The following is a 228,808-nucleotide window of genomic DNA, read 5'->3' as shown; positions in this document are numbered from 1 at the left end:
GCAGCGCCCGTACCGCGCCGTGCAGCCGGTCCCACACCTCCGGGGGCAGCGAGTCGACCAGATCCACCGCGGCGCCCGCGCGAATGTCGGTGCCGCGGGCCTCGCGCTTCTCCCGCTCGGTCAGCGCCGACGTGCGCAGCGCGAGAATCTCGTCGATCTCGGTCGCGTCGTAGAGCGCGCCCGGGCTCTCCGGAGCCACCTGCGGGTGGTCCTCCAGGATGATCGGCGAGGACAACACCACGTCGTCCCGCTCCCCGACCAGCACCGGCCAGGTCCGCAGATTGACACACGTCGCCGCGGCGGCGCCCGCCCACTCCGGCGGATCGGTCATCGACAGGAACGACCCGGCGTCCACCCCGAGCAGCACGTGCGCCGACACCAGCGCGTACGGCAGTGCCGCGTCCCGGTCGGCGCCCGGATCCGGCGTCCATCCGGCGGTGTTCGCCACCTCGACGGTGAGTTTGAGGGTGCGGTACGGGCCGGGGATCTCGGCGGTCCGCAGCCGGATCACTCCCTCCGCCCGGGCCCGCCTGCGGACCAACCGGCCCAGCACCCGGCCGTCGAGTTCGACCGTCTCGCTCTCCTCGTGCTCGGCCCGCTCGAACGGAACGACCAGCCCGTCACCGGCCAACTCGGCTACGGGAACCGCGAGTTCGACCCGTTCCTCGACGCCCTCGTCCCACGGCACGAGCACCCGATCGGGCAGCTCCAACGCGTCCACACCGGTGAATCCCCCGTCGGGACCGATCTGTTGCACCGTGCGTCGTTGCGCGTGCAGGAAGCGCAGCTCGACCGAGAGGTTCGCACCGTCCCGTGGTTCGATCAGGCACTCGGTCCGCTGGTCGTGGTGTTCGCCGCTGCTCTGCCCCCAGGCCGGGGGCACCAGGACGCCGAACTGCCAGCGCATCCGGTTCTTGGCGGCCGAGGCCCGGTACGGGTAGAGCACGTAGCCCTCGAACAGTACGGCGTCGGCGATCTGCCGAGCGGCGGCGAACCGCTCCTCGGTGGCGAGTCCGGACGGTGTCATCGCACGATCTCCTCGGTGTCGCCGCTGCGATCCGGCGTGCGGTGGCGGCCGGCCGCCACGCCGAGGATGCGCTCGGACGCGGAGTCGGGTTCGGTCGCCGCCAGCAGGGCCCGCATCGTGGCCTCCCAGGAGGGCAGCGCATGCCGGGACCGGTAGGCGAGCAACGCGTCCATGTCCTCGCGCGGCAGGCGCAGCCAGCCGCAGCCGGGGAAGTGCTGCTCGATCATCTCCTGCCACACGGCCACCGGCATGCGGCATACGGCCTCCTTGTGCCAGGGCACCGGTTCGACCCGGAATCCGCCCGGGCCGATGAACGCGGTTCCGGAGAAGAGCATCAGCAGCGGCGCCTCGCCCTCGCCCAAGGCATGGAAGTAGCGGGAGGAGGCGATGTCCATGTCGTAGGTGCACGGCACCGCCAGGTCCACCTCGGTCTCCCCGGTGAAGCCCGGCACGGTCAACGCCACCTGGGCGAACCGGATCGGGTGCAGCGTGCCGCCCCAGCGGGATCGTTCGCCGAACAGCACGTCCAGCCGGTCGCCCTCGGCCGCGCCGTAGCGGCGCCGGGCCGGCTCGATCCGCAGTTGCACGTGCAGCGCGAGCGCGTGCACCCGGGCCTGCTCGGCGGCGGTGATCCGCAGCCGGAAGACCAGGGTGGGGCCCGCCGCGTAGCCGTCCGCACGCACCCCGACGCAGGAGAAGTCCAACTCGGTCACGCCAGTTCGTCCCTTCCGGGCACACGAGCCCGCGAGCGCACGTCGGCGAAGAACGCGGCCAGGTCGGCGCGCGCCTCGGCGCCGCCGTCGAAGCCCTGCCAGTGCAGTCGCATCCGGCCCACCAGCGCGTAGCAGACGTCGACCGGAACCAGGAAACACTCGCTCGCCCCGTCGGTGCGCCGCAGCAGCAGCGCCTCGACGTCGGCCTGCAGCAGTCGGGCGAGCCGACTCTCGCCGAGCACCGCCTGCCACAGCTGCGGATCCAGATCGCTTTCGGTGGCGCCGGCCGGGCTGGGGTAGAAGGCGATCAGCCGGTCCGCCGCGGCGTTGCGCAGGAAGAACGCCATGCCGACCGGGATCTGCAGGGCCTCCCACGCGCCGTCGTCCAGGGTGTGTTCGGGGTCGACGAGGTAGCGCTCGGGCACGGCCCGATAGCGACCGCCGGCCGCACCGCGCTGCTCGAACAACATGGCGCAGCCGCGGCACGCGCAGGCCAGGACCCGGGCGTCGGTGTCGACGAGGTGGCGGTGTCCCGGACCGACCTCCTGGGCGCACAACTCGCAGCGTTCCGGCTGCGGTCCGGCCGGGCGGCGGAATCGGCGCAGCCCGGCCGCCGGCCGGGTACGCGTCGGGGGTGGCGCGCTCACCGCGCGGCCCGAGCCGGGTCGGCCGGTCGCACGCCGATCTGGAGCAGCGCGGGTTCCGCGGGCGCGGCCGGGACCTCCTCGATCTCGACCCGCTCGATCTCGGGTGCGTAGCCGGCCAGGACCCCCTCGACGGCCTCCCGCACACCGTCGGTGCTCGTGTTCGCGCATCCGCAGCCGCCGCTCGCGGCGGTGATCCGCAGTCGTACGCTCCGCGCGTGCTCGTCGTAGTCGAGCAGTTCGGCGCGGTGTTCCGGGTGGGCCGCGAGAGCGCGGGCGACCCGTGTGGGCACGTCGTCCGGATGCAGGTCGTGCAGGACCAGCAGCCCGGTGACCAGTTCGTCGTCGAGCACGGCGCGCCGGTCCGCGTCGGCGTCGCGCAACAGCGCGGCCAGGCGGGCCAGGCCGGCGCCGTAGAAGTCCATCAGGGCGCGTACCAGTTCCTCGGCGGCGGCCCGGCCGGCCGGGTCACCGCTCTCGGCCAGGCGGGTGAGGATCTCCTCGACCCGCAGTCCGGTCTGTTCGGCGTTCATCCGCTCAGCCCGCTCAGGCCGGTGGGCACGTGCAGCTTCTGCAGGGTCTTGCCGTCGCCGAGGTACATGTGCACGCCGCACGGCAGGCAGGGGTCGAAGCTGCGCACGGCCCGCATGATGTCGATGCCCTTGAAGTTCTCCGGGGAGTTCTCCTCGAAGATCGGCGTGTTCTGCACCGCGTCCTCGTAGGGCCCGGGGGTGCCCAGGGTGTCGCGGACGCTGGCATTCCACGGAGTGGGCGGGTACGGGTGGTAGTTGGCGATCTTCCCGTCCCGGATCACCATGTGGTGCGAGAGCACGCCGCGCACGGCCTCGGTGAAGCCGACGCCGACCGCCTCGTCGGGCACCTCGAACTTCTCCCACGTCTTGGTCCGGCCCGAACGCACCTCGTCGAGTGCCTTCTCGGCGAAGTGCACCGCCATGGCGGCCATGTACGCCTGGAAGTAGGTGCGGGCGCGGTTGCGCTCCAGGGCGTTGCTCCACTGCGGGATCTTCCACTCGAAGGTGGTCTCCGGCTTGGTCATCGACTTGGGCAGGTTGATCACCACGCTGTGCCCGGTGGCTTTGACGAAGCCGGTGTCGACCAGTCCGTTGAGCGCGGTGGACCACAGCCGGGCGAGCGGGCCGCCGCCGGTGTCCAGGGCCAGGTAGTCGGTGCCGTCGAACCAGCGCGGCGACATCACCCAGCTGTAGTTGTTCTCGAAGTCTCGCTTCTGCGGTGCGGGGATGGTGTGCTGGTTCCACGGGTGGCGCGGGTCGACCGGGTTGCCCAGCGGGTCGTGCGTGACGAAGAGCTCCTGGCCCTCCCAGTCCTGGTAATAGGAGCTGCCGAGCAGGATCCGGATGCCCAGGTTGATCTCGGTCAGGTCGTTGGTGATCAGTTTGCCGTCCACCACGATGCCGGGGCTGACGTACATCCGCCGGCCCCAGTCGGTCATGTTGCGATAGGTGAAGTCGCAGTGGTCGGGGTCGTTGAGCGCGCCCCAGCAGCCGAGCAACACCCGCCGTCGGCCGACCTCCTCGTAGCCCGGCAGGGCCGTGTAGAAGAAGTCGAAGAGGTCGTCGTGCAGCGGCACCACGCGCTTCATGAACTCGACGTAGCGCATCAGTCGGGACAGGTAGTCGGTGAACAACTGAACCGAGGCGACCGTGCCCACGCCGCCCGGGTAGAGCGTGGAGGGGTGCACGTGCCGGCCCTCCATCAGGCAGAACATCTCCCGGGTGTAGCGGCTGACCGCCAGCGCCTCGCGGTAGAACTCACCCTCGATCGGGTTGAGCGAGCGCATGATGTCGGCGATGGTGCGGTAGCCGTGTTCCGCGGCGTGCGGGGCCTCGGTGCGTTCGGCCAGATCCAGCACGCCGGGGTTGGTCTCGCGGACCATGCGCTCGCAGTAGTCCACCCCGACCAGGTTCTCCTGGAAGATGTTGTGGTCGAACATGTACTCGGCGGCTTCACCGAGGTTGATGATCCACTCGGCCAGGTGCGGCGGCTTGACGCCGTAGGCCATGTTCTGCGCGTAGACCGAGCAGGTGGCGTGGTTGTCGCCGCAGATACCGCAGATCCGGCTGGTGATGAAGTGCGCGTCGCGGGGGTCCTTGCCGCGCATGAACACGCTGTAGCCGCGGAAGACCGACGAGGTGCTGTAGCACTCGGCGACCCGTTTCTGCTTGAAGTCGATCCTGGTGTGGATGCCCAGGCTGCCCACGATCCGGGTGATCGGATCCCAGGACATCTCGGTGAGGCCGCTGCCGTCGCCGGCCACTTTGGTCGAGGGTGCCATCGTGTGTCGTGCCCTTCTGCGGTGTGGGACGGGACGGCGGCACGCTCGGGGTCGGCCGCGGGGTCGAGGACTGCGCGCGGCTCACCAGGGCGGGCGGTAGCCGGTGGTCAGCTTGCGGTCGGAGTGGCGCCACTTGGGTTCCTTGTCCACGGTCTGCGCGGTGATCGAGCGCAGTTTGCGGATCAGCAGGCCGTACGCGCCGCTGGCGGTCGCGGAGACCTTGCTGCCGGGCGGTTCGTCCATGAACGGCATGAACTTGTCCGGGAAGCCGGGCATCGTGCAGGCGATGCAGATGCCGCCGACGTTCGGACAACCGCCGACGCCGTTGATCCAACCGCGCTTGGGCACGTTGCACTTGACCACCGGACCCCAGCAGCCCAGCTTCACCAGGCACAGCGGCGAGCCGTACTCGTCGGCGAACTGGCCCTGTTCGTAGTAGCCGCCGCGGTCGCAGCCCTCGTGCACGGTGGCGCCGAACAGCCAGGTCGGGCGCAGTTTGTCGTCCAACGGGATCATCGGCGCGGACCCGGCGAGCTGGTAGAGCAGGTAGGTCAGCGTCTCGGCGAAGTTGTCCGGCTGGATGGGGCACCCGGGCACGCAGACGATCGGCAGGCCCGCCTTGGAGGTCCAATCCCAGCCCAGGTAGTCGGGCACGCCCATCGCGCCGGTCGGGTTGCCGGCCATCGCGTGGATCCCGCCGTACGTGGCGCACGTGCCGATCGCCACCACGCCGGTGGCCTTGGGCGCGAGCCGGTCCAGCCATTCGCTCGTGGTGATCGGCTGACCGGTGGTGGGGTCGTCGCCGAATCCGCACCAGTAACCCTCGGGCTTGATCGACTCGTTCGGGATGGATCCCTCGATCACCAGGACGAACGGGTCGAGTTCGCCGCGTTCGGCCTTGAAGAACCATTCGATGAAGGTGTCCGCGCCCTGGACCGGGCCGCACTCGAAATCGATCAGCGGCCAGTGCACGGCGATCGGCGGCAGTCCGGGCAGCGCGCCGGTGACGATCTCCTCGATCGACGGCTGCATCGCGGCGGTCAGGGCGACGGAGTCGCCATCGCAGCTCAGACCGGCGTTGATCCACAGAATATGGATCGCGGACGGTGATTCGGCCGGCGTGGCGGCGGTCGAACTCTCGGCGGTGTTCTCGGACGTGGCGCGCATGACGACGCCTCCTCGAAAGGTTACGAGTCAGACATAACGGACTCCTGAACCTTCCTATCAGCCCACCACGTGACGCGCCTCACATCCGGGCCATCCGGGCGAGTCGCGACACGCCGATTCCGCGGCGTCGCCGAGACCGACCGGCCGCCGCGGCACCGGTCCGCGTCAGGACGCCGGCGGTGCGGGCGCGACCCGGGTGGGGGTCGCGGCGGCTGCCGGGCCGTAGCGGGCCAGGAACATGTCCACGCCGCCCGTGATCAGCCGCCGGGTCAGATCGGCGTCGGGGACCGCACCCGACGAGCCGTAGGCGATGTGCGGCATCAGGACCAGACCGGAGAGTTGGATCGCGGCCAACGGCACGTCTTCGATCGCGAGTTCGCCGCGCTCGACGAGTTCCGCGAGCGCCGTGCGGACCACCACGTGGAAGCGGTCCGGTCCCAGCTCGCGCCAGGTGCGCCCCAGGTCCGGCAACCGCGGCATCGAGCCCATCACCACGTTGTGCAGGGTGAGCACCTCGGGCGTGGCATGCCCCGCCACCCACGCCTCGCAGATCGCGGTCAGGTCGGCCCGCACGTCCGTCGAAGAACCCAGCCGCTCCTCGATCAGGCGGGTGGACTCGGCGAGCGCCCGGTCCAGGATTTCGCCGACGATCGCCGTGAACAGGGCTTCCTTGCTGCCGAAGTGGTTGTAGACGGTCACCTTCGCGACGCCCGCCTCGGCAGCGATGGTGTCCATGCCCACCTGGTAGCCCTCGCGCAGGAAGGCCAGCGTGGCCGCCTCCAGGATCGCCTTGCGCTTGCGCGCCGCCCGGTCGCCGGAAGGGATGCGCTTGGGGGTCTGCTCCGCTGCCCACACAGTCGTGTCTCCGTTCGTCGAGCGCAGTCTAACCAAGGTGAACCGAACCGGTGAGTTCATCCGAACCGCACCGTTGAGTTCAACTGAACTGCACTGTATGGTTTGGTCTCCGAAGCGGGCCGTTTCCGAGAGGGGATCAGCACATGAACCGCATGAAGCACATGACGCACATGCCGCACGTGACGCACGTGACGCACGTGACGCACGAGCAGGCTGCGCGGTCGGCGCGACCGGGGCCGGCATTCGCGCTGCTCGCCGCGGTGCAGGCGATCCTCAACACGTCGGTCACCATCACCTCGGCCGCGGGGCCCGACATCGCCGCCGACCTCGGCCTCGGCGCATCGGGCCTGATCTGGGCCGGCGCCGCGTACACCCTGGCGTTCAGCGGCCTACTGCTGCTCGGTGGCCGGGTGGCCGACCTGCGCGGACGGCGGGCCGGCTTCCGGATCGGCACCGCGGTGTTCGCCGCCGCGTCCCTGGCCGGCGCCCTCGTACCGGGTGGTGGATGGCTGATCGCGGCCCGACTCGCCCAGGGCGCCGGTGCCGCACTCGCCGCACCGGCCGCGATGGCGCTGGTCGGTGACGTGTTCCCGGCCGATGCGGCCCGTCGGCGGGCGATGGCCGCGTGGGGCGGGCTCTCCGGGGTCGGTGCGGCACTGGGCATGCAACTCGGCGGCGCGACCGCGACCTGGGCGTCCTGGCGATGGTCGTTCGCGGTGCTCGCGCTGGTCGGGCTCGCCGTCGCCGTGCTCGCCGGCCGCCATCTGCCGACCGGCCCGGCCCGGGTCCCCGGCCGGGTGGACGTACTCGGCACGGCCCTGGTCACCGGCGGCGTCGCGGTGCTCAGCCTGGGCCTGGTGGCAGTGGGCACCCACGGCTGGCTCGCCCCGGAGGTACTGCTGCCGCTGGTCGTGGGGCTGCTGCTGCTGGCGGCCTTCGGCGTGGCCGAGAACCGGGTCGCGGCGCCGCTCGTGCCGCTGCCGTTCCTCGCCTCCCGTCGACGCGTGGCCGCGCTCGCCACCGGCATGCTCGCACCGATCGCCGGGTCGACGGCCGCGTTCTTGATGTCGCTGTACTTCCAGCGGGTGCTGGAGTGGTCCGCGCTGCGCTCGGCGATGGGCTTCGTCCCGTACACGCTGATGTTGATCGCGGTCAGCGCCGGCAGTGTGCCGATCGTGGCCCGGTTGGGCGTGCGGTGGACGGCCGCACTGGGTCTGGTCACGATGGCCGGCGCCTTCGTGCTGTTCTCCCGGATCGGCCCGGACGCGGCCTACCTGGGAGCACCGCTCGCGGGCATGCTCACCCTGCCGATCGGCATCGGTCTGACCGCCGCGGCGGCCGTGGTCGCCGCCACCCGCGGCGTACCGCCCACCCAGGCCGCCCTCGCCGGCGGCGCGTTCAACACCACGATGCTGCTCGGCCCCACGGTCGGCATGGCCCTGTTCGCCTCGCTCGCCGACGCGCACACCGGCACCGGCCCCTCCCCCGAACAGGCGGCCACCGACGGCTACACGTTCGCCTTCCGGGCCGCGGCGGCGCTGTTCGCCCTCGCCGCGCTCGCCGCGGTGAGCCTGCGGGCCCGCCGTACCCCCGCCCCCCGGCCCGTCCGGGTCTGAGCCCCACCGAACCGCCACCCCACCCATCGAAGGAGATCACCGATCATGACCACGACGACCTGGGTCGCGGGCTTCCGCTCCGCCGTGCTCGACCCGAACGAGAGCATCCTGATCCAGCCCTCACGGGGCTTCCGCAACCAGACGGTGCGGCAGATCCTGCACCTGGACGGCGGCGGTACCACGCTGCGGGTGCTGCTCAGCAACGAATACGGCAAGGAACCGCTCGTCATCGGCGCCGCCCGGGTGGCCGTCGGCACCGGCGGCAGCACGATCGACCCCGCGACGGACACCGTGCTGCGCTTCGGCGGCGCGGCCGAGGTGACCATCCCGGCCGGCGGATACCGCAGGAGCGACCCGGTGGAGTTGGCCGTGCAGGCCGGAACCGACCTGGCGCTGACCCTGTACCTGCCCGGGGACACCGGCCTCGCCACCTACTCCGCCACCCCGTCGCAACTCGCCTACGTGCTACCGGGCAACGCCGTCTCGGCGAGCTTCGTGGGCGCGGAGGAGGCGGACAACCGCTACTTCGTCGCCGGAGTGGACGTACTGGCTCCCGAAGGCACCGCGATCGCCGTGGCGTTCGGCGACTCCTGGTTCGAGGGCGTGGGCACCTCCACCGGTGCCAACCTGCGCTTCCCCGACCAGTTGAACCGGCGACTGCACCGGGGTTGGGTGGTCAACCAGGGGATCGGCGGCAACCGGTTGCTGACCGACGAGGTCGGTCTGCGCGGTCTGGCCCGATTCGACCGCGACGTGCTCACCGTGCCCGGGGCCACCCACGTGCTCTTCCACTTCGGCCTCAACGACCTGGGCCTGCCGGGCATGTCCGGCGAACCCCCGGCCACGGCGGAGGACCTGATCGCCGGATTCACCACGCTGGCCGCTCGGGCCAGGGCGGCGGGGCTGACCGGCATCGGGATGACCATGGGCCCCTACGCCGGCACCATCTATCCCGGCATCGACAGCGCGCAGGGGCAGGTGATCCGCCGTCGCGTCAACGACTGGATCCGCACCGCGGCGGTCTTCGACGCGGTCGTGGACGTCGCGGCGGCGGTTCAGGACCCCGACGAGCCGGACCGCATCCGGCCCGACCTGGACAGCGGCGACCACCTGCACCTGAACGACGCGGGCGCACGGGCGATGGCCGAGGCCGTGGACCTGTCGTACCTGCGACTGTGACGGCACCACCGGACCGGTCGGGGCGGGCGCCGGGTCGTCCCGGCCACGGCTCCGGGCACCCGACGGGAATCCGGCCCTCACCTCCCGTGGCGGGGGGCAGGTATCCGCCCCACACGCCCCGACGGGCGCCCGAACCTCCCATCCCGCGACGCGGCGGCGGGCGCTCGGTCCACACACCTCCGGCAGCCGACGGGCGCCCGGCCCTCGCGTCCCGCGACGCGGCGGCGGGCGCCCGTCGTGTGTTTCACGGCGGCGAATGCCGGGCACCGCCGTGCCGTTCAGCAGCGGTACGGCGACGCCGGGGTCACCGCGGCCCGGTCCCTCGGGTCCAGTGACATCGTCGCCTCCAGGAGTGCCTCCAGGTCGGGGTCCGGCCACGGGCGCACGGCGGCCAGCGGGGGGCGATGCCGGCCGGTGGCGATGTCTTCCAGGATGTCGGGGGCGCCGATCCGCCCCCCGATCGCCCGGTCCGTCGCCGGCGCGCTGCCGGTCCACGCCGCCCGGAACGAGGCGCCCAGGCTGTACACCTCGGCGGCGTCGGTGAGGCACACGTGGTGTCCGGGCCCGGTGTCCAGGAGTTGCCGGGCGATCTCGGGGGCTGTGGTCAGGTCCATCCCGCCCCGATAGGGAAGCGGCAGCGGAAGCAGATCCGGGTGATGGGTCAAGTCGTGGTCGATGAACTCGATCCCGTCGCCCGGGGTGACCAGGATGTTCATCGGCTGGATGTCCCCGTGGTGCCAGCCCACCGCGTGCAGCCGCGCCAGCGCCGCGAACGCCCGCCGGGCCAGCGCGGGCAATCGGTCCGCGGGGCCGGGACCGGTCCGGCGGGCCGACTCGCACCAGCGCCACAGGGTCATCCCCTGACGCCACTCCACCGCCGTCCACACGCCGTCGCCGACGTGTCCGTGTGCGCCGCCGACCGGATACAGGCCCTGTTCGCGCAGTATGGTCAACGCACGGGCCTCGTGGTGCAGCGAGACGGCGTCGGCCGGCCCCTCGGCGGTCTTGATCCGCCACCCTCCCGCCCGCCAGGCGTGTGTGTGATGCGAGGTCAGCGGGCGTGGCCGGTCGGCGATGCCGAGGGTCTCCAACGCGGCGGCGAGCAGCGGATCCATCGTCATATTCTCGCGGACGCGCAGGACACGACTCTCCTGCGCCGGGCCGGTCCCTCGGCGAGAATTCGGGCGAGTTGCGCCGAGATCGGCAGGCCGGTCGCACTCTCGATCCAGCCGAACTCGCCCACGCAGTTGGTCTCCAGGTAGGTCCAGCCGGCCGAGGTGACCACGAAGTCCAGAGCGGCGTAGACCAACCCCAGGTCGCGCACGTGCTCCACGCACGCCCTCGCGATCTCCGCCGGCGGGTCGATCGCCCGGTACTCGGCCGCCTCCCGCGGAACGGCCCGCCAGTCGAGCGCACCGTCCGTCCTGATCGCGGCGGCGAACACCCGATCGTCCACGACGGTCACCCGGGCGTCGAACAGTCGGTCCTCGACCAGGGCTTGCAGGTAGTGCAGGGTGCCGGCGATGCCCGCCAGGTCGTCCGTGAGGTGGATGCGGGTGGTCGGGATGAAGGTGGTGTGCCGCTGGGTGAGCGCCTTGACCACGACCTTGTCCCGATGTGTGGCGATGAACGCTCGGGCCGCGTGCGGATCGCTGGTGAACAGCGTGTCGGGCACCGCGAAACCGTTGCGCGCGGCGGTCGCCAGTTGGGTGGGCTTGTGCAGTGAGGCCGCCACGACAGTGGGGTCGTCGATCCACACCTTCAGCGGGTGGGCGCGCAACAGGCCCAGCAGTGCGGTGGTGTTCTCGTCCGCACGCCAGCGCTCCTCGGCGGTGGCCAGTGTGTCCGGCCGGGTGGGCTTGCGCCAGTAGACCGCACAGCGCTCGTCCAGGGTCACCGTCGCCCGTCCCGAGGCCAGCACGGTGTGCCAGTGCCCACCGGCGAACCGACCGGTGACCAGCGGGCGTTCGCGCAGGCGGCCCGGGTCCAGCCGGAGCAGGGCCACGGGGCCGCCGAGGAGGTGCGCCGCCACCATGTCGGCGGTCAGGTCCTCCTCGGTGGCCACGATCACGACGCTCGCGTCGTGATCAGTCATCCTTCTTGTATCCCCTGGGTTCCTGCGTTCCGGTGTAGGTGCCGGAGTCGACCGCGTGGATCAGCAGCGTGCCGCCCGGGATGACGTTGACGCACAAGTCGGGATCGTAGTGGTGCCGGGGCAGTGCGGGCGCACCTCGGGTGGGAACGGGGGCCCTGCGGCCGAGAATCAAGGGACCGGGCATGACCTCTCCTGACTGTGGGTGTCCGACGCCCGAAACGGTGCGTCATCTTCATCAACGCCCGGATGGGGCACATCAGTTGCACCCGCATGGCAAAAAGACGCGGCCGACCCCCTCCGGCTTCGCCCGGGACGGTCGCTCCGAACGCGATGCGACCGACGCGAGCGGGTCCGCCGGCCCCGGCCCGGACCGGGTCGGACGCGGATCGGGTCGACCTGACAGGATGGCCGGCATGCCCCTGGTGGAAGCGTCGGTCGAGGTACCGGTCGACCCGGCGACGGCGTTCGCGGTGTCGCAGACGACCGGCGCGGTGCGCAGGCGATGGGATCCGTTCATCCGCAGGCAGCGCTTCCTGGACGGTGCCACCGAGCCGGGCAAGGGCGTGCGCACGCTCACGATCCATCGGGCCGGCTTTCGGATGATCAGTGAGTACGTCTCGTACCAGCCGCCGACCAACGTGGGCATGCGGATGGTCGAGGGGTCGTGGTTCTTCGCGAAGATGGGCGGCGGTTGGCGGTTCACCCCGGTCCCGGGCGAGCCGCGTCGCACCCGAGCGGTGTGGCGCTACAACTTCGGCTGTCGTCCGCGCTGGTTGGCGCCGGTCGCCGATCGCATCGGGACGCTCGTACTCCGGCGTGAGATCGAGCACCGCATCGCCCGCTTCGCGCGTGCGTGCTCCGACCCGGTCGTCCTGGCCGCGATCCGCGGCGGCGACGCGCGCCCGCCGGGCGGCGACGGAGCTGCGCGGGACTGAGCGCGGCGGAGCCGAGCCGCCCTTGTCCTGCAGCAGGTCCGCCCCGGCGGGGCCTGTGCGCCGGGCCCGACTACGGCCGGCCGGTTGTTCGTGGTTGTATCGGGGCGAACGTCTGCCTCCCGATGGGAAGACCATTGCCCGTGCCCGGCCAGGATTCGACCCGGCGAGCCCTCGGCGCAGCCCGCGACTGGGTGGTCTCGGCCCCCGGTACCTATCTCTGGCTGCTGATCCTCTATGTGACGACAGCCGACCAGTACATCCGGCTGACCGCCGACGAGCGCAACGCCTTCCTTCGCGAACAGAGCACGAACCTGCACAACCTCGACACCGCGCCGCTGCGGGTGCTGGTGACCAGCGCCGCGTGGGACCAGGGTTTGCACCTGTTCAAGTTCACGGTCATGTTCACCGTGCTGTGCGCGGTCGCCGAGCGGTGGATCGGGACTCGGCGGTGGCTGGCCGTCGCCGCACTCGGGCACGTGGGCGCCACCTGCATCAGCCAGGCGATCGTGCTGGCCCAGGTCCACGACGGGACGGCGGCCCGGAGCGCGCGCTTTCAGCTGGACGTCGGTCCCAGCTACGGGTACATGGCCGTCGCGGGGGTGCTCTGCTACCGCATCGCCGGACCGTGGTTGTGGCCCTATCTGGCGGGCCTGGCCCTGTACGTCGGCCTGCCGATGTTCGTGCATCGGGACTTCACCGCGATCGGACACCTGAGCGCGGTGTTGATCGGGCTGTGCTGCCGGTGGTTCACCCGCGACCGGCCGAAGTGGGACTCGGGCGCGTGGTGGCGCACGGTACGGCCGCGGATCGGGCCGCCCGGGTCCGCGCGGCAGCGTGCGGGGCCGGCGGGTAGCCCCTTCCCAGCCGCCGACCCGGTCGAGGCGGCACCCGCCTCCAAGCCGTCCGGCGGTTCCCCGAACGGGCGCTGAGCCGCCCCATCCACACCGACCGCTCCTTCGCGCGCGGCATATCGGCCCGGGTGCGACACGTATCGGCCCGATTCGCGACCGGACACGCCATTGCACCGGGCCGACGATCGGATTAGCGCCCGATATGACCGGTTAATGTCGCTTCATGCAGGCATGGAATGGCAGCTCCCATCCCCTCGGCGCCACCTTCGACGGCTCGGGCACCAACTTCGCGGTGTTTTCCGAGGTCGCCGAACGCGTCGAGGTCGCGCTGATCGGCGACGACGGCACCGAGCAGCGGGTGCAACTGCCCGAGGTGGACGGCTTCGTGTGGCACGGCTACCTGCCCGGCGTCGGTCCGGGCGCGCGCTACGGGTACCGCGTGCACGGACCGCACGATCCCGACCGGGGGCACCGCTGCAATCCGGCGAAGATCCTGATCGACCCCTACGCCAAGGCGATCGACGGCAACACCGACGGCCACCCGTCGCTGCTCGACTACCGTCCCGAGGCGCGCGACCAGCAGAACACCTCGGACAATCTGGGCCACACCATGTTGTCGGTGGTGACCGACTCGACCTTCGACTGGGGCGACGACCGCAGCCCGAATCGTCCGTACCACGAGACGGTGATCTACGAGGCGCACGTCAAGGGCATGACCCGCACCCATCCCGCCGTCCCCGAACACCGGCGCGGCACCTACGCCGGCCTCGCCCATCCCGCCGTGATCGAGCACCTGACCGCACTCGGCGTCACCGCGATCGAGCTCATGCCGGTGCACCAGTTCGTCCAGGACGGATTGTTGATCGGCCGAGGATTGTCGAACTACTGGGGCTACAACACCATCGGCTTCCTCGCCCCGCACAACGCCTATTCGTCCTCCGGGAGCCGCGGCGAACAGGTCACCGAGTTCAAGGCGATGGTCAAGGCCCTGCACGCGGCCGGGATCGAGGTCATCCTCGACGTGGTCTACAACCACACCGCCGAAGGCAACGAGTTGGGGCCCACGCTCTCCTTCCGCGGCATCGACAACGCCTCGTACTACCGCCTGGTGGACGACGATCCGGCGCACTACTACGACACCACCGGCACCGGGAACAGTCTGCTGATGCGGCACCCCAACGTGCTCCAGCTGATCATGGACTCGCTGCGCCACTGGGTCACCGAGATGCACGTGGACGGCTTCCGCTTCGACCTGGCGGCCACCCTGGCCCGGCAGTTCCACGAGGTGGACCGGCTCTCCGCGTTCTTCGACCTGGTCCAGCAGGATCCGGTGGTCAGCCGGGTCAAACTGATCGCCGAGCCGTGGGATCTGGGCGAGGGCGGCTACCAGGTGGGCAACTTCCCGCCGCTGTGGAGCGAGTGGAACGGCAAGTTCCGGGACTGTGTACGCGACTTCTGGCGCGGTACGGACGGCGTGCTGCCCGAGTTCGCGGTCCGCCTGACCGGTTCCGCCGACCTGTACACGAGCGAGCACCGCAGACCCCTGGCGGGCGTCAACTTCGTCACCGCGCACGACGGCTTCACCCTGCGCGACCTGGTGTCGTACAACACCAAGCACAACGAGGCCAACGGCGAGCAGGGCCGCGACGGCGCCGACGACAACCGCTCGTGGAATTCCGGCGCCGAGGGCGACACCGACGACCCGGGCGTACGCGCGCTGCGCGAGCGTCGGCAACGCAACCTGCTCACGACCCTGTTCGTCGCCCAGGGCGTGCCGATGCTCTCACACGGCGACGAACTCGGCCGCACCCAGCACGGCAACAACAACGCGTACTGCCAGGACAACGAGATCGCGTGGATGGACTGGGCCCGGGCCGTCGCCGACCCGGCCCGGCAGGATCTCCTGGAGTTCACCCGCGGCCTGGTCCGGCTCCGCGCCGAACACCCCGTGCTGCGCCGCCGGCGCTTCTTCCGCGGCGACGACGGCACGGACGGCCCGGCCGACCTACTGTGGTTCCGCCCGGACGGCGCGGAGATGACCGCGAAGGACTGGGACCGACCCGACGCCCGCTCCGTCGTGGCCTTCCTCAACGGGGACGCCATCTCCGAACGGGATTCCCGAGGCGGCCCGATCGTCGACGACTCGTTCCTGTTCGTGCTCAACGCCCACTACGAGGGCGTGAACGTGCGCATCCCGGTCCTGCACGACGACGGCGACATCTGGCACGTCGCCGTGGACACCGCCGACCCGGACGGCGCCGACGAGGTGGAGGTCAAGGCGGGCAGCGTCCGGTCGGTCGAGCCACACAGCGCCCTGGTGCTGATTCGGCGCCGCCGGCCCGAGTGAGCACCGGAGCCGCACTGCCTCGCCGACCGCAGTGAGCCCGGCCCGCGGTGCCCGGCCGCCCGGAATCCGGGGGCCGGGCACCGCGGGCCGTGTGCCGATCAGTCCCGGTTCGAGGGGTGGACCGTGCCGGCGTAGCGGCGGGTGAACCCGTCCGCCGCCGCGACCGTGACGTCGTACCGGCCGTGCGCGTCGGTCGGCCAGGTCACGGTGTCCCGGTCCCGGGAGCCGACCCACTGCTCGCGGGCGGTTCCGCCGAAGTCGTTCGGCGTGATGGTGAAGCGCACGTCGGTGTCGCCCTCGTTGGCCAGCCGAAGCTCCACCCGGGCCGCGTCGGGCCGGCTGCCGCTCAGCGTGGCCCGGACCGACGGGACCGCGACGTCGCGCTGTGGATCACGGACCACGATCCCGGCGAACCGCCGGACGAAGCCGTCCGCGCCGTGCACGCTGAAGTCGTAGGCGCCGTCGGTGCCGGCGGCCTCCCAGACGTAGGTCGCGCTCCTGCCCGGTGCGACGGTGAACGGGGTGCCCGCGAACGGGAGCACGATGTTGGGGAACACGGTGAAGTGGTAGGTCACGGTGCCCTCGTTGGTCAGCGTGCACTGCACCCGGCCGGTCCTGCGGTCCACGGTGACATCCGCCCAGGGACGGTAGGGCAGCGGCCGGTGCGGTCGGTAGCCGGGTTCCTGGGTGGGCACCTGCTGGGCGCCGGTCGCGGGCAGCTTGACGCCGGGCAGCGCCTTGGCCGCGTCCGCCTTGGCGATCAGCGCGTTGGTGTCGGGCAGGGCCGGGATGGTGTAGTCGGGTCGGGCGAAGTCGAAGCACGAGGTGAGGTCGCCGCAGACCGCACGGCGCCACGCGGAGATGTTGGGTTCGTTCACCCCGGTCACCGTCTCCAGAAAGCGCAGCACCGAAGTGTGGTCGGCCACCTGGGAGTTGACGTGCCCACCACGACTCCACGGCGAGGCGATCCACAGCGGTACGCGCGTGCCGAGGCCGATCGGCCGGCCGCCGACGAACTCCTCGGGGGTGCCCGGCTCGGGCATCGGCGGCACCACGTGGTCGAAGTAGCCGTCGTTCTCGTCGTACATCAGCAGGAACACGGTGTGCTTCCACACCTCGGGGTTGGCGAACATCGATTGCATCGCGGTGTTCACCCAGTGCGCGCCGTAGTTGGGTCCGGCGTCCGGGTGTTCGCTGAACAGATAGGGCGCGACGAGCCAGGAGACGGTGGGCAGCGTGCCGTCCTTGCAATGCGCGTCGAACGCGGTCAGGTCCCACTTGGTCATCGCGTTGAGGTAACGCGGGTCGTCCTTGGGGAAGTTGTGGAACTGCTTGAAGTAGGACAGGCCGTTGTCGTCGTAGTCGCCGTAGCGTTCGTCCTTGCTCGGGTTGTGGTACACGCGCCAGCTCACCCCGGCGGCGGACAGCCGCTCGGCGTAGGTGGTCCAGTCGGCGACCGGGTTGTCGGTGACGGGGGTGTTGTCGATCCACGGACCGGTGGTGCCGTCCCGGCCGGGCCCGGCGGTGCCCGACCACAGGTAGAGCCGGTTCGGGTCGGTGGGGCCGTTGAGCGAGGTGAAGTAGGCGTCGCACACGGTGAACGCGTCGGCGAGGGCGTACTGGTACGGGATGTCCTCGCGGGTGAAGTAGCCCATCGAGCGTTCGCCCTTGGCCGCGACCCAGCGGTTCTGTGCGCCGTTGTTGACCGCGGTGTGACCGGTGCTCCAGTCGTGCGGGAGGCCGCCGGCGTTCTGCGCGTTGTACTTGGTGGAGTCCATCCGGTACGGCAGCAGGTAGCCGCCGTCGGTGCGGCCGGGGTGCGGCTGTCGGAACACGTCGTCGCCGCCCGGCAGCACCAGGCCCTGGCGGTCGGCGAAGCCGCGCACGCCCGCGAGGGTGCCGAAGTAGTGGTCGAAGCTGCGGTTCTCCTGCATCAGGATCACCACGTGCCGAACGTCCTTGATACTGCCGGGCTTCGGCCGGCGTGCCGCGTCCGCGGCGGGGTCCGGCGCCTGGTCCGCGAGCGCGGGGGTCGCGGTGAGGCCCACCGCGCCGGCCGCGCCGACGGCGGCGGAGGCGCCCACGAAGGAGCGGCGGCTGAACTCGGTCATGACGAACCGACCTTTCGGTGAGGGGAGGTGACGCGAAGTCAGGCGCGCAGCGTGAAGGTGGCGACGGCGGCGGCGTGGTCGCTGGGCCAGCCGTTGCCGGCGGTGCCCGGAATCGGCTTGGGCCAGCCGGTGACCAGGTTGTGCGCCTCCTGGGCGGACAGCGGTCCGGCGGTGTGCAGCGCGTCGATGCGGTCCTGCGGCTGGGACGGGTCCACCGGCGACCAGGTGTTGCCGGGCTCGCGGGCCGGGTCGTGGTGGCGGTCGCGGAACACGTCGACCAGTCGGGCCTGTTCGAGCAGTCGGGTGACCGGCCAGCGCACCGGCCCGGACGTCCCGTGGGCACCGGCGGTGCGGGCGGTCCAGTCCAGGTGCGATGGCGAGGCGAGGGCTCCGGCGAGCAGCACCGGGGTGTCCCGAGCCGCGTGCAGGTCGGGCGCCATCGCCGTGACCAGGGTCTGGGCCTGGCGGTGGCGCAGGCTCGCCCGTTCGGCCTCCTCGGCCTGCGCGGGCGTACGGCCCCGGCGAATCCCGATCGGCCCGTAGTCCCCCTCGTCCAGGCGCGCGGTCCACACCCGGACGGCCCGTACCCCGGGCGCCCGCACGGTGGCCGCGACCGCCGGCAGCTCGGCGCTCGCGGGGCGCGGGTCGGTGAGCGGGTGCCGACTGATCAGCGCAAGTCCGGCCGGGTCCTCGTACACCGCCCAACCCAGCGCCTCGGCCACCGACTTGCCCAGGGTGCCGCCGGTGTCCTGCAACGCCAGCACGTCCAGATCCTGGGTCAGCGCGAGCCGCAACACCTTGGTCACCGCGCCGTCCACGTGCCTGCCCGCATCCCAGGCGTCGAGGCCGGCGACCTTGAGCGTGGCGCTGCGCGCGTTGCGCCGGACCGGCACCTGCACGGTGAGCTGCGACGTGGCACCGGTCGCGCCGTCCCGGCCCTCGACGGTGAGCACGCCCGGCCGGCGCACGCCGCCACGCGGAGCCTTGGCGGTGACGACTCCGTCGGCACCGACGCCGAGCCAACCGTCGCCGCCTCGGGCACGGAAGGTGACGCCCTGGCCGGACTGTTGCCCGTTCGACGCGGTCCACAGTCCGGCCAGGCGCACGGTCGCGCCCTCCCCCGGGGCGACCGCCGCGCCGGTGACGGTGTCCACCGCGAACCGGGGCCGAGGCGGCACCGGCCGCACCGCGAAGCCGAACGGCGCGGTCTGCGCGAGGATCCCGTAGCCGTCCTTGGCCAGCAGGTAGGCGGTGTAGGGGCCGTCCGTGAGTCCCTGCGTCTCGATGGTCACCTCGCCTTCGGCGGTGGTGACGTACTTCCAGGCCAACGACCCCCCGTTGCCCGGCTGTCGAGCCCCGTCGTACACCCCCACCCAGTTCTTCGCGTGCGGCGCGTCGGTGGCGAACCGAAAGGTCAGCTGATCACCCTCCTTCGGCACGGTGGGACGCAGAAGAGTGAGCGAACTCCCTGACATATCGTCAATTCCTTTCCGGAGCAGGCGGGGTGAAGGTGCACGTGACGGCATTGCGGTGGACAGTGGCGAACTCGGCGCCTGGGACCGTGACCGGGGCGGGGCCGACGGCGATCGGGGTACTGCGGCCACGGGAGGCGGGCACGGAAATACTCCAGGCGGAAGTCGAGTTGTCTGTACAACTCGGCTCAGTAGGCCGGCACCCGATGGCCGGAGCGTGAACGCACGCGCTCCGGCGGGCAAGCTTCACGGGAAGAGCCCGGCGCACCCGGACGAAGCCCCCGACTACAGGTGCGGGCACCCGCGATCGGCTCGGTGGGGGCTGCGGCCAAGGCCGCGGCGACGGCAACGGCGGCGACGAATCCGACGGACCGAGCGGGCGTTCTGTGCCGACGTCATCCACCGGTCGCAGAAGGCAATCACGACGACCGGCGCCTACCGCTCGGGCGCTTGACGCCCGGGTGCCCGGGACCAGGCCGCCTCCCGCTCGGCTTCCACGGCGGTCGGCACCGGCACGCAGGGCAACGGCTCGAACCCACGTGGTCATGAAGCCCGTGCCCCTGACGCCGCTGCCACCGCCGAGACCGCCGCCCCGGGACGCACAGCGCCGGCGGGCCCATGCCGCTCGAACGGGCGGCGGCCGGCAAGGTCGTAGATCCGGCCGGCCCGGCACCGCCGCCAGCCCTTCGTGCGTTCCGAGCCGCGCCGGGAAGGCGACGGGCCCGGGCCCGTCCGGGCCGCGGCGACCCGATCCCGCGACGCCGTCGGCGCGGATGTCGCCCCGACGGGCCCGCTCGCCCTGAGCCTCGGCTTGTCAAGTCTCCTCTGGAGAGTTATAAGGTGGGGAGCACCTCATGCGCACAGGCCCGCTCCGTGGCCCAGAAAATGGCGCGCGTGGTCGAAAGCGCGCGGCACCGTACCGCGACGGGCCCTCGCCGGTGCAGAGGTCGGCGCGGCTCGCCGGACCGGCGTCCCGCGGTTGCCGTCCCGATTGTCGAATCGGCCCGCCGCCCGCCCTCCGATCGAGGCGGCCCCGCCCGAGCCCGCCCCGATCGCCTCCGACGGAAGACGGAAGAAGGGCCGATACAGATGCCGATGCGATGGGAATCCTTCCTCGCGGCAGTCCAGGAGCGGGGCGAATACTCCTCACCCGAGGAGGCGGAGCGCGCCGTCCGCGTCGTGCTCGCCCTCCTGGGTGCACACCTGGTCGGCGGCGAAGGCGCCGAACTGGCCGCCCGGCTCCCCGAGGCGTGCGCCCTGGTGCTGCTCAATCCGCTCCCCGCGCACGAACCGCTCAGTGCCGACCGGTTCGTCCGGGCCACCGGCGCGTGGATCGACGGCGCCACCGACGAGACCGCCAAGTGGGACGTCGGAGCGGTACTCAGCGTCGTCGCCGACGCCACCGACGACGACCTGATGAACCGCCTGCTCCTACAACTGCCGCCGGGCTACGACGTGCTCTTCGGCCGCCCACGACGCTGACCCCGCCCGAGCGAGGGAAGCCGGCGGGGTGACGGAACAGCGACGCAGGCCGGCCCGGTGCCGCGTGGCCCCGGCGGGGCGACCGATCGGCGACACCGGCCCGGGCCGTGCCCAGCCGACCCGCGAGGGCCCACGCCCGCCCCGGATCAGGGCCGGCCAACGGTCGCAACCGCTGCACGGCCAAAAGCGCTCGCGAAGCCGCCGCGTGGCGCTCAGGGCTGTTCGACGCGCAGGAACCGGGTGAGCAGCAGCCGGAGCATCGGCGCCTGCTCCCGCGGCGCGAAGTCCGGATCGGTGGCCAGCCGCGCGAAGATCCCGTCGATCTGGGCCGCGATCCAGGTCGCCGCGCCGTCGGCGTCCAGCCCGGCGTCGATCCGCCCGGCCGCGGCGGCACGGCGCAGCAAGTCGGCGATGCCCGCCCGGAGTCGACGGTCGTTGCGGGCCACGAGCGCGGCGATGCCTTCGTCCCGCTGGGCCGCCGCCGCGGTGTCCAGCGCGAGACCCGCATACTCGGGGTCGGCGGCCAGCTCGACGACCGCGTCGATCAGCGTGAACAGCGCTCCGAGCGCGTCCTCCTCGGCGACCAGCCGCTCCAGGTAGGCCGCGGTCTGCGCGCCCTCGCTCTCGATCAGCGCCACGATGATCGCGTGCTTGCTCGGGAAGTAGTGGAAGAGATTCCCCGGACTCATCCCCGCGCGCTTACAGATGTCCGCGGTACGGGTGCCTTGGAAGCCCGTCTCCGCGAAACAGGAAGCGGCGGCCTCGAGAATCCGGCGTCGCTTGGCAGCGTGCTTGACGGGATCGACGGTACGCATGGCGCCCTCACCCTACCGTGAGACTCCCTACCGCCCCCGAACGCCCCGACCCGGCCGGGCCACGTGATCCCCCCCACCACCCCGAGGAGCCCCTGATGCCACCCCCGCTCCCCTACGACGCCGTACTCTGCGATCTCGACGGCGTCCTTCGCCACTGGCCCGCACACTCCCTGGAACACGCCCACGGACTCCCCGAGGGTGCCCTCGCCGCCGCGGCCTTCGCCCCGGCCCGCCTGCTCCCGGCGATCACCGGACAGATCACGGACGAGCAATGGCGGGCCGCCGTCACCGCCGACCTCGCCGCCGACTGCGGGTCGATCGAGCGCGCAAGTGCCGCCGTGGCCGCCTGGTCCGATTTGCTGCCGACCGTCGACCGAGACGTCGTCGCCCTGCTCACCCGGGTCCGCGAGGTCGCCGCCGTGGCCCTGGTCTCCAACGCGACCACCCGGCTGGAGTCGGACCTCGCCCGACAGGGCCTGTCCGATCTCGCCGGCTCGGTCGTGAACACCGCACGGATCGGCGTCGCGAAACCGGATCCCCGGGTCTGTCGCATCGCCGCCGAGATCGTCGGATCCGCCCCACATCGCTGCCTGTTCGTCGACGACACGGAGGCCAACGTCATGGCAGCCCGTGCGGTCGGGATGACCGCCGTGCACTACCGCCGCCTCGAAGATCTCCGCACGGCACTCGCGCCGCTCCTCGGGCCGTCGGCCGACGTACGCACCCCACCACCCGACCTGCCGCAGCCACGGGCCGGCGGATCGCCCTGACCCCGCCGAACAACACCCGCACGCACGCCCCCGACCGGCGGTGCTCGCATCGAGGTCCGCAACCGAGCCGCCGGGTAGACGTCCTGTCATCGGCCCGACTCCCGTCGTCACCCCGGGAGTTCGGCTCCGCCCATCGGCCCCGGCTCGGCGGTCCGGTCGACGGGGGCGTACCGGACGAGCGGCAGGCAGCAGCGCGAGCGGCCGATTCGGCGTGTGCCGGCCCGAACTGCCGCCGGTCGCAGTAGTCTCGGCGGGTCCGTGGAAGTGCCGGTCCGAAGGGTGAGCCCGTGACGTCGATATCGAACAGCGACGAGGACGCCTGGCGGCTGCCGCGTCCGGACGAGGTCGAGGCGGCGTCCGTCCCGCCCCGGATCGACACGAGCATCGCGCACACCGCGCGGATCTACGACTATCTGCTGGGCGGCAAGAGCAACTTCGCCGTGGACCGCGCGGCGGCCGAGCACATCCTGGCCGCGATGCCGGATCTGCCCACCACGCTCCGGCTCAACCGGCTCTTCCTCCAGCGCGCCGTGCGATACGCCGCGCGGCGCGGCATCCGCCAGTTCCTGGACATCGGGACCGGCATCCCCACCGGCGGGAACACCCACGAGGCGGCCCACCAGGTCGCGCCGGACGCACGGGTGGCCTACGTGGACAACGACCCGATCGTGCTCGTCCACGGTCGGGCCCTGATGAGCGATGCCGGCCCGGGAGGACGAACCACCTTCACCCAGGCCGACCTGCGCGACCCGAAGGCGATCCTGACCGCGCCCGAGGTGCTGGAGGTGATCGACTTCGCCGAGCCGGTCGCGGTGATGCTGGTCGCCATCCTGCACTTCATCAAGGACGAGGAGCACCCGACCGAGATCGTCGCGACGCTGCGCGACGCCCTCGCCCCCGGCAGCATGCTCATCCTGTCGCACGCATCCTCGGACGCCGACCCCGCCCGCGGCCGCGCGGGGGCCGCCGGTTGGAAGAACGCCTCCGCCGAGATGACCATGCGCGATCACGACCGCGTGCTGGCCTTCTTCGACGGCTTCGAACTGGTCGAACCGCCCGGCATCCGCCCGCACTGGAACCCGGACGGCGAGCCCGAGGACCCCCTGGACTCCGTGGAGAACGTATGGGGTTACGGCGGCCTCGGCATCCTGCGCCGAGTCGGCTGAGTCCGCCGCGTCGGCCGAGGCGCCCGGTCCGCCCCGAGCCCGACCGGGAGATCCGCCACCGATCCGGCCCGCGCATCCGGACCCGACTCGGCCGAGCCCCCGCCGGCCCCCCGGCCTCCGATCCGGGCCCGGCGGCGGCCGAAGGCGCGGGTCGGCGGGCCCGCAAAGGCCCGGCGCCCCGCCATCGACCGCCGCACTCAGCCGCCGGCCACCCCGGTCGGCCACGGCGCCTGCCCCGGCCACGGCGCCGCCTCCTCCAACTGCGCCGCCAACCGCAGCAGTTCAGCCTCGGCACCCAGCCGACCGGTGAGCTGGATCGCCACCGGCAGGCCCGCCTCGTCGAAGCCCGCCGGCACGCTCGCCGCGGGCAACCCCGAGACGTTGAACACGGACGTGAACCAGGTCATCTTCGCGGCGTGCGCGTACATGCTCGCCGGGTTGCTCGTGTCCAGGACCCCGAGTTCGGGCACCGGAACACCCAACGTCGGGCTCAGCCAGACGTCGTGCGCGTCGAAGAAGGGCGCCACCTCGCGGCCGATCCGAACCACCGTCTGCAACGCTCGAACCAGATCCTGACCGCGCATTCCGGCCGTGTGCTCGTGGATGACCCGGGTGAACGGTTCGAGGTCGTCCTCCCGCAACTCACGGCCGAGTTCGGCGAGTCGATCCTCGATCTGGGCGTGCGTGGCCGCCGCCATCACCTGGCCGAGCGCCCGACCGGTCGCCGGACCGTCCCACACCGGCGCACCCTCCTCGACCCGATGGCCGAGCTCGGTGAGCAGCGCCGCCGTACGCTCCACCGCCGCAACGGCCGCCGGGTGGGCGGCCGTTCCGTCCACACTCGCGGTCGCGAAGCCGATCCGCAGCCGCCCCGGCGCGGTGTCCAGCGCGGCCAGGAAGGATCCGGCGGCCGGCATCGGCAACGTGGCGTACGGCTCGCCGGGCAGCGGACCGGCGACGACGTCGAGCAGCGCGGCGGAGTCGCGGACCGTACGGGTGACCGCGTGCGCGATCGCCAGCGGGTAGGCCAGCCCGGACACGCCGTGGTCGTCCGGAACGCGCCCACGCGAGGGCTTGAGCCCGAACAGTCCGCAGCAGGCCGCCGGGATGCGAATCGAGCCGCCGCCGTCGTTGGCGTGCGCGGCGGGCAACATCCCGCCCGCGACCGCGGCGGCCGACCCGCCGGAGGAACCGCCCGTCGAGTGGGTGGTCCGCCACGGGTTGTGCGACGGGCCGTGCAGGAGCGGTTCGGTACTGGCGTTCTTGCCGAATTCGGGAGTGTTGGTCTTGCCGACGATCACCAGCCCGGCGCGGCGATAGCGGGCCGCCAGCGCCCCGTCCCGCTCGGCGACCGCATCGGCGAACAGCCGTGAGCCGTGCGTGCTGACCATGCCGGCGACATCGCAGCCGAGGTCCTTCACCGCGAACGGCACGCCCCGCAGCGGCCTGTCCGGCAACGTGCCCTCGGCCTCGGCCCGAGCCGCCTCGAACCGCGTGGACACGAACGCGCGCAGCGTCGGGTCGCGCTCCTCGATCCGGGCGATCACCGCGTCCAGGATCTCGATCGGCTTGACCGTGCCCTGTCGCACGAGATCGGCCAGCCCCACCGCGTCGTTGTCGTCCAGCAGTTCACCGGTGCCCATGGCCGTGCCTCGTTTCGTTCGACTCGATCAAACAAATGCATGATGCAGTCAAGCAATACGAATGACAAGGACATGCAGGCCCCGAGGCCCCGGCACCCCGGGCACTCCGAGCCGCGACCACCCCGCTCCGGCGACCCCACCCCGACCCACCCGACAAACCGACCCGTCGCCCCCCCGACCTCTCGACCAGACTCCCCATCGACCCACCCACACGGCTCCCGCCACGACCGGAATCGCGATTCAGGGAACGTGTCACCCGCACCATCGGTTGAAGAATCCGAGGACGACACAAGGAGAGTGGGACGGATGGCGGGAAATGCCGCGGCTCGGCGACTGGTCACGGGTGGACTGGCGCTGGCCGCCGCCGGATGGGCCCTGCGGGACGTCCCGGCGGAGTTCGGCGGTCGGGCCGAGGGCGAACGACTCGCCCGCTTTCGGCGATCGCCGCAGTTCCACGAGGGTGCGTTCCGCAACCCGGTCCCCGCCGACCTGGTCGCGGCCGGCAGCGCACCACAGATCATCGGCCAGATGCTCCGCAACCGCAGCGAGCGCCGACCCGCCGCACCCGTCCCGCTGGTCAGCGCGCCGGCCACACCGCCGGCCCGGGACGGGCTGAGCGCCGTCTGGTACGGCCACGCAACCACCCTGGTCGAGATCGAGGGCCGCCGGGTGCTGTTCGACCCGGTGTGGAGCGAGCGGGTGTCCCCCTCCCAGCTCGTCGGTCCGCGCCGGCTGCACCCGCTCCCGATCCCGTCGGCCGCGCTGCCGACGCTTGACGCGGTGGTCATCTCGCACGATCACTACGACCACCTCGACCGGGCGACCGTACGCACCCTCACCGCGACCCAGACCGCGCCCTTCCTGGTGCCCCTCGGCATCGGCGCCCACCTGGAGCGCTGGAACGTCCCCGCCTCGCGCATCATCGAACTCGACTGGGAGGAGGACGCCGTCGTCGCCGGCCTGCGCTTCACCGCCACCGCGGCCCGCCACTTCTCCGGCCGCACGCTGCGTCGCAACGACACACTCTGGGGCTCCTGGGTGGTCGCCGGCGCCGGGCACCGGGTCTTCTACGCCGGCGACTCCGGCTACTTCGACGGCTACGCCCGTATCGGCGCGGCACACGGCCCCTTCGACCTGACCCTGATGCCGATCGGCGCCTACAGCCCGAGTTGGCCCGACATCCACATGAATCCGGAAGAGGCGGTCACGGCCCACCTCGACCTCGGCGGCAAGGTGCTGCTGCCGGTGCACTGGGCGACCTTCGACCTGGCCCCGCACCCGTGGGCCGAACCGGTCGACCGGCTGTGGCACGAGGCCAAGGCCAAGGACGTGACCCTCGCCATCCCCCGCCCCGGCGACCGCATCGACACCGCCGCTTCGTCCCAGCCGACCCCGTGGTGGAGCGTGCTCACCAACACCCCCTGAGCCGGGAATGCCCCGCTCCGTCCGACGGTGCCTCGGACGGAGCGGAGGAGCCGAACCGGGCCGGCCGGGCCGACCGCCGCCGGCCCGGCCGATGGAACACGAGCCCAGCGGGGACACCGCCGACCGAAGTAACATCGGCCGCCAGTGATCTCAGCGAGGGGAGCATCGCGTGCGGGCGATCGTGGGCGTGACCGTATCGGCCGTCATCCTGTTGGCGGCATGCAACGACACCGACTCCCCGAAGAAGCAGGCCACGGCCCCACCTTCGACCTCGTCCCCGACGCCGACGAGCGCACCGACCGTCGTCGCCCCGGCACCGGCCACACCCGCGCCGCCGGCGCCGACCGCCTCCGGAGCACCGAGCCCGTCGGCGACGTCCGGCACACAGCCGGCACAGCAGGCCGCATCCACCGAGGCCGCGATTCAGCGCTACGAGCAGTACCTGCACGCCGTGGGCCGTGAGGACCTCGCCACGGTCTGCGAGATCGCCGGCCCGGCGGCGAAGAAGGCCCAGGACGACGGCTTCGGCCCGTGCACCACCACGATGCCCATCACGTTCCGAATGTTCTCCGCCGCACAGAAGAAGGCCCTGCAAACCGCCACGGTCGACCCGAGCGGCGTCTCGGCACGCCGACCCGACAAGGTGGAGGTCCCCGCCAAGGCGGTCCGCACCACCGTCACCTTCTCCCAAAGCGACCTCGGCGACCAGACTCTCCAGTACATCGACCACGCCTGGTACATCGTCGACTAGGCCGGGTCCGGTGGATCTTGGTGGATGAGGTCGCGTCGTCTGGTGCCGTGGCTCGGCGTGCCGGAGAAGCAGCCGCAGAGTGGTTCTCTTCGGCTGTTTCTCCGGTGCGGCGAGACGAGCGCAGCGAGGAGCCCGAAGGGCGGATGCCAGGCGGCGCGGCCCCACCAAGATCCGCCGGACCCGGCGCCCGCACCACGTTCCGCCGGTCGGAGACCGGGCCCTGTCGACGGGCACGGCTCAAAGCACACCCCGTGCCGCGGGCCGCGCCGGCATCCGGCTGCCGACACCGATGGCGAGTGCTGCCACGATCAACGCCGCCGCGACCGCGAAGGTGACCCGCATCCCGGTGGCGACGGCGCCCGCCCGAGCCGTGGTGACGTCGTCCGCGGCCGACGCGAGGGCGAACACCGCGCCCATGACCGACGTACCGGTGATCAGCCCGAGATTGCGCGACAGGTTGAGCATGCCGGACACGACACCGCGGCGGTCCGGCGGGACGTCGGCCATCACGGCGGTGTTGTTGGCCGTCTGGAACACCGCATAGCCGGCGGTGACGACCACGATCGGCGCCAGGTAGCCGGCCACGCCGAACGACGCCGGCGTCATCGACAACGCGAACGCACCGACGGCCATCGCGCCGAGTCCGACCACGGTCATCCGAGGTGCGCCGAACCGATCGGCGACGCGGCCGGCCGGCACCCCGGTCAGCGCGGCGACGACCGGACCGACCGACAGCACGAGCCCGACCAGGGCCTCTTCGAGCCGGAGCGTGCGCGCGAGGTAGAACGGCCCGACCACGAGCGTGGCCATCATCACCGTCGAGACCAGCGCGCTCATGGCCAGGCTCGCGCTCAGCACCGGATCCCGGAACATCGCCGGCCGGATCAGCGGTGCGCCGGCTCTCGTCTCGACCCCGACGAACACTCCGACGCCGATGGCGGCGGCGGCCAACAGGGCCGCGTTGAGCCATCCGAAGTCGCCGCGCCCGATCGTCATGGCGAGCGCGTACGCCGCGAGCGTCAGGGCGAGCAGCAGCGTGCCCACATGGTCGAAGCGGGGCCGCCCGGTCGCCGCCCCGGGTCGGTCGACGGGCAGGTGGCGGTAGGCGAGGACCAGCGCCGCGACGCCCGCCGGTGCGTTGACGAGGAAGATCGCCCGCCAGCCGGGCCCGGCGATCAACGCGCCGCCCAGGGACGGGCCGAGCGCGGTGCCGATCGCGGACATCGTGCCGAGCAGGCCCATGGCACTGCCGGTCCGCGCCTTGGGCACCGTCTCGCCCACGAACGCCATGGTCAGCGCCATCATCACGGCCGCGCCGAGGCCCTGTGCCGCCCGGGCGGCGACCAGCAGCCACAACGAGGGCGCCAGGCCGCACAGGACCGAGGCCACCGTGAACAGCAGGATGCCGGCCAGGAGCAGCCGACGCCGACCGATGATGTCGCCGAGCCGGCCGACGCTGACGATCACGGTGGTGATCGCGAGAAGATAGGCCAGGACGATCCACTGGACCGCCTGGAAGGAGGCGTCGAACGTGCCGGCCAGAGTCGGCAGCGCGACGTTGGCGACGCTCGTGCCGAGCGAGGACAGCAGCATCGACAGGGACAGGCCGGCCAGCGCCCACCGCACCGCGGGTGTGCGCTCGGCGCCACCCGTGGCCGCCTCACCCGATTCCGCGCTGATCGTTTTCACGTGAACTCCGTTTCCTGGTGGCTCCCGAAGCCCGGTGGTCGGGTGACCCGGCCGGGTTCGTGGTGTGCGTTCGGCCCGATGCCGCGGCCCACGCGTCCTGCCCGATCAGTGGGCCGGACGTGGGCCGTGAAGACCGTGCTCACGGACCGGCCGACCCGCTCCGGGTGGGCGGCCATCGACTCCCGGTCGATATCGGTGCGCCGGTATCCGTGTCCGGATCCGGATGCACTGGGTGGGCTCATGCCGAGGAGGGTGTCCGGAGCCCGCGATCCCGGCAACTCTTGTTGCCAATTCCGGGACGGCGGGGTGGAATGCCCCCATGGACAATGCACCGGCCTACCGAACGGTCCTGGACGAGGTCGCCCCGCGGCTCAGGCGCCTGCGTGCCCGGCACGGTCTGACCCTGGCCGCACTCTCCGAGACGACCGGCATCTCCAAGAGCACGCTGTCCCGGCTGGAGTCCGGACAACGCCGTCCCAGCCTGGAACTGCTGCTGCCGCTGGCCGGCGCCTACCACGTGCCACTGGACGAGTTGGTCGGCGCTCCCGAGGTGGGCGATCCCCGGGTCCGGCTGACCCCGCGCCCGCTGCCGAGCGGCGGCACGTCGGTGGCCCTGACCCGAACCCCCGGCCCCCTCCAGGCGTTCAAGATGGTCATCGCCGACCGGGGCACCGAGCCGAACCTGCGCACCCACGAGGGCTACGAGTGGCTGTATGTGCTGAACGGCCGGCTGCGGTTGGTCCTGGCCGACCACGACCTGGTGCTCGGCCCGGGCGAGGCCGCCGAGTGGGACACCCGGTTGCCGCACTGGTTCGGCAGCGCGGACGGACGCCCGGTGGAGATCCTCAGCCTCTTCGGCAGACAGGGCGAGCGCATGCACGTCCGCGCCAAACCGCACGCCTGACGCCGCCACGGCGGCGCGGGCCGTGCGGCGGTGTCGCAGGCGGGATTCGAGCGGTTGTGGTGCCGACGGGATTCGAACCCGCGGAAGGAGCCGGGCAGGCCCGCCCGCACCCCCTCAGTCGAGGCGGCGGGAACCTCCGCCGCGTCGATCGCAATGGGCCGCTCTGCCACGGCACCCCAACCTGCGGAACTGCGCAATCCCGCTGCGCCGAGCGTAGGTTGCGCAGTTCCGCGGTGACCACCCGATTTCGCCGCGGAGCACCCCCGCGCTCCACGCCGCGCGAACGGGCCTTCGTCGCACCCGGGTTCCCGAACGACCGGAGCGGGTACGCACGTTCGACGCGTCGAACGGAACCCGCCCACGACCCGCGGGGCCGCCCGGGGAGGATTCGGCGGCCCCGACAGGGAGTCGTCAGTGGCTCGGCAGCACGCACACCGAGTCGAGGCCGAGCACGTGGTTGAGCCGACCGAAGGCCAGCCAGGACCCGATCGCCATGCTCAGTTCGACGATCTCGGCCTGGGTGTAGTGCGCGGTCATCCGGGCCCAGAACTCGTCGTCCAGGTTGTGGTGGTCCACCGCGTACCGCTCGGCGTATTCGGCGGCCAGCCGGGTGCGGTCGTCGAAGCTCTCGGTGGTGCGCCACTCGGTGACCGCGACATCGAAGCCGTCCTCGACCTTCTCCCCGTCCCGTTCGGTGCGCCAGTCCAGACAGAAGATGCACCCGTTGATTTGTGCGATCCGAAGTCGTGCGGCCTCGAACTCGCGCAGCCCCAGGTTCGATGCGTCGTAGACCTTCATCGAGAACGTTGAGGCCGCGATCCCGATCTCGGGCACCATCTCCGCCCACACGTAGGCGATCGGGTCCTTGTCCTCGGGGATGTCGATGTGCATGGTTACTTCCTTCCGAGCTTGCCGACTGCGGGACGGAGCGGAATGTCGAGTGCGTCGTAGAGCCCGGGTTCGGCGGCGACCAGCCAGTCGATGGCGCCGACGAGTCGGCCGACCGCGGTGGCGTTCCCGCCCGCGGACCGGTTCGTGCCCTCGTCGGTGGCCTCGACCGTGACCTCGATGCGCGGGCGTCCCTCGATGATCACCCGGTGCGCCCCGTCGCCGTTGGGCGGAGTGGGCCAGTCCGGCGCGCACGAGGGGTGGATGCGGGTCACGTGCTCGATGACGATCCGCGGCTCGCCCCCGACGATGCCCTGCACCTCGAACCGCACCGCGCCCTGGGTGCCGGCCTCGAACTCGCCCATCGTCGTGGTGCGTACCGTGCTCTCCAGCGGGCGGCGGTCCATCGTTTCCCGGATTTCGTCCAGCTCGACGCCCAACGCCCGTGCCATCAAGCGGATTTGCCCGCCCCAGACCATGGTCGGCATCTCCGGCCACAACATCGGCGCCCCGTAGTCCATCGGCTGCCCCATGCCGACCAGGTTCCGGACCGAGTCCTCCTGGTCGTAGGTGGAGTAGTCGAAGATCTCCTGGCAGCGGATCGCGTCCACGGTGGTGCCCAGCCCGCTGATCAGCAGCGGCAGCACGTCGTTGCCCCAGCCCGGATCCACACCGGAGACGAACAGCGACCCGCCGCCGGCCTCGATGGCGGCAAGTACCGGCTCGCGCAACTCGGTCGGGGCGTTGCGCGGGTCGTAGAGCGCGTACAAGGCGGGAGTCACCACCACCGCGCCGGCCCCGATCGCCCGCACGATGTCGGCGAGCGCCTCGTCGGGACGGATGTCGCCGGACGCCGCGTACACCACCGCGCCGGGCCGGGCGGCCAGCACGGCGTCGATGTCGTTCTCCGCCGCGACCCCCAACTCGTGATCCAGCCCGGCGAGTTCGCCCGCATCACGGCCGACCTTGTCGGGATTGTGCACCAGCACCGCCGCGAGCTTCAGCGCCGGGTGCGCCTCGACGGCGCGGATGGCCGCGCGGCCGACGTTCCCGGTACCCCAGACAACCGTGGAAATCATGCGCTGGAGGGTAGCGAGGGCCCTCTACGGTTCATAGGCCCACGACCGGAAAAGTTGACCGGTCGGGCCGATCGGCCGGCCGAGACCGCGCCGACGGAGCCCGCCCGCGCCGGAACCGCCGGCCGGGCGCGGGACGCGACGCGCCATCGGGTTCGGCCGACCCGCACCGTCACCGGCCGAACAGCCGACTTCGGCCGATCCGACCCGGTGCACTCGGCCGCCTCACTGTTCGCCCAGGACCATCCACGTGCCGTTGGCGGCCAGCGGCTCGAAGCCCACCTGCGCATAGACCGCGTGCGCGTCGGCGGTGGCCAACATCAGGCGCCGCAGACCGGCGGGCGCGAGGTGGTCCCGGATGTGCGCGACCAGCGCGGTGCCCAGACCCTTGCCCCGGACGGCGGGGGCGATGTAGACGTCGCAGAGCCAGCCGAACGTGGCCCCGTCGGTGACCACGCGGGCATATCCGACCTGGGCCGCGGAAGCCGTGTCGTACAGCCCGAAGTTGAGCGACCCGGCGATCGCCGCGTCCTGCTTGTCCCGCGGGCGACCCAGCGCCCAATAGGCGTCGAGCGACAACCAGCGGTGTATCAGCGCGACATCGAGCCGGGTCGGATCGGTCGAGATCTCGTAGCCGTCCGGAAGGTGAAAGTCCATCTCCGGATCCAACCAGCCCGCTCCCGCCGCCGACCACCCGTTATTCGCACGCCGCTCAAGGCATGGGCACCAGGGCCTCCGCCCGCGCCCACAGGGTGGGGGCGCCGCCGCGCCCGGGGGAGACCAGGCGCAGCCGGAGCAGGTGGCCTCGGCCGGACCCGGGGGTGTCGCGTTGCAGGGTGCCGGTGACGCAGTCGAAGGTGGCCGCGTCGGTGTGCCGCACGAAGAACGCGGGACCGGCGATCCCGGCGAGCAGTTCGATGGCGTCGGCCAACAGGCGGGGGCTGCCGGGTCGGGCGTGTTCGACGTCGACGGCGAAGACGCCGTCCGGCAACACGGTGGTGCCGCGCAGACTCCACGGCGAGCCGGGCAGATCGCAGGCGACCCGCAACCTGGGCAGCAGGTCCGCCGCGGGGTCCGCCGCCACCCAGCCCTGCCGAGTCGTCTGCTCGGCCAATTCGCGCAATGCGTCCCCGGGCGCCTCTTCACCCGACACGCCGAAGAAATCGTCCATGACAGTCACTGTAAGTCGAAGTGTCGTAACCGGCTTCTCCGGCACGATCACCATGAACTGCCCGATTTCGCATATTCGCGACATGATGCCCGCATGCTCGTCGAGCACGCATTCGAATGACCGTGCCGCGCCTTCCGATTTCGCTCGTTCGCATGCCCACCGCCGGAGCCGGGGGCTCAGAACAGCCGAGCGGCCCTGGTGCTCTCGGATTCCTCCAGTTCGAGGAGCCGCCGCTTGCGTTCGAGGCCGCCGGCGAAGCCGGTCAGCTTCCCGTCGCTGCCGACGACGCGATGGCAGGCCATGATGATCGAGATCGGATTGTGCCCGACCGCCTGTCCCACCGACTGGGCCAACGCCTTGTTCCCCAACCGCTCGGCGAGCGCGCCATAGGTGGTGGTCTCGCCGAACGGAATCTCCCGCAGCATCGCCCACACCCGCTCCTGAAAGGGATCGCCGTGGGTGGCCGTGGGCAGGTCGAACGCGGTCCGCTCACCGTCGAGGTATTCGGCCAATTGGGTCGCCGCCGCCGCGAGCAGCGGGTCCTCGCGATGGTCGACCCGCCGGCCGAGCTCCTCCTCCGGAGGCATGTACCAGTGCTGCGGGAAGTAGAGACCCACGATGGCATTCTGCGCTGCCACCACGATGAGCCCGCCGAGCGAGGTGTCGACGATCGCGTGCCGTGTGTTCATGGTGCCGATCTCCCCTGTGTCGCGGTGTACGTCCTCATCCTTCATCCCCGTCATCCCGTGGACGCGCGGGCCCCGGGCAAACGTGGGACCCGACGTCGCGGGGTCTGCTTCGCGGCATCGACTCCGCCGGGGTCCTGCTGCTCCGTCGGAATCCTGCTTCGCGGAATGTGCGGGCAACAGGGTGCGGCTTCGCTCCCGGGCGCGATTTGCCGAAGCGGCAAAGAAGTTTGTGGCTCCCGCCGAATCGCCACATGATCATGATCCGCGCCGAGATGATCGGTACCGAGACCCGGGAGTTTCCATGACACGGCCTGTCCGAACCGCGGACCTCACCCATCGCCTGGTCCCCTCCCCCGCCGGCCGCATCCACCTGGTGGAGCAGGGCACCGGTCCGCTGGTCCTGCTCGTCCACGGGTTTCCCGACTCCTGGTACGGCTGGCGCCGGCAGCTGGCCGACCTGGCCGCGGCCGGTCACCGTGCGGTCGCCATCGACGTCCGCGGCTACGGCCGCTCGTCCAAGCCGCAGGACATCGCCGCGTACCGGATGACGGAGCTGATCGAGGACAACGTCGCCGTGGTCGAGGCGCTGGGCGAGCGCTCGGCGGTGATCGTCGGGCACGACTGGGGCGCCACCATCGCCGCCGGGTCGGCCCTGGTCCGGCCGGACGTCTTTCGCGCGGTCGGGCTGCTGAGCGTGCCGTACACCCCGCCCGGCGGACCGAAGCCCAGCGACGTGTTCGCGGCGATGGGCGGCGACGAGGAGTTCTACGTCCGGTATTTCCAGGAGCCCGGCCGCGCCGAGGCGGAGATCGAGCCGGACGTACGGGGGTGGCTGGCCGGCTTCTATGCCGCGCTCTCCGCCGACACGATGCCCGGCCCCGATGCGCCGGATCCGCACTTCGTCGGCCGCGGTGGCAGGCTCCGTGACCGATTCCCCACCGGCCGCCTGCCCGGGTGGCTCGACGAGGACGACCTCGACGTCTACGCCGGGGAGTTCGAGCGAACCGGGATGAGCGGGGCGCTCAACCGCTACCGGAACATGGACCGGGACTGGGCGGACCTCGCCCCGTACGCCGGCGCGCCGATCACCCAGCCCTCGCTGTTCCTGGGCGGCGCCCTGGACGCCTCCACCACGTGGCTGTCCGATGCGATCGAGGCCTTCCCCGACACGCTGCCCGGCCTGCTCTCCTCGCACGTCCTCGCCGGTTGCGGCCACTGGCTCCACCACGAGCGCCCCGCCGAGGTCGATCGGCTCCTGATCGACTGGCTGGCCGCGCTGCCGCACTGAGCGGTCCGTCGGCCGGCCGGGTGAGCTGAGTCCTGGGCGTACCGGGTATGAACCCGGTGGGTTCCTCGTCGAGGTGAGTGAGTGCCATGTCGTCCACGGACATCGAAGTCGATCTCGGGGTGCTGGTCGGGCACGACGGTTCGCCCGCCGCCGACCGCGCGCTGGATTGGGCCGCGCAGGACGCCGTCGCCCGGCGCGTACCGCTGTACGTGGTCACCGCCGTGCCCGTCGGTGGGCTCGGCCACCGGCATCGGGTCGAGCTGCGCGAGCGGGCACATGCGCTGGTCGACGCCGCCTGTGCGCGTGTGCGGGCGCGGTTCGCCGGGGCGGTCGTGGAGGGTGCGGTGCGGGAGGGCGAAGCGGCCGAGTCGCTGCTCGAGGCGAGCGGCCGTGCCGACACGGTGGTGATCGGCAGTCGCGGTCACGGCGGTTTCGCCGGCCTGCTGCTGGGCTCGGTGTCCCTGCGGGTGTGCGCGCACTCGACGTGCCCGGTCGTGGTGGTACATGCCGACGCGGCCGAGGACGCGAGCGGCGTGGTGGTGGGCATCGCCGGTCCCGAGGACGGGCCGGCCGCCGAGTTCGCGGCGAGCAGGGCGCGGCGGCTGGGCGGTCTGCGCGCGGTGCACTCATGGGCGCTCCCGGTGACCGGCCTGGCGCCCAGCCTGATGTTGCCGTCGATGTTCGACGTGGACGAGATCGCCGCCGAGCGCGGCCGGATGCTCGAAACGGTGCTCGGTCCGATCCGGCTCGGCAATCCCGAACTGCCGGTGGACACCGTGGTGATGAACGGTACGGCCGGGCGCGACCTGGTCTGCGCGTCCATCGGCAACGCCCTCGTGGTCGTCGCCACGCACCCCCGGCACGGCCCCCTGCCGATGCGGCTGGGCCCGACCACGCACGCCGTACTGCATCACGCGCGCTGCCCGGTGGCCGTGGTCCCGGTGCACTGACCGCGGCTCCGGCGACCCGGCAATGGGGGACCCGGCAACCGGACCGACGTTCGCGGATCGAGGCTGCGCACGCGGATCGACGCGCCGCGCTCACGGCGGCGCGTCGCCGGACCGGGCCCACCGCGCCGGACAGGGCCTAACGCGCTGCGTAGACGTTCTCGGCGAAGGCGGCGATCTGTTCCTCCGACAGGTGGCGCGCCACGTCCGCCTCGCTGATCATGCCGACCAGGCGCTTGCGCGCGATCACCGGCAGTCGACGGATCTGGTGCACCTGCATCTCGCTCAGTACTTCGGCGATGTCGGCCTCCGCGTCGATCCAGCGCGGCGTACCCACGCACAGTTCGCCGGCCGTGACCTGGGCCGGATCGTGGCCCTCGGCAACGCACTTCGTGACGATGTCGCGGTCGGTGATGATGCCACACAGCCGCTCGTTCGCATCGCTGACCGGGAGCGAACCCACGTCGAGCCGGCGCATCAACTGCGCGGCCCGATCCAGCGTCTCGGTCTGCGGAATCCACTGCGCACCCTCGTGCATGATGTCCTTGGCCTTGGTCATGGTGTCACCTCTCGTCGGGCCTGCCGACGGCAGCACACCGACCGCAGGGCTCGGGACCGCGCCGCGGACACCGCAACGCGGTCCTTCCATCGTCTCCGCCCCACTCCCGGTCGGCCACCCGGGTGAACGGCCACTGCGGGCGCCGGAAGCGCATCGGGAGCGGCCGGCTTCCCGGTCGCCGGTCGAACCGCCGGGGACGCCGAACCGCCGGGGGACGCCGTGCGCCACCGGCGGCTCAACGGCAGCGCCGGCACCTGCCGGTGAGTTCGATGGCGTGTCGGATCTCGGTGAAGCCGTGTCGGGCACCGGCGGTCGCGGTCCATCGTTCGACGACCTCCGAGTGCACCTCGACCGCGATACCGCACAGCCGGCAGATCAGCAGGTGGTGGTGATCCGGTCGCCGTCGCCGTCGGTACTGGCGCTCGCCGTCGGCGGTGTACCGGCTGTCCGCGCGACCGTCCGCGGCCAGTGCGGCGAGGCTGCGATAGGTGGTGCTGAGGCTGACCGGGCGGTTCCGGATTCGGTCCCTCCGGTCTGCGTTTCGCTCGCGATCCGTGCCTCGCTCGCGGTCTCGGTCTGCGTCCCGCTCGTGAACCGGATCCGTGCCTCGCTCGCGGTCTCTGTCCCGCTCCCGATCTGCGCCTCGCTCGCGATCTCGGTCTCGATCCCGGTCTCGGTGGGGTTCTCCGTCCCACTCCCGGTCCCGCATCCAGACGAACAGTTCCTGGGCGCTCACGAAGCCGCCGTGCGCGGCCAGGGCTCGGGCGACGGTGTCCCGATGGGCGGTGGCCCGGCGCGGGGTCTGCGGGCGGGCGAAGGGCTCGCGGGCGGGGTCTGTTGCCGACGGCATCGGTCCTCCGGACGGGTTCAGCCTGCCGCCGCGGCCGACGCAGCGGCGGCGGCAGGTCGGCGCTGGACGAGGCGACCGAGCAGGCCGTGGCGCGGCGACAGGAGCAGGGACAGGACGAATCCGGCGGCGGCCACCAGCGCGATGGTCGCCCCGGCGGCGACGTCGTAGTGCCGGGAGATCTCCAGCCCGGCCGAGGCGCTGCCGATGCCCAGCGCGCCGGCCAGTGCGGTGGTGCGGGCGAGCGAGTCGGTCCACAGCCGGGCCGCGGCGGCCGGCGCCACCAGCAGCGCCAGCGTGAGCATGATGCCCACCGCCGGGGTCAGCACCACGACGACCGCCTGGACGATCAGCAGGAGCAGCAGGTCCAGCGCGGTCACCGGGTGCCCGGCGGCCCGCATGCCCTCGTGGTCGAAGGCGGCGAACGTGAATTCCTTGGCGCACAACCCGAGCACGAGCAGGATCACCGCCCCGGTGCAGGCCGTGACCACGAGGTCGCGGGTGTCGGTGGTGACGATGGAACCGACCAGGAAGGCGGAGAGTTTGCGGTCTCCCGCGGGCCCGGCGGCGACCAGTGCGGCGCCCAAAGCGAAGCCGGCGGCCAGGATCACCCCGGTCGCACCGGACGCGGTCCGACTCGGGCTCCGGGTCAGGCCGACGATGGCCAGCGACAACAGCACGCCGACCGCGGCACCGCCGAGGTAGATGTCCAGGCCCAGCATCGAGGCGAGCACGACGCCGGGGAAGGTGGCATGGGTCATTGCCATGGCGTGGAAGGCCAGCTTGCGCAGCACCACCTGGACGCCGACGACGCCGGCGAGCAGGCCGACCATGACGGCCTCGGCGTAGGCGCGGTGGGTGTACGTGTCGAACCAGGTCATCGGGGGCTCCCGGTCGGCCGGGGGACCACGGGCGGGGCGGGGATCCGCACGGCCGGTGCGTGGGCGGACGCGCGCACGCCGCGCCGGCGGACGAGGCCGGACGCGGCCAGGGCGAGCAGATACGCCGCGACCAGGGTGAGCACGACGGTCGGTCCGGCGGGCAGGGTCAGGTCGTGGTCGATGGAGGCGGTGTAGCTGATGGTCAGGCCGAGGTATCCGCACAGTACGGCCGAGCCGACGCCGATCGTGACGATCGGGCCGAGTCGACCGCCCAGGGTGCGGCCGATGCTCGCCGGGACCACCAGGAGCGCCAGCACCAGCGCGGTGCCGATGGTGCGGACCGCGGCGACCACGGTGAGCGCGATCACCAGGTTCAGCGCCAGATCCAGCGCGCCGACCCGGTGGCCGGCGGCGCGGGCGGCCTCGACGTCGAAGCTGCGCAGGAACAGTTCCCGGCCCAGCGCGGCGAGGACGGCCAGGCACACCACGGCGACCACCGCGGTCTCGATGATCTGCGTGCGGGACGTGTAGAGAATCTGGCCGAACAGGAACGTCTGGAAGTCGGCGGTGTAGGAGTGGCTGCGCGAGACCACGACCACGCCGATCGAGAACATCGCGGTCAGCACGATCGCCAGTGCGGCGTCGTCGCTGGTGCGCCGGTTGCGGGTGAGCAGGGTCAGCACGCCGGCGGTGATGCCGGCCGCGATCAGCGCGCCCTCGAACACGCCGTCCGCGCCTCGGAGGGCGAAGCCGATGGCGACGCCGGGGAATACCGTGTGGGTGAGCGCGTCGGCGACGAACTCCAGCCGGCGCAGCGCGACGAACGCGCCGACGGTGCCGCACAGGACGCCCAGGATGGTCAGTTCGATCAGGGCCCGGGTCAGGTAGGGGACCCGGAAGGGCTCCATGAGCAGGGTGGTGTCCACGGCCGGCCTCAGCCCGGGGTGACGACGAGTCGGCCGGCGTCGAGTTCGAGGACCTGTCCGCCGTAGCAGGCACACAGCAGTTCCGGGGTGAGCGCGGACTCGGTGTCGGCGAAGGCGAATTGCCGGCGGTTGACCAGACAGGTCTGCTCGCACAGTCGTTGCGCCACGGCGAGGTCGTGGGTGCTGACCAGGACCGCGGTGCCGGCGTCCTTGGCCCGGACCAGCGCGTCGATCAGGGCCTCCTGGCTCACCGCGTCGACGCCGTTGAACGGCTCGTCCAGGACCAGGATCGGCGGTTGCGCGGACAGCGCGCGAGCCAGCAGTACGCGCTGGCGTTGGCCGCCGGACAGGGCGCCGAAGCGCGCGTGCGCCCGATCGGCGAGGCCGACCAGGGCCAGCGCCTCGTCGGCGGCGGCCCGGTCCCGGCGGCCGGGACGCCGCAGCCGGCCGATCAGCCGGTAGCGGCCCATCAGCACCACCTGGCGTGCGGTGACCGGGAATTCCGGGTCCAGGTTCGCCGCCTGCGGTACGTAGCCGACGAACGCGCGGGCCGCGGCCGGGCGCCGACCGGCCACGGTGACCGCTCCGGCGACCACGGGAACCAGGCCCAGGACGGCCTTGATCAGCGTGGACTTGCCGCCGCCGTTGGGGCCGACCAGGGCCACCGCCTGCCCGGCCGGGACGCGGCCGTCGACCCGGGTCAGCGCCGGGGTGCGGTCGTAGGCCATGGTCGCCTCGGTGAAGCGGACCGGATCCGGTGTCGTCTCGATGCGGTCGGTCATCGCTCAGCCCCGCAGTGCGGCGACGATGGTGTCGGTGTTGTGCGCCTCGGATGCGAGGTAGGTGGCGCCGGCGGACCCGGAGGCGCCGAGCGAGTCGGCGTAGAGCGAGTCGTCGCCGGCGACGATCTTGACGCCCGCTTCCCGGGCGATGGTCGCGGCGGTCTTGGGCGGCAGCGCGCTTTCCGCGAACACGGCCTTGGCGCCGGTGGCCTTGATCCTGGCCACGACGTCCTCGATCCGGCTGCCGGAGAGTTCGGCCTGGTCGTCGAAGCTCGGGATGATCGAGCCGACGAACTCCAGCCGGTAACGGTCGACGTAGTAGCCCAGTGCGTCGTGGTTGGTGACGAGTTTGCGATTCGCCGCCGGGATGCCGTCCAGCTTGGCCCGGTTGTCGGCGTCGAGCGCGTCGAGCTTGGCGGCGTACCCGGCCAGGTTGTTCTCGTACACCTTCGCGTTGACCCCGTCGGCGGCGGTCAACGCCTTGGCGATGTTGGTCACCATCACCTTGGCGTTGAGCGGGTTGTGCCAGATGTGCGGGTCGTACTCCCCGTGTTCGTGCTCCTCGTGCTTCTCGTGCTCTTCCTGCTCGGCGTGCTCCTCGTGCTCTTCGTGCTCGCCCTTGCGGAGCTGCACCCCGACGGAGGTGTCCACCACCGGGCCCTTGAAGCCCGCAGCCTGGACCGCCTTGGGCAACCACGCCTTCTCCATGTCGACGCCGTTTTCCACGACCAGCTTGGCCGCGCGAATGGCGTTCAGATCCGTCGGCGTCGCCTCGTACTCGTGGGCGCTCGCGTTGGCCTTGATCAGCTGGGTCACCTCGACCCGGTCGCCACCGACGTTGCGCACGAAGTCGGCAACCTGCGTCGTGGTCGCCACGACCTTGATCCGGGGCCCGGAACCGCCGACCGGCGACCCGCCGCCGGCCACCGGCGCGGCGGACCCGACCCGATCCTCGCCCTTGGTGCCCTTGGTGTCCTTGTCGTCGGAACCACACGCGGTCAAAGTCCCGGCGGTCAGGGCGGTGGCGGCGACGGCAAAGACCGCACGGGTGGATATACGCATCAGAACTCTCTCCAGGCAGGGGTGGATCGACGCACCGACCGGCAGACGCCGCCTCGATCATTCGATAATGAAAACCATAATCATCTAACCAATCCCTGTCCAGACCACCCCGCCGCCCCCACAGGAGCGACCCGGCCCCGGCCACGGCCACGGACGCGCGGCGCGCGGCGCGCGCACGAGCACGAGCCGACAGGGGCGTGGGGTCGCACGGGCGTTGGGCGGGCGCGAGGATGGGGCGGCACGGACGTGGGGTGGACGGGAGGCCGGGCGGCACAGGCGGGCAACGGCACGGGCAGGGAGCGAGCGCGAGGCAGCACGGGCGTTGGATGAGCGCGGATGCGGGAACGGGCTCGGCGCGGACGCGGAGCGGGCACGACCACGAGGCGGCTGGGGCGTCGGGCAGGCACGGGTCGGGCACGAGCGGCAGGCGGAGCGGCGCAGGGCGAGCGTGACCGCGAGGCGGGAAGGGCGTCGTGCGGGCACGAGCGCGAGGTGGCCACGGCTCGGGGGCGGAGCGGCGTATGGCGCGGCGCAGGATGAGGGCGGGGCGCGTCCGCGGTTTCGAGGTGATCTTCCGGCCACGAGCGGGGGTACGTGTTGCCGTCCGAGCAGCCGATCGTGGCCGTGCTTGTGCTCGTGGAGCGGGTCGGGAACGCACAGTCGGCGCTGCGGGTGCGGAAGGCCGCGGGGCGGCGGGCGTGGTGGGCGGCGGGCTTGTCGTGGGCTTCCGATGTCTTCATTTTCGTAGCCCACGGCAGCGAGCATCGGCGGCTGGAGGCGCCGGCGTCCCCCGGCGCGGGTGCGTCGGGGGACACCGGGCCGGGTGGGCCGGGGTGGGCAGGGTGACCTGTGCGGGTGCTACGACTTCGACGTTGCGGATGGAGGTTGCGGGTCGGTCTGCTGATCGGCGCCGGAGGAGCCGGCGGAGCCGGCCGCGGGCGGCTCCGTGTCGGCGGCAATCGCTTCGGGCGTGGTTCGGCCCGAAGTGGCAATGGGCGGTGGGGTGTCCGAGGTCGCGGCGGTGGCGGCGGAGCGGGCGGCTTCGGCGCGCACGAGGGCGCTCATGAGCAGGTAGGCGTCAAGGGGCATGGCGGGATCTCCCGGGTTCGCGGGGCTGAGGAATCGAACGCGGACACGCCGGTCCGGCCACGCGCCGGGTGCGGCGGCGGCTCGGCGGCGGTGATCGCTCAGCAGCGCAGGACGACGGTCCGCGAGGGGGCCGGTCCGGGAACGCTCGTGGCCGTACGGGCACGGATCCGACCGGCCTCGGCCGGATCGGCGGGACGGGACGCCGCGGTGTCGGCGAGGGCGGAAGTCGAAGCGGTGGTGGAGTGGTGCCGCGGCCGGGCGGTGGTCGGCGTGCACGCGGGGCCGACGGCGGGTCCGTGTCGGCCACCGGTTTCGCCGGCGGGCGTGGCGCTGCGCACCGAGTGGTCGCCGGGCGGCCCGTCGGCGGGCACGTCGGGGGTGACGGACACGGCGGCGCGGCCGACCACGCCGATCGGGCAACGATCCGGATCCGCCGCCGCGCGGTGGGCGATTCCCGGGACGTGCGTCGCGTGCAACAGGGCCATCAAGGCGATCAGCACGATCACCCCGAACACGCCGTGCCGGGCGGGAGCACCACCGGTCGCGACCTGCCCCATCCTGACCTCCCTCGGTACCGCTCTCCGAGAGAACCTCCGATTTCCGTCGCCGGCACGGCAACGAGGCCGAACCGACCAAGATTTCACCCGATCCGGCGAACCCACCCCACCACCTGCCCGGCACCCGGTTTGACCCGGGTCGCCGAACCGCGAACCGACGTCGGTCCACGGCCGGACCGAGGCCGGGGTCGAGGCGGAGGGGCCCTGGGTCGAGGCGGGTCCTTGCCGTCGGCCTGCGCCGGGACCACCGTGCCCGCGTCGACGCGCGCCGGCGGTGCCGTCGGCGACACCGACCGGCCCACTCCCCCGCCGCCCGCACACCTCGCCCCATCCTGCCCGCGCCCCCTCCGGCGGCCCCGGCCATGCACCCGACCCGGCATGGCAACAGGGCGACCGACCAGGATTTCATCCGACCCGGCGAACCCGCCCCACGGCCCCGCACCCGCCCCGGGACGACGAAACGTACTCGGATGGCCCACCAGGAGGGCGTTCCATGACGCCCCGCCCCGTGCCTGGACCGATCACCGCGGGCAACTTCGCGGCCGCGACCCCACCGAAGGTCCGCCCGGACCACGAACACTTGGTCGCGCCGGTCGTCAAGTCACTCGCCGAGGCGTATGTGCAGCCCGACGTGGCCGGGCCGCGCCTGGTCCTCTACGGCGGCCGGATCGTCGGCCTCCGATGGCCGACCCCGACCCCGCCGCCGACGGCGGCGCCCGCACCGGCACCGGTACCGGCACCGGCACCGGCAGGGACATCCGCTCGGGACGACGGTGGCGCCTCGACATCGCGGCAGACGAACACGCCGGCGATATGGTCGGTTCGCGGTCCACGCCGGGGCCGCCGAGGCCCGCCGCCGCGGCCGCACGCGCCTGACTGCCCGCGGACGGCCGGGCGCGGACGGTCCCGGGGGCTTCCGCCCCGGCTCGGCTTCCGGCCGATCGGAGAGATCGGCGGCGGTCGGCGAGGTGCGGCGAAATGCGGCTCGGCCGCGCCCGCACCCAGCAGGTGGCGGCCGGCGATCCGCGTCGAGTGGAATCGATCGGCCACATGGACCAGCCGTCCGCTCGGCCGATAGCGTCACCGCATGGACGACACGGCCGCACCCCATAGACCCACGCTGCGCAAGGATGCCGCGCGCAATCGGCGCCGGATCATGGATGCCGCGCGCGATCTGGCGCGCAGGGGCAGGCCGCCCCAGTTGAACGCGGTCGCACTGGCCGCCGACGTCGGCGTCGGCACCGTCTACCGGCACTTCCCCACCCCCGAGGCGCTGCTCGAAGCACTCGCCGCCGACCGGTTCGACGAGCTGATCCGACACGCCCACCGGGCCGCCGGGCTGCCGGACGCGCGGCGCGCCCTGCGCGACTTCCTGGCGGCCGCGCTGACCGCCTACGCCCAGGACGAGGCCTTCACCGCGGCGGCCTTCGGCCCCGGGGCCGCCACCGCCGAGACCCTGGAACTGCGCGACCACCTGCTGCGCGTGACCGGCGACCTGCTGACCCGTGCGGCCGGCGCCGAGGCCCTGCGCCCGCCCCTGGGGCCCACCGACGTCCAGCTCATGCTCTGCGGACTGGGCTTCGCCGTACGCCACTCCCCCGACCGCAACGACCCCGCGTTGGCGCAGCGCTACCTCGACGCGCTGCTGGACGGCGCCCTCGTCGCGGCCACGGGAGATGCGGCCGGCTGACGCCCGGATGCGCTGTGGCAGGGTCGCGGACATGTCTTTCGATCACAACGACCACTACCACCCGCTGCTACTGCGCCAGGTGCCGAAGAACTGTCGGACGGCATTGGATGTGGGCTGCGGCACCGGGCGGTTCGCGCACCGGCTCGCCGCGTCGGGCATCGTGGTGGACGCGATCGATCCGGCCGAGGAGGTGGTCGCCCAGGCCCGTCGCCGATCCCCGACCACCGCGGATGCGCCGAACCCGAGCTTCCTGTGCGCGGACGTAACCGACATCGAACTCCCGCGCGGACACTACGACTTCATCTCGTGCCTGGCGAGCATCCATCATGTGCCGTTCGACACCGTCGCCACCCTGCGGGACGCCCTCGCACCGGGCGGGGTCCTGGTGATCCTGGGCTGCCATCCCGAGCGGACCCCGCTTGACTGGGCATGCAGCCTCGCCGCCGTCCCGGTCAACGCCGCCGCCCGGCTCGCCGTGGCCGCGAAGGAGCGACTCGGCGACCGCACCCGCGCGGCCGAGCAGGGCACGACGGCGCCGGTGCGTACGCCCACGATGCCGCTGTCCCTCATCCGGCGCGAGGCCGCGGCGCTGCTGCCCGGATGCACCGTGCGCCGATTGCTCTTCTGGCGCTATCTCCTGGTCTATCGCGCCCGGCCCTGAGCCGGCGTCGAGGCGGCTGCGCGCCGCGACACCCGGTTCCGCCGGCCGCGATCTGCCGGGAGCCGGTGGGAGCGCGACCTACCGTGGCGAGGTGAACGATCGGTATGCGATGAGTCGGCGTGCGGTGCTGCTGGGCGTTGCCGCAGTGGCGACGGGTTGCTCGTCCTCCGGTGGGCGGACCGCGACATCGACGCCCCCGAGCGGCACACCGGCCGCGACCGCGGCGCCGACCGGACCCGCGGCGCCGAGCGCCGGCGCGCCCGCGACGAGTACCGCACCCGCGCTGCCCACGGTCACCGCGTGGGCGCCCGATCCCGGCGACGTGCAGCCGCAGGTGAAGCAGCGCGCGGTCACCCTGGTGTCGGCTCTGGGCGCGTGGCCGCCCGGCGGGCAGGGGCCCGAGGCGGCCCGGGCACGGCTCGCCGCGCTGGGCTTCGACCCGGAGTTGGCCGACCGGGCGGGCTCGCTGTCGTCCCCGGCGCCGCAGGCCGTGCTCGAAGTGATCGACGCCCAGTACGGCGGCATCCTGGACGACACCGCGAGTGTGCTCGTCGTCTGCCGGCGGTGGACGCGGGCCGAGGACGGCACGGTGACGGCGGACGGGTCGACCGTGGACGTGCGGCTGAGCCGGGCCACACCCGTCTGGACGGTCACCACGCTGTACCCCTCGGATCCCGGACCGGCCGCCGGGTCGCTCTCCGCCCAGGCGACCCGGATCCTGGCCGACTCGCGCATCACCCTGCCGCCCGCGGCGACCGCCGACGTGCGGGCCGGCGCCGTGCACGCGTCGGTGCTGACCGCATTGGAAACGCTCGCCGCCGACCACACCATCGACGTCAGCATCCTGCGCTCGGGCCACCCGATCGACGTGTTCGGCACCAACCGCCCCAGCGACCACCCACGGGGGCGGGCCGTCGACGTATGGCGCATCGACGGCCGATCCGTGGTGGACCCGACCACACCACGCGCCCTCGTCGAGGGCTTCATGCGGGCGGGCGCGGCGGCCGGCTCGTACAACGTGGGCGGCCCGTACCAACTCTCCGGCGCCGCGTTCTTCAGCGACCCGACCCACCGAGACCACGTGCACCTCGGGTTCACCACATGAGGTCGCCCCACCCGAAATCGGCGGGCGGCGGATTCGAAACGGGCCGGGCGGCGCCGATGGCGGGGTCGTACGGGCGGCGCGCTCCGATCCCGGGTCCAGGCGGGGCGGCGCGGCGTAGTATAGCTCTAAGACGGAAAGCTGCCGGCGCCTCGGGATCCCGAGCCCCGACCGATGTGCGGTGCTCGTGCGACAGACGGCCCTCCGTGTCGACGCGCACCCGGGAGGGCGCGCGGAGGCCGGTGCCCGGTGTGTTCGGCGACACCGGCCGCCGGGTCGCGCACCAGTGGCCGGGTGGTGTTGTGGAGGAGCCATGCGCTGTAGTGGCGAATCGACGTTGATGGAACCCGAGGCGCTGCAGTGCGCGCTGTTCGGCGTGCGATTCCCGGCCCGTCCGGAAGCCCTGTCGGCGGCGGCCACGAACAACGGGGCCGCGGTATGGGTCACCAGGGCCCTGGCGGCACTGCCGGAACGCCCGTACGAGGGGCCGAACCAGGTGTGCATGGCCCTGTGCGGGCGACAGGCCGGAATGGACCCCGGTCTGTAGCCGCTCCCACCGCCCAACCCAGGACGCCGCCCGCGACCAACCCGCGCACCGCAACCGACGGGGGCAGCCGAACCGACAGCGGCCGCCCCTCCGGTGCACCGCCGCCCCGCCGCCACCGCGCGCCGCGCCATCTTCGCGCGCCGAACCGGCGTCCCGCGCCGCGCCGTCATCACGCCCCCGCAATCGCCGTCGTCGCGCCCGCGCAATCTTCGTACGCTGACCCGGCGTCCTTCGTACGCTGACCCGGCGTCGCGCCCCGCGCCGTCACCGCCCGCCGCGCAGCCCCTCCGCACCACCGTCACTGACCCGGCGTCCTTCGTACGCTGACCCGGCGTCGCGCCCCGCTCCGTCACCGTCCGCCGCTCGGCCCCTCCGCACCACCCTCACTCCCCGCCGCGCCCCCCTCCGCGTCGCCATCACCCACCGCCGCGCCCCCTTCCGCGCCGCCACCGCTCACCGCCGCACCGTCGAGGGCGCCTCGACCTCCAGGTACCGACGGCCGGCCCTGCCGCGGTACTCCAGCACCACCCAGCCCAGCCCGCCCAGCACCCGCGCGCACCCGCGCAGCGCCGCCTCCGCCTCGTGCCGCGCGCCGCTTCCGCGCGGGCCCGGCCACTCCACCCGCACCACCGCGGGATGCTCGGTCGCCGTGACGCAGTACCCCGTCGCCGTGCGCTCGCCCCGCTCGTCGACCGCCGACGGCGGCACCCCGGCCGCCTCCAAGGACAGGCTGATCGCCCGCACCATCCGAACCCGCTCCCACTCGGCGGGCACCGCACCCGGATCCGGCACCGCCGTGTTCACCACCGCCCGAATCCGCAGCAGCGCATCGAACGCCTCCCGAACCGCCGCCGCCCGCCCCGCCGTTCCCTCACCCGCCACCGACACCGGCCGCACCTCGGCACCGGTCGCCGGCTCGAAGCCCGCCGCCGCATCCGCCCCGCTCCCGGTCACCCTGCTCCTTCGTCCACTGCCGGCCGGGACGCGGGTCGCGACTCGGGCACGAACCCGCGCCCACCCAAGCCCGGCGCCCAGGTGAGCACACGGTGGCGGGCGTGCCGGGTCACCCGGGCGATCCGGATGTCACGCGAACCCCCGGCCCGACCGTCGACCACCCGGCCGGCGCCGTGCTCGTCGCATCATCGAAGAGTCCATGCCCCCAGCGTAGGTGTGAGCGTAGGCCGTACTCCGATCCGTCGGTCGCCGCCGGCCGTGACCAGTGTCGGAGGCGCCGCGGACACCGCGGACCGCAAACCCGCCCGTCCGAACCCGATTCAGCCGATTCGGACCGGCCGGCCCCCGGAGAACCCGGGCCAGGTCCGCCGACGTGCCCACCAACTCCCTTCGCCGAAGCCGTCGAACGTGGATCACCGCCGACAGGCGCTGCCGGCGCCCGCACACGATCACCCGGAACCGCACGGGCACATCCCCGCGCCACCGCGCCACGCCCGGCACCGATGTCGTGGCACGGCCTAGCCAAAATGTGCCGATAAATCGATGTTCGTTGACCATGTGCCGAGCCCGGTGTGAGGGTTCCTTCGCTCGGGCGACGAACCCGGCGCGATGGCAGTCGGATTCGTGGTCGGGGCGTGCCTTCAACCCGAGGAGCCTCGATGCATCGCAGAACGCTGACGCTCGGGTCGGTCCTGGCCCTGCTCGCCGGCCTGGTGATCGGCACGACCGCCCCATCGAACGCGGCACCGCCACCGGCCCCCTCCTCGGCCGCCGCCCGGACGGCGGCGATCGACGCGGCCGACCGGGCCGTCGGCAGCGGTCCGAACGCGCCGGCCCGGGTGCCCGGCGAAACCTATCTGCGGAGCATGGTGACGCCGTGGGTGGACAACCTCTACTCGATCGCCTACACCCGCGCCTACCGCGGACTTCCCGTGGTCGGCGGCGACGCCGCCGTATTGGCCGACGGCACCGGCAAGGTCCGTGCCGTGGAGACGGGCGGCGCACTTCCCGGCGACATCCCGACCGAGCCGACCGTACCTGCCCAGGCGGCCGAGACCACCGCACGCACCCGACTTGCCGTGGTCGACCGGATCGACGCGCGTCGCCTGGTGCTGCACGTGGGCGCGGACGCCGCCCGACCGGCCTGGGAGACCGTGCTGATCGGCCGTACCGACTCCGCCCCCAGCCGCCTGCACGTCTTCGTCGACGCCGGGACCGGCGCGGTCCTCGACTCCTACGACGACGTGCACGCCGGCACCGGCCACAGCAGGTGGAACGGCCCCGACCCGATCACCATCACCACCGCCGGCTCGGGCGGCACCTATTTCATGCAGGACCTGACCCGCCCGGGCCTGAGTTGCTCGAAGTACAACGCCGGCGTGCTCACCAAGAGCGTCGACGACTGGGGCACGGGCAACCCCACCGCCGTCGAGACCGGCTGCGTCGACTCCATGTGGGCCGCGCAGCAGGAATGGAACATGCTCCGCGACTGGCTCGGCCGCAACGGGCACAACGGCAACGGCGGCACCTGGCCGGTGGTCGTCGGCCTCGCCACCGTGAACGCCTGGTTCGACGGCACCCGGGTGTTCATCGGCCACGACGTCAGGAGCCAGTGGTTGGGCGCGATGGACATCGTGGGCCACGAGTACGGTCACGGCATCGACCGGACCAGTCCCGGCCATCCGTTCGCGCAAGCCGGCCTGATCGAGGGCACCGGCGACATCTTCGGCGCACTCACCGAGGCGTACGCCAACGAACCCGCGCCGTTCGACACCCCGGACTACACCGTCGGCGAGATGGTCGACCTGGGCGGCCACGGACCGGTCCGCTACATGTACGACCCCTCGCTCGCCGGGGACCCGAATTGCTATTCGAGCACGCTGCCTCCGGACGAGCACAGGGCCACGGGTCCGCTGAACCACTGGTTCTATCTGCTCGCCGAAGGCACCAACCCCGGTGGCGGCAAGCCCACCAGCCCGACCTGCAACGGCAGCACGCTCACCGGAGTCGGCATCCAAACGGCCGGCAAGGTCTTCTACGGCGGCTTGCTGCTCAGAACGCGCGGCACGAACTACCCGAAGCTACGCGGCCAAACCCTGAACGCGGCCAAGGTCCTCGACCCCACGTGCGCCCTGTACCGGAAGACCAGGGATGCCTGGAACGCCGTGAACGTGCCGGCGACCTACGACCCGTCCTGCCCTGTGGCCCCCTGACCCGGTCCCCCGCGCCGCCTCGGCGGTCGGACGGACACGCCCACGATCGGCACGCCCGGGTCGCGCGATTTAGCCAGTATTTGCTGGCCTCGCCGGATCTCTTCGCTCAACCCACGTGACCGTGTGAGTGTTTCGCTCGCTCGGGCACGAACCCCGGCGTGCACGGTCGGCCGCAACGCTCACAAGGTGTGCGGCACAAAGCCGGATTCGTGGTCGAGGTCTGCCTTCCACTCAAGGAGCCTCGATGAATCGCAGAACAACCACGGCCGGGACCGTCCTGGCCATGCTCGCCGGTTTGGCGATCGGCACGGTTGCTCAGCCGGCCGCCGCCGACCCCTCCCCTCCGCCCGGCTCGCAGGCCCTGGCGGTCTCCGCCGCCGACCGGGCCGCGGCCAGCGGTCTGGACACCCTCGCCAAGGGTCCCGACGAGGAGTACCAGCGCCAGGCGGTGACCCCCTGGGTCAACGGCCTCTACTCGGTCGCCTACGAGCGCACCTACCGGGGCATCCCGGTGGTCGGCGGCGACGCCGTCGTGCTCGCCGACGGCCAGGGTCGGGTCCGGGCGACCCAGTCCTCGACCGACGCCCGCATAGCCGTCCAGATCCACCCCGTCGTGGCGGCCGGCGCGGCCGAGGCCACGTCCAAGACCAAGCTCGCGGTCGTGGACAAGGTCGACTCGCACCGTCTGGTCGTCCGGGTCAAGGACGGCAAGAGCGCACTGGCCTGGGAGACCGTGCTGATCGGTCGTACCGCCACCGCGCCCAGCCGGCTGCACGTCTTCGTCGACGCGAGCACGGGCACGGTGCTCGACACCGTCGACGACGTCAAGGCCGGCAGCGGCAACAGCCAGTGGAACGGGCCGAATCCGCTCACCATCGACACCACCGGCTCGGGCAGCTCCTACTCGCTGCGCGACCCGAACCGCCCCGGCCTGACCTGCGCGGACTACTCCACCGGCCAGGTCTTCACGAAGTCCACCGACTCGTGGGGCAACGGCCAGGCGTCCAGCAAGGAGACCGGCTGCGTCGACGTCATGTGGGCGGCGCAGAAGGAATGGAACATGCTCCGCGACTGGCTGGGTCGCAACGGGCACAACGGCAACGGCGGGAGCTGGCCGGTCAAGGTCGGCCTCAACGACGTCAACGCCTACTGGGACGGCTCCTCCGTCTCCATCGGGCACAACCAGTCGAACCAGTGGATCGCGTCGATGGACGTGGTCGGTCACGAATTCGGGCACGGCATCGACCAGTTCACCCCCGGCGGCGCCGGCACCGAACCTGGCCTGGGCGAGTCCACCGGCGACATCATGGGCGCACTGACCGAGGCGTACACCAACGAACCCTCCCCGTACGACACCCCCGACTACACCGTCGGCGAAGTCGTCAACCTGGTCGGCCAGGGCCCCATCCGCTACATGTACAAGCCCTCCACCAACGGCGACCCGGACTGCTACAGCTCCTCCATCCCCAACACGGAGGAACACGCCGCGGCAGGCCCGATGAACCACTGGTTCTACCTCCTCGCCGAGGGCACCAGCCCCGGCGGCGGCAAACCCACCAGCCCCACCTGCAACAACACCACCCTCACCGGGGTCGGCATCCAACAGGCCGGGAAGATCTTCTACGGCGGCATGCTCCTCAAGACCAGCGGCATGACCTACAAGAAGTACCGCACCGCCACCCTCAACTCCGCCAAGACCCTCGACCCCACCTGCGCCCTGTTCAACAAGACCAAGGCCGCCTGGGACGCCGTCAGCGTACCCGCGCAGTCGGGTGATCCCACCTGCACCGGGAACCCGGGCCCCGACTTCTCGATCAGCGTCAACCCGACCTCGGGCACGTTGGTACCCAACGGCACCGTCTCGATCAACGTGGGCACCACCACCACGACGGGCGCGGCGCAGAACGTCACGCTGTCCGCCTCCGGTCTGCCCGGCGGGGTGACCGCGCAGTTCAACCCGGGCAGCGTCCAGTCCGGCAACAGCTCGACGCTGACCCTGACCGCGGGCGCGAGCCCGACGGCCGGCACCTACACGGTGACGGTGACCGGTACCGGTTCGGTCACGCACACCGCGCAGTACACCTTGACGGTGACCGGTCCGGGTAACCCGAGCAACCCGCCGAACATCAGTGTGGCCAACGTCCAGGCGCACCTGTCCCAGCTCAACACGATCGCGTCGCAGAACGGCGGCAACCGCCGCGCGGGCAGCGCGGGTTACACCGCCTCCGTGGCATACGTGAAGAGCAAGCTCCAGGCGGCCGGCTACACCGTCACCGAGCAGACCTGCACCTCCTGCACCTACCGATCCAACAACCTGATCGCCGACTGGCCCGGCGGCCCCGCCGACTCCGTCGTGATGTTCGGCGCCCACCTCGACAGCGTCTCGGCCGGCCCCGGCATCAACGACAACGGCTCCGGCTCCGCCACCCTCCTGGAGAACGCACTCGCCCTCGCCCAGGCCAACCCCACCCTCACCAAGCACGTCCGCTTCGGCTGGTGGGCCGGCGAGGAACAGGGCCTCCAGGGCTCCCAGTTCTACGTGGGCCAGCTCACGTCCGCACAACGCTCCGCGATCAAGGGCTACTACAACTTCGACATGGTCGGCTCGCCCAACGGCGGCTACTTCATCAACAACCTCAACTCCACCACGGCAGCGCCGATGAAGGCGTACTGGGACTCGTTGAACCTGCGTCCCGAGGAGAACGTCGAGGGCCAGGGCCGTTCCGACGACTACTCCTTCCAGCAGGGCGGCATCCCCACCTCCGGCTATGCGGCCGGCGCCGACGCGGTCAAGACCTCCGCCCAGGCGACGAAGTGGGGCGGCCAGGCGAACGCCTCCTACGACTCCTGCTACCACTCCGCGTGTGACACCACCTCCAACATCAACGCCACGGTCCTGGACCGCAGCGCCGACGGTGTCGCCTACACCATCTGGAAGACCGCGGTCGGCGGCCCGACCCCCGGCCCGGACTTCTCCATCTCGGTCTCGCCCGGCGCGGGCACCGTCCCCTCCGGCGGCGGCACCGTCTCCACGACGGTGAACACCAGCACCGTGACCGCCCCCGCGCAGACCGTGGCACTGAGCGCGAGCGGCGCCCCGAGCGGCGTCACTGTGACCTTCAACCCGACGTCCGTGCAGTCCGGTTCATCCTCGACCGCCACCATCTCGGTCGCGGCCGGCACCACTCCCGGCACCTACCCGATCACCATCACCGGCACCGGCTCGGTCACCCACACGGCGACGTACACGCTGACCGTGGGCAACAGCAACCCGGGCAACGCGCTCCAGAACGGCGGCTTCGAGCAGGGCACCGCCAACTGGACGCAGAGCGCCAGCGACATCACCAACAGCAGCCAGGCCACCGCGCACAGCGGTAGCTGGTACGCCTGGATGATGGGTTACGGCAGCACCGCCACCGAAACCCTGAGCCAGTCCAACATCTCCGTCCCGGCCAACGGCACGCTGCGCCTGTGGGTCAAGACCACCACCCAGGAGGTCGGTTCCACGGTCTACGACACGCTCAAGGTCCAGGTCAACGGCACGACCCTGGCCACCTACTCCAACGTCGGCGCCACCGGTGCCTACGTCCAGAAGAGCGTCGATCTGAGCGCCTACGCGGGCCAGACGATCACTCTCCAGTTCGCCGGTGACGAGGACGAATCCGCCACGACCACCTTCTACGTGGACGACGTCAGCATCTCCTGACCCCGTCCCCGATCGTTCATCCGACGATCGGCGCCCCGCTCCCGACGCAACTTCCGGGAGCGGGGCGCCTCGTCGTTCGGGCGCCGCTCGGCGGGGGCGCCGCTCAGGCCCGGTCGTGCGCCCGCAACCGGCGGCCGACCGTGCCCAACGCCTCGGCCAGTACTGCCAGTTGCTCGCGGTCCAAGACGTCGATCAACACTTCGCGAACCCGCTCGACGTGCGCCGGCGCGGCACCGCGCAACCGTTCCGCACCCTGCTCCGTCAGCACCGCGAAGACACCGCGCGGCTGATCGGGGCACGCGCGTCGGCGGACCAGTCCCAACTTCTCCAGCTGGGCCACCTGGTAGGTGATCCCGCTCTTGGAAGTGATCAATTTCTCGGCCAGGTCGGCCATCCGCAACTCGCCGTCGGGCGCCTCGGAGAGGTGGACGAGGATCTCGTACTGCGGATGCGAGAGACCGGCCTCGTCCTTGAGTTGGCGCTCCAGTGCCCGGTCCACGCGGTGGCCGGCCTCGACGAAGCCATGCCACGCAGCCATCTCGAGGTCGTCCAACCAACGCGGTTCGCTCATGCGCTCCAGCCTACTGAGCTTGTCGAAGCCCGAATCGGCCTGTAGCGTCGAAGTAGTTCAAATTTGAACTGGCAAATGCCCCGGATCGAACGAACAACCGACGATCGTCCGACGACCTCGCATCGACAGGAGACACCCACATGGCCTCCCCCGCCGAGACGACCCTCCGCAGCCTCGACCGGCCCGCCGGCGCCGCGTCGCCGCCCGCGGCCGGCCCGTCCCTGCACGGCTACGACCTGGGGCTGGTCCTGCTGCGGGTGGTGGTCGGCCTGACCATGGCCGCGCACGGCAGCCAGAAGTTGTTCGGCTGGTTCGACGGTGCCGGTCTGGACGGCACGGGCCAGTTCTTCACCATGAGCGGCTACCCCTCCGGCAAGGCGATGGCGACCGTGGCCGGCCTCACCGAGACCTTCGGCGGCCTGGCGCTGGTGATCGGTCTGTGCACCCCGCTGGCCGCCGCGGCCATCGTGGGCACCATGATCAACGCCATCGCGGTCAAGTGGGACGGCGGCTTCTTCGCGCCGAAGGGCGTGGAGTACGAACTGCTGCTGACCTCGGCCGCCGCCGCCCTCGCCCTGACCGGCCCCGGCCGTCTGGCCGTCGACCGCTTCCTCCCGATCCTGCGCGCCCACCGCCTCGCGTACGGCATCGCCGCCGTCGCGATCGGCGTGGTCACCGCCGGCGTCATCCTGATGCTGCGCGACTGACGCCCTGCCCGACGACCCGAGGCACCCCGGGCAGCCGGCCCCCGCCGGCCCCGAGGCACCCCGGTCAGACCTCTGCCACGGACCACCACCGGCCCCGGCCCCGGACACCCGGGCCCGGGGCCGGCCCCGATCCACGCCCGCATCGATCGGGGCCGACGGGCTCGTCGACGATCGCTGCGGTCAGGCCCGGACCGTCGTCGTCGGGGCCGTGGGGGCCGTCGGGTCGCCACCCCGGTCCAATGCCTCCGGGTCGATCACCGGATCGGCGGGCGGCACGACAGGCACACACTTCTCCCCACCCCGGGCGCAAGCGTCGTCGTCATCCGCACGCTGCCCGACACGGCGACCAGCATCCGGACCGGCCCGCCCCGCTCCGGGACATGCGGCGTCACGGTGTTCCCGCACACGTTCTCCCTGCTCGGCGGGGAAGGCACGCAGGAGGGATCCGGCCCCCGAGCCGCCCCCGCGACGGGCACCACTTTCCCCGGTGCGATCGACGCGCCGACATCCCCGTGGTCGGCATGTCGGCGCGTCCCGGGCCGGCGAACATCGGCAATGTCGAACGATGGGGTCGTCCCGCCCGCCCGAGATACCCCGATCGGCCGCAAAAGTTCCCGCTCCATATCCCGATGCCACTCTCGATCGGCCCGAATGGCTTGACTACATACCTAGGGGGGGTATGTTGTAACCGTACTCGCCGACCGGACCACGTCCGGTGCGGCCGATCCGAGCACCAGGAGGCTTCGCCATGGGCACGTCCACTTCCGCCGTCGCCACGACCTACACCGTCACCGGCATGACCTGTGGCCACTGCGTCTCGTCGGTTCAGGCCGAGCTCGGCCGGCTCGACGGCGTCACCGACGTCGCGGTCGACCTGGCGAGCGGCAAGGTCACCGTGACCGCCGGCGCCGCGCTCGACCAGGCGGCCGTCGCGGCGGCGATCGACGAGGCCGGCTACGAGCTCGTCCCGGACGCGACGCCGGCGGCGGGTGCGAGCTGCTGCGGCAGCTGCCACTGACGCCCCGGGAGGGCGGCGGCCGGCGCCGGCGCCCTCCCGGCACCCCCACCGACCGCCACGCCGTCGACGAATCGACCAGGGAGAGACCATGAACACGGCAGTCAAGGTCGGCGCGTTCGGCGCCGGCATCGTCCTGGCCTTCGGCGCCGCATTCGGCGTGGGCCACGCGGTCGGCCCGGTCGGCTCCGACCCGGCCCCCGCGCACGGCAAGCACGGCGGCGACACCGCCGGCGCGCCGGTCGGGCCGAACGGCACGCGCGCCCCCGGCCCCGCCGGCGCCGCGCCCGCCGTCGCCGAGATGCCCGGCGGCCTCCAGGTCTCCGAGCGCGGCTACACCCTCGTCCCGCCCGCCGAACCGCTGCCGGCCGGAAGCCCGACCGACTTCCGCTTCCGCGTGCTCGGCCCGGACGGACAGCCGTGGATCCGCTACGACCGCGCCCACGACAAGGACCTGCATCTGATCGTGGCCCGGCGCGACCTGTCCGGGTTTCAACACGTGCATCCCGTACTCGGCGCGGACGGGACCTGGAGCGTCCCGCTGACCTTCGCGAGCGCGGGTACGTACCGCGTATTCGCCGACTTCTCCCCCGCCGGCGACCCGGCCGGAGCGCTCACCCTCGGCGCCGATGTGATCGTCGCCGGCGGCTACGAACCGGTCGCCCTGCCGGCCCCGACCCGTACCGCCACCGTCGACGGCTACACCGTGTCCCTGACCGGCGACCTGTCCGCGACCGAATCCGGCCTGCTCACCCTGAACGTGAGCCGGGACGGCCGTCCGGTCACCGACCTTCAGCCCTACCTCGGCGCCTACGGCCACCTGGTCGCACTGCGTCAGGGCGACCTCGGCTACCTGCACGTCCACCCGCAGGGCGCGCCCGGCGACGGCAAGACCCCCGCCGGCCCCGGCATCGCCTTCCACGCCCAGGCACCGAGCGCCGGCAACTACCGTCTGTACCTCGACTTCCAACACCAGGGCACGGTCCGCACCGCCGAATTCACCGTCGCCGTCGGCGCCCCGAGCACCACCCAGGCACCCGCCGCGCCGCCCGCCACCGCACCGGAACACGGCGAGCACGGCCACTGAGGGCCTGCCTTCGGCACACCGTCAAGATTCAAAACCAAGGCCGATCCCTGTGCGATTCATACCCCCCTAGGGTATAGTCGACGTGTGATCGTGGGACGGCCACACCAGCACGAGCGAGATGCGAAGGAGCAGGCGATGGGATCGACCACCGAGACCTCGGCGCCACCGGACAGCGGGGAAATCGAGCTGTCGATCGGCGGCATGACCTGCGCCTCGTGCGCGATGCGCATCGAGAAGCGGCTCAACAAGCTCGACGGTGTGACCGCGACGGTCAACTACGCCACCGAGAAGGCCAAGGTCACCTACTCCGCCGACATCGCACCGACCGATCTCGTCGCCCAGGTCGAGGCCGCCGGATACACCGCCGAACTCCCCGCCCCGCCCAAGACCGCCGGATCGTCCGACGAGCCGGCGCCCGGCGCGGATCCGGACGGGGGTCGGGTCCGTGCCCTGCGCGACCGGCTGCTGATCTCGGCCGTGCTGACCGTGCCGGTGATCGCGATGGCGATGGTGCCGGCCCTGCAGTTCACCAACTGGCAGTGGCTCTCCCTCGCCCTGGCCTGGCCGGTCGTCGCGTACGGCGCGTGGCCGTTCCACAAGGCCGCCTGGACCAACCTGCGGCACGGCACCTCCACCATGGACACCCTCGTGTCGATGGGCACCCTCGCCGCACTCGCGTGGTCCGTGTACGCCCTGTTCTGGGGCTCGGCCGGCGAGCCCGGCATGACCCACGCGTTCTCCTTCGCCATCGAGCGCGGCGACGGAGCGGGCAACATCTACCTCGAAGCCGCCGCCGGCGTGACCACGTTCATCCTCGCCGGCCGCTACTTCGAGGCCCGTGCCAAGCGCCGCTCCGGCGCGGCCCTCAAGGCCCTGCTCGAACTCGGCGCCCGGGACGTGGCGGTGCTGCGCAACGGCCGCGAGGAGCGCGTCCCGGTCGAACAATTGGCCGTCGGCGACCTGTTCGTGGTCCGCCCCGGCGAGAAGATCGCCACCGACGGGGTGATCGACCAGGGCACCTCCGCCGTGGACGCCTCGATGCTGACCGGCGAATCGGTGCCGGTCGAGGTCGGCCCCGGCGACAGCGTCACCGGCGCGACCGTCAACGCCGGCGGCCGCCTGGTCGTGCGGGCCGGCCGGATCGGCGCCGACACCCAGCTCGCCCGGATGGCCCGCCTGGTCGAGGACGCCCAGAACGGCAAGGCCCAGGTCCAGCGCCTGGCCGACAAGGTCTCCGGCATCTTCGTACCCATCGTCATCGCCTTGGCCGCCGCCACCCTGGGCTTCTGGTGGGGCACCGGACAGGGCATCGCCGGCGCCTTCACCGCGGCCGTCGCCGTGCTGATCATCGCCTGCCCGTGCGCCCTGGGCCTGGCCACCCCCACCGCCCTCATGGTCGGCACCGGGCGCGGCGCCCAACTGGGCATCCTGATCAAGGGCCCCGAGGTCCTGGAATCCACCCGCCGCGTCGACACGATCGTCCTGGACAAGACCGGCACCGTCACCACCGGCCGGATGACCCTCCTCGACACCCACCTCGCGGCCGGCGAGCAGCTCGACGAGGTGCTGCGTCTCGCGGGCGCCCTGGAGAACGCCTCCGAACACCCGATCGCCCAGGCCATCGCCACCGGTGCGACCGAGCGCGTCGGCGACCTGCCCGACCCCGAGGACTTCGCCAACGTCGAGGGGCTCGGCGTGCAGGGCATCGTCGAGGGCCACGCCGTCCTCGTCGGCCGAACCCGCCTGCTCACCGAATGGGCCCTGGACCTGCCGGTCGAGCTGGAACGGGCGATGGCCGAAGCCGAAGCCCTCGGTCGCACCGCCGTCGCGGTGGCCTGGGACGGCAAGGCCCGCGCCGTCCTGGTGGTCGCCGACGCGGTCAAGCCCACCTCGGCCGAGGCCATCCGGCGCTTCCGCGAACTCGGGCTCACCCCGATCCTGCTCACCGGCGACAACACCACCGTGGCGCACACCGTCGCCGCGCAGGTGGGGATCGACCCGGAGCACGTGCACGCCGAGGTGATGCCCAAGGACAAGGTGGACGTGGTCACCCGGCTCCAGGCCGAGGGTCGGATCGTGGCCATGGTCGGCGACGGCGTCAACGACGCCGCGGCGCTGGCCACCGCCGATCTCGGCCTGGCCATGGGCACCGGCACCGACGTCGCGATCGAGGCCTCCGACCTGACCCTGGTCCGCGGCGACCTGCGCGCCGCCGCGGATGCGATCCGGCTGGCCCGCAAGACGCTCGGCACCATCAAGTCCAACCTGTTCTGGGCCTTCGCCTACAACGTGGCCGCCCTGCCGCTCGCCGCCGCCGGGCTGCTCAACCCGATGCTCGCCGGCGCCGCGATGGCCTTCAGTTCGGTCTTCGTGATCAGCAACAGCCTGCGGCTGCGCGGCTTCAGGGCACTGGCCGACGAAACCCACCCGACCTCGACCGACACCGCCGACAACACCGACACCACCGCGCCCGCCCCGATCGCCGCCTGACCCGCCGCACCCGAGCACGATCACCGAAGCCCACTCGATGCCACCGCATCGAGCGGGCTTCGGCCTGGGGCCTGTCCTCGATCCCACGCCGAGCGCGGGCCGGGTCAGGACGGCGTCGGGCCCACCGCCTGGATCACGGCGAACGCGCCGCCCTGCGGATCCTGGACCACGGCCATCCGACCCGCCATCATGTCGAACGGCGGCTTGAGCACGTTGCCGCCGGCCCGGACCAGCGCATCGACGGTGCTGTCGGTGTCGTCCACGGAGAAGTAGGTCAGCCAGTGCGCGGGCGTACCGGGGGGCATCCGGTCCAGGCTCTGCATCCCGGCGACCACGCGGCCGGCCGCGCTCAGCGAGTGGTAGCCCTCGGCGCCCTCCATCGGCTCGGCCGCCAGACCCAGCGCGGTCGAGCAGAACTTGCCCGCGGCGGCGACGTCGCCGGTGTTCAGCTCGTTCCAGATCACCGCGCCCGGCTCGTTGACCACCTCCGCACCGCCGAAGTCCCGGGCCTGCCACAGGCCGAACATGGCACCGGTGGGCTCGGCGACCACGCACATCCGGCCCAGCGTCATCACGTCCATCACCGGCATGAGCACCGTGCCGCCGGCCTTCTTGATCGCCTCCTGCGTGGCGTCGGCGTCGGCGGTGGCCAGGTAGGTGGTCCAGGCGGTCGGCGGCGTCGGCCCGCCGTCCGGGGACATCGCGGTCATGATGCCCGCGACGGCCTTCCCGTTCAGCGAGCAAACGGCGTAACCGCCGGTCTCCTCCGGCCCGACCTCGCCCTGCCACCCGAACAGGTCGCGGTAGAAGTCGAGGGCGGCCTGCTGGTCGGGGACCATCAGGTCGACCCAGCAGGGCGTGCCGGGTACGTAGGGGTTGGTGACCACGGGCATGACGAGAACCTCCAGAGAAGCCGACGAAGAACGCCCCCGTGCTCCTCATCGTCAGCGCCCGCACCGCCGCTCGCCACCGGTCGACACCCGTGGCCGGGTCCGGCCCCGGCAGCCGCGGTCCGGCGCGCGTGCACGGCTGCGGGGGCCCTGCGCCCGGGAATCAGTGCGCCGCGGACGTGGACAACCCCTCGGCCAACGCGCGTTTGTCGATCTTGCCGATCGCGGTGAGCGGGAACTCGGTGACGACGGCGATCCGGTCCGGCAGTTTGAACGCCGCGACGCCGCGCTCGATCAGGAAGGCGCGCAACTGCGCCGCCGTGGGCGCCGCCGCTCCGCCGGCCGGGACCACCACCGCGCAGATCTGTTCGCCGCGATCGGGGTCGGACAGCCCGATCGCCGCACACTGCTCGATGCCCGGGTGGGCTCGGACGTGGGTCTCGACCTCCTCGGCGGACACGCTCTCGCCGTTGCGGTCGATGGTGTCCTTCACCCGCCCCTCGACCACCAGGTATCCGGAGGGCAGTTGCCGGACCAGGTCGCCGGAGCAGTAGAAGCCGTCGGCGGTGAAGGCCGTGGCGTTGACCTCGGGTGCGCGGTAGTAGCCGCGCAGCGTGTACGGCCCCCGGACCAGCAGTTCGCCGATCTCGCCGGGGGCGACGTCGCGTCCGGCCGAGTCCACGACGCGGAGTTCGTCGTCGGGGCACAGCGGGCGGCCCTGGGTGCCGGTCACCGTCGCCTCGTCGTCGCCGGCGCGGGTGTAGTTGAGCAGCCCCTCGGCCATGCCGAAGACCTGTTGCACGGCGCAGCCCAGGCCCTCGGGCACGGTCCGGGCCACCTCGGCGGACAACTTCGAGCCGCCGGCCTGGAGCACTCGGAGGCTGGACAGGTCGCTGTCGTCCCATTCGGCCGTGTCCAGCCACAGCGGGATCAGGGGCGGGACCAGCGCGGTGTGCGTGACGCCCTCGGCCTGGATCAGCGGGAACGCGGCGTCGGGCGCCGGGGACGGGGAGAGCACCACGGTGCCGCCCACGGACAGGGTGCCGAGCAGACCCGGGCAGGCCAGCGGGAAGTTGTGCGCGACCGGCAGGCACGCGAGGTAGACCGTGTCCGCGTCGAGGTCGCACGCCTGCGCACTGGCCCGTGCGTTGTACCCGTAGTCGTCGTGGGTGCGCGGGATGAGTTTGGGCACGCCGGTGGTGCCGCCGGACACCAACAGCAGTGCCACGTCGCCCGGATCGGGCTCGGCGTGCGGACGGGGTTCGCCGTCCACGGTGTCCAGGGCCCGATGCGGTCCGGGGTCGCCGGCGACCAGGACGTGCCGCACGGAGGGCGCCTCGGCGCGCACCAGGGTCGCCAGGTCGCGGTAGTCGAAGCCCGCCACCTCGTCGGCCACCACATAGGCGACGGCCTCGCTCAGCCGGGCCAGGTGGGCGATCTCGGTGATCCGGTGCGCGGGCAGGGTCAGCACCGGGATCGCGCCGAGTCGGGTCAGGGCGAAGAACAGCACCGGGAACGCGGCGATGTTGGGCAGTTGCACCACGACCCGGTCGCCGGCGCGAATGCCGAGGTCGGCGAGCCCGCCGGCCATCCGGTCGGCCCGCTCGTCGAGTTGACGGTAGGTCAGGCGCTGTTCGCCGGCCACGACCGCGAGACCGTCGCCGTACTCGGCGGTCCAGTCGCGCAACAACCGGCCCAGCGTGCGGCCGTCCCAGTAGCCGGCCGCACGGTATCCGGCGGCGATCTCCTCCGGCCACGGCGTCAGGCCCGAGGCGCGCGGCGGCGCCGGCGAGTTGGCTTGGCTCATCGGGTTGTCGACCTCCGGAGCGATCACTGTTCGACATGCGGGACTTTGGTTAGGCTAACCTGAATTCCCTGCCTTGTCCTCGCTCAGCGGAAATCACCATGTCCGGTGCCACGCACGCCATTTCCGCCCCGACTCGCATCCCGGGCGTCGACGTCGCGGACGCACCCCGGCCGTCGACGACCGCCGAACCGCCCCCACTACGCACCGGCACCCCGGCGCAACGGCGCCTTCACGGCCCGAAGTTGTCCGCTCCTGCGCCCATGGCGTCTCCGGCCGAGGTCCCGGCGGCACGCGAAGACGCGTAAACGGGCGGTGAATCCGGCATCGGCCGAGACCCTGGAGAAGGAATACAGGTTAGGCTAGCCTAAGTTCCGTTTGGCTCGGTCTCTTGAACGCTTGTGGCCCCGTCGTGAAAGCGAGAAGAGCTGTGACCTCCCCCTCGGTCTTCCACGAGCGGCGCGTACCCTGCGCCGCCGACCCCATCGCCGTCGCCGCCGCCCTCGCCGCGTCCACCACGGACGAGTTCGTCGTCTACGAGAACGAAGGCGAAGTCGGCTGGGGGGAGTCGCCCTACGCACTCGTGTCCACGGGTGTCGACGCGACCACGTTGACCGTCGCGGGCGAGACGCACACCGTCCCCACCGGCCCCCGCCCGCTGGACGCGGTGGCCCGGGCCCTGGCGGACGTCGACGTCGCCGGATGGCGGGCTTACGGCTGGCTGGCCTTCGAGCTGAGCCACGCACTTCACGGTACCGAAACCGACACTGGCACCGGCCCCGCCGCCACCTCCGGCCCGGCATCCGGCGGCGGGCGTACGGACGACCCGCCGATCGCCCGGATCGCCGTCCCACGCCGGGAGATCCGGTTGACCGAGGGTGAGGCACTGCTGCGCGCGCTGGATCCGGACGACCTCGACCACCTCGAAGTACGACTCGCCGCCGCGGTGTCCGCGGCCGACGTGCCCGTCCGCGAGGCCCGGGTCCGCGCCGACGTGCAGGATCACGGCGCCGACGACTACCGTGCGGCCGTGGCCCGCTCGGTCGCCGCGATCCGGGCCGGGCGGTTGGACAAGGTCATCGTCTCCCGCCTCGTGCCCGTGCCCGAGCCGATCGACCTGCCCGCCACCTACCTCGCCGGCCGCCGGGGCAACGACCCGGCACGATCGTTTCTGCTGCGGCTGGGCGGCTGGCAGGTGGCCGGTTTCAGTCCGGAGATCGTCGCCCGGGTCGGCCGGGATCGCACCGTGAGCACCCAGCCACTGGCGGGCACCCGTGCGTTGGCCGGCGACCCGACGGCCGACCGCACCCGTCGCGACGAGTTGTACCGCGATGCCAAGGAGGTCTTCGAGCACGCCATATCCGTGCGCCTGGCCCGCGCGGAGTTGGCCACGGTCTGTGCCGAAGGCAGCGTGCGCATCGACGACTTCATGACCGTCAAGGAACGCGGCAGCGTGCAACACCTGGCCTCGCGGCTGTCCGGCCACCTCTCCGAGGGCCGCACCGCGTGGGACGCGCTCGCCGCACTCTTCCCGGCGGTCACCGCCTCCGGCATCCCCAAGGCCGAGGCATGCGAGCTGATCCACCGGACGGAGACCGAACCCCGGGGCCTGTACAGCGGGTCGGTGCTCACCGTCGACGCCGACGGCACCGTGGACGCCGCCCTGGTCCTGCGCAGCGTCTTCCGGCACGGCGAGCGCACCTGGCTGCGGGCCGGCGCGGGCGTCGTCGCCCACTCCACACCCGAACGCGAACTGGAGGAGACCCGGGAGAAGTTGTACAGCGTCTCGCGCTTCCTCGTGCCCGAACGCGCCGACCCGGCCGGCGACACCGAGGACCCGCAACCCGCGGTACTGACCGCGACCTGACCACCGTTCCGGCCCGCCCCGACCGGGGCCGGGCGGGCCGGAACGGTACCCGGCACCCCGACATCCCGGCAACCCGATTCCCCGGTTCCGCAAACTCCGGGCGCGCCGGACCGCCACCGGCTCGGCAGCGGCGGCAGCAGCAGCAGGAAACAACGACCGCGCGCGGCCGATTCGGGACAACGGTCGGCGGCCCCGATCCGTTCCCGAAACCGTCGCCGAGCGTCGCCCGACCCCCTAAAAACCCATCACCGATCTCGTCTTCCCTACACCATCGAGGTCTTCCGTTCATCACACTTGGATACCGCCGCCCCGCGGAAACCGGTTTCGGTGGATCATGGGCGCAGCGCGGGTGGGATTCCCCGCCCGCCGGAAGGGGAATCGTCTGCCCCGTCAGTGGGTTGCGTTCACCCCTTCGCTGTCCCAGTGGCAATGAGAAGGAGTGGCCGGATGGTCGCATCGTCTGTGGACGAACTGCGGATTTCGTTGGAGAAGGAGGCTACCGAACTGGCTGCGCAGCGAGACCGGCTGCGCGAGGAACTGGTGGACGTGGAAAGGCAGTTGGCGGCCCGGCTCAGCGCGGTGGAGCACCTCGCGCTGATCCGTCCGCTGGTGCCGCTGCCGCGTGCCGAGGCCGAGGCCGCGGCACCGGTCGAGGTCGCGCCGGTCGAGGCCGAGCCCGTCGTCGAGGCGCCGGTCGAGGCTGCGCCGGTGGCCGAGGCCGTGGTCGAAGAGGCCGCGGTCGAGGAAGCGCCGGTCGAGGCGGCGCCGGTGGAGGCAGCCGTGGAGGAGGTCACCGCCCCGGCCCCGAGCCGGAAGCGGAAGGCGGTTGCGGCAACGAAGGAGAAGACGCGGATACAGTCCGCGTCGACACGCAAGGCTCCGGCGACCAAGTCCGCCGCCGCCAAGCCCGCCGGAAAGCCCGCTGCCAAGCCGGCGACCAAGGCCACCGCCAAGCCCGCCGCCAAGAAGAAGTCCACCCGCGCGAAGGCGGCTCCCGTCGAGCCGGTTGCGCCCGAACCGGCGGCCGCTCGCCCGGTCCGCTCCCACCTGCGCGACGAGATCGCCGCGTTGTTGGAAGGCACCGGCGAACCCATGAACGTCCGCCAACTCACCGAGGCCCTGGGCGAGACCGCCACCAAGAGCCGGATGGAGAGCGTGCGTACCTCCACGGAGGGCCTGGTCAAGGCCGGGCGCGCGATCAAGGCCGGCCGCGGCCTGTTCACCGGCCCCGGCGCCTGAACCACCCCCGGGTACGCCCGGATGCACCGGCCACCGCCGGCCCGACGGTACGCCTCGCGGCTGCCTCGGGCCGGCGGTGTCGTCCCCCGCCGACGCTTCACCGACCTCGGCCACGAACGCGCCCGAACCCCCGCGCCCCGCCCCGCGCCGGCCGTCCGTCGGCGACACGTTCGGCGCCGGCGATGTTCGCCGAACGTGATGGAACGTTCACCGCGATGCCTGTCGGCCGGGCGTGTCGGGCCCCTAGATTGGCCTGGACCACCCCACACGGCATCTGGAGATGAGAGTTCGTGGCCGAGCCCATACTCGATGCAGAATCGGCTTTACCGGAGCGGAAGATCGACACCGAGGTGGCGCACACCGCCCGCGTGTGGAACTACTGGCTGGGCGGCAAGGACAATTATCCCGTGGACCGCGAGACCGGCGATCAGATCGCCGCGATCCACCCGGGAACGCGCGACTACGCGCTCGCCGACCGGCAGTTCCTGGGCCGAGCGATCCGTCATCTCGCCCGCGATCTGGGTATCCGCCAGTTCCTCGACATCGGCACGGGACTGCCGACCGCCGGGAACACCCACGAGATCGCCCAGAGCGTGGCCCCCGAATCGCGCATCGTGTACGTGGACAACGATCCCCTGGTACTCGTGCACGCCCGGGCCCTGCTGACCAGCAGTCCGGAGGGGGCGACTCGCTACATCGACGCCGACCTGCGCGACGTCGACGAGATTTTGGCCCGCGCGGCCAAGACGCTGGACTTCGACCGACCCGTCGCCCTGGTCCTGCTCGGCGTGATCATCTTCGTCAACGACGACGACGAGGCGTACGGGACGGTCCGCCGACTGCTGGACGCGCTGCCCTCCGGCAGCCATCTGGCCCTGTCCCACACGGTGACCAGCCCCCCGGCACCGCCGGACGTGGACGACGCCGTGGCGTTCTGGAACGCGCACGGCACCCCCCGGCTCAAGCAGCGCTCCCCCGAGGGCATCGCGCGCTTCTTCGACGGCCTGGAACTGCTCGAACCCGGCGTCGTCTCGTGTTCGCGCTGGCGTCCCGAGACCGGCGACAAGACCCCGGACGTGGCCATGTACGGCGCGGTGGGACGAAAGCCGTAGCCGCCGGGAGCAGCGAGGGCCACGTGCCACCGGTACATACCACCGGCAAGTGCCGCCCCGCCGAACCCGCGGTCGGCCCGGCATGGCATGGCGGCCCCTCCGATCCGTCCGCATCGGAGGGGCCGCCGGTACAGCGGTGTCGAGCGCTATCGCCGGAGGACGAGCGTCGGATCAGCCCTGGTGGCCGCCACCGTGGTGCTGCGGGGCCTCGCTCTTGTGGTGCTCGCCCTTGTCGTGCTCGCCCTTGTCGTAGCCACCCTTGTCGTGCTCGCCCTTGTCGTAGCCACCCTTGTCGTGGTCGCCGTCGACGTTCGCGCACACATTGCCGATGGCCGGGTTGAGCAGGCCGATGATGTTGACGGTGTTGCCGCAGATGTTGATCGGCACGTGGATCGGCACCTGGATGTTGTTGCCGGACAGCACGCCCGGCGAGCCGACCGCCGCACCCTGGGCCTCGGAACCGGCGTTGGCGACACCCGCACCCGACATGACGAGCGCGGTGATACCGACGGCCAGGGCCGCGGTCTTCTTGAACGTGTGCATGTGATCTCCGTTTCGGATGGCGCCGCGGATGGCGCGTCCGTCCGGTGCAACGACCCGAAACAGGGACGGCAACTGGTGATTCGAAGTGTTCACCCGGGTGGCGGCACGCCGCCGGTGCGGGCGCAATGCCGGGTCGACGCGGCGGGTTCGGCGTGTCGGGGCGGGGGGTACTGGTCGCCGAACCGCGCCGGTGCCACCCGGCGGGCGAAGCCCCATCGCAAGCCGACCCCAGGAAGCAGGGCCGCATCGTGCCTGTCCCCTCCCACCCGACCCGCCGCGCCCTCCTGTTCGGTTCGGCCGGTACCGCCGCCCTGCTCGCCGGCGGTCCCGGGGCGCTGCTCGGCACCGGGTCCGCCGCACCGCGACCCGCGCTCCCGGTCGCGGACACCGCCGTGTCGCTCGACGCGGCGCCGGTGACGGTCGACCTGGGTTCGCGCACCGTGCACACGTGGGGCTACGCCGACCGGGTGCCCGGCCCGGAGATCCGGGTCACCGCCGGCGGCACGGTGTCCGCCCGGTTGCACAACAACCTGCCGCAGGACACCACGGTGCACTGGCACGGCGTACGGATCGATCCCACGATGGACGGCGCCCCCGGACTCAGCCAGGTCGCGGTGGCACCGGGCGACGTCTTCGACTACCGCTTCACCGCGCCCGATCCGGGCACGTACTTCTACCACTCGCACGTGGGCACCCAACTCGACCGCGCGGCCTACGGAGCGCTCGTGGTGGAGGACCCGGCCGAGCCACTCGGCTACGACGCGGAGTGGACCGTCGTCCTCGACGACTGGATCGACGGCACCGGCACCGACCCGGACGCGGCGCTGGACCTCATCCGCACCGGGCCGGCGCAGACCATGCACAGCACCCTGCTCGGCGGGGTCGCCGGCCACATCGACTACCCGCACTACCTCGTCAACGGCCGCACCCCCGAGGCCCCCGAGGTGTTCACCGAGACCCCCGGACGCCGCATCCGGCTGCGCCTGATCAACGCCGGGGCGGACACCGCGTTCCGGGTCGCACTGGGCGGGCACGAGCTGACCGTCACCCATACCGACGGATACCCGGTGTCGCCGGTCACCGTGGACACGCTGCTGATCGGGATGGGCGAACGCTACGACGTGCTGGTCACCCTGGCCGACGGGGTGTTCCCGTTGGTGGCGGCCGCCGAGGGCAAGAACGCCCGGGCGTTCGCCGTGCTGCGCACCTCGGCGGGCGAGGCGCCGTCGGCCTCGGTCGCCGTGCCCGAGTTGCGCGGCCGCCTGCTCACTCTGGCCGACCTGGTCGCCGACCCCTCGGTCGATCTGGGTGACGCGCCGGCGCGCGGCGTGGATCTCGTGCTGGGCCGCGGCCGCAACGGAACCGGGTGGACCCTCGGCACGAGCTCCGCGTTCGACTCGCCCCCGCTGCGGGTGCCGGTCGAACTCGGCGAGCGGGTCCGGTTGTCCTTCACCAATACGACCCGCATGTGGCACCCGGTCCACCTGCACGGGCACACCTTCCAGGTGCGGGGCGCCAGGGGTCGCGGTCCGCGCAAGGACACCGTGATGGTGCGTCCACGGGAGAGCGTCACCGTGGACGTGCTCGCCGAGAACCCCGGCGAGTGGATGCTGCACTGCCACAACCTCTATCACAGCGAGTTGGGCATGATGGCGACCTTCGGCTACGGCGAGAACCCGCCCCCCGGCCCCGACATGCCGGGCATGTCGGGGCCGGGCTGACCCGGTTCGCCGTCGCGTGGGGTGCCGCCGACGGACATCGGGGCCGGTCAGCAGTGGCCGGCCGGCTCCGACCGTCCGCACACGTTCGCCGTGAACGTGTTGACCGCCGCGGCGTCCCGGTTCGCCAGGTCCGCCGGTTCGTTGCGCTGCACGACGTTGTCCCGGACCACGTTGTTCGCGGTCGGCCCGCCGGCGAAGCTGGGCGCCATCACGATGCCACCCGACATCGGCGACTCGCCCCGGTTGTCCCGGACCTGATTGTCGCTCACCCGCGTCTCCTGGGCGCCGGTGAGCACGATGCCCGACCCCTGGATGAAGGCCAGTCGCGAATTGCCCTCGCAGTATTTGTTGTTCTCGTCGATGCGATTGCGGCGGATGTCCAACGCCCCGGCCACCGGCTTCGTTTCGTCGCCCACCACGAACACACCGGCGCAGTTCCCGGTGAGTTCGTTGTACTCGATCGTCAACGCGCGCCCGCGCCGGATCAACACGCCCAGCCGGTTGCCCGATGCGTGGTTGCGGGCGATGCTCGCGCCCATCGCATCCGCGGTGTCGGCCAGGAACAGACCCGCCTGGGCGTTGTCGTCGGTGGTGTTGTCGGTGAACTCGGCCCGCGTGGACTGTTCCTGGCCGATCCCGTGCTCGCCGTTGTCGTGCGCGAACACGCGTCGCACCCGCATGTGTTCGGTGGCACTGCCCATCACACCGGTCTTGGTGAAGCCGGTGACCGTCAGCGATTGGATCCGCACGTCGGACACCGGGTGCTCCGCGGTGCCGAACACGCAGATCCCGTGGCCGGCGGCCGCGCACGCGTTCGCCGCGTCCGGTTCGCCCGGGGTGATCACGGTGCGCTCGCCCGCGCCGCGGATCGTCAGGCCGTCCGTGCCGATCAGCACGCTGCCGGGGTAGTCACCGGGCAACACCTCGATGATGTCGCCGGGCGCGGCCGCGTCCACGGCCGCCTGGATCGATTCGCCGGGATGGACCACGTGCCGGGTGTCGGCTTGTGCGGCCGGGGCCAGGACCGAGCCCAGCGCGGTCAGGAAGGTGGCACAGGCAAGGGGAAGCAGGCGTTGTGCGTGCATGAGCGTGGTTCTGCCTTCATGGGAGAGGGGGAATGGAACGGGAAAACGGGGGGTTCGGTTCAGGAAACGGGTTCGGGCAGAGCGGCCGGGGCGACTTCGACGGTGTCCGCGGTCATCGTCTCGACCAGGCCGGTGGAGTGCTTCCCGGCGCGGAACACGGGGTGGGCGAGCACTCGGCGCAGGAAGCCCAGCGTGGTGTGCACGCCGCCGCCGGCCACCCGGAACTCGCCCAGCGCACGCTCGGCGCGCGCGATGGCCCGGTCCCGATCCGGCGCCCAGACGATCGCCTTGGCGAGCAGCGAGTCGTAGTCGGGGCCCACGGTCCATCCCTGATAGGCGTGGGTGTCGATCCGTACGCACGGACCGCCGGGCGGCACGAACTCGGTGAGCCGACCGGGCGTCGGCGCGAACCCGCGGGCCGGGTCCTCGGCGTTGACCCGGCACTCGATCGCCACCCCCCGCGGCACCACGTCCTGCTGAGTGAACGTCAGCGGCGCGCCGGCGGCGATGGTGAGCTGTTCGCGCACGATGTCGACGCCGGTGACCATCTCGGTCACCGGATGCTCCACCTGGATCCGGCAGTTGATCTCCAACAGGTGGAACCGGTGCTCCGGGGTGACCACGAACTCGAAGGTGCCGGCGCCCACGTAGCCGACGGCGGACGCACCGCGCAGCGCCGCCGCACACATCGCCTCGCGCACCTCGGTCGGCAGGTGCGGGGCCGGTGACTCCTCGACCAGCTTCTGATGCCGACGTTGCACCGAGCAGTCCCGCTCGCCGAGGTGGACCGCGCCGCCGTGCCGGTCGCACAACACCTGGACCTCGACGTGCCGCGCGTCGTCGATGTAGCGCTCCAGGTAGAGCCGTTCGTCCCCGAACACGGCCCGCGCGTGCGCCCGGGTGTCCTGGTACGCCCAGGCCAACTCGTCCGGGTCGCGCACCACGCTCATGCCGCGACCGCCACCGCCCGCGACCGCCTTGAGGATCACCGGGTAGCCGATCCGGGCGGCGATCTCGACCGCCTCGGCCGGCGAGGCCAACGGGCCGTCGCTGCCCGGCAGGACGGGCAGCCCGGCGGCGGCCATCACCGCGCGCGCCTCGCTCTTGTCGCCGAGCCGCTGCATCACGTGCGGCGGCGGCCCGATGAAGGTGATCCCGTTCGCCTCGCAGATCTCCGCGAAGTCGGGGTCCTCGGACAGGAATCCGTAACCCGGGTGGATCGCCTCCGCGCCGGTGCGCCGGGCCGCCTCGATGATGGCCGGCATGTTGAGATAGCTGGATCTGGCGGGTGGGGGACCGATGTGCACGGCCTCGTCGGCGAAGCGCACCACGGCGGAATCGCGGTCCGCGGTCGAGTGCACGGCCACGCTGCGGATGCCGAGTTCGCGGCAGGTGCGAGCCACCCGCAGGGCGATTTCGCCTCGGTTGGCGATGAGCACGGTCGAGAACACGCTGGACCACCTCGGTCGTCGTCAGTGCCGGGTGTGCGGGCCGCCGCGGCCCGTCCCGGAACGGTCTTCGGGCCCACCGTCGTGGTCGGTGCCCCCATCGTGGCCGGCCGCGCGCGGTTCGATCGCGATCAACGGCTCCTGGTACTCCACCGATTGCGCATCCGGCACCAGCACCTCCACCACCCGCCCGGACACGTCCGCGGTGATGGTGTTCATCATCTTCATGATCTCCAGGATCCCCACCGTCTGGCCGGGGCGGACGGTGTCGCCGACGCTGACGAAGGGCTTCGCGCCCACCTCGGGCGCGTGGTAGAAGGTGCCGACCATCGGGGCGCAGACGAACCGGCGTGCGCTTTCCGCCGCGACCGGCTGCTCGACCTGCGGCGCGGCTGGTGCGCCGGAGGCCACCGGCGCCGGGCCGGGCGCGGCGGAGTCGGGCCACTCGATCTCGATGCTGGTGTCGCCGCACCGCAACCGGATCCAGCGCGGCGGGTTCGGCGCGGTGCGCGCGTGCTGCGGCCCGTCGGCCGGTTGCGCGTGCGGCTGAGGGTGCGGTTGCGGGGCGTGTGCGGGGTTCAGCGGCTTGACCCACCGCTCGTCCGCGTAACCGGAGTGGTGGTTGACGTGGTCGTCGACGTGCGCGTCGCGCGCTTCGGGGGTTCCGGGGTGTGGGGTCATGACGCACTTCCTTCGGCACGGGCATCCGGCGCGACGCCGAAGCTCCGGAATCGGTCCCCGCGTTCGCGCAGGAGCCGGGTCTTGTCCAGCGCTCGCAACTCGTCGATCACCGGGATCAGGGCGGCGCGCAGCAGTGCGGCGGCCCGGCCCGGGTCGGTGTGCGCGCCGCCGGGCGGCTCGGGCACGATCGCGTCGACCACACCCAGGCGCAGCAGTTCGCGAGGGCGCATGCGCAGCGCCGCGGCGGCCGCGGGCGCCGCCGCGGGGTCCTTCCACAGAATGGCCGCGCAGCCTTCGGGGCTGATCACCGAGTAGACGCCGTGCTCGCCGATCAGTACCCGATCGGCGACCGCGAGCGCGAGGGCGCCGCCGCTGCCGCCCTCGCCGGTGATCACCGTGACGATCGGGGTGGGCAGTCGGGCCATCAGGCGCAGGTTCTCCGCGATGGCGACGGCCTGGCCGTCCCGCTCGGCGTCCGGTCCGGGGTTGGCCCCGGGGGTGTCCACCAGGGTGAGTACCGGCAGGCCCAGTTTGGCGGCGAGCCGCATCAGCCGGGCGGCCTTGCGAAAGCCCGCCGGGGTGGCCATGCCGAATTTGCGGTGTTGGCGTTCGGCGAGGTTGTCGCCACCCTTCTGGTGACCGATCAGCATCACCGGCAGGCCGTCGAGCCGGCCGATGCCGCCGACCACGGCGGGGCAGTCCGCGCCGATCCGGTCGCCGTGCAACTCGTGGAAGTCGTCCAGGAGTCGGCCGGCGTAGTCCAGGGTGGTGGGTCGCCCGGGGTGCCGGGCCAGCCGGACCGCCTCCCACGGGTCACCCTCGTCCGGCTTCCCGCGCACGGCGTGGCCGTTGGCCGCGTGGCCGCTCGCTGCGTGGCCGTTGGCAGGGTGACCGTTGGCAGCGTGCCCGTTCAGCCCATTCGCCGCGGGCCCGCTTGCCGCGGCCTCGTTCGGCCCGAGCCCGTTCGCCGCGAGCCCATTCACTGCCGACCCGCTTACGGCCGCCCCCACCAGGGCCGGCATCTCCGCGACCGGCTCGGCCCGCGACTCCTCCGGACGCGCCTCGCGCGGTTCGTCCAGGCCGAGGAAGTGTCGGATCGTCGCGCGCAGCGCCGCTCGGGGTGCGATCGCGTCGACCATCCCGTGTTCGAGCAGGAATTCGGCGGTCTGGAAACCGGCGGGCAGGCGTTCGCCGATGGTGTGCTCGATCACCCGGGGACCGGCGAAGCCCATCCGCGCGCCCGGTTCGATCAGGATGACGTCGGCCAACGTGGCGAAGGAGGCGGCCACCCCGCCGTAGGTGGGGTCGGTGATCAGCGACACCACCGGGACGCCGGCCTCGTCCAACTCCGCCAGGGCGTGCGCGGTCTTGGCCATCTGCATGAGCGAGAGCACGCCCTCCTGCATCCGGGCTCCCCCGGAGGCGGTGACCAGCAGCAGCGGAGTACGGGTGCGCAGGCTCTCGTTCGCGGCGGCGGTGACCAGCGCGCCGACGGCGCAGCCCAGACTGCCGCCCAGGAAGCGGAAGTCCATCGCGGCCACCACGACCGACCGGTCGTGGATGGTGCCCCGCGCGCACAGGACCGCCTCGTCCATGCCGGTCGCGGCACGCGCCTCGGCCAGGCGTTCCGTGTACGGGCGCGAGTCCACGAAGCCCAGCGGGTCGTGCGGGGTGGGGCCGGCGGTCAGCGGGGTCTGCGAACCGGGGTCCAGGAGTTGGTCCAGTCGCTGCCGGGCCGTGAGTCGGGCGTGGTCACCGCAGTCGGGGCACACCCGCAGATCCCGGGTGAAGCGTTTGCCGTATACGAGTTCGGCGCAGCGCCCGCACTTGACCCAGTCGGGTCGGGCGTGGACGGTGAGCCCGAGGTCGGTCTCGATCATGGCTTCGGAGTCCTTGGACGAAGGGGCCTCGGACGAAAAGGCCCAGGACGGAGCGGCCTTGGACGGAGCGGCCTTGGACGCGGGGAGTTCGACGGACGAGAGCTCGGACCGGATACGTTCGTGCGCCGGGAATCGGAACGACCGCACCGCGCCGCGACGTTCGCGCGTTATGCCTGTGCGTCCCGCTCCCAGCGGTAGAACTCGCGGGCCATCGCGTCCTGCGGTGACCGCCAGGTCTCCGGGTCGTAGGCGTTCACGTGCACGGCCAGCCGCTCGCTGATGTCGCGGAACTCCGGGTGTCCGGCGACCTTGGCGACGGCCGGCCCGGGCGGGCGGTCGGCCTCGATCAAGTGCAGGTACAGGTCGCCGAACTGGAACAGGCTGCGGCCGGTGACCCCCACGAGGTGCGGGAGTTCACCGGTGTCGGACGTGGCGAAGATGTCCGCGATCCGGGGTGCCGAATCGGGCTTCATCCGGGCCACGATCAGGGTGCGGTGCATGTGCGGTGGTCCTTCCCGGTCTGTCGGTCGATGACCGGCGGGACCGCGGGATGCGGTCCCGCCGGCGGGGGGGCGCCGTCGTCGGACGGGCCGGCGGCGGCGCGACGGTCACCAGGTGCGGGCGGTGGGCGCGACGCCCATCTCGCGGGCGCGCTCCTGGATGCGGTCCCGGATCAGCTCCAGTTGCACGCGCGAGTTGCGGTTGATGTTGTCCGTCATCCACGCGTCGTCGACCGGGGCGGTCTCCTTCATCGCGAAGTCCTGCACCCAGCGCATCCGCACGCCGTCGGGGACCTCGTGGTACTCCCAGCGGATGTGCATGTGCGCGAACGGCCCGGTCTCCACCCGGCGGGCCCACACCGTGCGGGCGTCGCGGTCGGCCTCGCGCTCGGAGACCCAGCTCCAGACCTTGCCGTCCTTGTCCGGGTGCATGGTCAGCCGGAAGGTGACCTTGGCGTCCTCGCGCGAGAGGATCTCCACCGACGCGTATTCGCTGAACAGGTCCGTCCAGTGCTCCACGTCGTTGGTCATGTCCCAGATCAGGTCGAACGGGGCCGCGATGACGATGTCGTTGTCGGTATGGCCGGCCATGTCACACTCCGGAGGTGAGTTGGGAGTTGGTGGTTTCCAGGAACTCGCGCGGGGTCTTGCACTGGTCCACGTCCGCGCCGAGCGGGAATTGGTAGCGCCGCTCCAGTTCGGAGACGATCCCGAGCAGCCCCAGCGAGTCGAGTCCGAATTCCTCGAACGTCGACCCCGGCAGGCTCATCCGTTCCGGATCGGCGGTGACGCCGGCGCAGGTCTTCATCAGCGCGGCGAGTTCTTCGTACGTGAAGGGTCCGTTCATCGCAGGCTTCCTTCTTCCGTGCTTCCTTGCGGGGGACCGCTACGCGGTCGGGAAGGGCGTGCCGGGCCGGCCTTCGCCGCGGCGCAGCACCAGTGCCGCGTTGTGGCCCATCAGCCCTCGACTGAGCACCAGGGCGGTGCGCAGTTCGGCGGTTCGGGCCCGGCCGGTGACCAGATCCAGGTCGTGGCAGACGTCGAAGACGCCCGGGGTGGGCGGCAGTACGCCGTGTTCCATGGCCAGGATCGCGGCGGCGCAGTCCAGGACGGGTGCGCCGCAGTACGCGCGGCCGATGCCCGCTTTGGGGGCGGTCACCGGCACCCGGGCGGCGTGTGCGCCCAACGCGTCGGACAGGGCCAGTACTTCGGCGTGGTCGGCCTCGCGCACCCCGAGGGCGTCCGCGAAGACCACGTCGATGTCCTGCGGGGCGCATTCGGCCTCGGCGAGCGCGTCGCGGATCGCCCGGGCGAGGCCGTGCCGGGAGGGTTCCCAGCCCGAGGTGCCGGTGAACGTCGCGCCGTGCCCGGCCACTTCGGCCCGGATCCGGGCGCCGCGCCGGTGCGCCGCCGCCGCCTCCTCTACGACGAACATCGCGCCGCCCTCGGCGGGGGCGAATCCGCACGCGGTCGAGGTGAACGGGAGGTACGCCTGCCCGGGTTCGCGGGCCAGGCTGAGCGCGTCGTATCCGAGCTGGCACACCATCGAGTACGGCGCCAACGGGGCCTCCGCCGCGCCGACCACGACGGCGTTCGTGCCGCGGCTGATGGTGCGGGCCGCGTGCGCGAGGGCGTCCAACCCGCCCGCCTCGTCGTTGGCCAGCACCGCGCACGGCCCCTTGAAGCCGCCGCGGATGGAGATCTGGCCGGTGGTGGCGGCGTAGAACCAGGCGATGGACTGGTAGGGCCCGACGAAGCCGGGTCCCTGTCCCCACAGGTTCTGCAGCTCCCGCTGGCCGAACTCGCCGCCGCCGGAGCAGCTCGCGGTGGTCACCCCGACGCCGAAGGTGGGCATCGGGCCGAGCGCGGCGTCGGCCAGTGCCTGATCCGCGGCGACCATCGCGAAGTGCGTGAAGCGGTCGGTCTGGACCAGGAAGCGCTCCTCGACCACCGCGGCCGGGTCGAAGTCGCGCACCTCGCCGGCGATCGCCAACGGCAGGTCGCCGCAGCCCTCGCGGGTGATCCGGTCCAGGACGCACAGGCCCTCGCGGGTGGCCTTCCAGAACACGTCGGCACCGATGCCGTTGGGTGCGACGACGCCGACACCCGTCACCACGGTGCGTCTGGGTGCGGAGATGTTCACCGGGGTCTCCTTTCCCGGCGGTCCAGCACCACGGCGGACTGGAATCCGCCGAACCCGCTGCCCACCGACAAGACCGTGTGCAGAGCCATCGGCCGGGCCGTCCCCGGCACGTAGTCGAGGTCGCACTCGGGGTCCGGGGTCTGGTAGTTCGCCGTGGGCGGCACCGCCTTGTGTTCCATCGCCAGGGCGCACGCGGCCAGTTCGATCGCGCCGATCGCGCCGAGCGAGTGACCCACCATGGACTTGATCGAACTCATCGGGGTCCGGTACGCGTGCTCGCCCAGTGAGCGCTTGACCGCCGCCGTCTCGTGGCGGTCGTTCTGTTTGGTGCCCGAGCCGTGCGCGTTGACGTAGTCGACGGCGGTGGGGTCGACCCGCGCGTCCGCCAGTGCGCGATCGATCGCCTCGGACATCTCCAGGCCCTCGCGGGTCAGGCCGGTCATGTGGTGCGCGTTGCCCCGGGTGGCGAAGCCGCCGACCTCGCAGTACACGTGTGCACCGCGGCGCCGGGCGTGTTCGAGCTCCTCCAGCACGAGCACCGCGGCGCCCTCGCCCAGGACGAAGCCGTCCCGGTCCGCGTCGAACGGCCGGGAGGCGTGTGCCGGGTCGTCGTTGCGGGTCGAGGTCGCCTTGATCGCGTCGAAACAGGCGACCGTGATCGGCGAGATCGGCGAGTCCGAGGCACCGGCCAGGTAGACGTCTGCCCGGCCCTCCTCGATCGCGTGCGCGGCGTACCCGATCGCGTCGAGGCCGGACGTACAGCCGGTGGACACGGTCTGCACCGGGCCGCGGGCGTCGAACTCCTCGGCCACCTCGGAGGCCAGGGAACTCGGCGAGAACGCCCGGTGCAGGAACGGATCGGCCCGGTGGGGGTCCACCGCCCAGTCCCGGCCCGAGCCGCTGACCGCGACGTAGTCGTGTTCGAGCCGGGTGGTGCCACCCACGGCGGTGCCGAGCGAGACGCCGAACCGCCAGGGGTCCTCCCCCTCCCGGTCCAGACCACAGTCCCCCATCGCCTCGGCCGCCGCCGCGAGCGCGAACTGCACGTAGCGGTCCGCGCGCTCGACCCGGTTCCGATCGACCCCGCAGGCGATCGGGTCGAAGTCGCATTCGGCGGCGATCCGGGAGCGGAAGCCGGTGGGGTCGAAGAAGGTGATGCCGCGGGTCGCCGTACGGCCGGCCATCAGCATGTCCCAGAACGCGGTGACACCCACGCCGCCGGGCGCCACGACGCCGACGCCGGTGACCGCCACCCGGCGCCTCAAGAGTCGACGCCCACGGTCTCGGCGGGCTCGATCCCCTCCGTGTCGACGTGCCCCAGTTCCGGTCGGGGCGCCAACGGGGCGAGTTGGAAGACCATGCGCGCCTGCACCCGGCCGACGTTGCGGAACCGGTGCCGCATGTTCTTGGGCACCATCAGGCCCTGGTCGGGCTGGAGTTCGTAGGTGACGCCGTCCAGGTCGACCTCCAGGGCCCCGGTGACGACGTGGATGAACTCCTCGGAGTACGGGTGGTAGTGCTCGCCGATCATGTCGCCGGGCTCGATGATGGCCAGGCCCATGAAGCCGCTGGTGGATCCCACCGTCGCCGGCCCGAGCGTGACCCGCAGGTCACCGCCCCGGCGCCGGTTGGGCTCGATCTCGTCGACGTTGACGATGCGTACGGTCTGCGTGGTCATGTGTGCCACCTCCAAGTGGCGGGCGGCGCCCGCGGGCGCCGCCCGGGGGGTCAGGCGTCGCGGTCGGCGCGACGGTCGGTGACGAGGGTGGTCTCGGCCGAGGCCAGCAGGTGCCGCAGGCCCTCGTCGGTGTCCAGGGCGCCGTCCTCGCCCACGTCCAGGAGCCGGCTCAGCCGGGCCGCGGACTCCTTGCGGTCGATGCCCAGCAGCAGCGCCGGGTCCTCCGGTTCGCCGCGCACGTCGAGCACCCGGATCAGGATGTCGCCGCGCAGGAACACCGAACTGCTCGCGATCGGCCCGGATCCGGACGCGATCACCCGTTCGTCGTGGCGCTGGAGCACGGTGGCGGCGGATTCCCCGCAACCGTGCCGAACCGGGTACAGCAGCGCGCGGCGCTTGGTCGACGCCTTCGCCGACTTTCCGGCCGGCGCGTTCAGGTGGTACGCCTCGGCCAGCGAGGAGCGCATGAAGAACGCCCGGGCGGCCTCCGAGTCGTTCAGGTCGCGGGCCTCCTCCAGATGCGGGTTCAGCAGTTCCTCGGCGGCCCGCACCTGCGGCTGCTCGGCCACGTGCCGCAGCGCGGCCCGCAGGTCGCCCTCGACCTCGATCGCGCGCACCACGCGGTTGCCGAGCATGAACACCGACGTGCGGCGCAGCGACGTCGTGGCGTTCACCCGGGCCGTGGGCGACTTGTAGCCGGCCAGGATCTCGGCCACCTCGGCCTCGCTGCCGGGCTTGACGGTGAAGGTCAGCGCGCAGCGGACCACGCCGGGCGCCGCCGGGGCCGCGGCCCGCGCCTTGTCGGTGGCCCCGGCCCTGGTCGGGCCGGCCTTGGCCTTGTCGGTCGGGCCGGCCTTGGCCTTGTCGGTCGCCTTGGTCTTGCCGGTCACCTTGGCCTTGCCGGTGGCGCCCGCCTTCGCCTTCGCGCCCGCGGCCCCCTTGGTGATCGCCGGGCCGGCCGCGTCCGCACGCAGGTCGGTCTCCCGGGCCACCGCGAAGCGCAGCGACCGGGTGCCGCGCACGCAGCCGTGCAGGGGCTGCACCATCACCTGGTGCTCCGGGCTGTCCACCCAGGCCAGGTATTGCGCACTGCCCTCCCACTCGCTGGTGATCAGCCACTGGGTCGGGTCCTCGATCGACTGGCACAACTGGTCGCGCAGGTGGCCCGGTACGGCGGCCACCTGGTGCCGAATGCGTTCGTAGGCTTCGAGGAAGCGCTGCTCCGACCCCTCGTGCAGCTCCAGCATGAGCAGTACCCGGAGCTTGGACGAGGTGTCGGCGGTGGGATTCGCCGCGGAGTGGACCAGGGTGTCCATGTCATTCCTTTGGTCATGGGATTCGGCCTGCGTGGTGATGCCCGGTACGGGCGATCCCGGGGGACCGGGCCGCGCCGAAGCCGCCCGGGGAACGGGGATGCGAAGGTGTGACGCCGTGCGCCGCGCCTTGCCGCGCGACGCACCCGAACACCGACCGATCCGTCCGTCGGGGACCCGGCCTCGACTTCGAGCGTGGCGGCGAATCATCACTCTCTGCATCTTTTGAGGGCATATGAGTGACATTCGCCGCGACGAACCCCTCTTCCGGCTTCAACGGGAACAGGAGGACACCGACGGACGCGACCCCGCAGCGGGGTCGCGTCCGCAGTCCTCGCCAACGCAGGAGAACTGATGAATCCCGAGATCGAACACCGGGTACCTATCCTGGTCGTGGGCGGCTCGCTGGTCGGGCTGTCCACGTCCGTGTTCCTGGGCCGACTCGACGTGCCGCACATGCTGGTGGAGCGGCACGCCGACACCTCCCGGCACCCCCGCGGACGCGGCAACAACGTGCGCACGATGGAGTTGTTCCGGACCGCGGGGGTCGAGGACCGGGTGCGTGCCGCGTCCGCCGTGCTCGCCGACAACCACGGCATCCTCCAGGCGCACACGATCGCCGGGGACCGTCAGGAGTGGCTGTTCAAGGAGATCGACCCCGGTGGCGGCCTGGCCCGGTTCAGTCCGAGTTCGTGGTGCCTGTGCAGCCAGAACGACCTGGAGCCGGTGCTGGCCGACTACGCCCGCGAACTCGGCGGCGACCTGCGCTTCGGCACCGAACTCGTGTCCTTCGAACCGGACGAGGACGGGGTCACCGCGGTCGTGCGGACCCGGGCGAACGGGCAGGAGCAGATCGTGCGGGCGGACTACCTGGTCGCCGCGGACGGGCCGCGCAGCCCGGTGCGCGAGCGACTGGGCATCGCCGTGTCCGGTCCGGGCGACCTCTTCCACAACGTGAGCGTCACCTTCACCTCCCGCCGGTTGGCCGAGTTCGTCGGCGAACGGCGGTTCATCGTCTGCTATCTGACGAACCCTCAGGGCGAAGGCGCGCTGCTGCCGGTGGACAACGGGGACCACTGGGTCTTCCACCTGCCGTGGCACCCCGAACGGGGCGAGCCGATCGAGGCGTTCACCGACGAGCGCTGCGTCGAGCACATCCGGGCCGCCGCGGGCGTGCCGGATCTGGACGTGGAAATCACCGGAAAGGCCCCGTGGCATGCGGCCGAGCGGGTCGCCGAACGCTACCGCGTCGGCCGGGTGTTCCTGGCCGGCGACTCCGCGCACGAGATGTCGCCCACCGGGGCGTTCGGCTCCAACACCGGGATCCAGGACGGACACAATCTCGCCTGGAAGCTCGCCGCCGTGCTGCACGGGCACGCGGGCGCCGACCTGTTGCACACCTACGAGGCCGAGCGCCGACCGGTGGCCCTGGCCACCGCCGCGCGCGCGTCCTCCCGATCGGCCGAGCACAGCCACCCGGGATACGCCGCTCCCCCGGTGGGCGGCGCCAAGCAGCCCGGCGTGCTGGGTGTGGTGCTGGGCTACCGCTACGCGTCCGCGGCGGTGCTCGGCGCCGACCCCGAAGTCCCGGTGCTGCCCGAGCGGTTCCGCCCGCCCGCCGGCGAACCCGGCAGCCGTGCCCCGCACGTGTGGCTGCACCGGGACGGCGTTCGGCTGTCCACCCTGGACCTGTACGAGACCTCGCCGGTGCTGCTGGTCGGCGCTGGTGCGGCGGGCGAGGCGTGGCAGCGGGCCGCGCGGGCGGCGAGCGGGCGGCTCGGCGTGCCGCTGGTAATCCACCGGGTGGGTACCGAGGCGGAGTCCGCGTTGGTGGACCTGGTCACCGCGCCGGACGTGGACTGGGCGGAGCTGCACGGGGTCACCGACGAGGGGGCGGTGCTGATCCGTCCGGACGGGTTCGTCGCCTGGCGGGTGCCGGCCGCCGAGTTGGACCCCGAGGAGACCATGGTCACGGTGCTGCGCGCGGTGGCGTGCCGGGCCGAGGCGGATGCCGGGGTGGGCGGCGAACTCGGCCGGTAGGAACGGCGGACCGAGCGCACCACGGCCGGCCCCGGAGTGGTATCCGGGGCCGGCCGTGGTGCGCTCGGGTGCGGGCGGTGGGACTACGTCGGCGGCAGCAGGTGGGCGAACACCACCACGTTGTCCTTGTAGTCCTTGGCCTTTTTGTCGTACACGCCGCCGCAGGTGATCAGGCGCAGTTGGGCGTCGGTCGTCTTCCCGTAGACCCGCTCGTCGGGGAAGGCGTCCTTGGGGAAGGCCTCGACGGAGTCCACCGCGAACCTGGCCACGCTGCCGTCCGCGCGGGCGATCTCCACGGTGTCGCCGGGCTTGAGGCTGCCGAGCCCCCAGAAGACCGCCGGGCCCGTCATCGTGTCCACGTGGCCGAGCACGATCGCGTTGCCCCGGGCGCCCGGGGTGACGCCGTCCTCGTACCAGCCGGCCAGGTTGCGGTCCGCGGCGGGCGGTACTTCCAACACACCGGAGGCGTTCAGGCCCAGCCCGATGAACGGCGCGTCCACCTTGATCCTGGGGATCTTGATCCGCACCGGCTGCGAGCGGCGCATCGCCGGCGCCCCGTCGGGGGTCGGGCTCGCCGAGGGTGCGACGGGCGGCGAGGCGCCCGGTTGGGCGGCTGCGGGCACCGGTTGCGGCGGCGGCCCGGAGTCGGTGCTCAGATCGTGCTTGATCATCAGGACGCCCAGCAGGATGGTCGTCACGGCGATCATCATCAGTTTGCCGGCGCTCATGCGGCGGGGGGGCGGGGGCTCGGACGTGTCGTTGGGTGGTGCCGGGTCGTGCAAGACGGTCCCTCTCTCCTGGGCCGACGGACCGGGCGATGCCGCGCCGACGGCGACATTGCCGTGGCCACCGCCCCGGTGCGGGGCGGTGGCCACGGTGTGTTGCCCGGACGGGCGGATCAGGCCTGGGCCGCCGCCGCACCGGGACGACGGCGCAGGGCGTACACGCCCATGCCGATGCCGCCGGCGATCAGGGCCGCACCCGTACCGAGCGCCGCACCGTCATCGAGGAACGCGCCGCCGATGCCGGTGTGCACGCCACCGTGCGGGCTCTTGTGGTCCTTCCAGGACTTCTCGTGCGAGGAGCCTTCGTTGCCCTTGCTTTCGTGGGACTTGCCTTCGCCGCCCTTGTCCGAGCCCTCGCTCTGCTCGGAACCCTTCTCGGGCGTCCACTTCGACTCGCCGGACCAGGACTTCTCCGACGCACCGTTTTCGGGGGCCGCCGGGCCGGAATCGGGCTTCACCGGCGCCGGGGCGTCGGCGTAGGCGGACGGAACCGCCAGGGTCAGGGCGGCGAAGCCGAGGGCGGTACCGGCGACAAGAGTTCGTGCACGACGCATCGTGATTATCCTTCCGGCGCTTCGCGAACTGCCGACGGGCATCGGCACACGGGGATCGGCGAGGCGCCTTATTCACCATCGAACGGCCCTGGCCGACCCGCGACCCGCGTGACTGCATTCGAGGGGCCTTTGTGGGCCTCCCGGGCGGATATCGCCACCTGCTTCACTCGCCGGGAGCAGTCCGATGTTTAGCGCAGGGTCACGAGAAATGACTTTCGGTAGCCACACGCGCGGCGGGCCTTTCCGGGGCCGGTGCGCGGGTCCGCCGGCGGTGCCGCTCGCGGCTCTAGGCCGGGACCGTGCACTCGAACATGTGCAGCGACGGGTTCACCGCGCGGACGTCCCGGCCGCGCAGGCCCGCCTGTTCGATCAGGGTCAGCAGACTGTCCTTGGTGTGCTTGCGACCGCCGACGTTGAGCAGCAGCAACAGGTCCATCGCGGCGGTGAATCGCATCGAGGCGGTCTCGTCGACCAGGTTCTCGATGATCACGACCCGGGAACCGGGCGCGGCCGTCGCGACGATGTTGCGCAGCGTGCGCAGGGTGCTGTCGTCGTCCCACTCCAGGATGTTCTTGACGATGTACATGTCGGCTCGGACCGAGATGTCCACCCGACAGTCGCCGCCCACCAGGCTTGCCCTGGAGGCGAGTTCGCCGCCGGCCCGGAGCCGGGGGTCGGCCGCGGCGACCACGCCGGGCAGGTCGAGCAGGGTGCCGCGCAGGCTCGGGTTGCGCTCCAGGAGGGTGGCCAGCACCAGTCCCTGGCCGCCGCCGATGTCGGCGACACTGTCGATGCCGGTCAGGTCGAGTACCGCGGTGACGTCCTGCGCGGACTGCCGGCTGGACTGGGTCATCGCCCGGTCGAACGCGGCTGCCGATTCCGGCGCGTCCTCGTGCAGGTAGTCGAAGAACTGCTTGCCGTGCAGGGCCGGGAAGACGCTCTTCCCGGTGCGGACCGCCTCGTCCAGGCGCGGCCACACCTCCCAGGTCCACGGCTCGGTGGTCCACAGCGCGACGTCGCGCATGCTGCGCGGGGCGTCGGCGCGCAGCAGTCGGGACGCCTCGGTGTGCGTGTACCGCCCGTCCGGCTCCTCGGCGAAGATGCCCTGGCAGGCCAGCGCGCGCAGCAGCCGGTGCAGCGCCCCGGGATGGGCGGACACCGCCCTGGCCAACTCGTCCACGCTCGCCGGGCCCTCGCCCAGCGCGTCCGGGAGTCCCAGGCGCAGTGCGGCGCGCACCGCCGCGGCGGACATCGCGCTGAACGCCAGCTCGCGCAGTCGGGTGGCCGCCTGCGGGGCACTGGTGACGTCGGTATCGGTCATGCTGATCGCCTCTCAACCGGTGGACCATCCGGGCCGGGCCGGCGGAACTCGACCGCAACGACCCGCGCACCGACGTCCCGGCGGTCCGCGCCGGGGCTGGAACGACTGTGACCCACAGTCGCCGACCTGCCGCCGAGGCGCGGCCGGTTCGAGCCAAGACGCGCCCGGGAGTCATCCGGATGGGCGCAGATCCGGCGACCGAACGCCGGCTGCGGCGCTTCCGGTGCAGCGGCGTTTTCCTTGTTTCTGCGCTTCCTTCTTGTTGCGGCACTTCTTTGTTGCGGCACTTCCTCGCTACCGCACTTCCTGGTTACGGCACTTCCTTGAGGGCCAGGAGTAGTTCGCGGGCGGTCAGTGCGGCCTGGAGTTGCAGGGTGACCTCGGGGTCGAGGGGGTTGGCGCCCAGGAGCTCGCGGATCTGGCCGATCCGGTAGCCGACCGAGTTGCGGTGCAGGTGCAACATCTCGGCGACCGCGGCGCGGCTGCCGTTGGTGGCCAGCCACGCGCTGAGCGTGGCCACCCACTCCTCGCGTTCCAGGATCGGACCCAGGTGCTGGTCCACGAACGCCTGGAGCCGGGCCGGCGGCACTCCGAACAACAACTGGGCCAGGCCCAGCGAGGAGAACATCAACTGCACCTCGCCCGGACGCCGACGAAGCAGCCCGAGCACCGTCTCGGCGTCGTGGAACGAGCGTGCGGTGCCGCGCGGATCGCTGACCGTGGGCCCGGCGGCGGCCAGTACCGGCACATCGCCGACCATGCCCTGGAGCCGGATCCGGATCCGGCTGATCTCCCGCTCGACGTTGCCCGAGAGCACCGCGAGTCCCAACTCGCCTTCCTGGCGCACCGGCATCTCCAGCCAGGACAGCGCGGTGGTCCAGGTGCGCTGGTTGGGTCCGGCGTAGGCGAACACCACGGCGGAGTGCGGGCGATCCAGGTGCAGCCCGAAGCGCGCGGCGGTGCGGGTGACGTCGGCGAGGTTGCGCAGCGCGCCGTAGCGCAGTTCGTCGATCAGCCGGCCGGCCGTCTCGGCGGTCGCGGTGGCCACCGCGTCCCGGCGGATCGCCTCGATCGCCACCGCCGTCACCGCCGCGCGCAACAGCGGTTCGTCGTCGGCCGCGCCGTCCGGTTCGCCCAACAGCAGCAGCCCGACCCGGCGTTGCGCCACCCGGACCGCGAGGGCCGAGGCCCGCCAGCCCTCGTCGCAGGTGACCTCGACCACCTTGTCCTCGACGAACACGTGGGCGACGGCGACCGGGGTCATCGACTCGGTGCCGTCGTCGGTGGCGGCGAGTACCCCGCCGTGCACCCCCACCAGTCGGGCGGTCCTACCGGTGCGTTGGGCCAGGGCTCGCAGGATCGCGAGCCAGCCGTCGCCGGAGAGGGCCAGCACGTTCAGTTCCCGCTCGAACGCCTCTGCCCGGTCCGGCACGGGGGTCCGGTGTTCCGTGACTTCTGCCTTGTCGATCATGGATTTCCGCACCTTAGCCGGTCGTTGTTACGCGGAACAGATACTTCGATCGGTCACTTCCCGTTACGTCTTTCGTGGGGCAGGATGCGCGCATGCGAGCCTTCGACCTCGCGGCCGGTGCAAAGGCCGCTGCCCAGGCTGCGGTGCATGCCGCCGCTCCGGATCTGGTTGCCCTCAGTCACCGTCTGCACGCCCACCCCGAACTCGGCTTCGCCGAGGAACGGGCCTGCGGTTGGCTGGGCGAACAATTGACCGAGCACGGATTCACCGTCACCGCCGGGGTGTGCGATCTGCCCACCGCCTTCGTCGCCGAACGCGGCAGCGGACCGCTCGTGCTCGGGATCTGCGCGGAGTACGACGCGCTGCCGGGCATCGGGCACGCGTGCGGCCACAACGTGATCGCCTCCGCCGCGACCACCGCCGCGCTCGCGCTCGGCGCGCTGGCCGACGACCTCGGCATCACCGTACGCGTGCTGGGCACCCCCGCCGAGGAGAACGGCGGCGGCAAGGTGCTGATGCTGGAGCGCGGCGCGTTCGCCGGCGTGCACGCGGCGATGATGGTGCACCCCTCGCCTCGCGAGCGCCTGGACCCGACCTGTCTGGCCCGCGCGCAGTTGCACGTGGAGTACGACGGCCGGGCCGCGCACGCCTCCGCGTGTCCCGAGGACGGCGTCAACGCGGCCGACGCGCTGACCGTGGCCCAGGTGGCCATCGGGCTGCTGCGCCAGCACATGACGCCGGATCAGCGGGTGCACGGGATCACCACGACCGGCGGGCAGGTGCCGAACGTGATCCCCGAGCACACCGAGGCCGCCTACTACGTACGGGCCGCAACGCTCGCGGGGTTGACCGATCTGGAGGCGCGGGTGCGCGAGTGCTTCCAGGCGGGCGCGGTGGCCACCCGGTCGCGGTTGACCATCTCCTCGACCTCGCCCGCGTACTCCGAGTTCCGGCACGACGGCGATCTGTTGGCCGCGTACGAGCGCAATGCGCTGACCGTGGGCCGCGAAGTCCCGCCGGTGACCGCGGCCGACGACCGGCAGGCGGGCTCCACCGACATGGCGAACGTGTCGCTGGCCATTCCGTCCATCCAGCCGCTGGTCTCGATCGACTCGGGCGCCGCCGGGCTGCATCAGGCCGAGTTCGCCGCGTACGCGGTGCGGCCCGCCGCGGATCGCGCACTGCTGGATGGTGGTCTGGCGATGGCCTGGACGTGTGTGGACGCGGCGCTGGACCAGGGCCTGCGCGAACGGCTCCTGGCGGGCGCGCCGGCCGGGGACTGACCCGCCGACGGGCTCCGGGGCGATCACCCCGGAGCCCATCGACCGTGTTCGGCGCCGGATCGGCATCCGGCTCACGCGTCGGCGACGGTCACCGGCAGCGCCGCGAGGTACGCCTGCGCGTTGCGGCGGGTCTCGGCCACGTTGTCCCCGCCGAACTTCTCCAGCACCGCGTCCGCGAACACCAGCGCGACCATCGCCTCGGCGACCACGCCGGTCGCGGGCACCGAGCACACGTCGCTGCGCTGCGCGATCGCCTTGGCCGGATCGCCGGTGCGCACGTCGAACGTGGCCAGTGCCCGGGACAGGGTGGAGATCGGTTTCATCGCGGCGCGTACCCGCAGCAGTTCGCCGGAGGTCATCCCGCCCTCGATGCCGCCCGCGCGACCGGTCTCGCGGCGCACCCGGGCGGGGCCGGGCCGGCCGGGGGCGACCGGGGTGATCTCGTCGTGGGCGACCGAGCCGCGCCGGGTCGCGGTGGTGAAGCCGTCGCCGACCTCGACCCCCTTGATCGCCTGGATGCCCATCAGCGCGGCGGCCAGGCGGGCGTCCAGGCGCCGATCCCAGTGCACGTGGCTGCCCAGACCCGGCGGCAGCCCGTAGACCACCACCTCGACCACGCCGCCCAGCGTGTCGGCGTCCTTGTGCGCGGCCTCGATCTCGGCGTTCATCGCGGCGGCGGTGTCCGGGTCCACGCAGCGCACCGGGTCGGCGTCGATCGCGTCCGCGCTGCCGGGTTCGGGCACCAGCGACTCGGGCAGCGCGACCGCGCCGATCCGCACCACGTGGCTGAGGATCTCCACGCCCAGCGTCTGGGCCAGGAACGCGCGCGCGACCTCGCCGATGGCCACCCGCGCCGCCGTCTCCCGCGCGCTGGCCCGCTCCAGTACCGGGCGGATGTCGTCGAAGCCGTACTTCTGCATGCCCGCGAGGTCGGCGTGCCCGGGCCTGGGTCGGGTCAGCGCGGCGCCGCGCCCGCGGTCCGGGAGCCGACCCGGCTCGTCGTAGCGACGGCCGTCGGCGTCGGTGGGGTCGGGGGCCATCACCTCGGCCCACTTGGCCCACTCGGTGTTGGCCACCCGCAATGCGACCGGGCCGCCCTGGGTGAGCCCGTGTCGGACCCCGCCGTTGAACTCGACCTCGTCGCGCTCGAAGCGCATCCGCGCACCGCGACCGTTGCCCAGCCGACGCCGGGCCAGCGCCCGGGCCAGATCGCCGGAGGAGATCTCCACCCCGGCGGGCAACCCCTCCAGAACGGCAGTGAGCGCAGGACCATGCGATTCACCTGCGGTGAGCCAACGCAACATGGGAGTCCTTCTTTCGGGGACACGGACGGAACGGACGGACGGACGGGCGGGCGGGCGAGCGGGGCGGACGGTGCGGGACGGCCGAGTCGAGCGGGCCGGGCGGCGTGAGCGAGGGGGCCGGGACGAAGGGGCCGACGGCGAGACGGGCGAGGGGGGCAATGCGAGCGGGAAGGGCGGGCGAGGGGACGGCGGGAACGGTTGGCACGGCCGAGTCGAGCGGACCGGGTGACCCGAGCGGGGCCGGGACGAAGGCGGGGGGACGGGACGGGCGCGCGGGCGGGGACGGGCGAGGCGACGGCGGGAACGGTTGGCATGGCCGAGTCGAGCGGGCCGGGCGGGCCGTGCGAGCGGGGCCGAGACGAAGGCGGGGGGACGGGACGGGCGCGCGGGCGGGGACGGGCGAGGCGACGGCGGGAACGGTTGGCACGGCCGAGTCGAGCGGGCCGGGCGGGCCGTGCGAGCGGGGCCGGGACGAAGGCGGGGGGACGGGACGGGCGCGCGGGCGGGGACGGGCGAGGCGACGGCGGGAACGGTTGGCACGGCCGAGTCGAGCGGGCCGGGACGAAGGCTGCGGGCGGGGCGGGACGGGCGCGTATGGGTGCGGCGGGCGGGACGGGGAATCGTGCTGGGCGGGCGGGACGGATGGGGAGGAGCGACGGGAGGGGCGGACGGGTCGCGACGGGCGGGCAGGTGGGGCCGGAGTGCGGGACGGGTGGTGGTGGGCTGGGGGTTGGGGGCGAGTGGGCGCGTCGGGGTGGGTGGCGGGTTACGTGACCAGTAGGGCGATGCCGACTGTCGTGCCGATCAGCACGACCAGGGCGCGTAGGACCGGTGCGGGCACTCGGCGGCCGAGCACCGCGCCCAGGCGGCCGCCCGCCACCGAGCCGAGGGCAAGCAACAGCACCGGGAGCCAGGCCACTTCGGCGGTGATCGCGAACAGCACCGCGGCGACCAGGTTGACCAGTGCCTGGAGCAGGTTCTTCAGCCCGTTGAGCAGGTTCAGTCCTCGTCGAGCACGATGGCGAGCAGCGCGAGCAGGAGCACGCCCTGAGCGGCGCCGAAGTACCCGCCGTACACGCTGACCGTGAACACCGCCCCGAGCAGCACCGGACCGACACCGCTCGCGCGGTCGGCCTCGGCCTGCCGCTCGCGACGCACGGCCGGCCGGTGCGCCGGGGCGACGGCGACGCCGGGCTCCGGACCCGCCTGTTGCTCGCCATGTGTGCCCAGTCGGTGCGGCCGGCCGACGCCTGCACCGGGCGCCGCGCTCGCCTGCCGTTCCCGACGCACACCAAGCCGGACTGCCGGGCCGACGCCGGCGCCGGGCTCCGCGCTCGCCTGTCGGTCGCGGTGTGGGTGCGCCGGGACGGCGGCGGTGCCGGGCTCCGGACCCGCCTGCTGCTCACTGGGGTCGGGGTTCGGGGATGCGTGGCTGTCGCGGCACACCCGCAGATGGTGGGACGGGGGAATGGGGGCGCCGGGCTCCGCGCTCGCCTGTCGGTCGCGGTGTGGGTGCGCCGGGACGGCGGCGGCGGTGTCGGGCTCCGGGCCCGGCTGCTGCTCATTGGGGTCGGGGTTCGGGGATGCGTGGCTGTCGCGGCACACCCGCAGATGGTGGGGCGGGGGGATGGGGGTGCCGGGCTCCGGACTCGTCTGGTGCTCGTGGTGGGGGTGCGGTGGGGGGTCGTTGGGGTCGGGGTTCGGGGGTCTGTGGCTGTCGCGACGCACGCGCGGCTGGATGGAGGTGTCGCGGTCGGCCTCCGCCTGCCGGTCGCGACGCGTGGCCAGGCGACGTGACAACCACGGTTGGCCGGCCATCAGGAGTGCGGCGAGGAGGATCAGGGCCGGGACGGCCGCGCGGAAGGCGCCCGGGGGGAGGGTGAGCAGGAGGAGGCCGCCGGTTGTGCCGCCCAGCACGGCGGCGATCGACAGGGGGAGCAACCGGGCGGACTGGGCGGCGAGTTCGAGGCGGTAGCCGAGTGCGCCGGTGATCGAGCCGGGGGTGAGTCCGATCGTGTTGGACACATTGGCCACCACCGGGGGGTAGCCCAGTGCCAGCAGGACGGGGAACGTCAGCAACGAGCCGGAACCCACCACGGTGTTGACCGTGCCCGCGCCGAGGCCCGCCACGAGCACGAGCAGGGCCTCGGCGGGGCTCATGCCGTACTGCCGGGCAGCAGCGTGACCTTGCCGAATGCGGCACCGCTCGCCAACCGGCGGTGTGCCCGGGCGGCATCCGCGAGCGGATAGGTCGTGTCCGGGACCGGGATCAGGGCGCGAGCGAGGCAGAAGTCGACCATCGCGGCGAAGTCCGCCGCCCCGCACGAGCCGGCGCCCAGCAGGGTGATCCCGGTGTGGAAGGCATGCGGCAGGTCGAAGGTCGCCGCGGTGCCGGTGGTGTCGCCGCAGAAGACCAATCGGCCGCGCGGCCGCAGCGCATGCAGCGACGCCTGGAACAGCGCCGGGCCGACGTGGTCGAGCACCAGATCGACGCCGGCCCCGCCGGTCGCCGCCCGGGCCTGGGTGACCAGGTCCGAGGTGCCGGTGTCGATCAGCACGTCGGCGCCCGTCTCGGCCATCCGGTCCAGTTTGGCCCGCGAGCCGGAGGTGACCAGCACGCGCGCGCCCAGCGCCCGGGCCAGTTGCACCGCCGCGATGCTGATCCCGCTGCCCGCGCCGTGCACCATCAGCGTCTCGCCGGCCCGCAGGCCGCCGCGCACGACCAGGCCCTGCCAGGCCATGCCGTACGCGGTGGGCAGGCTCGCCGCGGCCACGTGGTCCAGCCCGGCCGGGATCGGGTGGGTGCGATCGGCGGGTACCACCGTCAACTCGGCGTAGCCGCCGGGCCGATTGCCGCCGACCACGCGCAGCGCCGCACACCATGCGTCCTCGCCCGACCGGCATGCCGCGCAACTCCCGCAGTGCAGCGCCGGATTGACCAACACTCGCTGGCCGACCCGGCGTTCGTGCACGCCCGGGCCCACCGCCAGCACGTCACCCGCGATGTCCATGCCGGGTACGTGCGGGAGGGTGAAGTGCGGCAGCAGGCCGGGACCGCGCCGCTGCAACAGGTCGAGCCGGTTCACCGCGGCGGCGCGGACCGCGATCAGCACCTCGCCCGGCCCCGGTTCGGGATCGGGCAGGGACACCCGCTCCAGGATCTCCGGGCCGCCGTGGCCCCGGTGCAGGACGGCCCTCATACGATCCCCCGGACGAACGGCGCGCCGAGAGCGGTGGGTTGGCGGTGCGTCTTGGCCAGGAACATCATCGCCAGCAGCGCCAACAGGTAGGGCGCGGCGATCAGCAGCTGCGAGTTCAGGTGTACGCCCAGCGCGGGCAGCGCCAGCCGCATCGCGTCGGCCGCGCCGAACACCAGACAACCCACCATCGTGCCGCGCAGCTTCCAGCCGCCGAAGATCACCGCGGCGATCACCACGTAGCCGCGGCCGGCGGTCATGTTCTGGTTGAACGCGCCGACTTCGCCGACCGCGAGATAGGCGCCGCCCAGTCCGGCCAGCACGCCGCACAGCAGCACGCTCTGCCGGCGCCGGCGGCGTACGTCGATCCCGGTCACGTCGGCCGATTGGGGATTCTCCCCGGCGGCGCGCAGTTCCAGGCCGAACCGGCTGCGCTGGACCAGCCACCACACCAGCGGGATCACGCCGACCAGCAGGTAGGCGGGCCAGCGATGGGCGAACAGCACCGGGCCCAGCAGCGGCAGGTCGGACAGGACGGGGATGTTCAGCGCGTCGACCTGATGCCCGGTCAGGTCGACCGAGTCCAGCAGGAAGCTGGTCAGGCCGAGCACGAGCGCGTTCAGGGCCAGCCCGACCACGTAGGTGTTGACCGACAGGCGATGGCTGAACTCGGCGTGCACGAAACCGATGACCAGTCCGGCGAGCATGCCGAAGACCAGGCCGAAGGAGGCGGATCCGGTCAACGAGGCGCCCCACACGGCGTTGAACGCACCGCCGAGCATCATCGCCTCGACCGAGATGTTGATCGTGCCGGCCCGTTCGGCGATGTACTCGCCACAGGCCGCGAAGGCCAGCGGCACGGTGAGTCGGACCGAACTGGCCAGGACCATGGCAAGGTCGTCGACCATGTCAACCTCCTGGTCTCAGGCGCCTGCGGTGCGCCGGCGGCGCACCTCGGCGTAGGCGGCGGGAAAGACCGTGGCCAGCACCAGGAGCGCGGTGACCACGGCGACGATGTAGCGCGGAACGCCGGTCGCGGACAGGAATCCGCCGCCCGCCCGCAGCGCCCCGAAGAACAGCGCGACGGGCACGGCAAGCATCGGCTTGTCCCGGGCCACCAGTGCCACCAGCAGGCCGTCGAAGCCGACGTTGTCGGCGAAGCCGTCCTGCATCCGGTGGCCGCTGCCGGTGAGCATCACCCCGCCCGCGAGGCCGGCGAACGCGCCGGAGGCGAGCAGTGCGCCGCCGCCGATCAGCACCGCGCCGACGCCGGCCCGGTGTGCGGCCTTGGGGTTGAGGCCGAGCATCCGCACCCGGAAGCCGAGCCGGCTGCGCACCAGCACCACCGAGGTGCCCACGGCGAGCGCGAGGGCGATGAAGATGCCCGCGCCGATGTTGAAGTCGGGGTATTCGCCGATCCGGGGCAGCCAGACCGACTCGGCCAGCATGTCCGTCTGCGATGTGGTGACCTGGCCGGCCACCGCCTTCTCGCGCAGCAGCGACGGCGAGTTGACCGCGTACGACACGGCCTGGTTCGCGACGAAGATCAGGAGCAGGGTGCTGATCACCACCGCGACGCCGCGCCAGTAGAAGAGCAGGGCCGCGATGGCCGCCCACAGGGCGCCGCCGACGGCGGCGCCGAGCAGGGCCAGCGTCAGGACCAGCGGACCGGGGCCCGGGGTGAACAGCGCGATCGCCGCGCCCACGGCCGCGCCGACCAGGAGTTGGCCCTCCTGGCCGATGTTGAAGATGCCGGCGCGGGCGGCGATCACCGAGCCGATCGCGACCAGGAGCAGGGGGGCGGCCTGGTCGATGCTCTGCCCGATGGCCGCGCCGTCGGCCAGGCTGCCGTCGTACATCGCGCTCGCCGCGTCCCCTGGGGATTGCCCGACCAGCGCGATGAGCAGGCCGGCCAGGACGAGTGCGGTGGACAACGACGCCGCGTACAGCAGCGGGGTGCCCAGGTCGGCGATCCGGAGCCGGCGACGCGGGCCGGCCGGCGGTGCGGCGACGGCCGGTGCGCGCTCGGATATCAGGGTCGGGGTCATGCCGCCTGGCCTCCCATCAGCAGGCCCAGTCGCTCGGTGTCGACGTCGGCGCGGTCCATCTCGCCGACGACGGCGCCCCGGTGGATGACCGCGACGCGGTGCGAGAGGGTGAGGATCTCCCCCAGTTCGGTGGACAGGAGCAGGACCGCGATGCCGGATCGGGCCGCGGCGTGCAGCCGTTCGGTCATGTACTCGATCGCGCCGATGTCCAGACCCCGGGTCGGCTGTGCGGCGACCAAAACCTTTGGCTGGGCCGCGAGTTCGCGGGCCAGCACCACCTTTTGCTGGTTGCCGCCGGACAGTTGCCGCATCGGGGTGTCCGGCGAGGGTGTGGCGATCTCGAACTCCTCGATCAACTGCCGGGCCCGCGCCGCCATTCGGCGCCGGCTGAGCAGTCCCCTGCTGGTCACCGAGCCCAGGTCCGCGAGGACCAGGTTCTCCGCGACGCTCATGTCCAGGACACAACCGGACACGTGTCGGTCCTCGGGCACGATGCCCACTCCGGCGGCGTGCATCGCGCCGGGTCGGCCGGCCGCCACCGGCGCACCGCACACCTCCACCCGGCCGGCGTTGAGCGGAAGCAGGCTGGAGAGCAGATCGCCCAGCGCCGCCTGGCCGTTGCCCTCGACACCGGCCAGGCCCAGGATCTCGCCGGCGCGCACCTCCAGGGTCAGTCCGCGCAGCAGCGGACGCCGGTCCGCGGTGCTCGCGTGCGCATCGCTGATCCGCAGCCGTACCTCGCCGGCCGGCGGCCTGGGATCCGGGGCGGGTGCAGCGGCCGGTTCGCGCACGTCCAGCAGCGCGGTGCCGCCGGTCGGCGTGCCGGTGCCGGGCTCGATCAGAGCGTCCAGTGCGCCGACCGCCGACGCGGCGGTCCATTTGGACAGTTCGCGGCCGACCATCTCCCGGGCCAGGGAGCGTACATCGGTGTCGGCGGTGGCCCGGCGGGCCACCACCCGCCCCTGGCGCATGATGGTGACCCGGTCGGTGGCGTGCACGATCTCGTCCAGCTTGTGGCTGATCAGGATCACCGCCTTGCCCTCGTCGGCGACCACCCGGCGCAGCACGGTGAACAGTTCGCGCGACTCCTCCAGGGTGAGCACCGAGGTCGGCTCGTCGAGGATGAGCACGCCGGGGTCACGGCGCAGGCACTTGACGATCTCGACGCGTTGCCGCTGCCCGGTGGACAGGTCCTCGACGCACGCGTCGGGGTCCACCTCCAGGCCGTAGCGTTCGCCGACTTCGCGCACCAGTGCCCGGGCCCGGTCCCGGTCCACCCGGCCCCGGTCGCCGAGCACCACGTTCTCCCACACGCTGAGTCGGTCCACCAGGCTGAAGTGCTGGTGCACCATGGAGATTCCGTGGGTCGCGGCGGCCGAGGGGTCGGCGATCGTGACGGGTTCGCCGCGCAGCAGGATCCGTCCGGTGTCCGGGACGACCAGGCCGAGCAGGATCTTCATCAGGGTGCTCTTGCCGGCGCCGTTCTCGCCGAGCAGGCCGTGGATCTCGCCGGCCTGCACCCGCAGCGAGACGTCCTCGCACGCCCGCACCGTGCCGAACCGCTTGCCGATGCCGAGCAGTTGCACGACGGGGACGGGGAGCACGGACGGCGCGGCCGGGTGCTCGGCTTCGGCCCGGGGTCGCGGGTCGGGTGTGGTCACGACGGTGTCACTTGCCTGCGGCGACGGCCTCATCGACCTTCACCTTCCCGCTGCCGATGTCCTGGATCAGTGCCTTGAGCTGTTGTTCCTGGTCACCGGTGGGCTTGCAGAGCTTGACCGTGGGCACCGGGTCCTTGCCCAGGTGCCATTCGCGGGCCACGCCCATCCGCAGGGTGCCCTTCTTGAAGTCCTCCAGGGCGCCGGCGAAGTAGGCGCCGGGGCTGAAGATCACCGACACCGCGTACTGCGCGCCGGGCGTCGAGCAGCGGTCGGTGCCGGGGGTGAGCGCGGGCACGCCCTTCTCGTTGGCGAGTTGGGTGACCACGTCGGTGGCGCCGCCGAGGTAGGGGTAGATCACCTTGACGCCCTGGCTGATCTGCGCCTGGGCGGCCTCCTTGGCCTTGCCGGAGTCGTTGAAGTCGCCGGTGAAGGTCTGCACCATCTCGGCGTCCGGGACGACCTTCCTGATCCCGGCCTCGAACGCCTTGGCCACGTCCCGGGCGAACTGGAGGTCGGGGCCGGTGATGTAGCCGGCCTTCTTGCCGCCGTTCTCCTTGAGGATCAGGCCGGCCGCGTAACCGGCCACGTACAGCGACTCGTTGATGTAGTCGAGGGACTGGGTGAACTCGGGGGTCTGGGTCACGCCCTGGCCGCCGCTGATGTACCAGGCGATGCCCTTGCACTGCGGTTCCTTGGCCGCGCTGAGCGCGTCCTTGAGTTCGCTGGCGCCGATCGCGATCATGTCGACCTTCTGCCGACACAGGTTGCGGGCCTGCTGGACGGCGTTGGCCGGGTTGATCTTGTCGACCACGACGAGCTTCCACCCGTTGGCGTCGGCATAGCCGTTCGCCTCGTCGACGAAGCTCTGGTAGTAGCCCTTGTCCTTGGTGTCGCCGGGGCTCATCACCCCGATGACGACCTTCTTGTCCTTGTTGACGTCGGGCTCGTTCGCGGGGAGGGTGCCGGCGCCGGGCGCACCGGCCGAGGCGGGCGCACCGGCGGAGGCGGAAGAGGAGGAGGAGCCACCGCCACAGGCGGTGACCAGCAGTCCCGGTATGATGACCGAGGCCGCGATGACTCGAACCATGTTCTTCATCGGAAGGTCTCCAGACGAATCAGGGCGCGTTGGTTCGACACGGACCGACGGATGCGCGGCAACCCGGACGGGCACGGTGGGCGTGCCGGGTTCGGGTGTGCGGTGCCGCGGCCGGGGTGGATGTCGGTCCGGCGGAGGGGCCCGTTCCGGTGCTGCCGGGGGTTCCGGCGCGGAAGCGGGTGGGGGTCGGTGCGCGGCGCCTGCGGCGCGCGCAACCGTCCGACAGTGGTGCGGAGTTGCCGAACATGCGGTCCCGCGGCGAGGCACTGCGCGAGATCGCGGGTGGTGCGATGGGTCAGCCGTTGCGGTATTCGTCGCGCGGCGGGGTGAAGATGTCCAGGATCCAGGTCTCGCCGTGCTCGGGGTCGCCGATGAACAGGCTGTCCCCGTGGTCGCAGCCCTTGGGCGCCCAGTAGACGTCGCCCGGGCCGAGCACCTGCCGCTCGTCCGAGTCGATCCGGAAGTCCAGCCTGCCCTTGAGCACCATGCCGTACTGCTCGTGCTCGGGATGGTCGTCGTAGGGGGTGGGTCCGCAGCCCTCGCGGATCCGCCACAGGGTCAGCATCATCTCGTCGCCGGTGTAGACCCGACGCCGGAATCCCGGCTTGACCTCGACGAACTCGCTGTCGTCGAAGGCCCACACGCGTTGTACGTCGCTCATGTCACGGCCGTCCTCTCCGGTTGATTCGCGCAATGGTTCCTCGGGCGGACCGACCCGCGGCCGATCCGGCGGACACGGCCCGGGGCGCGGCACTAGAACATCCGGGCGGTCATCTGCCGCTCCACCTCGCCGAGATGGTCGGCGGCGGCGCGCGCGGCGGCGTCGGGGATGCCGGCCGCGACCGCGTCGGCGATGCCGCGGTGCGAGCGGCAGGACTCGGCGATCACCTGGCGGACCGCCTCGGCGTTGCCCTCCGCGTCGAGGAGCGAGGCGAAGTCGCCGGACGCGAATACCGCGTCGAGCACCTTCGCGTACAGCTCGCGCAGCGTGGTGTTGCCACACGCGCGGGCCAGCGCCGCGTGGAAGCGGCGGTCCTGGCGGCGGAACGCCTCCAGGGTCATCTGTGGGTCGAAGCCGGCCGCGAGTTCGCCGATCTCGGCCCGCTCGTCGGGTGCGGCACGGATGGCGGCGAGGCGGGCGATGGCCACCTCGGTGACCTGGCGTACCTCGAACAGTTCCGAGACGCGCAACTTGCGGCCGTCGTCCGCGTCGAAGGACACGCCGGGCAGTCGCTCGGCGACGTAGAACCGGTTCCCGCGCTTGACCAGGCAACCGAGCGAGACGAGTCCCTGGATCGCCTCGCGCACCGAGGTGCGGGCCACCCCGAACTGCTCGCACAGGGTACGTTCCGGGGGCAGTTGGGCGCCCGGGCGCAGTTCGCCCTCGCGCACGCTCGCCAGGAGTGCGTCGCGGACCTCCTCGGAGATCGTGCGGCGCGCGACCTTGGCGAAGCGGATCCGGTCCCCCGGCGCCCGCAGGGGCACTACGCGTCCGCCAGGGACGCGAAGCGCTCGCGTTCCGCGTCCAGGTCCAGCGGCCGGATGATCGCCTCGTGTTCCTCGTCGCCCCAATACGCGGGCGGAACCAGCCACATGACCTCGAATTCGAGGCCGTCGGGGTCCTTGGCGTACAGGCTCTTGTTCGCGCCGTGGTCGCTCGCGCCGATCAACGCGCCCGCCGCCGTGAGGCGTTCGCGGGCCTCGGCCAGCGCGTCGAGCGTGGGCACCTCCCACGCGATGTGGTACATGCCCACGGTGCGCCGGCCGGCCTGGGAGTCGCCCGCCTCGGCACCGATGGTGAAGAACGCGATGTCGTGGTGGTTCTCCGAGGCCGGCGCCCGCATGAAGACGTAGCTGCCGGGCGGGCCGTCGATGACTGTGATGAAGTCCAGCACCTCGTTGTAGAACCGGGCGGTCCGGTGTGCGTCGCGCACGTACAGCACCGCGTGGTTCATCCCGGTAACGGCCACGATCGGGCCTCCTCAGGGTGTGGGTCAGGCTGTTGGTCTGACAATCAGAAGGTATGAAGCTCGGTCAGGTGTGGTCATTGGTCCCCCAGCACAACCCCACGCTTCACCCGCTGTGCACCTGGACGTTCACCGCCTTGGTACGGGTGTAGGCGTCCACGCCGGTCCGGGCGAACCCGCTGGCCCGGCGCGGCTCGCCGCGTCCGCCGTTCATGTCCGGCGCGAAATGGCAGTTCACGTTGACCTCACCGCAGTCCAGCGCGTCCGAGAAGCGGAACGCGCGCTCGATGTCGCGGGTGAACACCGTGCCGTTGAGGCCGTACCGGGTCCCGTTGGCCAGCGCGATCGCCTCGGCCTCGTCGCGGAAGGGCATCGCGGCCAGCACCGGCCCGAACACCTCCTCCTGCTCCACCTCGCAGCCGCGCCGCACCCCGCCCAGCACGGTCGGCGCGACATAGGTCGGCAGGAGTCCGTCCGCAAGGCCCGGTTCACCGACCACGGAGGCGTCGCCCGCATCCAGTGCCCGGCTCACGAAACCGCGGACCCGGTCCGCGTGCCGCTCGTTGATCAGGGGCCCGATGAAGGTGTCCGGGTGCAGCGCGTCACCCACCGGCAGCGTGGCCGCCGCCGCCGCGACCGCCTCCACCACCTGCTCGTACACCGACTCCTCGACCAGCAGCCGACTGCCCGCGACGCACACCTCGCCCATGTTCACGAACGCGGCCATCATCGCCCAGCCCACCGCCTGGTCCAGATCGGCGTCGGCGAACACCACGACCGGCGACTTGCCGCCCAGTTCCAGATGCACCGGGGTCAGGTTGCGGGCGGCGGCGGCCAGCACGTGGCGGCCGGTCTCGGTGCCGCCGGTCAGGCTGATCAGGTCGAACCGCCTGTCGGTGATCAACCGCTCGCCGACCGTCGAACCCGGCCCGAGCACGATGTTCACCACCCCCGCCGGCAGCCCGGCGGCGGTCAGGATCCGGCCCAGTTCGACCAGCGTCACCACCGCGTCCACCGGCGGCTTGGCCACGATCGAGCAGCCCGCCGCGAGCGCCGAGGCGATCCGCTGGCTGCCCGTCATCAGCGGCCCGTTCCACGGCAACAACTCGGCCACCACGCCGGCCGGCTCGCGCAGCCGCAGGGTCAGCAGGTCGGGGCCGCCGCCGGGCAGCAGGTCCGGCGGGAAGGACGAGCGCCGCACGTCGCCATGCGCCGTGCGGCAGATCGCCGCGGCGTAGGAGAAGGCGTTGGCCGCCTCGTACACGTCGTTGGTCAACGCCCCGGAGATCGCCTTGCCCGTGTCCATCGCCTCCAGCGCGGCCAGCCGGCCGGCGTCCGCGCGGATCGCCGCGGCCGCCGCCTCCAACACCTCGGCCTTGCGCGGGCCCGGCATGCGCCGCCACACCCCGGCGTCGAAGCTGGTGCGCGCGGCCGAGATCGCCGCCTCGACCTCGGCATCGCTCGCCGCCAGGTAGCAGGCGGGCTGCCCACCGGTCGAGGGGTCGAACACCGGCAGCTGCTCGCCGTCGAACGACTCGCGCCCGTCGATCAGCTGCGGGTACGGGTCCGGGCGCAGCCACTCGGCGCGGATGCGCGGCTCGCTGCTGGTGGTGTCGGACATGCGGCAACTCCCTGGACGCGGCGGACGGGCCTTCGAGCCGGATACGCCGTGCCGGGCGCCGCAACCTGGTAAGCCTCGCCCGACACGGCACCGGTTCAGGTTTGCCCTCGCCGCCCTGTGCTCGCATTGTGTCCCCGGCATGTACTGAGCCCACTTGATTGTGCTCCCGGCCACGATGCCTGCGGACCGCGCCGGGCCTAGTGTCCCCGGACATGGTGAGTTCGCAGGTGAGAGCAACGTGAGCGGCGCCGGGCCGACGCGGCCCGACCTGTTGGTCGTCGGCGGTGACGTGGTCACCATGAACGCGCGCCGCGAGGTGCTGCTGGGCGGCACGGTCGCCGTCGCGGGCGAGCGCATCCTCGCCGTCGGCGCCACCGGCGAGCTGCGGGCCCGCTGGCCGGGCACGCCCGAGTGGGACGCGAGCGACTGCGTCGTCACGCCGGGCATGGTCAACGCGCACCTGCACCAGACCGGCGATCCGCTGGCCCGCGCCCGAATACCGGACGACCTGCCACCGGGCGCCTCCGTGGACACCTGGGCGGTGCCGCTGCACGCGGCGCATCGACCCGACGACGACGAACTGTCCGCGCTGCTCGCCGGCGTGGAGAGCGTGCGCAACGGCGTCACCACGATCATCGAGGCGGGCACCGTGGCCCACCCGCATCGGGTGGCCGCCGCGATGACCGAGGTCGGCGTGCGCGGCGGCATCGGCGCATGGGGCTGGGACGTGCCCGGCGCACCGTTCGCCGCCCCGGCCGCCGAGGTGCTGGACCGGCTCGCCGAACTGGTCGCCGCCTACCCGGCCGGCGGCTCGGTCGAGGGCTGGGTCACCCTGGTCGGGCACGGCCTGGCCTCGGACGAACTGCTCACCGGCGCCGCCGACCTGGCCCGCGACACCGGCGCCCGGATGACGATGCACCTGTCCCCGTCGAGCGCCGACCCCGACGACTACCTGCGCCGCACCGGGCGCCGGCCCGTACTGCACCTGGCCGAGTTGGGTGTGCTGGGCCCGCACCTGCTGCTCGCGCACGCGGTGTGGCTCGACGACGCCGAGGTCGAGGCGTTGTTGGCGGACCGTACCGCGGTCGCCTACTGCCCGTGGGCCTATCTGCGGCTGGGCCAGGGCGTCACGCACGCCGGGCGGCACGCCGAGTTGTCGCGCCGCGGCGGCCGGCTCGCGCTGGGCACCGACGCGGGCAACGCCGCCGACTCGGCCGATCTGCTGCGCACCGCAGCGCTCGCGGTGGGCCTGGCCAAGGACATGGCGATCGACCCCACCGGCCTCGGCGCCGCCGAGGCGCTGGAGTTGGCCACCATCGGCGGCGCCGAGGCGGTCGGCATGGCCGATCGCATCGGCTCGCTCGAACCCGGCAAGTACGCCGACCTGGTCGTGCACGACGCCACCGGCCCGCAGTGGACCCCGCGCGGCGACATCGCCCAGCAGCTGGTGTGGTCCTCGGACGGCCGCTCGGTGCGCGACGTGCTGATCGGCGGCCGGGTCGTGGTCCGCGACCACACCTGCGTCACCGTCGACGAGCGGGCCCTGCGCACCTTCGCCGCCCGCGCGTCGACCGCCCTGCTCGCCCGGGCCGGCGTACCGCTGCGCACGCGCTGGCCGACGGTGCCGGCGCACTGAGTCGCGTATCGGGTCGCGCATCGGGTCGCGCACCACCGGGTTCGGTCCGCCGAACGCCGCGTCCCGCATCCCACAGTTTTCGCCAACGGAGGAGCCCCACATGCGAGTTGCCGTAGTCACCGCCCCCGAACAGGTCGATCTGCGCGAGGAGCCGGTGCCCGAGGTCGGGCCGCAGGACGTGCTCGTGCGGGTCGGTCGCACCGGCCTGTGCACCATGGAGCGCCGGCTCTACCTGGGCACCAAGCCGATCTACCCGGTCGCCCCCGGCCACGAGGTCGCCGGCGAGGTGGTCGCGCTCGGCAGCGCCGTCGCCGGACTGCCCGGGGTCGCGGCCGTCGGCGACACGGTCACCGTCGACCTGCTCACCCGCTGCGGCACCTGCACCTCGTGTCGGCGCGGGCGCAGCGCGCTGTGCAAACGACCGCAGGGCGGCGCGCTGGCCGACGGCACCATCTCGATGGGCGCCGGCTTCGCCGAGTTCGTCAAGGTCGCGGCGGTACAGACGTTCCGCACCGGCGACGCGCCGATCGCGCACGCCGCGATGGGCGAGCCGCTGGCCTGCGTCGCGCACTCGGTCCGGCTGGGCGGCCTGCGGGCCGGCGACCGGGTCGCGGTGATCGGCGCCGGGTACATGGGTCGGCTGCACCTGGCCCTGGCCCGGTTCAAGGGCGCCGAGTCGGTCGGCCTGATCGACATCAGCGACGACCGGCTCGCCGAGGCCCGCGCGGCCGGCGCCGACTGGACGAGCACCCCGGAGGAGGCCGCCGGCACCGGCGGCAAGCAGGACGTCGTCTTCGTCACCGCCGGCGCCCCCGGTGCCGTGGAGACCGCGCTGTCCCTGTGCGACGACGGCGGCACGGTGGTGCTGTTCGGCGCCTTCCCCAAGGACGTCCTGGCCGGTGTCGGGCCCGACCACGTGCACCACCACGAACTGAGCATCGTCGGCGTGTACAGCCAGGAACCGCAGGACTGGACCGAGGCCGCCGCGATCATCGCCTCCGGACGCCTGGCCGCCGAACTGGACGCGCTGGTCACCGCGACCTACCCGCTCGCCGAGGTCGACGCCGCCTTCCGGCTGGCGGCCGAGTCGCCGGTCTACCGCGTCCTCGTGGGCGGTTGAGCATGTCCGGCTCGCCCGCGGTCGTCGTCGGCGTCGACGTCGGGAGCAACTCGGTACGCGCCCTCGCGCTCGACCCGGACGGCGTCGTCCTGGGCGCGACCACCGCCGGCTACCCCGGTGCAACCGGCTGGGAGCCCGGCCACGCCGACCCGTACGCCTGGTTCGCCGCCACCGCGCAGGCGCTCGCCGAACTGCGCGCGCTGGTGCCCGGTGCGGCCCGTCCCGCCGCGCTGTGCCTGGGCGGCCAGAGCCCGACCACCGTGCCCGATGCGGTGCCCCGACCCGGTATCGCCGCGGCGCTGACCTGCCGGCACCCGGCGGGCGCGACCGGATCGCCGGTCGAGCAGCATCACGCGCAACACGCCGCGCTGCGCGCCGCCCACGGACCCGACGTGCAGGCGTGGCAGCTCTACGACTGGCTGGCCGCCCGGTTCGGCGCGGAGCGGGCACAGGCCCGCTGGCCCGGGGATCCGCCGCTGACCGGCTACGGGCCGATCGTGGCGACCGGGTCGGTGGTGGGCACGGTCGGCACCGGGCACGACATCGCGGCCGGCACCCCGCTGGTGGCCGGCGCCCAGGACGCGTATCTGGCGTTCTGGGCGGGTGGGCTGGACCGGCCCGGCCGGGCGATGGACCCCGGCGGGCGGACCGGCGGCCTGGCCGTCGCGGTGCCCGCGGGCTCGCCCGCCGCCGATGCGTACGCGCTGCCCTCGGCGGTGTCCGGGATCGACATCGTCGGCGGTCCGGTCGCCGCGCACGGGCTGATCCTGGAGTGGCTGCGCGACCTGACCGGACGCGACGTGCGCGACCTGCTCGCATTGGCCGCCGAGGTGCCACCCGGCGCCCGCGGCGTCCTGGTGCTGCCCTACCTGGAAGGCGAGCGTGCACCGCGCTGGAACCGCGAGTTGCGCGGCGAGGTCTTCGGGCTGAGCGCCGGCTCCGGACCCGGCGAACTGGCCCGCGCGGTCCTGGAGGGCACCGCGTACGGCCTCGCGCACATCGCACGGGAACTGGGTGCGCGCGGCGCCCGACTGGACACCCTGGTCTGCGCCGGATCGCCCGCGCGCAGCCCGCTGTGGTGCTCGATCAAGGCCGCCGTGCTCGGCGTGCCGGTCGAGGTGCCCGCGGAGACCGACCTGGCCGCCTACGGCGCGGCGCTCGCCGCCGGCGCGGGGGCGCGCTGGTGGCCCGCGCCCGGTGCCGGGCGCGCCGGCGACTGGCCGCGCCCGGCGATGACCGTGCTCGACCCCGAACCGCGTCCCGAGTACGCGGCCGGCCTGCGCCGCTTCCTCGACCTGGGTGACGCGGCGCAGGCGCGTCTGTCCGTACCGGCCGACGCCGGCGATTCGACCCGCTCCGGACCGAACCCCTCCGGCCCGACCCCTGCCGAACCGAACCTCTCCGCGAACCTCTCCGAACCGAACCTCTCCGAGGAGCCGACGTGCCCAATCCGGTGATTTTCATGGACCTGCCGACCCCCGACGTGGAGGCCACCTCCGCGTTCTACGCGGCGCTGTTCGACTGGGACTTCAAGCGGCGACCCGCCGGCGAGTTCAGCGAGGTGCTCCCGGGCGTCAAGCCCAATCTCGGGATCCGCCGCGAGGCGCGCCCGGCGGTGGGGCCGGTGCCGCGCATCTACGTGATGGTCGACGAGCCGCCCGCCTACCTCGACAAGGCGGTCGCGGCCGGCGCGAGCGTGTTGTGGGAGGAGAAGCCGTGGGCCGAGTTCGAGGCCCGCTACGCGGCGTTCCGCGACCCGTGGGGCAACGAGGTCGTGCTGTGGCGCGACAAGGGCACCTACTTCACCCACGGCCACGCCCACCAGGTCTGACGCCTCGTCGCATCCGGTTTGCCACACGCGAGTTCGCCACGCGCGAGTTCGCCACGCGCGAACTTCCCACGCCCGAGTTCTCCCGCAGCCCCTCTGCGCTGCCCGGCACCCCCATTGCCCCGCAACCCAGTTCCCCCGGAAAGGACCCCGTATGACCAACACCCTGGTCTTCGTCGACATGCCCACACCCGACGTCGACGCGACCACCGAGTTCTACCGCGAGCTGTTCGGCTGGACCATCAACCCGCGTCCGCAGGGCGTCTTCCACCAGATCGTCCCGGGCGAGGGACTGCACCTGGGCCTGTACGACGAGGTCGCCCAGGTGCCCGACCCGGCGCCGCTGCCCCAACAGCCGCGCGCCGGCCTGCACGCCCGGGTGTACATCCTGGTCGACGCGGCCCCCAGCGAATACCTGAACAAGGCCGTGCTGCTGGGCGCGACCGCGCTGTGGGAGCAGTGCTTCTGGGAGGAGTTCGGCGGTCACCACGCCTCGTTCCTGGACCCGTGGGGGAACCAGATCGTGATGTGGGAGAAGTGAGGTAGCACGTAGCGCCCATACGGCCACATGCCGGTATCCGCGATCCGAGTCGGATCGCGGATACCGGCATGTGGCCGTCCCGGCTCGGAGCGGACCGACGCTCAGGCGCGGTTCAGGACCGGGCGCGGGTAGGGCGAATCCGCCGGGTTGACGTCGGTGCCGGGGGCGACCAGGGCGTCCAGGCGGGCCAGCGTGTCGGAGGTCAACCGCACGGCGCAGGCGCCGAGTTGAGATTCCAACTGCTCCTCGGTGCGCGGGCCGATGATCGCCGAGGTGACGTTCGGGTGGGCCAGCGCGAAGGCCAGGGCCAACTCCGGCAGCGAGCAGCCGGCGTCGTCGGCGATCGCGGCGAACTCCTCGACCAGTGCGGTCTTCGCGGCCCGCACGGCGGCGTCCGCGTGATCGAAGTGCTCGGCGTTGCGCACCGCCCGCGAATCGGCGGAAACGGCTTGTCCCGCCCGGTACTTGCCGGTCAGCCAGCCGCCGTTGAGCGGGCTGAACACCAGCACGCCCAGGCCGTACCGCCCGCACGTGGGCAGTGCGGCCGTCTCCGCGTGCCGGGCGAACGCCGAATAGGCCAGCTGCTCGACCGCGAAACGCTCGTGGCCGCGCCGCTCGGCGATCCACTGTGCCTCGACGATGCTCTCCGCGGGCAGTGCGGAGGAGCCGATCGCGCGCACCTTGCCCTGCCGGACCAGGTCGGTCAGGGCGCCGAGCGTCTCGTCCGGGTCGGTGCCCGGGTCGGGGCGGTGCAGTTGGTAGAGGTCGAGGTGGTCGGTCTCCAGGCGACGCAGGCTGTCCTCCACGGCGCGAAAGATCCAGCGCCGCGAGGCCCCGCGGCGCAGCGGCGCGTCCGGGTCCATCGCCTCGCCGAACTTGGTCGCCAGCACCACGTCGTCGCGCCGGCCCTTGAGCGCCTTGGCCAGGATCGCCTCGCTCTCGCCGAACGCGTACACGTCGGCGGTGTCCACCAGGTTGATCCCGGCGTCGAGCGCGCGATGCACCATGCGGACGCACACGTCGTGGTCCGGGTTGCCCCACGCGCCGAACATCATCGTGCCCAGGCACAGTCGGCTGACCCGCATGCCGGTGCGACCGAGCGGGGTGTACTCCACGGGTGCCCTCCAAGGGTGATCGTCGCAGGTCCTCCCCCGAGGCTGGCACGACGGCGCGTGTGCACCGATGTGGTCCCGGCGCAGCGCAGGGGCCGTTTGTTCGTGCCTCAAGCACATATCGGGGCCGTTTCCCGGCGCCTACCTTCGGCTGTATCGCAAACATCCCAGGTGACGGGGAGGAAGCTGTGCCGACTGACCAGCTGGGGGCTGCGGAACGTGCCCTGGACGAGCGGGTGGCGGAACTTCGCCGGACCGCGGCGGCGCGAGAGAGCGACGGGCTCGTGGTCGCTCCCCTGCCGAGCGAGATGTTGCAGCCGTGGGAGGTCTGGGACCGGGACCTGTTCGACCTGGAGATGATCCGGGTGTTCGCCCGCTCGTGGGTGTGGCTGGGCGACACGGAGGATCTGCGCCGACCCGGCGACTTCGTCACCGGGCGGATCGGCAGCCAGTCGGTGCTGGTGGTCAAGCAGCGGGACGGCTCGATCAAGGGCTTCCTGAACAACTGCCGGCACCGTGCCTCCGGCGTCGCGTTCGATGCGGCGGGCAACTGCGGCAAGGCGTTCGCGTGCCCGTACCACGCCTGGACGTACGGTCTGGACGGCAAGCTGCTGTCGATTCCGGACATGAACCGGATGTACGGGCCGGACTTCCCGATGCAGCAGTACGGCCTGGTGCCCATCCGGGTGCACGTGGCCTTCGACAAGCTCGTCTTCGCGTGCCTGTCGCACAAGGCGCCGACGTTCGAGGAGTGGATCGCGCCACTGCTGCCGCGCTACACGGCGTACAAGATCGGCGAGTACCACCGCTACCACCGCGAGTTGGACGAGGAGTACGCGTTCAACTGGAAGGCGTTCGTGGAGAACTCCAACGACGACTACCACGTGCGGTTCGTGCACCGACGGCTGAACAAGGTGCGCAAGCAGATGGACACCATCGTGCGCTTCGAGGGCCGGACCACCAGCGGCTACAAGCCGCACAGCGACGCGTACGACATGTCGCTCGGGCGCACCGACCTGGGCGAGGAGGACCTGCGCGGGAGCTACGCGGAGTTCATCTACCCCAACCTCACGCCGCTGCCCTACGCATCCCAGTTGATCATGGTGCGCGCCGACCCGATCGCGCCGGACCGGACCCGGTTGTTCTCCCGGATCTACGGGCTGACCGAGGACATCGAGCTCCAGGAGCGCGAGTTGGTCAACCTGGAGCTGACCAACAAGGAGGACACGGACATGGTGACCGTGCTCATGGAGAACCTCCGTTCGCCGTTCTACCGGGTCGGTCCGCCCAGTGCCTGGGAGGGTCGCGCGCAGCACATGATGCGGCAGATCCGCCGGGACGTGGCCACGCCGTTGGCCGCCGACGAGTTCACCGGTCCGATCGACTGAGCGCCGCCGCCCCTGCCGCGCCCGCGCGGCGGTTCGACACCCATCCCGACACACCGGAACGTGAGAGGAGCCACCGCGATGGAACCGACGCTGACCGAGGCCCGCTGGACCCATATCGCGCTGCCGTCGTCCGACCTGGAGGCGGCGGTCGAGTTCTACACCTCGTTCACCCCGCTGGTGGTGGTCTCGCGGCACAGCGACGCCGCGGGTTCCAATGCCTGGTTGTCCAACCCCAACCAGGTCCACACGCCGTTCGTGCTGGTCCTGGTCGCCTTCGACAAGGACAAGGGCAAGCCGCAGCCGCAGCTGACCCCGTTCGCACACCTGGGCATGGAGGTGGCCGCCCGCGCGGACGTGGACGCCGTCGCCGAGCGGGCCCGTGCCGCCGGCTGCCTGCACTGGGAGCCGATGGACGTGCCGCCGCCGGTGGGCTACATCTGCGCGCTCAAGGACCCGGACGGCAACGTGGTGGAGATCTCGCACAACCAGCAGGTGTTCGCGGAGGTCCGCGAGCTGTGGGGCGACCGGGCCGACGCGTGAGCGACCCGGCGCGGACCCGGCGGGCCGTCGAGGCGTATGTCGCGGCGCTCAACTCCGGAGATCCGGACGCGATCGCGGCCCGGGTGAGCGAGGACTTCCACAACGAGCACACCTCGGTGTTCGGCCGCAGTCTGCGCGGGCGCACCGCGTATCGCGAGCGACTGCCTGGATTCCTGGCCGAGTTCGAGGGGCTGCATTACGCCGTCGAGGACCTGCTCGTGGACGGGGATCGGGCCGCGCTCGCGTACACCATGACGTTTCGCCTGCGCGGCGCGTTTCGCCCGCGCGGCGCGGCGACCGGTGAACCCGTGCGGATCCGCGGGGTGTTCCGGCTGCGTGTGCTGGGCGATCTGGTCGCGCATCGCGTGGACTACTGGGACGGCGCCGAGTTCGAGCGGCAGACGGCCGGCGTCGAGAAGAACCACTGACAACCATCGAAGGGAACGACTGTGCAAACCTTTTCCGCCACCGGGGCAGGCAAGCTCCGCCGGATGCGCCGGATGTTCGGCGCGGACGGCCGCGCCGTGTTCGTCGCCATCGACCACGCCGCCTACATGGGCGAGGGGCCGCCGCTGGGCGAGCCGATGGCGCAGATCGCCGCCGGCGGGCCGGACGCGGTGCTCGCGACCTGGCACCTGGCCCGGGCCTACGCCGACACGTTCGCCGATTCCGGGCTGGTGTTGCGGATCGACGGCGGAGCCTCGGAGTTGGGCGACTTCGCCCCGGGCGATGTCACCGACATCATGCATTTGCCCGAGCAGGCATTGAAGCTGGGCGCCGACTGCGTGGTCGTGCTGGCCTTCCCCGGTGCGCCCGACGAGCACCTGTCGTTGCAGCGGCTCGCCCGGCTCACCTCCGAGTGCGAACAGCTCGGCCTGCCGGTGATGGCCGAGATGATTCCCGGGGGCTGGGGCAAGGCGGTGCCGTGGACCACGGAGAACGTGGCCCGCGCGGCGCGGATCGGCGCCGAACTGGGCGCCGACATCGTCAAGACGGTCTGCCCGGGGCGCCCCGAGGAGTTCGCCGCCGTGGTCGCGGCGTGTCCGGTCCCGGTCGTGGCGCTGGGCGGGCCCAAGTCGGACAGCGAGGACGAGGTCGTCGCGCTGGCCAAGGGTGTCGTCTCGGCGGGCGGTGCGGGGGTGGCCTTCGGCCGGAACGTTTGGGGGTCGGCCAAGCCGCAATTGCTTGTGGAGCGGTTGCGCGATGCGGTTCATGGGGGCGGGGTTTGATTCGGCCTGCGGCCCGCTCGTCCTCATGCGCCGGACGGGCTGGGGTTGTGGCGGGCCTCGGGCGCGCTCGAACGGCCTTCGGCCTGTTGTCCTCAAACGCCGGACGGGCTGATTTGGATTCCGCCGACGTTCGGGTCGGGGCTGCGGTTCCCGGTGTCCTCAAACGCCGGACGGGCTGAATTGGTGGTCTTGAACGCCGGGCGGGTGTGGGTTGTTCGTCCGGCGTTTTTCTTTCCTTGTGTCGAGTGTTGTCTTTGCCATGCCTGTGATCAGGAGTTGCGATCATGTCCCAACAGGTCACCCCCGTATCCCGGGTGGTCATCCGGTTCGCCGGTGACTCCGGGGACGGTATGCAGCTTGCCGGCGATCGGTTCACCGCGCAGGCCGCGTTTTTCGGCAACGACGTCTCCACCTTTCCCGACTTTCCGGCCGAGATCCGCGCTCCTGCGGGCACTCTGCCGGGGGTCTCCGCCTTCCAGGTGCAGTTCGCCGACCACCGGGTCACCACCCCCGGGGACGCGGCCGACGTGCTGGTCGCGATGAACCCGGCCGCGCTGCGGGTGAATCTGCCCGATCTGCCGCACGGCGCCCAGATCATCGCGGATGCCGACGAGTTCACCGCGCGCAACCTGGTCAAGGCGGGCTACCCGGTGGGTACCGACCCGCTCACCGACGATTCGCTGGCCGAGTATCGGTTGCACGCGGTGCCGCTGACCGGCCTGACCGTCGAGGCGCTGCGCGCGTTCGAACTGCCGCGCAAGGACGCCGAGCGGGCCAAGAACATGTTCGCCCTGGGTCTGGTGTCGTGGTTGTATCACCGTCCGACCGAGGCCATCGTGGCCTTCCTGCGGGAGAAGTTCGCCGCGCGTCCGCACCTGGCCGCGGCCAACGTGGCCGCGTTCACCGCGGGTTGGCACTTCGGCGAGACCACCGAGTCGTTCGCGGTGAGCCACGAGGTGCCCGCGGCCCCGCGCACTCCCGGCCGGCACCGCACGATCACCGGCAACCGGGCGCTCGCCTACGGGCTGATCGCCGCCGCCGAGCGGGCCGGACTGCCGCTGTTCCTGGGCTCGTACCCGATCACCCCGGCCTCCGACATCCTGCACGAGCTGAGCCGGCACCGGCACTTCGGGGTGACCACGTTCCAGGCCGAGGACGAGATCGCCGGGATCGGCGCGGCGCTGGGCGCGGCATTCGGCGGCGCCCTGGGGGTGACCACCACGTCCGGCCCCGGGCTCGCGCTCAAGGCGGAGACGATCGGTCTGGCGGTCTCGCTCGAACTGCCGCTGGTGATCGTGGACGTGCAGCGCGGCGGCCCCTCGACCGGGCTGCCCACCAAGACCGAACAGGCCGACCTGTTCCAGGCGTTGTACGGGCGCAACGGTGAGTCGCCGGTGCCGGTGTTGGCCGCCTCCTCTCCCGGCGACTGCTTCGACACGGCCGTCGAGGCGGTCCGGATCGCGGTCGTCTACCGCACCCCGGTGGTGCTGCTGTCGGACGGCTACCTGGCCAACGGCTCGGAGCCGTGGCGGGTGCCCGATCTCGACGAACTGCCCACGATCGACCCGGTGTTCGCCACCGGACCGAATGCGGTCGACGCGTCCGGCGCGCCGTGCTTCCAGCCCTATCTGCGCGATCCGCACACCCTGGCCCGCCCCTGGGCGGTGCCCGGCACGCCCGGTCTGGAACACCGGGTGGGCGGCCTGGAGAAGGCCGACCGCACCGGCGAGATCTCCTACGACGCGGCCAACCACGAACACATGGTGCGCACCCGGCGGGCCAAGGTGGACGGGATCGCCCGCGAGTTGCCGCCGCTGACCGTCGAGGATCCGGACGGGGCCGCCGAGGTGCTGGTGCTCGGGTGGGGTTCCACCGCCGGACCGATCACCGCCGCGTGCGCGGAGGTTCGTGCCGCGGGCGGCTCGGTGGCCCGGGCCCATGTACGCCATCTCGACCCGCTGCCGGCCGACCTCGGCGACCTGCTCGCCCGCTATCGGCGGGTGCTCGTCCCGGAGATGAACCTGGGTCAGCTCGCCCGGTTGTTGCGCGCCCGGTATCTGGTCGACGTCGAATCCCTCACCCAGGTGCGCGGCATGCCGTTCAAGGTGGCCGAACTGCGCACCGCGATCGAGAAGGTCGCCGCCGATGCCTGAGTCACCGCTTCTCACCATCGCCGGGCCGGCGGCGGATCCCCCGCTGTCCGCCCGCGACTTCCGCAGCGATCAGGAGGTGCGCTGGTGCCCGGGTTGCGGCGACTACGCCATCCTGGCCGCCGTCCAGGGCTTCCTGCCCGAACTGGGCCTGCGCCGGGAGAACATCGTCTTCGTCTCGGGCATCGGCTGTTCCAGCCGCTTCCCGTATTACCTGGACACCTACGGCATGCACTCGATCCACGGCCGCGCGCCGGCGATCGCCACCGGATTGGCGGTGTCCCGGCCCGACCTGAGCGTGTGGGTGGTCACCGGTGACGGCGACGCGCTCTCGATCGGCGGCAACCACCTGATCCACGCGCTGCGGCGCAACGTCAACCTGAAGATCCTGCTGTTCAACAACCGGATCTACGGCCTGACCAAGGGTCAGTACTCGCCGACCTCCGAAACCGGCAAGATCACCAAGTCCACCCCGGCGGGTTCGCTCGACCACCCGTTCAACCCGGTCTCGCTCGCGCTCGGCGCCGAGGCGGGGTTCGTCGCCCGCACCATCGACTCCGACCGCAGGCACCTGACCTCGGTGCTGCGCGCCGCGGCGGCCCACGAGGGCACCGCGCTGGTGGAGATCTACCAGAACTGCAACATCTTCAACGACGGCGCGTTCGAGCAGCTCAAGACGCCCGGCATCCGGGACGACTTCCTGCTGCGGCTCGAACACGGCGAGCCGATGCGCTACGGGCCGGACGGCGCGCGCACCGTGGTGCGCGATCCGGGCGGCGGGCTGCGTCCGGGGGGTCCGGACGACATCGCGGTGACGCACGACGCGCGGACGCTCGACCCGGTGCCCGCGTTCGCGCTGTCCCGGTTGCCGGAGGCGGGCGGGCCCACCCCGATCGGGGTGTTCCGCAGCGTGCGCCGGCCCGCGTACGACCGCCAGGTGGTCGAGCAGGGCCGCCGGGCGCTCGCCGAGCGCGGGCCGGGCCGTCTCGCCGACCTGCTCGGCGGCGACGCCTGGACGGTGCCCGAGCCGACGATGCCCGACCCGCGACCCGTCGGAGGTGGTCCCGCGTGACCTACGTCATCGGCGCGAACTGCGTGGACGTCAAGGACCTCACCTGCGTGGCCGAATGCCCGGTCGACTGCATCTTCGAGGGCGACCGCATGCTCTACATCCATCCCGAACAGTGCGTGGACTGCGGCGCCTGCGAGCCGGTCTGCCCGGTCGAGGCCATCTACCACGTGGACGACCTGCCCGCCGACTGGCTGTGGCACCTGGACGCGGCGACCGAGGCCACCGCGGGCCGCGAGGACGTCGAGCCGGTGCCCGATCCGCCGGCCGTGGCCGCACTGCCGGCCCGACCCGCGACCGGGTGAGCCGCCCGGGGCCGTGTCCCCACCCATCGAGAAGACACTCCGGACACACCGAGAAGAAGAGGAGGCTGACGTGACCGACTGGCGCCTTGCCGTAGACATCGGTGGCACTTTCACCGACGTGGTCCTGCTGGATGCCGACACCGGCCGCGTGGTGGTCGAGAAGACGCTGACCACCCCGTCCGCCCCGCTCGGCGGGGTCCGGGCGGGCGTGACCTCCGCGCTGACCAAGGCCGGCATCACGCCGGCCGACATCACCCGGCCCATCGTGCACGCGACCACGCTGATCACCAACGCCCTGATCGAGGGCAAGACCGGCCGCGCCGCGCTGGTGACCACCGCGGGCTTCGGCGACACGCTGGAGATCCGCAACGAGCACCGGTACGACATGTACGACCTCCAGATCGAGTTCCCGGCCCCGCCCATCCCGCGCGAGCTGGTCTTCGAGATCGACGAGCGCACCACCGCGACCGGAGAGGTCCGTACCGCGCCGAGCGAAGCCGAACTCGACGCACTGGCCGCCCGGTTGGCCGCGAACGAGGTCGAGGCGGTCGCGGTGTGCCTGCTCAACTCGTACGCGAACGCGGCCAACGAGCGCGCGGTCGCCGAGGGGCTGGCCAAGCGGCTGTCGGTGCCGGTGTGCGCGTCGCACGAGGTGACCCCGCAGATCCGCGAGTATCCGCGCATGGTCACCACCGCGTGCAACGCGGCCACGATGCCGGTGATCGGCCCCTACTTGACCGAGCTCCGGGCCTGGCTGACCGCCGAGGGCTTCGGCGCGTCGGTGCTGATGATGCTCTCCAACGGCGGCGTGGTCTCCGCCGACGACGCCCGCCGGGTGCCGATCCGGTTGGTCGAGTCCGGCCCGGCCGCCGGCGCGCTGGCCGGCGTCTGGTACGCCCGACGCCTGGGCGAGGAACGGCTGTTCTGCTTCGACATGGGCGGCACCACCGCCAAGTCCTGTCTGATCGAGGACTACCGGCCCGAGTTGACCAACGCGTTCGAGGTGGCCCGGGTCTACCGGTTCAAGAAGGGCTCGGGCTACCCGTGCTCGATCCCCTCGGTCGACCTGGTCGAGATCGGCGCGGGCGGCGGAAGCCTGGCCCGGGTCGACGAGTTGGGTCTGCTCAAGGTCGGCCCGGACTCCGCCGGCGCCGACCCGGGCCCGGTCGGCTACGCCCGCGGCGGCACCGTTCCGGCGACCACCGACGCGGACCTGGTGCTCGGTCTGCTCGATCCGCAGTACTTCCTCGGTGGCGAGATGCCGCTGGATCTGCCCGCCGCGCGGGCCGCGTTCGCCCCGCTTGCCGAGCGGCTGGGCGCCGGCTCCGACGCGGACCACGTCGCGGTCGGCGTGTACGAGGTGATCAACCAGAACATGGCCGCGTCCGCCCGGATGCACGCCGTGGAGCGCGGCATCGACCTGCGCGGCGTCGCGCTGATCGCCTTCGGCGGTGCCGGGCCGGTGCACGCGTGCGGGGTGGCCACGCTCCTGGAGGCGCCGCGGGTGATCTTCCCGGTCAACGCGAGCGTGTTGTCCGCGTTCGGCACTCTGGTCAGCCCGGTCCGCATCGACCTGGCCCGGAGCATGGTCCGCACGCTCGACGAGAGCGTGTCCGCCGCCCGGGACACGCTGCTCGCCGACATGCGACAGGAGGCGCGCCGGGTGCTCGCCGCCGCCGGTGCGCAGGAGGGCGACGTGAGCTTCCGCTACGGCCTGGACGCGCGCTACGAGGGCCAGGGCAACGAGATCACCCTGTGGGTCGGCGAGGGCGACGCGTGGCCCACCTCGCTCGCCGACACCGTCGAGCAGTTCCACACCGAGTACCAGAAGATCTACGGCCTGCGGATCCCCGACGTCGGCGTCGAGGTGGTCACCTGGCGGGTCGCCGCGTGGTCGGACGCCCCCGGCTTCGAGGTGCCCACGGTGCCGGTCGGCACCGGCAGTCCCACCCCGAACCGCTATCGCGCGGCCCGCTTCCGGCTCGGCACGCCCGCCGTGGACGTGCCGGTCTACCGCCGCGCCGAACTCGGCGCCGGCCACCGCTTCCCCGGTCCGGCCCTGATCGAGGAGCGCGAGACCACCTCGGTCGTCCCGGACGGCTGGACCTGCGAGGTCGCCCCCGACGGCTCGATCATCGCCACCGCAACCACGGCCTCCGAGGAGGGATCCGCGTGACCCGCACCTTCGACGCGATCGAGCTGGAAGTCCTGTGGGGCTCCCTCGTCGCCACCGTCAACGAGCAGGCCAAGGCCCTTCAGCGGGCCGCGTTCAGCCCGATCGTGCGCGAGGCCGGCGACCTGGCGAACGCGCTGTTCGACCGGCGCGGCCGGATGGTCGCCCAGGCCGTCACCGGCACCCCGGGCCACATCAACTCGCTCGCCATCGCGTGTCGCAACATCCTGGACCGGCATCCGGTCGACTCGCTGGCCCCCGGCGACGTACTGGTCACCAACGACCCGTATCGGACCGCCGGCCAACTCCTCGACGTGACCGTCCTGGTGCCGGTCTGGCGCGGCGGGCGGGTGATCGCATTCTTCGGCTCGACCATCCACCACACCGACGTCGGCGGCTACGGCATCGGCGCGGGCGCGCGGGACGTGTTCGAGGAGGGCCTGTGGATCCCGATCAGCAAGCTCATGGTCGGCGGCGAACGCAACGAGCCGGTCTGGGACTTCGTGCTGGCCAACGTTCGTCAGCCCACCCACATGGCCGGTGACCTGCACGCCCAGATGGCGTCCGGGGAGGTGGGCGCGGCCCGGCTGAAGACGCTGCTGGACGCGTACGCGCTGGAGGACATCGAGGATCTCGGCGACGAGGTGATCCGCCGCTCCGAGGAGGCCACCCGGCGGGCGATCCGGGTGCTGCCCGGCGGCACCTACGAGGCGGCGTCGATCCTCGACCTCGCGGACGGCTCGGAGATCACCATCAAGGTCGCGGTCACCATCGACCCCGAGGCCGGCGAGATCCTGGTCGACTACGCGGGTTCGTCCGGCGCGAGTCCGTTCGGGATCAACGTGGTCAAGAACTACACGCACGCCTACACCACGTTCACCCTGCGCAGCCTGCTCAACCCGGACGTGCCCAACAACGCCGGCTCGCTGGCCCCGATCCGGGTCGAGGCGCCGCTGGGCAGCATCGTCAACGCGGTGTCCCCGTCGCCGTGCACGGCGCGGCACGTGGTCGGCATGTTCCTGCCGATGCCGCTGCTGAACGCGATGTCGCAGGCATTGCCGGAGGCGGTGATGGCCGAGGGTTCGGCGGCGGTGTGGACCATGCAGGTGAGCGGGCACGACGCGGAGGGCAAGCCGTTCATCACCGCGATGTTCACCTACGCGGGTGGCGTCGGCGCGCGGGCCGGCAAGCCGGGTCTGTCCACCACGTCCTACCCGACCGGGGTGTCCGCCGTGCCGCTGGAGGTGGTCGAGGCGTCCGCGCCGATCCGCTTCCTGCGCAAGGAACTTCGGCGCGGCTCGGGTGGCGCGGGCGCGCAGGAGGGCGGGATGGGCCAGACCATCGAGTTCACCGTCGACTCGCCCTCGCCCTGGGTGCTCAACGCGGTGGCCAGCCGGCTCGCACGCGGCCCGCGCGGGATCTTCGGCGGCGGCGAGGGCGCCACGGGACGCTTCCTGGTCAACGGCGAACCGGTGCGCACCCAGGCCCGGATCACCCTGCAGCCGGGTGACGTGGTGCGGCTGGAACTGCCGGGCGGAGGCGGGTACGGCACGCCGGTCGCCCCGGCCGGGAACGCGGTGGCCGCCACCACCGGGTGAGCGACGCGGGGTGGCCCGGGGGGCCGGCGGCTCGTGGGTCGGCGGTCGGCGGTCGGCGGTCGGCCCGTGGGCAGGCAGGCGGCCTGCGGGTCGGCGGTCGGCCCGTGAGCCGAGCCGACGGCTCCCGGGCCGGCCGGCGGCTCGCAGGCCAACCCCCTGAGCCGCCCTGCGGGTGGGCCCGTGACGCCGCCTGCGGACGGGCCACCCGCGCGAGGCACACTCACGTGCGGGCCGCCCACGCGAGACGCACCCGAGTGCGGGTCGCGCCAGGCACGCCCGCTTGCGGATCGCCCACGCCAGGCGCACCCGTGCGCGGGTCGCCCACACGAGACCCGCCCGCATGCGGATGATCCACGCCAGGTACGCCTGCCGGTGGGTCGCCCACGCGAGGCGCCCCCGAGTGCGGGTCGCCCACACGAGGCGCACCCGAATGCGGGTCGCCGACGCGAGGGCCGCCCGCGTGCGGATCGCGCCAGGCGCACCCATGCGAGTCGCCCACGCGAGACCCGCCCGCATGCGGATCATCCGCGCCAGGCACGCCCGCCGGTGGGTCGCCCACGCAAGACGCACCCGAGTGCGGGTCGCCGATGCGAGGACCGCCCGCATGCGGATCGCGCCAGGCACGCCTGCGGGTCGCCCACGCCAGGCACGCCCGCCCGTGAGTCGCCCACACGAGGCGCACCCGTGTGCGGGTCGCCGACGCGAGGGCCGCCCGTGGCGGCCCGCCCGCGTCACGCACACCCGCGTGCCGGTCGCCCTGCGATGGTTGGTCGCGTCCGGATCGTTGCCCGTCCGGCCGCCCCGGCTGCGCCGGTCCGGTCCTTCCCACTCCCCCGGTCGATGTCCTGGAGGCCACATGACGTCCGTCCCGCCCACCTTCGCGGCACGCTGGTCCGACACGGTCGTGGCGCACCCGTACGCGCCGTTCCTGACCTGGGAGGCGCCGGACGCGAGCGTGACCCGGTGGACCTACGCCGAGTTCGATGCCCTCGTCGCCCGCGTGGCCGGCGGACTGCTCGCGCGCGGCGTCCGGCCCGGCGACCGGGTCGGCATCGCGCTGCGCAACTGCCCGGCGTACGTCGCGCTCTGGCTCGCCCTGGCCCGACTCGGCGCGGCGATGGTGTGCTCCGACCCCTCCGCACGCACCCCGGAGCTGGCCGCGCACCTGCGCCGGACCGGCGCCCGACTCGGTTTCTGCGCGCCGGAGCGGGCCGCCGACTATCGGACCGCGGCGGCCGGGACCGGCACGACCGTGGTCGAAGTCGCGGACGACGACACCGACCTGGCGATCCTGCTCGGTCGACCGACGGCCGCCGACGCCCACCTGCCCGGTCCCACCGATCTGGCGGGATTGATGTTCACGTCGGGCACCACCGCCGAGCCGAAGTGCGTGATGGTCACCCAGGCCAACTACGCCTTCGCCGGCGCCGTGATGGCCGCGGCCGCCGAACTCGGGCCGGAGGACCGGCAGTTCGTGGTGCTGCCGATGTTCCACGCGAATGCGCAGTACTACTCGTTCGCCGCCGCGATCACGGTCGGCGCGAGCGTCGTGTTGATGCCCGCCTTCTCCGCGAGCCGGTTCGTGGCGCAGGCCGCCCGGCACGAGGTCACCCATCTGAGCCTGTTCGCCGCGCCGATCCGGATGATCCTGGCCCGCACCGCCGACCGGGACGCGCCGCCGGGACTGCGGGTACGGCACTGCTGGTACGCGCAGAACGTCACCGACGACCAGTACGAGCGGTTCGCGACCCTGCTCGGCGGGTGTCGCCCGCGCCAGTTGTACGGGATGACCGAGACCATCCCGGCGGTGCTGAGCAATCCCGCCGATGCGCCGGTCCCGGGATCGATGGGCCGGCCGACGCCCGGCTGCGTGGTGGCCGTGCACGATGCGGCGACCGGCGAACCGGCGGCGGACGGCGAGATCGTGGTCGGCGGCGAACCCGGGGTGAGCCTGTTCGCGGGCTACCTCGACGACCCGGCCGCGACCGCCGCCGCCTATCGGAACGGCTGGTTCGTCACCGGCGACCGCGCCCGGGTGGACCGGGACGGCCACTTCCACTTCGCCGGGCGGCGCGGCGACGTGCTCAAGGTCGCCGGCGAGAACGTCTCGGTCGTGGAGATCGAGGCGGTCCTGGCCGAGCATCCGGCCGTGTTGGAGGCGGCGGTGGTCGGTGCGCCGGACGACGTGCGCGACGAGGTACCGGTCGCGTTCGTGGTGGCGGTGCCCGAGGCCGGTCCGACCGCGCTCGACGACCTCGCCGACTGGTGCGCCGATCGACTCGCCAAGTCCAAGCGGCCGGTGCGCTTCGAGCGGGTGGCCGAGTTGCCGCGGACCTCCGTCGGCAAGATCCGCAAGTTCCTGCTGACCGAGAGGACCGCGCCGTGACCGACGCCGCCCCCGCGTCCCTGCCCGCCACCGCCGCACTCGCCGACCTGCTCCAACTCCGGGGCCGGACCGGCTGGTTGACCCCGCCGCTGCGGCCGTTCCGGCGGGGGGAGGGCGCGGTGCTCGGGGTGGCCCGTACGGTCCGGATCGCGGCGGGCCCGGGTGCACACGGCCTCAAGCCGCTGCATGCGCTGCTCGCGGAGGACCTGAGCGGCCGGGTCGTGGTGATCGCCGGCGCGGACGCGGCGCCCGGCGCGGTGTGGGGCGAGATCCTGACCGCCGCCGCGCTGGGCCGGGGTGCGGTCGGCGCGCTGATCGAGGGCAGCGTCCGGGACGTGTCGGCGGTGACCCGGTTGGGCCTGCGGTTGTGGGCACTGGCCGAGGCAACGGCCGGTCCCGGGGGCGCCGTCCGGGTCGCCGAGGTCGGCGGCCCGATCGAGATCGCCGGCACCCCGGTGGCGGACGGTGACCCGATCCTGCTGGACGACGGCGGCGCGGTGGCGCTGCCGGCCGCCGACGCGGACATCCTGCTCGCCGACGCGCTCACCTATCACCGGGCGGAGGAGGAGGTGCTGGCCGCCCTGACCGCCGGCCTGCGCCTCCCGCGCGCCTACACCCCCAAGGCCGAGGCGATCACCCGCCTGCGAGGCCGCTGACGCGGCGGGTCGGCAGGTGGCAGGTGGCGGATGGCGGGTGGCGGAGCAGCCGGCCACCGTCGCCCCGGCAGCCGCAACCGTCGCCTTCGGGCGAACCGGCCCGATCACACCGGCAGTTCGCACACGACTGGAGCAAGACGACCGGCGGCCGACGAGCGCCGGCAACCGACGGACGGACGGCGTCGGCGGATGACGGCCGCCGGTCGGGAACCGGGGTCGGCGGCCGGCGACGGACGCGGGACGGTGGGCGACGAACGGCGGGGCGGCGGGCGGCGGCAAACGGGGCGCGGCGGGCAGCGACGGACGGCCCGCGCCGGACGCCGAACGGCGGCCTGCGGCGGATGGCGGAGCAGGCAGCGCCCGCCGTCCGCCGGCGACCAGCGACCAGCGACCAGCGACCAGCGACCAGCGACGGTAGACGACGACCGGCGGACGGCAACGTGCGGATGGCGCACGCGGTCGGCGATCACCCATCACCGATCGCCGATCGCCGATCGCGAACGACGGCGGATGCCGGACTGCGGTCGGTCGTCGGCGGGTCAGTCGCGTGTGGCGGCCGCCAGGAATGCCCGGATGGCGTCCGCCACGCGCTCCGGGAATTGGCCGTGTGCGTAGTGGCCGGCGCCCTCGACGACCTCCAGTCGGCCCAGGCCCGCCGGCATGGCCGCGACGATGGCCGCGCCCTCGGCCGCGGGGTCCGGCCAGTCGGGGTCGAGCGCGCCCTCGATCACCAGCGCGGGGCAGCGGATGTCGCCGAGCACCGCACCGGCGTCGGTGGGCGCGGACATGCCCATCTTGGCGACCACGGCCATCCGACCCGGCCGGCTCAGGTCGATGCCCAGGGCCGCCACGTATGCGGCGAAGTCGGCGGGCTTGGCCCCCGGGTAGGCGAGCGCAAGGTAGCGCTTCCACACGCCGACGCTGCGCAGCAGGCCGGCGCCCAGCAGCAGGGTCGTCCCCTTGCGGTAGCGGGCGTTCGAGACCAACGCCTTGGCGTCGACCTTCTGGGCCCGGGTGAACGGGCTGATCTCCACGATCGCGTCGATCAGTTCCGGTTCGCGGGCGGCGGCGATGGTGGCGGAACCGCCGGCGAAGGAATGGCCAACGAGCACGGCCGGACCGCCCAGGTGTCGAATCAGGGCGAGCAGGTCGCCGGCGGTGTCGGTACGGGTGTACGAGGGCCATCCGACGGTGGACTCGCCGTGGCCGCGCAGGTCCGCGCAGGCGACCCGGTATCCCGACGCCACGAGGCGTTCGGCGACCTCACGGTAGACCGACCTGGTGTTGCCCATGCCGGGTGCGAGCACGATCAACCGACCCTGCCCGCTCACGTCGTAGGCGAGCCGACCACCGTCGATCTCCAGGAATTCCGTCATGATCCGTGCCCCCTGCGTTGGTGTCGGTCAGCACGTAGCTAACACCGTTAGCCAGATGGTGTCAAGCATCGCCGCCGCCGACCCCACCGCGTTCGCGGGCCGCGCTCGGCACCGCAGGCGCGATACCGGGTCCGCCGGACCGGGGTGCGCGCACACTCATGCAAAAACCCCGCCGCGCCCACCCTGTGGGTGAGCGCGGCGGGGTCGGGAAGGGTCGTCAGACCGCGGCGGCCTCGGCGGCGGCCACCTTCACGCACACGGCGACCGCACGCATCGCGCGGCGCACCTCGTCGACGGTGGGGTAGCTGGGCGCGAGACGGATCTGGTGGTCGCGCGGGTCGTTGCCGCCGGGGAAGGCCGCACCCGCCGGGGTCAGCGCGACGCCGACCTCCTTGGCCAGCCGCACCACCTCGGCGGCGCAGCCGTCCGGCACCTCCAGGCTGACGAAGTAACCGCCCTCGGGCCGGGTCCACGTGGCGATGTCGAGCGGGCCGAGCTCACGCTCCAGCACCTCGTACACCGCCTCGAAGCGCGGCGCGAGCAGCTCGCGGTGCAGCCGCATGTGCGCCACCACGCCCTCGGTGTCGCCGAAGAAGCGCACGTGCCGGAGCTGGTTGACCTTGTCCGGGCCGATCGTCTGCTTGGCCAGCAGGCCGGTCAGCCAGGCGACGTTGGCCTCGGACGCGCCGAAGAAGGCGACACCGGCACCGGCGTAGCTGATCTTCGAGGTGGAGCCGAAGACGAACGCCCGGTCCGGGTTCCCGGCCTCGGCGCACGCGTCCAGGACGGACAGCAACTCGACCGGGGCGTCGGTCAGGTGATGCACGGCGTACGCGTTGTCCCAGAAGAGCCGGAAGTCCGGCGCCGCCGTCGGCATCGCGGCCAGCCGGCGCACCGTCTCGTCGCTGTAGCTCTCGCCGGTGGGGTTGCTGTACTTGGGCACGCACCACATGCCCTTGATCCTCGGGTCGGCGGCGACCAGCGCCTCCACCCGGTCCAGGTCCGGTCCCGCGCCGGTGAGCGGAACCGGGACCATGCCGATGCCGAACCGCTCCAGTACGCCGAAGTGCCGGTCGTAGCCGGGCACGGGGCACAGGAACAGCACCTCGGGCTCGTCCACCCAGCGGCGCTCGGCACCGGGCACCCGGGACAGCAGCGCGTTGGCGATCACGTCGTGCATCAGCGTGAGGCTGGCGTTGCCCAGGGCCAGCAGCTGCGCGGCGGGCACCTGGAGCAGCTCGGCGAAGATCGCACGCAGCTCGGGCAGGCCGTTCAGTCCGCCGTAGTTGCGACAGTCGGTGCCGTCGGCGGCCTTGAAGTCCTCGCCGCCGGGCAGCGCGAGCAGGCCGTTGACCAGGTCCAGCTGCTGCGGCGAGGGCTTGCCCCGGGTCAGGTCGAGACGGAGGCCCTCCGCCGCCAGGGCGGCGTACTCCTCACGAGCGGCCACGAGGTCGATTTCCGGAATGGACACGGTGGTGCTGAGCGGCACGGAATCCCCAAAATAGGCGGAGGGCCGCAGACACTTGCGGCAGGGCCAATCTAGCAACACGCCCGGGGTGGATCCGCGCCCACGGCCCATCGGTCCGGGCAGGCGGGCCGATCCGAGCCGCCGACCCGGATCGGCCCCGACGGGGGCATCGCCGCCGGGTGTGGTCGGGCACCCCCGGGCGGCCGGATCCGCCGGTGCCCGCACCGCAGACGCCGGCGCCGCCTACCATCGGCAAGGACACCCTCGATTCGGGAGTAGGACCATGAGCTCGTGGCGCACGGCCAGGCGGTTCCGGCACGGCGGCGCGATACCCACGCCCGAGGCGGGGGCTTCGCGCGCTCCCGTGGTGGTGGATTGCGCGCTGTACGACAAGGGCGTGCGGCGCCCGGGTCGGGTGCCGCTGAGCGAGGCGCTGGACGCGGCCGAGGCGGGCGAGGACACCTTCGTGTGGATCGGGTTGTACGCCCCGCTCGCCGAGGACCTGGCCGGCGTCGCCGACGCGTTCGACCTGCATCCGCTGGCCGTGGAGGACGCGGTCGAGGCCCATCAGCGGCCCAAGCTGGAGTACTACGACGACACCCTGTTCCTGGTCCTGAAGACCATCGTCTACGTCGAGCACGACGCGCTGACCGCGACCAGCGAGGTGGTCGACACCGGCGAGATCATGCTCTTCGCCGGAGAGAAGTTCGTCGTGGTGGTCCGGCACGGCAGCGCGCCGCCGCTGGTCGAGCTGCGCCAGTCGCTGGAGGCCGACCCGGCGACGCTGGCGCACGGGCCGGCCGCGGTCGTGCATGCGATCACCGACCGGGTCGTCGACGACTACCTGCGGGTGGCGGACAAGGTCGAGGACGACTTCGAGCGGCTGGAGGTCGACGTGTTCTCGCCCCGGCCGAGCAACGACGCGGAGCGGATCTACCAGCTCAAGCGCGAGCTGATCGAGTTCAAGCGGGCGGTGCTGCCGCTGGCCCGGCCGCTGGAGCGGCTCTCCGCCGGCACCCTGCCCGGCGTCGGCACCGACTTCGCCGCCTACCTGCGCGACGTCGCCGACCACCTGGCGCAGGTCCGCGAACGCCTGGCCGCCTTCGACGAGTTGCTGGACGGCATCCTCTCGGCCAGCCTGGCCGGGGTGACCGTCCGGCAGAACACCGACATGCGCAAGATCGCCGCCATCGCGGCGATCCTGGCCGTCCCCACACTGATCGTCGGAATCTACGGGATGAACTTCGAGCACATGCCCGAACTGAAGTGGACGTACGGGTATCCGGCCGTCCTGACCGTGATGGCCACCGCGTGCGTGCTGATGTTCCGGGCGTTCCGGCGCAACGACTGGTTGTGACCCCGGAGGCCGCCCCTCACCCGCTCGGGACCGCACCGCCCGCGGTCGAGGCGGGCAGTTCGCGGCGTTGCCGGGTGATCCGCTCCGGGTCCCAGCCCGGCCGCGGGATCGAGGCGAGCAGCAGCCGGGTGTAGGGGTCCGCGGGCGCGGTGAGCAGGTCGCCGACGGGTCGGTGCTCCACGGTGCGGCCCCGGTGCAACACGAGCGCCTCGTCGCACAGGTAGCGGACCACGGCCAGGTCGTGGCTGACGAAGATCAGTCCGATGCCGGTGTCCCGGCGGATGTCGGCGAGCAGGTTGAGCACTTGCGCCTGGACCGAGACGTCCAGCGCCGAGACCGCCTCGTCCAGGACCAGCAGCGCGGGCTCCACCGCGAGCGCCCGGGCGATGGCGGCACGTTGGCGCTGGCCCCCGGAGAGCCCGCGCGGCCGGGTCGCGGCCTCCCGGGGGCCCAGGCCGACCTGGGCCAGCAGTTCGCCGATCCGCGCGGTGCGGGCGGCCGGATCGCGTACCCCGTGCAGGCGCAGCACGCCGTCGAGCGTCGCACCGATGGACAATCGGCCGTCCAGCGACAGGTAGGGGTCCTGGAAGACCATCTGGACCGCCTTGGCCCGGGCCAGCCGGGCGGCCCGGCCGCGCACGGATTCGGCCAGCGGCTTGCCGCGCACCACGATCCGGCCCGCGTCGGGGCGTTCCAGGCCGAGCAACATCCGGGCCGTGGTGGTCTTGCCCGATCCGGACTCGCCGACCAGGCCCAGCGCGCCGCCGACCGGCAGCGAGAAGGACAGGTCCGCGACGGCGACCACCTCGCTCGTGCCGGTGCCGTAGGTCTTGCGCAGACCGCTGACCTCGATCAGGGGTGTCGCTTCAGGGGGTGTGACGTCGGTGGTCAACGGTCCTCCGAGTCCGGGGCGAGGTGGGCGAGCACGGGTGAACCGAGTTCGTCCGCGCGATGGCAGGCGACCCGGCCGGCGCCGTGCGGTTCGAGTGCGGGCGGCGCCTGATCGCAGCGGCCCGGTTCGGCGAACCGACAGCGCGGCGCGAACGCGCACCCGGTCGCGGACTCCAGCAGGCTCATCGGCGCGCCCGGGATGGGGGTGAGCCGGGTCGGCGGCCCCTCCAGGGGTGGGGACGAGCCGAGCAGTCCGGCGGTGTAGGGGTGACGCGGCCGGGCGAACAGCTCGGCCGCGCTCGCGGTCTCCACGATCCGTCCCGCGTACATCACGTAGATCCGGTCGCACGAGGCGGCGGCCAGTTCGATGTCGTGCGTGATCAGCAGCAGACCCAGGTCGCGCTCGCGGCGCAGGCGTCCCAGCAGGGCCAGGATCTCCGCCTGGGTGGCGACGTCCAGGGCGGTGGTCGGCTCGTCGCACAGCAGCAACTCCGGTTCGCCGCACAGGGCCGCGGCGATCATCACGCGTTGCAGCATGCCGCCGGACATCTCGTGCGGGAACTGGCGCAGGTGGCGCTCGGGGTCGGGCAGGCCGACGGCGGCGAGCAGTTCCGCCGCGCGGGCGTCCGCCCGGGCCCGGGACCACCCGCCGACCAGGCGCAGCGCCTCGGTCAGGAAGTCGCCGATCCGGCGCACCGGGCTGATTCCGGCCCGGGGATCCTGGAAGATCATCGCCGCGAGCCCGGTGCGCACCTCGCGCAGCCGCGCGGCATCGGCGCCGACCAGGTCGATGCCCTTGACCCGGACCCGGCCGGTCGGGTCGGCGCCGGCCGGGAACAGGCCGAGCGCGGCCCGGGCGGTGACCGATTTGCCGGAGCCGGATTCGCCGACCAGGGCCACGGTTTCACCGGCGGCCACGGTCAGTTCGATCCGGTCCAGGATCGGGCGGGCCATGCCGGGCAGGGTGACGCTCAGCGCGTCGATGTCGAGCAGTGTCATCAGGCGTCCCTTCCCGCGACCCGGTCGGCGAGGTGTTCCCCGACGACGTTGAACGCGACGACCACCAGCACGATCGCGACCGCGGGCACGATCGCGGAGAGCGGTCGTTCCTGGAGCACGGCGGACTGCCCCTGGTTGATCATCGAGCCCCAGTCCGGGGTCGGCGGTTGTACGCCCAGGCCCAGGAAGGACAGCGCCGCCAGGTCGAGCAGCGCGTAGCCGAAGTTGACCGTGGCCTGGGCCAGCACGGTGGGCGTGATGTTGGGCAGCAGGCCGCGAACCGAGACGAACACGGGCGAGTGGCCCTGGACCCGGTAGGCGGCGATGTAGGGCCTGGACTTCTCCGCGGCGGCAAGGCCGCGGACCAGGCGGGCGGTGTAGGGCAGGTAGGCGATGGCCATGGCCAGCACCGGCGCGGTCAGGCCCTTGCCGAACAGGGCGACCGCGAGGATCGCCAGCAGCAGCGCCGGGAACGCGAACAGGATGTCCAGCACGCGCCCGATGGCCGCGTCGATCCAGCCGCCGCGCCACGCGCTGAACAGTCCGACGGCGATGCCCGCGACGGTGGCGAAGACGACCACCGCGAGCGGTCCGAACAGGCTGGTCCGGGTGCCCTCGATCAGCGCCGAGAAGGTGTCGTGGCCCCCCTGGTCGGTGCCCAGCCAGTGACCGGCGCCCGGGTCGGCGAAGGTCTCCGACAGCGAACCGAACCTGGGGTCCTGCGGAGCCAGCCAGGGTGCGGCCAGGGCGACCACCAGGAACACCGCCAGGATCCCCAGGCACGTGTTCACCAGCCACGAGCCGCCGAGTCGGCGGAGTCGGCGCAGCGGGTCGCGGCGTGCCGGCGCCGCTGCGGAATCAAGCGTGCCGGCGCTCATCGGGCGCTCCCTCGTGCCGCGACCCGCGGGTCGATCAGCGGATACAGCAGGTCCACCAGTGCGTTGATCAGCACGAACGCGGCCACCACGAGCAGCACGATGGCCTGCACCACCTGGAAGTCCTGTTGGCTCACCGCCTGTACCAGCAGCGAGCCGACGCCGGCCATCCCGAACGCGGTCTCCACCAGCGCGGTGCTCACCAACATTCCGGAGACCAGCAGCGCCGAGACGGTCACGATCGGTCCGAGCGCGTTGCGCAACACGTGTCGCCTGATCACGCTGCGCCGGGGAATGCCTCGGCTGAGCGCGACCTCGACGTGTTCGCGGCGCAGTTCGTCGAGCATCGCGGTCCGGGTCACCCGGGTGACCAGCGCGGTGAAGGTCACCGAGAGGGCGATCGCGGGCAGCACCACGTGGTGCAGCCGGTCCAGCGCGCCCTCGCCGTTGCCGAACGTCGGGAACCAGCCCAGTTGTACGCCGAACACCGAGCGCAGCAGGATCGCCGCGACGAACGAGGGCACCGCGGCGCCGACGGTGACCATCAGCAGCACGGTCGAATCCGCCCAGGTCCCGCGGCGCAGCGCGCCCACGATCCCGGCGCCGACCCCGAACACCGCGATCAACAGCATCGAGACGCCGATCAGCAGCAGCGAGGCGGGCAGTCGGGACCAGAGCACGTCGCCGACGCCCTGGTGGAAGAGGTAGGAGCGGCCGAAGTCGCCCTGCAACACGCCCTCCAGCCAGTGCCAGTAGCGCACCGGGAAGGGGTCGTTGAAGCCGTACTGCTCGCGGATCGTGTCCAGTTCCTGCGGACTGGGACTGCGGCCCTTGACCAGGAAGCTCACCGGGTCGCCGGGGGCGAGGTAGAGCGAGGAGAACACCAGGAATGAGGTGACCAGCAGGGTCGTTGCCATGCCGGCGAGGCGGCGCAGCGCGGCCAGGGCGAGCGCCGGGCCGCGCCCGCCGCGCCCGCCGCTCGGGCGGGTCGCGACGGGCACGGCCGCCTCGGTCGAGGATGCGAGGGTCAACTCTTCGCCCCGATCTCGGCGGCCCACGGGTAGTAGAGGTAGGCGATGGAGGGCTGCACGCCGGTGATGCGCTTGCCGAGGAAGACGCTCACCGGCGAGGTGTACAGCGGCAGCCACGGGAGTTCGCGCAGCGCGATCTGCTGGGCCCGGGCGGCCGCGGCGGACTGCGCGGCGGGGTCGGGGGCGCCCAGGGCCTGGTCCACCGCGGCGTCGAACTCCGGGTTCGACCAGCTGCCGTAGTTGCTGAACGCGCCGGTCTGCAATGAGCCGTACATGTCCAGCGGGTCGGTGATCGAGGTGTACCAGAAGGTCAGGAACAGGTCGATGCCCTTGCGCGCCTGGGGATCGGTGAACAGCGAGGAGTACTTCTCCGGCGAGATGGTGTCGATCTGCGGTTTCAGGCCGATGGCGGTGGCGGCCTGGGCGACGGCCTGGGTGATGATCGTGGTCTGCGAGTCCAGCGGGCTGGTGGCGATCACGATCTTCTGCCCGTTGACGCCCGCCTTGGCGGCGAGTTCCTTCGCCTTGGCCACGTCGTACGGGTAGGTGGGCGTGGTCTTGGTCAACTCGTCCCGGACCGGGCCCGGGGCGCCGGCCCACACGTCGTCGGTGACCAGCGAGTCCGCCACCCGGCCGACGCCGCCGACGCCGGCGTCGACGATGCCCTTGCGGTCGATGGCCATCAGCAGTGCCTGGCGGACCCGGGCGTCGCCGAGCGGGCCCTGCAGGTTGCCGACCACCTCGTCGGCGACGGTGGTGTTGCGGCCGAAGTAGAGCTTGCCGGCCGGGGTGTTGCGCAGTTGCCCGTAGGAGTTGGCGGGAACCATCCAGCCGCCGTCCACCTCGCCGGTCTGGAAGGCGTTGACCCGGGTGGTGGCGTCCGGCAGGAAGACGAACTTCACCTGGCCCGACTTGGCCTTGAGTTCGGGGTTCCAGTAGTCGTCGAAGCGCTTGAGCACGATCGACTGGCCCGCGGTCCAGGAGGAGAACGCGAACGGACCGGTGCAGTTGACGCCCTTGGCCGGGTTCCCGTAGTCCTTGCCGGCCTTGGCCAGGGTGGCCGCGGACTCGACCGTGCCGGGGCTGGCGGCCATGTACTTGTTGAAGGCGGAGTCCGGCGTCTTGAGGGTGACCGTGACCTGCATCGGGCCGCTCTTGTCGACCGACTGCACGTTGCGGTACGGGTAGGCCCAGTAGCTGCCGACCTCCGGGTCGAGGTTGCGGCGCAGCGAGGCGACCACGTCGTCCGCGGTCAGCGCGGTGCCGTCGTGGAAGCGCACGCCGGGACGGATCTCGTAGACCCACGAGGTCGGCGTCGGGTTGGTGTAGGAAGCGGCCAGGCCGGGCGAGGTGGTCAGGTCCGGGTTCCAGCGCAGCAGGCTCTCGCACACGTTGGCGAGGATCTGGTTCGGCGGGTAGTCGAAGGCGTACGCGTAGTCGATCGACGCGGGCTCGCCGAACAGCGACCACGTGAACGAGTCGATCGGGGCGCCGGGCGCCGTCTTGGCGGTCAACTCGTAGGCGCGGTCGCCGGATGCGGCCGGTTTGCCGCCGCCGCCGTTGCACGCGCTCGCGGCCAGCGTCGCGGCGAGTGCGCAGGCGAGGGCGATGCGGCGGAGGCGTCTTGGGCGTCCGGTACGGGGTGCGGGCATCGTCTTCCTCCGGAAGATGGGGGCGTGGCAGGCGGGCGTGGCGTGGTCGTGCTGCTCAGTCGCCCGCGATGAAGACCGGGCGGCCCTCGACGTAGGTGCGGCGGACCCGGGTGGCGGCGATCTCCTCGGGCGGCCCCGCGAACGGGTCCCGGTCCAGCACGACGAGGTCGGCGTATTTGCCCGCCTCGACCGTGCCGGTGACCTCGTCGAGGTGGTTCACCCACGCGCTGCCGGCGGTGTAGGCGGTCAGCGCCTGGGCCAGGGTCAGCGCCTGTTCCGGCAGGAACGGCTTGCGCGGGGCCCGGTCGGCGGGTGCGTTGGGGGCGTCGTGCGGCACGGTCCGGTTGACCGCGACATGGATGCCCCAGAGCGGATCGGGGCTGCTCACCGACCAGTCGCTGCCCGCGACCAGTCGGGCGCCGGCCCGGGCCAGGTCGCCGAACGGGTATTGCAGTGCGGCGCGTTCGGGGCCCAGGAACGGGATGGTCAGGTCGTCCATCTGCGGTTCGTGGGCCGCCCACAGCGCCTGGATGTTCGCGGCTGCCTCCAGCGCGGCGAAGCGGGGCAGGTCGTCGGGGTGTACGACCTGGAGGTGGGCCAGGTGGTGCCGGTTGTCGTTGCGGCCGTTGGCGGCGCGGGCGGCGGCCAGCGCGTCCAGGGCCTCGCGGACCGCGCGGTCGCCCAGGGCGTGGAAGTGGATCTGGAAGGCGAGCCGGTCCAGTTCGCGGACCGCCTCGGCCAGCAGCGCGGGATCGACGAAGCTGAGGCCGGAGTTGGCGGTGGCGCAGCCGCATCGGTTCAGGTACGGCTCCAGCATCCCGGCGGTGAAGTTCTCCGCGATGCCGTCCTGCATGATCTTCACGGTGGTGGCGGCGAAGCGGCCGACGCACCCGGTGCGCCGCCGCTCGACCAGGTCCGGGATCTGCTCCAGGCCACGTTCGCGGTCCCACCACAGGGCGCCGACCACCCGGGCGGTGAGCGAGCCGTCGCGGGCCGCGCGCAGGTAGACGTCGAAGTTGTCGGGGTTGCCGGGGAAGACGCCGATCATGGCGTCCTGCCACGCGGTCACGCCGAGTCCGTGCAGGTGGCGCTGCGCGACCAGCAGGCCGGTGAGGGCCTCGTCGGGGGTGGCCGTCGGTACGTGGTCGCCGACCAGGTCCATCGCGCCCTCTTGGAGCATGCCGCCCGGGGTGCCGTCGGGCTCGCGCTCGATCCGGCCGTCGGCCGGGTCGGGGGTGTCCCGGTCGACGCCGGCCAGGGTCAGCGCGAGGCTGTTGACCCACGCGCCGTGGCCGTCGCGGTTGGTGAGCAGTACCGGTCGGTCCGGGACCACCGCGTCGAGCATGGCCCGGGTGGGGATGCCGCCCGGGAAGACATCCATGGACCAGCCGCCGCCGCAAATCCAGTCGGCGTCGGGGTGGGCGTCGGCGTACGCGGCGATCACCGCGAGGTAGCCGTCGACGGAACGTTGGCCGGCCAGGTCGCAGCGGCCCATCTGCACGCCCGCGACCGCGGGGTGGACGTGCGCGTCCTGGAATCCGGGGATCAGCAGGCCGCCCGCGAGGTCGACCACCTCGGTGTCGGCGTCGACGAGTTCGCGTACCGCCTGCTCGTCGGCGACGGTCAGGATCCGACCGTCTCGGACCGCGACCGCGGCGTCGATCGGGGTGGGCGAGGTCGCGGTGAAGACCCTGCCTCCTACAAAAACGGTGTCGGCCCTGGGCCGGGTGGTCCCCATCAACGCGTCCTCTGGGTCGGTGTGTTCGTCCGGTTGGCGGATGTCCGCTCGGTGTCCGCGCGCTGCGGTGAGCGCGGCGGCATGCCGTGGGTCGGCCCGGTTCGCGTACCGCCGGTGAACGGGCCGAGATGAGGAGTGAAACGGCAGCGCAACAGTGTTGTCAACAGTGATGCGCATTCCGGCGGTCGAATCGATACACTGACCTCACCATGCCGAAACCACCCGCAACCCCAGTCCGCAGCAAGCGCACCGGCACCCAGCTGACCCCCGAGGCGATCATCGACGCGAGCCTGCGCATCGCGGCGCGGGGCAGCTCCGACGCGTTCACGATCCGCCGTCTCGGCGAGGAGTTGGGCACCGACCCGACCGCGATCTACCGGCACTTCCGCGACAAGGACGAGCTGCTGCTGTCCGTCGCCGACCGCACGCTGGGCGAGGTGCTCGACAGCATCCCCGACGGCCTCGACTGGCGGGATCGGCTGCGCGCGCTGGCCGACGGCTCGCTCGCGGTCGCGTTGAAGTACCCGGTGGTCGCCTCGACCATGGCCAGCCGGACCACCAGACGCCCCAACGAGTTCCGGGTCGTCGAACTCATCCTCGGGATGGTCACCGAAGCCGGCCTCGACGGCGCCGACGCGGCCCTGCACTACCGGATGGTCGGCGACTCGCTGCTGGCGTACGTCGGCCAGCGCGCGGCCTACCTGCTGTTCGATCCCGAGATCCGGGCGTCGGACGAGTCCGCCTGGAACGTCGAGTATCGGCTGGTGGACAGGCAGGGATTCCCGCACATCACCCGCTTGAGTGCGGAGTTGGCCGAGGTGTCGCAGGACCGGATCTTCCACGTCCGGGTGGAGGCGCTGATCACCGCGATCGAGCAGCGCGCGGCCGCCGTCCGGGAGGGCTGACACCCCGCCCGCGCCGGCGGGGCGGGCCGCATCACCCTCGCAACACCCGAAGGTCTCTCGCACAGCGTCTGCGCAACACTGTTGACATCAGTGATGCGCAGGCGCTTCACTCTCGTCCCATCGCACAGGTCGGGCTTCGACGCCGACCGGTCCGGGTCCTCTTGCCGCAACCGGCCGCGTTCGCCCGTGACAGGCGAACACCACCGCTCGGCATTTGTCGCCACGATCCCGAGACGAGGGATTTCATGCCCAAGCAACCTTCCGGCCCACGCACTTCCCCCACCCGAACCGTCGACCGCGCCGGGCTGCCCGCACCGCTGCGCGCCGTCTTCGCCACCCACGCCGAGGCCCGTCGGCGCGGCCTGCCCGTGGCCGAGGTGGCCGGCGAGCGGGCCGAGGCGGACCGCCGCGAGCAAACCCGCCGCGCCGAGGAACGCGAGGCCGCGGCCGGCCCCAGCCGACGCCGACTCCTCGGTGGCGCAGGCGCGTTGGCCGTCGCCGCCGCCACGCTGCCCGGCGGACTGCTCGCCCCCACGCGCGCCTCGGCCGCCACGCCGGTCGGCGCACCGCGCATCGTCGTGGTCGGCGCGGGCTTGGCCGGGCTGCGCTGCGCGCATCGACTGTGGACGGGTCATACGCCCGTCGCCGCCACCGTCTACGAGGCCGCCGACACCCACCTGGGCGGCCGATGCCGGTCCCTGCGCGGCTACTTCGCCGGCGGCCAGGTGCACGAGCACGGCGGCGCGTTCATCAGCTCGACCGACACCGAGATCCTCGCCCTCTCCCGCCGACTGGGCCTGAACAAGGAGGTTGCCGCCGGCGGCGCGCTGGCCACCGGGGACTACAAGGCGTGGATCGACGGCGCCGGATACGACGGCGTCGCCCAGCAGGACGACTGGATCGCGCACGCCTACAGCGCGTTCAGCGCCTCCTACGCCGCCGCCGGGACACCCCGCTACAACAACTTCACCGCCGAGGCGCGTCGGCTCGACCGGATGTCCGCCCTGGACTACCTCGCGGAGATCGGGCTGCCGGCCGGCTCCCGGCTCGGCCAACTGATCCAGTCGCTGCAACTGCAATCGGGCGGCGAACCGGGCGACTGTTCGGCGATGAGCCTGATCGGCTTCCTCGGCTCCTCCGAGGTCTTCGCCGGCGGCGGCTTCGACGAGAAGTACCATCTCATCGGCGGGAACGACCAGTTGGTCAGCGGCATGGTCGCGGAACTGCCGGCCGGCGCCGTCAAGCCGGGCCATCGACTGGTCGCGCTGCGGCAGAACAGCAACGGCAGCTACACCTGTACGTTCGACCACGCCGGCAGCACGGTCTCGGTCGCCGCCGACCACGTCGTGCTGGCCCTGCCGTTCAGCACGCTGCGCAACGTGGACCTGTCCGGTGCGAGCCTGTCCGCGCTCAAGCTCAAGGCGATCCGCGAGCAGGGCATGGGGCAGAACGCGAAGATCGTCACCCAGCTCACCCGCAAGACCTGGCCCGCCGTCGGCGGCAACGGCATCAGCAACACCGGCCCGGCCGGCTACCAGACCTCCTGGGACGGTTCGGTGCACCTGGGCGAGAACGGCGCGCCGGCCCTGCTGGTGAACTTCCCCGGCGGCAACGTTGCCCGCAACACCCTCACCGGGGCGGCGCACGGCCCGGCGCCGGCCGCCGACGTGCAGTGGTTCCACAACCAGATCGAGCACCTGTTCCCGGGCACCACGGCGGCGTACAACGGCAGGGCGTACGAGGACCATTGGTCGCTCGATCCCTGGTCGCTGGGCGCCTACCACTACTACCGGGTCGGTCAGTACACCTCGATCGCCGGCTATGAGGGCGTCCAGGAGGGCCGGATCCACTTCGCGGGCGAGCACACCGACGTGGACAACTCCACCCTGAACGCGGCGGTGGCCTCCGGGGAGCGGGCCGCGGACGAGATCTCCTGCCAGATCTGAGGATGGTCGGGTCGATGCCGGTGTCGTGCGGGCCCCGCACCGAGAGGAGCGGCGGCAGCGACGGCGCCGGGGTCGGCACGGCGGTTGCCCGGACCGCGGACGGCCACGCCCGCAGGCCGAGCGACCCGGTGCGGCGGGTGACCACCTTCCCCGGGTGGTCACCCGCCGCGCCCGCGCCGCCGCCGACCTCTCCGGGCCGGCACCCCGGCGTCGGGGCTCACAGGCGGTAGCACCCGTACTCGCGTGGGGCGCGTGCGCCGGGGGGAATGGGGAACGCCATGGATCTGGCGGGGCGTTGCCCGTCGGTCGGATACCAGATGGCGTCGTCCGGTTCCACCAGTGCGAGTTCGGCGGTCCAGGCGGGGCGGGTCGGGTCGAAGGGCTGGACGTGAACCCGGTCGGTGTCCGGGTCGATGTGCTCGATCACCCCGGGCGGATGTGTCCTTCGCAGACTCTCGTCCCTGTGCTTCACCTTGCTACCGATGCGATCGAGTGTGTCGCCGGCGCTCATCGGTGTACCTCCGATTCCGTCTTCTGCGAGTGAGGGTGCGGGAGTTGGTGCCGCACCTCGGCCAGGCCAGTGGCCGAGGTGCGGCGGTTCAGGGGGCGGGCCGGGCGGGCGGCTCGGCCGGGCGAACGCTGTCGGAGGGCATGGCCCAGGCGACCCGTCCGCCCGGAGGCTGCACCGTGAGCGTCTGCTGCCCGTCGGGGAGCGGCTGCGCCATCAGAATCTGGCCGGGGTGACGCACCCGGCGCACGGCCTCGTTGGCCGGTTCCACCCAGTCACCCTCGCGATACATCGCCACTCCCCCTTGCGGCCCCGGGCGCGGCGACCTCGTCCTCCAGCACCCGGAGGTTCCCGCAGCGTGTCCGGAACTCGGTGCCGCCCGGGAGCCGGACGAACGCCTGGAGGTTGATGACCGCGGCGAACGTGCCGCTTCTGCCCGACAGTTCGCAACGGACCGGGCGTTTGGCGTTGGCTTTCCAGAAGCGGGCCACGTGGTCCGTGGTCCAGTCACGGGGGTCTTCGGGGTAGCTCTCGGGAGTGGGCATACCTGTCCTCTCGGTTGCCGCCAGTACTGATTCGGCCACTCTGTGAACAAGCATCGGCCGGACACCTAGGCTGCAATAGCCGCTAGCGTTTACGTGATCTGCCGTAAAGGGGGATCCATGGGCGACGGGACCCAGGAAGGGGCGTCGATCGGAGAACTGTTCGGGCGCATGGTTGCAACACTCCGCGAGGCTGCCGGCTACCGCCAAGCCGAACTCGCGCGTGCCATGTACGGCTTGAGTAGCACCCGGCTGAATCAGATCGAACGAGGAACAGGGCACCCACCGACACTGGCGAACGCCATGGCTCTGGATGCCGAACTCAACACAGGTGGGCTCCTCGCCGAGCTGTGGAAGCACAGCAACAGCCGCATGTTTCTCACGTGGTCACAACCACTCATGGAACTCGAAGGCAGTGCTGTCGAAATCCACACGTACCTCGACCAGTTCATTCCGGGTCTACTTCAGACGGAAGGCTATGCACGAGCGCTGCTACGGTCGGCTCGCACAGTTCGGGATGAGGCTCATCTAGAAGAACGACTACTCACCCGATTGAGTCGACAGGAAAGACTAGACGGCCCGAACGCGCCTTACCTCTGGGTAATCCTCAACGAAGCTGTCATTCGCAGACCGATCGGCGGACCGGACATCATGCGTGAGCAGCTCGCACGGCTGCTCGCAACCAAGCACAACGAGCGCATCAGTCTCCAGATCCTGCCCTTCAGTGAAGGCAATTTCCCTCGTATGGGAGGCGCTTTGACGTTGCTGACGGCGCCGGACAAGCGCAAGGTTGCCTACACCGAGGGTGCGGACGATGGCCGTCTGATCGAGGATCCGGACGAGGTCGGGCAGTACGCCGCAATCCATGAACGGCAGCGGGCAAAAGCCCTACCGTTAGGGATGTCCATGGACATGATCCGAGAAGCCTTGGAGGACCTGGACCGTGCACGCATCCCAAGCTCAGCCCAAGCTCTACGGCTGGCGAAAGTCCAGCTACAGCAACGGCACCGGCGGCAACTGCGTGGAGGTCGCCCACGACTTCCCAGGCATCGTCCCCGTTCGTGACAGCAAGCGTCCGAACGCGGGCCATCTCATAATCGGCGCGGCCTCGTGGTCCGCCCTCACCGCGTCGCTCCGCGCCTGACGCCATCAGTTCGCCCCCACGGGCCCGGCCGCCTCCTCGGCGCCGGGCCCGTCGTCGCGTCGGGCCCGAGCCCAACGCGGCGACGGGCCGAGGCGCCATAGGCATCCCCTATAGCCCCTGCTGACATTTCGTCTTTGCCTCGCCTTCTCTTCCCGACCTACCGTGAAACCGCTCGACGAGGTGCGTACCGCGAACCGCACCGCGAATTCTTCGAGGATTCGCGCTCTGCGCACGTCGATCCTTCTTCCGTCGAGCGGACAAACACGCAATCGAGAGGACCGGTGGCATGACCACGATCGAAAACGGATCGGGAACGCAGGAATTCGCGGGAAAGCGCGCCCTGGTCACGGGTGGTTCGCGCGGAATCGGAGCGGCCGTGGTGCGCCGCCTCCTGGACGCCGGCGCCGAGGTGCTCACGACCGCCAGGTCGGCGACGGGCACCGTGCCGGAAGGGGCCGCCTTCGTGGAGGCCGACGTGCGGACCCGGGCCGGCGCACAGGCGCTCGCCGCAGCCGCGCAGGAGGTGCTCGGCGGGGTGGACGTCCTCGTCCACAACGCGGGTGGGGCGGGACCGTACCGGGGCGCCCTGGCCATCCCCGACGAGGAGTGGCAGGACGCGCTGGACCTGAACTTCCTGGCGTCGGTGCGGCTCGACGCGCTCCTGGCACCGGGGATGCGCGAACGGCGTTCGGGGGCGATCGTGCACGTCTCCTCGGCCGCGGTCCCCACCGTGGCACCACCGTTCCTGCACTACACGGCGGCCAAGGCGGCGCTGGAGAACTACAGCCGGGGACTGGCCGCGGAGTTGGCCCCCTTCGGAATCCGGGTCAACACCGTGTCTCCCGGCAGGACGACCACCCCCGGCGGCGAGGAAACGCGCAAGCAGTGGGCGCGCCTGGACTCGGGGCCGGGACAGGACACCACCACACCCCCGCTGGGGCGCGACGGCCGGCCCGACGACATTGCCGACGCGGTGCTGTTCCTCATGTCCGAGCGGGCGAGCTGGCTGACCGGTAGCAATCTCGTCGTGGACGGCGGCGAATTCCCCCGGGGCTGACACCGCCCGCATTCCCGAAACGCGGTTCCGGCAAAAGGAATCCGGTCGGGCGTCGTCGACGGTCATTCCCCACGCCCACAAGGCATCACGAAAGGTCACGCGACATGGAATTGCAGGGCAAGACCGCTCTGGTCACCGGCGGCACCTCCGGCATCGGTCTGGCAACCGCTCGATTGTTGGCCTGTGCGGGTGCCGAAGTCGTCATCACCGGCCGCGACGGCCGGCGTGGCGAGAACGCGGTGCACGCCGCGCAGGAGGACGGCGTGGTCCGATTCGTCCCGGCCGACCTGGCCGACTTGGACTCGGTCGCCGAACTGGCCCGGCAGAGCGGGCCGGTCGACATCCTCGTCAACAACGCGGGCGCCTTCCCCACCTCGCTCACCGTCGAACAGAGCGTGGCGGACTACGAGCGGATCTTCGACACCAATGTGCGCGGCGCCTACTTCCTGGTCGCCACGCTCGTACCGCACATGCTCGGGAAGGGCGAGGGCAACATCGTCAACGTCACCTCGCTTGCGGCGTTCAAGAGCTCCCCCGGTGCCTCGGCCTACAGTGCGTCCAAGGCTGCGCTGGGCTCGCTGACCCGTACCTGGGCGGCGGAATTCGCCGACGGCGGCGTACGGGTCAACAGCGTCGCTCCCGGTCCGACCCGCACCGAAGGTGTGCTGGCCGAGTGGGGCGAGGAGGGCAACGAGGGCGTGGCCAAGGCCCTGGGGCTCAAGCGCACGGCCCGGGCTCACGAGATCGCCGAGGCGATCTGCTTCCTTGTTTCTCCGCGCGCCGGCTACATCACCGGTACCACGATCCACGTCGACGCGGGCGGCACCGTTTTCTAGTGCCGCGCCCGGCAACGTTTTCCCCGTCGTGGTGTTCGGTGCGGTGCATCGGCGTGCCGCCGGAACGTTCTCGTACTTGGAGTACTCGGACGTTTCGGCGGGGCGGCGAGGTGCCGTGCCGGGCGCCGCGACGGGGTGAACGTTGCCGGGCGCGGCACTAGTCGGGGCGATCCTCCGCGCGAGCGGCCGGGCGCCGCGGGAGGAGGCCACCGGCCGAGCTCACGCCGATGCCGGGTTCACGTAGGCTCGGACGGGCTTCTTCGCCTACCGGAAGGACTGTGATGAGCACCGACGCCGGTTCGCTGACTCCCGAGGATCTGGAGTTCCTCCGACGCCCTCTGCACGGATTCCTGTCCGTGGCCGGAGGGCCGATCCCGCCACAGCCCCGGCCCGTGTGGTTCGAGGCCACCGCCGAGGGCACCATCCAAGTCTTCACCGGCCCGGACTCGCCCAAGGTGCAACGCCTGCGCCGCGACCCCCGCGCCTCGATCGTCGTAGCCGCCCCGGTGGGCGAAAGCGAGCGCTGGGTGTCGGTCGCGGGCCGGGTCACCGTGGAACCCGAGGGAGCACACGACCTGTGCACCCGCCTGGCCGCTCGCTATTGGGACGTCGACGACCCGGCCCGAGCCGACCAACTCGCCGAGATGCTGGCTGCGGACCAGGTTCGACTCGTCATCCACCCCGAGGTGGTAAGGCGCTACGCGAATTGACGCCTGCGGCAACCTGTTCGAGCGCCCGCGCGGTGGCGGCGGCCTCGGCGGCCTCCAGCCGGGAGTTACACCCCACTTCGCGCCGGTCCGGGAGTACCCGTCAGGTCGAATGAGACAGCTCGCCGGCGGGTGCCCTCTCGTCCAAGGAAGCGGGCAGGGAGGCAGCCTCGAACCAGGTCTCCTGGCGCAGGAGTTCGAGCAGCGCCGTCTCCGCAGGGCCCGCGCCCGACCGGAGCACGGCGATGACGGGCTGGGACACGACCGGAGACACCGGGCGGGCAAGGTGCTCGTAGCCGTGGGGCACCGCGGAGGCCGGGACGAGCGTCGCCCCCAGCCCGTGGGCGGCCCAGCGCACGGCCGTCGCCGTCTGGGACACCCGGGCGACCGTGGTCGGGGTCGGATCGTTGTTCCGCAGCACGTTCAGCAGCACGCCGTCGAGCGCGCTGTCGCGGTCGAACCTCACCCACGGCTCCCCTTCCAGGTCGCGCAGCTCGACCCGGTCCGCGCCGAACAGCCGGTGTCCGGCGCCCGCCACCACGACGAACTCCTCGTCGCCGAGGTGGTGGGCGTCGGCAGGGCTCCGCTCGCACGCCGCCATCAGGGCCAGGTCCAGCACGCCCCGGCGGCACAGCCGCTCCAGCTCGGCGCTGCTCGTCTCCTCGAAGACGGTGACCTCCACCCGCGGAAAGCGGCGACGCAACGCGCCCAGCGCGCCCGGTAGCTGCCGTGTGCCGAAGCCCATCTGTACCGCGACCACCAGTTCGCCGACCAGCTCTTCGGCGCCGGCCCGCGCCGTCGCGCGTGCCCGCCGCGCCGCGTTCACCGCGGCCTCCGCCTCCCGCAGGAACGCGCGACCGACCGCGGTGGGCACCAGTCCGGTCGGCGTACGCGCGAACAGTTCCACGCCGAGTTCCCGCTCCAGGCCACGGATCTGCTGGGACACCGATGGTTGGGCGACGCGCAGCAACTCCGCCGCCGCCGTCACCGAGCCCTCCTCGGCAACCGCCAGGGCGTACTCGAACTGACGAAGGCTCATCGGCTCCCGTCCCCTCCCTGCGGTGACCGCGGTCCACCCGTGGTAAGCACTGTAATGGTCGTAAAGGCAAGTAACCCGGTCCCACCGGTGAAGATTCCCGGGACACGGCCGGAGTCGGCTCGGGAACGGGCGGAAAGCTGTTCACCTGCATGTCCCCGTGCATGCACCCCGCGACCGGGGGTCGGGGGCCGGGTGTCGGGCGCCGGGTCAGGACAGCCCCGAGCCCAGCGCGACGAAGGCGCAGATCAGGACGAAGAGAATCGCCAACAGGGGCGCCGCGAAGCGGAGGTACTGGTTGTAACCGACCTTCGCCAACGACACGCCGCCCATGACGACCGCCGTCGTGGGCACCCACAGGTTCATCCACCCGGACGCCGACTGCCACGCCGTGACCACCAACGCACGCGGTACGTCGGCGAAATCGGCCAGCGGGGCCAAAATCGGCATGGCCAGGGTCGCGTGCCCCGACGTGGACGGGATCAGAAAGGCCAGCGGCAGGTTGACGCCGAAGATCAACAGGCCGAACACCGCCGACGACGTGCCGGAGACCGCGCCCTCCATCGAGTGCAGGACCGTGTCGGTGACCTGGGCGTTGTTCATGATGACGGTGACGCCGCGGGCCAGCATGATGATCAGCGCCGGCGAGACGAAGTCGCCCGCGCCCTGGATGATCGTCTCGGCGAGCTTCTGCTCGCCGAGCCGCGCCAACACCCCGATGATCACTGCCGCCACGAAGAACAACGCGGCCAAATGGGCGAAGGACCAGTCCAGTTCCCAGCCGTACGCGGTGGCGTCGGCGTCGCCGGTGAGCACCTGGGCCCACGGGATGATCGAGAAGATCATGAACACGAACGTGACCGTCACCGCGACCAGGACCACCTGATGGGTCCGGGTCAGCGGCGGCGGCTCACTGTCGGTGGTCGCCGCGTCGGCCGCCTCGCGGTCCCCCGGCAGGAAGCCCACCAGCGAGCGGGACGGATCGGCCTTGACCCGATGGGCGTACCGCACCACGTACAGGATGGTCACCGTGGTCAACACGATCAGCATCAGCAACCGCAGCACGATGCCGTCGCCCAGCGAGATCCCCGCCGCCGAGGAGGCGACCCCGGTCGCGAACGGGTTGACCGTCGAGCACAACACGCCCACCCCCGCGCCCAGGATGATCGTGGCGGTGGCCACCATCCGGTCGTAGCCCAGCGCCAGCATCAACGGCACGATCAGGCCGTAGAACCCGAGCGTCTCCTCGGCGAAGCCCTCGACCGAGCCGAGGATGGCGAACACCGTCATGATCGCCGCGATCAGCACCACACCGCGGGTCCGCAGCCGATGCGCAAGCCGGGCAATGCCGCGGTCCAGCGCGCCGGTGGCGAACACGACGGTGATGAAGGCTCCGATGGCCAGGACGAACAGGAACACCGCCGCGCTGCCGTACAGATCACCCGTGTTGTCCGGCGCGACCTGCCCGCTCCGGGTGTCCTTGATCCCGTACAGGCCGTTGACCGGCGACAGGAACAGGTCGTTCAGCCGCTGGACGAAGTCCTCCGGCGACTTGGTGTGGTGGTAGCTGCCCGCGACCGGCTTGCCGTCCTCACCGCGCTGATACTGGCCGGCCGGAATCGCGAAGGTCAACGCCCACACCGCGATCGTCACGATCGCCAGCACCGTCAGCGCACTGGGAAAGCGGAAGCCGCGCTTGGGCGGGGGCGCTTCGTCCTCGGCCTGCGTCGAAGCCTGATCGGTGCTCACGCGCTGCTCCTTGCGGCTGCTGAAGAATCGGGAGTGGGCCGGCAGGACCTCACCGTGCCCGTCGACGGGACCTCCGCGGGTGTCGACTCCGACGGCGAAAGCCCCTGTCGAACAGGGAGGTTCGCAGCAGGCACTAGCCGCGCCCGAAGCGCTCCGCGTACGCGGCGAAGAACGCGGCCTCCGCCACCACCGCGTCGCGCAGTTCGCTCACCAGCACCCGCTCGTTGGGCCCGTGCAGGTTGCACATGCTGTCCTGCGCCCCGAACAGCAGGATCTCCGCGTTCGGTTGGGCCGCCGCCAGGCTGTTGACCAACGGAATCGATCCGCCCGCCGCCGCGTGTACCGGCTCCGCGCCCCACGCCGTGCGCAGCGCCTCGTGCGCGGCCCGGTAGGCGGGCCCGTCGCTGGCCGCGGCGAACCCGGAGCCCGGCGCGCCGGCCTGGGTCACCCGCAGCGGCACCCCGAACGGCCGTAGCCCGACCAGGAATTCGATCAGCAGGCGCTGCGCCTCCGCCGGATCCTGGGCCGGATGGCAACGCATGTTCAGCTTTGCCCGGGCGGCCGGCACCACGGCGGATGCGGCTCGTTCGACCGAGGGCGCGTCCAGGCCGATGACCGTGATCGCCGGTCCCGACCACAAGCGCGAGCCCAGGTTTCCGGTGCCGATCAGCGGCATGCCCTCGCGGATCCCGGCCAGCCGGCGGAACTCCTCCTCGTCCCAACCGCCGCCCGACCACTGCTCGCGGCGCAGGCCCGGCACCGCCACGTCGCCGTTCGCGTCGTGCAGCGCGGCCAGGGCGTGCAACAGGACCAACAGCGCATCGGGCGCCGCCCCGCCGAAGTTGCCGCTGTGCTTGGCCTCTTCGAGGGTGCGCACCTCGACGATCACCTCGACCACCCCGCGCAGCGCCACCGTCAGCGTGCCGGTGCCCGGGCGGACATTGCCCATGTCGGCGATCACCATCGCGTCGCACGCGAACTCGTCCGGGTGGGTCGGCGGGTAGTCGTCGAACTCGCTGCCGTACTCCTCCTGCCCCTCGAACACGATCCGGATCCCCACCGGCGGCCGCCCGTCGAAGGCCCGCAGCGCGCCCAGGTGCACGATCAGGTTCGACTTGTCGTCGGCCACCCCGCGCCCGTGGATCGCGCCGTCGACGTCGGTCGGTTCGAACGGCTGCGTCGTCCACAACGACTCGTCCCCGGCGGGCTGCACGTCGTAGTGGCCGTACAGCAGCACGGTCGGCGCATCCGGGTGCGGGGGCGGGATGTGACCCGTGATCACCGGCGAGGTGTCCGGCAGCCGCAGTGCGGCGACGTCCTGCACCCCGGCCTCGCGCAGCAGCCCGACCAGCATGTCGTGAGCCTGCTGCACCGGCTCCGGCGGATGGCCGGGGAATGCGATCGACGGAATCCGGGTGAGCCGCCGCAGGTCCTCGCAGAGTTCGTCGAGCATGCCGTCGACCCGTGTGGTCAGCTCGTCCATTCGTCATGCCCCTAACCGCGCGCCGGGCACGGTGCGCCGATCGCGTCGCCCGACCCATGCTCGCCCGAATCGGGGGGCAACGAACGGCACGCCGCGCGACGCCACCGGAGGCTCACCCGGGTGGCGGTAGGCCCTGGCCGGCGGATCCTGGTGAGGCCGCCGGACGGAGTCCGGCCGGCGGCCCACCCGACCGGGAGCGGTCGCCCCCAAACGACGACATCGGTCCCCCGTCTCGCACGGGGCGAGACGAGGGACCGGTCGGCACCGCGTCACGGGGGGAACGCGGTGATCCTGCCCGCCTCCGTGCCGGAGGCGGTGTGGGTGGCAGCGGGTGCGACAGCCGTCAGTTCACCCGCGGCGTGACCTGCCCGTTCACGAACAGGTAGCGCTCGCCCGTCTCGAAGGTGCCGAAGGTCGTCTCGCGCCAGATCGTCGATCCGGGCGTGCGGAGCGCGAACAGGTCCTCGGCCACCGGAACCAACGACATTTCCTGCACGGCGTCGGGGAGGGTGTCCGCGAGTTCCCCGGTCAGCTGGATCCGCAGCACCAGGCCCTCGGGGGTCGTGCGCACCTCGGCACGCTGCATGGCGCGCTCGTACACGCCGACGTAGCGCTCGGCGTCCACGGCCGGCGGCTCGGCCGGCGGGGCGAACAACTCGGGCAGGGCGACCTGCGCGACCTCGGCGAAGATCTCCCGGAACAGGTCCTCGTACAGTTCCGGCGCGTCCCCGCCGTTGGTCAACAGCGACACCGCCAGGCCCAGTTCGGGAATGGTCCGGAGGAAGGCGAACTGCCCGATGGTGCCGCCGTCGTGGCCGAACACCTCGTGGCCGTCCCACTCGTAGCGGTGCCAGCCCAGGCCCCACGAGGCGCCGGTGACCGACAGGTCGGCCACCTCGACCTGCTTCTCGCGCATCGCGAGGGCGTGCTCGGCGCCCAGAAGCCGGGTTCCGTCGGCGGTCGCACCGTCGGCCAGGTGCAGCCGGGCGAACCGCAGCAGCTCCGCCGAGGTGGAACCGATCAGCCCGGCGGGTCCGGCCGAGCGGGGCAACATCCACACCGGGGCGACCTGCGGCGTGCCGCCGTCCTCGGACACGTGGCCGACCGCGGCGCGCAGCAGCAGCGCCTCCTCGGGCAGCGTGATGGTGCGTTCCAGGCCCAGCGGCCCGCTCAGCCGCTCGCGCAACACCTGGTCCCAGGTCTTGCCGGTGAGGTGTTCGATCACCCGTCCGGCCAGCGTGAAGCCGGAGTTGCAGTACGACCAGGCGCCGCCGGGCGGGAACACCTGCGTCGCGTCGCCGAGGGTCGCCACGTACTTGGCCAGGCAGTCGTCGCCGCGTCCGGTGTCGATGAACCGGTCCCCTTCGATGCCACTCGTGTGGGTGAGCAGGTGGCGCATGGTGATCTGCTTGGCCAGTTCCGGGTCGGACAGCCGCAGTTCCGGCAGCACCTCGCTCAGCGGCTGGTCCAGGTCCAGCAGCCCGTCCTCGACCAGTTGCATGACCAGCGTCGTGGTCCACACCTTGGTGATCGAGCCGATCTGGAACACCGAGTCCGTGGTCACCGGGACCCCGGTGTTCAGGTTGAGCACACCGTACGCGGCCTCGACCAGATCGTCCGACGCGTGCTCGTCGATGCGCAGGATGCCCAGGGTCGCCCCCGGGATCTTGTGCCGCTCGGCCAGCGTGGTCAGCCGGCGCTGCCAGTGCGCGGCGTCCAGCGCGGCCGGCCGGACGCGGCCGGCGGATCCGGCGTACTGCTCGACCCAGTCGACGATCCGGCGGTTCCAGTCCAGTCGGTGCGAAGGCGGGCCCGAGAGGATGAACAGGTGCGACCCCTCGGGGTAGAGCACCATCCGGGTGGGCACGTGCCGCTCGCGCAGCGCGGCGAACCACTGCTGGGCCTGGCCCAGCGGACAGCGCACGTCGGCGCCGCCCTGCAGGATCAGCGTGGGCGTTTCGACGTCGCCCACCTTGGCGAACGGGTTCGACCGCGCGTACAGCTCGGGTGCGTCCCACGGGGTGCCGTCGAACTCGGCCCGGGACATGTAGGAGCCGAGGTCCGAGGTGCCGGCCAGGCTGGTCAGATCGCTGACCACGCCGCCCGCGACGGCCGCCGCGAAACGCCGGTCGCGGCTGGTGAGGTAGCACGTCATGAAGCCGCCGTAGCTGTAGCCGGCGACGGCCAGGCGCTGCGGGTCGGCGATGCCCTCGGCGACCAGTTCGTCCAGCGGCTCCAGGAAGTCCGCGGCGTCCATCTCGCCCCACGCGCCGACGGTGGCGGCGAAGAACTCCTCGCCGTAGCCGTCGCTGGCCCGCGGGTTGATCAGCAGGATGGTCCAGCCGCGCTCGGCCAGCACCTGGTGGTAGAGGTGCACCGGGTCGGCCGAGCCGCTCCACGCGTTGTGCGGGCCGCCGTGGATGTCCATCAGCACCGGCGAGGGGCCGGTCGTCTTCGGGTCGCGCAGCAGTCGGCCGTGCACGACGGTGCCGTCGACGAGGGTGAACCGGCGGTCGACCAGGGTGTACAGCTCGACGTCCGGCAGGGACTGCGCGCCGTGCGCGGTGAGCACCCGCTCGGTGCCGTCGGCCGGGTCCACCAGGACGACCTCGGCGTACGAGGAGGGGGTGGACAGCACGGTGGCGACGGGGCCGGGGGTGGTGGGCACGGAGAGGCCGGAGACGGATCTGCCGGTACCACCGAGCACCAGGCGCGTGCCGCCGCTTGCCAGGTCGAGCGCGTACAGGTGGGTGTTGCCGGCCTCGCGGACGCAGAACAGGAGTTCCCGGCCCTCGGGCGTGGCCTGCGGCAACGCGCCCGGGTAACCGGCGCCGCCGGGCATCACGTTGCGGTCCAGCGCCCCGGCGAGGTCTTCGGTGGGGCCGCCGGCGAGCGGGACGCGCAGCAGGCGGGTGTGCCCGGTGCGGGTGTGCTCGGCGCCCAGCACCAGCAGGGATTCGCCGTCGGGGGTCCAGCCGACCCAGCCGGCCATGCCCTCCGCGGGGCCCACGCGTACGGCCGTCGCACCGGGGGTGGACAGGTCGAGGACGTATGCCGCGGATTGCATGGTCAGGTCGGTGTCCGGGCCCGGCCCCGCACCGTAGGCCAGTCGTCGTCCGTCCGGCGACCAGGTCGGGTCGCTCGCGTGCCAGTCGCCCTCGGTGACCCGGGTGACCTCGCCGGAGGCCAGGTCCAGCACGTGCACGTGCTTGCGCAGGGTGCCCAGCAGGCCGACGCCGTCCACCTGGTAGTCCAGGCGGTCGATGACCATCGGCGCGTTCGCCCGGGCGGCCTTCGCGGACTCGTCCTCGCCCGCGACGGCATGGATGTCGACCACGGCGCCGAAGGCCAGGCGGGTGCCGTCGGGGCTCCACACCGGCTGGCCGGCGCCCATCGGCAGTCGGGTCAGCCGGCGCGGCTCGCCGCCGTCGAGCGGCAGTTCCCACAGCTGCGGCGGGCCGTCGACCGCGCGCAGGAACACCACCCGGGTGCCGTCCGGTGACCACACGGGTGTGCTGTCCGAGGGGCCTTCAGTGAGCTTTTCCGGCTCGCCGCCCGCGGTGGCGACCTGCCACAGGGAGCGCACGTTGCGGTCCGCCTGCGGATCGACGCCGACCAGGGTATAGAGCACCCGGGTGCCATCGGGGGAGATCACCGGCTGCTCCGGCAGTGCGATCGCGTTCAGATCGTCCAGACGCAGACGTCGTGTCATGGCTTTCTCCATCCTGGTCGGCCCGTCCCGGTCGCCGCCCCGGTCGGTCCGGGACCGGGAACGCCCGGCGAGAACCGGGGCGGCGAGTCTCCGATGGACGCCGAAACCGAACCTCGCGCGGCGCGGGGTGACCGCAGCGGAGAGTGCCGGCGCTCGTCGGTGGTGTCGAAGTCTCTCGCGGCGCTGCCCTGACGCTAGCCGGGTGCGAACACGGTGGACTTCGTAGGCGCGGACGAGGGACGCCCCCGCTTTCGGTGCCATCCCACCAAGCGCGGGCCGGGACCGGCCGGTAAACGGGAGGCCCGGGGCGGGCGGTAAACGGGCAACCGGGGGCGGGGCGGGCCGTTGGACGGGGGACGCGCGGGCCGGCGGATGGAGGGCGTGCGGGACGGAGCCGGCCGCTGGCTGGAGGGGACGCGTGCGGGGTGGCCGGATGTGACTCCGCTAGCGGGATCCGTCGGCCGGCGGCGCGAGCTCGTCGCGCAGGATGGCGTAGAACGCCACGTCGCGCCATCGACCATCGCGGAAGGTGTAGGCACGCGCCACGCCCTCGCGGGTGAACCCGACCTTCTCCAGGGCGCGTTGCTCGGCCAGGTTGTCCACCTCGGTGCCGGCCTCGATCCGGGCCACCTGGGTGTGTGCGAACAGGTAGCGCACCAGCAGGAGTTGGGCCCGGGTGCCGAGCCCTCGACCGCGCGCCTCGGGGAACAGGTTGATCCCGACGTTCCAGCAGTACGCGGTGCGCGAGGTGACGATCTTGCGCCAGGCCACGAAGCCCGACACCTCCGTGCCGCAGACCACCAGCAACAGCCCCCGGTCGTCGCCGAGCAGGCCGTTCTCCGCCCACTGGCGACGCCAATATCCCGGATCCGACCAGCCGTACCAGGAGAACGGCCCGACCGCCTCGGGGTCGGTCAGGAACCGTTCGAGCAGGGATATGTCCGCTTCCGTCACCGGACGCAAGGACACCTGGTCGCCGCCACTCATGATCCGACTCCGTCCGGTCGCCGTCGGCACCGTCTGCGGCACCCGGGAGTCGGCAGCGTACGAAGCCGGTGCTCCGGGGACGCGACGGGCGCAATCGCTCGAGGCGACCGACAATACCCAGGGCGCCGACCGCGCCCACCGCCCCGGTGCGGTGGTCGCGGATCGCGGGGGGGCGGATCGCGGGGGCGGAGCACGAAGGGCGCGTCACGAGTCGCGCGGCGGCTCCTGTTCGGGGCGATTCGCCACCAGGCGACGCACCCGGGCGCGCAAGGAATTCCCGGACCCGCCGGGCAACGGCGGCTCGGCCGCCGAATCCGGCGCGGACTCGCTCCACCGACGGGCCTGCCACACCAGGGCGGCCAATTCGTCGGCACCTGACTCCCGGGATGCATCGTGCTGCGTCATGTCGAGCCGCTGCCCGCCCCAGGAGACGCCCACGGCTGCCGAATGATCACGAATGCGCGACATATCCGTAACAACGCCGACGCTCGGCTTGCCAGACGGGCGCTTCGAAAGTCTCGGCCGGCGACGTTCATCGCACAGGCTCTCGACGCCGTATGACACCGAACCACCCCGAATCAGCGCAAGATTGCCAACGACACACCCGAGCGGCACCCGAGCAAGCCCGAGCGAGCCCGAGCGAGCCGGTCCGCCGCATTCGGCATGACGCACGCCATGTTGACGCCCCGTCCGGGCGGGTGCTTTGGTGAGGCTCGCCTAATTGAAGACGTGTTCGAAATCCTGAGCGGGGTCACCTGTGTTCGCCAACTACCTGATAGGTCTGCGCGAGGGCCTGGAAGCGGCTCTGGTGGTCAGCATCCTGATCGCCTACCTCGTCAAGAGCGAGCGTCGGGACGCGTTGCCGGCGGTGTGGGCCGGGGTCGCCGCCGCGGTGGCGCTGAGCGTCGCGCTGGAGGCGACCCTCGAACTGACCTCCGCCGAGATGACCTTCGAACAACAGGAACTGTTCGGCGGCTCGCTGTCCATCGTCGCGGTGCTGCTGGTGACCTGGATGATCTTCTGGATGCGACGCACCTCGCACGCGCTGAAGGCGCAGTTGCAGGGCCGGCTCGACCACGCGTTGGCGATGGGCACCGGCGCGCTGGTGCTGACCGCGTTCCTGTCCGTGGGCCGCGAGGGCCTGGAGACCGCCGTCATCGTCTGGGGCACCGCCCGCTCCACCGGCGAGAACACCGAACCGATGATCGGCGTCGCCCTCGGCCTGGCCACCGCCGTCGTCCTCGGATACCTCTTCTACGCCGGCGCGATCCGGATCGACCTGGCCAAATTCTTCCTGTGGACCGGCGCCGGCCTGGTCGTCGTCGCCGCCGGCGTCCTCGCCTACGGCATCCACGACCTCCAGGAGGCCGACTTCCTCCCCGGCCTGAACAACCGCGCCTTCGACATCACCGACACCATCCCCCCGGACAGCTGGTACGGCACCCTGCTCAAGGGCATCCTCAACTTCCAACCCGACCCCACCGTCCTCCAGACCACCGTCTGGCTGCTCTACCTCCTCCCCGTCATGGCCCTGTTCTTCCTCCTCCCCAAGGGCCGCACCAACACCCCGGCGGCGCAGGAGTCCCCGGCCGCCGCCTGACCCACGAGCGCGGTGGACGCACCCCGCCGCCGATCCGGGGGGCGACGGGCGACGCGGTGATCATGTGGTGAGCAACCGGCCGATATCCTCTGATCCGCTTCCGCCGGGGAGCGCGGCACGTACACAGGGGGCATCCGCATGACGCAGCCGACCAGCGACGAGGGTCTGGCCGGGCAGTCGCTCGACGAAGGGGGCGCACGCACCGCGCGCTGGGCGTTCATCCGGACCGAGAGCGGCAGTGCGACCGTGCTGCTCGCCGCCACCCTGGTCGCCCTGGCCTGGGCGAACATCGGCCCCGACTCCTACGAATCGTTGTGGCACACCCACCTGTCGGTGCGGCTCGGCGACTCCGGTGTCTCCCTTGACCTGCGCGAATGGGTCAACAGCGGGCTGATGACGCTGTTCTTCTTCGTGGTCGGCCTGGAGGCCCGGCGCGAGTTCGACATGGGAGAACTGCGCGAACGGCGCCGGTTGACCCTGCCGTTGCTGGCCGGCCTCAGCGGCATGGCGGTGCCGGTGTTGATCTACCTGGCGATCAACGCGGGCGAGTCCTCGGTGCACGGGTGGGGTGCCGCGATGTCCACCGACACGGCCTTCGCGCTGGGCATGCTCGCACTGCTCGGCAGCCGCTTCCCCCGCAGGCTGCACACCTTCATCCTGACCGTCGCCGTGGTGGACGACTTCATCGCCCTGGTGGTGATCGCGGTCGCCTACAGCGACCACATCGACGTGCCCGCGCTTCTGGTGGCGCTGGCGATGCTGGTGGTGATCGTGCTGGTGCGCACCGCGAAGGTACGGCGCGGCAGCGCGTACGGCGTACTCGGCGTGATCACCTGGGTCGCGGTGCTCAAGTCGGGCGTGGATCCGGTGGTGGTCGGCCTGGTGATGGGCCTGCTGACCTTCGCCTACCCGGCGTCGCGGGCCGAATTGGAACGGGCCACCGGCCTGTTCCGCTCGTTCCGCGAACAGCCCACCCCGGAGCTGGAACGCACCGCCCGGCTGGGCATGGCGGCGGCCCTGTCGCCGAACGAGCGCCTACAGCGGATGTACCACCCGTGGACCAGCTACGTGATCGTGCCGCTGTTCGCGCTGGCCAACGCCGGCATCACGCTCGACGCCGGGCTGATCTCCCGGGCCTTCACCTCGCCGGTGACGCTGGGCATCCTGGTCGGCTACGTGGTGGGCAAGCCGTTGGGCATCATCGGCACCTCCGCGCTGACCACCCGGTTCAGTCGCGGTCGGCTGCGCCCGCCGGTCGGCTGGGGTGCCGTGGTCGGCGGCGGCGCGATCGCCGGGGTGGGCTTCACCGTGTCGCTGCTGATCGCCACGCTGGCCTTCGAGGGTGAGCGGCTCGACGAGGCCAAGGTGGGCGTACTCAGCGCCGTGGTCTGCTCGTTCGTGGTGACCTGGCTGGTCTCGGTGGCGATCGCCGCGATGCCGCGCCCGGCCCGCTCGCGGGCACTGCTGGGCACCGCCCAGAGCCTGGTCGACCTGGCCGTGCCGGTGGACCCCGAGCGCGACCACATCCGCGGTCCGATCGACGCCCCGGTGACGCTGGTGGAGTACGGCGACTTCGAATGCCCCTACTGCGGTCTGGCCGAGCCGGTGGTGCGCGAACTGCTCGCCGACTTCGGCGACGTGCGCTACGTGTGGCGCCACCTGCCGCTGCCGGACGTGCATCCGCGGGCCCGACTGGCCGCGATCGCCGCCGAGGCGGCGGCCGAGCAGGGCGCGTTCTGGGAGATGCTCGACCGTCTCCTGCAGAACCAGGACGCGCTCAAGCCCGGCGATCTGCTCGCCCACGCGAAGGCGCTGGGACTGGATGTGGAGGAGTTCCGGATCGCGCTGCGCGCCCATCGCGGCGCCGACCGGGTGACGGAGGACGAGGAGTCCGCCGACCTGAGCGGGGTCTCCGGCACTCCGACGTTCTTCGTCAACGGCCGCCGCCACCACGGCCCGTACGACATCGACGGACTCACCACTGCAGTGCACGCAGCCAAGGAGCGCGCGCTGATGGACCGCTGAGCGGCCGGGTCGGTCGGTGGCAGGACCGCGCCGCCGGCACCTCCCGCCCGAACCGATCAACCGCCGTGAGCACGCCGTGACTTCACACCGCCGAGCGCTCGCATCGGCCCGTCGCCGACCCGACGGACCGTCGTATTGCCCGGATCCGGGCACTCCTGCGGGTGGTGCTTCGTTGGCACGGCAAGTTCCTTTGATGCCTTGACGATTACGCTTCGGGGTTCCTAGGGTGCGGTGAGTAGTCGCCTCCGGAAAGGTTGGTTCACGATGCTCGGTCAGTCCGTCTTATCCGATCGACGGTTCGTGTCATGACGGTGGGGCCCGACACACTCACGGCCCTGCTGAAGGGCAAGGACGTTCTTCCGGCGGGCTGGGAATCGGTGTTCGGCATGGTGGCCCGCGAGGACTTCGTGCCCGCCCGGATCTGGCCGGACGACAGCGATGCGCCGTTGGACCGCGATCGCGATCCGGAGGCCTGGCGCCGGGCGGTCTATTCGGATCGGGCGCTGGTGACCCAGTGGGACGACGGCCGGCACACCGGCACCGCCGCCGGGCGGCTGGCCACCTCGTCGGCCTCCACCCCGTCCACGCTCGCGGAGATGCTCTACGACCTGGACGCGGCGCCGGGCATGCGGGTGTTGGAGGTCGGCACCGGCACCGGCTACAGCGCCGGCTTGCTGGCGGCGCGCGGCTGCCGGGTGACCTCGATCGAGGTCGACCCGCAACTGGCCCGCCGGGCACGGGAGAACCTGGCCGCCGCCGGATTCGGCAACTTCGTCGAGGTGGTCACCGGCGACGGCACGCTCGGCCACCGGGCGGGCAGCCCGTACGAACGCATCCAAGTCACCGCGGGGGTCCGGCGCGTGCCGTCGGCGTGGGTCGAACAGGCCGCGCCGGGCGCGGTGATCGTGCTCCCGTGGGGCACCGACTACGGCAGCGGCGACTGCGCGCTGCGCCTGGTCGTCGACCCGGATCGCCGCACCGCCAGCGGGCCGTTCACCCTGGCCACCGCATTCATGAAGCTGCGTGCGCATCACCCGCACTGGGGCCGCTACGGCGGCGCCGCGCTCCCCGAGGACTGGGCCGCCTACGCGCATCCGACCACCACCACGCTCGGCTACGACGACGTGGTGGGCGGCCCGTTCGACCCGGTGGCCCTGGTGCTGGGCCTGTGTGTGCCCGACTGCCTGGCCCGCCCGGTCTTGCACGGCGCGCTCGGCGGCACGTTGTGGCTCTACGGCGCCGACACCGGCCACGGCCACTCGATCGCCGCCGCCCACTTCGCCGTCGGCGAGCCGCCGACGATTCGCCAGTCCGGCCCCCGCCGGTTGTGGGACGAGGTCGAGGCGACCTGGTACTGGTGGCATTCCCAGGGCCGTCCCTCCATTCACGAGTTCGGCCTCACCGTACGCCTCGCCGACGACGACACGGTCGAGCAACAACCCTGGTACCGCAGCCGCGACCACCCCCTCGTCGCGCCGGCCCACGACTGGACACCGCCCCCGAGCGAGTGACCCGGCTCGGCACACCCGGCGCCGCCGCGCCGGGGGTGATCGGGACCTGTCGCGGGTCAGGCCCGCGGGAAGCCGGCGTCGGCGAGCCAGGTCAGCGAGGCGTCCGCGATGTCGGGCCAACCGTGGTCGACGATCAGCGAGTGGCCGCGGTCGTCGAAACAGCGATATTCGGTGGTGGCACGGGACTTGCCGTATCGCTTGAAGGTGGCGCGGGTCAGCACGTCCGGCACGGTGTGGTCCAGCTTCCCGGACAGGAGCAGGAGCGGTCCGCGGGACTGGTTCTCGGTGGCCACCCTCGCGGCCGAGTTCGGGGTGAGGTTGCCCAGCATCAACTGGAAGAGCGGCCGGGCCGGACTGGGGATCGTCCACGCCGCGAACAGGTCCTCGGACTCCTTGCGGGAGACGGCGTTGGCGAAGGCGTAGCGGAACCGGTCCTGATTCAGCGACACCGCGCGCTTGGTGTTGGCGGGATTGCGCAGGAACGGGAACGCCGACTTCGCCTGGGCCGGACCGATCGCCTTGACCCCCTTGATCCGGCCGGGACAGATCGCCACGGTCGCCGCGGCGAGCCCCTCGCCCAACAGCCGCTGGGCAATGAAGCCGCCGACGCAGTGACCGACCAGGACGGGCGGGGAGGGCAACTCGCGAATCACCCGGACGTGCGCCTCGGCGATCTCCGCGAGACCGACGCCGCCCTGCTGCTCCGGCTGTCGGCGGGCCGCCAGGACAGTGTCGGGAACACCGGGCCACTCCGGCATCAGCGGTTCGTATCCCGCGTCGCGAAACCGCTCGGCCCAGGCCCGCCAACTGGTCGAGTGCAGCCACAGGCCATGGATGAACACGACGGGTGTGCGCTTGGTTGTCATGCGTCGCCTCGCTCGCGAATGGCTCGATCCGGGGATCGCCGCGGAGACGGCCTTCGTGGCGGGCAGCGGTGCGACCGACGCCGCTCGGCCCCGCCGGTCGCGCCTGCGACCGGGCCACACGAAGATCCTTTACCGCCACTGTGTCACCACCGCCGCCCGATCGCGCGCCGAAACCGGTCCCGCCGGGTCGGGCAGGCGCCCTCGCGGCCGGTACGCGCGACCGGCATGCGGCGAACCGGCCCTATCGCCCGACCCGTTGCGGCCGGCGCGGTGCCCTTGCCCGGCCCGGGTCGGGTGCGGTGGTGGGGCAACGGTCGCCGATGGGCTTCATGTATGGTTTCTACAGATGTGTAGAAGCCCGGTTTCGACGGATTCGAGTCGGACGAGACCGCTCCGTCGCCTGCGGATCAGGGGTGGAACTGTGCCGAATGATCATCGAGAGCGGTCCACGGCCGACGGCCCGGAGACCAAGTGGGTGCAAGCTCCTCCGGAGGAGGAGATCCGTCACGTCTACGAGCCGGTGGAGATCCGTAATCGCGACGGCAGTTGGGCGCTCGGGCGGATCAACGCCCGGTGGCACGGCGATCGCGGGCAGGACTGGTGCCGCCTGCGGATCGTGGGCAGCGATCGCCCGGCCCGCTGGGTCCCGTTCGATCCGGACGTGTTCGTCGAATTGCAGATCGACGGGACCTGACGCCCCTCCCCTCGCCGCTCGGCGGAGGCCGACTCCCGGCAACGGCCCGGTTCCGCCGCCGCGTAGGCTCGGATGCCTTCGAGACGACACCGGGTATGCCGAGGGCGTCGCGCCCTGGCGGCGGCACGTCGCGGTGAACCCGGTCGGCGCCGCCGGGCCGAGCCGCCTCGTCGCCCGCGGGGTGATCGCGCGTGGCACGGCGGGCGGATTGTCGACGTCGGCTCACGCGGCGCGTTCCGTGGTGAACCGGATCATCCGGCCTGCGCACCCAACTCATCGAGGGCAGGTCCCGGTCCTCCTCGATGGCGGTGGCGGGCAGCCGCACAACCGCACCGATCGCGGCGGTACCGGCCATCGGCGGTACCGCCGCGATCCGCGGCGCCGGTGTGCGGTCAGCGACCCTGGAGGGCCTTGACGTTGTTGCCGAAGGACCAGCTCTTGGAGCCGTCCCAGTTCAGCGACCAGGTCATCAGGCCCTTGAGGCCGCCGCTGTAGCGGTTCCATGCCTGGGCGACCTGAGACGGCGTCATGTAGCCGCCGCCCGCGCCCGGTTGCGCGGGCAGCCCGGGAACCTGCTTGTCGAAGGGCACCTTGATCGTGGTGCCCTGCACGACCAGTCCGCGGTTGAGGCAGTCCGTCTGCGCGGTGAAGCCGGCGACCGTGCCGGCGGAGTACGAGTCGCCCGAGCAGCCGTACATGTTGCCGTTGTAGTACTGCATGTTCAGCCACCACAGCCGACCGTTGTCCGCGTACTTCTTCACGATCGGCAGGTACGCGCCCCAGATCGAGCCGTAGACCACGCTGCCGCCGGTGACGTAGGCCGTCTCGGGTGCCATGGTCAGGCCGAAGTTGCTCGGCATCTGGGCGAGGATGCCGTCGATGATGTGCACCAGGTTGGCCTGTGAGGTGGACAGTGTGTTGATGTTGCCACCGCCGACCAGGCCGGTCTCGATGTCGATGTCGATGCCGTCGAAGTTGTAGGTCTTGAGGATCGGCACGATGGTCGCGATGAACCGGTCCGCGACGGTGCGGGAGTTGAGGTCGATGCCGGCCGCCGCCCCGCCGATGGACATCAGGATGGTGGCGCCGGCCTCCTTGGCCTGACACATCTCGGTCGGCGTCGCGACCTTGACGGTCGAGTCCATCCCGTCCTGCCACAGCGCGGTGCCGTCGCCGAGGATGACCGGGAAGGCCGCGTTGAGCACGTTGTAGCCGTGGGCGGCGATCCGCGAGTCGGTGATCGGGGTCCAGCCGAACGGCGGGTGCACACCGTTCACCGCACCGTCCCAGTTCTCCCAGTAGCCCTGGAGCACCTTGCCCGCGGGCTTCGACTTGACCGCGCAGGTGCTGCCCACCGGCGCGCTCGCGCGCTTCGGGGAAGGCGAAGTGCCGTTCGTGTCGGCGTTGTTCGGTGCGGCCGCGACCGACCCGGCAACGGTGAAGGCGACCGCGAGGGCGGCCCCCAGAAGGCGTGACGTGCGACCCATCATGCTCGATTCCCTTTCGGCACTTCGAGCACGACCGGGCACGGAAGGAACGTCCTGCGTGGCACGCCTGCCTCCCGGGCGGGGACGGGCCCGGAGATTCACGTGGTGCGATTGCCACGACCGTAAAGTGGTCCAGACCTTACGGTCAATAGGTCTGGACCACCGGCAAAGTCCGGCAAATGCCGCCGGGCCCGAAACCCCGGCCCGCCTGCGGTATTCGTCCGCTCCGACGATGGGAGTGCGCAACACGCCGATGGACTCCACTTCGACCTCGACGACGTCTCCGGGGCGGAGGAACTGCGGCGGGGTCATCGCCACGCCGACACCGGCCGCGCCGACACTACTGCGCGTCGACCGAGTCGACACAGTGTTGACCACTTCGACAACACGTCGATACGGTGGCCGGGCCACCACCACCCGGTAGGCGTGTGCGCCGGCCGACCCGGGGTGTCGTACGCATGGTCCGGTCTCGGACGACCCGCACGCGTCCGATCGCGAAATGGGGACTGGCATGGCCTCGGAACACGTCGACGTCCTGATCGTCGGAGCCGGCCTCTCCGGCATCGGCGCCGCCTGTCACCTGCGGCAGCGTGTACCGGGCAAGTCGGTGCTGATCCTGGAGGGCCGCGACGCGATCGGCGGGACCTGGGACCTGTTCCGCTATCCCGGGATCCGCTCGGACTCGGACATGCACACCCTGGGCTACTCGTTCCGACCGTGGACCGCCGCCGAGTCGATCGCCGAAGGCGCGGCGATCCGGGACTACATCCGCGACACCGCACGCGAGCACGGCGTGGACCGGATGGTGCGCTTCGGCCACCGGGTGGTCGAGGCCGAGTGGTCCGCCGAGACGGCCCGCTGGACCGTCCGGGCCCTTCGTACCCCCGCGAGCGCGGAGCCAGGCGCGGGCGCGGGCGCCGAGCCTGCCACGGACCCGGCCGGTGGCGGCGATGCCGAAAGCGTGGAACTGACCTGCTCGTTCCTGTTCGGGTGCACCGGCTACTTCCGCTACGACCAGGGCTACACACCCGAGTTCCCCGGTATCGAGAAGTTCGCCGGCCCGGTGGTGCACCCCCAGGCGTGGCCCGAGGACCTGGATCACGCCGACCGACGGATCGTGGTGATCGGGAGCGGCGCGACCGCCGTCACCCTGGTCCCCGCGCTGGCCCGCACGGCCGCGCACGTGACCATGCTCCAGCGCTCGCCCGGCTACGTGATGGCGCTGCCCGCGCGCGACGCGCTGGGCGCGCGGCTGCGCCGGGTGTTGCCGGACCGGGCGGCGTATTCGCTGATCCGGGCCAAGAACATCGGCATGGCCATGCTCGCCTTCCACGTCTCACGCCGAGCGCCCGCGCTGATGAAGTCGCTGCTGCGCAGGGGCGCGATCCGCCGATTGCCCGAAGGCTACGACGTGGACACCCACTTCGCGCCCCGCTACGACCCGTGGGACCAACGCATGTGCTTCGTCCCCGACGGCGACCTGTTCACCGCGCTGCGCGGCGAGCGCGCCTCGATCGTCACCGACACGATCGCCGGCTTCACCGAGACCGGTGTGCTCCTGGAGTCCGGCGCCGAACTGCCCGCAGACATCGTGGTATCCGCGACCGGGCTGAACCTGCTCGCCCTCGGCGGCATGACGCTGCGCGTGGACGGGACACCGGTCGAACCGTCCCGGACGGTGGCCTACAAGGGCATGATGCTCTCCGGTGTGCCCAACTTCGCGCTCACGATCGGCTATTCCAACGCCTCCTGGACGCTCAAGTGCGACCTGGTCGGCGAGTACGTATGCCGCCTGCTGAACCACATGGACGCACACGACTACCAGGTGTGCACGCCGCAGGCCCCCGCGGCCGACGCACCGCTGGAGCCGCTGATCGACCTCAAGTCCGGCTATGTGCAGCGGGGTACCGCGTTGTTGCCCAAACAGGGGCCGACCACCCCATGGCGGCTGCACCAGAACTATCCGCGCGACGTGCTGATGCTCCGCCACGGCTCCCTCCGGGACCGGGGAATGCGCTTCGGGCGCAGCTCGGACCGGCCGAGTCCGGTACCGAGCGGGACCGACTGAATCGGGCCCGGCCGAATCGGACCGGCCGAGTCCGGTGGCCGGCGGCACCGACTGAATCGGGCCCGGCCGAACCGGACCGGCCGAGTCCGGTGCCCAGCGGGACCGACCGAATCGGGCCCGGACGAACGGGTGTTCCGGGGCCGGAACGGGGATCCCGGCCCCGGAACGTCAGGGGGTGATTCCGTGACGCGGAATCAGTTCTTCTCCACCTCCAGCCGGGGCAGCACCTTCGCCAGCGGAGCCGGCAGCCACCACGCGCGCGGGCCGAGCAGTTGCATGATCGCGGGCACGATCAGGCAGCGGATGATCACCGCGTCCACGAAGATGGCCACCGCCATGCCCAACCCCAGCTGCTGAAGCGCGCGTTGCGGGCTGAGCAGGAAGGCGCTGAAGACCACGATCATGATCGCGCCCGCCGCGGTGATCACCGAACCGGTGTGCGCCAGGCCCTCGCGAACGGCCAGCGCATGGTCGCGGGTACGCCGCCACTCCTCGTGGATCCGCGAGACCAGGAAGATCTCGTAGTCCATCGAGAGGCCGAAGATCACCGCGAACACCACGACCGGCACCCACGGTTCGATCGGTCCGGCCTCGGCACCGAGCATCCCGTGCTGGAAGACCAGGGACATCGCACCGAGCGCGGCGCCGATGCTGAGCAAATTCAACACCGCGGCCTTGAGCGGGATCAGCAGTGATCGGAAGACCATCATCAACAACACGATGGCCACCCCCACCACGATCACGATGAACAGCGGCATGCGGTCGGCGACCTTGGCCGAGTAGTCCTCGGCCGCGGCGGTGGCACCGCCGACCAGGTACCGGGCACCGGTGGTCGCGGCCACCGACGGCAGCACATGCTCGCGCAGTTCGGTGACCAGGTCGGAGGTGTCCCGATCCTGCGGCGAGGAGGTCGGGAAGACGATCACGGTGGCGACCGCCGCATCGCCCGTGGTCGTCGGGCCGACCGCCGCGCGCACCCCCGGGGTTTCGCGCAGGGCGGCGGCGACCGCGGTACCGGCCTCGCGGGCACCACCCGTGCCGCCCTCGACGACCACGATCAGCGGCCCGTTGAAGCCCGCGCCGAATCCGTCGGCCAACAGGTCGTAGGCCTTGCGACTGGTGGTGTCGGCCGGCTCGTTGCCCGCGTCCGAGAAGCCGAGCCGCAGGCTGAGGGCCGGTACCGCCAAGGCACCCAGCGCGACCACCGCGATCAGGAGCGCGACCAACGGGCGGCGCTGCGCCGCGGTACCGACCCTGCGCCACGCGGTGCCCTCGGGGGCCTTGCCCCGCTCGGCGCGCTTGACCGCCCGGGCCACGAACTGGCGGGCGAATCGCTTGCCGAACACGGCCAGCAGTGCGGGCAGCAGGGTGAGCGAGGCGACCATGGTCCCCAGCACGGTCAACGCCACCGCCAGGGCCATGCCCTGGAGCGACCCGAGACCGAGGGCGACCAGCCCGAGCAGCGCCGCGATCACCGTACAGCCGGCGAAGAACACCGAACGGCCGGCCGCGTCCAACGCGATGGTGCCGGCCCGCTCCGGCGCGGTACCGCGCACCAGTTCGCTGCGGAACCGGGCGAAGATCAGCAGCGCGTAGTCGATGCCCACGCCCAAACCGACCAGGATCATCACGAACGGCACCCAGCTCGCGATGGTGAACGCCTGGGAGGCGGCCACCACGACGGCGATCGAGGAGCCGACCGCGAACAGCGCGGTGATGATCGGCAGTCCGGCCGCGATCAGGGTGCCGAACAGGAAGACCAGGATGATCAGCGCGGCCACGATGCCCACGCCCTCGGCTCCGCCGCCGTCGCCCTGGGTCATCGTCCGGGCCGCCTCGCCGCCCAACTCGACGTGCAGGCCGTCGTGTTGCGCCCGGCGCGCGGTGTCGAAGATGTGCTTGGTCTGCGCGGTGGTCATCTCCTCCGACGTGCCGGACAACACCACGGTGGCATAGCCGACCCGCCCGTTCGCGGCGATCGCGGACGGGTCCTCGTACGGGCTGCGCACCTGGGCGACCCTGGGCAGGCCGGCCACCTGGGCGAGCATCGCGTCCACCCGCTGTCGGGTCGGCTCGGCGCGCAGTCCCCCGGCGTCGCGCAGCACGATCTGCAGCGTGTCGCCCGCCTCTGCCGACGCGTGCCTCGCCAGCAGGTCCGAGGCCCGTTGCGACTCGGCACCCGGGATCGAGTAGTCCTCGTGGTAGTCGTCACCGACCACCGAGGCCACCCCCCAGGTGCCGATCAGTACGGCCACCCACAGGCCGAGAACCAGCCACTTGCGCCGATGCGCGAAACCGGCGAGTCGGGCGAACGTTCCCACGCGGTCGGCGGCGCGCGGGACTTCCTCGATGAACGTCATGGATCTTCTTCCGGCTCGCGGACGTTGCCGAAGGGCACGGGCATCGTGGATATGACGCATCCCGACGCCCCGATGTGACCGATCGACGAACGAACCTCGTGCCGAGGCCGCCGAACCGACGCCGGCGGTGGTCGGCGGCCGTGCGCTCGCGGGCCGGTCAGGCCCGCGCGGCGACCTCGCTCAGGTAGGCGTTCGTCCGCTCCGGCTCGTACAGGAAGTTCTCGAAGTCGGCCGGTGTGTCGATGGCCCGGGCCACCCGGTCGGCGACCTCCTGATGCTCGTTGCCGGCCGCGAGCAGCCGCACCACGTGCTCGGGCGGCGGCGCGAGCAGCGCGGTGGTGAACTTCACCGAGTGCCGGGCGTACGCCCAGAACCGCTCGAAGGTCTCCTGCATCCAGTCCCGGTCGAACGGCTTGTCACCGTGCTCGACGATCGCGGCCAGGTACACCGCCGCCGCGCGAGCCGCGCTGTTCGCGCCCTGGCCGGTGATCGGGTCGTTCGCCACCACCACGTCGGCGATGCCCAAGGCAAGCCCGCCCGACGGCAGTTCGGCCACCGGACGGCGCACCACGGGGGTGAACGCGCCGCTGAGCACGCCCAGCGCGTCGGTCAACTCGGCCGCCCGGGTGCGCTCGTAGTCCCAGGGCGCGTGGGTGCGGATCAACTCCAGGGTGGACGCCCAGTGTTCCAGCGGATCGCGGACGCCGGCGAAGCGGTCGAACGGCCCGCCCGGTATCGCCTCGACCAGGATGATCTCGCACGGCCCGGACAGGGTGAGCCCGGGCAGGTAGTACAACTCGCCCAGGCCGGGAATCACGTTCAGGTGGACCGCCTGCCGGCCGACCTCCGGGCGGGGCGTGACGCCGTGCACGTAGGACACGGCCAGGTGCCGCTGCGGCACCGTGTGTACCGAGCGCTCGTGGTCGCGGTCGAACATGGTGACCAGTTCGCCCTTGCCCGCCGCGACGATCACCAGGTCGTAGTGCCGGCTGTACCAGTCGATGTCGCCGACCGAGACCGGGTGCAACACCACATGGCCGCCCCGGCGGGCGAACAGTTCCAGCCACGCGGACATCTTCACCCGCTGGTCGACCGACTCGGACCCGCCCATGTCGCCGAGCCAGTCCACGAACGGCACGCCGTCCGGCCCGGGGATGGTGAATCCGGTGTGCGGCAGCTTGGGCACCTGCTCGTCCCACAGGTCCAGCCCCTGGGCGGCCTCCAGGGCCAGTTGCGAGGGGAACATCATCTGCGTCGAACTGACCCGGCCGGCCCGGATCTCCTCCGGCGTCCGCTCGGTCATCACGGTGACGTCGTAGCCACGGTCCTGGAGCCCCAGCGCGAGCTGAAGCCCGGAGTGGCCGGCACCGACGACGAGGATCCTGCGCACGGATGACGCTCCTTCCGGTTCACGGTCGAATGCATGCTATGACCACGCATCCTGCCGGTCGGCGGGAGCCCTCCGTACCGCCGTGGCCCGGACCCGGACCCGGCCTAGCCGATTGCGGCGCGGCGGTGGGCGCGGGCGAGCAGCCAGGGGATGGTCAGGGCTGCGGGGTCGGGAGCAGGTAGGAGCGGCTGGCGCGGCGGTCGGCGATCCGGACCAGGGCTTCCAGGAAGGCGAGTCGGAAGGGCCCCATGCCCGGCGCGTCGCGCAGCCGCAACACCCGCTCGGTCCAAGCCGTCGGCGGGCCCGCGATGCCGGTCCGGCGGCCGGGCCGGGGGCCGATCCGCGCGCCGGCCGGGCCGGTTGCTCGGGCTCCGTGCGCGACGCCGGTCTCCGGATCGGCTGCGGTTCCACCGCGGAGGCCGTCCCCGGCGCCGCCGGCGAAGAGCATCGTGGGATCCAGCACGATCGCCGGCACCCACCGGTCGCCGGGCAACTCCACCGGGCCCAACCGGTCACCCGCCTCGACGCCGAGCACGCGCGGCACGGCCCGCTCGGCCTCGTCCGGCATCGGCCGCACCGACACCCGGACCTGCCCGTGGTGCGCGGCGACAGGTACGTGATCAGTTCGGCGTCGGCCGCGTCGTGCAGCAGGCGCACGTCCGGGTGCAGGAGGGCGAGTGCGGAGACCAGTTCGTGGCGGAAGTGTGCGCGCGAGTGCCGACCCCGGTCGTGGCCCGATTTCGCCCAGGGGCCCGGGCCCGGTGGTTCGGCGCCCGGCGGGCAGTCGTCGCACAACATCGCCTGGAACGCGTCGTGCGCCTTGCCCAGGTCGTGGTACCGCCCGGCGACGGCCGCCGACTCGACCAGGTGCCCGGGGATCACGAAGCCGGTCTCGGCCAACTCCTGTGCCACCAACCGCACATCACGTTCGACGTCGGCGGACCGCGCGGACGCGATCCGCGCCCGGGCCCGCACCGAGCCGTGGCAGCCGGGCGGACCGGGCGAATTTGCCCGGCGCGAGCCCTCCCGGGACCCGCTGCGGCATCCCCCGAACGGGCCGGGTCCGTCGCCTATGGTGGGAGTCATGGAGAGTCTGCCGGAGCACATATCCGAGAACGTCAACCCGTTGCGCGCGCTTTCGCTCGACGTGCTGCGGCAACGCACCAGCGAGAAGTGGCGGGCCTACCCGGAGGACGTGCTCCCGGTGTGGGTGGCCGAGATGGACGTCCCGCTGGCCGACCCGATCGCCCGGGCGATCATCGACGCGGTCCGCCTGGGCGACACCGGCTACGCCTCGGGCACCGGCTACGCCCGGGCCCTGGCCGACTTCGCGGCCAAGCGCTGGGACTGGCACACCCTCGCGGTGGAGCGCACCGCGATCGTGCCGGACGTGATGCTCGGCGTGGTCGAGATGCTCAAGCTGGTCACCGACCCCGGCGGCCGAGTGATCGTCAACTCTCCGGTGTACCCGCCGTTCTTCATGTTCGTCACGCACATGGACCGGCAGATCGTCGAGGCCCCGCTCGGAACGGATCACCGGATCGACCTCGACGTCCTGGAGGCGGCGTTCCGCACCACGACCGCGACCGGCGAGCGGGTCGCCTACCTGCTGTGCAGCCCGCACAACCCGACCGGCACCGTGCACACCGAGGCGGAACTGGCCGCCGTGGCCGCGCTGGCCGCCGAGTACGGGGTGCGCGTGGTGGTGGACGAGATCCACGCGCCGCTCGCCCCGCCGGACGTGTTCGTGCCCTACCTGCGCGTACCGGGCGCCGCGAACGGCCTGTCGCTGATGTCCGCGTCCAAGGGCTGGAACCTGGCCGGCCTCAAGGCCGCCCTCGCCGTGGCCGGCCCGGGGGCCGCGGACGACCTGGCCCGGCTGCCCGTGGAGGTGGCGGACGGCCCCAGCCACGTCGGGGTGATCGCGCACACCGCGGCCCTGCGCGACGGCGCGGCCTGGCTGGACGCGCTCCTGGCCGGGCTCGCCGAGAACCGGCGGCTGCTGGCCCGACTGCTCGCCGAGCAGTTGCCGAAGGTGCACTACACCCCGGCCGAAAGCACCTATCTGGCCTGGCTGGACTGCCGCGAACTGGGCCTGGGCGACAGCCCGGCGACGCACTTCCTCGACCGGGGCCGGGTCGCGCTGACCTGCGGCACCGGCTTCGGCACCGGCGGTGCGGGACACGCCCGCTTCAATCTGGCCACCCACCCCGACATCGTCGCCGAGGCGGTTCGGCGGATGGCCGCCTCGATCTGATCCGCGGGCGATCGTCGCGGGTGCGGCGGGGCGGGGCGCGGCGCGGCGCGGCGGGCTGCTCGGCCGGCGGGCTGCTCGGCCGGCGGTGCCGAGGCCGCACGGTCGGTGCGGTGGGCGCGGCCTCACTGCGGTGGGTGCTTCACCGCGGCGGGCGTGCGCTCACTGCGGTGGGCGCGGCCGGGCCGCGTGCTCCAGGGCATGCAGGAGGTGGACGGCGGACGCGTCGGTGTAATCGTGGCGCAGCGCCCACAGCGCGACCTCGGTGGGGAACTGCACGTCGGCGAAGGCGATCACCACGACGCTGCCGTCCAGGAACAGCCGGCTGCGTGCGCTGCCCAGGTCTATCCAGGTCTCCGCGACCGCGAGCGCGGCGTCCTCGTCCGCGCACGGCAGACACGCGAAGCGGCCGTCCAGCAGTCCGACGGGCAGGATCGACGCGGCGTGCCGGACCTCGGCGAGGTGCTCCTCGAACGCGCGCCGGTGCTCGTGCGCGGGCCACGGCAGGCGGGAGCGCCACAGCAGGCACGTACACCACGCGAGTACCGGCGCGGTGTCCGGTTCGGCCTCGGCGTCGAGGGTGCCGGCCCGGTCGGGGTGGCCGGCCCGGTCCGGGTGCGGTTCGGTGCGTAGTTCGTGTGCGGCCCGGATCCGCGCATCCGGCGTGTCGGAGTCCGCCGGTCGATTCGGTTCTTCCTCGCTCAACGATCCGCTTCCGTTCTCGATGATCCGCCCACCCCGCAGGACAGCACGGTAGTCCAACCACCCGGATCGCGGGCGGCGGGCGCGTTTGGCTGTGACTTGGATCGCTTCACGGCGTGGGATCTTGCACGGTAAGTGGCGTACTGGGTGTGGTCCCGCGCGGCGGTGCCGGCTCGTTGTGCTGAGGCGCGATCGTGGTGGCGTACGTCGAAGCGCGAACAGGCGGCGGGCGCTCGGTCCGCGGCCCCATGTCCGCGTCGGGCTGTGTGGCGCCGACCGGGTGTCGGCTTGTCCGAGTACGGTCCCGACCATGAAGGACCTGGTGGTTGGCGAGGCGGGGACCGGCGTCGAGGACCTGGAGTTCTACACGTTCGGCGCAGAGCCGTTCACGGCGGCAGAACTCGCCGGGGTCGCCCGGTACAGCGGGACTGTGTACGCGTCAGCGTTGTACGGCTGCTTCGACGCGTTCGACATCGAGCACATCCGCTGGCACGAGCGCGCCTTCGGTCCCGCTGAGACGCGGGAGATGCTCGCGGCGCACGGCATGCTGCTGTCGCGGTGGGCCGAAGCCGTCGACTCCCTCCTCGCCGACCTGGCCACCTGCACCGCCGAGCGCACCTGCTACGGCACCGCCGCCCGGCGGTACCTGGAGGCGAAGGCCGACGAGTACCACCGCACGAGGCAGGCGTTTGAGCGCGCGGTCACCGTGTGGGCGTTGGGCTTGGCCGACGGCGGCCTGGACGGCTACCCGCCGATCACCCGCGGTGTCGACTTCGCCATGCAGGCGCTGTCGGCCGACCCGTCGTGGTGATGTGCGCAGGTTGGTCCCCATGCCGTGACTCTGTTGGTGATGTTGTCCGAACCCCCCTCGACAACGGATCCCTCGCCCTACCCCGAGCACGGCCGCACCCGCCTCGGTGCCTTCGATTGCCAGGCGCCGGGGTACGAGGCGCGGTCATCTCCAGGCGCACAAGCACGCATCGAAGATCGCCAACAGAGTCACGCCGTTGGCTGGACAGACCCTCCGGCCGCTGCTGCCGGTCTCGCATCGGGGCCGGAAGCGGTTGGACGACCGAACCGTGCTCAAACGAACAAAGCCGGCTGCGGGACGCCCCGGTCTCAGCCGAGCAGTTCCTCCAGGGCGTCTGTGAGCCGGTCGTGTGTGCCCGGGGCCAGCCGGTAGTACACGTAGTAGCTGTGCCGCTCGGGCTTCGCCCAGCCCGCCTCGGCCAGGAGTTTCAGGTGTTTGGAGATGGCGGCCTCGGTGAGGCCGATCAGACCGGCGAGTTCGCGGGTGGATCGCGGGTACGCGGCCAGGAGTTGGAGCATCTGCAGCCGGGTGGGGTGGGCGGCGGCGCGGAGCAGTTGGAGCAGGTCGTCCGGGGGGACCGGCGGGTGCGCCTTGCGCTGCATGGCGTCCAGTGCGTAGGTGACGTGCACGCTCCGCCGTTCGCGGCCCGCCCGGCGGTCATGGTGGCCGGTAACGGCGACCAGGGGCCAGGCGAAGTGGGAGGGCGTGAGCAAGAACCGGTCCTGCGGACCGAGCGTGAACTCCATCGGCGCGGCGGCGCGGCTGCGTGCCGGCGCGATCAGCAGCTCGTCCCCCTCCTGGATGACGCGCAGATGAGGGGCGAGCCCGTCCAGCATCGGCGCCAGGCCGTGCCGGTGCCCGGCGCCGTTGCGCCGGGCGATGTCGGCCAGCAGATACCTCTCCAGGGACGGCCACTCCGGGGCGAGACAGGCGTCCCAGTACGCGGACAGGAATCCGGCGAACCGTCCGCGGGAGCGCTCGGGATCGTCGATGAGCTCCCGCAGAACGGGCAGCGAGGCCGGGTGCCGCGCCTGGACGGCGTTCATCGCCCCCTCGCGTAAGGCGGGATCGGTCAGGAACTCGTCCAACCGGAGCCGAGAGGCACGTCCGTTCCTTTCCAGGGCCCCGGCGAGCAACTCTTCCGCGTAATGCTCGACCGGCGCGTCGCGCAGCGCCGCCAATTCGTCCGGCCATGTCGATACTTGCCCCGGGCGCCAGATTCGCGGAAAGCCCAGCGGACGGCTGTGGCACCAGAAAGCGAATTTGTCCGCCTCGTCCCTGAGATCGGCGTTCATGCGTTCGCGTGCTTTCAGCGTCCAGGAAATGTGCAGCGGGTGCCGCTTCACCGAGCCGAGCACGTGCAGGCTGCGCAGCGCCTCGTGGCCCGGTGAGCAACCGAAGGCCACCAGGCCGGGATCCGCCGTGGTCAGGCGTATGCGGATGTTCATCGGGACACTCCAGTGGGCTGCGATCAACTCGTTCGTGAATCGGTTGGGGCGGGCCGCAGGGGCGCCATACCGTTCCCCTGTCCAAAGCACGGCCATCCCCGCACTATCGCGACAGCGACGTATGGAACGCATACAGGTCGTCGATCGGCTCGGGTGGGTGGCTGCGGCCACTTTCGAAATCCAGACAGAAATGGGTGATCTCGCATGACGACTCGCCGGGCGGCTCTCGGGCTCCTGGGGGCCACTTCGGTCGCCGCTACCACCGGAGCACTGACGGCCCGGGCCACCGGGTCGGCCGCCGCTGACGCGGATTCGCATCGGGTACCGAAGGGCCTGCGGCCCGGCGGCGAGTTGGACCGGTTCGTCGCGGAACAGGCGGCCAAGGACGTGTTCTCCGGCTCCCTCCTGATCACGTACCGGGGCCGGACCGTCCTGTCCCGGTCGTACGGCATGGCCGACAAGGCGCGGGCCGTGCCCAACGGGCCCGACACGCTGTTCGGCCTGGCCTCGGTCGCCAAACTGTTCACCGCCGTGGCGGTGGCGCAACTCGCACAGCGCGCCAAGCTGCAGTACTACGACACACTCGGCACACACCTGGACGGGTTTCCGGCCGAGATCGCCGACCGGGTGACGATCCACCACCTGCTGACCCACACTTCGGGCCTGGGCGACTACATGGGCGCGCCCGGGTACTGGGCGACGGCCCGCACCTGGACCAGCGTGCGGCAGCAGATGGACGACACCGGCCGGTTCGTCAGAGGGGAGACGCCGGCCTTCCCGCCGGGTGCGGGCAGCAGGTACAGCAACTCGGCGTACCACCTGCTCGGGGAGATCGTCGCGCGGGTGTCCGGGCAGGAGTACCACGACTACGTCCGCGAGCACGTCTTCCGCGCCGCCGGGATGGACAGCGCCGACTACTACACCCTGCCGCAGATGCGCCAGGACCGCCGGATCGCCCATGGCTACTACCGCCCGCCGGGGTCAGCGGACCGGATCGACAACCTCGACGAACAGATCTTCCTGCCCGGCGCGTTCGCGACCTGCACCCAGATGGCACGGTTCGCCCACGCACTCTGGGAGAAGAGGCTGCTGAACCCGGCGTACACCCTGCTGACGCTCAGCCCGAAGCTGCCCACGCCGCCACCGCCCGGCCCGGAACGACTGACCGTGTTCGGCGGCTATGGCCCAGGCGCCACGCTCACCGGCGACCAGTGGTCGTACGGACACAACGGCGGTGCCAGCAACGGAGCCGCGGCCGAGCTGGTGTTCTACCCGGACAGCGGGTACGTGACAGCGATCCTGTCCAACTACGAGATGGAAAGCATCCGGGGCATCCCGTCCCTGGCCCGGCGGCTGATCACCGGGGGCTAGAAGGCCGATGAAAATCTTGGGACCGGTTCCGCCGCGTCAGCGGCGGAACCGGTCGTGTTTCGGGTGCGGTGCCCCGTTCAGGCGGTGACGGGCAGATGCCAGGTGTTTCCGTCGTGGGTGAGGCCGAGGCGGATCAGGGTGCGGAGGTTGATCGCGGCGGCGCGGACGTGGAGCCAACGATCGTTGGTGACGGTGCCGCGGTGGCGGAGTCTGCGGTTGCCGCGGGCGACGATCCAGGCGACCGCGCGTTCCACCGGTGGGCGCCAACGCCGGTACTCGGCCTGCCAGTTCGGGTCGGTGGCGGCTTGTCGGCGTGCGGCGGCGAGGTGGTCGTGGTGAGGGCGGATCGTGAGGATCCGCCCGGCTTTGGCCTTGGTGCACCGGCCTCGGAGCGGGCAGTCGACGCAGCGGTCGCCGAAGAACGCCTTGCGCTGGTGGTGGCGTCCGGCCGGGGCGCGCCGGGGGTCTGGCGGCGCTGGACAAGGCACCACGCTCGGACAAGGGAACACGGAAGATCTCCGACGATCTGGTGAAGCTCGTGGAAGGGCTGGCGCTGCGCACCCCGCCGGTGCCGGCGACGGTGATCCACCGCCAGGCCGCCGCCGTGGCCGAAGCACGCGGCTGGCCCGCGCCCGGGTACTGGACCGTGTACCGGATCGTCGCCGCCCTGGACCCCGGGCTCGTGGTGATGGCGCTCCAAGGGAGCAAGCGGTACCGGGAGGTGTTCGAGTTGGTGTACCGGCGCGAGGCGAAGACCCCCAACGAGATCTGGCAGGCCGACCACACCCAGCTGGACCTGTGGGTCCTGGACGACAAGGGCAAATCCGCCCGCCCCTGGCTGACCGTCGTCGAGGACGACCACTCCCGGGCGGTGGCCGGCTACTCGGTCGGCCTGGACGCCCCGAACGCGCTGTCCACCGCGCTGGCGTTCAGGCACGCGCTCTGGCGCAAGCCCGAACCCGACTGGCACGTGTGCGGCATCCCGACCGTGTTCCACCTCGACCACGGCACCGACTTCACCTCCGCCCAGCACCCGACGTCGACACCGGAGCCGACCCGCAGCCGGCCCTGGAGCCGACGGCCTCCGGCCCCTCTCCCGGGCCGTACGACAACGGCGACCGGCCCCCACAAGCCGACCCGCCCACGGCGATCCCCCACCCGCGGGGCCCGGCCCCGATCATGGCGACCAAGGAACACCGCCGCTTCCTGGAGTTCGCCGACGCCGTGCGGCGCAAACGCTACGTCGGGCTCTGCTTCGGCGCCCCCGGCGTCGGAAAGACCGAGAGCGCCCGTGCCTACACCCGCTGGGACCAACTCGCGCCGCACCTGGCCGGCACCCGCGCCACCGGCACCGACCCCACCGACGCACCCGTCGGCGAAGTCCTGGCCGCCCGCGCCGTCCTCTACACCCCCAAAGTCCACTCCACCCCGCTCCGCCTCGACAAGGAGATCTCCTACCTGTGCGACCGCCTCGGCTGGACCGTCGAACTCATGCTCGCCACCGGCCGCGGCGGCGCCGACCCCACCGACCCCACAGGCGACCGGTCCCGCTTGGCGGAACTGCTCATCGTCGAAGAGGCAGACCGACTCAAGACCGCCGCCCTGGAGCAACTGCGCGACCACCACGACCGCACCGGCATCGGGCTCATCCTCATCGGCATGCCCGGCATCGAGAAACGCCTCGCCCGCTACCCCCAGCTGTACTCCCGCGTCGGCTTCGTCCACCACTACAAGCCGCTCTCCGTCGAGGAGCAGGCCTTCGTCCTCGCCCGCCACTGGCCCCACCTGCACCTCGACAACACCGACGACTACGCCACCAAAGAGGCCGTCGCCGCCGTCATCCGCATCACCAACGGCAACTTCCGCCTCACCACCCGCCTCGTCGACCAGATCGAACGCATCCTGGAAATCAACCAGATCACCACCGTCACCAAAGAAGTCGTCGAAGCCGCACGCGAGAACCTCGTCATCGGCATCATGTGACCCCCACACCCTGAAGCGCCGCCGCCGCCGATCAGGGAGCGGCGGCGCTTCGCTCTCCATGAGCCTCAACAACACCACGGACCCGCAACCGAGTACGCCACCTACCGTGCAAGTACCCATGCCGTGAAGCGATCCAAGTCACACGTTTGGCCCACCCGGTGTGACCCGGTTCGGTGCGGTGTGGGTCATTCGTTGCCGGCGGTCCCCGGCCCGGTGATTCGGGCCAGGAGCGGCAGGGTGCAGGCGATCACGCCGAGCGCGCCGATCAGGCCGGCGGCGACGGTGAGGTAGTAGCCGATCCCGGGGGCCACCAGGGTGTAGTGCAGTTGGGACTCCACCGAGGTCGGCGAGCAGCGCGTCGATCAGGTTGCCGGCTCGTTTGATCTCCAGCAGCTCGCGCATCCGCCGCATGTGTGAGGCGCGTTGTGCGGCGAGGTAGCCCTGTGCGTCGCGGTCCAGCATCAGGGCCGGCACGACCTTGGCGAACAGCACGGTCTGCAGGTGCGGTTCGGCCTCGACGGGTTCGCCGAGCCAGGTCTCGGACTCGGTCGCCCCCTGCTCGGTGATCACGTAGCGCTTGCGATCCGGCCCGGAGAGCGGCCTCCGACTCGTTCACCACGACTTTGCCGTCCCGGGACAGCCGCCCCAGTGTGGCGTAGACCTGCCCGAAGGACAGCGGCTTGCCCCGCCCGAAGAACAGCCGTATCCGATTCGGCGCGAACTCCGCCGCCTCCGACCACCGTTGCCCGATATGAATTGACCCCGATTTTGCGCGGGATATCTTTTGGAATTAACCCGGATCCGATATGATGGCGAAAAGCCATTCGGTTTCTCGCTAATATCGTCCGGACGAACGCCTTTCGATCGCGGACCGTGCCGACCGCACGCGAACCGCCGGCGTTCCCCTCCCGACGAGATCTGCGAGGAATGAATCCCGTGTGCCATGAATTCGACGCCGTCCCGCCCGCCCACGGACGTACGGCAACCGAGCCGGCGGCGGCCGGCCCCCTGACGCTGACCTCGGCCGACGGCACCGAGTTCGGCGCCTTCCTGGCCGTTCCGGAACGGCCGTCGGGGGTCGGGGTCGTGGTGCTTCCCGACAACCGGGGCCTGTCCGGTTTCTATGCGGCGGTGTGCGGCCGACTCGCCGAACAGGGCCATACCGCACTCGCCCCGGACTATTTCGGCCGCACGGCGGGCACCGAATACGGCGACCGCACCGCGGATTTCGCCGCAATCGAGAATCTCATGCCGCACCTGGCCCGACTGACCCCGGCCGGCCTCGACGCGGACATCATCGCGGCAGCGGATCGACTTCGTACCGAGGGCGCGCGGGCCATCGTCACGCTCGGATTCTGCTTCGGCGGACGCCAGGCGTTCCGTACCGCTGCGCCGCGATTCGGCACCGCCGGAGCGATCGGCTTCTACGGATTCCCCGGCACCCTCGAAGGCGCACCGGGACCGACCCGGCTCGCCGCCGAACTCACCGCTCCCGTACTCGGGTTGTGGGGTGGTGCGGACCCGTACATCCCGGCCGAGGCCGTCGCCGAGTTCGACGCGGCGCTGACCGACGCCGACTGCCCGCACGAGTTCGTCACGTACCCGGACGCACCGCACGGCTTCTTCGAACTCGGCGCCGACGAGTCGCGGTTCGCGGCGGCCTGCGCCGATGCCTGGCATCGGGTGCTGAACTTCCTGGCCCCACACGCGAATCGACCCGCCGCCTGAGCCCGCGGGACGTAACCCCGCGGGACGCATCGGTGCGCGGCACGTATCGGCGCGCGGGCCGAACTTCCCGGTTCCACACGCGGATCGGTCCGCGGTCCGAGTCCGCGGCACGTCCCGGGGTGCCCGGCGGGCCGGCGAATATCAAACTGTTGACGTTTTGGTCCAGACCAATTACCTTCCAATAGGCGTTTTGGTCCAGACCAATTCGCCAAGCGACTGCTTCCTGGTCGCGGTCGATGTCCCCATTCGCCGACCGTGATCACCCCGGTGAGGCGCGCGCGTGCACGGTTCCGTACCGCCCTGTTCCACGCACACAGGGAGAGAGCCATGTCCCCTCACAAGCGCAGATTCCGCAGCAGATTCCACCACGGATTCCGAAGCCGGGCCCTCGCCCTGCTCGCCGTCCTCGTCCTGCCCCTGGCCGTACTCACCGGCCTGAACGCCGGCGCCGCACAGGCCGCCGGGAAGCTCACCGCGACGTTCTCCATCCAGGACAACGGCTCGTGGTGGAAGGGCACTTACGTCGTCCACAACGGCGGCACCGCCGCGGTGACCGGCTGGCAACTGGAGTTCGACCTGCCGGCCGGCGTCACCGTGACCGGCAACTACTACGGCGACGCCACGGTGACCGGCAGCCATGTCTCGGTCAAGAACGCCTACTACAACGGGACCGTCCCGGCGGGCGGCAGCACCGACCCGTTCAGCTACTGGTTCGTCGGCAACGGCCCGGCCGGGCCGCCCACGCACTGCACCGTCAACGGCGACAAGTGCGACGGTTCGCCCGACGTACCGCCCTCCGCGCCCGGCGCCCCGCACGCCACCACCGTGACCGCCCATTCGATCGCGCTCGGCTGGACCGCCGCGACCGGCGGCGACTACCCGGTGGCCGGCTACGAGGTGGTCTCGGGCGGCGCCACGGTCGCGACCGTACCGACCGCCTCGGCCACCCTCACCGGCCTCACCCCGGCCACCGCGTACACCTACGCGGTCCGGGCCAAGGACACCCGTGGCAACCTCGGCCCGCTCGGCTCACCCGCCACGGTGACCACCGTGGACCCGGCGAGCGATCCGACCCCGCCGACCGCGCCGGGCGCCCTGCGCAGCACCGGCAAGACCTCCTCCACCGTCGCGTTGGCCTGGACCGCCTCGAACGACAACGTCGGCGTGGCCGCGTACGACGTCTATCGCAACGGCACCCTGGCCAAGACCGTCCCCGCGAGCACCACCGCGGCCACGATCGAGGCCCTGTCCCCCGTCACCAAGTACACCTTCACCGTGAAGGCCCGGGACGCGGCGGACAACGCCTCGCCCGCCTCCACCGCGCTCGACGTCACCACCGACGACATCGCCGGCACCGGCAAGAACCTGCGGGTCGGCTACTTCGTGCAGTGGGGCATCTACGGCCGGCAGTACTTCGTCAAGAACCTGGACACCTCCGGCTCGGCGGCCAAGCTCGACGTGATCAACTACGCGTTCGAGAACATCGATCCGGTGAACCTGACCTGCATGGCCGGCGTCACCAAGGGCACCACCGCCAACCCGCAGGACCCCGACCAGGGCACCGGTGCGGGCGACGCGGACGCCGACTACGCCCGGCCCATGTCCGCCGCGCAGTCGGTGAACGGGGTGGCCGACGACGGCTGGGCCAAGCTCCGCGGCAACTTCAACCAGCTCAAGCAACTCAAGGCGAAGTACCCGCACTTGAAGGTGGTCGTCTCGCTCGGCGGCTGGACCTACTCCAAGTTCTTCTCGGACGCGGCGGCCACCGAGGCGTCCCGGCAGAAGCTGGTCAAGTCCTGCATCGACATCTGGATCAAGGGCGACCTGCCCGCCTACAACGGCGCGGGCGGACCGGGCACCGGCGCCGGCATCTTCGACGGCATCGACGTGGACTGGGAGTGGCCCGGCTCGCCCGACGGCCACGCCGGCAACCACTACAACGTCGACGACAAGCAGAACCTGACCCTGCTGCTCGCCGAGTTCCGCAAGCAGCTCGACGCAACTCCCGGGCCACGCAAGCTGCTCACCGCGTTCACCCCGGCCGACCCGGTCAAGGTGAACCAGGGCTGGGACACCTCGAAGATCTTCGACTACCTGGACGTGGCCAACGTCCAAGGCTACGACTTCCACGGCGCGGGCAGCGACAACTCGTGGGAGCCCAACCGCACCGGTGACCAGGCCAACCTGTACACCGACGCCCAGGACCCGTATCCGACCCACTTCAGCATCGACGACGCGGTGAAGATCTACACCGACGCAGGCGTCAATCCGCGCAAGCTCACCATCGGCTTCCCGTTCTACGGCCGAGGTTGGCAGGCCGTCGCCGACGGCGGCGCACACGGCGAATGGCAGGCCGCGGGTGGGGCGGCGCCCGGCCAGTTCCCCGAGGAGGCGGGAACCAGGGGCTATTCGAACCTGCTCGCCAATGTGCCCAACCTGACCGTCTACCACGACGAACAATCCGTATCCACCTACGGCTACACCGGGGCCGGCGGCCAGTGGTGGACCTTCGACGACGCCTGGTCGATCGCCCGCAAGACGGCCTACCTCAAATCCAAGAACCTACTCGGCGCAATGATCTGGGAGATGTCCGGCGACACCGCGAACGGAGCCCTGATCACCGCACTCGACAACGGACTCAAATAACCCGACGGTCTCCGCCCACCGCAGGAAGGAGACCAGCCCGCCGTACCCCGTACTCCCCGTACCGCCGCCCGGTGCACACCGGACGGCGGTACGGCCGTCTCGACCTCGCCGGGAGGGGCGCGGCCGGTCAGGCGTCCGGCACGCGGCCCATCCCACCGATCATGGTCAGGCCCGCGTACGTCGAGTCGTCCGCCACCGGCGCGTCCGGGCGCCAGTGCGGCAGGAAGACCACGCCCGGCTCCACCGGTTCGGTGCCCTCGAAGAAGCTCTCGATCGTTTCCCGGCTGCGAAACCGCCCGCTGCCCAGGGTGGACAGGAACAACCGCTCCAACTCGCGTCCCTCGGGCGTGGCATCGCTGAAGTGCGTGATGAACACGAAGCTCCCGGGGGCCAACGCCTCGCGGTAGGCCCGGACCACCCCCGCCGGGTCGTCCTCGTCCGCAAGGTGGTGCAGCACGGCGACCAGGAGCAGGCCCACGGGCCGCTTCAGGTCCAGGAGTTCGACCACTTCCGGCCGGGACAGCACGTCCCGGGCGTCCCGCACGTCGGCGGTCACCACGCGGGTACGGTCGTTCTCGGCGAGCAGCGCACGCCCGTGCGCGAGCACGATCGGGTCGTTGTCGACGTAGACGACCCGCGCCTCGGGATTGCGTTCCTGGGCCACCTCGTGGGTGTTGCGTACGGTCGGCAGCCCCGAACCCAGGTCGAGAAACTGATCGATGCCGCACTCGGCCATGTACCGCACACCGCGTTCCAGGACCGCCCGGTTCAGACCGGCGCCGACCCGGGCGTTGGGCATCGCCGCCATCGCCTTGTCGGCGATCGCCCGATCCACCGCGAAGTGGTCCTTGCCACCCAGGATCGCGTCGTAGACCCGCGCGACACTGGGCACCCCCACGTCGATCCGGGGGCCCTCCGACCAGTCGTCGCCCTCGGCGTTCGACGGCACCTGCCACTCGTCCGACACGCTTCCCCCCGACCGGATCCGACGCTACGTCACCCCCGCGGGACGGCCCGCGCACAGGAGAGTATCCGCCGCACCCGCCGACATCCGCCCCACACCGACTCCGTACCGCGACTGTTACAACCCCGGCCGCACCCGGGCCCCCGTCGCCCCCATATCCGTTGCCACACAACGCAGTTCCACCCACCACTCACACCTCGCCAACAGCCGACAGCCAACCCACACGGCCCCCACGAACGCGGCCCACGCGGCCGAAGCAAGGAGGCCGCGAGCCCATGGGGCGGCGGACGTGGGCGGGAGCACCGAACACATGTGAGAGCAGCGGACGGACCCGAGAGCAGTGCACGCACCCGAGTGCAGCAAACGCAAACGAGAGCAGTGCACGCACTTGGGAGCAACAGGCACACCCAAGAGCAGCGAACCCAGACGTGAGCAACCGACCAAGGCGTGAGCACCGGACACAGACGAGAGCAATGCACGCACCCGAGCGCAGCGAAGGCAAACGAGAGCAGCGAAAGCAATTGGCACCTCCCCACGAAATGATCTCCGAGGGGAAGCTCCGAACGGTGGGACAAGCTCAGATGCAGACCACGATCTTCCCCCGCGTGTGTCCGCGCTCGGCGTATGCGTGCGCTTCCGCGATCCGTTCGAGCGGGTAGGTCCGCTCGATGCGTGGTGTGTAGCGGCCTTGGCGGCCGAGTTCAGCCGCTTCGGCGAGGAGCGTGGAGTCGTTCTCCGCGTTGGCCAGATGTACACCCAGGCGATGCGCGTTGGTGTAGTCGGCGATCGTCACCACGCGAGCAGGGTCGCCCACGATCGCGATGAGATCGGCCAGGGAGCCGGAGGCCGCAGTGTCGAGCGCGATGTCGACGCCGTCCGGAGCCAGGGTGGCGAGGCGCTCCGCGAGGCCGGGGCCGTAGGTGGTGGGAACGGCTCCGAGAGAGGTGAGGAACTCGTGGTTGCGCTCGCCGGCCGTCCCGATCACGGTGGCACCCCGAGCCACCGCGATCTCGACCGCGGCACTGCCCACGCCTCCGGAGGCGCCCTCGATGAGAAGGGTGCGCCCCCGCAGGGGACCGAGCACGTTCAGCCCGCCCATCGCGGTCACGGATGCCAGACCGGCGCCGGCAGCCTCCTCGTCGGTCCACGTGGCGGGTGCGTGGGCCCAGGCCGAGAGCACGGCCAGTTCCGCCGTCGCGCCGGTGACGCCGCCGAGCCCGAAGACGCGGTCGCCGATGCTCACCTCGTGCACGCCCTCACCGATCTCGTCGACCACGCCGACGGCCTCACGCCCAGGGATCGCGGGCAGGTCCACGGGGAACACCTCGTGCACCGCACCGGAACGCACCTTCCAGTCGACGGGATTGACGCCGGCCGCCGCGACACGGACGCGGATCTCGCCGGGCCCGGGGTGCGGGTCCGGCACCTGCTCGACCACAAGAGTCTCCACACTGCCGTACTCGTGATAACGAACTGCGCGCATGACGTCCTGCCCTTCCACGCGGCCTGAACCGGCCGTTCGTGAGACGTGAGATCGGTGGGGTGAATGTCCGGCGGGCGCCGACGCCCCCCTACGCTAAGAGCTGACATTGGTGTCAGGTGCAAGTCGGGCGGGCCGTCCGAACCGAGGAGAACGGGTGCGCATCGGTGAGGCCGCCGCCAAGGCGGGCGTGAGCGTCCGGGCGCTGCGCCACTACGAGGATCGGGATCATCTGGGCCAGGCGTGCCGCAGTCCCGGCGGCCGGCGGCCTTACCCGGACGCCGCCGTCCGCCGAGGCCGCCTTATCCCACAGCTGTATAGGCGCATGCTGCGGGCCTCCCAAGCAGAGTGGTCCGCGACGTGCCGCCGCGCGTGGACTCGGGTGAGGCGCAGCCGGCACTCCTGGACCGATGGTGGCCGAGCGTGTCCGCATCGCGGCAGCGAATCACCGGCCTGCTCGCTGTGCACGACCAGCTCGACGAAGTGATCGCCATCGTGCGGGACCCTGATTCCGACTGCTCCCACCTGCAGTGAGGACTACGGCCGCATCGACCTCAGGCGCGTCGCCGGCAGACGAGTGCGCCTCCCGAGGGTGAGGAAGGCTTCGTGGGTGTCGTCGCGTATGTCCCAGCGGATGCGCAGGCGGCGGAACCGAACCGGTGCAGGTGGGCGAAGGCGCGCTCTACGACCCGGGGCTGGGTACCGGGCCGGAGCGGTGCTCGGTGCCACGGCGGGTGATCAGTGGTTCGACTCCGAGAGTCCCAGACCGGGCGGCGGCGGTACTTGTCGTGGTCGTGGCTGCGGTCGCCCAGCACCACGTCGCGGCGGCGCCGTGGCCACCCGCGCTTGCCCCGCACCGGCGGCACGGCACAGCTGGCGCACTCACGAGCAGCGCACGCAGGTCAGAACGAGGACGCAAATGCGAGCGGCGGACACACCCGAGAGCACCGCACGCAGGTCAGATCAGCGAACACAGACGCGAGCGCCGCACACACCAGAGAGCACCGCACACAACCCAGAGCAGCGCAACGCACCCCAGAGCAGCGAACACAGACGAGAGCACCGCCCTCACCCCAGAGCGGCGCACCCGCCCGAGAGCAGTGGACACGGACGCGAGCACCGCACACACCCGAGAGCACCGCTCACATCCCAGAGCGGCGGGGCTGCGGGGGTGTGCCTGCTCGCGGCGCCGTCGCTTCGGGTCAGGCGAAGCCTGCGACCGGGCGGGGGGTGTAGGGGCGTTCGAGTTGGTCGATCTCGGCTTCGGTCAGGGTCAGTGACAGTGCCGCCACCGCGTCCTCGATGTGGGTCGGCTTGCCGGCACCGATGATCGGCGCGGTCACGCCGGGGCGCGTCGCGAGCCAGGCGAGGGCCACCTGGGCGCGCGATACGCCACGTTCCTTGGCGATCGCGGCGACCGCCTCGACGATCGGCCGGTCCGCCTCGCCGTACAGGGTCTTGCCGAACTCGTCGGTCTCGCTGCGTGCGCTGTCCGCGCCCCAGTCGCGGGTGAGCCGGCCCCGGGCCAGCGGGCTCCACGGGATCACGCCCACCCCCTGGTCGGCGCACAGCGGCAACATCTCCCGCTCCTCCTCGCGGTAGAGCAGGTTGAGGTGGTTCTGCATCGAGACGAATTTCGTCCAGCCGTGTCGCTCGGCGGTGTACTGGGCCTTCGCGAACTGCCATGCGTACATCGACGAAGCCCCGATGTAGCGGGCCTTGCCCGCCTTGACCACGTCGTGCAGTGCTTCGAGTGTCTCCTCGATCGGGGTCGCGACGTCCCAGCGGTGGATCTGGTACAGGTCCACGTAGTCGGTGCCGAGCCGGCGCAGGGAGTTGTCGATCTCGGTCAGCACGGCCTTGCGGGACAGGCCGGCCGCGTTGGGTCCGGGCCGCATCCGGCCGTTGAGCTTGGTGGCGATCACAATCTCGTCGCGTCGGGCGAATTCGCCCAGGGCGCGGCCGACGATCTCCTCGCTGGTGCCGTCCGAGTAGACGTTCGCCGTGTCGAAGAAGTTGATCCCGGCCTCGACGGCCTGCCGGATCAGCGGCCGGGCCGCCTCCTCGGGCAGCGTCCAGGGGTGCGTGCCGCGCTCCGGCACGCCGTAGCTCATGCAGCCGAGACTGATTCGCGAGACGTCCAACCCCGTGTTGCCGAGCTTTACGTACTTCATCCCGTGCCGTCCCTTTCCCACACCCTTGCAACGCCTCGTACCTTCGTACCGCCCGCCGGGTACCGGCAATTCGCCGTACACCGGCCGCGCGGACCGCGCGAACCGCGCGGACCGTTCGACGGCGCGACCGCCCGGCCGCACAAGCCGCCCAGCCGCCCACCCAATGGCGCCCGCCGCGCCCACAGCGACGCGACGATCACGAAGATATCCCGCGCGGCGACCGCCCCCGTGAGCGGTCGCCGCGTACGGGCGCGTCCGCGCATCTCGCGCAGGGGCCGGCCCGAGGGTGCGTCCGGTCAGCCCGGCAGGCCGTCGCGGCGGTTGCGGGCGAGCACGGACAACAATTCGTAGCCCACGTGCGCGGCGGCGATGCCGGTCAGTTCGGCGTGGTCGTAGGCGGGCGCGACCTCGACGATGTCCGCGCCGACGACGTCCAGGCCGACCAGTCCGCGTAGCGTGTTGAGCAGTTCGCGGCTGGTCAGGCCGCCCGCCTCCGGGGTGCCGGTGCCGGGTGCGTGGGCCGGGTCGAGCACGTCGATGTCGACCGAGACGTACACCGGTCCGGTGCCCAGTCGGCGGCGCATGCGTTCCACGACGGAGGCCACGGTGGCGTCCTGGTAGTCGTCGCTGTGCACGACCTGGAAGCCCAACACGCCGTCCTCGCGCAGGTCGTCGGGGCCGTACAGGGGTCCGCGGATGCCCACGTGCAGGCAGCGGGTCGGGTCGAGCAGACCCTCCTCCGACGCCCGGCGGAACGGCGTGCCGTGGGTGTACGGCTCGCCGAAGTAGGTGTCCCACGTGTCCAGGTGCGCATCGAAGTGCACCACGGCGACCGGGCCGTGCTCGGCGGCCACCGCGCGCAGCAGCGGCAACGCGATGGTGTGGTCGCCGCCGATGGTCAACAGCCGGGTACCGCGCGTCGAGAACGCGCGCGCGGCCTGCTCCAGGTCGGCGATCGCGGCGCCGATGTCGAACGGGTTGACCGCGATGTCGCCCGCGTCGGCGACCTGCTGCTCGGCGAACGGCGAGACGTCCAGGGCCGGGTTGTAGGGCCGCAGCAGCTTGGAGGAGGCGCGTACGTGCGCGGGGCCGAATCGGGCGCCGGGTCGGTAGCTGACGCCGCTGTCGAACGGAACTCCGACCACCGCGACGTCCACGTGCTCGACCTCGTCGGCGCGCGGCAGGCGCGCGAAGGTCGCGGGTCCCGCGAAGCGCGGTACGCGCGTGGCGTCGATGGGGCCCTGAGGAGCGCCGGTCATCGCTCGGTCCTTTCGGTGGTGCGGTCGTTCGAGACTGTGGTGGTGCGGTCTTCCGATGCAGCGACGGCACGGTCGTTCGGGGCAGCAGTGGCAAGGTCATTCGAACCCGCAGCATCGTTCGAACCCGCAGCGTCATTCGAACCCGCAGCATTGTTCGAACCCGCGGCGTCGTTCGAACCCTCGCCCGCACGCGCGCCCGCGGCCACGGCGCCGTCCGAGACGACGCCGGCGCGGCCATCCGAGGCCACGCCGGCAGCCGGATCGCCCGAAGCCACGCCCGTGCGATCGCCCGGCGCCGCCCCACGGTCGGCCGTGGGAGTCAGGATCGACCCGTACAGCTCGGGTCTGCGGTCGGCGAACACGTCGTTGTGTGCGCCGATTCGCTTGTCCCGGGCGTCGGTGAGCCGGCAGCGGGCGAGCAGCAGGTGTTCGGCGTCCTCGGCGGGCGGGCCGGCGAGCGGGAAGCCGTCCGGGTCGACGATGATCGAGCCGCCGACCCACGAGGTGCCGCGTTCGGGGCCGGCCCGGTCGCACGCGGCGATGAAGACCCGGTTCACCGCGGCGTCGGCCTGCACCCGGATGTCCTCCGCGGGCCGCTCGCCGGCGGGCCTGGGAGCGTACGGCCAGTTCACCGGCGCGCACAGCAGGTCCGCGTCGCGCAGCGTCGCGGCGCGCACCCATTCGGGGAACTCCACGTCGTAGCAGACCAACACCGCGATCCGACCCGCGGCCGTCTCCACCACGGGTGGCAACTCGTGGCCCGGGACGAACAGTTCCGCCTCGCGGCCCCACAGATGCACCTTGCGGTAGCAGGCGCGTACCCCGCTCGGATCGACCAGCACCGCCGAGTTGCGGATCGCCCCGTCGGCGTCCCGCTCGGCGAAGCCGCCGACCACGATCAGGTCGTGTCGCCGGGCCGCCTCGACCCAGCCGGTCACGGTCGGCCCGTCCACCGACTCGGCGAGCGCCGCCGCCTCGGCTGCATCGCGCAAGACGTAGCCGCTGTTGACCAGTTCGGGCAGCACCAGCACGTCCGCACCGGCCGCCGCGGCGCGTTCGATCGCGGCCAGCGCGGCCCGGCGATTACCCACCACGTCGCCCACGGACAGCGCGAGTTGTGCGCAGGCGACCAGGGTCTCCGTCACGTCACACCCCCAACGGCGCGTCCGCGCCTTCGAGTTCGGCCTCGCTCGCGCGTTCCGCGGCCCGTTCGGCGGTCAGGTCCAGGTCACGGCACAGCCACGCGTACAGCGCGCCGCCGACCAACAGGCCGACCACGAAGGACAGGTCCGCGCCGTCGAGCGCGTCGGCCACCGGGCCGGTGAAGAAGCTCGTCTTGAAGAACGGGATCATCGCCGCGAAGCCGACCGTGTAGGCGGTCAGACCGCGCCAGGACCAACGGCCGTAGATGCCGCGCGGGTCGAAGATCGCGGTCACCGCGTAGTGGCCGCGACGAACCAGGTAGAAGTCGACCAAATTGACCGCGGTCCACGGAATGAGGAAGTACAGCATCATGAGCACGAAGTCGTTGAAGCTGCCCAGGTAGTCGTCCGGGAGCACGATCGCGACCACGAAGACGATCGCCTCGATCGCCACGATCCCGGCCACCCGCACCCGCACCGTCGGCCGCACCGGACGGAAGGCGTCGATCGCGCTGGTCGTGGTGAGCATCGCGCCGTACGCGTTCACCGCCATGATGCTGATCAGCGCGAGCGAGGAGACCAGCACGGCGAACGTGCCGAAGCCGGGCACGATGTCGTTGCCCACTTGACGAACCGCGCCGATCGCGTCCGGGTCCGGCAGCGCCGACGCGAGCAGTGCGCCCAGCGACATGAGCCAGGCGGCGGAGCCGGCGGCGCCCGCGTACGTCCACCAGATCACCTTGCGGGCGGGTACGTCGGCGGGCAGGTAGCGGGAGTAGTCGGAGACGTAGACGGCGTAGCTGATCTGGTAGCCGGCCGCGCCGGAGAAGACCACCAGGAACGCGGTCCAGGACATGCCGCCGCCCGCGGGCGTGGCCACGTCGAGGTTGACCATCGCGCCGACACTGAGCACGCCGAAGACGGCGATCAGCGCGTACGTCAGCCAGCGCTGGACCAGGTGCAGCAGGTCGTGGCCGACCACCGCGAGCACGATGGCGATCGAGATCAGCACCGCGTACCACAGCGTCGAGCCGCCGGGCAGTACGGTCTGGAGGCCCTGGGTGGCCAGCACCACGTTGAAGACGTTGAAGCCGACGTAGACGAACACGACCGCGACGAACGGGACGATCGCACCGCGGATGCCGAACTGGGCGCGGGATTGGATCATCTGCGGCAGGCCCATCCGCGGGCCCTGGTTGGCATGGAAGGCCATGAAGAACGTGCCGAAGCAGGCGCCGAGCACCACGGCCAGCACCGACCAGCCCAGGCCCAGGCCGAGGGCGGGCCCGATGAAGCCGGTGACCATCGTGGTGAGCACGAAGTTGCCGGTGAACCAGAAGGGCCCCTGGTGCCACACCTTGCCGTGCCGCTCCCGAGCCGGGACGTAGTCGATCGACCGGGTCTCGATGGCCACGCCGCCCGCGCGCCCGGCGGCGTCGGGTCGCCCGGCGTCAGGTCGCCCGGCGGCATCGGGTCGCAGGCCGGCGGTGACCGGGCCGGGCGGCGGGGCGCCGACGGTGGAGCGGGCGGCGGAGCCGCCCGTGGCGGGGGCCGCGCGCGGTGGCCTGATGGCGTCCATGGGCTCTCCTGCGGTCCGGTGTCCCACGCGGCCGGCCCGGTGTCCTGCGCGGCGCGGTCGACGCGCCGGGGACGACGGTCGGTGGGACGACGCGTGGTCGGTAGGGCGACGCGTGGTCTGTGGTGTGACGCTTGAAGGTACGCCCGGTTAACAACCGTAAACGATCGATATCATGTCGAATCTGATCCGGATGGGTGGACACTATGTCCATGCCCCCGTCGCCCACACCACCGTCGTCGCCAGCACCCGCTTCGCCCCCACCCCCGCCGACCGCTCCCCCCGCCACCGTGCCCTCCACTCGATCCACGATGCCCGATTTCTCCGGCATGTTGCGGATCGCCGACCTGGTCGCCCTGCCCGACCTGCACCTGGCGGTCGTCTCCGGGGCCGAGCTTCTGGATCGGCGGGTCGAGGCCGCGCACGTGTCCGAGTTGCTCACCCCGGGCAACTGGCTCCAGGGCGGCGAGCTGCTGATGACGATCGGCCTGCTGCTGCCGATGACCGATGCGGATTGCGCCGCGTACGTGCGCGACGTCGCGGGCGCGGGCGCGTGTGCCCTGGTGCTGGGCCTGGGCCGGGAGCTGCCGCACCAGCGGGCGCCGCAACCGCTGATCCGGGCCGCCCGGGCGGCCGGCCTGCCCCTGCTCACCGTTCCCGACGAGGTGCCCTTCATCGCGGTCACCAAGGCCGTGTTCGAGGCCAGAGCCGCCCGGCAGCGGTTGGCCCTGGAGCACGCGTTCGAGGCCCAGCGCCGGTTGACCACCGCCGCCGCCTCCGACAACGGGGTGCTGGCCACGCTGCGCGCCTGGCGGGCGGCGACCGGGGTGGACGCGATCGTCGCGGACCCGGTGGGCCGGTTGGTCGCGGACAGTCTGGCCGGGCCGCCCGAGGCGCCGGGAGCCGACGGCTCGGCGGACGCGGTGGCGCTGCTGGCAACGAGCGCCGACCTGATCCGCCGGGTGGCCGCGCGGGGTCTGCACGGCAGCGGGAGCAGCAGCGACGCGGAGGGGGTGCGGCTGGAGGTGCAGCCCCTGGGTGCCCGGCGGCTGCGCGGGCTGCTGGTACTGGCCGGTCCGGTCGAGTCGGCGGCCCGGCTGCTGGTGTCCGGCCTGGTGTCGCTGTTGTCCCTGGAGTTGGAGCGCCGGCACCTGGCCGACGAGCCGGGCCGCCGCCGGCGGGCCGCGCTGCTCGGCCGGTTGCTCGCCCCGGGCACCACCGCCGAGCAGGCGCGTGACGTGCTGGCCGCGGCGGGACTGGCGGCGGACCAGGTGCGCGGCGTGGTGGTGGGCCCGGCCGCCGATCCGGCGCGGGTGGACCCGGCGGGTGCGGACACCGCGCAGGCCGACCTCGCCGAACTCGCCGCCGACCTGGCCCTGGCCCTGCCCGGCGGTCTGGTCCGGGTGGCCGGCGGTGCGGTGGAGGCGGTGTCGGGTGCGGAGCTGGACGTACGGGCCGTGCTGGGCCGGTTCGCGCCCGGCCGGCCGGCGGGCATCGGTCCGGCGACCGGGCCGGAGGCGGCCGGGTCCTCGATCCGCCAGGCACGCAGCCTGCTCGCGGTGAGCCGGGCCGCCGGGCAACCGGTGGAGGCCCGGCACGGTGCCGCGAGCAGACTGTTGCTGGGTTTGGCCGACGCTCGCACGCTCGCCGGCTACGCGGACGCGGTGCTGGGACCGATCGACGCGGCCGATCCGGGCGGCGAGTTGGTCGCGACGCTGGCCACGTGGTTGGAGACCGGCGGCTCCTGGGACGAGACGAGTCGCCGCCTGGACGTGCATCGGCATACCGTGCGCAATCGCGTGGACAAGGCCATGCGACTGACCGGCCGGCGCCCGGAGGACGGCGACGATCGCTTCGATCTGTGGCTGGCGGCCCGCATCCGCCGCGACAGTCCGAGCTGATCGTGCGCCGTCCTCGGGCGCCGTCCCATCGCTACCCGACGACCCTGCGCACCCTGTGCGAGGCCGGCCTGGACCCGGACGACGGGGTCGACGGCGTCGGGGCGGTCGAGGTGTCGGCGCCGCCACGCACCAACAGCCGCTCCAACGCGAAACTGCCCGAGCCGAACACCACGATCAGCAGCAGCGACCAGCAGAACATCACGGATGCCTCACCGCCGTTCTGGATCGGCCACAGGTCGAGCTTCTGGTGCTCGGTGAAGTAGGCGTAGGCCATCGATCCGGACGACACGAACGCGGCGGCCCGGGTGCCCAGGCCGAGCAACACCAGGCCGCCGCCCACGAGTTGAATGACCGCCGCGTACCAGCCGGGCCAGGTGCCGGCGGAGAGGGTGCCCCGTCCGCTGTCCGGGAAGCCGAACAACGAGGCGGTGCCGTGGCAGGTGAAGAGCAGCCCGACGACGATACGGAACAGGCCCAGTACATGGGGCTTGGCGGATTCGATGACGGCGTGCGGAACGGGTGACATCGGACGGCTCCTGGGGGGACGGAATGCGGGAGATTGGTCCAGACCAGTTTCGACAGCCCTCCCGCGAACGGACAATGGCGCGCTCCGCAACCGGCACAAAGTGGCAAGCGGCCCGAGTGGACACCATCGGGCGAACCGAGCACCCTTCGTCGACCGACTGACGACCGAGTGCCGACCGAGTACCGATCGGGCACCGGCCGAGTGACCGCCGCGGTGCCGACCGAGTGCCGCACGCGGTGCCGACCGAGCGCCGGACGCGGTGGGCGACCGAGCGCCGATCGGGCGCCGACCGAGCGCCGATCAAGTGCCGATCAAGTGCCGATCGTGGTGCCGGCACTCGAAGTGGGAGTTGCAACAGGGTCACAACGACACCCAAGTTTCGTTTGACGTTCGGTGGATTCGCAGGGACAGTGTGTGTGCGCACCGATGCGAACAGTTGCCCTACCAGCGATCGGGCGTTTCCTGGTCGACCCCGCACACCCTTGCGAGGAGTGATCCGTTCATGGGCGTTTTTGCGTCGAAGGCTCGCGGCCGAACGATCCCGGAACGGTCGGCGCGCTGTCCGAGGACGCCGTTTCGGGACGCGAACATCGGTGCTTCGGCCGGGAGTTCACCTCGGATGAGCCGGTTCCCGCACACGGGTTAGCCGCTGCGCCCCACCCCCGGTCAGCCATGATCCGAGGGCGAACGGCCGCCGGTCGAGACCCCGGACGGGTTCGAATCGGCAACCGGCGCAAGGCGATCGGACCGTTTCCCAAACGGAAGCGGAAGTGCCGCTACCGGCCGCTCAGATCGCGTTCGGACCGCCCGACCCGGGCGCGGCCGGCACCGACCCGGGCCGAGGCCGGCCCGGAGACCGACCCCGACCACGCGCCCGATCGACCGCGTTCGCCCCGGGTAGTGGGCCGCCCCTCGGGTCCACCGCCGTCGCATCTCCCCTCCCACCGACCATCGTTCAGGGATCCCAGCCCGTGTTGCGATTACTTCGCCGTCACCCGCACCTCGCCGACGCGGCCCGATCCGGTCGCCGCGAGCGGCACCTCCCCGCGCACGCCGGCCGGCCCGCGCGTACCGCTGCGAGCACCCGCCCGCACCCCCCGGTGGGCACCCGCGCGCAACCCGCCTCCGGGCAGCGCCCGTTCGCCTGCGCCGGAACCCGCCGACCCGGTCCCGGGAGCGAACGCGGATGAAGATACGTCCCTTCCGCTCCCGAAGCACCGGCTCCGCGGACATCGGCCCCGACGCCGGCCCCGACCCGGACCTCGGCCCCGGTCCGACGAGCGCACGCCACACGAGCCCAGCCCCCGGCCCCGACGGCGCAGGCCCCACCAACCCGGGCCGCACGAACCCCGGCCCCACCAACCCGGGCCCCACGAACCCGGGCCCCACGAATCCGGGCCGCACGAACCCCGGCCCCACACCCCCGGGCCCGACCCGCCCCGCCACGGACGCCCCGAGCCCAAGCCCCACAGCCGCAACCTCCGCGCCGCGCCCGCCGTTTCGCATCCGGCTCGCCGCCCGGATCCGCCCCCGGGTGCGCGGCCTGATCACCCTCATGGTCGTGGTGCCCTCCGCGGGCATGGTGTTCTTCGCCGGATCCGCGATCCTGACCTTGGTCGAGCAGGCCCAGGCCGCCGACCACGCGCACGATCTGGTCGGCGTCTCGGCCGACGCAGGCGAGGTGGGTCGCCGGCTCCAGGCGGAGAGTGCCGCCGCGGTGACCCTGCTCTCCCGTGGTCCCGGGCCGATCACCAGCGCCGACTACCGCACCGCGATCGACGCGAGCGAGGCCGCCGTACGCCGCTACCAGGACCGCCGCCGCGACCTGGAACCCGTCTCCACCGGCGAACGCGACGCGCTGGCCGCCGTGGACACCGCGCTGCGCGGCCTCCCGGGCCTGCGCACCCAGGTCGACCAGCGGGGCGTGGCCACCTCCGCGGCGGCGGTGCGCTACTGGGCCTGGATCGGCACCACCGTGGACCTGCGCGCCCGGGTCGCGCTGGACCCGGGCGTGTCCACCGGCACCGCCGGCCGACTGCGCGCGATCACCGCACTGGCCCAGGCCCGTGCCGCGCTGGGCCAGGAACAGGTCACCGTACTGCGCTCGTTGGGCGCCGGCCCGCTGGGCGGCCCGGTACTCAAGGCGGCCTCCACCGCCCGCGCCGCGCACGATCAGGCCCTGGAGGCCTTCGCGGTGACCGCGCCCACGAGTTGGCGGGACCGGCTCGCCCGGGCGCTGGCCGGTCCCGAGATGATCCGGGTCGCCCAGACCGAGGACGCACTCGGCCGCGCCACGCTCGAAGCCGACGTCTGGCGCGCCGCCCTGGCCGAACGCGCCGACCGGCTGTGGTCCGTGGAGCAGCGGGCGGACGCCGACGTCGCCCACGAGGTGGCCGACCTGACCGGCGACCGATGGTGGCTCGCCGGCGTTCAGGGTGCGGTGCTCATCGGCGCGGTGCTCGCCGCCGCGGCGGCCGCGGCCTGGCTCGGCCGACTGCTGCACCGCCGGCTGCAGACCCTGGCCGAGCGGGTCACCGTGATGACCCAGGAGACGCTGCCCGCGGTCGAGGCCGACCTGCGCCGCCGCGACGCGCTGGCCCCGCACGAAAGCGGCCGGGCGTACGCGGTCAAGATGCTCGGTGCGGAGCCGGACCGCGAGCGTGGTGCCGACGAGATCGCCGACCTGGCGCGGGCGCTGACCCAACTCGCCTACAGCACGGTCGAACACAGCGCATCGCTGGTGCTGGCCCAGCGCGAGTACAACGACGCGCTCGGCGACGTCGCCCGGCGGATCCGGGTGCAGACCAGCCGGGTCAGCAGCGCCCTGGACCGGCTTCAGGCCTCCAACCTGACGGTGGATCAGCTGGGCACCGTCTTCGAGGTGGACCACGGCAACGAGGGCACCAAGCGGCTCGCCGACTCGATCGCGGTGCTCAGCGGGCAACCGCCGAACCGGTTGTGGCCGGACACCCCGCTGTACGAGGTGGTCCGCGCCGGCGCCCAGCGGGTGACCAACTACGAGCGACTGCCCGACATCGCGTTCAAGGGCATTCCCACGTCGGTCACGCTCGCCGGCGACACGGTCGGCGCGGTGACCCAGATCGTCGGCGAGATCGTCGACAACGCGGCTCGCTTCTCCGGTCGGCACGAGGTGGAGATCACCGCCGAACGCACCGAGGCGGGCGTCCTGGTGCGGGTGCAGGACCAGGGAGTGGGCCATCGCGACCCGGAGTTGCTCAACCGGCGGCTGCGCGCCGACGTGGACGCACTGCCCTCGCTGCGCCAGACCGGCCTGACCGTGGTCGCGCTCCAAGCCCGCCCGCTGGGCATCGAGGTGGAACTGCAACCGGGCGAGGACGGCGGCACGGTGGCCGAGATCGTGTTGCCGCACACGATCATCGCCTCGGTGGGCCGGCACCGACGCCGGGTGGAGCACGTCGCCCGGCCGCTGGCACAGGCCGGTCCCGCCCGCCCGATCGCCCTCGGATCCGGCCTGAACGGCGCAACCGCAAATGGCGCGGGCACGAACGGCATCGGCGCAAACGGCGCGGGCACGAACGGCGTCGGCGCAAACGGCCCGGGCGGGAACGGCAACGCCGCCAATGGCAGCGCCCCGTACGCCGCCGGCGCCGATCCGAGCGCCACCGGCCCGATCATCGGCGGCCCGCTGCCCGCCGACTACGCGCCCGAGTTGACCGCGCAGGGCCTCCCCCGCCGCGAACGCCGCACCGCGCAAGCGGCCCAATTCCGTCGTACCGCCCCACCCACCCGTGACATCGCGCAGGCCAGCGCCGCCGCCGCCTCGTTCGGGCGCGGCGCCCGCGACCTGCCCTTCACCCGGACCCCCAAGGAATCCCCATGACCGAGCCCGCCGTCGACCAGAGCGTGCTCGACGACTTCATGCGCCAGTTCGTGCACGACCACGCCCCCGACGTCCTGCACGCGGTCGCCGCCAGCGGCGACTCGCTGCTGGTCGCCCAGGCCGCGCTGCCCGGGCGGATCCGCACCGACGAGGCCGCGCAGGCGGCGTGGATCGCGAACGCCGAGAAGATCGCCTCCAGCGCGCCCGGAGCTCTGCTGATGCAGGACTACAGCGCCGACCTGATGGGCCTGGGTCCGGTCAGCGTGCTGATGTCTCAGGCCGAGCACGGCCTGCTGCTCACCATGGGCAACACCAGCCCGGGCCCGGACGGACAGGTACACCCCTCGGCGCTGATCGTGGCGACCACCTGGAACGCCGACGTCGGCAACCTGATCCGGGCGATGCACGCGCTGATGGAGCGCGTCGGCCCGTCCCTGACCCCGCTCGCGCGCGGTCGCGGTCTCCAGCCGCAGCCCGCCCGCATGCCGGCTCCCAGCCGGGTCTTCTGACCCCACACACCCGGCTGTCCCGCCCGGACGACCCGGCAATCCGACCCGGTCGTCCGGAGTATTCGCGCGCCCGGCCCACCGGCCGCCCCGGCGCATCCGCCCCGCCCGGCTTCCGCGCGCCCCGAGACCGCGTTCCCGAGACCGCGCTCCGCGTCGTCGCGCGACCCAGCCGGCAGTCCCATCCGGAGTTCGTACCCGAATCGCCGAACCTGCCGAGAGAGAGACGGACATGCGCAGCAGCACCCGTAGACGGATCCGCAGCACCCGCACCCCCCTGGCCATCGCCACCGGCTTACTCCTGGTGTTGTCGGCGTGCTCGGGCAGTGCGGCCGGCAACGACAAGGGCAAGGGATCCGACGCCGTCGCCAAGATCGGCCTGCTCACCCCCGCGAGCGGCCCGTACGCCGCGGTGGGCGAGGACACCCGCGCCGGCCTGGAGCTGTACCGCGACACGCACGGCGGCAAGCTCGGTGGGCTCAAGGCGGACATCGTCGTGCGCGACGAGGGCGCGGGCCCGCCGACCGCGGTCCCGGCTGCGACCGAACTGGTCAAGCAGCAGAACGTGTTGGCCATCACCGGCATCGTCAGTGGTGGCAGCGTGGCCGGTGTGCTGCCGATCGCGGCCGCCAACAACACGGCGCTGATGGGCGTCGCCGGCCGGCCCGAGTTCCCCGATCCCAAACTCACCGCGCATGTCTGGTCGTTCAACACCCAGTCCTACGAGGCCGGCGCCGCCGCCGGTCCCTGGGTCAAGGAACACGTCAACGGCCCGGTCTACGCGATCGGCCCGGACTACCAGGGCGGCTGGGACCAACTCAAGGGCTTCACCGAGTCGTTCACCAAGGCCGGCGGCACGCTGGCCAACCCGGAGGGGAAGACCACCTTCACCCCGTTCCCGGGCACCCAGAACTTCCTGCCCTACCTGAACAAGATCGCGCAGAGCGGCGCCAAGGCCGTCTACGCGTTCTACGCGGGTACCGCGGCGGTCGACTTCGTCAAGCAGTACAAGAACTCCGAGGCCGCCAAGCTCCCGCTGTACGGCAGCGGGCCGCTCACCGAGGGCCGCCAACTCGACGCACAGGCCGACGCCGCAGCGGGTATCACCACGTTCGCCACCTACGGTGCGGACCTGGACAACCCGGCGAACCGGGCCTTCGTGGCCGCCTGGCAGCAGCGCCACCCGGACCGCAGCCCGACCATCTACGCGGTCGCCGCGTGGGACATCGCGCGCTCGCTGGACACCGCCATCGCCGCGGTCCGCGCCGAGAAGAAGACGCTCACCCCCGAGGCGGTGAACGCCGCGCTGGGCAACGTCGGACAGATCGACAGTCCACGCGGGGTGATGCAGCTGAACCCGGCCACCCACTCGCCGGTACAGCAGTGGTACCGCTTCGAGGTGCGCAACGACGGGCCCAAGCGGGCCAATGTGGCGGTCGAGCAACTCGCCGTCCTCGGCGGCTGATTCGGCCGTCCCGAACATATCGTCCAGACACGAGGAGTTGCTCTTGTACGCGTTCGCCGAAGCCGACGACATCACCTTCCAGTTGGAGACCCTGCAGGACCTGCTCGACCCCAGCACCCGCATGGTGCTGGACTCGCTCGACGACCCCACCGGCCAGGAATGGCTGGAGATCGGCCACGGCCTGGGCAGCATCGCCCGCGAGTTGTCCCGCCGGATCGGCCCGACCGGCGTCGTGCACGCCACCGATCTCGACGCGCGTCCGATCCCGGCGCCCGCCGAAGGCGCGCCGATCCGCACCTTCCCGCTGGACCTGCGCACCGACGAACTGCCGCGCCGGCCCTACCGGGGCATCCACGGGCGGCTGGTGCTGCTGCACATACCCGAGCGCCGGGACATCCTGTCGCGCCTGGTCGACGTGCTGGAGCCCGGCGGCGTCCTGGTGATCGAGGACTGGTACTGCCCCGAGCCGCCGCGCGTGCTGGCCTGCGCCGACCCCGCGGACGAGAAGGTGTTCACCGAGGTCGTGGCCGGTGTCCTCGCCGTCCTGCGCAGCCGCGGCGCCGACTTGGAGTGGGCGGCGGCGACCAAGGACGCCTTCGTCGAGGCGGGCCTGGCCGACGTGCGGGTCACCCGCACCGACGCGGACTGCGCCGGCCCCGGCCTCGCACACCGCCTCTACGCGTGCAACGCCCGCCAGCTCCGCGGGCAACTGATCGAGCTGGGCATGGACGAGGACCTCCTGGACCGCTTCCAGGAGGTCGCCGCCCAACCGGGTCTGGTCACCACCGGCTGGCGGCTGATCTCCACGATCGGCACCAAGCCCGACGCGCGCTGACACGGTGTCCGGTCCTCGGCCGCCTCGCCCGCGGGGCGACCGAGGACCGGGTCCGGTCCGGCCGACCACCGGATCGGCCGACGGCACCTCGGCGGGCAGTACCAGGCGCCGCCACGGCGGTTCGGCCCGGTGTTCGCCGCCCGCCGGTACGTGCGCACGATCGTGGAGCCCGAAGCGTTCGGGCAGGTCACGTCACCGCATCCCGGTCCGCACCCGGTGCAGGATCCCGTCGATCACCTGCCGATGATCCCGCCAACGGCCGCAACGCCCGTTGCCCACCGGCAAGAACGCCCCCTACGGCTCGGCGGACCGGACGGCTCCTACAGCTCGCGGATCGGCTCGCCGGCGAGGAACGCGACGATGTCCTCGACCGCGTCGGTGTAGGCGAGGGTGTAGTTGCCCTGGGTCGCGTAGCCGATGTGCGGCGTGAGGATGGTGTTCGGGGCGGTCAGGATCGGGTCGTCGGCGGGGATCGGCTCCACCGGGTGCACGTCCAGCGCGGCGCCGGCGATCCGGCCCTCGCGCAAGGCGGCGAGCAGTGCGGCCCGGTCCACGATCGGGGCCCGCGAGGTGTTGATCAGGTACGCGGTGGGGCGCATCAGGGCCAGTTCGCGCGCGCCGACCAGGGACCTGGTCCGCTCGCTGTAGCGCACGTGTACGGAGACGAAATCGGCCTCGCGGAACAGCACTTCCTTGTCCACCGCCGTCACGCCGCCGACCGACGCGGCCTGCCCGGCGGTCAGGTTTTGGCTCCAGGCCAGCACCCGCATCCCGAACGCGGCGCCGATCGTGGCCACCCGTGCGCCCAGCTTGCCGAGACCGATCAGGCCCAGGGTGGATCCGGCGAGGTCCAGACCGACGCCGGCCTGCCAGCCGCCGGCCCGCAGGCTCGCCTCCTCCGCGCCGGTCCGCCGGGCCAGTTCGAGGATCAGCGCCCAGGTCAGCTCGGCGGCCGGCTGCGGCAGCAGACGCGTGCCGCACACGGTGACACCGCGGGAACGGGCCGCCTCGACGTCGATCGCGGCGTTGTGCATTCCGGTGGTGATCAGCAGCCGGAGCCCGGGCAGTCGGGCGAGCAGGTCGGCGGGGAAGGGGGTGCGTTCGCGCATCGCGATCACCGCGTCGAACGGCTCCAGTCGCTCGACCAGTGCGTCGGTGTCACTCACGTGGTCGGGGAAGAACGCGATCTCGGTGTCGTCCGGCAGCTTCCGCCAGCAGTCGAGGGCGGCGCCGGGCCCTTGGTAGTCGTCGATGACCGCGACCCGAAACACGTGTGACCCCCGAATCCGGCGATCGATCGCCGGAGTGCGGATCACCCGGTCGGACCGTCCGGTCGACCCTACCCGGCAGGTCAGCCGAGGGCGCTCAGGCCCTTCTGCAGGTCGTCCAGGTTCATCACCGGCTTGACGGTGAGCTTGGCACCCAGTTCGAAGAACGGCTCCGCGATGCTCGGCAGTTGCGACGAGTCCTGCATGTCGAACACGAGCATGCACGTCCGGTCGCCGTCGACGGCGGTGAAGTAGGCCGCCTCCGGGTGGAGACGCTCGACGACGCCCTGGATGATCTTGGCCAACGACCCGTCAGCGACCGCCTTGTTGCCGATCTCGGTGTCCATCCGTGCCTGGAGGAACATGCGCATCGATCTCACCTGATCCCGGTACGGACCGTGCTCGGCGCTCACCCGGAGCGCTCGTGGGGACCCGGTCGCGTACCCTTCCAGCCTCCTCCTGGGCACCGACCCGCGCAAACCCGTCGCAAACCCGTCGCAAACCCGAGCCAGGGCCCGCGCGGAACGCCCGGCGAGCCGTGCACCGACCCCGTGCATCGGCCGTGCACCGGCCCGCCCATACACCCCGCAGCCGCGTACCCCGACCCGCGCGGACGCCCGGCAGACCCGGCGCACCGGTCCGCGCGAAGCCGCGCGAAGCGGGATCCGCGTACCGGCTTCGCAGTCGGGTATGCGAAAGGTATGAGTGCGCGACATCGCGCTCCGGCCAAGCGCCCTCCCGGCAGCGAGGCGGCCCACCCGCGAAGTGACCTCCCCGCGCGTCGGGCCATGTCCCGGATCGCCCTGCCCTTCTTCGTGGTCGGCTGCGCACTGTGCGCACTGGCGGCCACCGCGGATGTCACCCAGTCGGTACGCACCCTGTGGATCGTCGCGGCGATCGTCTGCGCGGTGACCGCGGTGATCGCCTGGATCGACCTGATGGTCATCGCCCGCCGGATGCGCGCCGAGCGCACCGGGTCCGCGCGGGATCGGTGAGCGGCGGGCGGCGGCCGGCGGGCAGGCGAACGACAGCCGGCGGTCGGGCGTTGGGCCCGTTCGGCGGGCGATGCCCCGATCAGCGGGCGATCGGCAGCCGCGCGGAGGCGACCGGGTGGGCCGGTTCGGTGTGTGCGGTCTCCTCGGTGTGGCCGACCCGCCAGTAGCCCATGAAGGCGATCGAGCGGTGGTCCATGCCGCGCTCGTCCTTGAGGTGACGGCGCAGCGCCCGCACCCGACCGGCCTCGCCGGCCAGCCAGGCGTAGCCCTGGTCGACCGGCAGGTGGGCATCCCGAACCGCGTCCAGGAGGCGGTTCTCCGCGTAGGGCGCATCGTCGCGATGGATCCAGTCGACGCGCACCCCGGGCGGCGCCGCCAGGTGCTGGCGGTCCGCCTCCGAGGCCACCTCGACGAAGACGTGCCCGCGGGCGTCGGAGGGCAGCGACTCGACGATGGACCCGATCGCGGGCAGCGCCGCATGGTCGCCGGCGAGCAGCAGCCGACGGCCGGCGGGCGGCTCGAAGCTGTAGCCGCCGTTGCGCTCGGCGGTCGGCCCGAGCAGTTCGATGGCGTCGCCGGGGCGGGCCGAGCGGGCCCAGCGGCAGGCGGGTCCGCCCGGCTTGTGCAGCGCGAAGTCGATGTCGATCTCGACCGGGTCCGAGCGGTGCGCCCGCACGGTGTAGGTGCGCTGGTACGGCCGGTCGGCCTCGGGGATCCGGGTCCACGCCTCGCGCCAGGTCAGGTCGTCCCGGGTGACCCGGCCCGCGGGTCGGCCCTCGCGCGGGACGAAGAGCTTGACCCGCTGGTCGGGACCGCCCGGGACGAAGTCCGCCAGCCGCGGGCCGGTCAGGGTGATCCGGGTGGCGTTGCGGGTGATCGGCGTATTGCGGACCACGGTGAGCTGGAAGGGCCGGTAGAGCTGCGCGCGGCGTTCACGTTCGGTGGAGATTGGAACTCGCCCTCTCGGACACGGTCGACCACGGACGACCCGAGACGATGTCGGGGTTAGGTTAGCCTAACCCAACGCCTGCGGTGCGCATCGGGCGACACGCCTGGCGTACACCTCGTCGAACCACCCGTGGTGCCCGTCGGACGACCCGCCCGCCATGCCCGTCGGCGACGGGTCGGGAGGGGGCCGAACAGCCCTGGGACCGACCGGATTTGGCCGGCAAGTATGCCTACCCTAAGTTGTTGCGGGTCCGGGCCGTGGATCCGGATCGACGCTCCGGGTCGATGGTCCGGTTCGCCGTGCCCGGGTCGACGTGTCCGAGAGGGACCGATCACGCATGCGGCTGTACCTGCTCGCGCTCAACCCCACCGACTCGGTGACCGAGGGATTCCTCCCCGCCGCCGGCCGCCTCGGGCTCGACGTCACCCTGCTCGCCGACCCCGCCCACGCGGGTGCCCACCGCGAACTGTGCGCCGCGCTCCCCCGGGTCGAGGTGCTGGACTGCGACGTGCGCGACTTCCGCGCCGTGATCGACCTGATCGGCGCCGCGCACCGCCCGGACGCGGTGTTCACCAACAGCGACCACCTCCAGGTCCAAGCAGCCCTCGCGGCGGCCTACTTCGGCCTCCCCGCCAAGGACTGGACCGCCGCTCTGCGGGCGAAGAACAAGGCGCAGATGCGCCGCCGGCTCGCCGACACCGGCATGGAGACGGTGTGGGCCGCCGAACTGGCGCCCGAACAGCAGGCGACGGACCTGCTCGCGCTCGCGCCGCCGTATCCGTGCGTGCTCAAACCGCGCGAGGGCGTCGCGGGCGAGGACGTGGTGCTGGTCGCGAACGACGCGGAACTGCTGGCGTGTTGTGCCGGGATCAGGTCCCGCCGACCGGCGGCGGCGTTGCTGGTGGAGGAGTTCCTGCCGGGCGAGTTGTACACCCTGGAGACCCTCGGCGACCGGCACGGCGTCCGGGTCCTGGGCGGCTTCCACACCCGGTTGTCGTCGCCGCCGTACTTCATCGAGACGCGCATGGACCTGGTGCCCGACCCGCCGCCCGCGATCACCGCCGGGGTGCTGAGCCGACTCGACGCCCTGGGGGTGGGCTTCGGGGCGTGCCACACGGAATTCGTGGTCCAGGACGGGCGGCCCCGGATCATCGAGGTCAACTACCGTGCCATCGGCGACCGATGCGACCTGCTGCTCCGGGACGTGCTCGGCCTCCCGCTCTTCGAACACATCCTGCGCGTGCACCTGGGCATCGACCTGCCCGCGGACCTGGGCGCCCGCACGGGGTGGCACGCCCGGGTGGACTACCCGTGCGCCGACCGCGCCGGCGTGCTCACCGCGGCGCCGGGGCGCGAGGCCACGCTCGTGGGCGGTGGCGTCCGGATCGACTACCACCCGCTGCGCGCGATCGGCGAACGGCACGAACTGCACGGGTCCAACCGGGACTACCTCGGGGTGCTGCGCACCTTCGGCGACGATCGGGACGCCGTGCACCGCGCGGCCGAGGGATTCCTGACCGACCGGCAGTGGAGCATCACACCGTGACCCGGCGCGCAGGCGACGCGTCCGCGCCCCGGCCCCGCGAGACCCCGGCGGCGCGCCCGTTCGAGGACGAACTGCTGTGCCGGGTCCTGGACACCGTGCTGCGCGAGGACGTTCTGAGCCTGCGGAGCACCGCCGTGCCGCTGTCCCTCCCGGACGGCACGTGGCTGCGGCTGACCGCGCGCGCCGGCTCGGAAACCTGGCTGCTGCCGGTCCGCGCCGACGGCTTCCAATGCGAGTACGCGGCCCGGGCGCCGTTGCTGGTGGGCGAGCACACCGGCACCCGGGTGACCGACACCGATCATCTGCTCGCGCTGCTGCGCGATGCGGCCGACCCGCGGGACCGGTCCGGCTTCGACGACTTCGCCGAGGAGTGCCGGCAGGCGGCCCGGGCCGGCAGGCTGCTCGCGCGCACCGGCTCGGCCGTACAGGCGCGGCTCGCCGAGCGTCACGGCCCCGACCCGAGCACGTGGACCGGCCTCGGCGCCGGCCCGGCCCTGGACACGCTGGCCGCGCACGTCGATCATCCGCTCTACCCGACCGCCCGCGCCCGCTCCGGTCTGGCCGCGGCGGCGCTGCGCCGATACGCGCCCGAGCACCACCCGAGCTTTAGGCTGCGCTGGGCGCTGCTGCCGCTCGACGCGACGACGCGTACCGGGACGCTGCCCGCCTGGTGGCCGACCGCCGCCGAGCTCGGCCGACCCGACCTGGCCGACGACCATCTCGCCCTGCCGGTGCACCCGTTGACGTTCGACCGGCTCCCGGCACCGGCGGTGCGGACCGCCCTGGAGTACCCGGACGTGCGTCCGACGTTGTCGATGCGTACCGTCGCGGTGACGCACGATCCCACCGTGCATCTCAAGCTCCCGCTGCCCATCGCCACCCTCGGCCTGCGCAACCGGCGCACGATCAAGCCCGGTTCGCTCGTCGACGGCGCCGCCGGGCAGCGGCTCCTGGCCGAGGTGCTGCACCGGGAACCACGGTTTCGGGACCGGGTGTTGCTCGCCGACGAACAGAGCCACCTGCACGCGGGGCACGAGTTGCTGGCCGTACTGGTGCGCCGCCACCCGCCCGACCTGGAGGACGCCCTCGTGCTGCCGCTCGCCGCGCTGCTCGCGAAGGGACCGGACGGAGTCCTGGTGCTGGACCGGGTCGCGGATCGCTTCCACGGCGGCGACCGGTTCGCGCTGCTCGATGCGTATCTCACCCTGCTGCTCGATTGGCAGACCACCCTGTACCGGTACGGCATCGCGCTCGAGTCACACCCGCAGAACGTCTCCCTGGTGTTGGCCCAGGGCCGCCCGGTCCGCCTGTTGTTCAAGGACAACGACGGCCCGCGGGTGTTTCCGGCCGGCTGCCCGCTGCCGCACGACGGTTTCGACGACGCACGCACGTACACCACGCACGAGGGGCCGCTCGCCGACGTGTTCGTCACGATCACCGTGCATCTGTGCGCCGGCGCCGTCGCCTTCGCGCTGCCTGCGCCGGAACGCGACCGGTTGCTGCGGCTGGTGTACGACCGGCTCGATGCGCTGGCGGAGCCGACGTTGCGCCGCCGGGTGCTGGTCGAGGAGCGATTGCCGGTCAAGGCGATGATCACCGCCGGCACCCTGCTCAGCAAGCAGCGCTCGGGCGCGGCGGACATCAACAAGCACTACACGAGTGGGCCGAACTATCTGCGCCGGGCGGCGAGTCGGAGATAGCACACGTCGCCCTGCCCACCTCGAACCGGCGCATCCCCCGCACGTCCCGACACCGCCCTCGAACCGCTGGAGTCGCCCATGCCGTTCTCGTCGGCCCCACCCCGAACCGCCTCCGCCCCTGCCTCGCCCGCGCCGCCGGCGCTGCCCTCGGCCGACGACGCGGTCGCGCACACCCTGCTCAACTGTCTGCACCGCGAGGTGTGCGGCCCGGAGGCAGGCAGCTTCGTGGAGCCCGGCGACGCCGGCCATCTCCGGCTGCACCTGGCCCGTTCGGGGACGTGGCTGCGGGTCCGGCTGCGGCGCACCTCGCTGCTGGGCGACCACCGGTTCATCGGGCCGGCGGCCGAACTGCGCGGGTCCGCCTGGTGCGTGCTGACCTGGTCGGAGCTGGCCGAGCGCATCCACACCGAACTGGGTCTGCGCACCGGCGTCGGCAACGACGAGTTCCTCGACCAACTGGCCTCCAGCCATGCCGGCGTGGCGGCGGGCCTGGCCCGCGAGGCCGCTCGGCCCGCCTCGCGCTACCTGGAATCGGAGCAGGCCCTGCTGTTCGGGCACCGCTTCCATCCCACCCCCAAGGCTCGCGGCGCCGACCCGGCGACGTGGGCGGCCTACGCACCCGAGGCTCGGGCCGCGTTCCGCCTGCGGCACCTGGCGGTCCGCACCGAACTGATCGCGCAGGAGCGGCTTTCCGCCGCCGACACCGCCGTACTGGACCGACTCGGCCCGGTCCCGGCCGGATACACGCTGCTGCCCGCACACCCGTGGCAGTTCGAACTGCTCGCTGAACACCCGCGCCTGCGCGCCGCGTTGGCCGGCGGCGACCTGCTCGACCTGGGCCCGGGCGGCGACCCGTTCACCCCGACCGCGTCGGTGCGCACGCTCGCCGGCGCGGGGGTGTTCCTCAAGTTCGGGCTGAATGTGCGGATCACCAACTGCGTGCGCAGGAACGCTGCCTACGAGTTGTCCGGGGCGGTCGCGCTGACCCGCGCGCTGGCCCCGATCCTGGCCCGATCCGCGGCCCGATATCCGGACTTCGCGATGCTCGGCGAACCCGCGTACCGCAGCGTCTCGACGGCGGTGGCGCCCGATCTGCTCGAAGGTTTCGGGGTGATCGTCCGGGACGGCCTGGACGCGCGGTTGCGGCCGGGGCTGACGGCGCTGTTGGCCGGTGCCGTGGCCGCCGAGTATCCCGCCGGGTCCGCCCACGTGTCCCGATTGCCGCCCGGTGCCGGACCGCACGCGGCGCTGCGCTGGTGGGACGACTACCTGCGGCTGTTGGTCCCGCCGGTGCTGGCCGCCTACTTCGCGCACGGCGTGGTGCTGGAACCGCACCTGCAGAACGTGCTGCTCGCGGTCGACGACGCCGGCCGGCCCCGGCAGGTGCTGATCCGCGACATGGAGGGCACCAAGCTGCTGCCCGGACCGCACGCCGCCACCCTGGCCGCGCTGCCGCCCTCGGTCGCCGAACCCATGACGTACACCGCCCGGCGCGGCTGGGACCGGGTGGCCTACTGCCTGCTGGTGAACAACATCGCCGAGATGCTCGCCGCGCTGACCGATCTGCATCCGCAGCTGGAGGCCCGGCTGTGGGCACGGGTGCGCACGGTGCTCGCGAACTGCTCGGCCGAGCACGGCGAACCGGCACCACTGCGGGCGCTGCTCGCAGGCGGTCCGCTGCCCGCCAAGGGCAACCTGCTCGCCCGCTGGGAGCGGCGAGCCGACCGCGAGGCGCGGTATCTGCGCATCCCCTCACCCCTGGCCGCCTCGATTCCCGGCGGGGTCCGCCCCGACGGGGTCGGCCGCACACCCGCCCGGAGCGCCCGATGATCACCCCTGCCGTACGGACCCGGGTGGCGAACCTGGACGCCGCCGAACTCCCCGCCTACATCCACGACCTCGGCTCGCTGCGGGTGCACGTGGCGGCGGTGCGCGCCGCGTTGCCGGCCCGGGTCGAGCTGTACTACGCGGCCAAGGCCAACCCCGCGCCGGAGATCCTGGCCGCGCTGGCCGCCGACGTGAACGGCTACGAGGTCTCCTCCGGCGGCGAACTCGCCCATGTGCTGGCCCATCTGCCCACCGTGCCGCTCGCCTTCGGCGGCCCGGGCAAGACGGTGGACGAACTGATCGCCGCGCTGCGTGCCGGGGTCGGGCGCTTCCATGTGGAGAGCCGCCACGAGCTGCACCAACTGATCGCGCTGGCCGAGCGGTTCCGGCCCGAGCGCGACGTCGACGTGCTGCTGCGGGTCAACCTGCCGCTCGGGCCGGAGGCACTGCACGGTGCGGCGTTGACGATGGGCGGCGATTCCGGTCCGTTCGGCATGGATCCGCCCGAGGTCGAAGCCTGTCTGCGGCTGCTCGCCGGACCGGAGGCGGGCCGGGCGCGGATCCGCGGCATCCACGCGCACCTGGCCAGCGGCCTGGACGCGGACACCCAACTCGCGGTCGCCGAACGCATCCTCCTGTGGACGCGGGAGACTGCGCTGCGACACCGGATCGCGCTGCCCGAGGTGAACATCGGCGGCGGGATGGCGGTCGACTACGCGGATCCGGCCGCCCGCTTCGACTGGCCCCGCTTCGGCGCCGGCCTGAGCCGCCTCCTGACCGACCGACCGGACCTCACCGTACGGATCGAGCCCGGCCGGGCACTGACCGCGTACTGCGGCTGGTACGCCACCGAGGTGCTCGACCTCAAGCACAGCCACGGCCGAACGTTCGCCGTGCTGCGCGGCGGGACCCACCACCTGCGCACCCCGGCGGCCAAGGGCCACGACCAGCCGTGCGTGGTCGTGCCCACCACGAGCCCGTGGCCCTATCCGTGGCCGCGACCGGAGATCCACGACACCGAGGTCACCCTGACCGGCCAACTGTGCACCCCCAAGGACGTGTTCGCCCGCCGACGACCGGTCGCCCGGCTTCGTGTCGGCGATCGGGTGGTCTTCGCGCTGGCCGGTGCCTATGCGTGGAACATCTCCCACCACGACTTCCTGATGCACCCGCACCCGACCTTCCACCACCTGTGATCGGAGCGATCCCGAAGCGGGCGTCGGCCGGCCCGGCCGGATCGGTTGCTCGCGAGGGTGATCACGGCCCGGCTCCGGGACCGTCGTCGCACTCGTAGAGTCGACGCATGCTTCTGTGGATCAACGGACCCTTCGGGGTCGGCAAGACCCAGACCGCACACGAGTTGTCCCGGCGGTTGCCCGGCAGCGTGATCTGCGATCCGGAACAGGTCGGCTTCGGCATGCACCGGATGATGCCGCCGGCGCTGCGGGGTGACTTCCAGGACCTGCCCGCCTGGCGACAGGGCGTGTTCGAGGTGCTGGACCGGGTTCTGACCGGGCAGGACGGCCCGGTGATCGCGCCGATGACGGTGATCGAGCCCGGCAACTTCCGGGAGACCGTCGGACGCCTGCGTGAACGCGGCCACGACGTGCGGCACTTCACGCTGCTCGCCGAGCGGGAGACGATCCTGCGGCGGCTGCGCGAGCGCGGCCTCGGGCACGCGGTGCGGGTGGTGGCCGGCAGGGCGGCGGCGCTGCGTGGGGAGACCTTCGCGGTGTCGAGGCTGGACCTGTGCCTGGAGCGGCTGGCGGCCCCCGAGTTCGCCGAGCACATCCACACCGACCGCATCGACGTCACCGGGGTCGCCGATCGCATCGCCGACTCGGCCGGCCTGGCCCTGACCCCGAACACCGACGGTCCGCTGCGCGGTCGGCTGCGCCGGGCCTGGACCGGCGTTCGGCACATTCGGCTCTTCTGATCCGCGCGGGGAATCCTGCCGGGGCGAAAGCCCGCCGGACGCGGGTCAGTCCTGCGCCGGCGACAGGAGGGTTCGGGGGGTGGGTTCGGGGCTGGAGGGGGTTGGGCGGGGGCGGGGGTGTGTGGTCGTGTCGGGGTGGGGATTCGTTTCAGGAGGGGCGGTGGGGTGAATCCTGGTGGGCATGAAGCACCGCCGAGGAGTTCCCGTGAATGCCGGCACCGGATCGACCGACCCCTCCGGTGTGTCGCCGGCCCTCGACATCGGGCCTGACCCGGGTGTGACCACCCTCGCCGAGGCGCCCGGTCTGCGTGTGGCCACCCGTCGGATCCCCGGGCCGCCGTCCGCGAGCCCGCGGGCCTGGTTCGGCCAGGTCCGGGACACCCCGCTCGGTACCCGGGCGATCTTCGGCGACGTGGCCGGCGACCCGCTGTGCGCACCCGATCGGGTGGCGGACGTGCTCACCGCGTTCGCCGCGGCGGCGCCGAGCGCCGCGACCCTGTCCGAGATCGCGCATCAAGTCGCGTTGTCGCTGCGCGACGACCATCGCCGCGGCCATCGGGCCCTGGTTCGGGTGCTCCTGGTCGAACACGTCGGCGATCCGGCCGGCATCGGCTCGCTCACCCTGATCAATCGCGGCTACCCGACCCCGCTCCTGGTGGTGGGTCGCCGCGTGCTCGGCCTCGAACCGGCCTTCGCCACCCCGCCGATCGGTGCGCTGACCCCCGGCAGCCTGCGTCCGCCGGAGCTGGCGGTCGCGGTCGGCCTCGGTGAGCGGGTCCTGCTGTACACCGACGACCCGGCCGAGACGTCCGACACCGGCGACGGGCACTACCCGCTGGCGGAGCGCGCGCCCGACCGGCTGCACGGCGACTTCGCCGACGCGCTGGAGCGTCTCGTGGTGGACGTCGAGGCGCACTTCGACACGTCCTACACCGGCGATGCGGCGCTGTTCCTGCTGGAAGCCGAGCAACCACGGCAGCCCGACGAGCCGCGCCGACCGGAGCCCGCCGACGCCTGAGCACACTGCCCCGCCCACCCGTTCGGCCCGCCCACAGCGCGCCCGCGCCCGCCCCGTCCTACCGTTCGAACATGGCGAAAACCTCACCCGGGCGCGGCACGGCGGAGCACGGTTCCTGGATCACCTTGCGGCTGATCGTGATCGTCGTTGTGATCGTACTGAGCGTTTGGTTCGTCCTGGCCAACACCGGGAGCACCGAGATCCGCTTCTGGATCCCCGAGGTGGAGGCGCCGCTGTGGTTCGTGCTGGCCGGCACCTTCCTGGTCGGGGCCCTCATCGGATGGCTGGTCGGCCGCAACCGCCCACCCCGCTGAGCGACGCCCGTGGCCGGCCGCCGAGCGGCGACCGTGGCCGAATGGCACCTGCGGCCGGCCGGCAGACGCGCCCGACCCGCAGCTCGGCGGAACGCCCCGGATGCCCCGGCCCGCGCAGCGCCCTCAGACGCCCGGCCCGCGCAGTGCCGTCGGTGCGGCGAGGCGCCCGGCCGCTGCGTTCGATCGGGGGTGCGCGCGGTTGGGGTGCACGCCGTGCAGTCGGAGCTGGAACATCGCGTCGAAGCGGGCATCCCCGTCGGTGAGGTCGATCGCGCCCACCTCGGACAGTCGGCGCAGTCGATAGCGGAACGTGTTCGGGTGCACGTGCACGGCCGCCGCGGCCGCGGTGACGTCGCCGAAGGTGTCCAGCCACGCGGCGAGAGTCTCGGTGAGATGCGTGTCGTGTTCGGCGTCGTAGGCGCGCAGCCGGGTGACCGGGCCCGCCGGAGCGTCGTCGGTGGCCGCGACCCGGTCGGCGACGTCGACCAGCAGCGAGGACACGTACACGTCGCACAGTCGGGCCACCCGCAGCGACGAGCGGCCCGCGCGCAGCACCCGCAGTGCGCGGTCCGCGTCCGCACGGGAAGCGGGCAGGTCCACCTCGCGCGCGGCCACCCGGCCGATGCCCACCACCGCGTCGATCCGGCCGCCGATCCGGGCCAGGAACTCCTCGGCGAGTCGGACCGCCCTGGCATCCGACTCGGTGGGCAGGATCGCGTAGGTGAAGCCGCCCAGTCGTGCGGTGGCGGTGCGCGGGTGGACCGCTGCCAGGTGCAGGGCCAGCGCGTCGACGATCCGGTGTTCCTCCGCGCTGCGCTCCGCCGGTGCCGAGTCGCCGACCACGGCGAGTGCGAGCACGCACGCGGGTTGGTGGGCCAGGCCCAGTCGGCCGGCCGCATCAACCGCCGCCGGACCGCCTTCGAGCACGGTGGCGAGCAGGTCGGTGCGCAGTCTGCGCTCCACGTCCGCACCGGCGCGGCGGCGCAGCAGGTGCAGTGCGACCACCTTGGCCGCCTCGGTCAGCGAGCGGGCCAGCTCTTCGGACAGCGGCTCGCGCACCACGACCCAGATCGAACCGAGGATCTCGTCCCCGGCCCGGACCGCGATGGCCACCCGGGGCAGGTCGGAGACGCCGACCAGGTAGAGCGGTCCCTCGCTGCGGTAGAGGGCGTGGAAGGCGCCGCGTTCCTCGAGGATGCGCAACATCTCCGCGGGCACCTGGCGGTCCAGGATGGTGGCGATCCGGGGTTCGTCCGCCTCGTCCTGGCGGCTGGAGAAGGCCAGCACCCGCCCACTGCGGTCCTCCACCGTGACCGGTCCGTCCAGCAGCGCGGCGATCGCGTTGACCAACGCGAACAGGTCGCCGGCCGGCGCCCCGTCGAGGGTTTCACCGCTCTGCGCGGTGCCCACCTCGTCCACCGCGAGCAGTGCCCGCAGCAGGGTGGTGACCTGCGACCAGGACGCGCCGGGGGTGAGCGACAGGATCACCACGCCGGTGCTCGCCACGGCCGCCTCGACCTCGGCGTCCACCACGATCGGGCCGCGTACCACGATGGCCGATGCGCCCAGTCCGGCGGCGCGGTGCACCAGGGTGGCGATGGCGGTGGATCCGTAGACCGCGACGCCCAGAATCACCGCGCCCGGCGGGTGGGAGGGTTCGTCGTGCGGGTCGTGGATGAGCACGCCGGTGACCTCGCGGTCGGGATCCGGCGTGCCGGCCGCCACCGCGAACAGGGTCGACCCGAGGTCGTCGATGATGCGCCCGAGGACGGCGCGCGGACGCCCGGTCATCGGCTGCCCACCGGGACGTGGGCGGGGGCGCTGCCCCGGACGGATATGCGCCCGGTGCCCGGCACGTTCACGCTGCTCGGCACATCCATGCCACCGGGCACGTTCGTCCCGCTGGGCACGCTCCCACCGCTCGGCGCATCCGTACCGGTTGGCACGCTCATCCTGCTCGGCACGCTCATGCCACCCGACACATCCACGTTGCTCGACACGTTCACGACAAGGGAATCCAATCCGTCGACACAGGTCCCCCGTCGAGCCTGTCGAGCCCGGGGGGCCGGCCGTGTCGCCTTGGCCGGCCCGTGGGCGGAGTCTAAACGATCTTGGGGTGGATATGGGCAGGTAAGAACGGCATATCCCGCACGATCTCGATTCTCACGGTCGGCGCGCCTCCGGTCCGCGATCGAGCACGTACCGTCCGTCCCGGCCGAAGCCGCGCACCCGCAGGCCCTGGGCCATCAGCCCGCCCAGCACCTCGCGCACCGCCAGCCGCCACCCCCGCGCCGCCGACGGGTCGGCCCGGCGCAGCGCCTCGATGTCCCGCGGCACCGCCACGAGCACCACGTCCCCGTCGGTGCGGCCCTGGATCGGCCGCCCGTCGGGGGCCGCGTCCAGGCCGATCACGACCTCTCCCGCCAGATCCTCGGTGTCCACCGGCTGCGGAACCCCGGCGCAGGCGAGCGCGACCCGGTCGCTGCTCAGGTCCCACCGGGCCAACAGCCGATCGGAGAAGTCGTCGCCGTTGATGGCGTCGGACATCGGCCCGTAGAAGTCGGCCAGGTACTCGGCGGGTGTCGCGCCGAGCTTGGCCAGGTTGAAGTAGGCGTTGCGCCCGACCAGGGGGTCGAACGTCCAGGTGACCCGGGTGATCCCGCGCTCCAGGCACCATGCGCGCTGGTACACCTTGAGCGCGTAGCCCACCTCGCGTCCGCGTGAGCGTTCGTCGACGCCCGCGATGTGCGAGTGCAGGCCGTCGGTGGAGAGCAGGCCCACACCCGCGCCGATCAACCGGTCGCCCTCGTAGGTGCCCACGACGTAGCCGCCGGCGTGCGACACCACGGTCATCAGCTCGGAGTTGATCATCGGGTTGGTCGGGTCGGGCTGCCAGACGCGTTGGAACAGGTCGCACGCGTCGGCCATCTCGCCCAGGGTGTGCAGTTCGCGAATCTCCACGTGGGCCACGCGAGCCGCGCGGTCGGCCGCCTCGGCCGCGCGGTCGCGAAGTGCACCGGGATCGGGTTCGGGTTGGCGGTCGGCGCGGTACAGGTCGCCGCCGGTACGCGCGCCCGCCGGTGTCGGCGTCATCGGGCCGTTGCCTCCGTCTCCGCGTCGGTCGCGGGTTCGACCGCCGCCCGCTCGGGCAGCGGCTCGCCGATCGTCGGCACACCGGACAGCAGGGCCCGGGTGTATTCGTGTTCCGGGTTCTCCAGGACCTGGGCGGCCGGACCGCACTCGACCAGGACGCCCCGGTCCATCACCGCGATCCGGTCCGCCAGGTAACGCACGACGGCCAGGTTGTGCGAGATGAACAACATCGCGAAGCCGAGTTCGCGTTGCAGGTCGCGGATCAGGTTGAGTACCGCGCCCTGGACCGAGACGTCCAGGGCGGAGGTGACCTCGTCGGCGACCAGCACGGCAGGCCGGGCGGCGAGCGCGCGGGCCAGTGCGACGCGCTGGCGCTGGCCGCCGGAGAGCGCGTGCGGCAGGCGGGTGCTGACGCCGGGGTCGATGCCGACCAGGTCGAGGTAGCGGGCCACCTCGGTCGCCCGGGTCGCACGGTCGCCGCGCGGCAGCGCCTCGGCGACCGAGCCGCCGATGGTCAGCCGCGGGTTCAGCGACGCGAAGGGGTCCTGGAAGACCAGCTGGATCGGCCTGCGCCCGGGCCTGCGGCCCTGGTCGACGCCGTCCACCAGGACCTGTCCCGAGTCGATCGACACCAGCCCGACCGCGGCCCGGCCCAGGGTGGACTTGCCCGATCCGGAGCCGCCGACCAGGCCGACCACGCTGCCCGCGGGCACGTCCAGGGAGACGTCGTCCACGGCGGTCGAGGCGTTGCGGCCGCGTCCGTACCGCACGGTGATGTTGCGCAGTTCGAGCGAACCGGACGTGGCGCTCGCAGCCGGGCTCGAGGCGGCTTCGGCGGTGGCGGAATCCACCGTGCTCACGGCTTTCATCGTGCCTCCTCCAGTTCGTGGGTGGCGGTGGTGATCGGGTCCCAGCACGCGACGCGACGTCCGGGGCCGATCCGCTCCAGCACCGGCTCCTCGGTGCGGCAGCGGTCGGTGGCCCGGGCGCAGCGGGGCGCGAACGGGCAGCCGACGCTCTCCTCGCCGGGCTCGGGCGGGCGGCCGGGGATGGTCGCCAGCGGGATGTCCCGGTCGGTGGTCATGCTGGGCACCGCGCCGATCAGCGCGGCCGAGTACGGGTGGGCCACGCCGTCGGCGAGGTCCCCGACCGGGAGTTCCTCCACGATCCGACCCGCGTACATGACCACGACGCGGTCGCACACCTGGGAGACGACGGCGATGTCGTGCGAGATGAGCAGCAGCGCGGCGCCCGATTCGGTGCGCACGTCCCGGAGCAGGGCCAGCACCTGGGCCTGCACGGTCACGTCCAGGGCCGTGGTCGGCTCGTCGGCGATGATCAGGCGGGGTTCGCCCATCAGGCCCATCGCGATCATCACGCGTTGCCGCATGCCGCCGGAGAACTCGTGCGGGCGCTTGCGGACCCGCAGCTCGGGGTTGATGATGCCGACCGCGCCCAGGCGGGAGACGGCCCGGGAGAGGGCCGCCGCGCGCCCGGCGTTGTGGTGCACCTCGGCCACCTCGGCGAGTTGCCGGCCGACGGTGAGCGCGGGGTTGAGCGAGGCCATCGGGTCCTGGAACACCATGGCCATCGAAGTGCCCTTGGGCGCCTGCTTGTTCAGGTCCCGGTCGCCGAAGCGCAGCGTCCGGGCGCTGACCCGGCCGGGGTGCGGGACCAGTCCGGCCGCGGCGAGTGCGGTCAGGCTCTTGCCCGAGCCGGATTCGCCGACGATGCCGACCGCTTCGCCCTCGTCGACGGTGAGGCAGACGTCGTGCACCGCGGTGTGGCCGGGGAAGCGGACCTGGAGGCGGTCGATGTTCAGCAGGCCGGACGTGGTCTCCTCGGCGGGTGCCTCGGAGGTCGCCTCGGCGGTCTTGATCTCGGGTTGCGGCGCGGTGCGGCCGGCGTTCGCCTTGGCGACCACCTCGCCGATCAGGCCGAAGGTGATGCCGGTGAGCACGATCGCGGCGCCCGGGCCGACCGCCGACATCGGGTCCACCATGACCCGGTCGAGTTGCTCGTTGAGCAGGCGTCCCCAGTCGTAGTCGGGCGGTTGCACGCCCAGGCCGAGGAAGGACAGGCCGGAGAAGGCGACCAGGATGCCGGCGGCGGTGGTCGAGACGAACAGCGCGACGGGTTCGGCGATGTTGGGCAGGATGTGCCGGACCACGATCCGGAAGCGACCGACGCCGAGGATCCGCGCCGCGGCCACGTAGTCGGTGCCGGCGATCGAGGCGGTCAGGTTCTGGACGAGTCGGGCGGTGCTGGGGGCTGCGCCCAGGCCGATGGCGAAGGCGGCGGAGAAGGTGCCGACGCCGAAGATGACCGCGAGGAAGAGCACGAACAGCAGGCCGGGGAAGGCAACGAGCAGGTTGACCACGGCGGTGACCAGACGCCCGGCGCGGCGGCCGAGGACGGCCGGCAGGACGCCCAGGACCAGGCCGCCGACGACCGCGATGAGCGTGGCGAACAGGGTCAGTTCCAGCGTGAGCCGGGTCGCCACCACCACTCGGGCGGCGATGTCGCGACCGAGCGCGTCGGTGCCGAACAGGTGCTCGGTGCCGCTGTGTCGGCCGATCGCGTCGGTGTCGATCCGGTCGGCGGTGTCGCCGAGCAGCATGGGTCCGAAGATCGCCGTCAGGAGGATGAGCGTGCTCGCGACGGCCGCGGTGATCCCCAGGGGGGTGCGCAGGGCGAGGCGGAGTCTTGGTGCCTGGGACATCGTCAGCTCCCGCGAATCGTGGACTGGGGATCGGCGGCGGCGACGGCGAGGTCGACCATGAAGTTGATCATGAGTGCGGCGGCTCCGTACACGAGCACGATGCCTTGGACGAGCGGATAGTCCTTCTGCAGGATCGCCTGGACGATGGTCATGCCCAGGCCGGGCCACGCGAAGACGTTCTCGATCAGCACGGTGCCCGCCAGCAGGCCGCTGAGCAGCAGGCCGCCGAGGGTGAGCGAGGAGGTCAGCAGGTTGGGCAGCGCGTGCCGCAGGTAGACCAGTCGGCCCGGCAGTCGCTTGGCCCGGGCTGTGCGCATGTAGTCCGTCTCGAAGACGCGCAGCGCCTCGACCCGAACGATCCGCGACAGCGCGGCGATCGGGGTGATCGCCAGTGCGAGCACCGGCAGGACGTAGGAGTCCGGCCCCTCGCGCAGCGCCACCGGGAACCAGCCGAGCGAGACCCCGAACACCGAGGCGAGGCCGACGGCGAGGAGGAACTCCGGAATGGCCACGATCGCCCCGGTCGAGGAGGCGAACGCGAGCTCGCCGCGCCGGCGCCGGCCGTTGCGGGTCCACACGGCCATGGCCATGCCCAGCGGGATGGCCACCAGCATCACCAGGAGGAACGCGTAGATCGCGATCTCCATGGTCGCCGGCAGTCGGTCGCCGATCATCCGGGACACCGGGACCCGGGCGGTGATCGATTCGCCCAGGTCGCCGTGGAAGAGCCCGCTCACGAAGTGTTTGTACTGGTCGATCAGCGAGTCGTTCAGGCCCAGTTGTTCCTTGCGGGCGGTGACCGCCTCGGGCGTGGCGTTGAGTCCCAGGGCGCCGCGGACCGGGTCGCCGGGGACGAAGTGGATCATCGCGAAGGCCGCGGTGACCAGTGCGGCGAGGGAAACCAACAGGCGCCCGGTGCGGCGTACGAAGAAGGAGGTCCAGGGGCCGAGCCGGAAGTCGATCAGCCGGCCGGCCGGGGTTGCGGTACTGGCTGCGGTGCTCATCGGCCACCGACCTTGCGCAGGGTGGTCGGAATGGGACCGCCACCGTCGAGTTGGAAGTTGTAGCCCCGAGTGAAATAGGGGGTCATCGAGTCCATGAAGGTCACCACATCGAGACGTTTGATCAACTCGGATTCGGCCGCGGTCCACTCGGGACAGCCGGAGGTGTCCGGCTTGGCCATGGCGAGGGCCACGAGACGCTTGTGTTCGGGGTTGTCCAGCGAACCGAAGTTGAGCCCCTCCGGAGGAGGGGGCCCCATGAAGAACGGGAGGGCCTGGTCGGGTGTGGTCACCGAGAGAGGCGCCCACGCGACTTCCCACTGACCGCCCATCAGGATCGTGGCGTTCGTCGCGGCGGTGGTCGGCTGGGTGCCGACCTTGACGCCGAACGAGTTCCACTGCTTGACCGCCAGCTCGACGGCGGCGGTGAGCTGGTTGCCGAACACGCCGGGGTAGGGCATGGAGATCGACAGCTGTTTGCCGTCCTTCGTCCAGCGCCCGCCGGACTTCTTCCAGCCCGCCGTCCGCAGCGCCTCCGCGGCTTGAGCCACGTCGTGCGGCGGAAGGTGGGCGGTGACCGCGTCGTCGGTGCAGGGCGGCCCCATCGTGACACCGACGCGGGTGGCCGGTTGGCCCTTGCCGCCGGTGGCCACCGCACCGATCTGCCTGAGGTCGAGTGCCTGGATCAACGCCCGGCGTACCAGGGGGTCGGCGGTGACCCGGTTGGCGGCCTCGTTGAAGACCAGCATCCCCATGGGGTCGCGCTGGATGGTGGACTTGAGGCCGGCCGCGGCCAGTCGGGTGCGGTCGGCGCCCATGATGGGTGCGATGTTGATCTGCCCGCCGAGCAGCAGGTTCGCTTTGGTGGACTCGTTGGTGACGACCTTGAAGACCACCCGGTCGGGCAGGTCGGCGTTGCCGATGCCGTCCGGCCCCCAGGCGTAGCCGGGGCGCTTGGTGAAGATGAAGTGGTCGCCCGAGACGATCTGGCTCAGTCGGTAGGGACCGGTGCCGTCGGACGCGTGGTTCAGGCGGTCGGGCGATCGCATGCCGTCGGGGCACACCACGCGCAACATCGCGGTCCCGCGGACCAGGAACGGCGCCGGGTCCGGGGTCTTCAGCGTCAGGGTGCCGGCCGCGTCGTCGGCGGTGGCCACGGTCCCGGGCGGCACCATCAGGCCGTACAGCGGCGACTTGTTGGCCGGGTCGGCGATGTGGGCGTACTCGGCCGCGATGTCGGAGGGGGTCAGTGCCCTGCCGCTGTCGCACATCACGTCGCGTCGGATCGTGAAGGTCGCCGAGGTCGCGTCGGAGGTCCATTTCTCGGCGACGCCCGAGACGATCCGCCCGTCGGCCGCGACGTTGATCAGCGAGTCGTAGGAGTAGCGGTTCATGGTGACGGCCGACGAGGCCAGCGTGGTCAGCGGATTCATGTTGCCGGGGTCGCCTTCGATGGCGATCGTGACGGAGTCGACGTCTCCCGCGCCGCCGTCGGCCGCGGTGCCGCCGCAGCCGGCGGCGAACAGGCCCAACGCGACGGCCGCGGCGGCCCCGCGCGGGGCGCGTCTCATCTCGCGCCCCCGGCCGGACACCCGACCGCGTCGTGCCCGGCGACGGATGCGACGGCCGACTCGCCGGCCGCGACCCGCGGGAGGGCACGGCTCATGTGCAGGAACCGGGCCCGGTCGCCGTCCCCGAGGAAGGCGTACTGCGCATGCCGCGCGCCGCGCGGTTCGACCTCGATCAGCGTACGGGCGTCGCGGACCACCAGTGCGGTGGTGCGGACCTGGTCGTCGCCGGACATCTCGGCGGCGGCGCCGATGGTGCGCGTGGTGAGCACCAATCCCTCGTCGGACTCCGCCACGTCGAAGACCATCGCCTGTGAGGCGTACCGGCCGACGAAGAAGCGCGAGTCCACCGCCGGGGGCTCGACGGGGGGCGTGGTGGGCTCCGGGACCACCACGTCCGCACTCGTCGCGAACACGTCGCGGACCAGGTCGTACATCACGGTCAGGTCGCCGCCGTTGGTGAGGATGGCGATCGAGACGCCGCTCTCGGGGGCCACCCGCAGAATCGCGCTCTGGCCGATGGCGCCGCCGTCGTGACCGATCACCGGGCCGCCGACCCAGTCGAAGAGGTTCCAACCCAGTCCCCACACGGTGCCCACGGCCTCGATGTCGGGCACCTGGACCTGCGGCTCGCGCATGGCCAACGCGGACTGCTCGGACAGCAGGCGGGTCCCGTCCGGGAGCAGTCCCCGCGCCACGTGCGCGGCGGCGAAGGCGACCAGATCGCTCGCGCTGGTGGTCAGGGTCGAGCCGGCCGGTGCGTTGGAGCGCGGCCCCTCCCATTTCGGCACCCGGACCGGGGTCCCGTCCGGGCCGGCCCCGTGCCCGATGGCCACCCGGTGCAGGATCGCCTCGTTCGGGTTGGTGGCCACCCGGGACAACCCCAGGGGCACCGCGATCCGCTCGCGCAGCGTCTCCTCCCAGGTCTGCCCGGTGAGCACCTCGACGAGCCGGCCGAGGACCACGTAGCCGGCGTTGCAGTACGAGAACATCTCGCCGGGCGGGAAGAGTTGGCCCGCGTCCTCGGCCAGCCCCGCGACCAGCTTGGCCACCGCGTCGTCGCCGGGACCGCGGTCGTCGAACAGGTCGCCCTCGAACCCGGCGGTGTGGCACAACAGCTGACGCGTGGTCACCACCTGCGCGGCGGCCTCGTCCACGATCCTGAAGTCCGGCAGGTACGTCCGCACCGGGGCGTCCAGGTCCAGCACGCCCTCGTCGACGAGCTGCATGATCAGCGTCGCCGTCCAGACCTTGGTGATCGATCCGATCTGGAAGATCGACTCCGGGGTCGCGGGGTACCCGATCTCCACGTCGAGCACACCCGTGGCGGCCGTGACCGTCTCATCGCCCATCCGTACCGCGACGCTCGCGCCGGGGATGTTGCCACGCTTGGCCAGCTCGCCGAGTCGGGTCGCTAGATACTCGGGCGTCGGCAGTGTCCGGGCAGCGGGCCCGGGCACCTCGGATCGTCCCATCGTGGGGTACCTCCTGGGAAGGCGGCGGCGAGTGCCGCAGAGGACGATCACGGTAGGCAGCGCCCGATGGCCTCGAATCGTCGTCGTGGACGAAGAACGGCCGATGAACCTGTCCGAATCACCGACGCCGAGCGGCACCGCTTCCGGCAATCCTCGGCAGAGGCCGCCGACGGTCCGCGCACCGACCGCTTCGGTTTGCCGAGGACGCGCGCGAATCGGGCCGGCCACGGGCAACGCGACGAGGCGGGAGCAACCGATGGACGTGTACATCTCGATCGACATGGAGGGCGTGGCGGGCATCGCCACGCTGGACCAGATCTGGCGCGGCGGCACCGGCTATCCCCGGGCCCAGCACCTGATGACCGGCGAGGCCAACGCCGCGATCGAGGGCGCCTTCGCGGCGGGCGCGGAGCGCGTACTGATCAACGACAGCCACGGCACGATGGACAACCTGATCGCCGAGGACCTGGACCCCCGCGCCCGGATGATCCTCGGCTCGCCCAAGGCCCAGTGCATGGCCCACGGCCTGGGCCCGCAGCACGCGGTGGCCCTGTTCGTCGGCTACCACGCGGCGGCCGGCAAGCCGGGCGTGCTCTCGCACACCTTCTCCGGCAACTTCACCTCGGTGAGGCTGAACGGCCGGCACGTCACCGAGGCCGAGGTCATCGCGCTGCTCGCGGCCCGGCACAGCGTGCCGATCGGGCTGGTCACCGGCGACAACCACGTGTGCTCGGTCGCCGAGAAGGCGTTCCCCGGCGTGGTCACCGCGCAGGTCAAGTCCGCCGAGGGGTGGGCGGCGGCGGACACCATGCACCCCTCCCTGGCCCGGGACCTGATCCGGGAGAAGGCCGCACTGGCGGTCACGAACGCGGCCTCGCTGCACGCGTTGCCGATGCCCGAGGAACTGGTGCTGGAGGTGGGCTTCCAACTCCCCCTGGCCGCCGAGTTCGCCACCTCGGTACCCGGCGCGGAACGCCTGGACCTGCTGACGGTGCAGTGCACGGTGGCGGATCCGGAGACGCTGATGGACGTGATCAACCTCTGGTACTCGGTGGCCGCGCACGCCGCCGCCAACCACCTGCCGAACACGGGCAAGCGCTGAGCACCCCCACCGGGCCCTGCGGGCCCACCCGACGATTCACGGAGCGCACATGAGCACCGGCCAAGAGCCGATCGAGCCCGCCAAGACCATCCGGGACATCTTCGACGCGGCCGAGGTCGACGGCTACCTGCACGTACGCGACCTCGACGGCGACGACGAGGTCGACTACCTGGCCGACACCCCGGTCGTCCTGGCCTCGGTCTTCAAGATCCCGATCGCCCTGGAGTACGCCCGCCAGGCCGCCTCGGGCCGGCTGGACCGGGCCGGGCGGCACCTGGTCACCGACGCCGACAAGGAAGGCGACGGCATCGGCACCGACGGCTGCATGCACGACGTCGAGATGAGCGCGCGCGACCTCGCCTACATGATGATGACGATGAGCGACAACGCGGCCACCGACGTGGTGCTCGGCCTGGTCGGCCGCAAGAACGTGCGGGCGACGCTGGACGAGTTGGGCTGCCACGCCACCTCGGTCACCGGCTGCAAGGAACTGTTCGCGAGCGTGATGAGCGACCTGGGTATCGACCGCGACGCCGCGGACGCCGACGCGCAGCTGGCACAGGTCACCCCCGACCGGCTCCGCACGCTGGCGGTGCGCGACCCCGAGCACACCGCCTCGACCACCCCGCGCGAGATCACCAAGCTGCTCGCCGCCATCTGGCGTGACGAGGCCGGTCCCGCCGAGGCGTGTGCCGAGGTGCGCGAGATCATGGGCCGGCAGATCTGGCCGCACCGACTGTCCTGCACGTTCGGGGACGAGATCCGGGTCTCCGGCAAGACCGGCACCCTGTGGGGTGTGCGCAACGAGGCCGGCGTCGTGGAATATCCGGACGGCAAGCGCTACGCCTGCGGCGTGTTCCTGCGCTCGGAGTCGATGGGCTTCCGCCTCCCGCGCGCGGACGCCGCGATCGGCCTGGCCGCGCGGGCCGCGATCGACCACCTGCGCGCCTGATCCGATGCCGTACCCGGCGACCCGTGCCCTGTCGCCGGGTGCGGCATCAGCGCGTGTTCCGGAGGGGGCTCGGGAACACGCCGGGACCCCGCGTCCCGACCCGGCTCGCCGTCCCGTCGGGTCAGGACGCGGGGTCTCCCGCCTTGCGGGCCACGTACACGGTGTTGGTCGCCGTACCGCCCTGGAGCGGATTGTCGAAGTCGACCACGTGCGCGGCGGAGTCCGCGAACACCTCGGCGAGCACCGCGCCGAACTCGGCATCCGGCGGGTCGTTCGACCAGAGCGCGAAGACGCCGTCCGGGTGCAGCCGATCGGCCAGCGCGCGCAGTCCGGCGGGCCGATAGAGCGCGGCGTGGCTGGGGTGCAGCACGTGCCGCGGCGAGTGGTCCACGTCCAGCAGGATCGCGTGGAAGCGCCGACCCGGTGCCTGTGCATCCCATCCCCGGGGGTCGCCCGCCAACGCGAAGAAGTCGCCCCGGACCAGCCGACAGCGCGGATCACCCGCCAGCTCGGCGCCCAACGGCACCAGGCCGCGCCGATGCCAGTCGATCACCTCGCCGAGCGCGTCGATCACGATCAGGCCGCGCACGCGGGGGTCGTCCAGCGCCGCCTTCGCGGTGTACCCGAGCCCGAGCCCGCCCACCACGACGTCGAGTTCGGCATCGGGCAGCGCGGCCAGGCCGAGTCGGGTGAGTGCGATCTCGCCCGCGGTGAACAGACTGGACATCAGGAACTCGTCGCCGAGCTTGACCTCGTACACGTCCTCACCCGTGGCCGGGTCCCGCCTGCGGCGCAGGCTGATCTCGCCCATCGGCGTCGGCCGCCAGTCGAGTTCCTCGAAACGCGCGCTCATCCGTGCACCCTCAACCGTGTCGGTGCCGCTCTCCGGCGCCAGTGGGTGGTCAGCCTATAGAGCGCGCGGCCCCGCCGGCGCCGGGTACGAGGGGCGGCGGGGACCGGCAGCGGTCGCGACTCCCGGGAGCGGGGCGGCCGGGCTCGCGGCCGGGCACCCGCGCGGATCCCGGAGGTCCGGCGCGTGGGGGCGGCGTTCGGGCGGCCCGGCGTGCGCCGTGACCCGGTTGGTGACGGCCACGGAGTCGAGGCCGATCTTTCGTCGGCGGCGACGGTGCGGCCCGGTGTGGACCGGCGGAGAGTGACGCCATGCGAATGCCGGCGGAACCGACCTCTGGAGCCCGACCATGACCGCACTCGCGACCGACCGCCCCGGGGTGCGCCCGCGGATCCGCGACTTCGGCCACGCACTGGGACCACTGGATCCCGGGACGTGGAACGCGATCACCGACGTGCCGGGCGTCCGCGTGGGCCACACCACGCTGTGCGACGCCGAGGCGGGGCCGTACTCGGGGGTGACCGCGATCGTGCCGGACGCGCTGCACACGCACGGCCCGCTGCGCGCCGGGCGGTTCGCCGGCGGCGGCCACGGAAGGTTCCTCGGAGCCACCCGACCGGTCGAACCCGGCGAACTGGAGACCCCGTTGTTGCTGACCTCCACGCCGTCCGTCTTCCGGGCCGACCCCCTGGCGACCCCGCTGCCGGGGCGGGCAGAACCGGCGCCGATCCCGGTCGATCCGGTGTTCGGCGGGATCGACGACAGGTGGCCGTCCCAGGCCGGACCGCGACCGCTGACCGCGGCGCACGTGCACGCCGCGCTCGCCGGCGCCTCGTCCGGCCCGGTGCCGCAGGGCAACGTGGGTGCCGGCACCGGTGCCTGCGCACTGGGCTACCAGGCGGGCATCGGCACCGCGTCGCGCCGGGTGCCGACGGAGACCGGCGAGGCGACCGTGGGCGTCCTGGTCCGGGCCGACATGTCCGGCGAACTGCGCCTGGGCGGCCAGGTGATGCGGCCCGCCTCACTGGGCCTGCCGACGGCCGGGACGACCCGCGAGGAGCGTTCGTGCGTGGTCGTGGTCTGCACCGACCTGCCCTGCTCCACGCGCGAGCTGACCCGGATCGCCGGCCGCGGCGTGTTCGCCCTGGCCCGGGTCGGCGCGGCGTTCGCGCACGGCAGCGGCGACTACGGGATGGCCTTTTCCACCGCACCGCCGGGCGCGTCCGCGCCGCTGCCCTCGGCGCTGCTCGACACGGTGTTCGCGGCGACCATGGACGCCGTCGAAGAGGCGGTCCTGGACGCCCTGTTGGCCGCGGACACGGTCGACGACCCGGCCGGGCACCGGGCGTACGCGCTGCCGCACGCGGCCGTGCGCCGCGCCCTCGGATGAGCGACGCGGCGCGCCCGGCCCGGTGTGCCGGACGGAACGGGCGCGGCGCCGATCAGGGCCAGGCGGCGCGTTCGTCCTCGCGTGGGGCGAGCACCGTCCTCGGCTCGGGGGCGTCGAACATCCGGACCGGGCGCCGGGCATCCCACGGCTCCCGCCCCGGTCCCCGGTCTTGGCGAACCGCACCCATGCCGCGAGCATCTCCACTTCAGCCGGGCGCCCGCGAACAGCCGTGCGCCGACCCGGTCCAGGATGCCCGTGGGCACGAACCACAGCCGGTACTCCTCGGTGTTCGAACCGATCAACAGCCCGATCCCGGAGCCGGGGCCGGCGCACCGGAACGACTGTTTCCCACTTCGGATTTTCCTCCCATTTTCCCACCACGACGAGCCGCGTAATGACACTGTGTTCACGAGTCGACACCTAACGCTATCACCGGGCGGTGTCGGCGTCGTTCGCGCGATCCGATGAAGTGGGAAGGGACCGACGTGAGTTCACAGCAACCGCAGCCGATCAGCCTGTACCCCGAACTGGACGAGGCGACCTTGACGCAGGTCGTCGAGGCGTTGGAGACCGGGCGGGCCGGGCGTCTCGCCCCGTCCCGGGTGGCCGAAATCGAGGAGGCCCGGGCCCAGGCCGACTTCAGCAGGGTCACCGTGCCCGGCGACCAGGGTGTCGGACTGGACGGCGGACTCTGGCTGCACCGGGACGACCGACCCAGGCCGTTGATCGTGATGCCGTCGCCGTGGGTGAATCTGGGCTGGGTCGTCTATGCGGTCCAGGCGACCCTGTTCGCTCTCAAGGGCTACCACGTACTGGCGTACACCGCACGGGGGTTCGGCGCGTCCGAGGGCGAGGTCGAGGTGGCCGGCGCCGAGGACATCGCGGACGGCAGCGCGGCGATCGACTTCGTGGAGTCCCGGGCCCGGGGCGAGATCAGTGGCGTCGGCTTCCTCGGCGACTCCTACGGCTCCGGCATCAGCCAACTGGTCGCCGCCGAGGACATCCGGGTGGACGCGGTGGTGGCGCTGAGCACGTGGGGCGATCTGGGCGAGGCGTTCTACGAGAACGGCACCCGGCATCTCGCCGCGGTTTCCACGCTGTTGGGCGCCGCGGCCGAGGCCCGGCTGAGCGAACGCACCCGGCAGGCGTTCGAGGACGTCCTGTCCAACCCGGATGTGCGACCGTCCCTGGAGTGGGCGCTGCCACGTTCGCCGCATCACCACGTCGGCAAGATCAACCGCCGCGGCGTGCCGATCCTGTACGCGAACGCGTGGCACGAGACGCTGTTCCCCACGAACCAGACGCTGAAGATGTTCAATGCGCTGACCGGTCCCAAGCGCCTCCTGCTGTCCATCGGTGATCACTCCGGGCCGGAGTCGCCGGGCATCATCGGGCTGCCGAACCGGATCTGGGCGGACGCGCACCGGTGGTTCGACCACCACCTCAAGGACATTGCCAACGGCATCGACACCGAGGGCCAGGTGGTCACGCAGATCATGTGGAAGGGCCCGGTCGAGGAGCAGCCCACGTGGGGTGCGGTCACCGGACGGACCGAACGGCTGTACCTGTCCGGCCCCTCGAACGGCGGCGACGGCACGCTCGCCGACAAGCCCGGACTCGACACGGACGTGGTCTTCCGATCCGGCGCGGACACACCGGCCACCGTCGCGAACAAGATCATCTTCTCCGGCTACGCGGAGATGGCCGGCCTGCCCAAGGTCTACCCGACCGACGAGATCGACCGGGCGCACGCGGGCGTCTGGAGCACCGCGCCGTTGCCCGTCGCGATGAAGCTGCGCGGCGTCCCCCGGCTGCATCTGACCTACACGGCGCAGGGGCCGACGCCCACACTGATCGCGCACCTCTTCGACGTGGACGCCGACGGCAAGGCCAACATCGTCACGCACGCGCCGTTCACCGAGGTCGAGGGCACGGCGGGACAGCCGGTCGCCCTGGACATCGAACTTCAGGCCACCGGTTACGACGTCGCGGCCGGCCACCGGGTGATGCTGGTGTTGGACACGTTCGACCCCTTCTACGGGTCGGCGCCGGTCGAGGGCAGCACGATCACCGTCTCCCCCTCCGAGGAGGACCCGTCCTACCTGGAACTGCCGGTGAGTTGACGATGCGGTAGTCGATCGTGCCTGCTGCCCGGCGCCGGTGCGACTCTCCGGTCGTCGCACCCTGCGCCGGGCAGCCCCGTCGCGTGGTTCCTGTCCCGGTATTCTCCGTCCTGGGCAACTCTCGTGCACAACACGGAGTTTGACAGATTTTGCCGACCGCTCGAACGCGCATTGAACGGGACAGGCCGACCGTGTGAGCGTTTGCCGATCGGGCACGAACCCGGCGGCCACGCTCGTCGGCGGTTCGCTCTCCTTGCGGACACGCATGGCGAAGCCGGATTCGTGGTCGAGGTCTACCTTCCACTCAAGGAGCCTCGATGAATCGCAAAACGGTGACGGCCGGGACTGTCCTGGCCGTGCTCGCCGGGTTGGCGGTCTCCACGACCGCGCAGTCGGCTTCCGCCGATCCGCCTTCCCCTTCCGGCTCGCAGGCCCTGGCGGTCTCCGCCGCCGACCGGGCCGCGGCCGGCGGTCTGGACACCCTCGCCAAGGGTCCCGACGAGGAGTACCAGCGCCAGGCGGTGACCCCCTGGGTCAACGGCCTCTACTCGGTCGCCTACGAGCGCACCTACAGGGGCATCCCGGTGGTCGGCGGCGACGCCGTCGTGCTCGCTGACGGCCAGGGCCGCATCCGCGCGACCCAATCCGCCACCAGCACCCGGATCTCGGCGAACACCACGGCGCGGATCGACGCCGCGGCGGCCGAGGCCACCTCCAGGACCAGGCTCGCCGCGGTCGACAAGGTCGAATCGCACCGCCTGGTCGTCCGGGTCAAGGACGGACGAAGCACCCTGGCCTGGGAAACCGTCCTGGCCGGTCGCACCGCGTCCGCACCCAGCCATTTGCACGTCTTCGTCGATGCGAGCACGGGCACGGTGCTCGACACCGTCGACGACGTCAAGGCCGGCAGCGCGAACAGCCAATGGAACGGCCCGAGTCCGCTGGCCATCGACACCACCAACAACAACGGCACGTACTCGCTGCGCGACCCGAACCGCCCCGGCCTGACCTGCGCGGACTACTCCACCGGCCAGGTCTTCTCCAAGTCCACCGACTCGTGGGGCAACGGCCAGGCGTCCAGCAAGGAGACCGGCTGCGCCGACGTCATGTGGGCGGCGCAAAAGGAATGGAACATGCTCCGCGACTGGCTCGGTCGCAACGGGCACAACGGCAACGGCGGAAGCTGGCCGGTCAAGGTCGGCCTCAACGACGTCAACGCCTACTGGGACGGCTCCTCCGTCTCCATCGGCCACAACCAATCGAACCAGTGGATCGCCTCGATGGACGTGGTCGGTCACGAATTCGGCCACGGCATCGACCAGTTCACCCCCGGCGGCGCCGGCACCGAACCTGGCCTGGGCGAGTCCACCGGCGACATCATGGGCGCACTCACCGAGGCGTACACCAACGAACCCTCCCCGTACGACACCCCCGACTACACCGTCGGCGAAGTCGTCAACCTGGTCGGCCAGGGCCCCATCCGCTACATGTACAAGCCCTCCACCAACGGCGACCCGGACTGCTACAGCTCCTCCATCCCCAACACGGAGGAACACGCCGCGGCAGGCCCGATGAACCACTGGTTCTACCTCCTCGCCGAAGGCACCAACCCCGGCGGCGGCAAACCCACCAGCCCCACCTGCAACAACACCACCCTCACCGGGGTCGGCATCCAACAGGCCGGGAAGATCTTCTACGGCGGCATGCTCCTCAAGACCAGCGGCATGACCTACAAGAAGTACCGCACCGCCACCCTCAACTCCGCCAAGACCCTCGACCCCACCTGCGCCCTGTTCAACAAGACCAAGGCCGCCTGGGACGCCGTCAGCGTACCCGCGCAGACCAATGACCCCACCTGCACCGGTGGGCCCGGTCAGAACGACTTCTCGATCAGCGTCAACCCGACCTCGGGTTCCGTGCTCGCCGGCGCCTCGGTCTCGGCCACGGTCGGCACGACCGTCACCTCGGGCTCGGCGCAGACCGTCGCACTGACCGCCACCGGTCAGCCCGCCGACGTCTCGGTGACCCTGACCCCGAGCTCGGTCCAGTCCGGTGCCTCCGCGACACTGACCGCGACCGCCGCCGCGAACGCCGCGAACGGCACCTACGTGATCACCGTGACCGGTACCGGCCCCTCCGCCACCCACAGCGCCCAGTACACGTTGACCGTCGGCAACGCGCCGCCGGGCAACGCGATTCGCAACGGTGACTTCGAACAGGGCACCGCCAACTGGACGCAAAGCGCCAACGACATCACCAACAGCAACCCGGGTTCCGCGCACGGCGGCTCCTGGTACGCATGGATGATGGGCTACGGCTCCACCGCCACCGAGACCGTGAGCCAGTCCAACATCACGATCCCGGCCGGTTCGCCGAGCCTGCGCGTGTGGATCAAGACCACCACCCAGGAGACCGGCAACACGGTCTACGACACGCTCAAGATCAAGATCGGCTCGACCACGCTTGCCACGTACTCCAACGTCGGCGCCACCGGTGCCTACGTGCAGCGCACGGTGAACCTGAGTGCCTATGCGGGCCAGACGGTCACCCTCACCTTCGCGGGTGCCGAGGACTCCTCACTGACCACCACGTTCCTCGTGGACGACGTGAGCATCTCCTGATCACGCGCGACCGATGACGGCCTCGCTCCCGGCGCCCCACGCCGGGAGCGAGGCTCTTCGCCGTCGCGGACCGGGTCGCCGGCCCGCGTCCCGGGTGGCCATGTCGGGTCCCGAGGCGGGTGTCGGGCCTTCGCTCGTCCCGCGCAACCGGGGTTTGGTCCGGCGTCGAGGGGGCGACCATCTCGCCCACGGCGGTCCGCCCGCCGCCGTGCCTGCGCGGGTGGCCGGTCCGCCCCTCGGCCCGTCTGGAGAGTGATGGCCTCGAACCAGTCCGACCCCTGGGTCGGTGCGTGGCAGGTGCTGCGCAACCCGCGGGTCTGGGTGATGCCCTCGATCATCGTCGGGCTGCTGGCCTTCCTGTTGTCCATGCTCTACATGGGCGGCATCCTCAACCCACGCGCCGACCTGCACCGCCTGCCGATCGGCCTGGTCGACGCCGACCGGGCCGCACCGGCGGGCGCGCCGGATAACCTGGGCGCACGGATCACCAAGGGCATCGCGGCCGCGCCCGATCCGGGCGACGCGGTGTCCTGGCGGATCCTGGACGAGGCCACGGCCCACCGGCAACTGGCCTCGGGCAAGCTGTACGGCGCCATCGTGGTGCCGGCGGGCTTCACCGCGTCGGTGGCCGCGCTGAACGCCCCCGCGCCGGCCGCGCCGACCCGCCCCACGATCACCGTGCTGAGCAACCCCGGGGTGGGCAGCCTGGCCTCGTCGCTGGCCACCGGCATCGCCCAACAGGCCCTGCACGCGGCCTCGTTGCAGTTGGGCACGGCGCTCACCGCCGCACCGCCGAGCGGACCGGGGCAGCCCGTCGCGGCGACCCGGCTGCTGCTCGCCGACCCGATCGCGGTCGCCGTCGAGGTCGGCCACCCGATCGGCCCACACAGCGGACTGGGCCTGACCGCCTTCTATTACACGCTGCTCCTGGTGCTGGCCGGCTTCCTCGGCGGCAACATCATCGGCAACGGGGTGGACGTCGCGCTCGGCTACGTGGCCGGCGAGATCGGCCCGCTGCGTACCGAACGGCCGCTCGTGCACATCACCCGCACCCATCAACTCGTGGTCAAATGCGCGATGTCCGCCGTGTTGTCGATGCTGACCGCCACCCTGATCATGGTCGCCACGATCGGCATCCTGGACATGGATGCGGGCCATCTCCCGCTCTTGTGGGTCTTCTCGGTCTGCGCGATCACCGCGGTGGGGTTCGGCGTCCAGGCGATCAACGCGGCCTTCGGTGGGATCGGTCAGTTGGTCAGCATGTTCGTCTTCATCGTGCTGGCCCTGCCGTCCTCGGGCGCGACCATTCCGCTCGAGGCGCTGCCGCACTTCTACCGGGTGTTGTCCGTGTTCGAGCCGATGCGCCAACTCAGCGGCGGTGTGCGGGCCATCCTGTACTTCGACGCGCGCGCCGACGCCGGCCTGACCCGGGCCTGGATCGGCATCGCCTTCGGCATCGTGGCCGGTCTCGCCTTCGGCTTCGCGATGACCACGTACTACGACCGCAGACGACTGCACCGCATCGCACCGAAGACCTGATGGCGATCGCACCCGCTCGCTGCACCGCGCTGCGCGACGACCCGCGCGGCGGGCACCCGGAGGTTCGCCCAACGGACGGTCGGAGGCGGTGTCGGCGGTCGCGAGCGGTGGGCGGTGCTCAGGAGCCGTGTCGGCGGCTGATGTTCTTCTCCAGCAGTGCGGTCGCGGTCCGCACGCCGACCGCGTCCGGACCGTCCGTCGCGGGCAATCGGCCGTCGGCGCGGATCAGTTCGGTCAGTGCGGCGTCGATGGCGGTGTGCGCGGCGAACAGGCACGGTGTGCTGTAGATCGCCGCGTCCACGCCGAGCTCCGCCAGTTCGGTGAGGCTCAGCCGCGGCGACTTGCCGCCCGCGATCTGATTGAACAGCAGCGGCTTGTCGCCGACCGCGGTCCGGATCCGGCGGATCCACTCGACGCTGCGCACACCGTCCACCAGGACCAGGTCCGCGTCGGTCTTGGCGAGTGCCTTCGCCCGGCGCAGGATGTCGTCCGGTTCGGTGGCGTCGGTGCGGGCGACCACGACCAGATCGCCGCGGCTGTCCAGCACCTGCGCCAGCTTGTCCAGGTATTCGTTCAGCGGCAGCACCAGTTTGCCGTCGGCGTGGCCGCAGCGCCGGGGCCGCATCTGGTCCTCCAGGATCACCCCGGACGCCCCGGCTCGGGCCAGCCGTTGCACCACGTGGCAGGCCACCTCCGGGTCGCCGTATCCGTCGTCGATGTCGACCAGGAGGTGGTGCCGGGGGAAGGCGAGCCGCAGGCGCTCCACGAACGCCACCATGTCGGGCCAGGCGATGAAGCCGATGTCGGGCAGCCCGTAGTGGGAGGCGGCGAAGCCGAAGCCGGAGACGAAGAAGCCGTCGAAGTGCCGTGCCGCGAGCGACGCGGAATACATGTCGTAGATGCCGACGAGGGGTGTGGTCCCCGCGCGGACGAGGTCGTCCCGCAAGGCGCTTCCGTAGAGCACGAGTTCTCCACGAGTTCTCCGTGTGTAGTCGAATGACTACGGACGAAGTATGGAGATCACGGTCGATTCATGTCAATCTCTGCCAACCACTCGGGTGACCTCCAGTGTCTCCACCATCCGACGCAGCCGCGCCTCGACCCGGGCCGCGTCCCGGGCGCACACGGTCACCTCGACGGTGGCCGCCCCGAACTCGGTGGAGACGTAGCTGAGTCGGCGCACGCCGTGGTTGTTCAACGTGGTGGCGACCCGGGCGAGCACGCCGCGGCCGTGCCGCATCCGGGCCACCAGGCGGGCGCTCTCGGCGGCGATCCCCTCGCCGCTCGGTCCGGCGGTGGGGGCCGGATCGCCCGGCATCGGGGCGACATGCGCGGACCGGGGGGCTTCGAGGACCTGGGTGCCGTCGTCAACCATGGATCGGGCTCCTGTCGAAGTGGGGTGGAGTGTGATCGGGTGGCTCGTGCGGTTCGGATGTCGGAAAGAGGTCCGAAAAACGGAAAGACCCCTCGCGAAGCGCGAGAGGTCTGCGTGCGGACGGTGGGCCGCAGGGAATGGGTCGTCCTGGTCAGCCCGGTGTCGGCACGCTGCCGGTAATAATCATCCGACGTCGCATGATGTCGAAACTCGCACACCCGCCACGCCTCGTCCAACGCGTCTCATGATGCGGATGCCCGCGTCCGTTCCATGGGCCGACTGCACCCGGTCGATCGGCTGATCGACCGGGCGCGTCGGTTGCTCGGAACGCGATTCGGCGCGAAATGCGTGTTTCAGCGCGCCATCCGGAGCGGAATCCCGCACGCGACCGGGAATGGAATCCGGCCGCGCGAGGTCCCGAGCGGGATCTGGATGCTCAGAACTTGATCCACTCGCTGGACGTGGTCACCGAGTCCAGGATGTCCACGATCGGGTCGATGCCCAGGCCGGGCCCGGTGGGCACGTCGAGGTGGCCGTCGGCGAGTTCGAACGGCGTGGTGATGTCGGTGGCGTAGTAACGGCGCGAGGCGGACGTGTCGCCCGGGAGGATGAAGCCGGGCAGCGCGGCCAGGGCCACGTTGGCGGCCCGACCGAGGCCGGTCTCCAACATGCCGCCGCACCACACCGGCACGCCGTGCGCCACGCACAGGTCGTGGATCGCCTTGGCCTCCAGGTAGCCGCCGACCCGACCGGGCTTGATGTTGATGATCGACGCGGAGCCCAGGGTGATCGCCGCCGCGGCGTCCTCGACCGACTCGATGGACTCGTCCAGGCAGATCGGGGTCTTCATCTGCTTGGCCAGCTGGGCGTGCTGGACCAGGTCGTCGTCCGCCAACGGCTGCTCGATCAGCAGCAGGTCGAACGCGTCCAGCTTGGCCAGCTGCCGCGCGTCGGCCAGCGTGTACGCGGCGTTGGCGTCCACCTGCAGCAGCAGGTCGTCGCCGAACCGCTCACGCACCGCGCGCACCGGCGCCACGTCCCAGTTCGGCTCGATCTTCAGCTTGATCCGCACATAACCCTCGTCGACGAACTCGCCGACCAGGTCCAGCAGTTCCGGGATCGAGTCCATGATGCCCACGGACACCCCGCACGGAACCCGGTCCCGGGAGGCGCCCAGGAACGACCCGAACGACTGTCCGGCGGTCCGCAGTTGGGCGTCCAGCACGCCCGTCTCCAACGCCGCCTTCGCCATCTTGTGGCCCTTGAACGGCTTCAGCGCACGCTTGACGCTCAGCGCGTCCACCTGTTCGGGCAGCGCCGGGATCAGGAAACGCTTGAGCACGTCGACCGCGCCGTCCACGTATTCCGAGTTGTACAGCGGGTCGGACATCGCGACGCACTCGCCCCAGCCTTCCGCCTCCGGCGTGACCACGCGGAGCAGCAGGATGTCGCGTGCGGTCTCGACGCCGAAGGAGGTGCGGAACGGCGCGCGCAACGGCATCGCGATCCGGCGCAGTTCGATTCCGGTGATCTTCATGGTGTCTCGGCTCCTGATCGATGGTCGGTCGGTGCTCACCCGGTGCTCGCGCGGGTGAGGACGTAGCGGGTCTTGTCCTGGAAGCCGGTCACCCGGGCGCCGTCGGCGAGCAGTCCGCCGAACACCTCGCGCAGGGCGACCCGCCACTCCTTGGCGACCCCGGGGTCGGTGCGCCGCAGCGTCTCGATGTCCGCGGGCAGTTCGACGAGCAGGTGTTCGGCGTCCGTGCAGCCCAGCAGCGGCCGGTCGTCGCGGACGGCCAGCGCGGTCACCGCGCCCGCCGGGACGACGACCGGGATCGGCGTGGAGTTCACCGCCGCGATCACCTTGGGATCGGCCAGATCCCAGACCACCAGGGTCCGGTCGGTGTCGGTGCCGCCGTTGATCGCGTCGTCGACCGAGCCGTAGAAGTTGGGCAGGTAGCCGTCCGGACGGCCGGCCAGCTTGGTCACGTTGAAGTGGGCGTTGCGCCGGATCAGCGGATCGTAGGTCCAGGTGATCCGGGCGACGCCGCGGGCCAGCGCCCAATTGCGCTGGTGCACCTTGAGCGCGAAGCCGGCCGCGTGGCCGGGGCGGGCGCCGGTGACGTGCGAGTGCAGCGTACGGGCGATCGGTGCGCCGAAGAACCCGACGGTGGCACCGGTCATGCGCCCGTCCACGTAGGCCCCGGCGACGTAGTTCCCGGCGTGCGAGAGTGCGCGCATCTGTTCGACGGACATCGGTGCGCTGCCCGGCCCCGCTCCCCAGATCTCGCAGAACAGGTGGAACGCGTCCTCGATCTCGTCGAGTTCGTGCAGTTCGCGAATGACCACGGCGCTCATCGGACCGCCTCGATCAGGCCGGCGAGCAGGAGCGTACGCGGCGCCAACTCGGCCACGATCACGTGTTCGTGGTCGGCGTGCGCACCGCCGCCGACCGCGCCGAGCCCGTCCAGGGTCGGGCAGCCGATGCCGGCGGTGAAGTTCCCGTCGGAGGCGCCGCCGACCGCCGCGGAGCGCAGCGGCGGCAGGCCGCTGCCGCTCGCGACCCGGTCGGCGAGGGCGAACAGCGCACTGGAGGAGGACTCCTCCAGGGGCGGGCGGTTGGCGCCGCCGAGCACCTCGACCCGGGCGCCGGGCACGGTCGCGGTCAGGCCGCGGATCAACTCGTCCACCCGCTCCTGGGCCTTGATCGTGGGCACCCGTACGTCCACGGTCACCCGCGCCCGGTCGGGGACGGTGTTGGACACCGCGCCGGCCTCGACCACCGTGGGGGTCACGGTGGTGCGCCAACCGTCCAACGCCCCCTCGTCCGCCAGGTCGGGCAGCGCGCCGAGCGCGAGCACCAGATGGGCGGCCTCGATCGCGGCGTTGATCCCCTTCTCCGGCTCCAGGCCCGCGTGCGCGGCCTTGCCGTGCACGACCAACTCGTATTGCGAGCCGCCCTTGCGCCCGGTCTTCAGTGCCCCGCCGTCGGCGGACGCCTCCAACACGAAGGTCGCCACGCAGCCGCGCGCGGAGTCCTCGATCAGGGCGCGCGAGGTGGTCGAGCCGACCTCCTCGTCCCCGGTGATCAGCACGCCGATTCCGTCCAGCGAGTCCAACGAGGCGAGCGCGTGGAACATCTGGACCAGGCCGGCCTTCATGTCGAAGACACCCGGCCCGCGGGCGATCCCGTCCACCACGGACCACGGGTGGGTGGCCAGCGAGCCCATCGGCCACACCGTGTCGTGGTGCCCGACCAGCAGGACGCGCGGGGTGCCGAACGTCCACTGGAGGTGGGTCACGCCGTCCAGCACGATCCGGCGCGGTTCGACGCCGAGATGGCGCGCACCCT

Annotated in this window: 192 protein-coding genes, 1 tRNA gene and 2 pseudogenes (2 of these 195 cut by a window edge); 85 read left to right on the top strand and 110 right to left on the bottom strand. The window is 72.0% G+C overall.

Annotated elements, in window-relative coordinates; all coding sequences use genetic code 11:
- The 7 genes from ACZOOI_RS40475 to ACZOOI_RS40445 all read right to left on the bottom strand — a co-directional run.
- Nucleotides 1–1,027 carry the 5' portion of a hypothetical protein gene (locus tag ACZOOI_RS40475; RefSeq protein ID WP_465281809.1) on the bottom strand. The gene continues 383 nt to the left of window position 1, outside the view, so the window shows 1,027 of its 1,410 coding nt (coding positions 1–1,027); the start codon lies at nucleotides 1,025–1,027; the stop codon falls past the left edge of the window.
- Nucleotides 1,024–1,740, bottom strand: a complete 717-nt coding sequence (locus tag ACZOOI_RS40470; RefSeq protein WP_465281808.1) for a DUF6084 family protein — start codon at nucleotides 1,738–1,740, stop codon at nucleotides 1,024–1,026. The genes ACZOOI_RS40475 and ACZOOI_RS40470 overlap by 4 nt, the downstream gene beginning before the upstream one ends.
- Nucleotides 1,737–2,387 carry a DUF5947 family protein gene (locus ACZOOI_RS40465; protein WP_465281807.1) on the bottom strand — a complete coding sequence of 217 codons (651 nt, stop codon included), beginning with the start codon at nucleotides 2,385–2,387 and terminating at the stop codon, nucleotides 1,737–1,739. Before ACZOOI_RS40465 ends, ACZOOI_RS40470 begins: the two co-directional genes overlap by 4 nt.
- The gene (locus ACZOOI_RS40460) at nucleotides 2,384–2,917 is read right to left on the bottom strand and encodes a hypothetical protein (protein WP_465281806.1); all 534 of its coding nucleotides are present in this window, start codon (nucleotides 2,915–2,917) and stop codon (nucleotides 2,384–2,386) included. The genes ACZOOI_RS40465 and ACZOOI_RS40460 overlap by 4 nt, the downstream gene beginning before the upstream one ends.
- Entirely contained in the window at nucleotides 2,914–4,698 is a 1,785-nt protein-coding gene (locus ACZOOI_RS40455) for a nickel-dependent hydrogenase large subunit (RefSeq protein WP_465281805.1), read from the bottom strand. Before ACZOOI_RS40455 ends, ACZOOI_RS40460 begins: the two co-directional genes overlap by 4 nt.
- 81 nt (nucleotides 4,699–4,779) lie before the next feature.
- A complete protein-coding gene (locus ACZOOI_RS40450; RefSeq protein ID WP_465281804.1) occupies nucleotides 4,780–5,865 on the bottom strand; it encodes an NADH-quinone oxidoreductase subunit B family protein in 1,086 nt (361 codons plus the stop codon).
- A 165-nt stretch (nucleotides 5,866–6,030) separates the two neighbouring features.
- Nucleotides 6,031–6,720 (bottom strand): TetR/AcrR family transcriptional regulator, encoded by a 690-nt coding sequence (locus tag ACZOOI_RS40445; RefSeq protein WP_465281803.1) that lies wholly within the window; start codon nucleotides 6,718–6,720, stop codon nucleotides 6,031–6,033.
- Nucleotides 6,721–6,863: 143 nt separating this feature from the next.
- Between ACZOOI_RS40445 and ACZOOI_RS40440 the strand changes: the two genes are divergently transcribed.
- Complete coding sequence (locus ACZOOI_RS40440) at nucleotides 6,864–8,336, top strand: MFS transporter (protein ID WP_465281802.1); 1,473 nt, start codon at nucleotides 6,864–6,866, stop codon at nucleotides 8,334–8,336.
- A gap of 45 nt (nucleotides 8,337–8,381) precedes the next feature.
- Nucleotides 8,382–9,515 (top strand): GDSL-type esterase/lipase family protein, encoded by a 1,134-nt coding sequence (locus ACZOOI_RS40435; RefSeq protein ID WP_465281801.1) that lies wholly within the window; start codon nucleotides 8,382–8,384, stop codon nucleotides 9,513–9,515.
- Nucleotides 9,516–9,793: 278 nt separating this feature from the next.
- Here the strand turns inward: ACZOOI_RS40435 and ACZOOI_RS40430 are convergent, their stop codons facing one another.
- From ACZOOI_RS40430 to ACZOOI_RS40420, 3 genes are read right to left on the bottom strand one after another with little or no spacing between them, the layout of a single operon-like run.
- Nucleotides 9,794–10,630: a phosphotransferase gene (locus ACZOOI_RS40430; RefSeq protein WP_465281800.1), complete on the bottom strand. Its 837-nt coding sequence runs from the start codon at nucleotides 10,628–10,630 to the stop codon at nucleotides 9,794–9,796.
- A 2-nt stretch (nucleotides 10,631–10,632) separates the two neighbouring features.
- Entirely contained in the window at nucleotides 10,633–11,610 is a 978-nt protein-coding gene (locus ACZOOI_RS40425) for an MvdC/MvdD family ATP grasp protein (RefSeq protein WP_465281799.1), read from the bottom strand.
- A complete protein-coding gene (locus tag ACZOOI_RS40420) occupies nucleotides 11,603–11,794 on the bottom strand; it encodes a hypothetical protein (protein WP_465281798.1) in 192 nt (63 codons plus the stop codon). Before ACZOOI_RS40420 ends, ACZOOI_RS40425 begins: the two co-directional genes overlap by 8 nt.
- 229 nt (nucleotides 11,795–12,023) lie before the next feature.
- Between ACZOOI_RS40420 and ACZOOI_RS40415 the strand changes: the two genes are divergently transcribed.
- The 3 genes from ACZOOI_RS40415 to glgX all read left to right on the top strand — a co-directional run bounded on the left by ACZOOI_RS40415 (nucleotide 12,024) and on the right by glgX (nucleotide 15,743).
- Nucleotides 12,024–12,545, top strand: coding sequence for a type II toxin-antitoxin system RatA family toxin (locus ACZOOI_RS40415; RefSeq protein WP_465281797.1), 522 nt, complete (start codon nucleotides 12,024–12,026; stop codon nucleotides 12,543–12,545).
- Between the two features lie 122 nt (nucleotides 12,546–12,667).
- On the top strand, nucleotides 12,668–13,474 hold the full coding sequence (locus tag ACZOOI_RS40410) for a rhomboid-like protein (protein ID WP_465281796.1): 807 nt from the start codon (nucleotides 12,668–12,670) through the stop codon (nucleotides 13,472–13,474).
- A gap of 145 nt (nucleotides 13,475–13,619) precedes the next feature.
- Nucleotides 13,620–15,743: a glycogen debranching protein GlgX gene (gene glgX, locus ACZOOI_RS40405; RefSeq protein ID WP_465281795.1), complete on the top strand. Its 2,124-nt coding sequence runs from the start codon at nucleotides 13,620–13,622 to the stop codon at nucleotides 15,741–15,743.
- 98 nt (nucleotides 15,744–15,841) lie between these two features.
- On the opposite strand, the gene ACZOOI_RS40400 is transcribed toward glgX, so the two are convergent.
- Together ACZOOI_RS40400 and ACZOOI_RS40395 are read right to left on the bottom strand one after the other, a co-directional pair.
- Nucleotides 15,842–17,854, bottom strand: coding sequence for a phosphocholine-specific phospholipase C (locus ACZOOI_RS40400; protein ID WP_465281794.1), 2,013 nt, complete (start codon nucleotides 17,852–17,854; stop codon nucleotides 15,842–15,844).
- A gap of 38 nt (nucleotides 17,855–17,892) precedes the next feature.
- Nucleotides 17,893–19,329, bottom strand: a complete 1,437-nt coding sequence (locus tag ACZOOI_RS40395) for an endonuclease/exonuclease/phosphatase family protein (RefSeq protein ID WP_465281793.1) — start codon at nucleotides 19,327–19,329, stop codon at nucleotides 17,893–17,895.
- Nucleotides 19,330–20,415: 1,086 nt separating this feature from the next.
- Between ACZOOI_RS40395 and ACZOOI_RS40390 the strand changes: the two genes are divergently transcribed.
- On the top strand, nucleotides 20,416–20,808 hold the full coding sequence (locus ACZOOI_RS40390; protein ID WP_465281792.1) for a DUF2267 domain-containing protein: 393 nt from the start codon (nucleotides 20,416–20,418) through the stop codon (nucleotides 20,806–20,808).
- A 212-nt stretch (nucleotides 20,809–21,020) separates the two neighbouring features.
- Here ACZOOI_RS40390 and ACZOOI_RS40385 read toward each other — a convergent pair whose 3' ends face one another.
- Nucleotides 21,021–21,623, bottom strand: coding sequence for a TetR/AcrR family transcriptional regulator (locus ACZOOI_RS40385; protein ID WP_465281791.1), 603 nt, complete (start codon nucleotides 21,621–21,623; stop codon nucleotides 21,021–21,023).
- Nucleotides 21,624–21,718: 95 nt separating this feature from the next.
- Between ACZOOI_RS40385 and ACZOOI_RS40380 the strand changes: the two genes are divergently transcribed.
- The gene (locus tag ACZOOI_RS40380; RefSeq protein ID WP_465281790.1) at nucleotides 21,719–22,393 is read left to right on the top strand and encodes an HAD family hydrolase; all 675 of its coding nucleotides are present in this window, start codon (nucleotides 21,719–21,721) and stop codon (nucleotides 22,391–22,393) included.
- A 287-nt stretch (nucleotides 22,394–22,680) separates the two neighbouring features.
- On the top strand, nucleotides 22,681–23,559 hold the full coding sequence (locus ACZOOI_RS40375; protein WP_465281789.1) for an SAM-dependent methyltransferase: 879 nt from the start codon (nucleotides 22,681–22,683) through the stop codon (nucleotides 23,557–23,559).
- A gap of 197 nt (nucleotides 23,560–23,756) precedes the next feature.
- On the opposite strand, the gene ACZOOI_RS40370 is transcribed toward ACZOOI_RS40375, so the two are convergent.
- Entirely contained in the window at nucleotides 23,757–25,202 is a 1,446-nt protein-coding gene (locus tag ACZOOI_RS40370) for an amidase (RefSeq protein WP_465281788.1), read from the bottom strand.
- 306 nt (nucleotides 25,203–25,508) lie between these two features.
- On the opposite strand from ACZOOI_RS40370, the gene ACZOOI_RS40365 reads away from it, so the two are divergent.
- Nucleotides 25,509–26,627: an MBL fold metallo-hydrolase gene (locus ACZOOI_RS40365; RefSeq protein ID WP_465281787.1), complete on the top strand. Its 1,119-nt coding sequence runs from the start codon at nucleotides 25,509–25,511 to the stop codon at nucleotides 26,625–26,627.
- Nucleotides 26,628–26,796: 169 nt separating this feature from the next.
- Nucleotides 26,797–27,378 (top strand): hypothetical protein, encoded by a 582-nt coding sequence (locus ACZOOI_RS40360; protein ID WP_465281786.1) that lies wholly within the window; start codon nucleotides 26,797–26,799, stop codon nucleotides 27,376–27,378.
- Between the two features lie 237 nt (nucleotides 27,379–27,615).
- Here the strand turns inward: ACZOOI_RS40360 and ACZOOI_RS40355 are convergent, their stop codons facing one another.
- Nucleotides 27,616–29,067 (bottom strand): MFS transporter, encoded by a 1,452-nt coding sequence (locus ACZOOI_RS40355; protein ID WP_465281785.1) that lies wholly within the window; start codon nucleotides 29,065–29,067, stop codon nucleotides 27,616–27,618.
- Between the two features lie 319 nt (nucleotides 29,068–29,386).
- Between ACZOOI_RS40355 and ACZOOI_RS40350 the strand changes: the two genes are divergently transcribed.
- Nucleotides 29,387–29,971: a helix-turn-helix domain-containing protein gene (locus ACZOOI_RS40350; RefSeq protein WP_465281784.1), complete on the top strand. Its 585-nt coding sequence runs from the start codon at nucleotides 29,387–29,389 to the stop codon at nucleotides 29,969–29,971.
- A 57-nt stretch (nucleotides 29,972–30,028) separates the two neighbouring features.
- Here ACZOOI_RS40350 and ACZOOI_RS40345 read toward each other — a convergent pair.
- The 6 genes from ACZOOI_RS40345 to ACZOOI_RS40320 form a co-directional block, all read right to left on the bottom strand.
- Nucleotides 30,029–30,147, bottom strand: a tRNA-OTHER gene (locus tag ACZOOI_RS40345).
- A gap of 235 nt (nucleotides 30,148–30,382) precedes the next feature.
- Nucleotides 30,383–30,862 (bottom strand): carboxymuconolactone decarboxylase family protein, encoded by a 480-nt coding sequence (locus ACZOOI_RS40340; RefSeq protein WP_465281783.1) that lies wholly within the window; start codon nucleotides 30,860–30,862, stop codon nucleotides 30,383–30,385.
- 2 nt (nucleotides 30,863–30,864) lie between these two features.
- A complete protein-coding gene (locus ACZOOI_RS40335) occupies nucleotides 30,865–31,938 on the bottom strand; it encodes an NAD(P)H-dependent amine dehydrogenase family protein (protein ID WP_465281782.1) in 1,074 nt (357 codons plus the stop codon).
- A 222-nt stretch (nucleotides 31,939–32,160) separates the two neighbouring features.
- Complete coding sequence (locus ACZOOI_RS40330) at nucleotides 32,161–32,592, bottom strand: GNAT family N-acetyltransferase (protein WP_465281781.1); 432 nt, start codon at nucleotides 32,590–32,592, stop codon at nucleotides 32,161–32,163.
- 55 nt (nucleotides 32,593–32,647) lie between these two features.
- Nucleotides 32,648–33,106 (bottom strand): hypothetical protein, encoded by a 459-nt coding sequence (locus ACZOOI_RS40325; RefSeq protein WP_465281780.1) that lies wholly within the window; start codon nucleotides 33,104–33,106, stop codon nucleotides 32,648–32,650.
- A gap of 176 nt (nucleotides 33,107–33,282) precedes the next feature.
- Nucleotides 33,283–33,795 carry a methylated-DNA--[protein]-cysteine S-methyltransferase gene (locus ACZOOI_RS40320; RefSeq protein ID WP_465281779.1) on the bottom strand — a complete coding sequence of 171 codons (513 nt, stop codon included), beginning with the start codon at nucleotides 33,793–33,795 and terminating at the stop codon, nucleotides 33,283–33,285.
- A gap of 301 nt (nucleotides 33,796–34,096) precedes the next feature.
- Here ACZOOI_RS40320 and ACZOOI_RS40315 point away from each other — a divergent pair, with 301 nt between their 5' ends.
- Together ACZOOI_RS40315 and ACZOOI_RS40310 are read left to right on the top strand one after the other, a co-directional pair.
- Complete coding sequence (locus ACZOOI_RS40315) at nucleotides 34,097–35,083, top strand: alpha/beta fold hydrolase (protein WP_465281778.1); 987 nt, start codon at nucleotides 34,097–34,099, stop codon at nucleotides 35,081–35,083.
- An 86-nt stretch (nucleotides 35,084–35,169) separates the two neighbouring features.
- Nucleotides 35,170–36,033: a universal stress protein gene (locus ACZOOI_RS40310; RefSeq protein WP_465281777.1), complete on the top strand. Its 864-nt coding sequence runs from the start codon at nucleotides 35,170–35,172 to the stop codon at nucleotides 36,031–36,033.
- 136 nt (nucleotides 36,034–36,169) lie between these two features.
- Here the strand turns inward: ACZOOI_RS40310 and ACZOOI_RS40305 are convergent, their stop codons facing one another.
- From ACZOOI_RS40305 to ACZOOI_RS40270, 8 genes are all read right to left on the bottom strand, one after another.
- Nucleotides 36,170–36,589 carry a CBS domain-containing protein gene (locus ACZOOI_RS40305; protein ID WP_396012259.1) on the bottom strand — a complete coding sequence of 140 codons (420 nt, stop codon included), beginning with the start codon at nucleotides 36,587–36,589 and terminating at the stop codon, nucleotides 36,170–36,172.
- Between the two features lie 235 nt (nucleotides 36,590–36,824).
- A complete protein-coding gene (locus ACZOOI_RS40300) occupies nucleotides 36,825–37,439 on the bottom strand; it encodes a Fur family transcriptional regulator (RefSeq protein ID WP_465281776.1) in 615 nt (204 codons plus the stop codon).
- 17 nt (nucleotides 37,440–37,456) lie between these two features.
- Nucleotides 37,457–38,317, bottom strand: coding sequence for a metal ABC transporter permease (locus tag ACZOOI_RS40295; RefSeq protein WP_465281775.1), 861 nt, complete (start codon nucleotides 38,315–38,317; stop codon nucleotides 37,457–37,459).
- On the bottom strand, nucleotides 38,314–39,243 hold the full coding sequence (locus ACZOOI_RS40290; RefSeq protein WP_465281774.1) for a metal ABC transporter permease: 930 nt from the start codon (nucleotides 39,241–39,243) through the stop codon (nucleotides 38,314–38,316). Before ACZOOI_RS40290 ends, ACZOOI_RS40295 begins: the two co-directional genes overlap by 4 nt.
- 8 nt (nucleotides 39,244–39,251) lie before the next feature.
- Nucleotides 39,252–40,025, bottom strand: coding sequence for a metal ABC transporter ATP-binding protein (locus tag ACZOOI_RS40285; RefSeq protein ID WP_465281773.1), 774 nt, complete (start codon nucleotides 40,023–40,025; stop codon nucleotides 39,252–39,254).
- 3 nt (nucleotides 40,026–40,028) lie between these two features.
- Complete coding sequence (locus tag ACZOOI_RS40280; protein ID WP_465281772.1) at nucleotides 40,029–41,087, bottom strand: metal ABC transporter substrate-binding protein; 1,059 nt, start codon at nucleotides 41,085–41,087, stop codon at nucleotides 40,029–40,031.
- Nucleotides 41,088–41,945: 858 nt separating this feature from the next.
- Nucleotides 41,946–42,176, bottom strand: a complete 231-nt coding sequence (locus ACZOOI_RS40275; protein WP_465281771.1) for a hypothetical protein — start codon at nucleotides 42,174–42,176, stop codon at nucleotides 41,946–41,948.
- Between the two features lie 98 nt (nucleotides 42,177–42,274).
- A complete protein-coding gene (locus ACZOOI_RS40270; RefSeq protein WP_465281770.1) occupies nucleotides 42,275–42,733 on the bottom strand; it encodes a hypothetical protein in 459 nt (152 codons plus the stop codon).
- A gap of 1,087 nt (nucleotides 42,734–43,820) precedes the next feature.
- On the opposite strand from ACZOOI_RS40270, the gene ACZOOI_RS40265 reads away from it, so the two are divergent.
- The 4 genes from ACZOOI_RS40265 to ACZOOI_RS40250 all read left to right on the top strand — a co-directional run bounded on the left by ACZOOI_RS40265 (nucleotide 43,821) and on the right by ACZOOI_RS40250 (nucleotide 46,733).
- Entirely contained in the window at nucleotides 43,821–44,423 is a 603-nt protein-coding gene (locus tag ACZOOI_RS40265) for a TetR/AcrR family transcriptional regulator (RefSeq protein ID WP_465281769.1), read from the top strand.
- Between the two features lie 31 nt (nucleotides 44,424–44,454).
- Nucleotides 44,455–45,084, top strand: coding sequence for a class I SAM-dependent methyltransferase (locus ACZOOI_RS40260; protein WP_465281768.1), 630 nt, complete (start codon nucleotides 44,455–44,457; stop codon nucleotides 45,082–45,084).
- Nucleotides 45,085–45,175: 91 nt separating this feature from the next.
- Nucleotides 45,176–46,189: a hypothetical protein gene (locus tag ACZOOI_RS40255; protein ID WP_465281767.1), complete on the top strand. Its 1,014-nt coding sequence runs from the start codon at nucleotides 45,176–45,178 to the stop codon at nucleotides 46,187–46,189.
- 310 nt (nucleotides 46,190–46,499) lie between these two features.
- Complete coding sequence (locus ACZOOI_RS40250) at nucleotides 46,500–46,733, top strand: DUF2795 domain-containing protein (RefSeq protein WP_465281766.1); 234 nt, start codon at nucleotides 46,500–46,502, stop codon at nucleotides 46,731–46,733.
- 453 nt (nucleotides 46,734–47,186) lie between these two features.
- On the opposite strand, the gene ACZOOI_RS40245 is transcribed toward ACZOOI_RS40250, so the two are convergent.
- A complete protein-coding gene (locus ACZOOI_RS40245; RefSeq protein ID WP_465281765.1) occupies nucleotides 47,187–47,687 on the bottom strand; it encodes a hypothetical protein in 501 nt (166 codons plus the stop codon).
- A 659-nt stretch (nucleotides 47,688–48,346) separates the two neighbouring features.
- On the opposite strand from ACZOOI_RS40245, the gene ACZOOI_RS40240 reads away from it, so the two are divergent.
- Both ACZOOI_RS40240 and ACZOOI_RS40235 read left to right on the top strand, forming a co-directional pair.
- Nucleotides 48,347–49,900 carry a M4 family metallopeptidase gene (locus tag ACZOOI_RS40240; protein WP_465281764.1) on the top strand — a complete coding sequence of 518 codons (1,554 nt, stop codon included), beginning with the start codon at nucleotides 48,347–48,349 and terminating at the stop codon, nucleotides 49,898–49,900.
- Between the two features lie 244 nt (nucleotides 49,901–50,144).
- On the top strand, nucleotides 50,145–53,606 hold the full coding sequence (locus ACZOOI_RS40235; RefSeq protein WP_465281763.1) for a M28 family peptidase: 3,462 nt from the start codon (nucleotides 50,145–50,147) through the stop codon (nucleotides 53,604–53,606).
- Nucleotides 53,607–53,709: 103 nt separating this feature from the next.
- On the opposite strand, the gene ACZOOI_RS40230 is transcribed toward ACZOOI_RS40235, so the two are convergent.
- Complete coding sequence (locus tag ACZOOI_RS40230; protein WP_465281762.1) at nucleotides 53,710–54,177, bottom strand: MarR family winged helix-turn-helix transcriptional regulator; 468 nt, start codon at nucleotides 54,175–54,177, stop codon at nucleotides 53,710–53,712.
- 140 nt (nucleotides 54,178–54,317) lie between these two features.
- Here ACZOOI_RS40230 and ACZOOI_RS40225 point away from each other — a divergent pair, with 140 nt between their 5' ends.
- From ACZOOI_RS40225 to ACZOOI_RS40210, 4 genes are all read left to right on the top strand, one after another.
- Complete coding sequence (locus ACZOOI_RS40225; protein WP_465281761.1) at nucleotides 54,318–54,884, top strand: DoxX family protein; 567 nt, start codon at nucleotides 54,318–54,320, stop codon at nucleotides 54,882–54,884.
- Nucleotides 54,885–55,632: 748 nt separating this feature from the next.
- Complete coding sequence (locus ACZOOI_RS40220; RefSeq protein ID WP_465281760.1) at nucleotides 55,633–55,902, top strand: heavy-metal-associated domain-containing protein; 270 nt, start codon at nucleotides 55,633–55,635, stop codon at nucleotides 55,900–55,902.
- A gap of 88 nt (nucleotides 55,903–55,990) precedes the next feature.
- Nucleotides 55,991–56,986: a hypothetical protein gene (locus ACZOOI_RS40215; RefSeq protein ID WP_465281759.1), complete on the top strand. Its 996-nt coding sequence runs from the start codon at nucleotides 55,991–55,993 to the stop codon at nucleotides 56,984–56,986.
- A 135-nt stretch (nucleotides 56,987–57,121) separates the two neighbouring features.
- A complete protein-coding gene (locus tag ACZOOI_RS40210; RefSeq protein WP_465281758.1) occupies nucleotides 57,122–59,476 on the top strand; it encodes a heavy metal translocating P-type ATPase in 2,355 nt (784 codons plus the stop codon).
- A 104-nt stretch (nucleotides 59,477–59,580) separates the two neighbouring features.
- On the opposite strand, the gene ACZOOI_RS40205 is transcribed toward ACZOOI_RS40210, so the two are convergent.
- Nucleotides 59,581–60,369 (bottom strand): VOC family protein, encoded by a 789-nt coding sequence (locus tag ACZOOI_RS40205; protein ID WP_465281757.1) that lies wholly within the window; start codon nucleotides 60,367–60,369, stop codon nucleotides 59,581–59,583.
- 160 nt (nucleotides 60,370–60,529) lie between these two features.
- On the bottom strand, nucleotides 60,530–62,173 hold the full coding sequence (locus ACZOOI_RS40200) for a (2,3-dihydroxybenzoyl)adenylate synthase (RefSeq protein ID WP_465281756.1): 1,644 nt from the start codon (nucleotides 62,171–62,173) through the stop codon (nucleotides 60,530–60,532).
- A gap of 427 nt (nucleotides 62,174–62,600) precedes the next feature.
- Here ACZOOI_RS40200 and ACZOOI_RS40195 point away from each other — a divergent pair, with 427 nt between their 5' ends.
- The 3 genes from ACZOOI_RS40195 (at nucleotide 62,601) to ACZOOI_RS40185 (ending at nucleotide 66,388) form a co-directional block, all read left to right on the top strand.
- Nucleotides 62,601–64,037, top strand: a complete 1,437-nt coding sequence (locus ACZOOI_RS40195; RefSeq protein ID WP_465281755.1) for a salicylate synthase — start codon at nucleotides 62,601–62,603, stop codon at nucleotides 64,035–64,037.
- A gap of 447 nt (nucleotides 64,038–64,484) precedes the next feature.
- Nucleotides 64,485–65,276 carry a hypothetical protein gene (locus ACZOOI_RS40190; RefSeq protein ID WP_465281754.1) on the top strand — a complete coding sequence of 264 codons (792 nt, stop codon included), beginning with the start codon at nucleotides 64,485–64,487 and terminating at the stop codon, nucleotides 65,274–65,276.
- A 290-nt stretch (nucleotides 65,277–65,566) separates the two neighbouring features.
- Nucleotides 65,567–66,388, top strand: coding sequence for an SAM-dependent methyltransferase (locus ACZOOI_RS40185; protein ID WP_465281753.1), 822 nt, complete (start codon nucleotides 65,567–65,569; stop codon nucleotides 66,386–66,388).
- Nucleotides 66,389–66,559: 171 nt separating this feature from the next.
- Here ACZOOI_RS40185 and ACZOOI_RS40180 read toward each other — a convergent pair whose 3' ends face one another.
- A complete protein-coding gene (locus tag ACZOOI_RS40180) occupies nucleotides 66,560–66,931 on the bottom strand; it encodes a chaplin (protein WP_465281752.1) in 372 nt (123 codons plus the stop codon).
- Between the two features lie 248 nt (nucleotides 66,932–67,179).
- Between ACZOOI_RS40180 and ACZOOI_RS40175 the strand changes: the two genes are divergently transcribed.
- Nucleotides 67,180–68,652, top strand: coding sequence for a multicopper oxidase family protein (locus tag ACZOOI_RS40175; protein WP_465281751.1), 1,473 nt, complete (start codon nucleotides 67,180–67,182; stop codon nucleotides 68,650–68,652).
- Between the two features lie 47 nt (nucleotides 68,653–68,699).
- Here the strand turns inward: ACZOOI_RS40175 and ACZOOI_RS40170 are convergent, their stop codons facing one another.
- From ACZOOI_RS40170 to ACZOOI_RS40120, 11 genes are all read right to left on the bottom strand, one after another.
- Nucleotides 68,700–69,737, bottom strand: a complete 1,038-nt coding sequence (locus tag ACZOOI_RS40170) for a right-handed parallel beta-helix repeat-containing protein (protein ID WP_465281750.1) — start codon at nucleotides 69,735–69,737, stop codon at nucleotides 68,700–68,702.
- A gap of 59 nt (nucleotides 69,738–69,796) precedes the next feature.
- Nucleotides 69,797–71,188: an acetyl-CoA carboxylase biotin carboxylase subunit gene (locus tag ACZOOI_RS40165; protein WP_465281749.1), complete on the bottom strand. Its 1,392-nt coding sequence runs from the start codon at nucleotides 71,186–71,188 to the stop codon at nucleotides 69,797–69,799.
- A 21-nt stretch (nucleotides 71,189–71,209) separates the two neighbouring features.
- Nucleotides 71,210–71,866: an acetyl-CoA carboxylase biotin carboxyl carrier protein gene (gene accB, locus ACZOOI_RS40160; protein WP_465281748.1), complete on the bottom strand. Its 657-nt coding sequence runs from the start codon at nucleotides 71,864–71,866 to the stop codon at nucleotides 71,210–71,212.
- Nucleotides 71,863–73,746 carry an acetyl-CoA carboxylase carboxyl transferase subunit alpha gene (gene accA, locus ACZOOI_RS40155; protein ID WP_465281747.1) on the bottom strand — a complete coding sequence of 628 codons (1,884 nt, stop codon included), beginning with the start codon at nucleotides 73,744–73,746 and terminating at the stop codon, nucleotides 71,863–71,865. Before accA ends, accB begins: the two co-directional genes overlap by 4 nt.
- A 167-nt stretch (nucleotides 73,747–73,913) precedes the next feature.
- Nucleotides 73,914–74,246 carry a TcmI family type II polyketide cyclase gene (locus ACZOOI_RS40150; protein ID WP_465281746.1) on the bottom strand — a complete coding sequence of 111 codons (333 nt, stop codon included), beginning with the start codon at nucleotides 74,244–74,246 and terminating at the stop codon, nucleotides 73,914–73,916.
- Between the two features lie 108 nt (nucleotides 74,247–74,354).
- Nucleotides 74,355–74,837 carry an SRPBCC family protein gene (locus ACZOOI_RS40145; protein ID WP_465281745.1) on the bottom strand — a complete coding sequence of 161 codons (483 nt, stop codon included), beginning with the start codon at nucleotides 74,835–74,837 and terminating at the stop codon, nucleotides 74,355–74,357.
- Between the two features lies 1 nt (nucleotide 74,838).
- Nucleotides 74,839–75,093, bottom strand: coding sequence for an acyl carrier protein (locus ACZOOI_RS40140; protein ID WP_391589528.1), 255 nt, complete (start codon nucleotides 75,091–75,093; stop codon nucleotides 74,839–74,841).
- Between the two features lie 39 nt (nucleotides 75,094–75,132).
- On the bottom strand, nucleotides 75,133–76,389 hold the full coding sequence (locus ACZOOI_RS40135; RefSeq protein WP_465281744.1) for a beta-ketoacyl synthase N-terminal-like domain-containing protein: 1,257 nt from the start codon (nucleotides 76,387–76,389) through the stop codon (nucleotides 75,133–75,135).
- The gene (locus ACZOOI_RS40130) at nucleotides 76,386–77,654 is read right to left on the bottom strand and encodes a beta-ketoacyl-[acyl-carrier-protein] synthase family protein (RefSeq protein ID WP_465281743.1); all 1,269 of its coding nucleotides are present in this window, start codon (nucleotides 77,652–77,654) and stop codon (nucleotides 76,386–76,388) included. The genes ACZOOI_RS40135 and ACZOOI_RS40130 overlap by 4 nt, the downstream gene beginning before the upstream one ends.
- Nucleotides 77,651–78,067, bottom strand: coding sequence for a cupin domain-containing protein (locus ACZOOI_RS40125; protein WP_391589525.1), 417 nt, complete (start codon nucleotides 78,065–78,067; stop codon nucleotides 77,651–77,653). Before ACZOOI_RS40125 ends, ACZOOI_RS40130 begins: the two co-directional genes overlap by 4 nt.
- Before the next feature lie 50 nt (nucleotides 78,068–78,117).
- A complete protein-coding gene (locus ACZOOI_RS40120; RefSeq protein ID WP_465281742.1) occupies nucleotides 78,118–79,383 on the bottom strand; it encodes a SchA/CurD-like domain-containing protein in 1,266 nt (421 codons plus the stop codon).
- A 351-nt stretch (nucleotides 79,384–79,734) separates the two neighbouring features.
- Here ACZOOI_RS40120 and ACZOOI_RS40115 point away from each other — a divergent pair, with 351 nt between their 5' ends.
- A complete protein-coding gene (locus ACZOOI_RS40115; RefSeq protein WP_465281741.1) occupies nucleotides 79,735–81,420 on the top strand; it encodes an FAD-dependent oxidoreductase in 1,686 nt (561 codons plus the stop codon).
- Nucleotides 81,421–81,503: 83 nt separating this feature from the next.
- Here the strand turns inward: ACZOOI_RS40115 and ACZOOI_RS40110 are convergent, their stop codons facing one another.
- From ACZOOI_RS40110 to ACZOOI_RS40095, 4 genes are all read right to left on the bottom strand, one after another.
- On the bottom strand, nucleotides 81,504–82,148 hold the full coding sequence (locus ACZOOI_RS40110; protein ID WP_465281740.1) for a class F sortase: 645 nt from the start codon (nucleotides 82,146–82,148) through the stop codon (nucleotides 81,504–81,506).
- 170 nt (nucleotides 82,149–82,318) lie between these two features.
- Nucleotides 82,319–82,759, bottom strand: coding sequence for a hypothetical protein (locus tag ACZOOI_RS40105; protein ID WP_465281739.1), 441 nt, complete (start codon nucleotides 82,757–82,759; stop codon nucleotides 82,319–82,321).
- A gap of 286 nt (nucleotides 82,760–83,045) precedes the next feature.
- Nucleotides 83,046–84,080, bottom strand: coding sequence for a methyltransferase (locus ACZOOI_RS40100; protein ID WP_465281738.1), 1,035 nt, complete (start codon nucleotides 84,078–84,080; stop codon nucleotides 83,046–83,048).
- Nucleotides 84,081–84,390: 310 nt separating this feature from the next.
- Entirely contained in the window at nucleotides 84,391–85,551 is a 1,161-nt protein-coding gene (locus tag ACZOOI_RS40095; protein WP_391589520.1) for a PucR family transcriptional regulator, read from the bottom strand.
- Between the two features lie 92 nt (nucleotides 85,552–85,643).
- Here ACZOOI_RS40095 and ACZOOI_RS40090 point away from each other — a divergent pair, with 92 nt between their 5' ends.
- Nucleotides 85,644–86,834: an amidohydrolase gene (locus ACZOOI_RS40090; protein ID WP_465281737.1), complete on the top strand. Its 1,191-nt coding sequence runs from the start codon at nucleotides 85,644–85,646 to the stop codon at nucleotides 86,832–86,834.
- A 71-nt stretch (nucleotides 86,835–86,905) separates the two neighbouring features.
- Here the strand turns inward: ACZOOI_RS40090 and aroC are convergent, their stop codons facing one another.
- From aroC to ACZOOI_RS40030, 12 genes are all read right to left on the bottom strand, one after another.
- Nucleotides 86,906–88,138 carry a chorismate synthase gene (aroC, locus tag ACZOOI_RS40085; RefSeq protein ID WP_465281736.1) on the bottom strand — a complete coding sequence of 411 codons (1,233 nt, stop codon included), beginning with the start codon at nucleotides 88,136–88,138 and terminating at the stop codon, nucleotides 86,906–86,908.
- A gap of 766 nt (nucleotides 88,139–88,904) precedes the next feature.
- Nucleotides 88,905–89,081 (bottom strand): hypothetical protein, encoded by a 177-nt coding sequence (locus tag ACZOOI_RS40080; protein ID WP_465281735.1) that lies wholly within the window; start codon nucleotides 89,079–89,081, stop codon nucleotides 88,905–88,907.
- Nucleotides 89,082–89,137: 56 nt separating this feature from the next.
- Complete coding sequence (locus tag ACZOOI_RS40075) at nucleotides 89,138–90,298, bottom strand: sulfite exporter TauE/SafE family protein (protein ID WP_465281734.1); 1,161 nt, start codon at nucleotides 90,296–90,298, stop codon at nucleotides 89,138–89,140.
- Nucleotides 90,295–91,338, bottom strand: a complete 1,044-nt coding sequence (locus ACZOOI_RS40070) for a zinc-binding dehydrogenase (protein WP_465281733.1) — start codon at nucleotides 91,336–91,338, stop codon at nucleotides 90,295–90,297. The genes ACZOOI_RS40075 and ACZOOI_RS40070 overlap by 4 nt, the downstream gene beginning before the upstream one ends.
- Nucleotides 91,335–92,243, bottom strand: a complete 909-nt coding sequence (locus ACZOOI_RS40065) for an ABC transporter permease (protein WP_465281732.1) — start codon at nucleotides 92,241–92,243, stop codon at nucleotides 91,335–91,337. The genes ACZOOI_RS40070 and ACZOOI_RS40065 overlap by 4 nt, the downstream gene beginning before the upstream one ends.
- A gap of 15 nt (nucleotides 92,244–92,258) precedes the next feature.
- Nucleotides 92,259–93,383, bottom strand: coding sequence for an ABC transporter permease (locus tag ACZOOI_RS40060; RefSeq protein WP_465281731.1), 1,125 nt, complete (start codon nucleotides 93,381–93,383; stop codon nucleotides 92,259–92,261).
- Nucleotides 93,380–95,077 carry an ABC transporter ATP-binding protein gene (locus ACZOOI_RS40055; protein WP_465281730.1) on the bottom strand — a complete coding sequence of 566 codons (1,698 nt, stop codon included), beginning with the start codon at nucleotides 95,075–95,077 and terminating at the stop codon, nucleotides 93,380–93,382. The genes ACZOOI_RS40060 and ACZOOI_RS40055 overlap by 4 nt, the downstream gene beginning before the upstream one ends.
- Complete coding sequence (locus ACZOOI_RS40050) at nucleotides 95,052–96,131, bottom strand: BMP family ABC transporter substrate-binding protein (protein WP_465281729.1); 1,080 nt, start codon at nucleotides 96,129–96,131, stop codon at nucleotides 95,052–95,054. The genes ACZOOI_RS40055 and ACZOOI_RS40050 overlap by 26 nt, the downstream gene beginning before the upstream one ends.
- 304 nt (nucleotides 96,132–96,435) lie before the next feature.
- A complete protein-coding gene (locus ACZOOI_RS40045) occupies nucleotides 96,436–96,801 on the bottom strand; it encodes a cupin domain-containing protein (protein WP_020553735.1) in 366 nt (121 codons plus the stop codon).
- A gap of 92 nt (nucleotides 96,802–96,893) precedes the next feature.
- Nucleotides 96,894–97,625 carry a FadR/GntR family transcriptional regulator gene (locus ACZOOI_RS40040; RefSeq protein WP_391589511.1) on the bottom strand — a complete coding sequence of 244 codons (732 nt, stop codon included), beginning with the start codon at nucleotides 97,623–97,625 and terminating at the stop codon, nucleotides 96,894–96,896.
- The gene (locus tag ACZOOI_RS40035; RefSeq protein ID WP_465281728.1) at nucleotides 97,625–98,110 is read right to left on the bottom strand and encodes a VOC family protein; all 486 of its coding nucleotides are present in this window, start codon (nucleotides 98,108–98,110) and stop codon (nucleotides 97,625–97,627) included. Before ACZOOI_RS40035 ends, ACZOOI_RS40040 begins: the two co-directional genes overlap by 1 nt.
- Before the next feature lie 103 nt (nucleotides 98,111–98,213).
- Nucleotides 98,214–99,728: an aldehyde dehydrogenase family protein gene (locus ACZOOI_RS40030; RefSeq protein ID WP_465281727.1), complete on the bottom strand. Its 1,515-nt coding sequence runs from the start codon at nucleotides 99,726–99,728 to the stop codon at nucleotides 98,214–98,216.
- 238 nt (nucleotides 99,729–99,966) lie between these two features.
- Here ACZOOI_RS40030 and ACZOOI_RS40025 point away from each other — a divergent pair, with 238 nt between their 5' ends.
- The 5 genes from ACZOOI_RS40025 to ACZOOI_RS40005 all read left to right on the top strand — a co-directional run bounded on the left by ACZOOI_RS40025 (nucleotide 99,967) and on the right by ACZOOI_RS40005 (nucleotide 104,853).
- A complete protein-coding gene (locus tag ACZOOI_RS40025) occupies nucleotides 99,967–101,364 on the top strand; it encodes an amidohydrolase family protein (RefSeq protein ID WP_465281726.1) in 1,398 nt (465 codons plus the stop codon).
- A gap of 100 nt (nucleotides 101,365–101,464) precedes the next feature.
- Complete coding sequence (locus ACZOOI_RS40020; protein ID WP_465281725.1) at nucleotides 101,465–102,484, top strand: zinc-dependent alcohol dehydrogenase; 1,020 nt, start codon at nucleotides 101,465–101,467, stop codon at nucleotides 102,482–102,484.
- A 2-nt stretch (nucleotides 102,485–102,486) separates the two neighbouring features.
- Complete coding sequence (locus ACZOOI_RS40015) at nucleotides 102,487–103,941, top strand: FGGY-family carbohydrate kinase (protein WP_465281724.1); 1,455 nt, start codon at nucleotides 102,487–102,489, stop codon at nucleotides 103,939–103,941.
- Nucleotides 103,926–104,315, top strand: coding sequence for a VOC family protein (locus tag ACZOOI_RS40010; protein WP_391589505.1), 390 nt, complete (start codon nucleotides 103,926–103,928; stop codon nucleotides 104,313–104,315). Before ACZOOI_RS40015 ends, ACZOOI_RS40010 begins: the two co-directional genes overlap by 16 nt.
- A 151-nt stretch (nucleotides 104,316–104,466) precedes the next feature.
- Nucleotides 104,467–104,853, top strand: a complete 387-nt coding sequence (locus tag ACZOOI_RS40005) for a VOC family protein (RefSeq protein WP_355547834.1) — start codon at nucleotides 104,467–104,469, stop codon at nucleotides 104,851–104,853.
- A gap of 101 nt (nucleotides 104,854–104,954) precedes the next feature.
- Here the strand turns inward: ACZOOI_RS40005 and ACZOOI_RS40000 are convergent, their stop codons facing one another.
- On the bottom strand, nucleotides 104,955–105,968 hold the full coding sequence (locus ACZOOI_RS40000; RefSeq protein ID WP_465281723.1) for an aldo/keto reductase: 1,014 nt from the start codon (nucleotides 105,966–105,968) through the stop codon (nucleotides 104,955–104,957).
- A 185-nt stretch (nucleotides 105,969–106,153) separates the two neighbouring features.
- Here ACZOOI_RS40000 and ACZOOI_RS39995 point away from each other — a divergent pair, with 185 nt between their 5' ends.
- The 11 genes from ACZOOI_RS39995 (at nucleotide 106,154) to ACZOOI_RS39945 (ending at nucleotide 119,459) form a co-directional block, all read left to right on the top strand.
- The gene (locus ACZOOI_RS39995; protein WP_391589503.1) at nucleotides 106,154–107,353 is read left to right on the top strand and encodes an aromatic ring-hydroxylating oxygenase subunit alpha; all 1,200 of its coding nucleotides are present in this window, start codon (nucleotides 106,154–106,156) and stop codon (nucleotides 107,351–107,353) included.
- 78 nt (nucleotides 107,354–107,431) lie between these two features.
- Nucleotides 107,432–107,893, top strand: a complete 462-nt coding sequence (locus ACZOOI_RS39990) for a VOC family protein (protein WP_396011337.1) — start codon at nucleotides 107,432–107,434, stop codon at nucleotides 107,891–107,893.
- Nucleotides 107,890–108,321 carry a nuclear transport factor 2 family protein gene (locus ACZOOI_RS39985; RefSeq protein ID WP_465281722.1) on the top strand — a complete coding sequence of 144 codons (432 nt, stop codon included), beginning with the start codon at nucleotides 107,890–107,892 and terminating at the stop codon, nucleotides 108,319–108,321. Before ACZOOI_RS39990 ends, ACZOOI_RS39985 begins: the two co-directional genes overlap by 4 nt.
- Before the next feature lie 21 nt (nucleotides 108,322–108,342).
- Complete coding sequence (locus ACZOOI_RS39980) at nucleotides 108,343–109,122, top strand: class I fructose-bisphosphate aldolase (RefSeq protein WP_396011335.1); 780 nt, start codon at nucleotides 108,343–108,345, stop codon at nucleotides 109,120–109,122.
- Nucleotides 109,123–109,406: 284 nt separating this feature from the next.
- Nucleotides 109,407–111,275, top strand: a complete 1,869-nt coding sequence (locus tag ACZOOI_RS39975) for a 2-oxoacid:acceptor oxidoreductase subunit alpha (protein ID WP_465281721.1) — start codon at nucleotides 109,407–109,409, stop codon at nucleotides 111,273–111,275.
- Nucleotides 111,268–112,344, top strand: a complete 1,077-nt coding sequence (locus ACZOOI_RS39970; protein ID WP_465281720.1) for a 2-oxoacid:ferredoxin oxidoreductase subunit beta — start codon at nucleotides 111,268–111,270, stop codon at nucleotides 112,342–112,344. Before ACZOOI_RS39975 ends, ACZOOI_RS39970 begins: the two co-directional genes overlap by 8 nt.
- Nucleotides 112,341–112,646: a ferredoxin gene (gene fdxA, locus ACZOOI_RS39965; protein ID WP_465281719.1), complete on the top strand. Its 306-nt coding sequence runs from the start codon at nucleotides 112,341–112,343 to the stop codon at nucleotides 112,644–112,646. Before ACZOOI_RS39970 ends, fdxA begins: the two co-directional genes overlap by 4 nt.
- A gap of 70 nt (nucleotides 112,647–112,716) precedes the next feature.
- Nucleotides 112,717–114,822, top strand: a complete 2,106-nt coding sequence (locus ACZOOI_RS39960) for a hydantoinase/oxoprolinase family protein (RefSeq protein ID WP_465281718.1) — start codon at nucleotides 112,717–112,719, stop codon at nucleotides 114,820–114,822.
- The gene (locus tag ACZOOI_RS39955) at nucleotides 114,819–116,417 is read left to right on the top strand and encodes a hydantoinase B/oxoprolinase family protein (protein ID WP_465281717.1); all 1,599 of its coding nucleotides are present in this window, start codon (nucleotides 114,819–114,821) and stop codon (nucleotides 116,415–116,417) included. Before ACZOOI_RS39960 ends, ACZOOI_RS39955 begins: the two co-directional genes overlap by 4 nt.
- A gap of 856 nt (nucleotides 116,418–117,273) precedes the next feature.
- Nucleotides 117,274–118,803, top strand: a complete 1,530-nt coding sequence (locus ACZOOI_RS39950; protein ID WP_465281716.1) for a class I adenylate-forming enzyme family protein — start codon at nucleotides 117,274–117,276, stop codon at nucleotides 118,801–118,803.
- The gene (locus tag ACZOOI_RS39945) at nucleotides 118,800–119,459 is read left to right on the top strand and encodes an RraA family protein (protein ID WP_465281715.1); all 660 of its coding nucleotides are present in this window, start codon (nucleotides 118,800–118,802) and stop codon (nucleotides 119,457–119,459) included. The genes ACZOOI_RS39950 and ACZOOI_RS39945 overlap by 4 nt, the downstream gene beginning before the upstream one ends.
- A 539-nt stretch (nucleotides 119,460–119,998) precedes the next feature.
- Here ACZOOI_RS39945 and ACZOOI_RS39940 read toward each other — a convergent pair.
- Nucleotides 119,999–120,835 (bottom strand): alpha/beta fold hydrolase, encoded by an 837-nt coding sequence (locus ACZOOI_RS39940; protein ID WP_465281714.1) that lies wholly within the window; start codon nucleotides 120,833–120,835, stop codon nucleotides 119,999–120,001.
- Between the two features lie 217 nt (nucleotides 120,836–121,052).
- Nucleotides 121,053–122,324 (bottom strand): aspartate aminotransferase type Ic, encoded by a 1,272-nt coding sequence (locus tag ACZOOI_RS39935; RefSeq protein ID WP_465281713.1) that lies wholly within the window; start codon nucleotides 122,322–122,324, stop codon nucleotides 121,053–121,055.
- 262 nt (nucleotides 122,325–122,586) lie between these two features.
- Here ACZOOI_RS39935 and corA point away from each other — a divergent pair, with 262 nt between their 5' ends.
- Nucleotides 122,587–123,660 (top strand): magnesium/cobalt transporter CorA, encoded by a 1,074-nt coding sequence (gene corA / locus ACZOOI_RS39930; protein ID WP_465281712.1) that lies wholly within the window; start codon nucleotides 122,587–122,589, stop codon nucleotides 123,658–123,660.
- 16 nt (nucleotides 123,661–123,676) lie between these two features.
- Here the strand turns inward: corA and ACZOOI_RS39925 are convergent, their stop codons facing one another.
- Genes ACZOOI_RS39925 through ACZOOI_RS39900 form a run of 6 tightly spaced genes read right to left on the bottom strand, consistent with a single transcriptional unit; the run spans nucleotide 123,677 to nucleotide 130,846 of the window.
- Nucleotides 123,677–124,552, bottom strand: a complete 876-nt coding sequence (locus tag ACZOOI_RS39925; protein WP_465281711.1) for an ABC transporter ATP-binding protein — start codon at nucleotides 124,550–124,552, stop codon at nucleotides 123,677–123,679.
- A complete protein-coding gene (locus ACZOOI_RS39920; protein ID WP_465281710.1) occupies nucleotides 124,549–125,550 on the bottom strand; it encodes an ABC transporter ATP-binding protein in 1,002 nt (333 codons plus the stop codon). The genes ACZOOI_RS39925 and ACZOOI_RS39920 overlap by 4 nt, the downstream gene beginning before the upstream one ends.
- Entirely contained in the window at nucleotides 125,550–126,428 is an 879-nt protein-coding gene (locus tag ACZOOI_RS39915) for an ABC transporter permease (protein ID WP_465281709.1), read from the bottom strand. The genes ACZOOI_RS39920 and ACZOOI_RS39915 overlap by 1 nt, the downstream gene beginning before the upstream one ends.
- Nucleotides 126,425–127,426 carry an ABC transporter permease gene (locus ACZOOI_RS39910; RefSeq protein WP_465281708.1) on the bottom strand — a complete coding sequence of 334 codons (1,002 nt, stop codon included), beginning with the start codon at nucleotides 127,424–127,426 and terminating at the stop codon, nucleotides 126,425–126,427. The genes ACZOOI_RS39915 and ACZOOI_RS39910 overlap by 4 nt, the downstream gene beginning before the upstream one ends.
- A 26-nt stretch (nucleotides 127,427–127,452) precedes the next feature.
- The gene (locus tag ACZOOI_RS39905; protein ID WP_465281707.1) at nucleotides 127,453–129,108 is read right to left on the bottom strand and encodes an ABC transporter substrate-binding protein; all 1,656 of its coding nucleotides are present in this window, start codon (nucleotides 129,106–129,108) and stop codon (nucleotides 127,453–127,455) included.
- A 55-nt stretch (nucleotides 129,109–129,163) separates the two neighbouring features.
- Nucleotides 129,164–130,846 (bottom strand): amidohydrolase, encoded by a 1,683-nt coding sequence (locus ACZOOI_RS39900; RefSeq protein ID WP_465281706.1) that lies wholly within the window; start codon nucleotides 130,844–130,846, stop codon nucleotides 129,164–129,166.
- A 209-nt stretch (nucleotides 130,847–131,055) separates the two neighbouring features.
- Here ACZOOI_RS39900 and ACZOOI_RS39895 point away from each other — a divergent pair, with 209 nt between their 5' ends.
- Nucleotides 131,056–131,751, top strand: a complete 696-nt coding sequence (locus ACZOOI_RS39895; RefSeq protein WP_465281705.1) for a TetR/AcrR family transcriptional regulator — start codon at nucleotides 131,056–131,058, stop codon at nucleotides 131,749–131,751.
- 245 nt (nucleotides 131,752–131,996) lie between these two features.
- A complete protein-coding gene (locus ACZOOI_RS39890) occupies nucleotides 131,997–133,697 on the top strand; it encodes a flavin monoamine oxidase family protein (RefSeq protein WP_465281704.1) in 1,701 nt (566 codons plus the stop codon).
- 217 nt (nucleotides 133,698–133,914) lie between these two features.
- Here the strand turns inward: ACZOOI_RS39890 and ACZOOI_RS39885 are convergent, their stop codons facing one another.
- Nucleotides 133,915–134,208, bottom strand: a complete 294-nt coding sequence (locus ACZOOI_RS39885) for a hypothetical protein (protein ID WP_465281703.1) — start codon at nucleotides 134,206–134,208, stop codon at nucleotides 133,915–133,917.
- An 88-nt stretch (nucleotides 134,209–134,296) separates the two neighbouring features.
- The gene (locus tag ACZOOI_RS39880; protein WP_391589480.1) at nucleotides 134,297–134,497 is read right to left on the bottom strand and encodes a hypothetical protein; all 201 of its coding nucleotides are present in this window, start codon (nucleotides 134,495–134,497) and stop codon (nucleotides 134,297–134,299) included.
- A gap of 370 nt (nucleotides 134,498–134,867) precedes the next feature.
- Between ACZOOI_RS39880 and ACZOOI_RS39875 the strand changes: the two genes are divergently transcribed.
- The 5 genes from ACZOOI_RS39875 (at nucleotide 134,868) to ACZOOI_RS39855 (ending at nucleotide 138,494) form a co-directional block, all read left to right on the top strand.
- Nucleotides 134,868–135,812, top strand: coding sequence for a helix-turn-helix domain-containing protein (locus ACZOOI_RS39875; RefSeq protein ID WP_465281702.1), 945 nt, complete (start codon nucleotides 134,868–134,870; stop codon nucleotides 135,810–135,812).
- Nucleotides 135,769–135,891 carry a DUF397 domain-containing protein gene (locus ACZOOI_RS39870; protein ID WP_465281701.1) on the top strand — a complete coding sequence of 41 codons (123 nt, stop codon included), beginning with the start codon at nucleotides 135,769–135,771 and terminating at the stop codon, nucleotides 135,889–135,891. Before ACZOOI_RS39875 ends, ACZOOI_RS39870 begins: the two co-directional genes overlap by 44 nt.
- A 286-nt stretch (nucleotides 135,892–136,177) precedes the next feature.
- Nucleotides 136,178–136,948: an oxidoreductase gene (locus ACZOOI_RS39865; protein ID WP_465281700.1), complete on the top strand. Its 771-nt coding sequence runs from the start codon at nucleotides 136,178–136,180 to the stop codon at nucleotides 136,946–136,948.
- Nucleotides 136,949–137,052: 104 nt separating this feature from the next.
- Nucleotides 137,053–137,784, top strand: a complete 732-nt coding sequence (locus ACZOOI_RS39860; protein WP_465281699.1) for an SDR family NAD(P)-dependent oxidoreductase — start codon at nucleotides 137,053–137,055, stop codon at nucleotides 137,782–137,784.
- A 281-nt stretch (nucleotides 137,785–138,065) separates the two neighbouring features.
- Entirely contained in the window at nucleotides 138,066–138,494 is a 429-nt protein-coding gene (locus ACZOOI_RS39855; RefSeq protein ID WP_465281698.1) for a pyridoxamine 5'-phosphate oxidase family protein, read from the top strand.
- A gap of 100 nt (nucleotides 138,495–138,594) precedes the next feature.
- On the opposite strand, the gene ACZOOI_RS39850 is transcribed toward ACZOOI_RS39855, so the two are convergent.
- The 6 genes from ACZOOI_RS39850 to ACZOOI_RS39825 form a co-directional block, all read right to left on the bottom strand.
- Nucleotides 138,595–139,530 (bottom strand): LysR family transcriptional regulator, encoded by a 936-nt coding sequence (locus tag ACZOOI_RS39850; protein WP_465281697.1) that lies wholly within the window; start codon nucleotides 139,528–139,530, stop codon nucleotides 138,595–138,597.
- A 207-nt stretch (nucleotides 139,531–139,737) separates the two neighbouring features.
- The gene (locus ACZOOI_RS39845) at nucleotides 139,738–141,276 is read right to left on the bottom strand and encodes a YfcC family protein (RefSeq protein ID WP_465281696.1); all 1,539 of its coding nucleotides are present in this window, start codon (nucleotides 141,274–141,276) and stop codon (nucleotides 139,738–139,740) included.
- A gap of 133 nt (nucleotides 141,277–141,409) precedes the next feature.
- Nucleotides 141,410–142,759: a M20/M25/M40 family metallo-hydrolase gene (locus tag ACZOOI_RS39840; protein WP_465281695.1), complete on the bottom strand. Its 1,350-nt coding sequence runs from the start codon at nucleotides 142,757–142,759 to the stop codon at nucleotides 141,410–141,412.
- A gap of 343 nt (nucleotides 142,760–143,102) precedes the next feature.
- Nucleotides 143,103–146,471 (bottom strand): serine hydrolase, encoded by a 3,369-nt coding sequence (locus ACZOOI_RS39835; RefSeq protein WP_465281694.1) that lies wholly within the window; start codon nucleotides 146,469–146,471, stop codon nucleotides 143,103–143,105.
- Nucleotides 146,472–146,915: 444 nt separating this feature from the next.
- The gene (locus tag ACZOOI_RS39830; protein WP_465281693.1) at nucleotides 146,916–147,458 is read right to left on the bottom strand and encodes a GNAT family N-acetyltransferase; all 543 of its coding nucleotides are present in this window, start codon (nucleotides 147,456–147,458) and stop codon (nucleotides 146,916–146,918) included.
- Between the two features lie 204 nt (nucleotides 147,459–147,662).
- A complete protein-coding gene (locus ACZOOI_RS39825; RefSeq protein WP_465281692.1) occupies nucleotides 147,663–147,863 on the bottom strand; it encodes a hypothetical protein in 201 nt (66 codons plus the stop codon).
- A gap of 352 nt (nucleotides 147,864–148,215) precedes the next feature.
- Here ACZOOI_RS39825 and efeU point away from each other — a divergent pair, with 352 nt between their 5' ends.
- The 3 genes from efeU to ACZOOI_RS39810 all read left to right on the top strand — a co-directional run bounded on the left by efeU (nucleotide 148,216) and on the right by ACZOOI_RS39810 (nucleotide 152,594).
- Nucleotides 148,216–149,058, top strand: coding sequence for an iron uptake transporter permease EfeU (efeU, locus tag ACZOOI_RS39820; RefSeq protein WP_465281691.1), 843 nt, complete (start codon nucleotides 148,216–148,218; stop codon nucleotides 149,056–149,058).
- 138 nt (nucleotides 149,059–149,196) lie between these two features.
- Nucleotides 149,197–151,083, top strand: coding sequence for a Na+/H+ antiporter NhaA (gene nhaA / locus ACZOOI_RS39815; protein ID WP_465281690.1), 1,887 nt, complete (start codon nucleotides 149,197–149,199; stop codon nucleotides 151,081–151,083).
- A gap of 305 nt (nucleotides 151,084–151,388) precedes the next feature.
- Entirely contained in the window at nucleotides 151,389–152,594 is a 1,206-nt protein-coding gene (locus tag ACZOOI_RS39810; protein WP_465281689.1) for a methyltransferase domain-containing protein, read from the top strand.
- A gap of 56 nt (nucleotides 152,595–152,650) precedes the next feature.
- Here the strand turns inward: ACZOOI_RS39810 and ACZOOI_RS39805 are convergent, their stop codons facing one another.
- Nucleotides 152,651–153,460 (bottom strand): alpha/beta hydrolase, encoded by an 810-nt coding sequence (locus ACZOOI_RS39805; protein ID WP_465281688.1) that lies wholly within the window; start codon nucleotides 153,458–153,460, stop codon nucleotides 152,651–152,653.
- Nucleotides 153,461–153,935: 475 nt separating this feature from the next.
- Between ACZOOI_RS39805 and ACZOOI_RS39800 the strand changes: the two genes are divergently transcribed.
- The gene (locus ACZOOI_RS39800) at nucleotides 153,936–154,154 is read left to right on the top strand and encodes a hypothetical protein (RefSeq protein WP_465281687.1); all 219 of its coding nucleotides are present in this window, start codon (nucleotides 153,936–153,938) and stop codon (nucleotides 154,152–154,154) included.
- A 392-nt stretch (nucleotides 154,155–154,546) separates the two neighbouring features.
- On the opposite strand, the gene ACZOOI_RS39795 is transcribed toward ACZOOI_RS39800, so the two are convergent.
- The gene (locus ACZOOI_RS39795) at nucleotides 154,547–155,641 is read right to left on the bottom strand and encodes a chitinase (protein WP_465284145.1); all 1,095 of its coding nucleotides are present in this window, start codon (nucleotides 155,639–155,641) and stop codon (nucleotides 154,547–154,549) included.
- Between the two features lie 511 nt (nucleotides 155,642–156,152).
- Here ACZOOI_RS39795 and ACZOOI_RS39790 point away from each other — a divergent pair.
- Nucleotides 156,153–157,709: a flavin-containing monooxygenase gene (locus ACZOOI_RS39790; protein ID WP_465281686.1), complete on the top strand. Its 1,557-nt coding sequence runs from the start codon at nucleotides 156,153–156,155 to the stop codon at nucleotides 157,707–157,709.
- A gap of 194 nt (nucleotides 157,710–157,903) precedes the next feature.
- Here the strand turns inward: ACZOOI_RS39790 and ACZOOI_RS39785 are convergent, their stop codons facing one another.
- From ACZOOI_RS39785 to ACZOOI_RS39775, 3 genes are all read right to left on the bottom strand, one after another.
- Nucleotides 157,904–160,069 (bottom strand): MMPL family transporter, encoded by a 2,166-nt coding sequence (locus tag ACZOOI_RS39785; RefSeq protein ID WP_465281685.1) that lies wholly within the window; start codon nucleotides 160,067–160,069, stop codon nucleotides 157,904–157,906.
- A 157-nt stretch (nucleotides 160,070–160,226) separates the two neighbouring features.
- Nucleotides 160,227–161,459, bottom strand: a complete 1,233-nt coding sequence (locus tag ACZOOI_RS39780; RefSeq protein ID WP_465281684.1) for a styrene monooxygenase/indole monooxygenase family protein — start codon at nucleotides 161,457–161,459, stop codon at nucleotides 160,227–160,229.
- A 154-nt stretch (nucleotides 161,460–161,613) separates the two neighbouring features.
- A complete protein-coding gene (locus ACZOOI_RS39775) occupies nucleotides 161,614–162,027 on the bottom strand; it encodes a hypothetical protein (RefSeq protein WP_465281683.1) in 414 nt (137 codons plus the stop codon).
- A gap of 516 nt (nucleotides 162,028–162,543) precedes the next feature.
- On the opposite strand from ACZOOI_RS39775, the gene ACZOOI_RS39770 reads away from it, so the two are divergent.
- Nucleotides 162,544–163,716: a MalY/PatB family protein gene (locus ACZOOI_RS39770; RefSeq protein ID WP_465281682.1), complete on the top strand. Its 1,173-nt coding sequence runs from the start codon at nucleotides 162,544–162,546 to the stop codon at nucleotides 163,714–163,716.
- 159 nt (nucleotides 163,717–163,875) lie between these two features.
- On the opposite strand, the gene ACZOOI_RS39765 is transcribed toward ACZOOI_RS39770, so the two are convergent.
- Nucleotides 163,876–164,418, bottom strand: coding sequence for a hypothetical protein (locus tag ACZOOI_RS39765; protein ID WP_465281681.1), 543 nt, complete (start codon nucleotides 164,416–164,418; stop codon nucleotides 163,876–163,878).
- Nucleotides 164,419–164,725: 307 nt separating this feature from the next.
- Here ACZOOI_RS39765 and ACZOOI_RS39760 point away from each other — a divergent pair, with 307 nt between their 5' ends.
- A complete protein-coding gene (locus tag ACZOOI_RS39760) occupies nucleotides 164,726–165,226 on the top strand; it encodes a hypothetical protein (RefSeq protein ID WP_465281680.1) in 501 nt (166 codons plus the stop codon).
- Between the two features lie 308 nt (nucleotides 165,227–165,534).
- Here ACZOOI_RS39760 and ACZOOI_RS39755 read toward each other — a convergent pair whose 3' ends face one another.
- Nucleotides 165,535–166,674 carry an ArsR/SmtB family transcription factor gene (locus tag ACZOOI_RS39755; protein WP_465281679.1) on the bottom strand — a complete coding sequence of 380 codons (1,140 nt, stop codon included), beginning with the start codon at nucleotides 166,672–166,674 and terminating at the stop codon, nucleotides 165,535–165,537.
- 204 nt (nucleotides 166,675–166,878) lie between these two features.
- On the opposite strand from ACZOOI_RS39755, the gene ACZOOI_RS39750 reads away from it, so the two are divergent.
- Nucleotides 166,879–168,045, top strand: coding sequence for a serine hydrolase domain-containing protein (locus tag ACZOOI_RS39750; protein WP_465281678.1), 1,167 nt, complete (start codon nucleotides 166,879–166,881; stop codon nucleotides 168,043–168,045).
- A 77-nt stretch (nucleotides 168,046–168,122) separates the two neighbouring features.
- Here ACZOOI_RS39750 and ACZOOI_RS39745 read toward each other — a convergent pair whose 3' ends face one another.
- Nucleotides 168,123–168,536 (bottom strand): transposase, encoded by a 414-nt coding sequence (locus ACZOOI_RS39745; protein WP_465281677.1) that lies wholly within the window; start codon nucleotides 168,534–168,536, stop codon nucleotides 168,123–168,125.
- 688 nt (nucleotides 168,537–169,224) lie between these two features.
- On the opposite strand from ACZOOI_RS39745, the gene ACZOOI_RS39740 reads away from it, so the two are divergent.
- On the top strand, nucleotides 169,225–170,028 hold the full coding sequence (locus ACZOOI_RS39740) for an AAA family ATPase (RefSeq protein ID WP_465281676.1): 804 nt from the start codon (nucleotides 169,225–169,227) through the stop codon (nucleotides 170,026–170,028).
- A 185-nt stretch (nucleotides 170,029–170,213) separates the two neighbouring features.
- Here the strand turns inward: ACZOOI_RS39740 and ACZOOI_RS39735 are convergent, their stop codons facing one another.
- On the bottom strand, nucleotides 170,214–170,366 hold the full coding sequence (locus ACZOOI_RS39735; protein ID WP_465281675.1) for a hypothetical protein: 153 nt from the start codon (nucleotides 170,364–170,366) through the stop codon (nucleotides 170,214–170,216).
- A 598-nt stretch (nucleotides 170,367–170,964) separates the two neighbouring features.
- Here ACZOOI_RS39735 and ACZOOI_RS39730 point away from each other — a divergent pair.
- Together ACZOOI_RS39730 and ACZOOI_RS39725 are read left to right on the top strand one after the other, a co-directional pair.
- Nucleotides 170,965–171,756, top strand: coding sequence for a dienelactone hydrolase family protein (locus ACZOOI_RS39730; protein ID WP_465281674.1), 792 nt, complete (start codon nucleotides 170,965–170,967; stop codon nucleotides 171,754–171,756).
- A gap of 327 nt (nucleotides 171,757–172,083) precedes the next feature.
- The gene (locus tag ACZOOI_RS39725) at nucleotides 172,084–174,402 is read left to right on the top strand and encodes a glycosyl hydrolase family 18 protein (RefSeq protein WP_465281673.1); all 2,319 of its coding nucleotides are present in this window, start codon (nucleotides 172,084–172,086) and stop codon (nucleotides 174,400–174,402) included.
- 127 nt (nucleotides 174,403–174,529) lie between these two features.
- Here ACZOOI_RS39725 and ACZOOI_RS39720 read toward each other — a convergent pair whose 3' ends face one another.
- On the bottom strand, nucleotides 174,530–175,369 hold the full coding sequence (locus ACZOOI_RS39720) for an SAM-dependent methyltransferase (RefSeq protein ID WP_465281672.1): 840 nt from the start codon (nucleotides 175,367–175,369) through the stop codon (nucleotides 174,530–174,532).
- A gap of 574 nt (nucleotides 175,370–175,943) precedes the next feature.
- Nucleotides 175,944–176,849: an NADP-dependent oxidoreductase gene (locus ACZOOI_RS39715; protein ID WP_465281671.1), complete on the bottom strand. Its 906-nt coding sequence runs from the start codon at nucleotides 176,847–176,849 to the stop codon at nucleotides 175,944–175,946.
- Nucleotides 176,850–176,958: 109 nt separating this feature from the next.
- On the opposite strand from ACZOOI_RS39715, the pseudogene ACZOOI_RS39710 reads away from it, so the two are divergent.
- Nucleotides 176,959–177,102 (top strand): annotated as a pseudogene (locus ACZOOI_RS39710) (MerR family DNA-binding transcriptional regulator); the annotation flags it as partial.
- 104 nt (nucleotides 177,103–177,206) lie between these two features.
- Entirely contained in the window at nucleotides 177,207–177,380 is a 174-nt protein-coding gene (locus ACZOOI_RS39705; RefSeq protein ID WP_465284210.1) for a hypothetical protein, read from the top strand.
- A gap of 668 nt (nucleotides 177,381–178,048) precedes the next feature.
- Here the strand turns inward: ACZOOI_RS39705 and ACZOOI_RS39700 are convergent.
- The 4 genes from ACZOOI_RS39700 to ACZOOI_RS39685 all read right to left on the bottom strand — a co-directional run bounded on the left by ACZOOI_RS39700 (nucleotide 178,049) and on the right by ACZOOI_RS39685 (nucleotide 183,000).
- The gene (locus ACZOOI_RS39700) at nucleotides 178,049–179,020 is read right to left on the bottom strand and encodes an aldo/keto reductase (protein WP_465281670.1); all 972 of its coding nucleotides are present in this window, start codon (nucleotides 179,018–179,020) and stop codon (nucleotides 178,049–178,051) included.
- A gap of 296 nt (nucleotides 179,021–179,316) precedes the next feature.
- Nucleotides 179,317–180,279: an agmatinase gene (speB, locus tag ACZOOI_RS39695; RefSeq protein WP_465281669.1), complete on the bottom strand. Its 963-nt coding sequence runs from the start codon at nucleotides 180,277–180,279 to the stop codon at nucleotides 179,317–179,319.
- Entirely contained in the window at nucleotides 180,276–181,424 is a 1,149-nt protein-coding gene (locus tag ACZOOI_RS39690; RefSeq protein ID WP_465281668.1) for a nitrilase-related carbon-nitrogen hydrolase, read from the bottom strand. The genes speB and ACZOOI_RS39690 overlap by 4 nt, the downstream gene beginning before the upstream one ends.
- A gap of 1 nt (nucleotide 181,425) precedes the next feature.
- Nucleotides 181,426–183,000 carry a purine-cytosine permease family protein gene (locus ACZOOI_RS39685; protein ID WP_465281667.1) on the bottom strand — a complete coding sequence of 525 codons (1,575 nt, stop codon included), beginning with the start codon at nucleotides 182,998–183,000 and terminating at the stop codon, nucleotides 181,426–181,428.
- 308 nt (nucleotides 183,001–183,308) lie between these two features.
- Here ACZOOI_RS39685 and ACZOOI_RS39680 point away from each other — a divergent pair, with 308 nt between their 5' ends.
- Nucleotides 183,309–184,898, top strand: coding sequence for a PucR family transcriptional regulator (locus tag ACZOOI_RS39680; RefSeq protein ID WP_465281666.1), 1,590 nt, complete (start codon nucleotides 183,309–183,311; stop codon nucleotides 184,896–184,898).
- A gap of 31 nt (nucleotides 184,899–184,929) precedes the next feature.
- On the opposite strand, the gene ACZOOI_RS39675 is transcribed toward ACZOOI_RS39680, so the two are convergent.
- On the bottom strand, nucleotides 184,930–185,424 hold the full coding sequence (locus tag ACZOOI_RS39675) for a DoxX family protein (RefSeq protein ID WP_465281665.1): 495 nt from the start codon (nucleotides 185,422–185,424) through the stop codon (nucleotides 184,930–184,932).
- Between the two features lie 1,534 nt (nucleotides 185,425–186,958).
- Here ACZOOI_RS39675 and ACZOOI_RS39670 point away from each other — a divergent pair.
- The 4 genes from ACZOOI_RS39670 (at nucleotide 186,959) to ACZOOI_RS39655 (ending at nucleotide 192,092) form a co-directional block, all read left to right on the top strand.
- Complete coding sequence (locus ACZOOI_RS39670; protein ID WP_465281664.1) at nucleotides 186,959–189,286, top strand: nitrate- and nitrite sensing domain-containing protein; 2,328 nt, start codon at nucleotides 186,959–186,961, stop codon at nucleotides 189,284–189,286.
- The gene (locus ACZOOI_RS39665) at nucleotides 189,283–189,795 is read left to right on the top strand and encodes a roadblock/LC7 domain-containing protein (protein ID WP_391589867.1); all 513 of its coding nucleotides are present in this window, start codon (nucleotides 189,283–189,285) and stop codon (nucleotides 189,793–189,795) included. Before ACZOOI_RS39670 ends, ACZOOI_RS39665 begins: the two co-directional genes overlap by 4 nt.
- A 229-nt stretch (nucleotides 189,796–190,024) precedes the next feature.
- On the top strand, nucleotides 190,025–191,257 hold the full coding sequence (locus tag ACZOOI_RS39660; RefSeq protein WP_465281663.1) for an ABC transporter substrate-binding protein: 1,233 nt from the start codon (nucleotides 190,025–190,027) through the stop codon (nucleotides 191,255–191,257).
- A 43-nt stretch (nucleotides 191,258–191,300) separates the two neighbouring features.
- Nucleotides 191,301–192,092 carry a class I SAM-dependent methyltransferase gene (locus tag ACZOOI_RS39655; protein ID WP_465281662.1) on the top strand — a complete coding sequence of 264 codons (792 nt, stop codon included), beginning with the start codon at nucleotides 191,301–191,303 and terminating at the stop codon, nucleotides 192,090–192,092.
- A gap of 320 nt (nucleotides 192,093–192,412) precedes the next feature.
- Here ACZOOI_RS39655 and ACZOOI_RS39650 read toward each other — a convergent pair whose 3' ends face one another.
- Nucleotides 192,413–193,363 (bottom strand): D-2-hydroxyacid dehydrogenase family protein, encoded by a 951-nt coding sequence (locus ACZOOI_RS39650; RefSeq protein WP_465281661.1) that lies wholly within the window; start codon nucleotides 193,361–193,363, stop codon nucleotides 192,413–192,415.
- An 80-nt stretch (nucleotides 193,364–193,443) separates the two neighbouring features.
- A complete protein-coding gene (locus ACZOOI_RS39645; RefSeq protein ID WP_465281660.1) occupies nucleotides 193,444–193,731 on the bottom strand; it encodes a hypothetical protein in 288 nt (95 codons plus the stop codon).
- 417 nt (nucleotides 193,732–194,148) lie between these two features.
- Here ACZOOI_RS39645 and ACZOOI_RS39640 point away from each other — a divergent pair, with 417 nt between their 5' ends.
- A complete protein-coding gene (locus tag ACZOOI_RS39640) occupies nucleotides 194,149–194,355 on the top strand; it encodes a hypothetical protein (RefSeq protein ID WP_465281659.1) in 207 nt (68 codons plus the stop codon).
- Between the two features lie 79 nt (nucleotides 194,356–194,434).
- Here the strand turns inward: ACZOOI_RS39640 and ACZOOI_RS39635 are convergent, their stop codons facing one another.
- Nucleotides 194,435–195,250: a siderophore-interacting protein gene (locus tag ACZOOI_RS39635; protein ID WP_465281658.1), complete on the bottom strand. Its 816-nt coding sequence runs from the start codon at nucleotides 195,248–195,250 to the stop codon at nucleotides 194,435–194,437.
- A 391-nt stretch (nucleotides 195,251–195,641) separates the two neighbouring features.
- On the opposite strand from ACZOOI_RS39635, the gene ACZOOI_RS39630 reads away from it, so the two are divergent.
- The 7 genes from ACZOOI_RS39630 to ACZOOI_RS39600 all read left to right on the top strand — a co-directional run bounded on the left by ACZOOI_RS39630 (nucleotide 195,642) and on the right by ACZOOI_RS39600 (nucleotide 203,645).
- The gene (locus ACZOOI_RS39630) at nucleotides 195,642–196,850 is read left to right on the top strand and encodes an ATP-grasp domain-containing protein (RefSeq protein ID WP_465281657.1); all 1,209 of its coding nucleotides are present in this window, start codon (nucleotides 195,642–195,644) and stop codon (nucleotides 196,848–196,850) included.
- Entirely contained in the window at nucleotides 196,847–198,550 is a 1,704-nt protein-coding gene (locus ACZOOI_RS39625) for an IucA/IucC family protein (RefSeq protein ID WP_465281656.1), read from the top strand. Before ACZOOI_RS39630 ends, ACZOOI_RS39625 begins: the two co-directional genes overlap by 4 nt.
- 78 nt (nucleotides 198,551–198,628) lie before the next feature.
- Nucleotides 198,629–200,380, top strand: coding sequence for an IucA/IucC family protein (locus ACZOOI_RS39620; protein ID WP_465281655.1), 1,752 nt, complete (start codon nucleotides 198,629–198,631; stop codon nucleotides 200,378–200,380).
- Entirely contained in the window at nucleotides 200,377–201,573 is a 1,197-nt protein-coding gene (locus tag ACZOOI_RS39615; RefSeq protein WP_465281654.1) for a type III PLP-dependent enzyme, read from the top strand. The genes ACZOOI_RS39620 and ACZOOI_RS39615 overlap by 4 nt, the downstream gene beginning before the upstream one ends.
- Nucleotides 201,574–201,680: 107 nt before the next feature.
- Nucleotides 201,681–202,313 (top strand): AAA family ATPase, encoded by a 633-nt coding sequence (locus tag ACZOOI_RS39610; protein WP_465281653.1) that lies wholly within the window; start codon nucleotides 201,681–201,683, stop codon nucleotides 202,311–202,313.
- A 205-nt stretch (nucleotides 202,314–202,518) separates the two neighbouring features.
- Nucleotides 202,519–203,331 carry a SpoIIE family protein phosphatase gene (locus ACZOOI_RS39605; RefSeq protein ID WP_465281652.1) on the top strand — a complete coding sequence of 271 codons (813 nt, stop codon included), beginning with the start codon at nucleotides 202,519–202,521 and terminating at the stop codon, nucleotides 203,329–203,331.
- Nucleotides 203,332–203,402: 71 nt separating this feature from the next.
- Nucleotides 203,403–203,645 (top strand): LapA family protein, encoded by a 243-nt coding sequence (locus ACZOOI_RS39600; RefSeq protein ID WP_465281651.1) that lies wholly within the window; start codon nucleotides 203,403–203,405, stop codon nucleotides 203,643–203,645.
- Between the two features lie 123 nt (nucleotides 203,646–203,768).
- Here ACZOOI_RS39600 and ACZOOI_RS39595 read toward each other — a convergent pair whose 3' ends face one another.
- From ACZOOI_RS39595 to ACZOOI_RS39565, 7 genes are all read right to left on the bottom strand, one after another.
- The gene (locus tag ACZOOI_RS39595; RefSeq protein ID WP_465281650.1) at nucleotides 203,769–205,436 is read right to left on the bottom strand and encodes a PucR family transcriptional regulator; all 1,668 of its coding nucleotides are present in this window, start codon (nucleotides 205,434–205,436) and stop codon (nucleotides 203,769–203,771) included.
- A 372-nt stretch (nucleotides 205,437–205,808) separates the two neighbouring features.
- Nucleotides 205,809–206,738, bottom strand: coding sequence for a GNAT family N-acetyltransferase (locus tag ACZOOI_RS39590; protein ID WP_465281649.1), 930 nt, complete (start codon nucleotides 206,736–206,738; stop codon nucleotides 205,809–205,811).
- Nucleotides 206,735–207,607 (bottom strand): ABC transporter ATP-binding protein, encoded by an 873-nt coding sequence (locus tag ACZOOI_RS39585; protein ID WP_465281648.1) that lies wholly within the window; start codon nucleotides 207,605–207,607, stop codon nucleotides 206,735–206,737. Before ACZOOI_RS39585 ends, ACZOOI_RS39590 begins: the two co-directional genes overlap by 4 nt.
- Nucleotides 207,604–209,460, bottom strand: a complete 1,857-nt coding sequence (locus tag ACZOOI_RS39580) for a dipeptide/oligopeptide/nickel ABC transporter permease/ATP-binding protein (protein WP_465281647.1) — start codon at nucleotides 209,458–209,460, stop codon at nucleotides 207,604–207,606. Before ACZOOI_RS39580 ends, ACZOOI_RS39585 begins: the two co-directional genes overlap by 4 nt.
- A 2-nt stretch (nucleotides 209,461–209,462) precedes the next feature.
- A complete protein-coding gene (locus ACZOOI_RS39575) occupies nucleotides 209,463–210,464 on the bottom strand; it encodes an ABC transporter permease (RefSeq protein ID WP_465281646.1) in 1,002 nt (333 codons plus the stop codon).
- Nucleotides 210,461–212,032 (bottom strand): ABC transporter substrate-binding protein, encoded by a 1,572-nt coding sequence (locus tag ACZOOI_RS39570; protein WP_465281645.1) that lies wholly within the window; start codon nucleotides 212,030–212,032, stop codon nucleotides 210,461–210,463. Before ACZOOI_RS39570 ends, ACZOOI_RS39575 begins: the two co-directional genes overlap by 4 nt.
- The gene (locus ACZOOI_RS39565) at nucleotides 212,029–213,504 is read right to left on the bottom strand and encodes a serine hydrolase domain-containing protein (protein WP_465281644.1); all 1,476 of its coding nucleotides are present in this window, start codon (nucleotides 213,502–213,504) and stop codon (nucleotides 212,029–212,031) included. The genes ACZOOI_RS39570 and ACZOOI_RS39565 overlap by 4 nt, the downstream gene beginning before the upstream one ends.
- Nucleotides 213,505–213,760: 256 nt before the next feature.
- Between ACZOOI_RS39565 and ACZOOI_RS39560 the strand changes: the two genes are divergently transcribed.
- Nucleotides 213,761–214,606: a M55 family metallopeptidase gene (locus tag ACZOOI_RS39560; RefSeq protein ID WP_465281643.1), complete on the top strand. Its 846-nt coding sequence runs from the start codon at nucleotides 213,761–213,763 to the stop codon at nucleotides 214,604–214,606.
- A gap of 49 nt (nucleotides 214,607–214,655) precedes the next feature.
- Nucleotides 214,656–215,558 carry a serine hydrolase gene (locus ACZOOI_RS39555; protein WP_465281642.1) on the top strand — a complete coding sequence of 301 codons (903 nt, stop codon included), beginning with the start codon at nucleotides 214,656–214,658 and terminating at the stop codon, nucleotides 215,556–215,558.
- 121 nt (nucleotides 215,559–215,679) lie between these two features.
- On the opposite strand, the gene ACZOOI_RS39550 is transcribed toward ACZOOI_RS39555, so the two are convergent.
- Nucleotides 215,680–216,411 (bottom strand): polyamine aminopropyltransferase, encoded by a 732-nt coding sequence (locus ACZOOI_RS39550; protein WP_465281641.1) that lies wholly within the window; start codon nucleotides 216,409–216,411, stop codon nucleotides 215,680–215,682.
- A 346-nt stretch (nucleotides 216,412–216,757) separates the two neighbouring features.
- Between ACZOOI_RS39550 and ACZOOI_RS39545 the strand changes: the two genes are divergently transcribed.
- From ACZOOI_RS39545 to ACZOOI_RS39530, 4 genes and pseudogenes are all read left to right on the top strand, one after another.
- Entirely contained in the window at nucleotides 216,758–217,798 is a 1,041-nt protein-coding gene (locus tag ACZOOI_RS39545) for a P1 family peptidase (protein ID WP_465281640.1), read from the top strand.
- Between the two features lie 485 nt (nucleotides 217,799–218,283).
- Complete coding sequence (locus ACZOOI_RS39540) at nucleotides 218,284–219,921, top strand: CocE/NonD family hydrolase (RefSeq protein ID WP_465281639.1); 1,638 nt, start codon at nucleotides 218,284–218,286, stop codon at nucleotides 219,919–219,921.
- A 317-nt stretch (nucleotides 219,922–220,238) separates the two neighbouring features.
- A pseudogene (locus ACZOOI_RS39535) lies at nucleotides 220,239–222,116 on the top strand (M4 family metallopeptidase); the annotation flags it as partial.
- A 681-nt stretch (nucleotides 222,117–222,797) separates the two neighbouring features.
- Nucleotides 222,798–224,081: a DUF3533 domain-containing protein gene (locus tag ACZOOI_RS39530; RefSeq protein WP_465281638.1), complete on the top strand. Its 1,284-nt coding sequence runs from the start codon at nucleotides 222,798–222,800 to the stop codon at nucleotides 224,079–224,081.
- 118 nt (nucleotides 224,082–224,199) lie between these two features.
- Here ACZOOI_RS39530 and ACZOOI_RS39525 read toward each other — a convergent pair whose 3' ends face one another.
- The 5 genes from ACZOOI_RS39525 to ACZOOI_RS39505 all read right to left on the bottom strand — a co-directional run.
- Nucleotides 224,200–225,045 carry an isocitrate lyase/PEP mutase family protein gene (locus ACZOOI_RS39525; protein ID WP_465281637.1) on the bottom strand — a complete coding sequence of 282 codons (846 nt, stop codon included), beginning with the start codon at nucleotides 225,043–225,045 and terminating at the stop codon, nucleotides 224,200–224,202.
- A 72-nt stretch (nucleotides 225,046–225,117) separates the two neighbouring features.
- Complete coding sequence (locus ACZOOI_RS39520) at nucleotides 225,118–225,456, bottom strand: ACT domain-containing protein (protein ID WP_465281636.1); 339 nt, start codon at nucleotides 225,454–225,456, stop codon at nucleotides 225,118–225,120.
- Between the two features lie 436 nt (nucleotides 225,457–225,892).
- A complete protein-coding gene (gene menC / locus ACZOOI_RS39515) occupies nucleotides 225,893–226,993 on the bottom strand; it encodes an o-succinylbenzoate synthase (protein ID WP_465281635.1) in 1,101 nt (366 codons plus the stop codon).
- Between the two features lie 35 nt (nucleotides 226,994–227,028).
- The gene (locus ACZOOI_RS39510) at nucleotides 227,029–227,814 is read right to left on the bottom strand and encodes a GNAT family N-acetyltransferase (RefSeq protein WP_465281634.1); all 786 of its coding nucleotides are present in this window, start codon (nucleotides 227,812–227,814) and stop codon (nucleotides 227,029–227,031) included.
- A protein-coding gene (locus ACZOOI_RS39505; protein ID WP_465284144.1) for a M20 family metallopeptidase crosses the window boundary here: on the bottom strand, nucleotides 227,811–228,808 show its 3' portion. 91 nt of this gene lie beyond the right edge of the window; the window shows 998 of its 1,089 coding nt (coding positions 92–1,089); its start codon lies off the right edge, out of view; it ends in the stop codon at nucleotides 227,811–227,813. Before ACZOOI_RS39505 ends, ACZOOI_RS39510 begins: the two co-directional genes overlap by 4 nt.

Source organism: Embleya sp. L77, from assembly GCF_055557415.1.
Note: the sequence above shows the minus strand (reverse complement) of the source record. Positions and strands in the feature narration are given on the sequence as shown.

Excerpts from the sequence above, each read along its gene's own strand:
- ACZOOI_RS39915 (WP_465281709.1), bottom strand. The coding sequence starts at position 126,428 with ATGAGCGCCGGCACGCTTGATTCCGCAGCGGCGCCGGCACGCCGCGAC.
- ACZOOI_RS40190 (WP_465281754.1), top strand. The coding sequence starts at position 64,485 with ATGGTCGCATCGTCTGTGGACGAACTGCGGATTTCGTTGGAGAAGGAG.
- ACZOOI_RS40285 (WP_465281773.1), bottom strand. The coding sequence starts at position 40,025 with ATGACCGACCGCATCGAGACGACACCGGATCCGGTCCGCTTCACCGAG.
- ACZOOI_RS40070 (WP_465281733.1), bottom strand. The coding sequence starts at position 91,338 with ATGAGGGCCGTCCTGCACCGGGGCCACGGCGGCCCGGAGATCCTGGAG.
- ACZOOI_RS40325 (WP_465281780.1), bottom strand. The coding sequence starts at position 33,106 with ATGGACGATTTCTTCGGCGTGTCGGGTGAAGAGGCGCCCGGGGACGCA.
- ACZOOI_RS40100 (WP_465281738.1), bottom strand. The coding sequence starts at position 84,080 with ATGACCGATACCGACGTCACCAGTGCCCCGCAGGCGGCCACCCGACTG.
- ACZOOI_RS40435 (WP_465281801.1), top strand. The coding sequence starts at position 8,382 with ATGACCACGACGACCTGGGTCGCGGGCTTCCGCTCCGCCGTGCTCGAC.
- ACZOOI_RS39550 (WP_465281641.1), bottom strand. The coding sequence starts at position 216,411 with ATGAGCGCGCGTTTCGAGGAACTCGACTGGCGGCCGACGCCGATGGGC.
- ACZOOI_RS40380 (WP_465281790.1), top strand. The coding sequence starts at position 21,719 with ATGCCACCCCCGCTCCCCTACGACGCCGTACTCTGCGATCTCGACGGC.
- ACZOOI_RS40110 (WP_465281740.1), bottom strand. The coding sequence starts at position 82,148 with ATGAGCGCCGGCAAACTGATGATGATCGCCGTGACGACCATCCTGCTG.
- ACZOOI_RS40330 (WP_465281781.1), bottom strand. The coding sequence starts at position 32,592 with ATGGACTTTCACCTTCCGGACGGCTACGAGATCTCGACCGATCCGACC.
- ACZOOI_RS39685 (WP_465281667.1), bottom strand. The coding sequence starts at position 183,000 with ATGGACGCCATCAGGCCACCGCGCGCGGCCCCCGCCACGGGCGGCTCC.
- ACZOOI_RS40305 (WP_396012259.1), bottom strand. The coding sequence starts at position 36,589 with ATGACCAAGGCCAAGGACATCATGCACGAGGGTGCGCAGTGGATTCCG.
- ACZOOI_RS39835 (WP_465281694.1), bottom strand. The coding sequence starts at position 146,471 with ATGACACGACGTCTGCGTCTGGACGATCTGAACGCGATCGCACTGCCG.
- ACZOOI_RS40430 (WP_465281800.1), bottom strand. The coding sequence starts at position 10,630 with ATGGATCCGCTGCTCGCCGCCGCGTTGGAGACCCTCGGCATCGCCGAC.
- ACZOOI_RS40365 (WP_465281787.1), top strand. The coding sequence starts at position 25,509 with ATGGCGGGAAATGCCGCGGCTCGGCGACTGGTCACGGGTGGACTGGCG.
- ACZOOI_RS39660 (WP_465281663.1), top strand. The coding sequence starts at position 190,025 with ATGCGCAGCAGCACCCGTAGACGGATCCGCAGCACCCGCACCCCCCTG.
- ACZOOI_RS40395 (WP_465281793.1), bottom strand. The coding sequence starts at position 19,329 with ATGTCAGGGAGTTCGCTCACTCTTCTGCGTCCCACCGTGCCGAAGGAG.
- ACZOOI_RS40065 (WP_465281732.1), bottom strand. The coding sequence starts at position 92,243 with ATGGTCGACGACCTTGCCATGGTCCTGGCCAGTTCGGTCCGACTCACC.
- menC (WP_465281635.1), bottom strand. The coding sequence starts at position 226,993 with ATGAAGATCACCGGAATCGAACTGCGCCGGATCGCGATGCCGTTGCGC.
- ACZOOI_RS40210 (WP_465281758.1), top strand. The coding sequence starts at position 57,122 with ATGGGATCGACCACCGAGACCTCGGCGCCACCGGACAGCGGGGAAATC.
- ACZOOI_RS39755 (WP_465281679.1), bottom strand. The coding sequence starts at position 166,674 with ATGAACATCCGCATACGCCTGACCACGGCGGATCCCGGCCTGGTGGCC.
- ACZOOI_RS40335 (WP_465281782.1), bottom strand. The coding sequence starts at position 31,938 with ATGATTTCCACGGTTGTCTGGGGTACCGGGAACGTCGGCCGCGCGGCC.
- ACZOOI_RS40180 (WP_465281752.1), bottom strand. The coding sequence starts at position 66,931 with ATGCACACGTTCAAGAAGACCGCGGCCCTGGCCGTCGGTATCACCGCG.
- ACZOOI_RS40455 (WP_465281805.1), bottom strand. The coding sequence starts at position 4,698 with ATGGCACCCTCGACCAAAGTGGCCGGCGACGGCAGCGGCCTCACCGAG.
- ACZOOI_RS40030 (WP_465281727.1), bottom strand. The coding sequence starts at position 99,728 with ATGTCCGACACCACCAGCAGCGAGCCGCGCATCCGCGCCGAGTGGCTG.
- ACZOOI_RS40370 (WP_465281788.1), bottom strand. The coding sequence starts at position 25,202 with ATGGGCACCGGTGAACTGCTGGACGACAACGACGCGGTGGGGCTGGCC.
- ACZOOI_RS39620 (WP_465281655.1), top strand. The coding sequence starts at position 198,629 with ATGCCGTTCTCGTCGGCCCCACCCCGAACCGCCTCCGCCCCTGCCTCG.
- ACZOOI_RS40105 (WP_465281739.1), bottom strand. The coding sequence starts at position 82,759 with ATGCGTCGTGCACGAACTCTTGTCGCCGGTACCGCCCTCGGCTTCGCC.
- ACZOOI_RS40450 (WP_465281804.1), bottom strand. The coding sequence starts at position 5,865 with ATGCGCGCCACGTCCGAGAACACCGCCGAGAGTTCGACCGCCGCCACG.
- ACZOOI_RS40015 (WP_465281724.1), top strand. The coding sequence starts at position 102,487 with ATGTCCGGCTCGCCCGCGGTCGTCGTCGGCGTCGACGTCGGGAGCAAC.
- ACZOOI_RS39795 (WP_465284145.1), bottom strand. The coding sequence starts at position 155,641 with ATGGGTCGCACGTCACGCCTTCTGGGGGCCGCCCTCGCGGTCGCCTTC.
- ACZOOI_RS39595 (WP_465281650.1), bottom strand. The coding sequence starts at position 205,436 with ATGACCGGGCGTCCGCGCGCCGTCCTCGGGCGCATCATCGACGACCTC.
- nhaA (WP_465281690.1), top strand. The coding sequence starts at position 149,197 with ATGACGCAGCCGACCAGCGACGAGGGTCTGGCCGGGCAGTCGCTCGAC.
- ACZOOI_RS40220 (WP_465281760.1), top strand. The coding sequence starts at position 55,633 with ATGGGCACGTCCACTTCCGCCGTCGCCACGACCTACACCGTCACCGGC.
- ACZOOI_RS39900 (WP_465281706.1), bottom strand. The coding sequence starts at position 130,846 with ATGGGGACCACCCGGCCCAGGGCCGACACCGTTTTTGTAGGAGGCAGG.
- ACZOOI_RS40390 (WP_465281792.1), top strand. The coding sequence starts at position 20,416 with ATGCCGATGCGATGGGAATCCTTCCTCGCGGCAGTCCAGGAGCGGGGC.
- ACZOOI_RS39895 (WP_465281705.1), top strand. The coding sequence starts at position 131,056 with ATGCCGAAACCACCCGCAACCCCAGTCCGCAGCAAGCGCACCGGCACC.
- ACZOOI_RS39600 (WP_465281651.1), top strand. The coding sequence starts at position 203,403 with ATGGCGAAAACCTCACCCGGGCGCGGCACGGCGGAGCACGGTTCCTGG.
- ACZOOI_RS39850 (WP_465281697.1), bottom strand. The coding sequence starts at position 139,530 with ATGAGCCTTCGTCAGTTCGAGTACGCCCTGGCGGTTGCCGAGGAGGGC.
- ACZOOI_RS39770 (WP_465281682.1), top strand. The coding sequence starts at position 162,544 with ATGGAGAGTCTGCCGGAGCACATATCCGAGAACGTCAACCCGTTGCGC.
- ACZOOI_RS39840 (WP_465281695.1), bottom strand. The coding sequence starts at position 142,759 with ATGGACGAGCTGACCACACGGGTCGACGGCATGCTCGACGAACTCTGC.
- ACZOOI_RS40295 (WP_465281775.1), bottom strand. The coding sequence starts at position 38,317 with ATGACCTGGTTCGACACGTACACCCACCGCGCCTACGCCGAGGCCGTC.
- ACZOOI_RS39610 (WP_465281653.1), top strand. The coding sequence starts at position 201,681 with ATGCTTCTGTGGATCAACGGACCCTTCGGGGTCGGCAAGACCCAGACC.
- ACZOOI_RS39545 (WP_465281640.1), top strand. The coding sequence starts at position 216,758 with ATGACCGCACTCGCGACCGACCGCCCCGGGGTGCGCCCGCGGATCCGC.
- ACZOOI_RS39530 (WP_465281638.1), top strand. The coding sequence starts at position 222,798 with ATGGCCTCGAACCAGTCCGACCCCTGGGTCGGTGCGTGGCAGGTGCTG.
- ACZOOI_RS40120 (WP_465281742.1), bottom strand. The coding sequence starts at position 79,383 with ATGGACACCCTGGTCCACTCCGCGGCGAATCCCACCGCCGACACCTCG.
- ACZOOI_RS40280 (WP_465281772.1), bottom strand. The coding sequence starts at position 41,087 with ATGCGTATATCCACCCGTGCGGTCTTTGCCGTCGCCGCCACCGCCCTG.
- ACZOOI_RS40235 (WP_465281763.1), top strand. The coding sequence starts at position 50,145 with ATGAATCGCAGAACAACCACGGCCGGGACCGTCCTGGCCATGCTCGCC.
- ACZOOI_RS40230 (WP_465281762.1), bottom strand. The coding sequence starts at position 54,177 with ATGAGCGAACCGCGTTGGTTGGACGACCTCGAGATGGCTGCGTGGCAT.
- ACZOOI_RS39860 (WP_465281699.1), top strand. The coding sequence starts at position 137,053 with ATGGAATTGCAGGGCAAGACCGCTCTGGTCACCGGCGGCACCTCCGGC.
- ACZOOI_RS40095 (WP_391589520.1), bottom strand. The coding sequence starts at position 85,551 with ATGATCGACAAGGCAGAAGTCACGGAACACCGGACCCCCGTGCCGGAC.
- accB (WP_465281748.1), bottom strand. The coding sequence starts at position 71,866 with ATGACCCCACACCCCGGAACCCCCGAAGCGCGCGACGCGCACGTCGAC.
- ACZOOI_RS39725 (WP_465281673.1), top strand. The coding sequence starts at position 172,084 with ATGTCCCCTCACAAGCGCAGATTCCGCAGCAGATTCCACCACGGATTC.
- ACZOOI_RS40420 (WP_465281798.1), bottom strand. The coding sequence starts at position 11,794 with ATGCCCGGTCCCTTGATTCTCGGCCGCAGGGCCCCCGTTCCCACCCGA.
- ACZOOI_RS40205 (WP_465281757.1), bottom strand. The coding sequence starts at position 60,369 with ATGCCCGTGGTCACCAACCCCTACGTACCCGGCACGCCCTGCTGGGTC.
- ACZOOI_RS39830 (WP_465281693.1), bottom strand. The coding sequence starts at position 147,458 with ATGAGTGGCGGCGACCAGGTGTCCTTGCGTCCGGTGACGGAAGCGGAC.
- ACZOOI_RS40260 (WP_465281768.1), top strand. The coding sequence starts at position 44,455 with ATGTCTTTCGATCACAACGACCACTACCACCCGCTGCTACTGCGCCAG.
- ACZOOI_RS39975 (WP_465281721.1), top strand. The coding sequence starts at position 109,407 with ATGTCCCAACAGGTCACCCCCGTATCCCGGGTGGTCATCCGGTTCGCC.
- ACZOOI_RS40020 (WP_465281725.1), top strand. The coding sequence starts at position 101,465 with ATGCGAGTTGCCGTAGTCACCGCCCCCGAACAGGTCGATCTGCGCGAG.
- ACZOOI_RS40050 (WP_465281729.1), bottom strand. The coding sequence starts at position 96,131 with ATGGTTCGAGTCATCGCGGCCTCGGTCATCATACCGGGACTGCTGGTC.
- corA (WP_465281712.1), top strand. The coding sequence starts at position 122,587 with ATGAGCTCGTGGCGCACGGCCAGGCGGTTCCGGCACGGCGGCGCGATA.
- ACZOOI_RS39775 (WP_465281683.1), bottom strand. The coding sequence starts at position 162,027 with ATGCCGGACGAGGCCGAGCGGGCCGTGCCGCGCGTGCTCGGCGTCGAG.
- ACZOOI_RS40215 (WP_465281759.1), top strand. The coding sequence starts at position 55,991 with ATGAACACGGCAGTCAAGGTCGGCGCGTTCGGCGCCGGCATCGTCCTG.
- ACZOOI_RS39890 (WP_465281704.1), top strand. The coding sequence starts at position 131,997 with ATGCCCAAGCAACCTTCCGGCCCACGCACTTCCCCCACCCGAACCGTC.
- ACZOOI_RS39905 (WP_465281707.1), bottom strand. The coding sequence starts at position 129,108 with ATGCCCGCACCCCGTACCGGACGCCCAAGACGCCTCCGCCGCATCGCC.
- ACZOOI_RS40150 (WP_465281746.1), bottom strand. The coding sequence starts at position 74,246 with ATGCACCGCACCCTGATCGTGGCCCGGATGAAGCCCGATTCGGCACCC.
- ACZOOI_RS40060 (WP_465281731.1), bottom strand. The coding sequence starts at position 93,383 with ATGACCCCGACCCTGATATCCGAGCGCGCACCGGCCGTCGCCGCACCG.
- ACZOOI_RS40090 (WP_465281737.1), top strand. The coding sequence starts at position 85,644 with ATGCGAGCCTTCGACCTCGCGGCCGGTGCAAAGGCCGCTGCCCAGGCT.
- ACZOOI_RS40350 (WP_465281784.1), top strand. The coding sequence starts at position 29,387 with ATGGACAATGCACCGGCCTACCGAACGGTCCTGGACGAGGTCGCCCCG.
- accA (WP_465281747.1), bottom strand. The coding sequence starts at position 73,746 with ATGATCGAGACCGACCTCGGGCTCACCGTCCACGCCCGACCCGACTGG.
- ACZOOI_RS39715 (WP_465281671.1), bottom strand. The coding sequence starts at position 176,849 with ATGCGCGCAGTTCGTTATCACGAGTACGGCAGTGTGGAGACTCTTGTG.
- ACZOOI_RS39885 (WP_465281703.1), bottom strand. The coding sequence starts at position 134,208 with ATGAGCGCCGGCGACACACTCGATCGCATCGGTAGCAAGGTGAAGCAC.
- ACZOOI_RS39790 (WP_465281686.1), top strand. The coding sequence starts at position 156,153 with ATGGCCTCGGAACACGTCGACGTCCTGATCGTCGGAGCCGGCCTCTCC.
- ACZOOI_RS39630 (WP_465281657.1), top strand. The coding sequence starts at position 195,642 with ATGCGGCTGTACCTGCTCGCGCTCAACCCCACCGACTCGGTGACCGAG.
- ACZOOI_RS40310 (WP_465281777.1), top strand. The coding sequence starts at position 35,170 with ATGTCGTCCACGGACATCGAAGTCGATCTCGGGGTGCTGGTCGGGCAC.
- ACZOOI_RS39570 (WP_465281645.1), bottom strand. The coding sequence starts at position 212,032 with ATGAGACGCGCCCCGCGCGGGGCCGCCGCGGCCGTCGCGTTGGGCCTG.
- ACZOOI_RS39585 (WP_465281648.1), bottom strand. The coding sequence starts at position 207,607 with ATGAAAGCCGTGAGCACGGTGGATTCCGCCACCGCCGAAGCCGCCTCG.
- ACZOOI_RS39940 (WP_465281714.1), bottom strand. The coding sequence starts at position 120,835 with ATGACGGAATTCCTGGAGATCGACGGTGGTCGGCTCGCCTACGACGTG.
- speB (WP_465281669.1), bottom strand. The coding sequence starts at position 180,279 with ATGACCGGCGCTCCTCAGGGCCCCATCGACGCCACGCGCGTACCGCGC.
- ACZOOI_RS39920 (WP_465281710.1), bottom strand. The coding sequence starts at position 125,550 with ATGACACTGCTCGACATCGACGCGCTGAGCGTCACCCTGCCCGGCATG.
- ACZOOI_RS39555 (WP_465281642.1), top strand. The coding sequence starts at position 214,656 with ATGAGCACCGGCCAAGAGCCGATCGAGCCCGCCAAGACCATCCGGGAC.
- ACZOOI_RS40385 (WP_465281791.1), bottom strand. The coding sequence starts at position 21,623 with ATGCGTACCGTCGATCCCGTCAAGCACGCTGCCAAGCGACGCCGGATT.
- ACZOOI_RS40400 (WP_465281794.1), bottom strand. The coding sequence starts at position 17,854 with ATGACCGAGTTCAGCCGCCGCTCCTTCGTGGGCGCCTCCGCCGCCGTC.
- ACZOOI_RS39750 (WP_465281678.1), top strand. The coding sequence starts at position 166,879 with ATGACGACTCGCCGGGCGGCTCTCGGGCTCCTGGGGGCCACTTCGGTC.
- ACZOOI_RS39805 (WP_465281688.1), bottom strand. The coding sequence starts at position 153,460 with ATGACAACCAAGCGCACACCCGTCGTGTTCATCCATGGCCTGTGGCTG.
- ACZOOI_RS39590 (WP_465281649.1), bottom strand. The coding sequence starts at position 206,738 with ATGACGCCGACACCGGCGGGCGCGCGTACCGGCGGCGACCTGTACCGC.
- ACZOOI_RS39810 (WP_465281689.1), top strand. The coding sequence starts at position 151,389 with ATGACGGTGGGGCCCGACACACTCACGGCCCTGCTGAAGGGCAAGGAC.
- ACZOOI_RS40145 (WP_465281745.1), bottom strand. The coding sequence starts at position 74,837 with ATGGCCGGCCATACCGACAACGACATCGTCATCGCGGCCCCGTTCGAC.
- glgX (WP_465281795.1), top strand. The coding sequence starts at position 13,620 with ATGCAGGCATGGAATGGCAGCTCCCATCCCCTCGGCGCCACCTTCGAC.
- ACZOOI_RS39575 (WP_465281646.1), bottom strand. The coding sequence starts at position 210,464 with ATGAGCACCGCAGCCAGTACCGCAACCCCGGCCGGCCGGCTGATCGAC.
- ACZOOI_RS40005 (WP_355547834.1), top strand. The coding sequence starts at position 104,467 with ATGACCAACACCCTGGTCTTCGTCGACATGCCCACACCCGACGTCGAC.
- ACZOOI_RS39785 (WP_465281685.1), bottom strand. The coding sequence starts at position 160,069 with ATGACGTTCATCGAGGAAGTCCCGCGCGCCGCCGACCGCGTGGGAACG.
- ACZOOI_RS39700 (WP_465281670.1), bottom strand. The coding sequence starts at position 179,020 with ATGAAGTACGTAAAGCTCGGCAACACGGGGTTGGACGTCTCGCGAATC.
- ACZOOI_RS39520 (WP_465281636.1), bottom strand. The coding sequence starts at position 225,456 with ATGGTTGACGACGGCACCCAGGTCCTCGAAGCCCCCCGGTCCGCGCAT.
- ACZOOI_RS39615 (WP_465281654.1), top strand. The coding sequence starts at position 200,377 with ATGATCACCCCTGCCGTACGGACCCGGGTGGCGAACCTGGACGCCGCC.
- ACZOOI_RS39645 (WP_465281660.1), bottom strand. The coding sequence starts at position 193,731 with ATGCGCATGTTCCTCCAGGCACGGATGGACACCGAGATCGGCAACAAG.
- ACZOOI_RS39565 (WP_465281644.1), bottom strand. The coding sequence starts at position 213,504 with ATGGGACGATCCGAGGTGCCCGGGCCCGCTGCCCGGACACTGCCGACG.
- ACZOOI_RS39880 (WP_391589480.1), bottom strand. The coding sequence starts at position 134,497 with ATGTATCGCGAGGGTGACTGGGTGGAACCGGCCAACGAGGCCGTGCGC.
- ACZOOI_RS40300 (WP_465281776.1), bottom strand. The coding sequence starts at position 37,439 with ATGCCGTCGGCAACAGACCCCGCCCGCGAGCCCTTCGCCCGCCCGCAG.
- ACZOOI_RS40125 (WP_391589525.1), bottom strand. The coding sequence starts at position 78,067 with ATGACCACGCAGACCGTACGCATCGTCAACGTCGACGAGATCGAGCCC.
- ACZOOI_RS39640 (WP_465281659.1), top strand. The coding sequence starts at position 194,149 with ATGTCCCGGATCGCCCTGCCCTTCTTCGTGGTCGGCTGCGCACTGTGC.
- ACZOOI_RS39665 (WP_391589867.1), top strand. The coding sequence starts at position 189,283 with ATGACCGAGCCCGCCGTCGACCAGAGCGTGCTCGACGACTTCATGCGC.
- ACZOOI_RS39855 (WP_465281698.1), top strand. The coding sequence starts at position 138,066 with ATGAGCACCGACGCCGGTTCGCTGACTCCCGAGGATCTGGAGTTCCTC.
- ACZOOI_RS39740 (WP_465281676.1), top strand. The coding sequence starts at position 169,225 with ATGGCGACCAAGGAACACCGCCGCTTCCTGGAGTTCGCCGACGCCGTG.
- ACZOOI_RS40275 (WP_465281771.1), bottom strand. The coding sequence starts at position 42,176 with ATGCCCCTTGACGCCTACCTGCTCATGAGCGCCCTCGTGCGCGCCGAA.
- ACZOOI_RS40340 (WP_465281783.1), bottom strand. The coding sequence starts at position 30,862 with ATGCACATCGACATCCCCGAGGACAAGGACCCGATCGCCTACGTGTGG.
- ACZOOI_RS39865 (WP_465281700.1), top strand. The coding sequence starts at position 136,178 with ATGACCACGATCGAAAACGGATCGGGAACGCAGGAATTCGCGGGAAAG.
- ACZOOI_RS39560 (WP_465281643.1), top strand. The coding sequence starts at position 213,761 with ATGGACGTGTACATCTCGATCGACATGGAGGGCGTGGCGGGCATCGCC.
- ACZOOI_RS40170 (WP_465281750.1), bottom strand. The coding sequence starts at position 69,737 with ATGCACGCACAACGCCTGCTTCCCCTTGCCTGTGCCACCTTCCTGACC.
- ACZOOI_RS39510 (WP_465281634.1), bottom strand. The coding sequence starts at position 227,814 with ATGAGCGCCGTGGTCATTCGCGAACTGCACGAACTCGACGAGATCGAG.
- ACZOOI_RS40045 (WP_020553735.1), bottom strand. The coding sequence starts at position 96,801 with ATGAGCGACGTACAACGCGTGTGGGCCTTCGACGACAGCGAGTTCGTC.
- ACZOOI_RS39875 (WP_465281702.1), top strand. The coding sequence starts at position 134,868 with ATGGGCGACGGGACCCAGGAAGGGGCGTCGATCGGAGAACTGTTCGGG.
- ACZOOI_RS40320 (WP_465281779.1), bottom strand. The coding sequence starts at position 33,795 with ATGAACACACGGCACGCGATCGTCGACACCTCGCTCGGCGGGCTCATC.
- ACZOOI_RS39970 (WP_465281720.1), top strand. The coding sequence starts at position 111,268 with ATGCCTGAGTCACCGCTTCTCACCATCGCCGGGCCGGCGGCGGATCCC.
- ACZOOI_RS39675 (WP_465281665.1), bottom strand. The coding sequence starts at position 185,424 with ATGTCACCCGTTCCGCACGCCGTCATCGAATCCGCCAAGCCCCATGTA.
- ACZOOI_RS40440 (WP_465281802.1), top strand. The coding sequence starts at position 6,864 with ATGAACCGCATGAAGCACATGACGCACATGCCGCACGTGACGCACGTG.
- ACZOOI_RS40115 (WP_465281741.1), top strand. The coding sequence starts at position 79,735 with ATGAATCCCGAGATCGAACACCGGGTACCTATCCTGGTCGTGGGCGGC.
- ACZOOI_RS40270 (WP_465281770.1), bottom strand. The coding sequence starts at position 42,733 with ATGGGGCAGGTCGCGACCGGTGGTGCTCCCGCCCGGCACGGCGTGTTC.
- ACZOOI_RS40250 (WP_465281766.1), top strand. The coding sequence starts at position 46,500 with ATGCGCTGTAGTGGCGAATCGACGTTGATGGAACCCGAGGCGCTGCAG.
- ACZOOI_RS39760 (WP_465281680.1), top strand. The coding sequence starts at position 164,726 with ATGAAGGACCTGGTGGTTGGCGAGGCGGGGACCGGCGTCGAGGACCTG.
- ACZOOI_RS40225 (WP_465281761.1), top strand. The coding sequence starts at position 54,318 with ATGGCCTCCCCCGCCGAGACGACCCTCCGCAGCCTCGACCGGCCCGCC.
- ACZOOI_RS40200 (WP_465281756.1), bottom strand. The coding sequence starts at position 62,173 with ATGAGCCAAGCCAACTCGCCGGCGCCGCCGCGCGCCTCGGGCCTGACG.
- ACZOOI_RS39680 (WP_465281666.1), top strand. The coding sequence starts at position 183,309 with ATGCCCGATTTCTCCGGCATGTTGCGGATCGCCGACCTGGTCGCCCTG.
- ACZOOI_RS39825 (WP_465281692.1), bottom strand. The coding sequence starts at position 147,863 with ATGACGCAGCACGATGCATCCCGGGAGTCAGGTGCCGACGAATTGGCC.
- ACZOOI_RS40425 (WP_465281799.1), bottom strand. The coding sequence starts at position 11,610 with ATGACTGATCACGACGCGAGCGTCGTGATCGTGGCCACCGAGGAGGAC.
- aroC (WP_465281736.1), bottom strand. The coding sequence starts at position 88,138 with ATGTTGCGTTGGCTCACCGCAGGTGAATCGCATGGTCCTGCGCTCACT.
- ACZOOI_RS40075 (WP_465281734.1), bottom strand. The coding sequence starts at position 90,298 with ATGAGCCCCGCCGAGGCCCTGCTCGTGCTCGTGGCGGGCCTCGGCGCG.
- ACZOOI_RS40140 (WP_391589528.1), bottom strand. The coding sequence starts at position 75,093 with ATGAACGGACCCTTCACGTACGAAGAACTCGCCGCGCTGATGAAGACC.
- ACZOOI_RS39580 (WP_465281647.1), bottom strand. The coding sequence starts at position 209,460 with ATGTCCCAGGCACCAAGACTCCGCCTCGCCCTGCGCACCCCCCTGGGG.
- ACZOOI_RS40315 (WP_465281778.1), top strand. The coding sequence starts at position 34,097 with ATGACACGGCCTGTCCGAACCGCGGACCTCACCCATCGCCTGGTCCCC.
- ACZOOI_RS40460 (WP_465281806.1), bottom strand. The coding sequence starts at position 2,917 with ATGAACGCCGAACAGACCGGACTGCGGGTCGAGGAGATCCTCACCCGC.
- ACZOOI_RS40410 (WP_465281796.1), top strand. The coding sequence starts at position 12,668 with ATGGGAAGACCATTGCCCGTGCCCGGCCAGGATTCGACCCGGCGAGCC.
- ACZOOI_RS40415 (WP_465281797.1), top strand. The coding sequence starts at position 12,024 with ATGCCCCTGGTGGAAGCGTCGGTCGAGGTACCGGTCGACCCGGCGACG.
- ACZOOI_RS40240 (WP_465281764.1), top strand. The coding sequence starts at position 48,347 with ATGCATCGCAGAACGCTGACGCTCGGGTCGGTCCTGGCCCTGCTCGCC.
- ACZOOI_RS40265 (WP_465281769.1), top strand. The coding sequence starts at position 43,821 with ATGGACGACACGGCCGCACCCCATAGACCCACGCTGCGCAAGGATGCC.
- ACZOOI_RS39950 (WP_465281716.1), top strand. The coding sequence starts at position 117,274 with ATGACGTCCGTCCCGCCCACCTTCGCGGCACGCTGGTCCGACACGGTC.
- ACZOOI_RS40055 (WP_465281730.1), bottom strand. The coding sequence starts at position 95,077 with ATGAGGCCGTCGCCGCAGGCAAGTGACACCGTCGTGACCACACCCGAC.
- ACZOOI_RS39990 (WP_396011337.1), top strand. The coding sequence starts at position 107,432 with ATGGAACCGACGCTGACCGAGGCCCGCTGGACCCATATCGCGCTGCCG.